The organism is Oceanimonas doudoroffii (genome assembly GCF_002242685.1).
Lineage (GTDB): Bacteria > Pseudomonadota > Gammaproteobacteria > Enterobacterales > Aeromonadaceae > Oceanimonas > Oceanimonas doudoroffii.
The window spans coordinates 400260-630945 of record NZ_NBIM01000001.1; the positions used below are offsets into that span (position 1 = coordinate 400260).

207 protein-coding genes, 1 tRNA gene, 1 pseudogene and 1 CRISPR repeat array (2 of these 210 only partly in view) are annotated in these 230686 nt (G+C 59.6%); of the genes and pseudogenes, 144 read left to right on the forward strand and 65 right to left on the reverse strand.

Annotated elements, in window-relative coordinates; genetic code table 11:
• The 3 genes from B6S08_RS01835 to B6S08_RS01845 form a co-directional block, all read left to right on the forward strand.
• Positions 1–74, forward strand: the end of a protein-coding gene (locus B6S08_RS01835) for an aldehyde dehydrogenase family protein (RefSeq protein WP_094199077.1). Its footprint begins 1444 nt before the window's first position; 74 of the gene's 1518 nt are visible here — the last part of the coding sequence; its start codon lies beyond the left edge, outside the window; it ends in the stop codon at positions 72–74.
• A gap of 81 nt (positions 75–155) precedes the next feature.
• Positions 156–1307: an L-threonine dehydrogenase gene (yiaY, locus tag B6S08_RS01840; protein WP_094199078.1), complete on the forward strand. Its 1152-nt coding sequence runs from the start codon at positions 156–158 to the stop codon at positions 1305–1307.
• Between the two features lie 132 nt (positions 1308–1439).
• Positions 1440–1727 carry an encapsulin-associated ferritin-like protein gene (locus tag B6S08_RS01845; RefSeq protein WP_094199079.1) on the forward strand — a complete coding sequence of 96 codons (288 nt, stop codon included), beginning with the start codon at positions 1440–1442 and terminating at the stop codon, positions 1725–1727.
• 10 nt (positions 1728–1737) lie between these two features.
• On the opposite strand, the gene B6S08_RS01850 is transcribed toward B6S08_RS01845, so the two are convergent.
• Positions 1738–3498 carry a GGDEF domain-containing protein gene (locus tag B6S08_RS01850; RefSeq protein WP_094199080.1) on the reverse strand — a complete coding sequence of 587 codons (1761 nt, stop codon included), beginning with the start codon at positions 3496–3498 and terminating at the stop codon, positions 1738–1740.
• A 102-nt stretch (positions 3499–3600) separates the two neighbouring features.
• Positions 3601–4458, reverse strand: a complete 858-nt coding sequence (locus tag B6S08_RS01855; RefSeq protein ID WP_094199081.1) for a hypothetical protein — start codon at positions 4456–4458, stop codon at positions 3601–3603.
• Positions 4459–4717: 259 nt separating this feature from the next.
• Between B6S08_RS01855 and rarD the strand changes: the two genes are divergently transcribed.
• Positions 4718–5650: an EamA family transporter RarD gene (rarD, locus tag B6S08_RS01860; RefSeq protein ID WP_094199082.1), complete on the forward strand. Its 933-nt coding sequence runs from the start codon at positions 4718–4720 to the stop codon at positions 5648–5650.
• Between the two features lie 21 nt (positions 5651–5671).
• On the opposite strand, the gene B6S08_RS01865 is transcribed toward rarD, so the two are convergent.
• On the reverse strand, positions 5672–6556 hold the full coding sequence (locus B6S08_RS01865; RefSeq protein WP_094199083.1) for a DMT family transporter: 885 nt from the start codon (positions 6554–6556) through the stop codon (positions 5672–5674).
• Positions 6557–6663: 107 nt separating this feature from the next.
• On the opposite strand from B6S08_RS01865, the gene B6S08_RS01870 reads away from it, so the two are divergent.
• Positions 6664–7275, forward strand: coding sequence for a LysE family translocator (locus B6S08_RS01870; protein WP_094199084.1), 612 nt, complete (start codon positions 6664–6666; stop codon positions 7273–7275).
• 61 nt (positions 7276–7336) lie between these two features.
• Here the strand turns inward: B6S08_RS01870 and B6S08_RS01875 are convergent, their stop codons facing one another.
• The gene (locus B6S08_RS01875) at positions 7337–8722 is read right to left on the reverse strand and encodes an L-cystine transporter (RefSeq protein WP_094199085.1); all 1386 of its coding nucleotides are present in this window, start codon (positions 8720–8722) and stop codon (positions 7337–7339) included.
• Positions 8723–8894: 172 nt separating this feature from the next.
• On the reverse strand, positions 8895–10151 hold the full coding sequence (locus B6S08_RS01880) for a lytic murein transglycosylase (RefSeq protein WP_094199086.1): 1257 nt from the start codon (positions 10149–10151) through the stop codon (positions 8895–8897).
• 228 nt (positions 10152–10379) lie between these two features.
• On the opposite strand from B6S08_RS01880, the gene B6S08_RS01885 reads away from it, so the two are divergent.
• The 19 genes from B6S08_RS01885 (at position 10380) to B6S08_RS01975 (ending at position 29413) form a co-directional block, all read left to right on the forward strand.
• Positions 10380–10850: a GNAT family N-acetyltransferase gene (locus tag B6S08_RS01885; RefSeq protein ID WP_094199087.1), complete on the forward strand. Its 471-nt coding sequence runs from the start codon at positions 10380–10382 to the stop codon at positions 10848–10850.
• 97 nt (positions 10851–10947) lie between these two features.
• Positions 10948–11811, forward strand: a complete 864-nt coding sequence (gene purU / locus B6S08_RS01890; protein ID WP_094199088.1) for a formyltetrahydrofolate deformylase — start codon at positions 10948–10950, stop codon at positions 11809–11811.
• A gap of 38 nt (positions 11812–11849) precedes the next feature.
• Entirely contained in the window at positions 11850–13796 is a 1947-nt protein-coding gene (locus B6S08_RS01895; RefSeq protein WP_094199089.1) for a bifunctional metallophosphatase/5'-nucleotidase, read from the forward strand.
• Positions 13797–14053: 257 nt separating this feature from the next.
• Positions 14054–14215, forward strand: a complete 162-nt coding sequence (locus B6S08_RS01900) for a DUF2256 domain-containing protein (protein WP_094200511.1) — start codon at positions 14054–14056, stop codon at positions 14213–14215.
• A 136-nt stretch (positions 14216–14351) separates the two neighbouring features.
• Positions 14352–14882, forward strand: a complete 531-nt coding sequence (locus B6S08_RS01905; protein ID WP_094199090.1) for a putative pterin-binding protein — start codon at positions 14352–14354, stop codon at positions 14880–14882.
• Positions 14879–16783: a putative bifunctional diguanylate cyclase/phosphodiesterase gene (locus B6S08_RS01910; protein WP_245849792.1), complete on the forward strand. Its 1905-nt coding sequence runs from the start codon at positions 14879–14881 to the stop codon at positions 16781–16783. The genes B6S08_RS01905 and B6S08_RS01910 overlap by 4 nt, the downstream gene beginning before the upstream one ends.
• A 245-nt stretch (positions 16784–17028) precedes the next feature.
• Positions 17029–17901 (forward strand): methylisocitrate lyase, encoded by an 873-nt coding sequence (gene prpB, locus B6S08_RS01915; protein ID WP_094199091.1) that lies wholly within the window; start codon positions 17029–17031, stop codon positions 17899–17901.
• Entirely contained in the window at positions 17898–19010 is a 1113-nt protein-coding gene (prpC, locus tag B6S08_RS01920) for a bifunctional 2-methylcitrate synthase/citrate synthase (protein WP_094199092.1), read from the forward strand. Before prpB ends, prpC begins: the two co-directional genes overlap by 4 nt.
• Positions 19011–19063: 53 nt before the next feature.
• Entirely contained in the window at positions 19064–20515 is a 1452-nt protein-coding gene (locus B6S08_RS01925; RefSeq protein WP_094199093.1) for a bifunctional 2-methylcitrate dehydratase/aconitate hydratase, read from the forward strand.
• Between the two features lie 238 nt (positions 20516–20753).
• Positions 20754–22109 (forward strand): cytosine permease, encoded by a 1356-nt coding sequence (locus B6S08_RS01930; protein WP_094199094.1) that lies wholly within the window; start codon positions 20754–20756, stop codon positions 22107–22109.
• 295 nt (positions 22110–22404) lie between these two features.
• Entirely contained in the window at positions 22405–23271 is an 867-nt protein-coding gene (locus B6S08_RS01935) for an urease accessory protein UreD (protein WP_094199095.1), read from the forward strand.
• A 23-nt stretch (positions 23272–23294) separates the two neighbouring features.
• Positions 23295–23597 carry an urease subunit gamma gene (locus B6S08_RS01940; protein WP_094199096.1) on the forward strand — a complete coding sequence of 101 codons (303 nt, stop codon included), beginning with the start codon at positions 23295–23297 and terminating at the stop codon, positions 23595–23597.
• Between the two features lie 9 nt (positions 23598–23606).
• Positions 23607–23924: an urease subunit beta gene (locus tag B6S08_RS01945; RefSeq protein WP_094199097.1), complete on the forward strand. Its 318-nt coding sequence runs from the start codon at positions 23607–23609 to the stop codon at positions 23922–23924.
• Complete coding sequence (gene ureC, locus B6S08_RS01950) at positions 23924–25630, forward strand: urease subunit alpha (RefSeq protein WP_094199098.1); 1707 nt, start codon at positions 23924–23926, stop codon at positions 25628–25630. The genes B6S08_RS01945 and ureC overlap by 1 nt, the downstream gene beginning before the upstream one ends.
• A gap of 13 nt (positions 25631–25643) precedes the next feature.
• Positions 25644–26093 (forward strand): urease accessory protein UreE, encoded by a 450-nt coding sequence (gene ureE / locus B6S08_RS01955; protein ID WP_094199099.1) that lies wholly within the window; start codon positions 25644–25646, stop codon positions 26091–26093.
• Positions 26083–26745 carry an urease accessory protein UreF gene (locus B6S08_RS01960; protein ID WP_094199100.1) on the forward strand — a complete coding sequence of 221 codons (663 nt, stop codon included), beginning with the start codon at positions 26083–26085 and terminating at the stop codon, positions 26743–26745. Before ureE ends, B6S08_RS01960 begins: the two co-directional genes overlap by 11 nt.
• A 4-nt stretch (positions 26746–26749) precedes the next feature.
• Positions 26750–27397 (forward strand): urease accessory protein UreG, encoded by a 648-nt coding sequence (gene ureG, locus B6S08_RS01965; protein ID WP_094199101.1) that lies wholly within the window; start codon positions 26750–26752, stop codon positions 27395–27397.
• The gene (locus B6S08_RS01970) at positions 27394–27942 is read left to right on the forward strand and encodes a HupE/UreJ family protein (protein ID WP_094199102.1); all 549 of its coding nucleotides are present in this window, start codon (positions 27394–27396) and stop codon (positions 27940–27942) included. The genes ureG and B6S08_RS01970 overlap by 4 nt, the downstream gene beginning before the upstream one ends.
• Before the next feature lie 178 nt (positions 27943–28120).
• Positions 28121–29413, forward strand: a complete 1293-nt coding sequence (locus tag B6S08_RS01975) for an NCS2 family permease (protein ID WP_094199103.1) — start codon at positions 28121–28123, stop codon at positions 29411–29413.
• 88 nt (positions 29414–29501) lie between these two features.
• Here the strand turns inward: B6S08_RS01975 and asnS are convergent, their stop codons facing one another.
• Positions 29502–30902 carry an asparagine--tRNA ligase gene (asnS, locus tag B6S08_RS01980; protein WP_094199104.1) on the reverse strand — a complete coding sequence of 467 codons (1401 nt, stop codon included), beginning with the start codon at positions 30900–30902 and terminating at the stop codon, positions 29502–29504.
• A 115-nt stretch (positions 30903–31017) separates the two neighbouring features.
• On the opposite strand from asnS, the gene B6S08_RS01985 reads away from it, so the two are divergent.
• From B6S08_RS01985 to maiA, 18 genes are all read left to right on the forward strand, one after another.
• Complete coding sequence (locus B6S08_RS01985) at positions 31018–31362, forward strand: hypothetical protein (protein WP_094199105.1); 345 nt, start codon at positions 31018–31020, stop codon at positions 31360–31362.
• 507 nt (positions 31363–31869) lie between these two features.
• Positions 31870–32742, forward strand: coding sequence for a L,D-transpeptidase family protein (locus B6S08_RS01990; RefSeq protein WP_245849793.1), 873 nt, complete (start codon positions 31870–31872; stop codon positions 32740–32742).
• Between the two features lie 85 nt (positions 32743–32827).
• Positions 32828–33010, forward strand: coding sequence for a Flp family type IVb pilin (locus B6S08_RS01995; protein WP_206063718.1), 183 nt, complete (start codon positions 32828–32830; stop codon positions 33008–33010).
• A 378-nt stretch (positions 33011–33388) separates the two neighbouring features.
• Positions 33389–33586, forward strand: coding sequence for a pilus assembly protein (locus B6S08_RS02000; RefSeq protein ID WP_094199108.1), 198 nt, complete (start codon positions 33389–33391; stop codon positions 33584–33586).
• A gap of 57 nt (positions 33587–33643) precedes the next feature.
• Positions 33644–34162 carry an A24 family peptidase gene (locus tag B6S08_RS02005; RefSeq protein WP_094199109.1) on the forward strand — a complete coding sequence of 173 codons (519 nt, stop codon included), beginning with the start codon at positions 33644–33646 and terminating at the stop codon, positions 34160–34162.
• 54 nt (positions 34163–34216) lie between these two features.
• Positions 34217–35452, forward strand: a complete 1236-nt coding sequence (locus tag B6S08_RS02010) for an AAA family ATPase (RefSeq protein ID WP_094199110.1) — start codon at positions 34217–34219, stop codon at positions 35450–35452.
• Positions 35453–35497: 45 nt separating this feature from the next.
• Positions 35498–36292 carry a Flp pilus assembly protein CpaB gene (gene cpaB, locus B6S08_RS02015; protein ID WP_094199111.1) on the forward strand — a complete coding sequence of 265 codons (795 nt, stop codon included), beginning with the start codon at positions 35498–35500 and terminating at the stop codon, positions 36290–36292.
• A gap of 44 nt (positions 36293–36336) precedes the next feature.
• Positions 36337–37746, forward strand: a complete 1410-nt coding sequence (locus B6S08_RS02020; protein ID WP_094199112.1) for a type II and III secretion system protein family protein — start codon at positions 36337–36339, stop codon at positions 37744–37746.
• Positions 37747–37777: 31 nt separating this feature from the next.
• Positions 37778–38047 carry an addiction module component gene (locus B6S08_RS02025; RefSeq protein ID WP_094199113.1) on the forward strand — a complete coding sequence of 90 codons (270 nt, stop codon included), beginning with the start codon at positions 37778–37780 and terminating at the stop codon, positions 38045–38047.
• Between the two features lie 10 nt (positions 38048–38057).
• Complete coding sequence (locus B6S08_RS02030) at positions 38058–39380, forward strand: pilus assembly protein TadG-related protein (RefSeq protein WP_094199114.1); 1323 nt, start codon at positions 38058–38060, stop codon at positions 39378–39380.
• Positions 39380–39853 carry a TadE/TadG family type IV pilus assembly protein gene (locus B6S08_RS02035; RefSeq protein WP_094199115.1) on the forward strand — a complete coding sequence of 158 codons (474 nt, stop codon included), beginning with the start codon at positions 39380–39382 and terminating at the stop codon, positions 39851–39853. The genes B6S08_RS02030 and B6S08_RS02035 overlap by 1 nt, the downstream gene beginning before the upstream one ends.
• Positions 39850–40377: a TadE/TadG family type IV pilus assembly protein gene (locus tag B6S08_RS02040; protein WP_094199116.1), complete on the forward strand. Its 528-nt coding sequence runs from the start codon at positions 39850–39852 to the stop codon at positions 40375–40377. The genes B6S08_RS02035 and B6S08_RS02040 overlap by 4 nt, the downstream gene beginning before the upstream one ends.
• Positions 40374–41582 (forward strand): CpaE/TadZ family protein, encoded by a 1209-nt coding sequence (locus B6S08_RS02045; RefSeq protein WP_094199117.1) that lies wholly within the window; start codon positions 40374–40376, stop codon positions 41580–41582. The genes B6S08_RS02040 and B6S08_RS02045 overlap by 4 nt, the downstream gene beginning before the upstream one ends.
• A gap of 20 nt (positions 41583–41602) precedes the next feature.
• A complete protein-coding gene (locus B6S08_RS02050) occupies positions 41603–42910 on the forward strand; it encodes a TadA family conjugal transfer-associated ATPase (RefSeq protein ID WP_094199118.1) in 1308 nt (435 codons plus the stop codon).
• 12 nt (positions 42911–42922) lie between these two features.
• Positions 42923–43891, forward strand: a complete 969-nt coding sequence (locus B6S08_RS02055) for a type II secretion system F family protein (protein WP_094199119.1) — start codon at positions 42923–42925, stop codon at positions 43889–43891.
• Positions 43892–43893: 2 nt separating this feature from the next.
• Entirely contained in the window at positions 43894–44838 is a 945-nt protein-coding gene (locus B6S08_RS02060) for a type II secretion system F family protein (RefSeq protein ID WP_094199120.1), read from the forward strand.
• A gap of 117 nt (positions 44839–44955) precedes the next feature.
• On the forward strand, positions 44956–45903 hold the full coding sequence (locus B6S08_RS02065; protein WP_094199121.1) for a tetratricopeptide repeat protein: 948 nt from the start codon (positions 44956–44958) through the stop codon (positions 45901–45903).
• Between the two features lie 7 nt (positions 45904–45910).
• On the forward strand, positions 45911–46552 hold the full coding sequence (gene maiA, locus B6S08_RS02070; RefSeq protein WP_094199122.1) for a maleylacetoacetate isomerase: 642 nt from the start codon (positions 45911–45913) through the stop codon (positions 46550–46552).
• Between the two features lie 107 nt (positions 46553–46659).
• Here the strand turns inward: maiA and bioA are convergent, their stop codons facing one another.
• Positions 46660–47928 (reverse strand): adenosylmethionine--8-amino-7-oxononanoate transaminase, encoded by a 1269-nt coding sequence (gene bioA, locus B6S08_RS02075; RefSeq protein ID WP_094199123.1) that lies wholly within the window; start codon positions 47926–47928, stop codon positions 46660–46662.
• Between the two features lie 110 nt (positions 47929–48038).
• Between bioA and bioB the strand changes: the two genes are divergently transcribed.
• The 20 genes and pseudogenes from bioB (at position 48039) to B6S08_RS02170 (ending at position 73007) form a co-directional block, all read left to right on the forward strand.
• Positions 48039–49070, forward strand: a complete 1032-nt coding sequence (gene bioB, locus B6S08_RS02080) for a biotin synthase BioB (protein ID WP_094199124.1) — start codon at positions 48039–48041, stop codon at positions 49068–49070.
• A gap of 119 nt (positions 49071–49189) precedes the next feature.
• Positions 49190–50326: an 8-amino-7-oxononanoate synthase gene (bioF, locus tag B6S08_RS02085; RefSeq protein ID WP_094199125.1), complete on the forward strand. Its 1137-nt coding sequence runs from the start codon at positions 49190–49192 to the stop codon at positions 50324–50326.
• Positions 50327–50412: 86 nt separating this feature from the next.
• Positions 50413–51168, forward strand: a complete 756-nt coding sequence (gene bioC / locus B6S08_RS02090) for a malonyl-ACP O-methyltransferase BioC (RefSeq protein ID WP_094199126.1) — start codon at positions 50413–50415, stop codon at positions 51166–51168.
• Positions 51161–51844 carry a dethiobiotin synthase gene (gene bioD, locus B6S08_RS02095; RefSeq protein WP_094199127.1) on the forward strand — a complete coding sequence of 228 codons (684 nt, stop codon included), beginning with the start codon at positions 51161–51163 and terminating at the stop codon, positions 51842–51844. Before bioC ends, bioD begins: the two co-directional genes overlap by 8 nt.
• Positions 51845–51917: 73 nt before the next feature.
• Entirely contained in the window at positions 51918–52793 is an 876-nt protein-coding gene (gene htpX, locus B6S08_RS02100) for a protease HtpX (RefSeq protein ID WP_094199128.1), read from the forward strand.
• A gap of 218 nt (positions 52794–53011) precedes the next feature.
• Positions 53012–53737 (forward strand): IclR family transcriptional regulator, encoded by a 726-nt coding sequence (locus B6S08_RS02105; RefSeq protein WP_211284138.1) that lies wholly within the window; start codon positions 53012–53014, stop codon positions 53735–53737.
• A gap of 83 nt (positions 53738–53820) precedes the next feature.
• Entirely contained in the window at positions 53821–54225 is a 405-nt protein-coding gene (locus tag B6S08_RS02110; RefSeq protein WP_094199130.1) for a GlcG/HbpS family heme-binding protein, read from the forward strand.
• On the forward strand, positions 54222–55469 hold the full coding sequence (locus tag B6S08_RS02115) for an MFS transporter (protein ID WP_094199131.1): 1248 nt from the start codon (positions 54222–54224) through the stop codon (positions 55467–55469). The genes B6S08_RS02110 and B6S08_RS02115 overlap by 4 nt, the downstream gene beginning before the upstream one ends.
• Positions 55470–55591: 122 nt before the next feature.
• Positions 55592–55789 (forward strand): annotated as a pseudogene (locus B6S08_RS18730) (BrxR family helix-turn-helix transcriptional regulator); the annotation flags it as partial.
• A gap of 138 nt (positions 55790–55927) precedes the next feature.
• Positions 55928–56428: a BrxR family transcriptional regulator gene (locus B6S08_RS18555; protein WP_245849795.1), complete on the forward strand. Its 501-nt coding sequence runs from the start codon at positions 55928–55930 to the stop codon at positions 56426–56428.
• A 96-nt stretch (positions 56429–56524) separates the two neighbouring features.
• Positions 56525–59245: a CRISPR-associated helicase/endonuclease Cas3 gene (locus tag B6S08_RS02125; protein WP_094199133.1), complete on the forward strand. Its 2721-nt coding sequence runs from the start codon at positions 56525–56527 to the stop codon at positions 59243–59245.
• A 300-nt stretch (positions 59246–59545) separates the two neighbouring features.
• Positions 59546–61138 (forward strand): type I-E CRISPR-associated protein Cse1/CasA, encoded by a 1593-nt coding sequence (gene casA, locus B6S08_RS02130; RefSeq protein ID WP_094199134.1) that lies wholly within the window; start codon positions 59546–59548, stop codon positions 61136–61138.
• A complete protein-coding gene (gene casB, locus B6S08_RS02135) occupies positions 61138–61749 on the forward strand; it encodes a type I-E CRISPR-associated protein Cse2/CasB (RefSeq protein WP_094199135.1) in 612 nt (203 codons plus the stop codon). The genes casA and casB overlap by 1 nt, the downstream gene beginning before the upstream one ends.
• Before the next feature lie 14 nt (positions 61750–61763).
• On the forward strand, positions 61764–62798 hold the full coding sequence (gene cas7e / locus B6S08_RS02140) for a type I-E CRISPR-associated protein Cas7/Cse4/CasC (protein ID WP_094199136.1): 1035 nt from the start codon (positions 61764–61766) through the stop codon (positions 62796–62798).
• 9 nt (positions 62799–62807) lie between these two features.
• A complete protein-coding gene (gene cas5e, locus B6S08_RS02145) occupies positions 62808–63542 on the forward strand; it encodes a type I-E CRISPR-associated protein Cas5/CasD (protein ID WP_211284139.1) in 735 nt (244 codons plus the stop codon).
• Between the two features lies 1 nt (position 63543).
• Complete coding sequence (cas6e, locus tag B6S08_RS02150) at positions 63544–64365, forward strand: type I-E CRISPR-associated protein Cas6/Cse3/CasE (RefSeq protein WP_094199138.1); 822 nt, start codon at positions 63544–63546, stop codon at positions 64363–64365.
• A 27-nt stretch (positions 64366–64392) separates the two neighbouring features.
• A complete protein-coding gene (gene cas1e, locus B6S08_RS02155; RefSeq protein ID WP_094199139.1) occupies positions 64393–65310 on the forward strand; it encodes a type I-E CRISPR-associated endonuclease Cas1e in 918 nt (305 codons plus the stop codon).
• A gap of 2 nt (positions 65311–65312) precedes the next feature.
• Positions 65313–65606: a type I-E CRISPR-associated endoribonuclease Cas2e gene (cas2e, locus tag B6S08_RS02160; protein WP_094199140.1), complete on the forward strand. Its 294-nt coding sequence runs from the start codon at positions 65313–65315 to the stop codon at positions 65604–65606.
• A gap of 84 nt (positions 65607–65690) precedes the next feature.
• Positions 65691–72008: a CRISPR direct-repeat array (repeat unit 29 nt; unit sequence CCGTTCCCCGCAGGCGCGGGGATAAACCG).
• A gap of 263 nt (positions 72009–72271) precedes the next feature.
• The gene (locus tag B6S08_RS02165; protein ID WP_094199141.1) at positions 72272–72592 is read left to right on the forward strand and encodes a DUF4144 family protein; all 321 of its coding nucleotides are present in this window, start codon (positions 72272–72274) and stop codon (positions 72590–72592) included.
• Positions 72593–72611: 19 nt separating this feature from the next.
• Positions 72612–73007: a septal ring lytic transglycosylase RlpA family protein gene (locus tag B6S08_RS02170; RefSeq protein WP_094199142.1), complete on the forward strand. Its 396-nt coding sequence runs from the start codon at positions 72612–72614 to the stop codon at positions 73005–73007.
• On the opposite strand, the gene B6S08_RS02175 is transcribed toward B6S08_RS02170, so the two are convergent.
• From B6S08_RS02175 to cobT, 3 genes are read right to left on the reverse strand one after another with little or no spacing between them, the layout of a single operon-like run.
• Positions 72964–73533: a histidine phosphatase family protein gene (locus tag B6S08_RS02175; protein ID WP_094199143.1), complete on the reverse strand. Its 570-nt coding sequence runs from the start codon at positions 73531–73533 to the stop codon at positions 72964–72966. The genes B6S08_RS02170 and B6S08_RS02175 overlap by 44 nt on opposite strands.
• Entirely contained in the window at positions 73530–74294 is a 765-nt protein-coding gene (gene cobS, locus B6S08_RS02180) for an adenosylcobinamide-GDP ribazoletransferase (RefSeq protein WP_094199144.1), read from the reverse strand. Before cobS ends, B6S08_RS02175 begins: the two co-directional genes overlap by 4 nt.
• Complete coding sequence (gene cobT, locus B6S08_RS02185; RefSeq protein ID WP_094199145.1) at positions 74291–75343, reverse strand: nicotinate-nucleotide--dimethylbenzimidazole phosphoribosyltransferase; 1053 nt, start codon at positions 75341–75343, stop codon at positions 74291–74293. The genes cobS and cobT overlap by 4 nt, the downstream gene beginning before the upstream one ends.
• Positions 75344–75423: 80 nt before the next feature.
• On the opposite strand from cobT, the gene B6S08_RS02190 reads away from it, so the two are divergent.
• Positions 75424–76449 (forward strand): metal-dependent hydrolase, encoded by a 1026-nt coding sequence (locus tag B6S08_RS02190; protein ID WP_094199146.1) that lies wholly within the window; start codon positions 75424–75426, stop codon positions 76447–76449.
• Between the two features lie 55 nt (positions 76450–76504).
• On the opposite strand, the gene B6S08_RS02195 is transcribed toward B6S08_RS02190, so the two are convergent.
• Positions 76505–79600 (reverse strand): transglycosylase domain-containing protein, encoded by a 3096-nt coding sequence (locus B6S08_RS02195; protein WP_094199147.1) that lies wholly within the window; start codon positions 79598–79600, stop codon positions 76505–76507.
• Between the two features lie 228 nt (positions 79601–79828).
• On the opposite strand from B6S08_RS02195, the gene B6S08_RS02200 reads away from it, so the two are divergent.
• On the forward strand, positions 79829–80401 hold the full coding sequence (locus B6S08_RS02200) for a peptide-methionine (S)-S-oxide reductase (RefSeq protein ID WP_094199148.1): 573 nt from the start codon (positions 79829–79831) through the stop codon (positions 80399–80401).
• On the opposite strand, the gene mobB is transcribed toward B6S08_RS02200, so the two are convergent.
• The gene (gene mobB, locus B6S08_RS02205; protein ID WP_094199149.1) at positions 80352–80894 is read right to left on the reverse strand and encodes a molybdopterin-guanine dinucleotide biosynthesis protein B; all 543 of its coding nucleotides are present in this window, start codon (positions 80892–80894) and stop codon (positions 80352–80354) included. The genes B6S08_RS02200 and mobB overlap by 50 nt on opposite strands.
• Before the next feature lie 127 nt (positions 80895–81021).
• On the opposite strand from mobB, the gene tamA reads away from it, so the two are divergent.
• The 3 genes from tamA to B6S08_RS02220 all read left to right on the forward strand — a co-directional run bounded on the left by tamA (position 81022) and on the right by B6S08_RS02220 (position 88412).
• Positions 81022–82737 (forward strand): autotransporter assembly complex protein TamA, encoded by a 1716-nt coding sequence (gene tamA / locus B6S08_RS02210; RefSeq protein ID WP_094199150.1) that lies wholly within the window; start codon positions 81022–81024, stop codon positions 82735–82737.
• The gene (gene tamB, locus B6S08_RS02215) at positions 82734–86426 is read left to right on the forward strand and encodes an autotransporter assembly complex protein TamB (RefSeq protein WP_245849796.1); all 3693 of its coding nucleotides are present in this window, start codon (positions 82734–82736) and stop codon (positions 86424–86426) included. The genes tamA and tamB overlap by 4 nt, the downstream gene beginning before the upstream one ends.
• 171 nt (positions 86427–86597) lie before the next feature.
• Positions 86598–88412, forward strand: coding sequence for a PglL family O-oligosaccharyltransferase (locus B6S08_RS02220; RefSeq protein ID WP_094199152.1), 1815 nt, complete (start codon positions 86598–86600; stop codon positions 88410–88412).
• A 108-nt stretch (positions 88413–88520) separates the two neighbouring features.
• Here the strand turns inward: B6S08_RS02220 and B6S08_RS02225 are convergent, their stop codons facing one another.
• Complete coding sequence (locus B6S08_RS02225; protein ID WP_094199153.1) at positions 88521–88913, reverse strand: hypothetical protein; 393 nt, start codon at positions 88911–88913, stop codon at positions 88521–88523.
• A 233-nt stretch (positions 88914–89146) separates the two neighbouring features.
• A tRNA-Pro gene (locus tag B6S08_RS02230) sits at positions 89147–89223 on the reverse strand.
• 239 nt (positions 89224–89462) lie between these two features.
• Between B6S08_RS02230 and hinT the strand changes: the two genes are divergently transcribed.
• From hinT to cobO, 8 genes are all read left to right on the forward strand, one after another.
• Positions 89463–89813 (forward strand): purine nucleoside phosphoramidase, encoded by a 351-nt coding sequence (hinT, locus tag B6S08_RS02235; protein ID WP_094199154.1) that lies wholly within the window; start codon positions 89463–89465, stop codon positions 89811–89813.
• Positions 89814–89822: 9 nt separating this feature from the next.
• Positions 89823–90425 (forward strand): penicillin-binding protein activator LpoB, encoded by a 603-nt coding sequence (locus B6S08_RS02240; protein ID WP_094199155.1) that lies wholly within the window; start codon positions 89823–89825, stop codon positions 90423–90425.
• The gene (locus B6S08_RS02245) at positions 90415–91224 is read left to right on the forward strand and encodes a choline/ethanolamine kinase family protein (RefSeq protein WP_094199156.1); all 810 of its coding nucleotides are present in this window, start codon (positions 90415–90417) and stop codon (positions 91222–91224) included. Before B6S08_RS02240 ends, B6S08_RS02245 begins: the two co-directional genes overlap by 11 nt.
• A gap of 67 nt (positions 91225–91291) precedes the next feature.
• Entirely contained in the window at positions 91292–92302 is a 1011-nt protein-coding gene (gene nagZ / locus B6S08_RS02250) for a beta-N-acetylhexosaminidase (RefSeq protein WP_094199157.1), read from the forward strand.
• A 151-nt stretch (positions 92303–92453) separates the two neighbouring features.
• Positions 92454–93746: an NAD(P)/FAD-dependent oxidoreductase gene (locus B6S08_RS02255; protein WP_094199158.1), complete on the forward strand. Its 1293-nt coding sequence runs from the start codon at positions 92454–92456 to the stop codon at positions 93744–93746.
• Positions 93747–94057: 311 nt separating this feature from the next.
• The gene (gene alr / locus B6S08_RS02260) at positions 94058–95290 is read left to right on the forward strand and encodes an alanine racemase (protein WP_094199159.1); all 1233 of its coding nucleotides are present in this window, start codon (positions 94058–94060) and stop codon (positions 95288–95290) included.
• 107 nt (positions 95291–95397) lie between these two features.
• Positions 95398–96951 (forward strand): cobyric acid synthase, encoded by a 1554-nt coding sequence (locus B6S08_RS02265; protein WP_169716355.1) that lies wholly within the window; start codon positions 95398–95400, stop codon positions 96949–96951.
• Positions 96938–97558: a cob(I)yrinic acid a,c-diamide adenosyltransferase gene (gene cobO, locus B6S08_RS02270; protein WP_094199160.1), complete on the forward strand. Its 621-nt coding sequence runs from the start codon at positions 96938–96940 to the stop codon at positions 97556–97558. The genes B6S08_RS02265 and cobO overlap by 14 nt, the downstream gene beginning before the upstream one ends.
• A gap of 29 nt (positions 97559–97587) precedes the next feature.
• Here the strand turns inward: cobO and B6S08_RS02275 are convergent, their stop codons facing one another.
• On the reverse strand, positions 97588–98484 hold the full coding sequence (locus tag B6S08_RS02275; protein WP_094199161.1) for a LysR family transcriptional regulator: 897 nt from the start codon (positions 98482–98484) through the stop codon (positions 97588–97590).
• Positions 98485–98589: 105 nt separating this feature from the next.
• Here B6S08_RS02275 and B6S08_RS02280 point away from each other — a divergent pair, with 105 nt between their 5' ends.
• From B6S08_RS02280 to B6S08_RS02290, 3 genes are all read left to right on the forward strand, one after another.
• Positions 98590–99816, forward strand: a complete 1227-nt coding sequence (locus tag B6S08_RS02280) for an MFS transporter (protein WP_094199162.1) — start codon at positions 98590–98592, stop codon at positions 99814–99816.
• 402 nt (positions 99817–100218) lie between these two features.
• The gene (locus B6S08_RS02285; protein ID WP_094199163.1) at positions 100219–101535 is read left to right on the forward strand and encodes a short-chain fatty acid transporter; all 1317 of its coding nucleotides are present in this window, start codon (positions 100219–100221) and stop codon (positions 101533–101535) included.
• A 115-nt stretch (positions 101536–101650) separates the two neighbouring features.
• Positions 101651–102148 (forward strand): TIGR00645 family protein, encoded by a 498-nt coding sequence (locus tag B6S08_RS02290; RefSeq protein WP_094199164.1) that lies wholly within the window; start codon positions 101651–101653, stop codon positions 102146–102148.
• 49 nt (positions 102149–102197) lie between these two features.
• Here the strand turns inward: B6S08_RS02290 and B6S08_RS02295 are convergent, their stop codons facing one another.
• Positions 102198–103067 (reverse strand): LysR family transcriptional regulator, encoded by an 870-nt coding sequence (locus B6S08_RS02295; RefSeq protein WP_094199165.1) that lies wholly within the window; start codon positions 103065–103067, stop codon positions 102198–102200.
• A gap of 95 nt (positions 103068–103162) precedes the next feature.
• Here B6S08_RS02295 and B6S08_RS02300 point away from each other — a divergent pair, with 95 nt between their 5' ends.
• Positions 103163–103663 (forward strand): lactoylglutathione lyase family protein, encoded by a 501-nt coding sequence (locus tag B6S08_RS02300; protein WP_094199166.1) that lies wholly within the window; start codon positions 103163–103165, stop codon positions 103661–103663.
• A 37-nt stretch (positions 103664–103700) separates the two neighbouring features.
• Here B6S08_RS02300 and B6S08_RS02305 read toward each other — a convergent pair whose 3' ends face one another.
• The gene (locus B6S08_RS02305) at positions 103701–104303 is read right to left on the reverse strand and encodes a PepSY domain-containing protein (protein WP_094199167.1); all 603 of its coding nucleotides are present in this window, start codon (positions 104301–104303) and stop codon (positions 103701–103703) included.
• Positions 104304–104398: 95 nt separating this feature from the next.
• On the opposite strand from B6S08_RS02305, the gene B6S08_RS18360 reads away from it, so the two are divergent.
• The 3 genes from B6S08_RS18360 (at position 104399) to B6S08_RS02315 (ending at position 105481) form a co-directional block, all read left to right on the forward strand.
• Positions 104399–104557 carry a hypothetical protein gene (locus B6S08_RS18360; RefSeq protein ID WP_169716356.1) on the forward strand — a complete coding sequence of 53 codons (159 nt, stop codon included), beginning with the start codon at positions 104399–104401 and terminating at the stop codon, positions 104555–104557.
• A 95-nt stretch (positions 104558–104652) separates the two neighbouring features.
• Positions 104653–105099, forward strand: a complete 447-nt coding sequence (locus B6S08_RS02310; protein WP_094199168.1) for a DUF417 family protein — start codon at positions 104653–104655, stop codon at positions 105097–105099.
• A gap of 67 nt (positions 105100–105166) precedes the next feature.
• A complete protein-coding gene (locus tag B6S08_RS02315) occupies positions 105167–105481 on the forward strand; it encodes an NIPSNAP family protein (RefSeq protein WP_094200514.1) in 315 nt (104 codons plus the stop codon).
• Positions 105482–105570: 89 nt separating this feature from the next.
• On the opposite strand, the gene B6S08_RS02320 is transcribed toward B6S08_RS02315, so the two are convergent.
• The gene (locus tag B6S08_RS02320; protein WP_206063720.1) at positions 105571–106230 is read right to left on the reverse strand and encodes a GntR family transcriptional regulator; all 660 of its coding nucleotides are present in this window, start codon (positions 106228–106230) and stop codon (positions 105571–105573) included.
• Between the two features lie 164 nt (positions 106231–106394).
• On the opposite strand from B6S08_RS02320, the gene B6S08_RS02325 reads away from it, so the two are divergent.
• The 3 genes from B6S08_RS02325 (at position 106395) to B6S08_RS02335 (ending at position 110675) form a co-directional block, all read left to right on the forward strand.
• Positions 106395–107750, forward strand: a complete 1356-nt coding sequence (locus tag B6S08_RS02325; protein ID WP_094199170.1) for an FAD-dependent oxidoreductase — start codon at positions 106395–106397, stop codon at positions 107748–107750.
• Between the two features lie 14 nt (positions 107751–107764).
• Complete coding sequence (locus tag B6S08_RS02330) at positions 107765–108889, forward strand: mandelate racemase/muconate lactonizing enzyme family protein (RefSeq protein WP_094199171.1); 1125 nt, start codon at positions 107765–107767, stop codon at positions 108887–108889.
• A gap of 178 nt (positions 108890–109067) precedes the next feature.
• Positions 109068–110675 carry a BCCT family transporter gene (locus tag B6S08_RS02335; RefSeq protein WP_169716357.1) on the forward strand — a complete coding sequence of 536 codons (1608 nt, stop codon included), beginning with the start codon at positions 109068–109070 and terminating at the stop codon, positions 110673–110675.
• A gap of 75 nt (positions 110676–110750) precedes the next feature.
• Here the strand turns inward: B6S08_RS02335 and B6S08_RS02340 are convergent, their stop codons facing one another.
• Complete coding sequence (locus B6S08_RS02340) at positions 110751–111872, reverse strand: hypothetical protein (protein WP_094199173.1); 1122 nt, start codon at positions 111870–111872, stop codon at positions 110751–110753.
• Positions 111873–112005: 133 nt separating this feature from the next.
• Entirely contained in the window at positions 112006–112857 is an 852-nt protein-coding gene (locus B6S08_RS02345; protein WP_094199174.1) for a GNAT family N-acetyltransferase, read from the reverse strand.
• Between the two features lie 323 nt (positions 112858–113180).
• On the opposite strand from B6S08_RS02345, the gene B6S08_RS02350 reads away from it, so the two are divergent.
• Entirely contained in the window at positions 113181–113735 is a 555-nt protein-coding gene (locus B6S08_RS02350) for an START domain-containing protein (RefSeq protein WP_211284140.1), read from the forward strand.
• A 142-nt stretch (positions 113736–113877) separates the two neighbouring features.
• On the opposite strand, the gene B6S08_RS02355 is transcribed toward B6S08_RS02350, so the two are convergent.
• From B6S08_RS02355 to B6S08_RS02375, 6 genes are all read right to left on the reverse strand, one after another.
• The gene (locus B6S08_RS02355; RefSeq protein WP_094199176.1) at positions 113878–114654 is read right to left on the reverse strand and encodes a nuclease-related domain-containing protein; all 777 of its coding nucleotides are present in this window, start codon (positions 114652–114654) and stop codon (positions 113878–113880) included.
• Positions 114655–114805: 151 nt separating this feature from the next.
• Positions 114806–115597, reverse strand: a complete 792-nt coding sequence (locus tag B6S08_RS18160) for a hypothetical protein (protein ID WP_141202169.1) — start codon at positions 115595–115597, stop codon at positions 114806–114808.
• Between the two features lie 548 nt (positions 115598–116145).
• On the reverse strand, positions 116146–117390 hold the full coding sequence (locus tag B6S08_RS02360) for a DUF3422 family protein (protein ID WP_094199177.1): 1245 nt from the start codon (positions 117388–117390) through the stop codon (positions 116146–116148).
• 359 nt (positions 117391–117749) lie between these two features.
• Positions 117750–119195, reverse strand: a complete 1446-nt coding sequence (locus B6S08_RS02365) for an FAD-dependent oxidoreductase (RefSeq protein WP_094199178.1) — start codon at positions 119193–119195, stop codon at positions 117750–117752.
• Between the two features lie 78 nt (positions 119196–119273).
• Positions 119274–122711, reverse strand: coding sequence for a transcription-repair coupling factor (mfd, locus tag B6S08_RS02370; RefSeq protein WP_094199179.1), 3438 nt, complete (start codon positions 122709–122711; stop codon positions 119274–119276).
• The gene (locus B6S08_RS02375) at positions 122708–123280 is read right to left on the reverse strand and encodes a PilZ domain-containing protein (RefSeq protein WP_094199180.1); all 573 of its coding nucleotides are present in this window, start codon (positions 123278–123280) and stop codon (positions 122708–122710) included. The genes mfd and B6S08_RS02375 overlap by 4 nt, the downstream gene beginning before the upstream one ends.
• Positions 123281–123372: 92 nt before the next feature.
• Here B6S08_RS02375 and B6S08_RS02380 point away from each other — a divergent pair, with 92 nt between their 5' ends.
• The 3 genes from B6S08_RS02380 to lolE are packed head-to-tail and all read left to right on the forward strand — an operon-like array spanning position 123373 to position 126498.
• The gene (locus B6S08_RS02380; protein ID WP_094199181.1) at positions 123373–124584 is read left to right on the forward strand and encodes a lipoprotein-releasing ABC transporter permease subunit; all 1212 of its coding nucleotides are present in this window, start codon (positions 123373–123375) and stop codon (positions 124582–124584) included.
• Entirely contained in the window at positions 124577–125257 is a 681-nt protein-coding gene (gene lolD, locus B6S08_RS02385; RefSeq protein ID WP_094199182.1) for a lipoprotein-releasing ABC transporter ATP-binding protein LolD, read from the forward strand. The genes B6S08_RS02380 and lolD overlap by 8 nt, the downstream gene beginning before the upstream one ends.
• The gene (gene lolE, locus B6S08_RS02390) at positions 125257–126498 is read left to right on the forward strand and encodes a lipoprotein-releasing ABC transporter permease subunit LolE (protein ID WP_094199183.1); all 1242 of its coding nucleotides are present in this window, start codon (positions 125257–125259) and stop codon (positions 126496–126498) included. The genes lolD and lolE overlap by 1 nt, the downstream gene beginning before the upstream one ends.
• Before the next feature lie 281 nt (positions 126499–126779).
• On the opposite strand, the gene B6S08_RS02395 is transcribed toward lolE, so the two are convergent.
• Positions 126780–127289 (reverse strand): DUF2062 domain-containing protein, encoded by a 510-nt coding sequence (locus B6S08_RS02395; RefSeq protein ID WP_240919745.1) that lies wholly within the window; start codon positions 127287–127289, stop codon positions 126780–126782.
• Positions 127289–127801: a DUF2062 domain-containing protein gene (locus B6S08_RS02400; protein ID WP_094199184.1), complete on the reverse strand. Its 513-nt coding sequence runs from the start codon at positions 127799–127801 to the stop codon at positions 127289–127291. Before B6S08_RS02400 ends, B6S08_RS02395 begins: the two co-directional genes overlap by 1 nt.
• A gap of 27 nt (positions 127802–127828) precedes the next feature.
• On the opposite strand from B6S08_RS02400, the gene B6S08_RS02405 reads away from it, so the two are divergent.
• From B6S08_RS02405 to fbp, 6 genes are all read left to right on the forward strand, one after another.
• Positions 127829–130033 (forward strand): DNA internalization-related competence protein ComEC/Rec2, encoded by a 2205-nt coding sequence (locus B6S08_RS02405; RefSeq protein WP_094199185.1) that lies wholly within the window; start codon positions 127829–127831, stop codon positions 130031–130033.
• Positions 130034–130060: 27 nt separating this feature from the next.
• Positions 130061–131812 (forward strand): lipid A ABC transporter ATP-binding protein/permease MsbA, encoded by a 1752-nt coding sequence (gene msbA, locus B6S08_RS02410; protein ID WP_094199186.1) that lies wholly within the window; start codon positions 130061–130063, stop codon positions 131810–131812.
• Positions 131812–132774, forward strand: coding sequence for a tetraacyldisaccharide 4'-kinase (gene lpxK, locus B6S08_RS02415; protein WP_094199187.1), 963 nt, complete (start codon positions 131812–131814; stop codon positions 132772–132774). The genes msbA and lpxK overlap by 1 nt, the downstream gene beginning before the upstream one ends.
• Entirely contained in the window at positions 132764–132952 is a 189-nt protein-coding gene (locus B6S08_RS02420) for a Trm112 family protein (protein ID WP_094199188.1), read from the forward strand. The genes lpxK and B6S08_RS02420 overlap by 11 nt, the downstream gene beginning before the upstream one ends.
• Complete coding sequence (gene kdsB / locus B6S08_RS02425) at positions 132949–133698, forward strand: 3-deoxy-manno-octulosonate cytidylyltransferase (RefSeq protein ID WP_094199189.1); 750 nt, start codon at positions 132949–132951, stop codon at positions 133696–133698. Before B6S08_RS02420 ends, kdsB begins: the two co-directional genes overlap by 4 nt.
• 115 nt (positions 133699–133813) lie before the next feature.
• The gene (gene fbp / locus B6S08_RS02430; protein WP_094199190.1) at positions 133814–134830 is read left to right on the forward strand and encodes a class 1 fructose-bisphosphatase; all 1017 of its coding nucleotides are present in this window, start codon (positions 133814–133816) and stop codon (positions 134828–134830) included.
• 121 nt (positions 134831–134951) lie between these two features.
• Here the strand turns inward: fbp and B6S08_RS02435 are convergent, their stop codons facing one another.
• Complete coding sequence (locus tag B6S08_RS02435; RefSeq protein ID WP_094199191.1) at positions 134952–136241, reverse strand: citrate synthase; 1290 nt, start codon at positions 136239–136241, stop codon at positions 134952–134954.
• A 411-nt stretch (positions 136242–136652) separates the two neighbouring features.
• Between B6S08_RS02435 and sdhC the strand changes: the two genes are divergently transcribed.
• The 11 genes from sdhC to B6S08_RS02490 all read left to right on the forward strand — a co-directional run bounded on the left by sdhC (position 136653) and on the right by B6S08_RS02490 (position 150560).
• Positions 136653–137042, forward strand: coding sequence for a succinate dehydrogenase cytochrome b556 subunit (sdhC, locus tag B6S08_RS02440; RefSeq protein ID WP_094199192.1), 390 nt, complete (start codon positions 136653–136655; stop codon positions 137040–137042).
• Positions 137036–137380 (forward strand): succinate dehydrogenase, hydrophobic membrane anchor protein, encoded by a 345-nt coding sequence (sdhD, locus tag B6S08_RS02445; RefSeq protein WP_094199193.1) that lies wholly within the window; start codon positions 137036–137038, stop codon positions 137378–137380. The genes sdhC and sdhD overlap by 7 nt, the downstream gene beginning before the upstream one ends.
• A gap of 1 nt (position 137381) precedes the next feature.
• Complete coding sequence (gene sdhA / locus B6S08_RS02450) at positions 137382–139148, forward strand: succinate dehydrogenase flavoprotein subunit (protein WP_094200516.1); 1767 nt, start codon at positions 137382–137384, stop codon at positions 139146–139148.
• A gap of 16 nt (positions 139149–139164) precedes the next feature.
• Positions 139165–139881, forward strand: a complete 717-nt coding sequence (locus B6S08_RS02455) for a succinate dehydrogenase iron-sulfur subunit (protein WP_094200517.1) — start codon at positions 139165–139167, stop codon at positions 139879–139881.
• Between the two features lie 95 nt (positions 139882–139976).
• Positions 139977–142790, forward strand: a complete 2814-nt coding sequence (gene sucA / locus B6S08_RS02460) for a 2-oxoglutarate dehydrogenase E1 component (protein ID WP_094199194.1) — start codon at positions 139977–139979, stop codon at positions 142788–142790.
• An 18-nt stretch (positions 142791–142808) separates the two neighbouring features.
• A complete protein-coding gene (gene odhB, locus B6S08_RS02465; RefSeq protein WP_094199195.1) occupies positions 142809–144026 on the forward strand; it encodes a 2-oxoglutarate dehydrogenase complex dihydrolipoyllysine-residue succinyltransferase in 1218 nt (405 codons plus the stop codon).
• A 79-nt stretch (positions 144027–144105) separates the two neighbouring features.
• Positions 144106–145272 (forward strand): ADP-forming succinate--CoA ligase subunit beta, encoded by a 1167-nt coding sequence (sucC, locus tag B6S08_RS02470; protein WP_094199196.1) that lies wholly within the window; start codon positions 144106–144108, stop codon positions 145270–145272.
• Positions 145273–145276: 4 nt separating this feature from the next.
• Complete coding sequence (sucD, locus tag B6S08_RS02475; RefSeq protein ID WP_094199197.1) at positions 145277–146149, forward strand: succinate--CoA ligase subunit alpha; 873 nt, start codon at positions 145277–145279, stop codon at positions 146147–146149.
• A gap of 237 nt (positions 146150–146386) precedes the next feature.
• Complete coding sequence (locus B6S08_RS02480) at positions 146387–147865, forward strand: putative bifunctional diguanylate cyclase/phosphodiesterase (protein ID WP_245849797.1); 1479 nt, start codon at positions 146387–146389, stop codon at positions 147863–147865.
• Positions 147866–148443: 578 nt separating this feature from the next.
• Complete coding sequence (locus B6S08_RS02485; protein WP_169716358.1) at positions 148444–149838, forward strand: sensor histidine kinase; 1395 nt, start codon at positions 148444–148446, stop codon at positions 149836–149838.
• A 41-nt stretch (positions 149839–149879) separates the two neighbouring features.
• Positions 149880–150560, forward strand: a complete 681-nt coding sequence (locus tag B6S08_RS02490; RefSeq protein ID WP_094199199.1) for a response regulator transcription factor — start codon at positions 149880–149882, stop codon at positions 150558–150560.
• Positions 150561–150569: 9 nt separating this feature from the next.
• Here the strand turns inward: B6S08_RS02490 and B6S08_RS02495 are convergent, their stop codons facing one another.
• Entirely contained in the window at positions 150570–152720 is a 2151-nt protein-coding gene (locus tag B6S08_RS02495; protein WP_094199200.1) for an FAD-dependent oxidoreductase, read from the reverse strand.
• Between the two features lie 101 nt (positions 152721–152821).
• Here B6S08_RS02495 and B6S08_RS02500 point away from each other — a divergent pair, with 101 nt between their 5' ends.
• The 8 genes from B6S08_RS02500 to B6S08_RS02535 all read left to right on the forward strand — a co-directional run bounded on the left by B6S08_RS02500 (position 152822) and on the right by B6S08_RS02535 (position 162243).
• Entirely contained in the window at positions 152822–153946 is a 1125-nt protein-coding gene (locus tag B6S08_RS02500) for an efflux RND transporter periplasmic adaptor subunit (protein ID WP_094199201.1), read from the forward strand.
• Positions 153946–157050, forward strand: a complete 3105-nt coding sequence (locus tag B6S08_RS02505; RefSeq protein ID WP_094199202.1) for an efflux RND transporter permease subunit — start codon at positions 153946–153948, stop codon at positions 157048–157050. The genes B6S08_RS02500 and B6S08_RS02505 overlap by 1 nt, the downstream gene beginning before the upstream one ends.
• Positions 157050–157928, forward strand: coding sequence for a patatin-like phospholipase family protein (locus tag B6S08_RS02510; protein WP_206063724.1), 879 nt, complete (start codon positions 157050–157052; stop codon positions 157926–157928). Before B6S08_RS02505 ends, B6S08_RS02510 begins: the two co-directional genes overlap by 1 nt.
• Positions 157929–158031: 103 nt before the next feature.
• The gene (locus B6S08_RS02515; protein ID WP_094199203.1) at positions 158032–159450 is read left to right on the forward strand and encodes a sodium:solute symporter family transporter; all 1419 of its coding nucleotides are present in this window, start codon (positions 158032–158034) and stop codon (positions 159448–159450) included.
• Positions 159451–159533: 83 nt separating this feature from the next.
• Complete coding sequence (locus B6S08_RS02520; protein ID WP_094199204.1) at positions 159534–159857, forward strand: cupin domain-containing protein; 324 nt, start codon at positions 159534–159536, stop codon at positions 159855–159857.
• Between the two features lie 11 nt (positions 159858–159868).
• Positions 159869–160366: a GNAT family N-acetyltransferase gene (locus tag B6S08_RS02525; protein WP_094199205.1), complete on the forward strand. Its 498-nt coding sequence runs from the start codon at positions 159869–159871 to the stop codon at positions 160364–160366.
• A gap of 117 nt (positions 160367–160483) precedes the next feature.
• Positions 160484–161551, forward strand: a complete 1068-nt coding sequence (locus B6S08_RS02530) for an NAD(P)H-dependent flavin oxidoreductase (protein WP_094199206.1) — start codon at positions 160484–160486, stop codon at positions 161549–161551.
• A gap of 29 nt (positions 161552–161580) precedes the next feature.
• Positions 161581–162243: an AraC family transcriptional regulator gene (locus B6S08_RS02535; RefSeq protein ID WP_094200520.1), complete on the forward strand. Its 663-nt coding sequence runs from the start codon at positions 161581–161583 to the stop codon at positions 162241–162243.
• Here the strand turns inward: B6S08_RS02535 and B6S08_RS02540 are convergent.
• The 6 genes from B6S08_RS02540 to B6S08_RS02565 all read right to left on the reverse strand — a co-directional run bounded on the left by B6S08_RS02540 (position 162225) and on the right by B6S08_RS02565 (position 166903).
• Positions 162225–162815, reverse strand: a complete 591-nt coding sequence (locus tag B6S08_RS02540) for a LysE family translocator (RefSeq protein WP_094199207.1) — start codon at positions 162813–162815, stop codon at positions 162225–162227. The two genes, B6S08_RS02535 and B6S08_RS02540, sit on opposite strands and share 19 nt — an antisense overlap.
• Positions 162816–162926: 111 nt before the next feature.
• Positions 162927–163385 carry a DUF3299 domain-containing protein gene (locus B6S08_RS02545; RefSeq protein ID WP_165662612.1) on the reverse strand — a complete coding sequence of 153 codons (459 nt, stop codon included), beginning with the start codon at positions 163383–163385 and terminating at the stop codon, positions 162927–162929.
• A gap of 17 nt (positions 163386–163402) precedes the next feature.
• Entirely contained in the window at positions 163403–164650 is a 1248-nt protein-coding gene (locus B6S08_RS02550) for an ABC transporter permease (protein WP_094199209.1), read from the reverse strand.
• Entirely contained in the window at positions 164644–165330 is a 687-nt protein-coding gene (locus tag B6S08_RS02555) for an ABC transporter ATP-binding protein (RefSeq protein ID WP_094199210.1), read from the reverse strand. Before B6S08_RS02555 ends, B6S08_RS02550 begins: the two co-directional genes overlap by 7 nt.
• Position 165331: 1 nt before the next feature.
• Positions 165332–165970, reverse strand: coding sequence for a DUF2796 domain-containing protein (locus B6S08_RS02560; RefSeq protein ID WP_094199211.1), 639 nt, complete (start codon positions 165968–165970; stop codon positions 165332–165334).
• 30 nt (positions 165971–166000) lie between these two features.
• Positions 166001–166903, reverse strand: coding sequence for a LysR family transcriptional regulator (locus B6S08_RS02565; protein WP_425435353.1), 903 nt, complete (start codon positions 166901–166903; stop codon positions 166001–166003).
• 96 nt (positions 166904–166999) lie between these two features.
• Between B6S08_RS02565 and B6S08_RS02570 the strand changes: the two genes are divergently transcribed.
• Complete coding sequence (locus B6S08_RS02570; RefSeq protein ID WP_094199213.1) at positions 167000–168196, forward strand: MFS transporter; 1197 nt, start codon at positions 167000–167002, stop codon at positions 168194–168196.
• A 105-nt stretch (positions 168197–168301) separates the two neighbouring features.
• Here B6S08_RS02570 and B6S08_RS02575 read toward each other — a convergent pair whose 3' ends face one another.
• Both B6S08_RS02575 and B6S08_RS02580 read right to left on the reverse strand, forming a co-directional pair.
• Positions 168302–168844 carry a VOC family protein gene (locus B6S08_RS02575; protein ID WP_245849798.1) on the reverse strand — a complete coding sequence of 181 codons (543 nt, stop codon included), beginning with the start codon at positions 168842–168844 and terminating at the stop codon, positions 168302–168304.
• Between the two features lie 5 nt (positions 168845–168849).
• A complete protein-coding gene (locus B6S08_RS02580; RefSeq protein ID WP_094199215.1) occupies positions 168850–169608 on the reverse strand; it encodes a DNA repair ATPase in 759 nt (252 codons plus the stop codon).
• Positions 169609–169810: 202 nt separating this feature from the next.
• Between B6S08_RS02580 and cysB the strand changes: the two genes are divergently transcribed.
• Positions 169811–170785, forward strand: coding sequence for an HTH-type transcriptional regulator CysB (gene cysB, locus B6S08_RS02585; RefSeq protein ID WP_094199216.1), 975 nt, complete (start codon positions 169811–169813; stop codon positions 170783–170785).
• A 204-nt stretch (positions 170786–170989) separates the two neighbouring features.
• On the opposite strand, the gene gloA is transcribed toward cysB, so the two are convergent.
• From gloA to elyC, 12 genes are all read right to left on the reverse strand, one after another.
• Entirely contained in the window at positions 170990–171397 is a 408-nt protein-coding gene (gene gloA / locus B6S08_RS02590; protein WP_094199217.1) for a lactoylglutathione lyase, read from the reverse strand.
• A gap of 54 nt (positions 171398–171451) precedes the next feature.
• Positions 171452–172096 carry an endonuclease III gene (gene nth, locus B6S08_RS02595; RefSeq protein WP_094199218.1) on the reverse strand — a complete coding sequence of 215 codons (645 nt, stop codon included), beginning with the start codon at positions 172094–172096 and terminating at the stop codon, positions 171452–171454.
• Entirely contained in the window at positions 172093–172788 is a 696-nt protein-coding gene (locus B6S08_RS02600) for an electron transport complex subunit E (protein ID WP_094199219.1), read from the reverse strand. Before B6S08_RS02600 ends, nth begins: the two co-directional genes overlap by 4 nt.
• On the reverse strand, positions 172785–173417 hold the full coding sequence (gene rsxG, locus B6S08_RS02605) for an electron transport complex subunit RsxG (RefSeq protein WP_094199220.1): 633 nt from the start codon (positions 173415–173417) through the stop codon (positions 172785–172787). The genes B6S08_RS02600 and rsxG overlap by 4 nt, the downstream gene beginning before the upstream one ends.
• Positions 173417–174466: an electron transport complex subunit RsxD gene (gene rsxD / locus B6S08_RS02610; RefSeq protein ID WP_094199221.1), complete on the reverse strand. Its 1050-nt coding sequence runs from the start codon at positions 174464–174466 to the stop codon at positions 173417–173419. The genes rsxG and rsxD overlap by 1 nt, the downstream gene beginning before the upstream one ends.
• Positions 174466–177021, reverse strand: coding sequence for an electron transport complex subunit RsxC (gene rsxC, locus B6S08_RS02615; RefSeq protein WP_094199222.1), 2556 nt, complete (start codon positions 177019–177021; stop codon positions 174466–174468). Before rsxC ends, rsxD begins: the two co-directional genes overlap by 1 nt.
• Positions 177022–177576, reverse strand: a complete 555-nt coding sequence (gene rsxB, locus B6S08_RS02620; protein WP_094199223.1) for an electron transport complex subunit RsxB — start codon at positions 177574–177576, stop codon at positions 177022–177024. It lies immediately after the preceding gene.
• A gap of 1 nt (position 177577) precedes the next feature.
• Positions 177578–178159 (reverse strand): electron transport complex subunit RsxA, encoded by a 582-nt coding sequence (gene rsxA, locus B6S08_RS02625; RefSeq protein WP_094200521.1) that lies wholly within the window; start codon positions 178157–178159, stop codon positions 177578–177580.
• 78 nt (positions 178160–178237) lie between these two features.
• Complete coding sequence (locus tag B6S08_RS02630) at positions 178238–178963, reverse strand: sulfite exporter TauE/SafE family protein (RefSeq protein ID WP_094199224.1); 726 nt, start codon at positions 178961–178963, stop codon at positions 178238–178240.
• A gap of 240 nt (positions 178964–179203) precedes the next feature.
• Positions 179204–180166, reverse strand: coding sequence for a 6-phosphofructokinase (gene pfkA, locus B6S08_RS02635; RefSeq protein ID WP_094199225.1), 963 nt, complete (start codon positions 180164–180166; stop codon positions 179204–179206).
• A 127-nt stretch (positions 180167–180293) separates the two neighbouring features.
• The gene (gene tpiA / locus B6S08_RS02640; RefSeq protein ID WP_094199226.1) at positions 180294–181046 is read right to left on the reverse strand and encodes a triose-phosphate isomerase; all 753 of its coding nucleotides are present in this window, start codon (positions 181044–181046) and stop codon (positions 180294–180296) included.
• A 101-nt stretch (positions 181047–181147) separates the two neighbouring features.
• Positions 181148–181912 (reverse strand): envelope biogenesis factor ElyC, encoded by a 765-nt coding sequence (gene elyC, locus B6S08_RS02645; protein ID WP_094199227.1) that lies wholly within the window; start codon positions 181910–181912, stop codon positions 181148–181150.
• Positions 181913–181984: 72 nt separating this feature from the next.
• Here elyC and B6S08_RS02650 point away from each other — a divergent pair, with 72 nt between their 5' ends.
• From B6S08_RS02650 to B6S08_RS02705, 12 genes are all read left to right on the forward strand, one after another.
• Complete coding sequence (locus B6S08_RS02650; RefSeq protein ID WP_094199228.1) at positions 181985–182755, forward strand: methyltransferase domain-containing protein; 771 nt, start codon at positions 181985–181987, stop codon at positions 182753–182755.
• Positions 182756–182981: 226 nt separating this feature from the next.
• Positions 182982–184307 carry a chromosome partition protein MukF gene (gene mukF / locus B6S08_RS02655; protein ID WP_094199229.1) on the forward strand — a complete coding sequence of 442 codons (1326 nt, stop codon included), beginning with the start codon at positions 182982–182984 and terminating at the stop codon, positions 184305–184307.
• On the forward strand, positions 184288–184986 hold the full coding sequence (gene mukE, locus B6S08_RS02660; RefSeq protein WP_094199230.1) for a chromosome partition protein MukE: 699 nt from the start codon (positions 184288–184290) through the stop codon (positions 184984–184986). The genes mukF and mukE overlap by 20 nt, the downstream gene beginning before the upstream one ends.
• Positions 184983–189398: a chromosome partition protein MukB gene (gene mukB, locus B6S08_RS02665; RefSeq protein ID WP_094199231.1), complete on the forward strand. Its 4416-nt coding sequence runs from the start codon at positions 184983–184985 to the stop codon at positions 189396–189398. The genes mukE and mukB overlap by 4 nt, the downstream gene beginning before the upstream one ends.
• A gap of 1412 nt (positions 189399–190810) precedes the next feature.
• Complete coding sequence (locus B6S08_RS02675) at positions 190811–191221, forward strand: hypothetical protein (RefSeq protein ID WP_211284141.1); 411 nt, start codon at positions 190811–190813, stop codon at positions 191219–191221.
• Positions 191222–191371: 150 nt separating this feature from the next.
• Positions 191372–192562, forward strand: coding sequence for an SIR2 family NAD-dependent protein deacylase (locus B6S08_RS02680; protein ID WP_094199233.1), 1191 nt, complete (start codon positions 191372–191374; stop codon positions 192560–192562).
• Positions 192559–194382 carry an ATP-binding protein gene (locus B6S08_RS02685; RefSeq protein ID WP_094199234.1) on the forward strand — a complete coding sequence of 608 codons (1824 nt, stop codon included), beginning with the start codon at positions 192559–192561 and terminating at the stop codon, positions 194380–194382. The genes B6S08_RS02680 and B6S08_RS02685 overlap by 4 nt, the downstream gene beginning before the upstream one ends.
• A gap of 94 nt (positions 194383–194476) precedes the next feature.
• Positions 194477–195193: a hypothetical protein gene (locus tag B6S08_RS02690; protein ID WP_094199235.1), complete on the forward strand. Its 717-nt coding sequence runs from the start codon at positions 194477–194479 to the stop codon at positions 195191–195193.
• Positions 195194–195286: 93 nt separating this feature from the next.
• Entirely contained in the window at positions 195287–195757 is a 471-nt protein-coding gene (locus B6S08_RS18165) for a hypothetical protein (protein WP_141202170.1), read from the forward strand.
• A gap of 37 nt (positions 195758–195794) precedes the next feature.
• Positions 195795–196190, forward strand: a complete 396-nt coding sequence (locus tag B6S08_RS02695) for a hypothetical protein (protein ID WP_094199236.1) — start codon at positions 195795–195797, stop codon at positions 196188–196190.
• Between the two features lie 3 nt (positions 196191–196193).
• Positions 196194–197036: an SEC-C metal-binding domain-containing protein gene (locus B6S08_RS02700; protein ID WP_094199237.1), complete on the forward strand. Its 843-nt coding sequence runs from the start codon at positions 196194–196196 to the stop codon at positions 197034–197036.
• 69 nt (positions 197037–197105) lie between these two features.
• Complete coding sequence (locus B6S08_RS02705; RefSeq protein ID WP_094199238.1) at positions 197106–197438, forward strand: hypothetical protein; 333 nt, start codon at positions 197106–197108, stop codon at positions 197436–197438.
• Between the two features lie 47 nt (positions 197439–197485).
• Here the strand turns inward: B6S08_RS02705 and B6S08_RS02710 are convergent, their stop codons facing one another.
• Positions 197486–198097, reverse strand: coding sequence for a TetR/AcrR family transcriptional regulator (locus B6S08_RS02710; protein ID WP_094199239.1), 612 nt, complete (start codon positions 198095–198097; stop codon positions 197486–197488).
• 156 nt (positions 198098–198253) lie between these two features.
• Here B6S08_RS02710 and B6S08_RS02715 point away from each other — a divergent pair, with 156 nt between their 5' ends.
• The 5 genes from B6S08_RS02715 to B6S08_RS02735 all read left to right on the forward strand — a co-directional run bounded on the left by B6S08_RS02715 (position 198254) and on the right by B6S08_RS02735 (position 201388).
• On the forward strand, positions 198254–199303 hold the full coding sequence (locus tag B6S08_RS02715; RefSeq protein WP_211284142.1) for an MBL fold metallo-hydrolase: 1050 nt from the start codon (positions 198254–198256) through the stop codon (positions 199301–199303).
• 271 nt (positions 199304–199574) lie between these two features.
• Positions 199575–199928, forward strand: coding sequence for a DoxX family protein (locus B6S08_RS02720; RefSeq protein WP_094199241.1), 354 nt, complete (start codon positions 199575–199577; stop codon positions 199926–199928).
• Between the two features lie 27 nt (positions 199929–199955).
• Positions 199956–200375, forward strand: a complete 420-nt coding sequence (locus B6S08_RS02725; RefSeq protein ID WP_094199242.1) for a hypothetical protein — start codon at positions 199956–199958, stop codon at positions 200373–200375.
• Positions 200376–200534: 159 nt separating this feature from the next.
• A complete protein-coding gene (locus B6S08_RS02730) occupies positions 200535–200873 on the forward strand; it encodes a zinc ribbon domain-containing protein YjdM (protein WP_094199243.1) in 339 nt (112 codons plus the stop codon).
• 38 nt (positions 200874–200911) lie between these two features.
• Positions 200912–201388, forward strand: a complete 477-nt coding sequence (locus tag B6S08_RS02735) for a 2-thiouracil desulfurase family protein (protein ID WP_094199244.1) — start codon at positions 200912–200914, stop codon at positions 201386–201388.
• 29 nt (positions 201389–201417) lie between these two features.
• Here the strand turns inward: B6S08_RS02735 and B6S08_RS02740 are convergent, their stop codons facing one another.
• Positions 201418–202314, reverse strand: a complete 897-nt coding sequence (locus B6S08_RS02740) for a LysR substrate-binding domain-containing protein (protein WP_094199245.1) — start codon at positions 202312–202314, stop codon at positions 201418–201420.
• A gap of 148 nt (positions 202315–202462) precedes the next feature.
• Here B6S08_RS02740 and B6S08_RS02745 point away from each other — a divergent pair, with 148 nt between their 5' ends.
• From B6S08_RS02745 to B6S08_RS02755, 3 genes are all read left to right on the forward strand, one after another.
• Positions 202463–204103, forward strand: coding sequence for a BCCT family transporter (locus tag B6S08_RS02745; RefSeq protein WP_094199246.1), 1641 nt, complete (start codon positions 202463–202465; stop codon positions 204101–204103).
• Positions 204104–204398: 295 nt separating this feature from the next.
• Positions 204399–206333, forward strand: a complete 1935-nt coding sequence (locus B6S08_RS02750; RefSeq protein WP_094199247.1) for a methyl-accepting chemotaxis protein — start codon at positions 204399–204401, stop codon at positions 206331–206333.
• Positions 206334–206437: 104 nt separating this feature from the next.
• Positions 206438–207130, forward strand: coding sequence for a hypothetical protein (locus B6S08_RS02755; RefSeq protein WP_141202171.1), 693 nt, complete (start codon positions 206438–206440; stop codon positions 207128–207130).
• 42 nt (positions 207131–207172) lie between these two features.
• On the opposite strand, the gene B6S08_RS02760 is transcribed toward B6S08_RS02755, so the two are convergent.
• Positions 207173–207838, reverse strand: a complete 666-nt coding sequence (locus tag B6S08_RS02760; RefSeq protein ID WP_094199249.1) for a Dph6-related ATP pyrophosphatase — start codon at positions 207836–207838, stop codon at positions 207173–207175.
• A gap of 79 nt (positions 207839–207917) precedes the next feature.
• On the opposite strand from B6S08_RS02760, the gene B6S08_RS02765 reads away from it, so the two are divergent.
• The 4 genes from B6S08_RS02765 to B6S08_RS02780 all read left to right on the forward strand — a co-directional run bounded on the left by B6S08_RS02765 (position 207918) and on the right by B6S08_RS02780 (position 209413).
• Positions 207918–208292 carry a SpoIIAA family protein gene (locus B6S08_RS02765; RefSeq protein WP_094199250.1) on the forward strand — a complete coding sequence of 125 codons (375 nt, stop codon included), beginning with the start codon at positions 207918–207920 and terminating at the stop codon, positions 208290–208292.
• A 140-nt stretch (positions 208293–208432) separates the two neighbouring features.
• Entirely contained in the window at positions 208433–208729 is a 297-nt protein-coding gene (locus B6S08_RS02770) for a sll1863 family stress response protein (protein ID WP_094199251.1), read from the forward strand.
• Between the two features lie 155 nt (positions 208730–208884).
• Positions 208885–209244 (forward strand): hypothetical protein, encoded by a 360-nt coding sequence (locus B6S08_RS02775; RefSeq protein WP_094200522.1) that lies wholly within the window; start codon positions 208885–208887, stop codon positions 209242–209244.
• Positions 209237–209413 (forward strand): DUF1289 domain-containing protein, encoded by a 177-nt coding sequence (locus B6S08_RS02780; RefSeq protein WP_094199252.1) that lies wholly within the window; start codon positions 209237–209239, stop codon positions 209411–209413. The genes B6S08_RS02775 and B6S08_RS02780 overlap by 8 nt, the downstream gene beginning before the upstream one ends.
• 49 nt (positions 209414–209462) lie before the next feature.
• On the opposite strand, the gene B6S08_RS02785 is transcribed toward B6S08_RS02780, so the two are convergent.
• The gene (locus B6S08_RS02785; RefSeq protein WP_094199253.1) at positions 209463–210026 is read right to left on the reverse strand and encodes an OmpA family protein; all 564 of its coding nucleotides are present in this window, start codon (positions 210024–210026) and stop codon (positions 209463–209465) included.
• A 345-nt stretch (positions 210027–210371) separates the two neighbouring features.
• Between B6S08_RS02785 and B6S08_RS02790 the strand changes: the two genes are divergently transcribed.
• Entirely contained in the window at positions 210372–211538 is a 1167-nt protein-coding gene (locus tag B6S08_RS02790; protein ID WP_094199254.1) for a mechanosensitive ion channel family protein, read from the forward strand.
• The gene (locus tag B6S08_RS02795) at positions 211535–212044 is read left to right on the forward strand and encodes a lipocalin family protein (protein ID WP_094199255.1); all 510 of its coding nucleotides are present in this window, start codon (positions 211535–211537) and stop codon (positions 212042–212044) included. The genes B6S08_RS02790 and B6S08_RS02795 overlap by 4 nt, the downstream gene beginning before the upstream one ends.
• 9 nt (positions 212045–212053) lie before the next feature.
• Here B6S08_RS02795 and B6S08_RS02800 read toward each other — a convergent pair whose 3' ends face one another.
• The 7 genes from B6S08_RS02800 to B6S08_RS02830 form a co-directional block, all read right to left on the reverse strand.
• Positions 212054–212614, reverse strand: a complete 561-nt coding sequence (locus B6S08_RS02800; RefSeq protein ID WP_094199256.1) for a histidine phosphatase family protein — start codon at positions 212612–212614, stop codon at positions 212054–212056.
• A gap of 156 nt (positions 212615–212770) precedes the next feature.
• Complete coding sequence (locus B6S08_RS02805; protein WP_094199257.1) at positions 212771–213721, reverse strand: diguanylate cyclase domain-containing protein; 951 nt, start codon at positions 213719–213721, stop codon at positions 212771–212773.
• Complete coding sequence (locus tag B6S08_RS02810) at positions 213721–217728, reverse strand: CHASE domain-containing protein (protein WP_094199258.1); 4008 nt, start codon at positions 217726–217728, stop codon at positions 213721–213723. The genes B6S08_RS02805 and B6S08_RS02810 overlap by 1 nt, the downstream gene beginning before the upstream one ends.
• 24 nt (positions 217729–217752) lie before the next feature.
• Positions 217753–219468, reverse strand: a complete 1716-nt coding sequence (locus B6S08_RS02815; RefSeq protein ID WP_094199259.1) for a putative bifunctional diguanylate cyclase/phosphodiesterase — start codon at positions 219466–219468, stop codon at positions 217753–217755.
• Positions 219469–219685: 217 nt separating this feature from the next.
• Positions 219686–220288, reverse strand: a complete 603-nt coding sequence (locus B6S08_RS02820; protein WP_094199260.1) for a PqiC family protein — start codon at positions 220286–220288, stop codon at positions 219686–219688.
• Complete coding sequence (pqiB, locus tag B6S08_RS02825; protein WP_094199261.1) at positions 220285–221922, reverse strand: intermembrane transport protein PqiB; 1638 nt, start codon at positions 221920–221922, stop codon at positions 220285–220287. Before pqiB ends, B6S08_RS02820 begins: the two co-directional genes overlap by 4 nt.
• The gene (locus B6S08_RS02830; protein ID WP_245849799.1) at positions 221915–223252 is read right to left on the reverse strand and encodes a paraquat-inducible protein A; all 1338 of its coding nucleotides are present in this window, start codon (positions 223250–223252) and stop codon (positions 221915–221917) included. Before B6S08_RS02830 ends, pqiB begins: the two co-directional genes overlap by 8 nt.
• Before the next feature lie 195 nt (positions 223253–223447).
• Here B6S08_RS02830 and B6S08_RS02835 point away from each other — a divergent pair, with 195 nt between their 5' ends.
• On the forward strand, positions 223448–225070 hold the full coding sequence (locus tag B6S08_RS02835; RefSeq protein WP_245849800.1) for a methyl-accepting chemotaxis protein: 1623 nt from the start codon (positions 223448–223450) through the stop codon (positions 225068–225070).
• Positions 225071–225148: 78 nt separating this feature from the next.
• On the opposite strand, the gene B6S08_RS02840 is transcribed toward B6S08_RS02835, so the two are convergent.
• From B6S08_RS02840 to B6S08_RS02850, 3 genes are all read right to left on the reverse strand, one after another.
• Positions 225149–226339 carry an amino acid aminotransferase gene (locus B6S08_RS02840; RefSeq protein WP_094199263.1) on the reverse strand — a complete coding sequence of 397 codons (1191 nt, stop codon included), beginning with the start codon at positions 226337–226339 and terminating at the stop codon, positions 225149–225151.
• 62 nt (positions 226340–226401) lie between these two features.
• On the reverse strand, positions 226402–227598 hold the full coding sequence (locus tag B6S08_RS02845; protein WP_094199264.1) for a Bcr/CflA family multidrug efflux MFS transporter: 1197 nt from the start codon (positions 227596–227598) through the stop codon (positions 226402–226404).
• A gap of 63 nt (positions 227599–227661) precedes the next feature.
• Positions 227662–228555, reverse strand: a complete 894-nt coding sequence (locus tag B6S08_RS02850; RefSeq protein WP_094199265.1) for a DNA replication terminus site-binding protein — start codon at positions 228553–228555, stop codon at positions 227662–227664.
• 360 nt (positions 228556–228915) lie between these two features.
• On the opposite strand from B6S08_RS02850, the gene B6S08_RS02855 reads away from it, so the two are divergent.
• The gene (locus tag B6S08_RS02855; RefSeq protein WP_094199266.1) at positions 228916–229200 is read left to right on the forward strand and encodes a YebG family protein; all 285 of its coding nucleotides are present in this window, start codon (positions 228916–228918) and stop codon (positions 229198–229200) included.
• Between the two features lie 64 nt (positions 229201–229264).
• Here B6S08_RS02855 and B6S08_RS02860 read toward each other — a convergent pair whose 3' ends face one another.
• Positions 229265–230686: the 3' portion of an ABC transporter ATP-binding protein gene (locus tag B6S08_RS02860; protein ID WP_094199267.1), read on the reverse strand. The gene runs 366 nt beyond the window's last position; only the last 1422 of its 1788 coding nucleotides appear in the window; its start codon lies off the right edge, out of view; the stop codon is at positions 229265–229267.

A 230686-nucleotide genomic window follows, 5' to 3' on the forward strand; every position in this document is an offset into this window, starting at 1 on the left:
TGATGCTGGATCACTATCAGCTCACCAAGTGCATGCTGGTCAGCTACAGCAGCAATCCCCTCGGCTTTTTCTGATGCACGGCGACGCCGCAAGGGCGGCGTCCCTTATCGATAAACAACAAAAACGGGGCCTCGGCCCCAATAAAGGAGAGCAGCATGAGTACAGCAACTTTTTTTATGCCGTCGGTCAACCTGATCGGCGACGGTGCCCTGGAGCAGGCGGTGGAGCAGGTAAGCGGGTACGGCTTTCGTCATGCGCTGATCGTGACCGACAAGCCCCTGGTGGAGCTGGGATACGCCGGCCAGCTGCAACAGGCGCTGGCGAAGAAGGACATTCAGGCCAGCGTGTTTGACGGCGTGCAGGCCAACCCCACCACCGGCAATGTGGAAGCAGGCCTGGCATTGCTTGAGCAGAAACAATGTGATTTCGTTATTTCCCTCGGTGGCGGCTCGCCCCACGACTGCGCCAAGGCCATTGCCCTGGTGGCCAGCAACGGCGGCGACATTCGTGACTTTGAGGGGGTCGACCAGTCCGCCAAACCCCAGCTGCCCCTGGTGGCCATCAACACCACCGCCGGCACCGCCTCCGAGATCACCCGTTTCTGCATCATTACCGACGAAAAAACCCATATCAAAATGGCCATCGTCGACAAGCATGTCACGCCCATGCTGTCGGTCAACGATCCCTACTTGATGAAAAACATGCCGGCGTCGCTGACCGCCGCCACTGGCATGGATGCGCTCACCCATGCGGTGGAAGCCTATGTGTCTACCGCCGCCAACCCCATTACCGACGCCTGCGCCCTTCAGGCCATCACCCTGATAAGCCGCAACCTGGCCAATGCCGTGGCCAACGGCGCCGACATGGCCGCCCGCAACAAGATGGCCTACGCCCAGCTGCTGGCGGGCATGGCCTTTAACAATGCGTCGCTCGGCTATGTGCACGCCATGGCCCACCAGCTGGGCGGGTTCTACGATCTGCCCCATGGGGTGTGCAACGCCGTGCTGCTTCCCCATGTGCAGCGTTTTAACAGCCGAGTGGCGGCGGTCCGTCTTGCCGAGGTGGCCGAGGCCCTGGGCGAGCAGGTGCAGGAGCTCGGCCCGGCGCAGGGAGCCGAGCGGTGCATTGCCGCCATTGAGCGGCTGGCACGGCAGGTGGGCATTCCCGCCGGCCTGAGCGAGCTGGGGGTAAAGCAGGATGACTTCGCCGAGCTGGCCGGTAATGCCATGAAGGACGCCTGTGGCCTGACCAACCCGGTGCAGCCCAGCCATGATGAGGTGGTGGGCATATTCAAGGCCGCCTTCTGAGTGCCTCGAGTTGGCGACGCGCCCCGTGCTTACGGGGCGTTTTTGTGTCAGGAGGCGTGCGCGGGTTTGCAAAGCGGACGGGCTTGGCCAGACTGAATATCAGTGCGCTTTGGTCAACACAAGGAGCCCATTATGGCGAACGAAGGCTATCACGAGCCCATTGATGAACTCAGTGACGACACTCGGGACATGCACAGGGCCATTACCTCGCTGATGGAGGAGCTGGAAGCGGTAGACTGGTATAACCAGCGGGTGGATGCCTGCAAGGATCCCGAGCTCAAGGCCATTCTGGCCCATAACCGGGACGAGGAAAAAGAGCATGCCGCCATGGTGCTGGAGTGGATTCGCCGTCGGGATCCCACCTTTGACAAGGAGCTGAAAGATTACCTGTTCAGCAGCGGCGACATCTGCGATCACTGATGCCGGCCGGCTAGGACGCGATTGGCCGCTGGGGGGCCCGCTCCGGGCTGAAGCAGCAACAGCTTTGTGCATGGCACTTGGCTGCGTGCTTGGCGGCACTGGCCAGCAGGGCCACGTCACCGTGGGAATGGCAGCGGGCCGGATCCGGGTGCACCACGCCGATGGCAATGCCCAGCAAGGGATAACGTTGTGTGTCGCCGTTGCGCCCGGGGGCCACCATGCCCCGGCGCAGCCGGTCTTCGGCATGATAAAAGTCGGGAATTTCCCGATCGAAGCGGGCAATGAGCTGATCGCACAGATGGCGCCAGTCGCAGCCGGCATCAAACACCGCCACAAAGTCATCTCCGCCCACATGGCCCAGAAACTGGCCGGCCCCGCCGATGGTTTCCCGCAACAGCCGGGCCACCCACTGGATCACCTTGTCTCCCTGGGCGTAACCGTAAACGTCGTTATAGGGCTTGAAGTGGTTGAGATCGAAGTAGGCCACGTAAAAGTCCTGTTGCTGCTGCAATGCCTCGTCTATTTCCCGGTAGATGGGCACATTGCCCGGCAACTGGGTCAGGGGGTTGGCATAGCGGGCCAGCAGCAGCTGTTGCTCGGTAATGGTACGCAACAAATCGCGTACCGAGCCCAGACCGTGATAATGGCCGTTGTGGGTAATGATGAAGTGCTGGCGGCCGCTCATGCTGTCGTCGTCGGTAATCAGCTGGCTGGCGCGATCCAGCGGCGTTTGTCGATCCACGATCAGCGGTTGCATGTCCATGGCGCGGGTCAACGGTTTGTTGGCGTAAAGGGCTCGGCCAAAGGGAGTGGAAAACAGCTCCATCACCCGGGAGCGGTGCAGCATGCCCACCGGCACACCCTGGGCCAGCACCGGAATGGAGTGCAGCCGACTGTCGGCCCGCAGCCGGTCAAACACCTTGGCCAGGGAGTCGTTCACGTCCATGGCCTGTCCCTGCCGGGCCAGGGTGGCCACGGTGTCGCGCTGCAGCGCCGGTACACCCATGGGGCGGCCGCAGGCGGTGGGAGCCCGGGTCAGCGGCATCGGTTGTGGCCGCCCGAGCCAGTAGCCCTGGCAATAGCGAATGCCCATGGCGTGTAGTTGCTCAAGTTCGGCGCGGGTCTCGATGCCCTCGGCGATCACGCGGGAGCCCAGCCGGCGCGCCAGATCGGCAATGCTCTGTACAAAGGCCTGGCGTACCGTGTCCTGATCGATGTGATGAATGAAATGACGGTCTATTTTGACGAAATCCGGCTCGATCTCCGACCACAGCTTCAGGCCTGAGTAGCCGGCGCCCAGATCATCGATGGCGATGCGAAAGCCCAGCTGGCGGTAGCGATTCAGCGCTTCTTTCAGGCCGGCGGTGTCCTGCACCAGATCCTGCTCCGACAGCTCAATCACTATCTGCTCGGGGGCCAGTCCCAGCTCCTGAACCAGGCGGCGGGTGCAGCCCTTGGGGTGGCGCTTATCGAGCAGCACGCTGGGATTGACGTTGACGAAAATGCAGCCGTCCATGCCGAGCTCATGATAGCGACGCAGGGCCGCCTGACGGCAGGCCAGATCCAGCTCCGACAGCATACCCAGCCGGCGAGCCTCGCCAAACAGCGCCGAGGGAAACTCCAGCGGATGGCCGGCGGGCCCGCGGATCAGCGCCTCGTGCCCCAGGATCTGGCCGGCCTGAATATCCACAATGGGCTGAAACTGCGGGTTCAGCCGGTCCTGGTCGAGCAGGGTGGGCAGGGCGTCGTCGTTGCTGGGGAAAGGTATCATTCGGAGCTCAGTGTCGATTTCAAATGACACATACTCTATGGCGGCAGCATGACCCAAATATGACAGCGCCCTTGATATATACCGTAGTGGCCCTGTGCCGCGTCAGTTGCCCTCGAGCAAGGCCGTCAGGGGCTGCCGGCTACGGAACAGCTGGGGGGCCAGTCCTTCCCGGGACACATAAACATGGCCGTCGGCACCCAGGGCAATCGCCTCGAACTGGCCGGTCTCACTCAGCCGGTAACCGCGGCCGGCGTGCTCTACCACCTGGTTGTTGCGCACCGGGTAATGCCACACAAAGGCCCGGCGGTCGAACAGGTTGCGGCTGTAGCCCACCAGCAGCAGGGTCTGGCTGGCGGCGTCGAAGTCGGCACCGGTGACCAGCATGTGCGGATTGAGCCGTTGCCATTCCGTCAGTGGCGACGGGACGGCATTCGGTCGCAACCGGTACAGGCTGCTTTGCTGATCCAGCCAGCGCTTGGTAAACAGCCACAGCTCGCCGTTTACCCAGGCCAGGGCTTCGGCGTCAAAGTTGTGCTGATGACGGGGAGGCTGAAAGTTGCGCTGTTCCCGGTAGCTGACCGGCAGCACCTCGGGCGGGGTCACGCCGTCATCCACCAGGCGCAGGGAGAAGATGCGCAGATCCTGTCGCCGGCCACCGTTGTTGCCGGTGTCGGCCAGGTAGAGGATGTTGCCGTGGCGGGCAATGTCTTCCCAGTCCCGGTTGGGGGCGGGCACCGGCAGGCGGCGCACCAGCCCGCCGCGCTGGTTGAGCACAAACAGTTCGGCGGCCTTGCCGCTGTCGTTATGGCTGACAAAACCGCCGGGCCAGGCGACCAGCCCGGAGCTTTCTGACAGCGCGGCAGGAAAACTGCCCACGGGATCCAGCGCCAGGCGCGGGCTGCCGGCGCCGGCACAGGCGGTGAGCAATAACAGCATCAGGGCACTCGCGGTGCGCAACATAAGGGTATCTCCAGAACAACGGGGTGGGCAGCTTATACCGGCCGCAGGGACAACAGCAGGGTCAAGCGAGTTATCGGCCAGGGCCTGCCGGTGATGATGTGTTGGTAAACCCGGTGTTAATCAATATGACACGCTGTTAGCGTTATTATAAGCCAGCAAAATGGCTGCTTTTAATTTTCAAATCAGCTCAATATTTCATCTTAAAACTGTTAAGCTGCGCGCAACTTATTGACCAGACTTTCAAAAAGGAGCAAGGCGAGTGGCCAGAGGGGTTGCGTTATCGGTGTTTTCGTCGGTGTTGTTTGCGCTGTTGTATTACTATGCCAGCCTGATGACGCCGATGAACGGCGAAGTGGTGTTTGGCTGGCGGATGCTGCTGACCATGCCCTGTCTTGGCCTGTTTCTGCTCTACAGCGGCGACTGGCGGCTGGTGACCTTCCTGTTTGCGCAACTGAAAACCCGCCCCGTGCTCTGGCTGGGCTTGCCGCTGTCGTCCGCCCTGGTGGCGGTGCAACTGTGGATCTTCATGTGGGCTCCCATCAACGGCCGGGGCCTGGCGGTCTCTCTCGGTTACTTCATGATGCCTCTGGTGCTGGTACTGGTGGGCCGCTTTCTCTATCAGGAACGTCCCACTCGGCTGCAATGGCTGGCGGTGGCCTGCGCCGTGCTGGGCGTGGCCAACGAACTGTGGCATGCCGGCGGCGTTTCCTGGGAGACCCTGGTGGTGGCCCTGGGGTATCCGCTCTATTTCGTGTGGCGGCGCTGGCTCGGTAATGACACGCTGGGCGGGCTGTGGTGCGACATGCTGCTGATGCTGCCGGTGGCGGCCTGGTTTGTATGCGCCACCGGAGCGCCGCTGGCGGTGTTTGGCGAGCGGCCGCTGCTGTACCTGCTGGTGCTGGGGCTGGGCATGATCAGCGCCCTGGCCCTGGCCTGCTACATTCTGGCCAGCCGGCGGCTGCCATTCAGCCTGTTTGGCCTGCTGGGTTATGTGGAGCCGGTGCTGCTGGTGGTGGTGTCGCTGGCGCTGGGCGAAACCATTTCCGGTGAGGAATGGCCCACTTATATCGCCATCTGGACGGCGGTGGCCCTGCTGGTGCTGGAAGGCGTGCGCAAAATGCTGGCGTTCCGCCGCTATCCGTTTCGCCAGGGCGCCAGCCACCAGGCTCCGGCGCAGACCACCAGATCCTAGCTTTTCAGCCCGGCGGCGGCCTCAGGCCCACATGACGCACATGGCCGCCAGCACGATCAGCACCAGGCCGCCGTGATCCCGGCGGCCCAGGCGTTCCCGAAAGTACCAGGCCGAAATCATCAGGGTAAACAGCACCTCCACTTGCCCGAGGGTCTTGACCAGGGCCACGGTTTCCAGGCTCATGGCGGTGAACCAGCCGATGGAGCCCAGGCAGCTGGTGAGGCTGACCAGGGCGGTCAGCCCGGGCCGGCGCCACAATGAGACCAGTGCCGGCGGGTTGCGCAGCCCCAGCCATACCAGCAGTAGCAGGGTCTGCAGGCCAATCACCAGCAGCAGCACCCAGGCCGCGCCAAAGGGAAAGGGCAGGGCCAGCGTCAGGCTGGCTTCCCGCACCCACAGCGAGGTGAGGGCAAAGGCCAGGCCGCTGCCCAGTCCGGTAAACAGGGTACTGACCGGCACACCGGCCCCTGCCGCCCGCCGCAGTCCGCTCAGCAGCCACACGGCAATCGCGCCCAGCAGTACTCCCAGCCAGCCCAGGGGCGTGAGCGGGGCGCTGAAAAAGAACACTCCCAGGGCCGCCGCCAACACCGCCTCGCTTTTGGCCAGGCCCACCCCCACGGCGTAGTTGCGCAACTGAAACAGCCGCACCATGAGTGCCGTGGCCAGGATCTGGCTTACCGCCGCCGCCACTATCAGCACCGCGAAATAACCGCCAAAGGCGGGCACGGGCTGGTGGGGCTGCCACCGGTACAGCAACCACAGATACAGTGCCGCCAGCGGCCACGCCAGCACAAAACGCGCCAGGGTCACGGCGGCGGCGCCGGCATCCTGACTCAGCCGTTTCTGAAAGGCGTTGCGCCAGGCCTGCATAAAGGCGGCGAACAGGGTAAAGGGAATCCACAGCATGGCAAGTCCTTGTGCAGGGCAAAAATCGCCACTCATGTTAACAGAGACGCTGACGGCGGCGCGGCATTTTGTTACAACTGCATCATTCTTCTGCAAGAGTATTCATCATGACCCTGGACACCTGGTTGATTTACCTGGCAGCCTGTATCGGGCTGTCCCTTACCCCCGGCCCCAACAGCCTGCTGGCGCTGACCCACGGTGCCCTTTACGGCCCGGGCCGCACCCTGGCCACCATTGCCGGCGGCGCCCTGGGCTTTATAGGCGTGGTAGGGGTGTCGATGTTCGGCATTGCCTCGCTGCTGACCCTGGCATCCGAGTTGCTGCTGGTGATGAAAATTGTCGGTGGCCTCTACCTGGTGTGGCTGGGCATACAGGTATGGCGGTCGCCGGCCCCGGGCGGGGGCGTGGGGGCCATCAGCGGCCGGGCCAGCCCCTGGGTCATGGCCCGGCAGGGGCTGCTGTCGGCCTTTGCCAACCCCAAGGCGATGTTGTTTTTTGCCGCCTTTCTGCCCCAGTTTATCGATCCCGCCGCCAGCCTGTGGGGCCAGTTTGTGGTGATGGCGGTAACCTTTGCGCTGGTGGAATGCCTGACCGAGTGCCTGATTGCCGGTTTTGCCGGGCGGGTTTCGGGCTGGCTGACCCGATGTGGGCGAGGCTTTAACCGTACCTGTGGCGGCCTGTTTATGCTGATTGGCGGCTGGCTGCCTTTGAGTCGTTGAGCTACGGGCAGTAAAGTAAAAAAGCGCCCGCGGGCGCTTTTTTTATGGATGGCGGCCAGGCTTAGGCCACGGCCGGGCGCTGGCCGGCGTCGTCATCGGCGGCAAACACCGCTTCGTCGGTCTGCCCCAGCAGCTTGCTGCTGATGGTGCCGGCGGTCATGGCACCGTTCACGTTCAGTGCGGTGCGGGCCATGTCGATCAGCGGTTCAATGGAAATCAGCAGGGCCGCCAGTGCCACCGGCATGCCCATGATCGGCAGCACGATCAGCGCGGCAAAGGTGGCGCCGCCACCCACGCCGGCCACGCCAAAGGACGCCAGGGTGATCACGCCCACCAGGGTGGCCAGCCACAGCGGGTCCAGCACGTCGATGCCCATGGTGGGGGCGATCATCACCGCCAGCATGGCCGGGTAAATGCCGGCGCAGCCGTTCTGACCAATGGTGGCACCAAAGGAGGCGGAAAAGTTGGCAATGCTCTCGGGTACACCCAGCTTTTGGGTTTGCGCCTGCACGTTGAGCGGAATGGTGGCGGCGCTGGAGCGGCTGGTAAAGGCAAAGGCCAGCACCGGCCATACCTTGGTGAAAAAGCGTTTGGCGTTCACGCCCACCAGGCCGAGCAGCAGCCCGTGCACCACAAACATAATGGCAATGGCCAGGTAGGAGGCGACCAGGAAGCCGGCCAGGCTGAGCACGTCCTGCAGGTTGGAGCCGGCGATGACCTTGGTCATCAGTGCCATCACGCCGTAGGGGGTGAGCTTCATCACCAGCCGCACCAGGCGCATGATCAGTGCCTGCAGGGCTTCAATGCCGCCCACCACGCGCTGGCCCAGCTCCGGCTCGTCCTTCAGCAGGGTCAGTACCGCCAGCCCCAGGAACACCGCGAACACCACCACACCGATGATGGAGGTGGGGCTGGCGCCGGTCATGTCGGCAAAGGGATTACGCGGAATAAAGGACACCAGCAGCTGCGGCATGGACAGGTTGGCCACGCTGGCCACCGTGGCTTCCAGCTGCTCGGCCCGGGCCAGCTCACGGGCGCCCTGTACCAGATCGGCGGCACTGAGGCCGAACGAGTAAGTGACGAACACGCCCACCAGCGCCGAAATGGCGGTGGTGAACAACAGTATGCCCAGGGTCAGCACGCTGATCTTGCCGAGGGAAGTGGCGTTATGCAGTCGCGATACGGCACCGAGAATGGACACAAGCACCAGGGGGATCACTATCATCTGCAGCAGGCGCACATAGCCGCCGCCTACCACGTTGACCCACTCCAGGGTGCGTTGAATGGTATCGGCGTCATACAGCACCTGCATGGCAAAGCCGGCACCCACGCCAAACACCAGGCCGGTCAGTACGCGGCGAGATAAAGACTGCCCGCGGCCGGACAGCTTGCCCAGCACCAGCATCAGCAGCACAAAGATTGCCAGATTGATCAGCACAATCAGCATGTTTACTCCGTGTTCAGAAAATAATAAGGAAACGGGCGATGCTAGCAGCATCATCGCCCGGGCGTTACATCGTTTGGTTATGGCTTATGAATAATAACCGGAAAACAAGGGTTCGGCGGAATTATTGACCGGTTGTAAAGCAGGCTGTGGCGTAAGATCCTGCTAACCGGTGTTATCGCAACCGTTCCAGCAGGCTGGCACTGGCGTAGCCGTCGGCCACCAGGCCTTGTTCCTGCTGCCAGGCGCGAATGGCGGTCATGGTGTTGGGCCCAATCACGCCGTCCGCGCCCTGAGTGTCAAAGCCCTGCCGCGTGAGTAGCTGTTGCAGCTCCCGTTTCTCGGTGCGGCTGAGGGCCCGCTCGTGGCGCGGCCAGGACTGACTGAAATCACTGCCACCGGCGATTTTATCGGCAAGATGTCCTACCCCCATGGCATAGGCGGTGGCATTGTTGTAGCGCTTGATGACATAAAAGTTGTTGAACACCGCAAAGGCCGGCCCCTGGGCCCCCGCCGGTACCAGAATGGCGGCGTCCCCCGCCTCGGGCAGGGGCTGGCCGTTGGCCTGGGTGACCCCCAGCCGGCGCCATTCCGCCACCGGCCGGCGATGTTTCTGATCCGCCTGGGCATAGTCAAAGCCCTGGGGCAGGCGCACTTCCACGCCCCAGGGGGCGTCCTGCTGCCAGCCAAAGCGGGACAGGTAATAGGCGCTGGAAGCCAGGGCGTCGGTCGGATCTTCGCCCCAGATGTCCCGCTTGCCGTCACCGTTGAAGTCCTGTGCATACTCCAGGTAGCTGGTGGGCATGAACTGGGTGTGGCCCATGGCGCCGGCCCAGGAGCCACGCATGCCGGCCACGCTTATGTCCCCGGACTGCAAAATGCGCAGGGCGGCGAGCAGCTGGTTCTCGGCAAACTGACGCCGGCGCCCCTCAAAGGCCAGGGTGGCCAGACCCTCAATGGTGGAAGTGTTGCCCCGGTAGCTGCCGTAGTTGGTTTCCATGCCCCAGATCGCCAGCAGCACGTTGGCGTCCACACCGTAACGCTGTTCAATACGGTCGAGCACCGGGCCCAGTTCACGCAGCCGGGCCTGGCCGGTGCTGATGCGGGTGGAAGACACGGCGCTGTCCAGATAGTCCCACAGCTGGCGGGTGAATTCGGCCTGGCCACCGTCGAGTTTAATTACCTGGTGATTCAGGTCGATATCCTTAAAGGCGGCGTCAAACACCGCGGGTTGGATGCCCTCGGCCAGGGCGCGCCGGCGAAAGTCGTTACGCCAGGCGGCAAAATCCTGGCTGGCGGCGGCCTGCTGTGCGGCTTGCGGTGCGCCGATAGTGCCGGCCCGGGGCGGTGCCGGCGCGGTATCGGCCTGACTGGCGCAGCCCGCCAGCAGCAGGCCGGCCATCAGGGGTGAAAATATGCGTGCTCTTGTCATGACTACGTCCCTTTTTAATGATGGGCGTCAGCTTATCTGATTGTCACGTAAAGAAAAGGGGCGGGCGGGAAGGAAAATGACGCAAGTCCGTGCCGGCGCACGGATTGCGACTGTGGCCTTTGTTATGATGCCGCTCCACAAGCCGGTGCCGGAATGGACAAGCTCCGGGCGAAACGCAAGAATGAACACAGGGACGCTGTCGCGAATACAGTAATTTCCGGAGTGACCATGTACCTGAGCAGAGACTTTCAGGAAACCGACTACAGCAGTCTTGAACTTATCTATCACGATGCGGTGATGGGCCAGGGCCGTCGTGGCTACAGTGACGAGCAGGTGCAGGTATGGGCGGCCTTTCCCTATCTGTACAAGGACGACTTCGGTCGTCTGGTGCGCAGTGGCTATACCCGGGTCATGACGCTGCACCACATTCCGGTGGCCTTTGCCACCCTCAACCCCGATCACTACCTGGCACTGGTGTATGTGCTGGCCGAGCATTCCGGGCGCGGCCTGGCGGGCCGCTTGTGTGATGAAATGGAGCAGGAGGCCCAGCGCCGGGGCGTTGGCTGCCTGACCACGGACGCCAGCGTGTTGTCCCGGCCGTTGTTTGAGCAAAAGGGGTTTCGGCTGGTGTCCCGGCAGGAGGTGCACCGTGCCGGCCAGACCTTTGTGCGCTTTATCATGGAAAAAACCCTGGACTGAGCACCCTGCCGGCGCTGGCACTGGCGACCGGTTTGCCGCAAAATAGCCCCGCCGTTTTGTGCCGAGCAACAGACCAACCGGGAGATCATCCGTAGCCATGCCAAAAGACACCTATTACCTGACCGCTCACTGCCCGGGCAGCCTGGGCACGGTGGACGTGGTGACCCGCTATCTGCACGAGCAGGGGTGCTACGTGGTGGAAATGCAGACCTTTGACGATGTGCTGAGCGAACACTTTTTTATTCGTGCCGAATTTCGTCCGCCCGCCGAGCAGCCCTTTGATGAAGCCGCCTTTCGCACCGGCTTTGCGCCCCGGGCCGCCGGGTTCGCCATGGAATGGCGGCTGGCCGCCAGCCACGACAGACCCAATGTGGTGATCATGGTGTCCCGGCTCGATCATTGCCTGAACGATCTGCTTTACCGCTACCGCACCGGCCAGCTTCCCATTGAGATACCGGCCATTATCTCCAACCACCCGGATCTGCAACGGCTGGCCGACTGGCATCACATTCCCTATTATCACCTGCCGGTGAGCGACGACAACCGCGCCGAACAGGAAGCCGAGGTCATGGGCATTCTCAATGAGTGCGAGGCCGATCTGGTGGTGCTGGCCCGCTACATGCAAGTGCTGAGCCCCGAACTGTGCGCCCGCCTTAAGGGGCGTGCCATTAATATTCATCACTCGCTGCTGCCCGGGTTTCGGGGCGATAACCCTTATCACCAGGCCTACCACAAGGGGGTCAAGCTGGTAGGGGCCACGGCCCATTATATCAACAACGATCTGGATGAAGGCCCCATCATCACCCAGGGGGTAGAGGTGGTGGATCACAGCCACTATCCCGAGCAGCTCATCGCCAAGGGCAAGGACATTGAATGCATGACCCTGGCCCGGGCGGTGCAATATCACATTGAACACAGGGTGTTTCTGCACAACGACAAGACGGTGGTCTTTGCCAGTTGAGCGCGCTTTTTTCTTTACGCAATGGAGTCTGTTTCAGCATGAAAAAATTCCTGGTGGCCCCAGTACTGGCGGCAATACTGACCGGCTGCGCCGGCGGTCAGCCCGAGGCGCCCTTTACCCTGACCCTGGCCCACGTCAACGACACCCATTCCCATTTCGATGCCAGTGACGCCCGCCTGAGCCTGGATGGAGAAGCCGTTTACACGCGGCTGGGTGGCCATCCCCGGTTGCTGACCCAGGTCAACGCCTGGCGCAATCAGGCCGAGCAGGCGGATCAGCCGCTGCTGTTTTTGCACGGCGGTGATGCCTGGCAGGGCAGTGGGTATTTTCGTCTGAATCAGGGTGCCATGAACGCCGACATTCTCACCCGCATGCAGCTCGACGCCATGGTGCTGGGCAACCACGAGTTTGATCTCGATACGCCATCGCTGGCCGACTTTATTGCCGGTGCCGGTTTTCCGCTGCTGGCCGCCAACCTGGACGCCAGCCGGGATCCCGCCCTGAAAGACGCCGCCAATCTTCACCCCTATGTGCTGTATGCCTTTGACGGCAACGACAAGGAGCGGCTAGAGAGCATGGAAGACGCCGGCCGGGACCCGGTGGTGGCGGTGATCGGCCTGGTGCCGGAAAACATGCCCGAGCTGGCCGCCGGCACCGGCGAGGTACGTTTTCAGCAGGAGGTGGCAAGCGCCCAGCGCACCGTTGATCTGCTGCGCGAGCAGGGCGTACGCCACATCGTGGCGCTTACCCATCTGGGGCTGGAGCGGGATCAGCGCCTGGCCCGGGAGGTTAATGGCATTGACGTGATCGTGGGCGGTCATTCCCACAGCCTGTTGGGAGACTTCTCTGAGCTCGGACTGGGCCAGAATCCGGCCTATGCCCAGCTGTTCACCAATCCTAACGGCCTGGCGAAAACCTGTGTGGTGCAGGCGGGCCAGCACGCCCAGGCCCTGGGCCGGGTCAGCGTGACCTTTACCCGGGACGGCCGGGTTAGCCGCTGTGAGGGCGGCAACACCCTGCTGAGCGACGGTGAGTTCTACAGCGACGTGCGTCGTACCGATGCCAGCCGGTTGAGCCCGGCGCAACAGCAACGGCTGGCCGAAGTGGTGGCGGCCAGCCCCCGCATCGCCGTAGTGGAAGAAGACGCCGAGCTGCGTCGTCATATCGACGACACCTACAAGCCGGCACTGACCGCCGCCTATGGCGCGGTGATTGGCCATGTGCCCGTGACCCTGGAGCACCGTCGCCTGCCGGGCAGGGATGGCAGCCAGTCTGACGTCGCGCCCCTGGTGGCCGCCAGCCAGTTGCACTGGGTTAACCGCCCCGAGGTGCAGGCCATTACCGGCCGCCGGGCCGAGGTGGCCCTGCTGAACGCCGGCGCCGTGCGCACCGGCCTGGAGCCGGGTGAGCTCAAGGAAGGCCAGGTGAGCCTGGACCTGTTGCCCTTTGGCAATCCGCTCAGCCTGGTGTCCCTTACCGGACGTCAGCTGGCCGGCCTGTTGCTGGAAACCATCAATGCCTCCTTGCCCGACGGCGCCCATGCCGGTCGTTTCCCTTACGTGGCCGGACTGCGTTATGAGTTTGACGAAACCCGAAAGGGCGCGGGCTTTCTGAGCCGCATCGAAGTGCAGCAGAATGGCCGCTGGGTGAGGGTGCAGCCCAATGCCAGCTATCAGGTGGTGATGAACGCCTACAGCGCTTCCGGCAACGACGGCTGGAACACCCTGTTGCAGGCTCAACAGGTGCTCACCGACAGGCTGGATCTGGCCTGGGTCAACGGCCGCCTCACCGCCTTTCCGGTGGCGCGCCTAAGCCGTGGTAGCAACGGTGCCATCGAGACTCACTACATCAACCAGCCCCTCGACTGCGGGGCCGCCGGTGTGCGCTGCAACACCGATGCCCAGGCCTTTATCGACTATGTGCGCGAACAGCGTCCCCTGCTGCGCCCCCTGGCCGACAGCGGCGTCAGCCTGAAACGGCTGTAAGCCGAGCCTTGCGGTGCTCCCCGAGTGAGGGGAGCACCGCCTTTATTTCTTCCCCTCGCTTGGCGGTCCGTTTAAACTCCGAAGACTATCGTCTGTCCTGCGGTTGGCGTTCTGCCGAAACCGTGTCAATAGTGTATGTATTGTCTATCGAGTACCTCAAACGTAACAACACTTAACGGTCAGGCCATGGCATGCAATGCGATCGGGCTGACTCGTTTTTGTGTGCACTGAGGCACGACGTCGGGCGGGGCACCACCATGAAAAAGTCACGACTGCCGCATAAAATTTGTGTGGTGTGCGGTCGCCCGTTCGGCTGGCGAAAAAAATGGGCACGGGAATGGAATAACGTTAAATATTGTTCGCGGCGCTGTCGTTCTCACAGAAGGGGCCCTGCTGCGTCTGAAGTTGACGCCAAATAAAGCAAATGGGTCAGGATAACGTCGGTTTGCCTCGACGCCGTAAGTGGACTGGTTTACCCTTTCGTCCCCGATTTCATGCTCGAAACGCAGAAGCAGCTATACTCTTTTGGGTCTGTGACTGCCAGAGGGAACTAAGATGCGTGTAACAACTCGTTTTGCCAACGCCTGTTTCGCCATACTGTCGGCCCTGCTTATGCTGTTGCCGGCATTGCCGGTCAAGGCCGCCGACCCGCTGCCACCACCGGATGGCCGGGTGGTGCTGACGGTAACCGGCAACCTGGCGCACACCAACGATGCCGGTCAGGCCCGGCTTGACATGGACTTGCTGGCCAGCCTTCCCCAGCATGAATTCTCCACCCTGACCCCCTGGACAGACGGCAAACACGAATTTCGTGGCGTGCTGCTCAATGAGCTGCTGCAGCGGCTTGGTGCCGATGGCAAACGGGTTCGGCTGGTGGCACTGAACGACTATCATCACGATATTGACATGGCGCTGGTGCGCAATACCCCCTTTCTGCTGGCTACCCACCTGGACGGTAAACGCATGAAGGTGCGAGACAAGGGACCGCTGTGGCTGATGCTGCCGCTGTCCGAATCCAAGGAATATGATACCAAGCGCTATCACGAGATGCTGGTATGGCAACTGAAAAGCCTGGATATTCAGTGACCTTCAAATCGGTCAAAATGGTGGTGCTGACGGCCGCGGCCCTGCTGTTCGGCCTCAGCTCGCTATATAGTTATAACCGGGATCTGGACGTGGTGCGCTATGTATCGGCCACCATCAAAACCGTGGGCTGGGCCACGTCCGAACTGGAATCCGAAGTACTGAAATTTGATCACGCCTTGACCGCCCTGCTGGCGGGCACTCGGAATGAAGAGCACGTGCAGTTGCGCTTTGAACTGTTGTGGAGCCGCATAGATGTCCTGCTCAAGGGGGTGGAGAACCGGCCGGTGCGTGAACAGTCCGGGGTTACCCCTATGCTGCATGATCTGCTCGCCCAGATGGAGCGCTGGGAAGACAGGGTTTACGAGTTGGACGTGGACAACCCGGCGGGAACACTGGCATTGCAGCAGGAGCTGGCACCCTACCGGGAGCGGGTGCGTGAAATCAATGTGGACAGCTTTTCCGGCTCTCAGGTATGGCAGCAACTCGATATCATCGGGGACGTACGCCAGCGCTCCACCCTTTATTTGGCCGGTCTGCTGCTCAGCGGCGGCCTGATGCTGTGGTTGTTGATGCGGGAAAACCGGCGCAATCGTTACCTGGCCTTTCATGACATGCTCACTGGCCTGCCAAACCGCATGCACTTTTACCAGCTGATGACCCAGGCCCTGAACCGGGTGGAACGTCAGCAACGCAAGCTGGCAGTGCACATGGTGGATCTCAACGAGTTCAAGGCCATCAACGACAGCCTCGGTCATGATGTGGGCGACCGCGTGCTCAAGGTGGTGTCATCGCGGCTGCGCCTCGCCCTGGCAGGCAAGGGCAAGGTGGCGCGCCTGGGCGGTGATGAGTTTGTGGTGATTCAGCCCTACGATGAAACCGCCCAGGCCGAGCAGCTGGTCACCTACTTGTTAACCGAACTGGCAGGGGACATACGGCTGCCCGACGGTTGCCTGTCTCCCAAGGCGAGTATCGGCACCAGCCTGTTTCCGGAGCACGGCACCACCATGGTTGAGTTGCTCAGTCATGCCGATACCGCCATGTATTACGCCAAGCACAATCCCAAGCTGTCGAGCCAGATCTTTGAGCCCGGCATGGATGAACGCCGCTTGCGCAGCCAGAAGCTGGCGGTGGCTCTGCAGCTGGCCATTGAGAACGACGAACTCAATCTGGTGTATCAGCCTATTTTTCACCTGAAAAGCGGTGCCATTGAGTCTCTTGAAGCCCTGTTGCGTTGGCATTCCATCGAACATGGCCACATCAGCCCCCTTGAAGTGATCGCGGTGGCCGAGCACCACGGGCTGGCCCATCAGCTTAACCAGTGGGTGCTGTTTACCGCCTGCCGCCAGCTGCGCCAGTGGCAGCGGCTGGGTTATGACTGGCTCAAGGTCAACGTGAACATCAGCCCCAATATCTTTATGAGCGGTGAGCTTGGCAGCACGGTGGAAGCCGCGCTGTTGCGCACCGGTTTGTCGGCCTCGTCGTTGGTGCTGGAGATCACCGAAGACACCAGCCTGTGGGATACCGCCAGCTCAACCGACAACCTGTGCAAGCTGCGGGATCTCGGGGTGGAAATCGCCCTGGACGACTTTGGCACCGGCTATTCCTCGTTCAGTCACCTGCGCCAGTTGCCGGTTAATAAGCTCAAAATCGACAAGTCCTTTGTTTCCGATCTGACTACAGATCCTCGTGCCGGCGACCTGGTGTCTACCATCGTCCGTCTGGCCGACAGCCTGGACATGTCCGTAACCGCCGAAGGCATCGAGCTGCAGGAGCAGCGGGATAGGCTGCAGCAGTTGGGTTGCCAGCTGGGTCAGGGGTATCTGCTGGCCCGGCCCATGGCTGCGGATCAGGTGCCCGACTGGCTGGTGCAGGATCAACAACGCTATACCCCCGCCGGCTGAATCCTGCATTAAGTCGTCCTCGTCCCTGATGCGGGGATGCGTCAGCCCTTGGGCCTGGTGTACTCAAGGGCTGCCCAGCCGCCACAGCCTCCCATTTTTGCTTGCTCCGAGGCCCCCCCTGCCGCTTTAATTTGTCTATAGATCAAGCATTTCTGTTCAAAAAGCCTGCTATTGTTGGATAGGGCCACGGGTTCGACAATCCGTGTACCTATGCTCCTGTTTCCTGGCTTTGCGGAGGAACTGTCATGAGACCAAATCTGTTTGATGCCATCGCCGCCGGCGGCCCGCTGGCACTGGTGGGTGCGGTGAATGCCTACAGCGCCATGCAGGCGGAGCAGGTTGGCCACAGGGCCTTGTATCTGTCCGGAGCCGGGGTGGCCAATGCGTCCTTTGGTTTGCCGGATCTGGGTATCACCACCCTCAACGATGTGCTCGAAGACGCTCGCCGCATTACCGCCGTCAGCCGGCTGCCGCTGTTGGTGGATGTCGACACCGGCTTTGGCGGCGCCTTTGGCATTGCCCGCACCGTGAAGGAAATGGAGCGGGCCGGGGTGGCGGCCATTCACATTGAAGATCAGGTGGTGCAAAAGCGCTGTGGCCACAGGCCCAACAAGGCCATTGTTTCCCAAGAGGAAATGGTGGACCGCATACGCGCCGCGGTCGATGCCCGCGGTGACCCCCGTTTTGCCATCATGGCCCGCACCGACGCCCTGGCGGTAGAAGGCATGAGCAGCGCCATTGAACGAGCCCAGGCCTGCGTTGAAGCGGGGGCCGACATGATTTTTCCGGAAGCCATGGAAACCCTGGCCCAGTACCGTGCCTTTTGTGAGGCGGTGGGAGTGCCCGTGCTTGCCAATATCACCGAATTTGGCAAGACGCCACTGTTTAGCCAGGCCGAGCTGGCCGGCGCCGGTGTGGCCATGGTGCTCTATCCGCTGTCGGCGTTTCGTGCCATGAGCCGGGCGGCAGAAAGCGTGTATCGCCATATTCTTGCCGACGGCCACCAGCGCAACCTCATTCATACCATGCAGACCCGTGAACAGCTGTACCAGACCCTGGGTTACCACCATTACGAGCAAACACTCGATTCCCTGTTCAGCAAAGGAGAAGACGCATGAGCAACGCCGAAGGATTGCGCGGCCAGACCGCCGGCCAGACCGCCCTGTGCACCGTGGGCAAAACCGGCTCCGGCCTGACCTACCGGGGCTATGACATAGAAGATCTCGCGGCCCATGCCGAGTTCGAAGAGGTGGCCTTTCTGCTGCTCAAAGGGTATTTGCCCAACCGGGGCGAGCTCGGCGCCTTCAAGGCCCGGTTGCGTGCCAATCGAGGCTTGCCGGCGGCACTGCGCATCGTGCTTGAGCAGATTCCGGCCTCGGCCCACCCCATGGATGTGCTGCGCACCGGCTGCTCCATGCTGGGCAACCTGGAAACCGAGCACAGGTTCAGTGAGCAGCAGGACGCCGCCGAGCGGCTGCTGGCGCTGCTGCCGTCCATGATCTGTTACTGGTATCGCTATGCCCACGACGGCGAGCGCATCGACACCGCCCTGGACGACGACAGCCTAGGCGGCCATTTTCTGCACATGCTGCGGGGCAGCGTGCCGCCGGCGCTCGACGTCAAGGTGATGCACTGTTCGCTGGTGCTCTATGCCGAGCACGAGTTCAATGCATCCACCTTTTCCGCCCGGGTCTGCGCCTCGACCCTGACCGATCTGCATTCGGCGGTGACCGCCGCCATCGGCACCCTGCGCGGTCCCCTGCATGGCGGCGCCAACGAGGCGGCCATGGCGATGATGGAGCAGTGGAGCAGCCCCGACGAGGCGGAAGCGGCCCTGCTCGATATGATGGCCCGCAAGGAAAAGGTGATGGGCTTTGGCCACGCCGTCTACACCACCAAGGATCCCCGCAACGCCATTATCAAGCCCTGGGCCAAACAACTGGGCGAGGCGGTCGGCGACCGGGTGCTGTATCCGGTGTCGGAACGGGTGGAGGAGGTGATGTGGCGGGAGAAAAAGCTGTTTGCCAACGCCGACTTTTACCATGCCAGCGCCTACCACTTTATGGGTATTCCCACCAAGCTGTTCACCCCCATCTTTGTGCTGAGCCGGGTTACCGGCTGGACCGCCCATATCATGGAGCAGCGGGCTCATAATCGAATTATTCGCCCCAATGCCGACTATGTGGGCCCGCCCCATCAGGACTGGCTGCCGATAGACAAACGCTAACCCGTTCAGGGGATGGGAAACGCTCTATCCCCTTTTTAGCAAGGAGCCGAATCATGAGCAGCAATGTGGATATCAACCGGCGGCCCGCACCCGATGGGCTGCTGGTGCAGATTGCCGATTACGTGGCCGGTACCGACGCCGGCAGCCCAGAGGCACGGCGCACCGCCCGCCACTGCCTGATGGACACCCTGGGGTGCGGGTTGCAGGCGCTGCGCTTTCCCGAGTGCACCAAGCACCTGGGTCCTGTGGTGCCGGGCACCACTGTGCGCCATGGTGCCCGGGTGCCCGGCACCTCCCATGAACTGGATCCGGTCACCGCCGCCTTCAACATTGGCTGCATCATTCGCTGGCTTGATTTTAACGACACCTGGCTGGCCGCCGAATGGGGTCATCCGTCCGACAACCTGGGGGCGATTCTCGCCACCGCCGATTACCTCAGCCGAGTGGCGGTGGCCGAGGGGCGGGCGCCGCTCACCATGGCCGACGTGCTCACCGCCATGATCAAGGCCCACGAAATCCAGGGTGTGCTGGCGCTGAATAACAGTTTTAACCGAGTGGGGCTGGATCACGTGCTGCTGGTGCGGGTGGCGTCCACCGCCGTGGTGACCAAGATGCTGGGGGGAAGCCGTGCGCAGATAGTAGACGCCCTGTCTCAGGCCTGGGCCGATGGTGGCGCCCTGCGCACCTACCGTCATGCCCCCAATGCCGGCTCGCGCAAGTCCTGGGCCGCCGGCGACGCTGCCGCCCGGGCGGTGCGACTGGCCATGATCACCCTGAAAGGGGAGATGGGGCTGCCGTCGGTGCTGAGTGCGCCCCAGTGGGGCTTTCAGGACGTGCTGTTTGAGGGCAGGCCGATTACCCTGAGCCAGCCACTTGGCAGCTATGTGATGGAAAACGTGCTGTTCAAGCTGAGCTACCCCGCCGAGTTTCATGCCCAGACCGCGGTGGAATGCGCGGTGCAACTGCATGCGCAGGTTGCGGGTCGGCTCGATGACATCGCTCGCATTGAGCTCACCACCCATGAATCGGCCATTCGCATCATCTCCAAAACCGGGCCACTGGCCAACCCGGCCGATCGGGATCACTGCCTGCAATATATGGTGGCGGTGCCGCTGCTGTACGGCACCCTGACCGCCGAACATTACGAAGACGCCTTTCACCAGGGCGATGCCCGCATCGACGCCCTGCGCAACGCTATGCAGGTGGTGGAAGACCCGCGCTACAGCGCCGACTACCTGGAGGCGGACAAGCGCTCCATTGCCAATGCCATACAAGTGTTCTTCACCGACGGCAGCCACACCGAGCGCGTGGAAGTGGAGTACCCCATTGGCCACCGGCGCCGGCGCCACGATGGCATTCCGGTGCTGGAGCGCAAGTTTCTGCAAAGCCTGCTGACCCGATTTCCCCAGGGACAAAGCCGGCGCATTGTTGAACTGTGCCAGGATCAGAGCCGCCTTGAGGCCACGGCGGTGAACGACTTTATGGAACTCCTGATCATCAACTGACTGCAGCGGTCGCTTCAGGTCATGCCAAAGCCGGCCGTCGAGCCGGCTTTTTGGTGGGTAATGGAAGGTTTGAGCAGAATAAAGTGTGACAAGTGTCACGTTAGTCTTCGTGTCCACAAAATTTATATGCATTGTTAACGATCAATCTGTTAATTTGTTCCCATTGATTCGGTTAAATCATTTACATTTCATCGGGTCGTGCAACAACCTTTATGAAGTAGTTAACAGGGAGAGGCCAATGGCTGTACACGAAATGAACAACCCCGAGTTGATGCCGTCCACCGACAAGGACAGAGACATCAACATCTGGGACTTCACCATGCTCTGGGCGGGCATGACCATCAATATGGGCGCCTTTACCATGGGTGCCCAGCTTTATCCGGGACTATCGCCCTGGACCATTATCGGTGCCATTCTGGCGGCCTACGCCATTGTCACCAGCATTCTGATCCTGGCCGGTGATATCGGCATTCGTTATGGCATTCCATTTACCGTCTACATTCGTGGTTGCTTTGGTTACAAGGGTGCCAAGATTCCGGCCGCCTTTCGCGCCATTCCGGCCTGTTTCTGGTTTGGTTTTCAGACCTGGGTGGCGGCGGTGGCCATCGGCAAGGTGCTGGAGATGTGGATCGGTTACAGCAACACCACCATCCTTATTTTGATCTTTGGGGTGCTGCAGGTGGTGAACGCCATTTATGGCATGAAGGCCATGGCCAAGTTCGACTGGGTGGCCATTCCGGCCCTGACCATTCTGATTGGCCTGGTGACCTTCTGGCTGCTGGAAACCAACAATGCCAGCATTGGCGATGTGCTGGCCGCGCCCTCCCTGGACAACGGCTCCTTCGTGTTTGCGGTCATGGCCATTGCCGGTATCTGGATCACCATGGGCCTGAACAGCCCGGACCTGACCCGCAAACTGGAGCGCTCCCGGGATCACAGCAGCAAAAACTTCTTTGTGCGTAACCGCAAGCCCTTTATCGCCCAGCTGGGCGGCCTGATCGTGATTGGCTCCGGCATTCTGATGGTGGGCATGATAGGTGGCATTCTCACCGGAACATGGGACCCGATTGAAATCGTACTGAATTCCATGAGTTCACCCATCGTGCTGATCCTGAGCATGCTGACCATCGCCTTTGCCCAGTGGTCCACCAATACCGTGGCCAACCTGATGCCGTCGGCGCTGATCCTGATGAATGTGTTCCCGCGCCTTAGCTTTGCCCAGGGGGTGTCCATCTCCGGTGTGATTGGTCTGCTGATGATGCCCTGGCTGTTCGCCGACAACCTGCTGTGGTTCAGCGTGGTCACCTCCGGCCTGCTGGGTCCGGTGGCGGGCATCATGCTGGCCGACTTTTATCTGCTGCGCCGTGGCCGCATTCGCGTGGAAGACTTCTATGACCCCAAAGGTCCCTTTGTCTACCAGAACAACTACAACTTGCGGGCCTTTCTGGTATACGGCGTGTCCTTCCTGTGCAGCCTGATCTTTATGGACATGGCCTTCTTTGTGGGCCTGGTGATCAGCGTGGCAGGTTACACCCTGCTGATGAAACCCATCGCCAAACCGGCCGAGCTGCCCGAGGCCGCCGTCGAATCCTGATAATTTCATGTTGTTAATCGTGTGCTTTTGGCCCCGCTTGCGGGGCCTTTTTTTATGGGTGCGGGGCAACCGGGGAGGCGTGGTGGCCCGCTATGGTCGCCGCCAGGGCTGCACCACTTTGAGGCGGCCCTCCGTGCAGCCTGCTCCGTTGTGGTGATTAAGATTCAATAGAAACCAAATGGTGCCGAATGAAAAACCGGCAGCTTTAATGTAAGTGACTGTTTGTAAAGTTCTTATAAAAAATGGCTCGCTTTGTGCTTTAACTCATTTCATCAATACGCCGTGAAATCATTCTATGCACCAGTGTCATGCACCATCGCCATCACACCCTACCGGTTACGGTCCCGCCCGTAGTTGGCCGGCGCAGCTCGACCTGCAGCTGGTGGCCGGCCACTCACGCACTCAGCTCAAAAACATGGTCTTTAGTGGCCCCCTTCGAATTCAGCGGCCCTTTTATCCGGAAGGGCAGACCTGCCACCTGTATTTGCTGCACCCGCCCGGCGGCCTGGTGTCGGGAGATTGCCTGAACATCGACATCGAGGCCGGGCCGGGCAGCCGAAGCCTGCTGACCACCCCGTCGGCGGGCAAGGTATACCGTCGGGACAGCGCCGGAGTGGGCCAGGGGCAGCGGGTGCGGGTGCGGCTGGAAGAGGACGCCGAGCTGGAGTGGTTGCCCCAGGAAACCATCGTCTTTCGGGGCGCCAACGCCGGGCTCGATCTGCATATTGAGCTGGGCGAAGGCGCCCGCTTTATTGGCTGGGAGCTGGTGTGCCTGGGCCGGCCCGCCGGCGAGCAGTGGTTTGATGCCGGCAGCCTGACCCAGCGGCTGCAGCTGTGGCGCAGCGGTCGGTTGCTGTTTAACGAGCGGCTGCAGCTCGAGGCGGGAGATCAGGTGCACCAAGGCCGGGCGGGGCTGCACGGCGGTTGCGTATTCGGCACCCTGCTGGCGGCGGGCCCGTGGCTGAATGACGATGTGATTGCCGTGCTGCGGGCATCGTTGCCGCCCGGTTTCAGCGTGACCGAACGCCTGGGAGTGCTGCTGGTGCGTTACCTCGGTCACGACATGATCGCCTGCCGGGACGGCATGTGGCGGGCCTGGGAGCGGCTGCGTCCGGCGGTGCTGGCCCGTGAGGCCTGTTTTCCCCGTATCTGGTTTACCTGAATTCAGTCACAGGAGTATTCACCATGGAGCTCAGCCCAAGAGAGAAAGACAAACTGCTGCTGTTTACCGCCGCACTGCTGGCCGAGCGCCGGCTGGCCCGGGGACTGCGGCTGAACTACCCGGAAACCGTGGCCTATTTGTCGGCGGCGGTGATGGAAGGTGCTCGCGATGGCCGTACCGTGGCCTCGTTGATGGGCGAGGGCCGCACCTGGCTGAGCCGGGCGCAGGTGATGGACGGTGTGCCCGAGCTGGTGCGCGAGGTGCAGGTGGAGGCCACCTTTCCCGATGGCACCAAGCTGGTGACCCTGCATGATCCCATTCAGTAAGGAGGCACCATGATACCGGGAGAACTGCAACTGGCCGCCGGCGACATTGAATTGAACGCCGGCCGGGAGCGCCGCGAGATCACCGTGGCCAATGCCGGCGACCGGCCCATTCAGGTGGGCTCTCATTATCATTTTGCCGAGGCCAACCCGGCGCTGGAATTTGAGCGTGAGCGGACCCTGGGCTTTCGCCTCGACATCGCCGCCGGCACCGCGGTGCGCTTTGAGCCGGGCCAGCTGCGCACCGTGACCCTGGTGGCCATGGGCGGCCGGCGACGAGTATACGGATTTCGCGCTGCGGTGATGGGGCCGCTTGAAGGAGAGCAATAATGAGCAGGATCAGCCGCGAGGCCTATGCCGACATGTTTGGCCCCACCACCGGTGATCGGGTACGGCTTGCCGATACCGAGTTATGGATTGAGGTGGAACGCGACTTCACCCTGTATGGGGAAGAGGTCAAATTCGGTGGCGGCAAGGTTATTCGAGATGGCATGGGCCAGAGCCAGGCCGGGCGTGCCGACAGTGTGGACACCGTGATCACCAATGCCCTGATTGTGGATCACTGGGGCATCGTCAAGGCCGACGTGGCGTTGAAGGACGGTCGCATTCATGCCATCGGCAAGGCCGGCAATCCGGACATTCAGGACAACGTGACCATCAATGTGGGACCGGGCACCGAGGTGATTGCCGGTGAGGGCCATATTCTTACCGCCGGCGGTGTGGACTCCCATATTCACTATATCTGTCCTCAGCAGGTGGACGAGGCCCTTTGCTCGGGGGTAACCACCATGATAGGCGGCGGCACCGGGCCGGCCACCGGCTCCAAGGCCACCACCTGTACCCCAGGAGAGTGGCACATAGCCCGCATGCTGCAGGCCACCGACGGCCTGCCCATGAACTTCGGTTTTCTCGGCAAGGGCAATGCCAGCCAACCCGAGGCCCTGCGTGAGCAGCTGGAGGCGGGAGCCATGGGGCTGAAACTGCATGAGGACTGGGGCAGTACCCCGGCGGCCATCGACTGCTGTTTGTCGGTGGCGGAAGAATACGATGTGCAGATAGCCATTCACACCGACACCCTTAACGAGTCGGGCTTTGTCGAAGACACCCTGGGTGCCTTCAAAGGGCGAACCATTCATACCTACCATACCGAGGGTGCCGGTGGTGGTCATGCCCCCGATATTCTTACCGCCTGCAGCCTGCCCAATGTGTTGCCGTCGTCCACCAATCCGACCCGGCCCTATACCATCAATACCGTGGACGAGCACCTTGATATGCTGATGGTGTGCCACCACCTGGATCCGGCCATTCCCGAAGACGTGGCCTTTGCCGACTCGCGCATTCGCAAGGAAACCATCGCCGCCGAAGATATTTTGCAGGATCTCGGGGTGATCTCGATGATTTCATCCGACAGCCAGGCCATGGGCCGGGTGGGCGAGGTGATCTGCCGCACCTGGCAGACCGCTCACAAAATGAAGGTGCAACGGGGCCCGCTACTCGAGGATGAGCGGCACGGCGCCGACAACTACCGGGTGAAACGTTATATCGCCAAGTACACCATCAACCCGGCCATCGCCCATGGAGTCAGCCATGAGGTGGGCTCGGTGGAAGCGGGCAAGCTGGCGGATCTGGTGCTGTGGAACCCGGCGTTTTTTGGCATCAAGCCTAGCTTAATCATCAAGGGAGGCAGCATTGCCTGGGCGCCCATGGGCGATGTGAACGGCTCCATTCCCACCCCTCAGCCGGTGCACTACCGACCCATGTTCGGTGCCCAGGGGGCGGCGGCCGCCGCCAGCAGCCTGACCTTTGTCAGCCAGGCGGCGTTGTCTCGGGAGCTGCCCGGCAAACTGGGCCTGAAGCGCCGGCTGGTGGCCTGCGAGCATACTCGCAATATCACCAAGGCCAGCATGATCCACAACAGTGCTACGCCACGGCTGGAGGTGGATGCCCAGACCTATGAGGTGGTGTGCGACGGAGAGTTGCTCAGCTGTGAGCCCGCTACCGTGCTGCCTCTGGCCCAGCTCTATTCCCTGTTTTGAAGAAGGATGAAGCATGCTGAACATGATCCTGAACGAGGGGCCGAGTCCTCGGCCCGCCGACGATACCCTGACCCTGCCCTTTGAGCTGCGCCAGAAGGGACGGCTGCGCGCCGTCAGCGACGGTGGCGTTGAGCTGGGCCTGTTTCTGGAGCGAGGCCGCGTGTTGCTTGCCGGTGACAAACTGGTGAGCGAATGCGGCCGGGTGGTTGAGGTGCGCGCCGGTGCGGAGCCGGTGATCACCGCCCATGCCGCCGACTGGCCCAGCTTTGCCCGGGCCTGTTATCACCTAGGTAATCGCCATGTGACCCTGGAGATTGGCGAGCGCTGGCTGCGCTTTGCGCCGGATCATGTGCTGGAGCACCTGGCCGAACACCTGGGGTTGTGTCTGGAGCGAGAGCAGGCGCCCTTTAATCCTGAGTCCGGCGCTTATCACGGTTTGGGCGGCCACCACCATGACCACTGACGGTGAGTTGCTGGGGCTGTTGCACCTGGCCAGCCCTTCGCTGCCCATTGGTGGTTTCGCCTGGTCCGCCGGTCTGGAGTCGGCCATTGAGCTTGGCTGGGTAAACGACGAAGACGGGCTCAAGGCCTGGCTAGCGGCCACCCTGCAAGGCTTGGCCCACCTCGATTTGCCGGTGCTGCTGCGCCTGCATGACGCCCTGGAAAGCGGGCAGGGCGAGGCGCTGGAGTACTGGAATGACTTTATTCGCGCCAGCCGGGAGACCCGGGAGCTGCTGTTTGAAGACGAGCAGCAGGCCCTGGCCCTGGTGCGGTTGCTAAAGGGGCAGGGGGTGAATGTGGCCGGCCTGCCCGAGCCGCCCGCGCTGATGTGCGCCTGGGCCGTGGCGGCCCGGGCATGGGGCCTGAGCGCCCATTCCGCCGCCCTTGGCTTTGCCTGGAGTTGGCTGGAAAACCAGCTGGCGGTGGCCGCCAAGACCCTGCCCCTGGGGCAGACCGCGGTACAGCGGTTACTGCTGGCGCTGAAACCGGCGCTAAGTGAGACCCTGGCCCTGGCCGCCACCCTGGACGATGACCGGCTTGGCCTGGGCCTGCCCGGTCAGGTGCAGGCCAGTGCCCTGCATGAAACCCAATATTCCCGATTATTCCGGAGCTGAAAAGATGACAACACAATGTTTGCGAGTTGGTGTGGGGGGGCCGGTGGGCTCGGGCAAGACGGCGCTGCTGCGCCAGTTGTGCGCGTCCCTGCGGGCGCATTACAACCTGGCGGTGGTGACCAACGATATTTACACCAAGGAGGACGCCGAATTCCTGCTGCGCCATCAGGCGCTGGAAGAAGACCGCATTCTTGGCGTGGAAACCGGCGGCTGCCCGCACACCGCCATTCGTGAAGACGCCTCCATGAACCTGGCGGCCATCGATACCCTGCAACAGCGCCATGCCGGCCTGGAGCTGGTACTGGTCGAGAGCGGTGGTGATAACCTTTCCGCCACCTTCAGCCCGGAGTTGTCGGATCTGACCCTCTATGTGATCGACGTGTGCGCCGGCGACAAGATTCCCCGCAAGGGGGGGCCCGGCATCACCAAGTCGGATCTGCTGATCATCAACAAGACCGATCTGGCACCCATGGTCAACGCCTCGCTGGAGGTGATGGACAGGGATGCCAAACGCATGCGGGGCGAGCGTCCCTTTGTGTTTACCAACCTGATGCGCGGCGATGGCCTGCTCGAGATTATTCGTTTTATCGAAAAGGAAGGCATGCTGCGATCGCTGCCCGACGATTTTGCCCTTCACGGAGAAACCCCATGAAAAACGCCCTGATCATACTGGCCGCCCTGGCCCCCGTTACCGCCTTTGCCCACCCCGGCCACGAAAGCTCGGGGTTCGCTGCCGGTTTCTTTCACCCCTGGCTTGGCTGGGATCATTTACTGGCCATGGTGGCGGTGGGCATGCTGGCGATGGCCGGCAAGCGTGCACTGGCCTGGCGTTTGCCGCTGGCTTTTGTGGCGGCCATGGTCGCCGGCGCCGGCCTGGGAGTGGCCGGCATCGGCCTGCCCGGGGTTGAGCCCATGATCCTGGCATCCCTGGTGGTGCTGGGGGCGGGTCTGGCCCTGCGTGTGCCGTTGCAGTCGCTGGCCCCTGTTATTTGTGCCCTGTTTGGGCTGTTCCACGGCAATGCCCATGGCCTGGAAGCACCGGTTGAAGGCGCGGTGGCGACCTTTATGGCCGGCTTCGTGCTGGCCACGGCCATGCTGCACGGTTGCGGCATGCTGGTGGCCCGCCACCAGCACGAAGCCGGACTGCGAGTGTTTGGCCTGGTCGTGGCCGGTGCCGGTTTACTGGCCGCGATCTGACGTGTTCCTCCCCCTTGACTGAGGGGGAGGGATCAAAGCCCCCGCGCATTAACCGACAACGGAAATGCGCCCGTCCACATGCTGCCTTCCTGGTCAGCCCTGCCGTGACCACGTTGCCAAAAGTTCCGATTGAGCCGATAATTTCGGTTTACACCATCATTTCAGAGTTACTCCCCCCATGCTTGAACAATATTTTCGGCTCAAAGAGCTCAATACCAATGTCCGCCAGGAAGTGGTGGCGGGCATCACCACCTTCCTTACCATGGCCTACATCATTTTCGTGAATCCAGCGATTCTGTCGGAAGCGGGCATGGATTACGGTGCCGTGTTTGTGGCCACCTGCCTGGCGGCGGCGGTGGGCTGTTTTATTATGGGGCTGGCCGCCAACTACCCCATTGCCCTGGCGCCGGGCATGGGCCTGAACGCCTTTTTTACCTATACGGTGGTGCTGACCGAGGGGTACAGTTGGCAAAGCGCCTTGGGAGCCGTGTTTTTCTCCGGCTGCCTGTTTGTGCTGCTGAGTCTGTTCAAGGTGCGGGAGTGGATCATCAATGCCATTCCCCAGCCGCTCAAGCTCGGTATTGCCGCCGGCATCGGCCTGTTCCTGGCACTGGTGGGGCTGAAAAGTGCGGGCATTATTGTAGACAACCCGGCCACCCTGGTAGGCCTGGGTGACATTACCGGCCTGCAGGCGGGACTGGCGGTGCTGGGCTTTTTTCTGATCATCGGCATGGCGGCCCGGGGCATGCGCGGCGCCGTGATGATCGGCATTCTGGTGATCACCGGCTTGGGGTTGGCCTTTGGTGACATTGAATACAAGGGCATCGTATCGGCGCCGCCTTCCATCATACCCACCTTTATGCAGCTGGACATTGCCGGCGCCTTTAACGTAGGCATGTTGTCGGTGATCTTCGCCTTTTTGTTTGTGGACTTGTTTGATACCTCCGGCACCCTGATTGCCGTGGCCCAGCGCGCCAAGCTGCTGGATGAACAGGGTCGCCTGCCGCGCCTGAGCCGCGCCCTGTTGGCCGACAGTACGGCCTCCATTGCCGGCTCGGTACTGGGTACGTCGACCACCACTTCCTACGTGGAAAGCACTGCGGGTGTGGCCGTGGGTGGCCGCAGCGGCCTCACCGCCGTGGTGACCGGCCTGCTGTTTATTGCCGCCATTCTGTTCTCGCCACTGGCGGGTATGGTACCGGCCTATGCCACCGCCGGCGCCCTGGTCTATGTGGCTGTGCTGATGCTGGCCCAGTTGGCCCACCTGCACTGGGACGATCTGACCGAAGCCGTGCCTGCCGTGGTGGTGCTGGTGATGATGCCCTTTACCTTCTCCATTGCCCACGGCATTGCCTTTGGCTTTATCAGCTTTGTCGGGGTTAAAGTGCTGTCTGGCCGGGCCGGTGAAGTAAGCCCCGTGGTCTGGGCCCTGGCGGCGCTGTTTGCGCTCAAATTCGCCTTTGGCGTGTGAGCGCGCGGTGCGGCATTGACGTCAGTCGCCATTAAATAAAAAAAAGCCCCGAAAACGGGGCTTTTTGGCGTTTATTCGTAGTGAATAATCAGAAGTCGGCGTTGCGCGGGGTGCGCGGGAAGGGAATCACGTCCCGAACGTTGCCCATGCCGGTGACGTAGGCCACCAGGCGCTCAAAGCCCAGACCAAAGCCGGCGTGAGGCACGGTGCCGTAGCGGCGCAGATCCCGGTACCAGCCGTAGTCTTCCTTGTTCAGGCCCATTTCTTCCAGACGGGCGTCGAGCACTTCCAGCACTTCTTCCCGCTGGGATCCGCCGATGATCTCACCAATGCCGGGGGCCAGTACATCCATGGCCGCGACGGTTTTGCCGTCGGGGTTCAGCTTCATGTAGAAGGCCTTGATGTCCTTCGGGTAGTTTTTCACCACCACCGGCGCCTTGAAGTGCTCTTCGGCCAGGTAGCGCTCGTGTTCGGACGACAGATCCACACCCCATTCCACCGGGAATTCGAACGTTCTGCCGGACTGCTTCAGGATCTCTACCGCGTCGGTGTAGTCCACCTGGGCGAAGTCTTTTTCCACAAAGTTTTGCAGACGGGTGATGGCGTCTTTGTCGACCCGCTGGGCAAAGAAGGCCATGTCGTCCATGCGCTCTTCCAGCACTGCCTTGAACACATATTTCAGCATGTCTTCGGCGAGACGGGCGGCGTCGTCCAGATCGGCAAAGGCCAGCTCGGGCTCGACCATCCAGAACTCGGCCAGATGGCGGCTGGTGTTGGAGTTTTCGGCACGGAAGGTGGGGCCAAAGGTGTAGATCTTGCTCAGGGCACAGGCGTAAGTTTCTCCGTTAAGCTGCCCGGACACGGTCAGGAATGCTTCCTTGCCAAAGAAGTCTTCGCCAAAATCGATGTCGCCCTTGTCGGTGCGCGGCAGGTTCTGCAGATCCAGGGTGGAAACCCGGAACATTTCACCGGCGCCTTCGCAGTCGGAGGCGGTAACGATGGGAGTGGCCACCCACATGTAGCCATTCTCATGGAAGAAACGATGCAGCGCCTGAGACAGGCAGTTGCGAACCCGGGCCACGGCGCCAATCAGGTTGGTGCGCGGGCGCAGGTGGGCGTATTCGCGCAGATACTCGATGGTATGGCGCTTGGCAGCCATGGGGTAGGTGTCAGGATCGTCCACCCAACCCACCACCTTTACCTCGGTGGCCTGCAGTTCAAAGTCCTGGCCCTGGCCCTGAGACTCGGTCACGGTACCGGTGACTTCCACCGAGCAGCCGGTGGTCAGGCGCACCACTTCAGACTGATAATTCGCCACGTTATTGGGCACCACGGCCTGCACCGGATTGAAGCAGCTACCATCGTGAATGGCCAAAAACGAAATTCCCGCCTTGGAGTCACGGCGAGTGCGAATCCACCCCTTAACGGTAAGGGGGGTGCCAACGGCATATTTGCCTGCCAGCACATCAGTTACGGATGCGTGGGTCATGTAAATCGCTCTCCAGCTTTGAACTAAACCGGCCCTTGGCCGATACACTATATATAAGGGAGCTAATGTTACTCGTGTGGTGTCAGGACTCAAGCAAAAGATGGGGGGAAAAGCCATGGCCAAACACCCCAAAGACTGGTTAGGAGGCCTGCTGGCGGCGTTGACCGCCGGTGGCTGGACCTTCTATTTCCTGTTGTTGATCCTGTTTCACTACGGCCGGCCCGAGCAGCATTTCGGCTATCTGCGTTACCTGGAAATTGAAGTGCGAACCGTCTGGCTGACCCTGCCCACCCTGTGGTTTCACCTCGGTATCTGGGGGGCGCTGGGGCTGGCTCTGACCACTTTTACCCTGGTGCACCTGAAAGGACGGCGTCACAGCCAGTATCTCAAGGTTTATCTGCTGATGCTGGTGGTGGCCGCGGCGCTGACCCTGCTGTTGTTTTACCTCTATCCTACCTAGACTGAAATGTTGACCATGGTGAATGGTTCGACCCAGGGAGGGAGTGTTATGGCAAGGATATTGCCCAGATTGATGTTGAGCACGACGTTATGGTTCGCGCTGTTGCTGAGTGGTCCGGTGTCGGCCGGGTTGCTGTGGCACAGTAATCAGCAATTGAATGAGGCAGGGCGGCATTTGTATCGGCTGTTATTGCCCGAAAAGAATACCCTGATCGGTATGAGCGTACCAGAGCGAGACCAGTGGCTGACGCAGGAGTGGCTCGGGGTGCTGAAGGCGCGGGAACATTTTGCTCAATACTCCCTTCCGCAGCACTGGCGCAGTGAGGGTTTTAAGCTGGCTCGTGAACAAGGCAACTTAGCGGTATATATGGAAAGTCAGGCGCCTGACTACAATGGTTATCGCGAACTCCACCGACATTATGAACGCCTGGCACGAAAGCAGAATTACACAGTGTTACCTGCGGGGCCGAATGTACGGCCGGGTGAGCGGGACGGGGTCATACCTGCTTTGCGCCGAAGGTTGGCGGAACTGGGCCGGCAAGTGCCGGCGCCGGTCAGCCGGGCCGATGTGCTGGATCCACCGTTAAGTGAAACTCTTTCCGCCCTGCAGCGGGCGGGAGGTCTTGAGGTGACAGGCGGGCTCAACGAGGATATCCGCGCCCTGTTGAATCGTTCACCTGCCGCGCTCAGGGCCGAGATTAAGACCAACCTGCGTCGCTGGCTGCACTTGCCGCCGGCCACGACCGATTATGTACTGATCAATATTCCTTCTTACCGTCTGACCTTGGTGCGGGCGGGTCAACCCAGGCTGTCCATGAAGGTGATCGTAGGCCGGCCCGACTGGCCCACTCCCGAACTGGCCACCCATATCGATGCGCTCAAGGTCAATCCGGACTGGACTCCCACCGACAATATATTGCGGGAAGATTTGCTACCGGCCCAGCGTAAGGACGGTGGTTACCTTGACCGCAACGGTTTCCGCGTCTGGTTGCCAGATCGTAGTGAGCCGGTGCCGCCCTCCAGCATCGACTGGCAAAACCCACCTTCCGGTTTGCGTCTGGTACAGCAACCGGGACCGACTAATGCCCTCGGGCAACTCAAGTTTGAAATGCGTAACCGCCACAGCGTGTATTTGCATGACACCCCCGACAAATCCCTGTTTGGGCGGGACCGGCGGGCGTTAAGCCACGGCTGCGTACGCCTGGCCGAGCCCGCCGCCCTGGCACAAGGTTTGGGCTGGCAAATGCCCGAACACGAACGCACCCAGCTGTTACCACCGGCTGAGCGGCTGCCGGTATATATGGTGTATTTTACCGCCTGGAGCGAGGGTGGCAGCCTGGTGTTTGCGGGGGATATTTATGGAAAGAACGAACACATATAAGACTGAGCGGCCTTTGACGGGCCTATACTTGTATTGTTGACAGCACCATATTTAAAACCTGATTGCTTACATGGAGGTAGACATCATGTTTAATCAATTAAAGCGTCTTTGGCATGACGAATCAGGCCTGACCACGGTGGAGTATGCGGTGGCCGGCGCCCTGCTGGCTACCGGCGTGGCGGCCGCCTTTGTTGCGCTGGGTGGTGCGGTGGAAGCCCGGACCAACACTATGTGTGCCGAGGTCAAGAACGACGGCAGCAGTTGCTAACGCTGCATTTACCTGGCAATGACCTGCCCGCTCGCCACCGGCGAAGCGGGCATTTTTTTCCTGCCACCGGGCAGCAGAGCCCGGAACAACCGAAAAAAGCGAACCAAAGGGGTCCGGTTCAGGGCAGATTGTTCGGAAACTTTCACGTGAACTACCCCTTGGTATTAGCTATAAATAATAACAAGCGACATGCTTAAGGACCGGAAAATGCCGGGACATATAATCGAACAGCAAGGAGGCCGCGCGACTATATGAATAACACAGGCACAGGCGGTGCCGAAGCTAAATGATAAATAATTAAAAGCTGTAAATGTTAACCAGGAAGGTTTTCTGTGATACAGGGAACTGAAAACACAAACAAGGAAAGAGGGTTTTCTTATGTTTATTGCAAAAGAACTGCTGCGTCTGGTGAATGATGAAGATGGTCTGACCATGGTGGAATACGCGGTTGCCGGTGCGTTAATTGCTGCGGGTGCAGCCACTGCATTCACTAACCTTGGTGAGGCGGTTGAAGAAGAAATCAACGGCCTCTGTACCACTATAGGTGCGGCGAGTGGTGGTAGCTGCACCAGCTAATGATACGCTTTATTTCAAGGGTGGGCCTTGCCCACCCTCTTACCTTATGGTGATGCTATGGAACAGCTACCATTGCTGGCTTTATTGGTTTGTGCCGCCTGGATGGATCTCAGAACGCACAAAATCCCCAATTTTATTACCCTTCCATTTATTCCGCTGGGTATCCTTTTTCATACCATGTTTGGCGAAGGGGCCATATATTCCCTGTCCGGGCTGGCGTTTTCATTTTTACTGTTGTTCCCGTTTTTTATACTGAGAGTCTTCGCCGGTGGTGATGTCAAACTAGGTATGGCCATTGCTACCTTTACCGGCTGGCAGCTATTCATTGAGTCCCTGCTTTATGGCCTGATGATTGGCCTGCCTCTAGTGTTAATACTGGCCTGGCGTAGAGTCGGTTGGCAAGGATTTAAAACCAGTTTCAGTCGCTATATGTTGATCTTCGGCACCCGTCGTTACATGACCCCGGCAGAAAACGAGATGGCTGGATTAAAGGTGCCCTATGGTCCGGCGCTTGCCCTGGGGGCGGCCCTGGCGGTGATGCTGAACAAATACCAGATATTTACCTTGGTATCCTAGCTATCAGCTGATCAAAGTAAAACTTACAGCTTAAAAAAGAAGGAGGTAACAAGGATGTACCTGCCTAAACCCAAAAAACTGGCCGAAACCGGCCTGACAAAGGAACTGTTGTTCCGATTGATACTGCGCCATTTGCAGGAGGAGGCCTCGCTGTCGCTGCCGGCTCTGGTCGATCGCCTGTGCCTGCGGGGCAGCATCGTCGAGCCCCTGCTGCAGGAGCTGAAAACCCTACAACTGGTGGAGGTGCGCACCTCCGGCCGTATGGATGAGGCTATTCGTTTTGCCCTGACCCAAAAAGGCCAGTATGAGGCTCAGGTGCTGAACGAACGTGACGGCTACATAGGTCCAGCCCCTATTCCACTGGTGGACTACAATCGTTTGGTTCAGGCTCAGTCGCTGGGCGAGCATAGCATACGCCGGGAGCAGCTGGAGTTGGCCCTGGCCGATATGGTCATCAGCCCGGAGTTGGTCAATGTTTTGGGACCGGCACTTAACTCACGTCGACCTCTGCTTATTTACGGTCATGCCGGCACCGGTAAAAGTTTTTTATGTCACCGCTTTAACAAGGTTTTTGATGAGCATATTTATGTGCCTCATGCCATCGCGGTGCAGAATACCATCATTCCGTTGTTCGACCCTATTTATCACTGGCGGGTGGTAGGTAATGATGACGACCTTGATGCCCGCTATATTCCCTGCCATCGCCCACTCGTGATGGTGGGGGGCGAGCTCAAGCTCGATATGCTGGAAGTGCATTTCGACAGGCAGTCCCGTCAATACAGTGCGCCACTGCAAATGAAGGCCAATAACGGTGTCCTCCTTATCGATGACCTGGGGCGCCAGGGCTTTTCTGCCGATGAGTTGTTTAACCGTTGGATTGTGCCGATGGAGGAAAGGCGGGACTTTCTGTCTTTGCCTAATGGTCTTCATTTTGACATTCCCTTTGAACAGATACTGGTGTTTTCCACCAATCTGGATCCGGAAAGTATTGCCGATGAAGCCTTTCTGCGCCGCTTGGGGTACAAGCTGCAGTTGCAGGCCATGCCGGAAGAACTTTACCGAAAAGTCTGGAACATGAACCTGGAGAAATATCAGCTTTCTGCTACCGAAGCATTATTCCGCTTTATGGTGGACAAACTGCACAAAGGCAGTAACAAACCAATGATTGCCTGTTATCCAAGGGACATTCTGGGGATTGCTCGGGACATTATGCACTTTAACGGTCAGGCCGATGAACTACTGACCGAGGATATTTTAACCAAGGCCTGGCATATGTATTGTGTGCACTGACTATACTTCCAGCGCGGATTCATTCAGCTAACCAAGGATTCGGTTATGAAAACACGTACTCTGCTATTGTTTGTTCTGTCCGTTGGCTTTGGGGTGGCGGCGGCCATCATGGCCAACAATTGGCTCAATCAGCAAAGCCGGGCGGCGCAGGCCAGGGCTGAAGGTGACACTACTCAGGTGGTTGTGGCGGCGGTAGACCTGGTGCCCGGTGCTCCCATTGAGCCCATTCATGTACAACTCAAAGACATCGACAGCCGTCTGGTTCCGCCTGGTGCGCTCACCAACCTGGAAGAAGTTAAAAACATGGTGGCCAAGAACAATCTCTACCGGGGCGATGTGCTGCGCCGGGAGCGGTTGGCGCCGGTGGGTGAGGGCAGCACCCTTTCCGTGTTGCTTGAGCCCGGTATGAGGGCGGTCACCGTGCGGGTGAACGATGTTATCGGCGTAGCCGGTTTCCTGCTGCCCGGCAACCGGGTCGATATTCTGTTTACCGAAGGCAGCATGACCCGTACCGTGTTGAAAAACCTCAAAGTGCTGGCGGTAGATCAGACCCAGCATACCGATGAAAATCGCCCCAAACTGGTTCGCGCCGTCACCCTTGAAGTTGATCCCGAGCAGGCCGAACGACTGGTAAACGCCAGTTCCAATGGGCGAATTCAGCTGGCCCTGCGCAACCCCAATGATGCACAGGATCTGCAACTCGATACCGTGGCTGCCGTGGCCAGTGAACCACAGTCCGTGTCCGGGTCCGAACCGGCTCCCAGAGTGATACGGCCCCGTTCATCCACTGTTGATCTTATAAAAGGCACCAGCCAGCAGCAGGTGCCGGTAAAAAGCTGACCATTAAACATATATTCTGACTTTTAGTGCACATGGAGGTGGCCATGAGAGCCTTTTTGGGAAGCGTATTAGGGTTAACACTGCTGGTGGCTACCGGCCCGGTAATGGCCGGTGGCAGCATGAACGAGGCGGGTAACGAAATGCAGTTGCCCATTCATAAATCCCGCTCACTTATGCTCGACCGGCCCGCCAGCCGGGTGTCGGTGGGCAACCCGGCCATTGCCGATGTGTTGGTGCTGCAGGACAGGGAGCTTTACCTGGTGGGCAAGTCGCTCGGCCACACCAACCTGATGGTGTGGGACATGAACGACAACCTGATGCAGGTATACGACATTGAAGTAAGCCACGATCTGCAGGGGCTGAAAGAGCGCCTGTACCGTTTTCTGCCCAACGAGCCCATTCAGGTGCACACCTCCCAGGGGCAGTTGGTGGTCAGCGGTGAGGTGTCCAACCTCGACCGGCTCAACGCCGCCTACGAGCTGACCCGGGGCTATGTGGTGGCTGCCGAGGGAGGCGTGGCCCGCTCCGAGGTGATGAACATGATGAGCGTGGGCGGTGGCCAGCAGGTGATGCTGGAAGTCACCGTGGCCGAGGTGGCCCGGGATACCTCCCGCAGTTGGGAATCGGCTTTTGAATTGTTGGAAAGCTCCGGTAACTGGGGCTTCTCGCTGTTGCGCGACAGCGTTGCTGATCTGGCCAGCTTTGGCACTAACACCGCCATCGGCAGTTTCTCCAGTGCCGATACCGTGTTTAATGTGGCGCTGGATCTGGCCAAGACTCGGGGTCTGGCCCGGGTGCTGGCCGAACCGCGCATTACCGCTATCAGTGGTCAGTCGGCCGAGTTTCTCTCCGGTGGTGAATACCCTGTGCCGGTGCCCACCGAAGACGGGGTGGCCGTGGAGTTCAAGGAGTTTGGGGTGGGACTCAAGTTCACGCCGGTGGTGCTGGGTAGCGGCAAGATTAATCTTAACCTGAACGTGAGTGTAAGCGAGCCGGTGGTGGCCAATTCCGCCAACGTACCGCTGTTTGGGGATATCACCGCCCTCAGCAAGCGCAGTGCCGGCACTACCGTTGAACTGGGGGATGGTCAGACCATCAGTATCGCCGGCCTGCTCAGTGAAAATAACCGGGAGCAGGTCAGTCAAATGCCTTTTGTGGGGGATATTCCGGTGCTGGGCAACCTCTTTACCAGCCGCAGCTTTGCCAAGGGGGAGTCCGAGCTGGTGATCATGGTCACCCCCCGCCTGGTGCGCCCCTTCAACAAAGAGCAGGTGACCCTGCCTACCGACGGGTTTATTGAGCCCAACGATCTCGAATTTTACCTGCTGGGTCGCATGTCGCACCGTTCCCGGGTAAATGACGGGGCTCCGACCACGGAGCAAACCGGCAATACCGGTGTTAACCCTGCCATGGGCGAGGGTGGCATGGAGCAGACCTATGGCCAGTCGCTGTAAAACCACGAGCAGAGGAACAAGGAGAACCACCATGAAACAGTTATTGCTTACCCTGCTGGCCGCCGGGGTGCTTACAGGCTGTGCCAGTGAACGTCACTACGGGTTTGATATGGGCCAGGATATTAAGGAGCTCGATACCCTTCAGGTGCTGGATCCCGGCGCCGCTGCCCGTAACGACGGCAAATTGACCGCCCTTGCTCTAAATGGAGAGTATGGCGTGTCGTTGCATGATCAATATGTGAAAGGCGCCGAGGCCCCGGCCGAAGGCAAAACCCAGGTAACCCTGAACTTTGGTGATTAAGGAGTCATCCATGAAAGCGCTGCCGACTCACAGAAAACAGAAAGGCGCCGTACTGGTTCTGGTGACGGTGGCGCTGTTCGTATTGCTCGGCTTTACCGCCCTGGCTCTGGATGGGGGCTATTTATTACTTAATAAAACCCGGGTGCAGGATGCGGTGGACTCGGCCGCATTAAGTGGTGCCAAGACCTTGTCTAAAACGGCTGCCAATGGCAACACCCATGATGATGCTCGAGCAGCGGTCTATAACACATTGCAAACCATTTTTAATGGCGACGGTTTTAACCAGGTTGATATCGATACCAACAATATTGCTGCGGTCACGACCATCGAGTTCTCTCATAAAGCAGTGCCCTTTGTTGTCACTAATGACAGTGTCGCCAGGTATATTCGCGTCCGGCTCAACACGGTTCCGGTTGAGCAGTTTTTATCGCAACTAATGGTTGATAATTGGCGAGTGGCATCTGCCGCCGTGGCAGGCCCTGAACAAGGTGGAAATTCTGTAGAACAACAGGTGATTCCACTGCTGCTTTGCTCCAAGGATACGTCGGATGACCATCACGGTTTTACCCCATCCGATGATCTGACCCGTGGTGATGTGATTGTTGTGAAAACCAACCACCATAAGAAGGCGCCGGTCGGACCGGGTAATTTTCTTGCCCTGTCTTTGGATCGCGATGGTGACGGTAGTCCGGATACTGGCGCCAATGACTTTGCCATGGCACTGTCCGGCGATCTCAATGTTAATTCTGTCATTGAGGCTGGAGATGTGCTGACAACAGAGCCAGGCAACATGGTTGGCAAGACCAGTGAGGGCTTGAATACCCGTTTTGGAAAAGACAAGCATGGTAATGATGTATCGGGGCCTTCTGCGGATCCAGGAGAGTCAGAAACCGGGGCTTATTATTCTGACTGCGCCATTCCTGATTTTTCCGGCCCGGTAACATTTAGTGATCTGGACTTTGGTGGTGATGTGGCTAACGGAGGAAACCTGGTTCTTCAGCAAGGGTCGGACAAATGGAGTGGGTTGCAGAGCTTTCCCGATTATTACAACGGTATTCACTCGAAAGCACCATCAACTACCCATTGTATTGACGAGCGGAGAATCGTGAAACTGCCGGTAGCAAACTGTGATGGGAATAGTACCGGAAGAAGCAATATTTCAGTGATGGATACCGTATGTATGTTCCTTAATCAGGAAGTGACAGGGCAAGGCAATAACCAATATATCGTGGCTGAAATGCTGGAAAGCTGCGACCTGGGTGGCGGCAGCGGTGGCAGCAATACGTCCGAAAGGCTGGTGCTCTACAAGGATTCAGCCAGTGGAGACTCATGATGAACAAACTACAACTGAACAAAAGTCAGAGTGGGCTGGCGGCCGTTGAGGCCACGCTGGTATTGCCTTTATTGTTATTGCTGATGCTGGCCATTGGCGAATTCGGGCGACTGCTTTATCAATACAATACCTTGACCAGGGCTGTTCGGGCAGGGGCACAAATTGAGGTGGATGCCAATAATATTTTTGATTCCTCGGCCAAAGCCAGCAGGGAGCAACGTATAACCAACCTGATTCTTTATGGAAATGTGACAGGAGGGAGTAACACCCTGCTGCCGGGCATGACGTCCGATGATATTGACTTCAACTATATGCAGAGCCCGGCAGGCAGTGGAGACTGGTATTACCAGGTTGATGTCAGCTATAACTGGCAACCCATGTTTGGTGCCAGCCTTGACACCTTTTTTGGCGATGTACTTTCCCTTTCCTTTCCTTTGAGCAGCAGTATAACCGTCAGGGAGCTGAGCCAATGAAAACAAGGTTGCAACATTATTCAGACGGCTTCCGGCAACAAGGTACAACCACGGTCGAATTTGCCATTGTTGGTAGCCTGATATTTCTGGTGTTATTCGCCGTGCTGGAAGTTGGGCGGCTGATGTACACCTGGAACCTTCTTAATGAAGCCTCACGCAGGGCGGCCAGGCTGGCAACGGTGTGCAGAGTCCAGGAAGTGCAGAATAACACCGTGGCTAGTGCGGTGGCCAATCAGCTTGGTGGCGCCTTGCCGGGATTTACGGCCGGTAACCTTGTGTTCACCTACATGGACAGAGACGGTGTGGTGTTGGCCGACCCGGCAGGGGCGGATGCCGATAAAACAACGGGCGGATTTATACGAGCAAGCATTGCCAACTATCGTTACGAGATGGTGTTGCCCCTGAACGTGGATTTGTCCCGGTTTGCTCCGGATTTCAGCTCGGTGCTGAGAGCTGAAAGCCTGGGTATAACACCGGATGGTAATGCAATTTGTGATGCAACCGGGGGAGTGAGTTTGTTATGACAGACGCCAAAATAGTGGAGCTGGAACGAGAGGGCATGCAGACATTGCCGGCACTTTCCTGCCCGTTGCAGATGAACGTAATGGATCCGGACGAGCGGTTGTGGCCCTTACTCAAGGTAAAACTGCACAACAGCAGCCAGTTGCAGCTTAAAAAAATGAACGAGCAGGACTTTCTGCCCAAGGGGGAGCGCCAGGTACTGCTGTTGGTGGATCATCCCGTACTGGCGCCGGTTTACGATGAGCTGGAGCGCAAGGCCGGTGAAAGTCGCAGCCTTATTTTTATGGGTGATCCGGCCAACACCGCCTTGGTGCGCCGGGCCATGCGCATGGGCGCCGCCGACTTTTTGCCGCAGGAAAGCGATCCCATTGAGCTGTGGTCGGCCCTAGTGCGTATTTCCGCGAAGGTGTCCGCCAGCATCAGCCTGGCGCCGGTTACCGTGGTGGTAAACGGCAAGGGTGGCTCAGGCGCCAGTTTTGTATGCGCCAACCTGGGCCATGCCTTGCAGACCGAAGAGGAAAAAGTACTGCTGCTCGACGCCAGCCGCCATTACGGCTCCCTGGCCGACTACCTCAACATTCGCGAAAAACAGGGCGGTTTGAATGAGGCCTTGCAGCGGGCCGGTGAAATGGATGCCATGGCGCTGGCGGGCATGGTCAGCAAGGCCCGGGTGGGCATGGACGTCATGCCCGCCTCGGTGTTGCCACTGCATGATGAAAATATCGTTAGCGCCCGTCAGTGCGCGCAATTGCTACATCTTGCGCGGGGACAATATCAGCGGATGGTGGTTGATATGTCACGCGGGCCCGAGGCCTGGAACCTGCCGCTGTTGGAAAGCGCCGAGCAGGTGGTGGTGGTCATGCAGCAAAGCCTGAGCGCCCTGCGCGAAACTATTTTCTTACTGCGGCAACTGCGCCATGAGCTGGGTATTGGCAAGGATCGCATTCTGCTGCTGGTGAATCGCTACGACAAGAAAAAGGATGTGTCGTTGCAGGAAATAGAAAAGGCGACCGAAATTAAGCGAATCGCCACTCTGGTGAATGATTTCACCATGGCAGAAACCTGCACCGACCTTGGACGGCTGGTCGCAGAGGAAAAACGCAATCACAAGCTGGTAGATGGCTTTAATCACCTATCCAATGCGCTACAACCCGGAGCTGAGCAAAGCGACAAGCCGGGCTTGCTTAAACGACTGTTCGGTAACTAATCGAACAAAGGGGGTCACGGATGAACCTTGAAGACTATATCCTCAGCCAGGAAGAAGAAGGACACAAACAGCGTTTGCACGGCAAGCTGATGGACATGCTTGATTTACCCATGCTGCAAACCATTTCCAGGGAGCAAGCGGCGGAGCAGATTGAGCGATTGTGCCATCAGCTAATGCAGGACTCGCCGGTGCCGCTTTCGATGAACTCGCGCCAGAAAGTTGTGAGCCAAATTCTCGACGAGGTACTGGGGCTGGGCCCTTTGGAGCCGCTACTGGCCGATGTCGGCATTGCCGATATTATGGTAAACGGGGCCAAAAGCATTTACGTGGAGCGCCAGGGACGCATAGAGCGGGTGCCGCTGACCTTTCGGAACGACGAACACCTGATGGGAGTGATTGAACGTATTGTGTCCGGTGTGGGCCGGCGTATCGACGAGCTCTCGCCCATGGTTGACGCCCGGCTTAAAGACGGCTCTCGGGTCAACGCCATCATTCCACCGTTGGCGCTGAACGGACCCACCTTGTCCATTCGTCGCTTTACCGTGGAAAAACTGGCCATTGATACCCTGATTGACTTTGGCACCATTACCCCGGCCATTGCCCAGGTGATGGAGGCAGTGGTCAAGGGCAAGCTTAATATACTGATCTCGGGGGGGACCGGCACCGGTAAGACCACCTTTCTTAATATTCTGTCGAGTTTTATTCCCTCCAATCAGCGGATTATCACGGTGGAAGACTCGGCAGAGCTGCAGTTGCAGCAGCCACATGTGGTGCAACTGGAAAGTCGGCCCGCCAACATTGAGGGACGGGGAGAAATCAACCTGCGCGAACTGGTGAAAAACACCTTGCGCATGCGGCCAGATCGGATTGTGGTGGGGGAGGTGCGTGGCGCCGAGGCGTTTGACATGCTTACCGCCATGAATACCGGCCACGAAGGCTCGTTGACCACAGTGCATGCCAATACCCCCCGCGATGCCCTGAGCCGCCTTGAAAATATGGTATCGATGACCGGCTTCGACATGCCGGTGAAAAACATTCGTACCCAGGTGGCCTCGGCACTGGATCTGATTATTCAGCTTGAGCGTCAGGAAGACGGCAAGCGCCGCATGATCAGTATGCAGGAGGTGCACGGCATGGAAGGGGAAACCATCACCATGTCGGAAATCTTCACCTTTGAACGTACCGGTATCGATGCCGAGGGTAATGTGCAGGGACGTCACAAGGCGACCGGGGTGATGCCCAACTTTTACGATCGGTTGGCTCGCCGGGGCATGGTGCTGCCGCGCAGCTTGTTTGGCGATGATGACTTGCACAAGGGTATTTTTTGACGGGAGGCGCTTATGAATACGCTGATTTTTCTGGCGCTGGTGGCGCTGGCTGTGGTGTGCCTGAGTATGGCGCTGTTTGTGCCGATCAGCCAGCCCCGGCTTAAATACTCCACCATGCTCAAACGCCGGGTTCAGGCACTGGCGGATGAAAACCGCGAGCAGGCCCAGGCATCCATTTTTCGTACCAAAAAGCTGGATTCCTTGTCACCGGCCATGCGCCGTATAGAAACTCTGCCGGTGATGGAACGGGTGGCATTTTCCCTGGAGCTGGCTGGCTCCAGACTTTATGCCTACCAGTTGGTGTTGATGGTGGGCGTGATTACCCTGGTGCTGGTGGCAGGCTGCTGGCTGTGGTTGCACAATATCTGGCTGAGCCTCATTCTGCTGGCAGTACCTTCATTCATTGCCTGGTTCAAGCTAAAGCGTAACTACCTGAACCGGCTGGCGTTGTACGAGCAGCAAATGCCGGAAGCGCTCGACATCATGAAACGGGGGTTGCAGGCGGGCTATTCCTTTGCCGATACCATCAAGCTGATCAGTGAGCAGATGCCCAATCCCATTGGTCGCGAATTTGCCCTGGTATTTGCCGATATCAACTATCGCAAGGACGTACGCAAGGCCATGACCGGCCTGCTGGAGCGAGTGCCGAGCATCTCCAATATGGCGTTGACCAGCGCCGTGCAGGTGCAGCGGGAAACCGGCGGTAACCTGGTGGAAAACATCGACAAGCTGGCGAAGATCATCCGTGATCGCTTCAAGTTCAATCGTCAGCTGCGCACACTGTCGGCGGAAGGACGCATGTCGGGCTGGGTACTGGTACTAACACCTTTTGTGCTGTTTGGGGTGATGTCCATTACCACGCCTAGTTACGCTCATGAATTGGTTACTACTCCTGAAGGCCATAAGTTGCTGTTGGCTGGGGCCGTGGCCATGATGCTGGGTACCTGGTGGATTAGCAAAATCATCAAGATAGAGGTGTGAATATGGACACGCTCAATCAAATGCTGGGCCAGGTACTGGCCGATCCGCAAATGCGCCAGTGGGTGTTGATTGGTGTGGTGGGCCTGAGTGCCATCACATTGTTCTGGGGAGTTACCCTGGTAGCCAGTGGGGTTACCAGCCCCTACCGTCGCCAGCTGAAGGAAATCCAGCGGGAAACGGGCGAAGACGAGCAATCGCTGGAGCAACGGCTGGTGCTTGCCAAAAAACACGGTAGTGGGTTTAACGGCCATCGTATTCGTACCTTGCTGGTGCACGCGGGCTTCCAGAAAGGCTCGGCCTACAGCGTGTTTACCGGTATCCGCGTGATGCTGGTGGTGGTATCGCTATTGCTGGTCTTTGTGGCGCTTAACCTGCTGACCCAGAGGTCGCTGAATGTGATCCTGATGCTGCTGATAGGGGTGGGTTATGTGGCTTACATTCTGCCGGTGTTTGTGCTGGAGCGGCTGGCCAACAAGCGCATGACCCGCATGAAACTGGGCATGCCCGATGCGCTGGACTTGCTGGTGGTATGTACCGAGGCAGGACTTGGCTTTAAAGCGGCATTACAGCGGGTGGCCCAAGAAGTGAGCATGAGTCACGAGGAACTGGCCGAAGAGCTTAACCTGATATCCGCCAAGCTCAGGGCCGGGTTCAGTATGCAGCAGGCCTTTGACGAGTTTATTTTGCGTACCGGGTTGGAAGACTTTCGCAGTTTGAATGTGGCCATTAACCAGTGCATTCAGCTGGGTACCAGCATCGCCGAGACCCTGCGGGTGTATGCCGATGAGTACCGTATCAAACGCAAGCAGGAGGCGGAAGAAATGGCGGCCAAGGTGGGTACCAAGATGATTTTTCCGCTGGTGTTGTGCATATGGCCGTCATTTTTTATCGTGGCCATTGGTCCGGCGCTTATCAAGGTGTTCCGCGTATTCGGTAATAATATGTGATACCGCGCCCTCACTAAAGGAAGAAGCGGGGGTTAACACTGGCCCGAATGAAACACACCGGCTAGCATAAGAAAAACAACAAAACTTTGGCCATGGGACCGGCTTGAGGATAACAACATGAAACATACTGCACTGGCGCTGGTAATTATTCTGCTGTCCGGCTGCTCTGCCATGTCGGACTCTGACGGTAACGGTTTGCCCGCCATCAAAACACCGGGGGCAGGGGCTATTAAACCGACTAACGGCAAGGAAGCTCGTATGCTGATTGCCCAGTCTCAAACGTCGGGTGATCTGGACGCCATGATCTATGCCTACATTCAGGCGCTGGCGTTTAATGAGTTCGACAAGGTTGACCTCTATATCAACATTGCCCGCCTTGAACACCAACGTAACAATAATGCCCGGGCAGAGCTGGCTTATCGCAACGCCCTTCGCGAGGATGCGAAACGCCTTGATGCCAAGGAAGGGTTGGCTTTACTGCTGATCGACATGAAGCGTCATCGGGAGGCTGAAACCCTGTTGCTGGAAGTGGTCAAGGCCGACCAGGCTCGGCTGGGGCAAGCTTCTACCGATGTCGATGAATGTGTCACCAATGCCGAGTCGCCCTGGCGCAGCTATAACGGCCTGGGACTGCTGGCCGATATACTTGAGCAGGGGCAGCAGGCCCGCAAACATTACCGCTGTGCCCTGCAAATTCAGCCTGGAATGGCCATGCTGCACACCAACCTGGGTTTTTCCCATTACCTGAATAGCGATTACCCTCAGGCGGAGCAGGCCTATACCCGAGCGGTAAATCAGGAGCCGGAGTATGAGCGAGCCTGGAGCAACCTGGGCCTGCTCTATTACCGATGGGGGCGACAGTCTGAGGCGCTGATGGCCTTGCGCAAGGTCATGACCCAGGCCGAGGCGCTTAACGATCTGGGCTATATCGCCATGATGGAAGGTGAATACGATATTGCCTCCAGCCTGTTTCAGCGTGCCATTGACGCCTCGCCTCGTTATTATCCCAAGGCGGTAGATAACCTGAGCCAGGCGAAATCCATGCAGGCAGTCAGCAAACGTTAGGATAGACATGCAGCTATACAGTTTTTACAACAGCTCCACCTCTTACCGGGTGCGTATCGCCCTGGCGCTGAAGGGCCTGAGCGTGGATTACCAGGGAGTGAACCTGAGGGCAGGAGAGCAGCGGCAGAATGACTACCGGGCCCTTAACCCGGCCGCCGGCGTTCCGTTGCTGGTGGATGACGAGGGCAATGGCCTGGGCCAGTCCCTGGCTATTATCGACTATCTGGAGGCCTTGCACCCCGAGCCGCCGTTACTACCCGCCGAGCCGCTGCTGCGGGCTCGTGCACTGGAGTTGGCCAACCTGATTGCCTGCGACATTCACCCGGTCAATAACTTGCGGGTGCGTAACTATCTGGCCAACGAGTTGAGCCTGAGTGAGGACCAGCAGGAGCGCTGGTACCGGCACTGGATCGCCGAGGGCCTGGCGGCCGCCGAAGCATTGCTGGTGCGCCACGGCTTTGGCGATTATTGTTTTGGCGATGCGCCCACGGTGGCGGATTGTTGCTTGGTGCCTCAGGTGGCCAATGGTATTCGCATGAACTGCGATTTGACGCCCTATTCAAGGGTGATGGCGGTGTATCAGCACTGCCAGCGGCAGCCCGCTTTTCAGCAGGCGGCACCTGACCAGCAGCCGGATTTTGCCTCCTAGGCCCGGTCGTTGCTTATTCGGCCTCGGCGCCCATCAGAACGTATATTCAAGGCCACAAAAAGGGGGCGTCATGTAAATATAATGACGCCCCCCCTTTTTACTTTTACTTACGCCGCTTCGCACACCGTCAGCATGGCCGCGGTGAGTTGGCTGAGCTCCTCAGGCGCCATGACATAGGGCGGCATGATGTAAAACAGTTTGCCAAAGGGGCGAATCCACACGCCCAGCTCCACCAGCCGCTTTTGCACTTCGGCCACGTTCAACGGTTCATGCAATTCAATTACGCCAATGCTGCCCAGTACCCGCACATCGGCCACCGAATCTAGCCTCAGCGCCGGGGCCAGTTCTCGTCGCATTTGTGCTTCCAGGGCGGCAATACGCTGCTGCCAGGGAGAGTCCAGCAACAGCTTGAGGCTGGCCAGCGCCACGGCACAGGCCAGCGGGTTGGCCATAAAGGTGGGGCCGTGCATCAGCACGCCGGCGGGGCCGTTGCAGATGGTCTCGGCCACGGCCTGAGTGGTAATGGTGGCGGCCATGGTCATGTAACCGCCGGTGAGTGCCTTGCCGATGCAGATGATGTCCGGCGAAATGCCGGCCCAGTCGCAGGCGAACAGCTTGCCGGTGCGGCCAAAGCCGGTGGCGATTTCGTCGGCGATCAGCAGCACGTCATAGCGGTTGCACAGCTCGCGAGCACCCTTCAGGTAGTCCGGGTGGTAAAAACGCATGCCACCGGCCCCCTGAACCACCGGCTCCAGGATCAGCGCCGCCAGTTCGTGATGGTGCTGTTCAAACATACTTTCCAGCGCCTGTAAGTCGCTTGAGTCAAACTCGCCGTCAAAACGGCTTTGCGGCGTGGGCACGAAAATGTGTTCGGGCAGAAAGCCCTTGTACAGGCTGTGCATGCCACTGTTGGGGTCACACACGCTCATGGCGCCAAAGGTGTCGCCATGGTAGCCCCGACTGAGTGAGGCGAAGCGGGTTTTTGGCGTGCCCCGGCCGTGCCAGTACTGAATCGCCATTTTCAGCGCCACTTCCACCGATACCGAGCCCGAGTCGGCCAGAAAGAAGCGATCCAGGCCGGTGGGCAGCACCCCGGCCAGGGCCTTGCACAATTCAATGGCCGGATCATGGGTCAGGCCGCCAAACATCACATGAGACATTTTGCCTAGTTGGGCGGTGGCGGCGGTGTTCAGCTCGGGCACGTTGTAGCCGTGCAGACAGGCCCACCAGGACGACATGCCGTCCACCAGCCGGCGACCGTCCTTCAGCTGCAGATGCACGCCGCTGGCACTTTCCACTTCATAGCAGGGCAGGGGACGCGTCAGGGAGGTGTAGGGATGCCACAGATGGTGCAGGTCAAAGTCTTGGTTGGTCATAAAATGGTCAAATGTAAACTGCGCTATGGGTTTGTGATTGACAGGCTAACACCGGCCCTTACACTAGCCAAGCGAAACACTTTTATAAACACCAAGCAAAAGGCCTCAGCATGAGCCGTACACTCTGGACCCGCGAGCAAGTACTCGAACTGTTTGACCGCCCCTTTTTCGACCTGCTGTTTGAAGCACAGCAGGTGCACAGGGCCAACTTCGATCCCAACGAAGTGCAGGTAAGCACCCTGCTTTCCATCAAGACCGGCGCCTGCCCGGAAGACTGCAAATACTGCCCGCAGAGCGCCCGTTACAACACCGGCCTGGAAACCGAGCGACTGATGGAAATGGAAAAGGTGCTGGAGCGGGCCCGTGAGGCCAAGGTAAACGGCTCCAGCCGCTTCTGCATGGGCGCGGCCTGGCGCAACCCCAAAGAGCGCGACATGCCCTACCTGGTGAAAATGGTGCAGGAAGTGAAGGCCATGGGGCTGGAAACCTGCATGACGCTGGGCATGCTGAACGCCGATCAGGCCGGCCGGCTGGCCGACGCCGGGCTCGATTATTACAACCACAACCTCGATACCAGCCCCGAGTTCTACGGCGACATCATTACCACCCGCACCTACGCCGACCGGCTGAACACCCTGGAGAACGTGCGCGAAGCGGGCATGAAGGTGTGCTCCGGCGGCATTGTGGGCCTGGGTGAAAGTCCGGAAGACCGCGCCGGCTTGCTGCTGGCCCTGGCCAACCTGCCCCGCCAGCCCGAAAGCGTTCCCATCAACATGCTGGTCAAGGTCAAGGGAACGCCCCTGGAAAACCAGGAAGATCTCGACGACTTCGACTTTATTCGTACCATTGCCGTGGCCCGCATTCTGATGCCCCAGAGCCATGTGCGACTCTCAGCCGGCCGGGAAAAGATGAACGATCAAATGCAGGCCCTGTGTTTTATGGCCGGCGCCAACTCCATCTTTTACGGCTGCAAGCTGCTCACGACCCCCAACCCCGATGAAAACAGCGATATGCAGTTGTTCAAGCGGCTGGGCATTCGTCCCAGCGGCGTTAGCCAAAAGCCCGACGAAATGGCGGAAATCGAGCTGCACGAGCAAATTGCCGAGCAAAATGCGCCCAAGCCACTGTATTACGAAGCGTAAAACCCAGCGGCAAGCTGTCAGCCAGACTGAGTAGGTTGTGAATGAGCGTAGCGAATTCCAGCCTACCCGATACGGATTGCTGACAGCTTACGGCTTATCGCTTACAGCTGAGATTTTCAATGCCTTTTAATTTGTCACTTGCCGAGCGCGAAGGCGCCGGGCTGAAACGCACCCTGCCGGTGATTGAGCGGGTGGATGGTCGCCGGCTTTACGTTGACGGTGAGCAGTACCTCAACTTTGCCGGTAATGACTACCTGGGCCTGAGCCGGGCCCCCGAGTTGCTGGCCGCCGCCGAGCAGGCGGCACGGCACTATGGCGTGGGCGCCGTGGCCTCGCCCCTGGTGGTGGGCCATCAGGCCATTCACCGGGAGCTGGAAGCCGAGCTGTGCGACTGGCTGGGGCTGGAAGCGGTGATGCTGTTCAGCTCCGGTTTCTCCGCTAATCAGGCGGTTATCAAGGCATTGCTCGGCAAGGAACACTCCCTGTGGCAGGACAGGCTTAATCACGCCTCGTTGCAGGAAGCCGGGCTGCTCAGCCCGGCGCGCATGGTGCGCTTTGGCCATAACGACATGAACGCGCTGGAAGCTAAACTCAAGCCCGCCGCGGGGCTGATTGTGTCGGAAGGGGTGTTCAGCATGGACGGCGACACCGCGCCCTGGCCCGAACTGGTACGCCTGGCCAGGGTCAGCAACAACTGGCTGATGATAGACGACGCCCACGGCTTGGGTGTGCTGGGCCGCGAGGGCAGGGGCACGCTGAATGAACAGGGCCTTGCCCCGAACAGCGTGAACATTTTTATGGGCACCTTTGGCAAGGCGCTGGGAGTCAGCGGCGCCTTTGTCGGCGGTAGCCGGGCACTGGTGGAATATCTGCACAACTTCGGCCGCAGCTACATCTACAGCACCCATTTGCCGCCTCCCCAGGCTGCCGCCGTGCTGGCCGGTGTGCGCCTGGTGCGCCAGGCCGACGACAGGCGGGCACACCTGCGCGATCTGGTGGCCCGGTTTCGTGCCGGGGTGGCCGGGTTACCGCTGCAGCTGTTGCCCTCGGCCACCGCCATTCAGCCCTTGGTGGTGGGGGAAGAAACCGCCACCCTCAAGCTGGCCGACGCCCTTAAACAACAGGGCCTGTGGACCGGCGCCATTCGCCCGCCCACCGTGCCCAAAGGATCGGCCCGGCTACGCATTACCCTGAGTGCCGCCCACACTCGGGCAGACGTACAACGGCTGATCGATGCTCTGCACAGTGCCTTGTAGTCCCGGCTTTAGCCGGGCAAACCGGCGATGCCGTTGTCCCAATAAACCGGGGCCTGAACAACGCCGCCTATTTACTGGAGAACCCCATGCAACGGGTCGATAAACACAGAGTGGCCCGCGCCTTCAGCCGCGCGGCCACCAGCTACGACCGCCATAATGCCCTGCAGCGTCGCAGCGGTGAGGCGCTGCTGGCGCATCTGCCGGCACGGGCTCACACCGGGCTCGATCTGGGCTGTGGCAGCGGCTGGTTTGCCCCGATGCTGAAACAGCGGGCACAGCGGCTACTGGCGCTGGATCTGTCACCGGCCATGCTGCAGCAGGCCGCCACCCGGGCCGACATTATTCCCCTCTGTGCCGACATGGACGCGCCGCCCGTGGCCGAGGCCAGCCTCGATTTTATTTTCGCCAACCTGTGCATGCAGTGGAGCAACGATACCGCCGCCTGGCTCAGGGGCTGGAGCAAGCGACTCAAACCCGGCGGTGTCATGGTGTTTTCCACGCTGCTGCACGGCAGCCTTGACGAGCTGGCTCAAAGCTGGCGAACCCTGGACGATCACGCCCATATCAACCGCTTTATATCTGAGCCGGACTTGCGTGAGCTTATGGCCGCCACCGGCCGGCCATGGCGGCTGCACACCGCCACCGAACAACTGTATTACCCCGAGCTGAAAGGCCTGTTGCTGGATCTCAAGGGTATTGGCGCCAATCAGGTTAACGGCAGCCGTCGACCCGGCCTGCTGGGCAAGGCGGCCTGGCAACGGCTGAATCTCATCTATCCTAAAAACCAACAGGGCCACTGCGTGGCCACCTACCGGCTGGCATATGGAGTAATTTATGGCTAAGACCTTTTTTGTTACCGGCACCGATACCGAAGTGGGTAAAACCTTTGTCACCCGCGCGCTGATGCGCGCCGCCAAGGAAGCGGGCAAGCAGGTGCTGGGTTACAAGCCGGTGGCTTCGGGCTGCGAGCTGATAGACGGCAGCCTCAAGAACGAAGACGCCCTGACCCTGCAGGCCGAGTCCAGCATCAAGTTGCCCTATGCCATGCACAACCCCTTTGCCTTTGCCCCGGCCATTGCTCCGCACATTGCCGCCGAGCAGGCGGGCGAGGTCATCGCGCTGCCCCGCATTGCCGAGGGCCTGACCCGGCTCAGGGAAACCACCGCCGACTGGATTTTTGCCGAAGGCGCCGGCGGTTGGCGGCTGCCCCTGGGCCAGGGACACTTTCTCTCCGACTGGGTCAAAAAGGAGCACCTGCCGGTGATCCTGGTGGTGGGGGCACGCCTGGGCTGCATTAACCATGCGCTGCTCAGCCTGGAAGCCATCCGTCACGACGGCCTGGTGGTGGCCGGCTGGGTACTGAATCGGGTAGATGCCCACATGAGCCACTATGAAGAAAACGCCGCTACCCTCAAGCAACTGATTTCCGCGCCCTTTTTGGGGGAAATGCCCAGGCTCACCGAAGACGAGGCCGAAACCGCCGAAGGCTTTATTGATCTGGCGCCCTTGCTTAAATAATTCATCCCGATCATCTTGAAATTCCTGTAACCGGACATATTATGTCTGGAGTTCCCTGATGTAAGGAAAGGTTATGAAACGCATACTGTTGTTTATTGCCACCAACCTGGCCGTGGTGCTGGTGCTTGGCGTGGTGCTGAACATCCTGTTTTCGGTGCTGGGCATCAACCGTAGCAGCGTGGGCGGCCTGCTGATTTTCTGTGCCGTATTTGGTTTTGGCGGCGCCACCATCTCCCTGTTTATCTCCAAGTGGATGGCCAAGCGCAGCTATGGCGTGCAGGTGATTGAACAACCCCGCAATGAGATGGAACACTGGCTGTTGACCACGGTGCAGCGTCAGGCCCAGCAGGCCGGCATTGGCATGCCGGAGGTGGGCATTTACGACTCGCCCGACATGAACGCCTTTGCCACCGGTGCCAGCCGCAACAATTCGCTGGTGGCGGTGTCTACCGGCCTGATGTACAGCATGAGCCGTGACGAGGCCGAAGCCGTACTGGCCCACGAGGTCAGCCACGTGGCCAACGGTGACATGGTCACCCTGACCCTGATTCAGGGGGTGGTAAACACCTTTGTGATGTTCTTTGCCCGCATTGTGGCCAACGTGATTAGCGGCTTCTTCAGCAACAACGAGGAAGAAGAAGGCGGCGGCATGGGCGGCATTGCCTACTTTGTGACCGTGATGGTGCTGGAGCTGCTGTTCGGCATTCTGGCCTCCATCATCGTGATGTGGTTCAGCCGCCAGCGTGAATACCGCGCCGACGAAGGCGGTGCCCGCCTGGCCGGCCGTGACAAAATGGTGGCCGCCCTCGAGCGCCTGCGCCACGGCCATGAATCCCAGTTGGAAGGCTCCCTGGCGGCCTTTGGCATCAATGGCAAGAACCACAACGAGCTGTTTATGAGCCACCCGCCCCTGGAAAAACGGATTCAGGCCCTGCGTGAGCTGCGCTGATTTATTGCAATAACCCTGTAGTTTGGTCTCTTTTTCACCCCGGCTTGCCGGGGTTTTTTTATGCAAAATTTGAAATTGCCGAACTTTATTTCCCCCTGGAAGGCCTCACTTTCGTAGCTGGCCCGCTGCTGCGCACAATGCGGCACAAGCCCGGTTTGGTATCTTGTCGCATCGGGATCGGTGCCGGGGGTGAAGAGGCGATGAAGGGGGAAATGTGCATGGCAATGATTGATGAAAACCGACGCATTCAGGCAGTTGAGCGCGCCATGGCCGTGCTGGAAGCCATTTCGGCGGCAGGAGGCGAAGCCCGTTTGGTCGACCTGGCCGAGCGGCTCGGCCTGAACAAGAGCACCCTGCATGGCCTGCTCAATACCCTGGCCGCGATGGGTTATGTATCCCGGCACGGCACCCGCTACGCCCTGGGGCTGAGGCTGCGCGACATTGCCCAGCCCCTGGCCGATGCCGATGCGGCGTTGCGCTCGGCCTTTGCGCCCGCCCTGCAGGAGCTGGCCAGGGGAAGCAACGAGACCTGCTACCTGGCGGTTCCCTGCGGAACACGTGAATACCTCTACATTGACGCCGTGGAAGGGAATGGCAGCCTGCGGCTGGCCAGCCCGCGTGGCCGCCGGGAAGGCCTGACCACCTCGGCCATTGGCAAGGTCTTTCTGGCCCATGATCCGCAACTGGCGCGCAGCCTGCGACGTGCGGGCATGCTGCCGGCGGCACTGGAGCAGGAGTTGCAGCACATCGGTGAAACCGGCTATGCGCTGGATCTGGAGGAAGCCGAGCCGGGCCTGAATTGCCTGGCACTTCCCCTGCGGCAGCAGGGGCGGGTGGTGGCCGCCCTGGGGCTGGCTGGCCCAGCCCAGCGCTTGCGCCCGGCCACCATGCGTAAGCTGGTTATGGCCTTTATGCGTGATTTGTTTGGCATGCTCAAACTTTAGCTGTCGATCCGTCTTTGCATCTTCTCGCCGGGCGTTGTCCTGAAGATCATGGCAGCCTCTGTGTACCGATAGGAGTGTTTACCATGTCTTCCACTTTGAATGAATCTACCGTACAGGCCGTCATTGAGCGTGCCCGGGCTCTTGCGCACAAACAGCATTTTGCCATCAACATAGCCGTGGTTGACCAGGCCGGTTTGCTGCGCGGTTTTCTCGGCATGGACGATGCGGTGCCCGGAGCCATTGATGTTGCGATTAAAAAGGCCCGCACGGCGGCGCTGTTTCGTACCGACAGCCTGGAGCTGGGGGCCGCGGCGCAGCCGGGCGGCGCCATTTATACGCTTGAAGCAACCAATGGAGGTCTGATCAGCTTTGGCGGTGGTGTCGTGCTGCACGATACACAGGGCCGGGCGGTGGGCGCCGTGGGCGTCGCCGGCGCAACGGTCGATGCCGATCAGAGCATTGCCGTGCATGCGGCGGGGCGTGCATGACCCAGGCCTATCGAACGCATCCAGGTGTCTGGGCACTGGCACTGATGGCCTTTGCCATTGGTGTGGCCGAGTTCATCGTGGTGGGTGTGCTGCCGGCCATTGCGGCCGATCTCGATGTGTCACTGGCGCGTGCCGGCGGGCTGGTGGGGCTGTATGCGCTGGCGCTGGCGATAGGTACCCCCCTTGTGGTGCTGGCGTTGGCACGGCTGCCCCGCAAACCGCTGCTGCTGGCGCTGGTAACGGTATTCTTGCTGGGTAACCTGCTGGCGGCCATGTCCACCAGCTATCCCATGTTATTGGCCGGCCGAGTCATCACCGCCGTGGCACACGGCAGCTTTTTTGCCATCGGTGCCACCGTGGCGGCGCGTCTGGCGCCTGCGGGACAGGCCAGTCGCGCCATTGCCGTGATGTTTGCCGGGCTGACCCTGGCGATGGTGATCGGCGTGCCCCTGGGCAGCCTGCTGGGCAATGCCCTGGGCTGGCGACTGCCATTTTTTGCCGTGGCCGTATTGGCGATGGTGGCCTTGATTGGCACGGCACGCTGGGTGCCGGCGTTACCCACTCAGGCGGCCGGTTCGGTGGCTGGCCAGCTTACGGCGCTGACCAGCCCGCCCATACTGGCAATGATGGGGGTGACCGTACTGGGCTTTGGTGCCAGCTTTGCCGCCTTTATTTTTGTTACGCCGATACTGACCGACGTCACCGGTTTCTCTTCCCGGACGGCCAGTTTGTTGCTGGTGGTATTTGGGCTCGCCACCCTGGTGGGTAACCTGGCGGGAGGGCGCTGGGCGGCCAGGCTGGGCTGGGCGGTAGCCCTGCGTTACATGCTGGCGGCGCTGGTGTTGGTGCTGGTGGCGCTGACCCTGTCGATGTCCTGGAAGCTGGTGATGGTTCCGCTGTTGTTCCTTTGGGGCGTACTGGCTTTTGGCATGTCGCCGGGCTTTCAGGCCGGCATGCTGGAAACGGCGGCGCGATGGACCCCCGGTGCGATGGACTTCACCTCGGCATTGAATATTTCGGCGTTCAACCTGGGCATTACCCTGGGTGAGGTGCTGGGCAGTGGCCTGGTTGCCCGGTCACAGATGGCCATGACGCCCCTGGCCGGCGTGGCCTTGGTGTTGCTGGCACAACTGCCCCTGCTCTGGCTGGCACGCAAAAAACTCACCGCCCGCGATGCAGCCGGTTCGGCAATAATCGGGATGAAACTGGGAATCGCTCTCAGGATTAAGTTTAGTCCTTGGTAATAATAAGAGCGTCGCCTCAGGGCCGGCGCTCTTTTTCGTGTATCTTCCATTATTTAATGTTATCTCTTGTCATTCACTCTGCCAGCGCTTTTAATGAGTAAAAAATAAAAAGCACGGACGCCATGATAAAACTCGAATTACACCGCAGGTATTGGTTAATTGAGCTAATAAACTATTGGGAAGGCCGGCTGACTACCGGTCATTTACGGCAATTTTTTGGCATCAGCCGGCAGCAAGCCAGCAAAGACATTAATCAATATCAGCAGGAGCATGCCGGCAACCTGATCTATTGCAGCACCCGAAAGGGCTATCTGCCCACCGAACATTTCAACCCTGCCCACATTTCTGGCGACGTGGCCGAATATCTCAACTGGATGACCGGTCAGAGCGCCCACGCCATGCCTGTTGACCCAGGTTATCGGCTGGACCATGCTATTCTGCGGCCACCGGCCAGAAGCGTGTCTGCTCAGATAATCAGGCCAATAGTACATGCTCTGCGCCACCATGAGCGGCTGGAAGTGGACTATGGCGCGGTGAGCAGCACTGACCGCGACGGCCGCATCATTGTGCCGGTGCGCTTTGTAAACACCGGCAGCCGCTGGCACCTGCGCGCCTGGTGCGAAAAAGCACAAAACTACCGCGATTTTGTGCTCAGCCGCTTTCACGGCACGCCAATACAGGAAGGCAAATTGCTGGCGCCGCTGCCGCCCGACACTCGCTGGAACACGCATATCACCCTCAGCATCACCCCCGACCCCCGCTTAAGCCCCGAACAACAGCAGGCCCTGATACGGGACTACGCCATGGAAAACGGGCAGCTTCGGCTGCATATCCGTGTTGCCCTGGCCGGCTATTTGCTCAAAGAAATGCAGATAAACACCAAAATGCTCGATGGTAACCCTGCAGCCCAGCAGCTGATCCTGGCCAACCAGGATGAGGTAAAGGAGTGGTTGTTCTAGCGGATCTGTAAAGTGACGCGACATGTGTATTTGAACAGGGTTGGCTGGAAGAGTGGAATGCACCAAAGTAAGCACTGTCAACAAAAGGAACACAGAATGAATGCCAGTTATTTTCTGTATTGGGGTAAGGCCAGTAAGGATGAAAAAGAGTCCAGAGCAGACTATCACTTGTTGCCTTATCACTGCCTAGACGTGGCAGCGGTGGGCTGGTGGTTGCTGGATGAACACAATCCCTTGAGCAGAAGTCTGGCTGCATTCCTCAATATTTACCCTGCGCAGCTGAGGTTACTGTTTACCTTTTTTCTCATGCTGCACGATCTTGGCAAGTTTGCATCGGCATTTCAGAATCTGGCAGAATTTCCAGATTCTCCGCTGATTAACTATCGACCAAGGTTTAGCTATGACAGCCGTCAGGCCCGCCACGACAGACTGGGTTACTTTTTTTGGTTACAGGCCAGAAGAAGCAGGTATTTGTCAGGGGCTGAGCTTGGGCTTAAACAGACGGATCTTGCTCAAGTCAGTCCGGCTTTAGATAGTCTGGATGCCATGTTCGATGTGGTGTTTGGCCATCATGGCTATCCCATTAATCGGAGCACCCAACCGGGGGCGATGAAAGACTACTGTCATAAGTCAGATATCAGTGCTGCCTGTGATTTTATTCGAGATTGTGCGGCACTTTTACAAGTTGAGTGGCCGGAGCAGAAAATGGCCGACAAAGAGTGGCTGGCACGCTTTCGGCAGGTGAGCTGGCACTTATCCGGCTTGGCTATTTTAAGTGACTGGATTGGCTCCGACACAACTTATTTCGAGTATAGAACCGGTGGCTACACGCTCGATGAATATTGGCCGCTGGCGAAGAACAAGGCCCGGAAAGCACTCTCGGCAACAGAGCTGAACCAGCCCGTTAGTGTACAGCCGTTTACCTCCATCCAGTCACACTTTGGCTTTGAACCAACCCCCTTACAGGCATGGGCGGAGTCAGTGCCTTTGGCTACTGGCCCCCAGTTGTTCATTCTTGAAGACGTGACTGGCGCTGGAAAAACAGAGGCGGCACTGGCGCTGACCCACCGGTTGTTACAGCAAGGTGAAGCCGATGGTTTTTATTTTGGCTTGCCCACTATGGCGACTTCCAATGCTATGTTCTCCCGCGTGGCGGATCACTATCTGCAGATGTTATCGGTTCAAGGCAGCCGCCCCAGCATAGTGCTGGCCCACGGTGCCAGAGAAATGAACGAACAATTTCAGGAGGCCTTGCTCCCTGCTGATAAAGCCGGAACTCCTTATGCACAAGGCGACGATACCGCCAGTCTGTATTGCAATCAGTGGTTGGCAGATTCCCGTAAGAAAGCGCTGCTGTCAGCGGTGGGTGTAGGCACCATCGATCAGGCATTAATGGCGGTGTTGCCACGCAAGCACCAGCCGCTACGACTGCTTGGCCTGCACCGGAAAGTGCTGATTTTTGATGAGGTGCATGCGGCCGATGCCTTCATGTTTGAATTGCTGGATGACTTGTTACAGGTCCATTTGCGCCAGGGTGGCAGCGTTATTTTGCTGACTGCGACGTTGGCACAGCAACAACGGGAACGATTGTGCTGGATCTGGCAACAGGCTGGAGGGATTGCTCCTTTGCAGTTGCCGGAAAAAGATGATTTTCCCCTGGCGACACACATTAGCTTTGAGCAAGGTCTTAAAGAAACACCGGTTGCCAGCAGGAAGTCGGTTAGCCGGGAGCTGAATGTTGCGTTTGTGCATAGCGAACAAGCCTGTGTCGAAAAAATCCTGAATGCTCACAAAAATGACCAGTGTGTGGTGTGGATCCGCAACTCGGTGGACGATGCCATCCGTGCCTATCAAATGCTCGCTGAGCAACTTGGGTCTGATAAAACGCTGACACTGTTTCACAGCCGCTTTGCCTTGAAAGATCGTAAGGCAATAGAAAACAAGGTGCTGGCTATCTTCGGCAAGCAGGGGGGCAAGGATGACCGGCAGGGTCAAATTCTGATTGCTACACAGGTTTTCCAGGAAAGCCTCGATGCAGATGCCGACCTGATGATCTCTGATCTCTGCCCCATTGACGATCTTATTCAGCGTGCTGGCCGGCTTCATCGTCACATTCGGGACAAATGGGGTAACCGTTCAGATAGGACGCAGGATGAGCGCTCGTCTCCATTTTTGCTGGTTCATGCTCCCGAGTGGCAGGAGCAACCGAATGCTGACTGGCTGCTCAATCATTTGCCTAATACCGAGCATGTTTATCGCTCTCCCGGCAGGCTGTGGCTGGGCATGCAGATATTGCTCAAGCAGGGAGCAATCCGCATGCCGGGTGAGGCAAGGAAATTAATAGAAGCGGTTTATGACAAAACTGCGTTTGATCGCATGCCACCAGCGCTGCAGCAGAAGGAAGATCTGTATTTTGGTGAAGTCCGTGGTCAGGCCGCTCGGGCCAAGAGTCAGTTAATTGAGTGGGGCAAGGGCTACAACCAGAGCAGTGCCCAGGCCTGGCACGACGACAACATTGAGATCAGCACGCGTTTTTCGGACAGAGAAACCGTTCAGGTGCTGGTATTCAGGCTCGATTCTCATGGCCGGCTTCAGTTGTGGGCAGAAAGTGAGCCTTATGCCTTGCAGAACAGTGTGGTGAAGCTTGCCAAGCATCGCTTCGCCGACAAACTGGCGGCCTTGCCCGGCGAGTTTTCCGCAGACTTTGAGAAGCTTACACAGCGCTATCCCCAGGCAAAATTTCTGCAGCCCTGGTTGCCTGATAGCGATCAAGGCTTTGGATACTGTGCTCAGCTGGGAGTGGTAGAGAAGGAGTAAATCCCCGCCGAAGCGGGGAACGTTATTGCTAAACAAAGCTAGCCCCATTTCAAACGGGTTTATCTCCGACATCTCGGAGAACAACGAGAGACTACGTGAAGTGATACGTGATATCTAGAGAGTTATTGTGGACGCAAAGGTGTCTAGATGTCTGGATGTCTGAGATTTTATATTTAGCACCATTACAAACCTTTCTTACTTGTTCTATGCTGTGTTTGTGCTCTACTGAATCCCTTGCAAAAGGGGAAGTATCTCGGAAAGCTAAAGGTTTTTTGTACTTTTATTTTGGGGAGTTAAAGGATGAATCTGCTTACCTCTCATTGGCTTAGCTACCGGTTCAGGGATGGCAGTGAGCAGCAGTTACCGCTGACCGCCATTGCCAATCCGGATGTGGTGGACTTTGCACTGCCAAGGGCCGACTTCCATGGTGCCGCTTACCAGTTTGCCATTGGCTTGTTGCAGACGGTGATGGCCCCACAGGACAAATATGACTGGCACGAACGCTATCTGACTCCGCCCGATGAGTCTGCGCTGGCAGCGGCGTTCACCAAGGTGGAGCATGCTTTTGAGCTGGACGGAGACGGTCCGCACTTTATGCAGGATCTGGATCCGCTGGATGCCGCCAGTCCTGTTCCGGTTTCCGGCCTGTTGATAGAAGCACCGGGGGGTAACACGCTAAAGCTGAATACCGATCATTTTATTAAACGTGGCATTGCGGAAACATTGTCACCGGAAATGGCGGCACTGGCGCTGTTTACCCTACAAATCAATGCGCCAGCGGGTGGCCAGGGACACAGAACCGGCCTGCGAGGAGGCGGTCCGCTGACCACCCTGGTGCTGCCCCATGAAGAAGACGCCAGCTTGTGGCAAAAGCTATGGCTGAATGTACAGAGCCGGGAGTCCTGGACGTATAAAGACCCCGATTATCACAGTGCAGAGCTGTTCCCTTGGCTGGGGAAAACCCGCATCAGCAAAAACAAGGGCAGTGACATCTATGCACACGATGTGCATCCGCTTGCTATGTTCTGGGCCATGCCGCGGCGGATCCGGCTGCTGTTCGAACAGCAGGAAGGCATTTGCCAATTGAGTCTTAAAGCGTGCTCCACTGTTTGCCGGCAATACCGTACCAGCAATTACGGTAATAACTATGTGGGCACCTGGCTACATCCGCTGACCCATTACCGCTCCAACCCCAAAAAGCCGGATGAAGATTATTTATCCACCAAAGGGCAACCCGGCGGAATTCAGTATAAGCAGTGGCACAGCCTCAGCTTTGTGGATGCTGCGGAAGGCAGTCATCCAGCCCAAGTGATACAGGACTTTCTTCTTCACAAGTCTGAATATTTTTATTTTGACTGGGGGGAAGCCCCCAGATTGTGGGCCTTTGGATTCGATATGGACAATATGAAGGCCAGAGGCTGGTACAACAGTGAATTTCCGCTGATCCGGTTAAATCCTGATCTCAGGGACGAGTTGCTTAACGAAATCAAATCCATGCAAAGTCTGGCGCAAGAGGTGCTGTGGCACTGTCGGACCCAGATCAAGGCAGCCTGGTTTGATAAACCGGCCGATGCCAAGGGCGATACCAGCCATATCGACTTACAGTTTTGGCAGCGCACACAGAATGATTTTTTCCAGATGGTGGCAGCGCTGCTGAATGCACCGGATGGCCGGTTAACACCGGAAGCTGCCGCGCGCTGGCTGTGGGCATTGTCCCGTCATGCCAAAACACTGTTTGACGATTTGGCACTGTCCAATCTGTATCCCGACCGGGAAATGTATAAAAAAATCCGCGCTCGCCGTCAGCTTACAGGTTGGTTGGCAGGCAGCAAACGTATTCGGCAATTCAGTCAGGATTACCGACTCGATACCTTAACCGAGGAGCTGGCGTGATGACAGACACAGAGCAAGCCGTAACACCCAAAGCACTCTTTGCCGGCGAGAGCGCATTAATGCGCTGGTGGCAAGCCATGATGTTGACCGAGCAGGAACTGGCAGCATTGAACATTCGGCCCGCGCCCACGGTTTATCGTGCCGAGCTGAAACGGGCAGGGACACCGGACGCAGCCTTGATGACCCAGGGGTTCAGAGCCTTGTGGCTGGCGCTGCCGGTTTCCGCCCGGGAGCACAAACCCTGGAGCATGCTGGCATGGGCTGCTTTGGCGGGCGTGCTGAGTCATGTAAAGCAGCAGGATGACAGCAGAAGTTTTGCGGCGTCACTGGGCAAAATTAATCCCGATATCGACAAACCCAAAGTCAGTGAATTGCGCTTTCAGCAATTGCAGGGGGCGAGAACCCCGGAGGATTTTTACCGTCGCCTGCACCGGTTGATTAAGCAGGTAAACGGTAAAACCCATGTACCTTCTCTGGCCAGAGGCATACTCGACTGGTTTGATGAACATCATGGCCAGCAGGCACTGCGGCCCGATAAGAAAATCGCCGTACGCTGGGCAATGGACTACTACCAGGCCGCCGAATCGGCGCTGGTAAAAAACAAGGATTAAACAAGGAGATTATGATGAGCAAATTTATCCAACTGCACCTGCTGACGTCTTACGCCCCCTCAAACCTGAACCGTGACGATCTGGGTCGACCGAAAACCGCCCGAATGGGTGGAACGGAGCGTTTAAGGGTTAGCTCGCAGAGCCTCAAGCGTCATTGGCGCACTTCCGATGTCTTTGAGCAGGCGCTGGGTAAGCACATTGGTACTCGTACCAAACGGCTGGGCGTGGAAGTATTTAATCAGCTGTGTGAGCTGGGCATATCTGAAAAACAGGCCAAAACCTGGGCGGTTGCCATTGCAGGAGTGTTTGGTAAAGGAAAGAAAGACGGCCTGGAAATTGAGCAGCTTGCCCACATCAGTCCGGAAGAGCTGGCAGCGGTAGATACATTGGTGAAAACTCTGGCCGCAGAAAACCGGGCTCCGGAGCAAGCTGAGCTTGACCTTCTCCGTCGCAATGCCTCTGCGGCTGATATTGCCATGTTCGGCCGCATGTTGGCGTCATCCCCAGAGTTTAATTGTGAAGCCGCTTGCCAGGTGGCTCATGCTATCAGCGTGCATGGCGTTGCAGTAGAAGAAGATTATTTTACCGCCGTGGATGACCTTAACCGGGGTGACTCGGATCTTGGAGCTGCTCATATTGGCGAGGCAGCTTTTTCTGCCGCGTTGTTTTATAGCTACATCTGCATCGACAAAGAGCTGCTTGTCAGCAACTTGGATGGGGATGTTGAACTCGCTAACAAGGCAATTACAGCATTGGTAGAAGCTGCGGTGAAGGTGTCTCCAAAAGGCAAGCAGAACAGTTTTGCTTCCCGTGCTTATGCCTCTTATGTGCTGGCCGAAAAAGGTGATCAGCAGCCTCGTTCTCTGTCGGTCGCCTTTCTGAAGCCCATTATCGGGGAAAACCAGGCGGAAGACGCGGTTCAGGCACTGCAGCGTCAGGTTGAAAATTTTGACAAGGTGTATGGAGCCTGTGCCGATGACCGCTACTCCGTTAATGCCCTGGAAGGTGAAGGCAGCTTTGAGCAGTTAAAAGCATTTGCCGCAGATTAAGGAGGCATTATGCAATATCTGGTTTTTCGGCTTTATGGTCCCATGGCCAGCTGGGGAGAAGCCGCAGTGGGTGGAGACAGGCCTTCGGGCCTGACTCCCAGTCGCTCTGCGGTGCTGGGGTTGCTTGGTGCCGCGCTGGGTATTAAACGAGACGACGTGAGCCGGCTTGATGCTCTTCGGGCTGAGGTGGGGATCGCCGTTAAGGCTTATTCCTGCGGCAGCCTGATGCGGGACTATCATACCGCTCAGGTACCTTCACAGGACAGAAAGCGCACATTTTACAGCCGGAAAGATGAGCTGAGCGTTGAGAAAGAGAAGCTGAATACGGTCTTGTCCAGCCGTGATTACCGCAGTGACGGATATTGGGTAGTGGCAGTTTGGTTATGGCAGGAAAGTGAGTTCACGCTTGATATGCTGGAAGCTGCATTAAAAAAACCGGCATTTACGCCGTATCTTGGGCGAAAAGCCTGCCCGCTGGCCGTTCCGGTCACTCCGCGATTAGTGGCGTTTGAGTTAAAAGAAGCGCTCGATACGTCATTCCCGCCGATTTTATTCAGCCATGAGCAGGACCGGCGCTGGCTTGGCCTGGGTAACACCGTCACTTATCTGTGGCAGGGAACAGCCGATGACTTGGGTGAATATGAAGGTGTGCAGAGCTGTCAAGTATGGGATGAGCCGATAAGCAGAGAGCCTTGGCAGTTTTCGGCACGGCAGGTGCATCAGCTGACTCTGGTGGAGGAATAACATGTATTTATCCCGCGTAACTTTGGCAGATGCACCATCGGCCAGAGCCGAGTTGATTAAATCCATGCACAAAGGGGTGTATGGCTATCACCAGTTGCTGTGGCGGCTTTTCACTCAGCAAAGTGAGCGAAGCTTTTTATTTCGTCACGAGCAGAGTGATGGTCGTCTGGTACCTCAGGGAGAGCCTGTTTTTTATGTGCTTTCCCGCGAGCAGCCTGATAATGCCGAGCAGCTGTTTCAGGTGGAAAGCAGGCCATTTTTACCTCAGCTAAAGTCAGGAGATCAACTTGGCTTTCAGGTCAGGGTAAACCCAACGGTGTGCCGTAATGGAAAGCGGCATGATGTTTTGATGGATGCCCAGCAGAAATGGCTGTATCAGGAAGCACAGTCGCTGGCGTTGCCCACTGAGGGTACCAAAAAAAATCTGAAGCACCGGTTGCTGGATATGGCGACAGATGAAGATATTCAGCGCTGGAATACAGTGATTGAAAACGGTCGCTATTGTGACGAGCTGGAAGCAAGATTGGGCAGAAGCTCAGCGCTTGAACTGGCATTAAAAACCATATCCGAGCGGGCTTTACTGACCTGGTGGAAACAGCGTAGTCAACAAATTGGTATCCAGTGCTCTGATGATGCCGTGCAAGCCGATGGATATTTGCAGCACCATATCAAGGGAAAAGGTACTGGTGCCATGTTCAGCTCAATTAACCTCAGCGGTTCTCTTATCGTTGATAAACCGGAAACCTTTATTGAGAGTCTTGCGAGGGGAGTCGGAAGGTCCAAGGCCTTTGGCTGTGGCCTGATGTTAATTCGAAGGATTTGATTCGCGGCACTTTCAGGGAGTTGATGCATGGCCTTTATTCCTCTCAAACCGATACCGCTTAAAAACAGGGCTTCCATGATCTTTCTGCAGTATGGACAGATTGATGTGATTGACGGTGCCTTTGTGCTGATTGATAAAAGTGGTGTGCGCACTCACATTCCCGTGGGCTCGGTGGCCTGCATTATGCTGGAGCCCGGCACCCGGGTTTCTCATGCCGCTGCCAAGCTGGCGGCCACGGTCGGGACCTTACTTGTATGGGTTGGCGAAGCGGGTGTACGTCTTTATGCTTCCGGGCAGCCGGGTGGAGCCCGTTCCGATAAGCTGTTATATCAGGCCAGGCTGGCCCTGGAGGAAGATCTTCGTCTTAAAGTGGTGCGTAAAATGTTTGAATTGCGCTTTGGCGAAGAAGCACCCAGCCGCCGTTCCGTGGATCAACTCAGGGGCATTGAGGGCAGCAGAGTTCGGGCTATTTATGCCATGCTGGCAAAACAGTACGGCGTTAAGTGGAACGGTCGCCGTTATGACCCGAAAGACTGGTCTAAAGGTGATAAGGTCAATCAGTGCATCAGTGCTGCCACCTCCTGCCTGTATGGCATCACTGAGGCCGCCATTTTGGCGGCCGGATATGCACCGGCGATTGGCTTTATTCATACGGGAAAGCCATTGTCTTTTGTGTATGATATTGCCGATATCATCAAATTTGACGATGTGGTTCCCAAAGCCTTTGAGATAGCGAGCAAGTCTCCTGCCAGGCCCGATAGAGAAGTACGAATTGCTTGCCGGGATATTTTTCGAAGCAGCAATACGCTGGGAAAGCTAATCCCGCTTATTGAAGAAGTGCTGGCCGCTGGTGAAATAGTGCCACCGCCGCCTCCAAAAGATGCTCAGCCCATTGCGATTCCTGAGCCAAAACCGTTGGGTGAAGAAGGACACAGGAGTGGCTGATAATGAGTATGCTGGTGGTGGTAACTGAAAGTGTGCCCTTCCGTCTCAGGGGCCGGCTTGCCGTCTGGCTGCTTGAAGTAAGGGCGGGAGTGTATGTGGGTGATGTATCCAGGCGAGTCAGAGAAATGATTTGGGAGCAGGTCACCGAACTGGCTGAACAGGGCAATGTGGTAATGGCTTGGGCGACTAACTCTGAGTCAGGATTTGAATTCCAGACCTATGGCCAGAATCGGCGCATGCCGGTGGACCTGGATGGGCTGCGTTTAGTGTCTTTTTATCCTGTTGAAAATCAGTAAGTTATGGATCTTTAAAAACATGGAATAGTTGGTGGCTTTTTCATGCCTGGAAAAAGTCATCTAAATCAGTAATATACGTTTAGTCCGTTCCCCGCAGGCGCGGGGATAAACCGCCGGTCAGCCCTCCAGTCTGCTGGGGCACGGCCCGTTCCCCGCAGGCGCGGGGATAAACCGGCCAAAGCCATCTCCGACATTGCCGGATCCAGCCGTTCCCCGCAGGCGCGGGGATAAACCGGTGAACCGCTGGTATATTGGGTGTCCTGATAACCGTTCCCCGCAGGCGCGGGGATAAACCGGAAGGGGTGAGCGACCTTATGTTGCCAGTTAGCCGTTCCCCGCAGGCGCGGGGATAAACCGGCTGAAGTCAAAGAAGCCCCGCCTGCCAATAGCCGTTCCCCGCAGGCGCGGGGATAAACCGGGGCTGAGCCTGACAGGTATTTAATCAAAGCTCCGTTCCCCGCAGGCGCGGGGATAAACCGTTATTGGCTACCGCTTCCCTCATCCTGGCGTCCCGTTCCCCGCAGGCGCGGGGATAAACCGTGGAAGGCCTCGGGCCAGAAGTTAGACCAAGACCGTTCCCCGCAGGCGCGGGGATAAACCGGCGGTGCGCATCCAGAAAGACGGGCGCCAGGTCCGTTCCCCGCAGGCGCGGGGATAAACCGTTTGCTGATTCTGTCAGGTGGGATTCCATTACCCGTTCCCCGCAGGCGCGGGGATAAACCGAAACCCTCCCGTGTAGGACGAACCAATACCCACCGTTCCCCGCAGGCGCGGGGATAAACCGACGAGATTGCGAATTACAACCAGCCCTCAGCACCGTTCCCCGCAGGCGCGGGGATAAACCGGCCGTGCGCTTTGGCGACGGCTACGAGCAACGCCGTTCCCCGCAGGCGCGGGGATAAACCGGTCTTCAACTCAAAAAATACGCGCAGAGTTAACCGTTCCCCGCAGGCGCGGGGATAAACCGGCCCGGGGCCAGATATCCAGGGTGACGGTGTGCCGTTCCCCGCAGGCGCGGGGATAAACCGGTGGTGGGTTTACCGGTGATGCTGGCCCAGGTCCGTTCCCCGCAGGCGCGGGGATAAACCGCAATCTCACTCATTTCAAAACACGCGATAAGTCCGTTCCCCGCAGGCGCGGGGATAAACCGGCGGTTACCTGATGGTGCTGGGGGGTAATCAGCCGTTCCCCGCAGGCGCGGGGATAAACCGCATCTTGCTTGGCGTACTGCCGGTGGTGACGTCCGTTCCCCGCAGGCGCGGGGATAAACCGCAACTGAATGTGATGTGTGTCACATTTTTTTCCCGTTCCCCGCAGGCGCGGGGATAAACCGTCCGAAATTTGACGAGGATTCATTTCCCAAAACCGTTCCCCGCAGGCGCGGGGATAAACCGGGGTGGCGGTACATTAGGGAGCGAAACCGGATCCGTTCCCCGCAGGCGCGGGGATAAACCGAGAGGGTGTGCGACGGTGTACACTCGGATTTTCCGTTCCCCGCAGGCGCGGGGATAAACCGGATTACGATTATGTCACTTTCAATTCTGCGTACCGTTCCCCGCAGGCGCGGGGATAAACCGTAAACGGCGTCATTCCATAATCCCCTCAAGCCCCGTTCCCCGCAGGCGCGGGGATAAACCGAAAACAACGAAGCCATGCTGGAAATCAACGGCCCGTTCCCCGCAGGCGCGGGGATAAACCGCGCAGCGACCTGATCGCCGGCCTGTTTGTGGACCGTTCCCCGCAGGCGCGGGGATAAACCGGCAATGCCCAGCGCGCGGGCCTTGTCATTGGGCCGTTCCCCGCAGGCGCGGGGATAAACCGTACACCAGCGGTGGCCTCGGGGCGCTGGCCCACCGTTCCCCGCAGGCGCGGGGATAAACCGACGTCAACATCACCGGCAAGACCACCAGCATTCCGTTCCCCGCAGGCGCGGGGATAAACCGGCCAGGCCCACGACGGCATTGACTTTGTACCCCCGTTCCCCGCAGGCGCGGGGATAAACCGTATGGATTAGATGGATCAGGCCAGAATTAAACCCGTTCCCCGCAGGCGCGGGGATAAACCGACCTTCGAAAAAATCCTTATTTAATTGAGCGTCCGTTCCCCGCAGGCGCGGGGATAAACCGCGCGAACAGGAAGAGCGGGAGCGTCGCATTGCCCGTTCCCCGCAGGCGCGGGGATAAACCGCCTCCACCCTGCCTGCAACCCCATTTCCAGCCCCGTTCCCCGCAGGCGCGGGGATAAACCGGCGCGGCGGTAATGCTCGGCGGCCTGTTCTAGCCGTTCCCCGCAGGCGCGGGGATAAACCGCGATAAATCCCCATCCCCTCGGGCTCCCATTCCCCGTTCCCCGCAGGCGCGGGGATAAACCGGCGTATGAATCACGCATGACTGACCATGCCTTCCGTTCCCCGCAGGCGCGGGGATAAACCGTCGGCATAACCCTGGCCGGCGTCGTCGCCGCCACCGTTCCCCGCAGGCGCGGGGATAAACCGTTACTGCCGGTGTCGCCACCGCTGGTGCTCTGCCGTTCCCCGCAGGCGCGGGGATAAACCGTTAACCGAACAGGCTAAAAACACGCTAAATAGCCGTTCCCCGCAGGCGCGGGGATAAACCGACGTCCCGGAAAAGGTGGTGGGACTGGCGAAGCCGTTCCCCGCAGGCGCGGGGATAAACCGCGCGATATAAAGAGAGGGTGTGCGACGGTGTACCGTTCCCCGCAGGCGCGGGGATAAACCGCGTTCGATGCAATGGCGCGGGACCGTTCGGGGCCGTTCCCCGCAGGCGCGGGGATAAACCGTTGCTGCACAGATTCCTCAGTGGCGTGGCGCCCCCGTTCCCCGCAGGCGCGGGGATAAACCGCGTCGGCGACATGGAAGCCAAGGGGATATTGACCGTTCCCCGCAGGCGCGGGGATAAACCGATTAAGGAATTCCCTGGCACCATAGATCCGGTCCGTTCCCCGCAGGCGCGGGGATAAACCGGTGATCGGCTGCAGGCAATCAATGGGGAGCTGCCGTTCCCCGCAGGCGCGGGGATAAACCGAATTCCATGCTTGTTATAGTAAGGAGGCGACACCGTTCCCCGCAGGCGCGGGGATAAACCGCGCGCCCGTGAACGGGCCGCCGCCGAGGGCACCCGTTCCCCGCAGGCGCGGGGATAAACCGCTTTTTGTCAATATTGATAAAGTCGGTTTGTACCGTTCCCCGCAGGCGCGGGGATAAACCGAAAACCGACTCTCTCAGCCACACTCGCATATTCCGTTCCCCGCAGGCGCGGGGATAAACCGGGGTCGTCGCGGAACAGAGCACGATATTGAAACCGTTCCCCGCAGGCGCGGGGATAAACCGAAACAGGCGGTCAATTATGAGCGCAACCCAAACCGTTCCCCGCAGGCGCGGGGATAAACCGGCGAACAGCGGATCCGCGGAGCAGGTGCGGGACCGTTCCCCGCAGGCGCGGGGATAAACCGGCCGATTTCTGGCGGCACTGGCAGGAGTGCTTCCGTTCCCCGCAGGCGCGGGGATAAACCGTCGATATCTTCCCATGCAAGGGCGGTCACCTCCCGTTCCCCGCAGGCGCGGGGATAAACCGTTTACCCTGGTGGAAGTGCCGGCCGAGCAGGTCCGTTCCCCGCAGGCGCGGGGATAAACCGCACGAAAACCCCCAAGAAGTTTTGGACCGACACCGTTCCCCGCAGGCGCGGGGATAAACCGTCCTGGTAATACCCCTTGGCGGTGGCGGCAAACCGTTCCCCGCAGGCGCGGGGATAAACCGCCATGCTTTACACGCTCTTGCTCGGAGCGTAGCCGTTCCCCGCAGGCGCGGGGATAAACCGGGGTGGAGCAGCCAAGTTTTACGAGACCAGAGGCCGTTCCCCGCAGGCGCGGGGATAAACCGCTGCAGTTCCTGCCCGAGTATCAGGGCTATGTCCGTTCCCCGCAGGCGCGGGGATAAACCGTCGGGCCAGATCACCATGACTTCGCGGTCGCCCCGTTCCCCGCAGGCGCGGGGATAAACCGGCTGTAGTTGCGACCAAAGCTAGCCTGAAAGACCGTTCCCCGCAGGCGCGGGGATAAACCGGTGGCATTCGTGGTGGAGTCTATGGTGCTTTACCGTTCCCCGCAGGCGCGGGGATAAACCGTAAGCGGGACACCTCAGCCACTTTGGCTGCTTCCGTTCCCCGCAGGCGCGGGGATAAACCGGCTTGCTAAGGAATTAGCCAAACGGGGGAAAGCCGTTCCCCGCAGGCGCGGGGATAAACCGGTTAATAGCTCCATTTCCTGAACCTGTGGAAACCGTTCCCCGCAGGCGCGGGGATAAACCGCCTTTTCAAGTGCCCGATCTTTTGCCTAACTCCCGTTCCCCGCAGGCGCGGGGATAAACCGATTGCCGTGGATATGGTGGGTCGAGTGTTCAACCGTTCCCCGCAGGCGCGGGGATAAACCGTTCGGCGGTCTGGCTCTGTCGCCTGACTTGCACCGTTCCCCGCAGGCGCGGGGATAAACCGTCGGTGCAGTCGTCCCGTTCGGCCATGATCTCCCGTTCCCCGCAGGCGCGGGGATAAACCGGTTATTGAAGAAGTGCAGCCCCGCGACTTTAACCGTTCCCCGCAGGCGCGGGGATAAACCGTAGACCGGGTGCGGGTAACCATTGGAGTGCCTCCGTTCCCCGCAGGCGCGGGGATAAACCGGGTGTCGAGAATGCTGCCGCCGGCCTGTGCCGCCGTTCCCCGCAGGCGCGGGGATAAACCGCTAAAAACACGCTAAATAGATTCAACGTTCATCCGTTCCCCGCAGGCGCGGGGATAAACCGGCACTTCACTCGATACGACAATACCGTTAACACCGTTCCCCGCAGGCGCGGGGATAAACCGCCACTATCAGACCGGCCAGTATCAGACCGGCGCCGTTCCCCGCAGGCGCGGGGATAAACCGCGAGACACGGTTACTTGTCATTCAGTCGGTAACCGTTCCCCGCAGGCGCGGGGATAAACCGTTCCCGCCGTATCTGGCCGTGGTCGTAAGTCCCCGTTCCCCGCAGGCGCGGGGATAAAGATTCTGATGCGGAGGCCATTAGCGAGTCACAGCCCCGTTCCCCGCAGGCGCGGGGATAAACCGCGGCATACGGTCGTGGTACTGAGCGCATACCTCCGTTCCCCGCAGGCGCGGGGATAAACCGTTTTTGAGCAACACTAGCTGCCGATTCATTAACCGTTCCCCGCAGGCGCGGGGATAAACCGGTTGAATTTGAGGTGATCGCATAATGGCTAACCCGTTCCCCGCAGGCGCGGGGATAAACCGCCGGCGATCTGGTTTCCACCAGCCAGCTGGGCCCGTTCCCCGCAGGCGCGGGGATAAACCGATTGTTGGGCCGACATGCTGCGGGTCAACGAGCCGTTCCCCGCAGGCGCGGGGATAAACCGGCCGAATTCGCCCAGGGTGTACTGATCCGGGCCCGTTCCCCGCAGGCGCGGGGATAAACCGCATAACCAGGGCGGATCGGATCGCGGTCGTACCCGTTCCCCGCAGGCGCGGGGATAAACCGTTTTCATTGGTCGATCCTCGTTTAATTAACATCCGTTCCCCGCAGGCGGGGGGATAAACCGTTCAGGGGATTGTGATGGACCGAATAGATGGGCCGTTCCCCGCAGGCGCGGGGATAAACCTCATTATGGCAAATGTCGGACATATCACAAAACCCGTTCCCCGCAGGCGCGGGGATAAACCGCGAGCAACAGCTATAACCACATGACCCTGCGGCCGTTCCCCGCAGGCGCGGGGATAAACCGGAGCTGGGTCGTTCGCTCGGGTCAACCAGGGCCCGTTCCCCGCAGGCGCGGGGATAAACCGCTCACCCTTATCGAAGTCGATATCTTCCCATGCCCGTTCCCCGCAGGCGCGGGGATAAACCGTTGACCTATCCCAATAGTGCCGTGGTGGGGCTCCGTTCCCCGCAGGCGCGGGGATAAACCGTGCTGGAAAAACCTGATGTTGTAATGGTTGGTCCGTTCCCCGCAGGCGCGGGGATAAACCGAATCATTGGCCACGTTATCGGCAATGATGCCGCCGTTCCCCGCAGGCGCGGGGATAAACCGGGGATCAGCCCACCCGTCAGGTTGCTGGCATGACCGTTCCTCGCAGGCGCGGGGATAAACCGTGCCTGTTTGACGCATAGCACCCCTGGCCATGCCGTTCCCCGCAGGCGCGGGGATAAACCGAGGCCATGGTTGACGTGCTGAACTACGTGGCACCGTTCCCCGCAGGCGCGGGGATAAACCGAACGCTTCATCAATGGAATACACCTCCACCGCCCGTTCCCCGCAGGCGCGGGGATAAACCGCTGGGGTAATCCATGACCATTATCGACGACATCCGTTCCCCGCAGACGCGGGGATAAACCGCCGTCTATGTTCTTGGCGATGTATTTGGCGATCCGTTCCCCGCAGGTATGGGCTACCGCTAGTCGAGATTCCGGGTGGACCCACAGCTGCATGTGTGGGGGAAGGTAAAGCAAAATAATTTAGCTTAATCGGCATATATCATGGGTATAAGATATAAAAATATTTGTACCACATGCGAAGTTTGGTGTTGATTCAGAATTTACTTTCTTTATTTCCCTCATGTCTCAGTTGTTATACTCCTGCTCTTCCTCGAGGCTCAGCCCATGAACTGCTACTTTCCCGCCATTGCTCACTGCTCCGATACCCATGATTTTATTCACATTGCGGACGAAGGGGAGCTCGATGAACATCACTGGCATGCCGGTGACCGGCTGATTGACGGCACCGGCCGAGTGCACGTTTTGTCGCAGGGCGAAGGTGAAGGGCTGTACTGGCGGCCGCTGCCAGGGCTAGTATGCCTGCCGGAACTCAACGCCAGCCTGCGCCACTTTGCCGCCGGGCTGGGTATTTGCTGCATTCCCAAACTGACGGTGCGCTCCGCCGAAGAGGCTGTGGCGCTGATCGCCTGGTTGGAAATGCAATAATCAACGTGGCGGAGTGGTCATGAGTGCATTATTGCGCTATTGCTGTTTTTTTGTCTTGTTTGGGCTATCGGCCTGTGGCTCGCGGCCCGATGTGAGTGTGCCGGCACCGGAGCGGGAGACGGTGTTTCTGAACGAGGGGCAGGCGTCTTATTACGGCGCGCGGCATCACGGCCGGAAAACCGCCAGTGGCGAGCGTTTTAACAAGAACGCCCTGACCGCCGCCCACAAAACCCTGCCGTTCGGCTCCAAGGTGCGGGTCACCAACCTGCGCAACCAGCGCTCCGTGGTGGTGCGCATCAATGATCGCGGGCCTTATGCCAAGCGCCGGGTGATCGATCTGTCCGAGCAGGCGGCCCGGGAGATTGGCATGATCAGATCCGGCGTGGCGCCGGTTCGGCTGGAGCTGCTGAAATAACCACCCGCTGCCGGTAGCGCACCGCCGGTGGCCAGTCTTCGGCCTGAGTGGGCATGCCCCGGCCAGAGGCCAGCAGGCGCGCCGCGTTAATCCAGCCGGCGTGCCCCACCGCCAGCACCGGCTCCTCGGGCAGGGCGTTAAGCCACCTGTTTATCCGGGCAAAGAACGCCCGCAGGCTTTCGCCGCCGCCCGGGGCATAGCCGGTAAAGTCGGCGCACCAGGCGTCCATTTCTTCCCGGTCTATGCTTGCCCAGGGGCGACCGTCCCAGTGGCCAAAATCCATCTCCTGCAATTCGGCCACCACGCGCCATTGCCAGCCCCGTTCCGCCAGCAGCCGGCCCACTTCGGCCGAGCGCTGCAGCGGGCTGGTGTGAATGACCTTTGGCAGCCGATGGCAACGGGCAAAGCCCTGAATCTGGTTGGCCAGCCGGCGCAGTTTGCGTGCATCCACCGGGGCATCGGTACGGCCCAGGCAAATGCCCTGCACCTTTATCGGTTTGGGATGGCGCCAGATGTAAAGGCTCATAACCGGGCCGCCAGCCCGGCATAAATGGCAATTTCTGCCAGCTGCTGGGTGGCGCCCAGGCCGTCACCGGTATACCCCCCCAGCCGGCGCTTCAGCAGCCGGTACATATGCCAGCTGGCCAGCCCCGCCAGCACCACGGCAAGCAGCCAGTGTCCGGGGCTGAACAGCGGCCACAGCAGCGCCACCGCTGGCAGCAACCACAGGCCGGCCAGCCACCACTGGCGGTGAGTAAGGCGCTGGGCCATGGGCTTGGCCTTGGCGTGTTCAATATCGCCGCCATAGGGCAGCAGGGCGATCAGGCTGATGCAGGCCAGCCGCGAGCCACCGTGGGCCAGCACCAGCGCCGCCATGGCCGCCGCTGTGTCCAGGCTGGCCAGCAGGGAAATTTTCAGCAGCAGCGCCAGCGCCAGTCCCAGGGTGCCAAAGGTGCCCAGGCGTGAGTCTTTCATGATGGTCAGCGCCCGTTCTCTGCTCATGCCGCCGCCCAGGCCGTCACAGGTGTCGGCCAGGCCGTCTTCATGAAAGGCGCCAGTAATGTAAACGCCCAGCATTGTGGCCAGCACTGCCGCCGTCAGCGGACCAAAGGCGAGTTCACCCAGGCCAAAGGCAAGGGCGCACAGGCCACCCACCAGCAGCCCCACCGCGGGAAAGTGGCGGCTGCTCTGATGCAGCCAGTCCGGATCAAAGTGGCGCAGCGCTGGCAACGGCAAGCGGGTCAGAAACTGGGTGGCCACCAGCAGCAGGGTCAGCTCGTGCTTCATGCGCTGGCTCCGCTGACGCCGGCGTCGGCGAAGCTGGCCATCTCGCTGATGAAGGCGCAGGCCGACTGCAACAGCGGATAGGCCAGGGCCGCACCGCTGCCTTCACCCAGGCGCAGGTTCAGATCGAGCAGGGGGGCGGCGTCGAGCAGCCGCAGCAGGTGGCGGTGGCCGGGCTCGGCCGAGGCATGGCCAAACACCCCATACTCCCGAGTGCCCGGCGCCAGCCGCTCCGCCACCAGCAGGGCCACGCCGGCAATAAAGCCGTCCATCAGCAGAATGCGCCGTTCGCTGGCTCCCTGTATCAGGGCGCCGGCCATCATGGCAATTTCCAGCCCGCCCAGTGCCGCCAGGACGTCGAGCGGCGTTTGTGCATCGGCGTGGCGAGCCAGCACCGCCTGCAGCACGTGCGTCTTATGACTCAGGCCGTTGTCATCCAGCCCGGTGCCGCGGCCGGTGCACTCGGCCACCGGCAGTTCACCCAGCCGGGCCAGCAGCAGGCTGGCGGCGGAGGTGTTGCCAATGCCCATTTCCCCCAGCAGCAGCAGGTTGCCGGGCAATTCACGTACCAGCGCCATGCCCGCCTGCAGCGCTTGCTGGCATTCGGCCGGGGTCATGGCCGGCTCATGCAGGGCGTTGCGGGTACCCTTGCGCACCTTGCGGTCAATCAGGCTGGGGTGCGGGGTAAAATCGGCGTTCACGCCGGCGTCCACTACCCGCAGCGACAGGTTATGCTGGCGGGCAAACACATTGATGGCGGCGCCGCCTTGCAGAAAGTTGTGCACCATCTGGGGCGTGACTTCGGCGGGAAAGGCCGACACTCCTTCCGCCACCAGGCCGTGATCGGCGGCAAATACCAGCACCTGAGGCTGGCTGATGCACGGCGCAGCGCTTTGCAGCATCAGCCCCAGCTGCACGGCAAGGGTTTCCAGTGTGCCCAGTGCGCCGGGGGGTTTGGTTTTATTGTCCACCCGGTGTTGCAACTGCCGTTCAAGTTTGGGGTTGGCCAGGGGCGCAATGGCGGGCACTATTAAGCGGTTAATGGGTTGCATGGCGGTGAGGGCTGAAAAATCAAGGACTCACATGCTATCAGACTGTATGGTTATTGCTGAATTTTTTACCGTGAGGTGGCATGGACTCAGTTTCTCAACTGGCATTGGGGGCCGCCGTAGGGGTGGCGGTGATGGGGCGGCGGGTCGGCATTGTCAGGGCGGCGCTGGCCGGTGCCGTGTTTGGCACCCTGCCGGATCTGGATGTGATCATCGACTATGGCGATCCGATCAGCAACATGACCAAACACAGGGGGGCCAGTCATGGCCTGCTTTATCTCACGCTGTTTGCTCCTCTGTTTGGCTGGCTGCTGGGGCGGCAGGCGCACTGGCGCCGCTGGACACTGGCCATCTGGTTGATTTTCATGACCCATGTGGGCATCGATTTCATGACCATCTACGGCACCCAGCTGGGCCAGCCCCTCACCGAATACCCCTTTGGGGTGGGCAGTGTGTTTATTATCGATCCGCTCTATACCCTGCCGTTGCTGATGGGACTTTGGCTGGCGCTGTGGCGACGGGGTGAGCGCGGCATCAGGGCCAACCGGCTGGGGTTGTGGGTGAGTACCCTGTATCTGGGCTGGAGTCTGGTAGCCCAGTGGCAGGTGGGACTGCGCGCGGAGCAGTTGCTGGTGCAGCAGGGCATTCACGCCGAGCGGTTGCTGGTGACCCCGGCGCCCCTCAATACCCTGTTATGGCGGGTGCTGGCGATCACGCCGAACGGCTATGTGGAAGGGCATGTGTCGCTGCTGGATCGGGAGCCCACACCCTTCACGCGGCACGACGGCGGCCGTGCGCTGTACCGGCAATGGCAGGATCACCCTCATGTAGCGCGCATGGCCTGGTTTACCAAGGGGTTTTTCAGGATGCGCGAGCAAGGTAGTGAACTGGTGATAACCGACCTGCGCATGGGCCAGGAGCCGGGCTATGTGTTCAACTTTGTGGTGGCGAAACGAGATGGGCAAGGCGAGTGGCAGCCCCTGGCGGTGCCGCGTCAGTTCAGTGAAGGCCATAACCCGGCGCAGTTTGGCTGGTTGTGGCGTCGCACTCTGGGCCAGCCGGTGATGCCACCGAACACGCCTTCGGGGGCGGCCGGCGGCAAGTCCTAAACATTTACGCCTTATACGCTTTACGTTTTACATCTAACCTCTGGCGTGTCAGCTATCACCCATCCTCCCGCACCGGCTCGGGCCGGGCGGCAAACTGCTGCTGGCAACGGCTGTGGCCGCCGGGTTGCAGGTAGGGGCGCAGCAGCGGCTCCATGCCTTTCAGCACCTGCACCGGCAGCGCCGAGGTAAAGCTGAAATGGTCAGACTGCTCGCCGGGCACATAGGCGGTGAGGGTGCCAAAGTGTCGCTCACCCAGAAAGAACACAAAGGTGGCGGTGCGGTTGCGGGCCTGCGATTTGATCACATGACCGTAACGGGTCACGGTTTCAATACGGTTGTCGCCGGTGCCGGTTTTGCCCCCCAGCACCAGGGGGGTGCCGTCGGGCAGGGCAAAGCTGCCCTGCAGCCGGCGGGCGGTGCCGCCATCCACCACCTGTGACAGGGCTTCCCGCAGGGCCGCCGCCACCTCCTTCTCCATCACTCGCTGGGCCCGGCTGGCATTGCGCCCCAGGCGCACCTCATAGGGAGTCTGGCTGGCAAAGTGCAGTTGATCGATACGTACCACCGGCAGGCGGACTCCCTCGTTGAGAATAATGCCCACCAGCTCGGCCAGGGCGGCGGGCTGATCGCCCGAGCTGCCGATGGCGGTGGCCAGCGACGGCACCAGGTGGCCAAAGGGAAAGCCCAGTTGCTGCCAGCGCTGGTGCAGATCCGAGAACGCCTCCACTTCCAGCATGATGCGCAGCCGGTTGTCCCGAGCGCTGCGGTGGCGGGTTTTGAACAACCAGCCATACACTTCCTGGCGTTCGGCGGTGCTGGCATCGGCCACCTCGCCAAAACTGGCCTCGGGATGTTGGCGCAGGTAACCCAGCAGCCACAGTTCCAGCGGATGTACCCGCGCAATATAACCCTGATCTGGCAGGCTCCAGGCCCCCGGACCGTGCTGGTCATAAAGCGAGGCGATACGCTTGTTGCTCAGGCCACCGTCCAGAAACAGCCGGGTACGCAAAAACCGCGCAAACTCGTCGAGGCTGGCCTCGGGCAGCAGATAGCGGTGCGCCGCCGCCAGCCGGCTGCGCATCGGGCGCAGGCCGTCAAAGAAGGTGTTCAGCCGCGCTTCGTTGCTCATGCCCTGATACTTGCGCCAGAACCGCAGTAAAAATACGCGGCCTTCCCGGTCGGCAAAGCGGCTCAGATATTCCCGGCGGCGCGGGTCGTTGTCGTCGGCCAGCAGTTGAGCCCGGTTTTCGTTCTGGTAAATGCTGTAGCGCACCAGATCCTGCATCAGGCGAATAAAGGGCAGATTGATCGACTCCCGCAATGCCTCGGTGAGGGTGGGGCGACGGCCGTTGTCTTCCTTGCGAAAGTTGGCAAAGGTGTGCAGGCCGCTGCCGGTATAAAAGCGCTCATGGGGGCTGGCGGAATAGCGCCGATCCAGCGCCGCCCGCAACATGGTGGCCAGGCTGCGGTCCGGGCTCAGCATCAGGTGGTCAATGGCCCAGCGGCTCAGGGGATCGTTGCGCTCCGGGGTGAGCTGGCGCAACGCCTCGAGGGACATGCCGCTGTAGCGGTTGTGCAGTTCGGCCACCACCTCCAGGTAGGTGGCCAGTACCCGCAGCTTGGCGGTGGAGCCAAGCTCCAGCTTGCTGCTTTCGTTAATGTCAAAGGGCTGGCCGGTGTTGTCGGTCTGCACCCGCACGTCAAAACTGTTGGTGTTGCGTTCAAACAGGGTAAAGCTGTAGCGCACCTCGGCGGTTTTCTCCGGTGACAGCAAGCGTTCGCCAAACAGCCCGATTTCCTGCGCAAAGGCCGGATCCGCCAGCCGCTCCAGATAGGTGGTCACCTGCCGCTGCAGCTCGGCATTCAGGGTGGTGCTGGCCTGCAGGTCGAGCCGGTCCAGCTCATACAGGCTGACTCCCAGCAGGCCGGCCAGCCGGCCTCGGGACACGTGCAGCAGCTTGCTGCTCTCCACTCGCTGCAGCACAGGATCGGTGCCGAAATGGCGGAACTGCAGCCGTTGCGCCAGGGCTGCGTCGCGCAGGGCCGGGCTCAACAGGCCGGCCCCGGCCTGCAGCCGCAGGTGGCTGTCGGTCAGGGTCTCCAGCTGCTCACGGCCAGCGAACAGATACCAGGACGGCCGGCGCTGGGCAATCATCAGCGCCATAACCTGTCGCAGCGCCAGCCCCTGTTCGGCCAGGGGCTGGCCGCTGTTCAGGGCGGGGTCAAGCAGGAGGTTGACCCGCTCGGGATCGGCGCCAAACCAGATCCACAGGCCGTCGTTCAGGCCATGCACCTCGCCGTGGCCGGGGGCGGCGGCCAGGGGCACCGAGTTCAGGTAGGAAAGCGCCACCTGCTGGCGGGCGGTCAGGGTGTGCGGGCCCTGCTGATAGGCGCGCACGCTGGCGGAGATCATCTGCCGCAGCTTTTCGCCGGCCGACGGGGTCATGCCGCCGGGGGAGTGGCGGAATTTCTCAATCTGGGTGGCCAGGGTGCTACCTCCCGCGGAGTCGTCCTGCAGCTCCAGGGCGCGGCCCACCTGAGACAGCGCGGCCTTGGCGAAGCGCGGCCAGTCCACCGCCGGGTTGGCCAGGGGCTGTTCGGTGCTGAGCAGATCCCGGTTTTCGATAAACAGCAAGGTGGCAACCACCAGCGGCGGAATGTCGGCAAAGTTGCCGTAGTGACGACGGGGGTAGCGGTAGTCATAAATGGGCTCGGCGCGGCAGTCGCTCAGCAGCAGTCCGGCCTGGGTCTTTTCGGCGTAGGGCACAAAAAAGCCGTGCCGGCTGTAGTTGACAAGGGCATGGGAGAACTGCACCTGCTGTTCAATCACGAAGTGATTCTGCTGCAGCCGGGTCAGTAATTCCGGCAGCCGAGTGTAGCCCAGGCGCTGATCAAAGGGACCATGGAAGGGAAAGTGCATGGCGGCGCTGGGGCCGGGCTCAAGCCGGTAGGTAAGGGTGGCGGCATAGCGGGACAGCTCCCGCGACTGCAGTCGCGAGGTGCGCATTTCGTAAATCAGGGCGGCCAGAGCCACCGCCATGACCAGCCCCAGTAGCAGCCACAACAGCCAGCGCCAGCGACTGCCCCGGCGACGAGGCCGGGGCAACAGCAGATCGGCCGGCAGGCCGTGGTCAATGTGTTCGGAGTCCATCGCGCCCATAAAAACACCCTCTTGGCCTCTTTCTTGTGGTGAGGCTCCTGTTGTTAACAGTTTAGCTTTTCACCGGTGCCTCATGGGGCCGGCATAAAAATAAACTCTTTGGCTGTACCAAAAACGGACAGTGGCACCCATCCTGGGCGCAAGGGGGTTTTCATCCGGTTTCAATCGGTTAGCATATTGGCTAATAAGAGAAACAACAATCCGGCGGAGGCACGGCGCATGTATCGGGTTTGGCTGTGGGCGACGCTGTGGTGGTTGCCGGCATGTTTGGCGCAAGGCGCTCAGCAGGCGGTGTTTGCCGGTGGCAGTTTCTGGGTGATGGAGGCCCTGTTCAGCGACCGCCCCGGCATTGAGCGGGTCGAAACCGGCTGGATGCAGTCCGGGCCGGGCACGGCGCGGCGGCAGGTGGTGCGGGTGCACTACAACGATGCCATGCTCACCTATGGTGATCTGCTCACCCTCTACTGGCAGGCGGTGGATATACACGACGGTGAAGGGCAATATTGCGACCGGGGCAGGGAATTTACCCCGGCGCTCTACGTGCGTAATGCCCTGCAGCTGAAATGGGCCCGGCAAAGCCGTGCCCGGCTGGCCCTGACCGGCGAACGCACACCGGCGGTGCGCATTCTGCCCTCGGCGGAATTTGAGCCGGCGGCCTCACGGCATCAGGATTACCAGGCCCGGCATCCGCTGCTCTATTTTGCCTACCGGCGCATGTGCGGTTATCCCGACGGCGGCGCGTTCAGCCTGCAACCGTTGTTAACCGGCCGGTCTCCCGCCAGTGGGCAATAGCATCGGCAATGTCCTCGGGGCGGTTCAGATCCAGCAGCGGCACCGGCGCCGCCAGGCTGGCGTCATCGGTGGCGACCGCCAGCATGTGTGTATCATGCAGGCACAACAGCGGCCGGCCATGGGCGGGGCGGTGCACCTCCAGCTTGGGCAGGGGCTGATCGCGAAAGCCTTCCACCAGCACCAGATCGAGGGCCTGCGTGTTCAGCAGCGCCAGCGAGGCCCGCAAATCGGGCTCGTGAGGCGAGTCATGCTCCAGGGTCACAATGCTGCGCCGAGGGCCGGCGAGCACGGTCTGCGTCGCGCCGGCGTGACGCAGCTCATAACTGTCCTTGCCGGGGGTGTCCTGCTCCACGTCATGGTGGGTATGCTTGATCACACCCAGGCGCAAGCCGCGCCGGCGCAGCAGGGGAATAAGGGCGCGCAGCAGGGTGGTTTTGCCGCTGCCGCTGAAGCCGGCCACGCCCAGCAGGGCGCAGCAAGAGGAATCGACCATGGTGATCTCCTTTTGCGGAAAAACCGCAGTGTGCCACGGCGAGCGCCCGCTGCCGATGGCGCCGCGCAAAAAACGGTGCGGCCGGCACGGCGGACGCAAGGCAACCTTTTCAACAGCGAGTAGCATCATGAGCAAGAGAATCTGTAGTGTCGTGGCGTTGATGCTGTTCAGCCTGAGTGTGCAGGCGGAAGACATCAGCCTGCAGCTGAGCGGGCTCGACGGTGAGCTCGAAGACAACACGCAAATCTATCTGGATCAGCTGCCTGCCATCGAGGTGGAACAACTGCCCCGGTTTCGCAAACAAATCATTTCGGCGGTGACCGACAGCCTGCAGGCGCTGGGCTATTACAACCCGCAAATCGAGGTGACCCAGGACGAGGACGATTCCACCGAGGTCAGGGTACAGGTTACGCCGGGCGAGCCGGTGCGCATTCGTACCCTGGATCTGACGCTGTCGGGTGACGCCACCGCCGACCCTGCCTTTACCGAGCTGCAAACCAACTTTGGCATTCGTGAAGGCGAGGTGCTGCACCACGATGACTACGAAAAGGCCAAGGCCAGCCTGCTCAGCCTGGCGCTGCGGCGGGGCTATTTCGACGCCGGTTACGACAAGAGTCAGGTGCGGGTGCACCCCTGGGAAAAGGCCGCCGACGTCGAGCTGAACTTCAGCTCGGGTCCGCGCTATCGTTTTGGCGAGCTCAGGGTTGACTCGGATCGGCCGGTGGACCGGCTGCTGAACCCGCTGGTGGACATCAAGCCCGGCGATCCCTACCAGGCCGGCAAACTGGCGGAGCTGAGCCGTTCGCTGTCCTCCACCCGCTATTTCAAGCAGGTGGAGGTGCTGCCCCAGGTGGCGGAAGCCGACGACCAGCAACGGGTACCGCTGTCGGTGGTGCTGCGGGCCCGGGCCGACAACGAAGTGGAGCTGGGTGTGGGGGTGTCCACCGACGAAGGTCCGCGGGTCTCGGTCAACTGGGACAAGCCCTGGATCAACAGCCTGGGCCACAGTCTGACCACCAGCCTAAAGGTATCGGCCCCGTCCCAGGACGTGACCCTGGTTTACAAAATACCTCGCGGCCATCCACTGGAAGAGTATTACACCATACAGGGCGGTTATCAGCGGCTGGATCAGGACGACACCGAGAGTGATCGTCTGGTGGCCGGTGTGCACCGCTGGAAGGTGCAGGACAACGGCTGGACGCGGGATGTATTCCTGCGCAGCGAATACGAGTCCTATACCCAGGGCGAGCAGGAAGACGACAGCTTCCTGCTGATCCCGGGGCTCAGTTACAGCCGCACCCGCGTGCGCGGCGGCCTGGACCCGCACTGGGGTGATGCACAGAACGTCAGCCTGGAGTTGTCGGAGCCCTGGTGGGGCTCCACCACCCGCTTTGTGCGGCTGTGGGGGCGCAGCAAGTGGCTGCGCACCCTGGCCGAGGATCACCGGTTGCTGGCCCGGGCCGAGCAGGGCGCGGTATGGGTGGATGACGTGGAAGATCTGCCGCCCTCGCTGCGTTTCTTTACCGGTGGTGACACCACGGTGCGCGGCTACAGCTATCAGTCCATTACACCGCTGGATGAAAACGGCGACCGTCTGGGCGCCAAGTTTGCCACTGCCCTCAGCCTGGAATACGACTACCGCTTTGCCCCCAAATGGCGGGTGGCCACCTTTGTGGACGGCGGTACCGCCACCAATGATTACCAGGACGACTGGAAACTGGGCACCGGCCTGGGTCTGCGCTGGCTGACGCCGGTGGGTCCGGTGCGCCTTGATCTGGCCTTTGCGGTGAGCGAAGAAGACACCCCCTGGCGCCTGCACTTTACCCTTGGACCCGAGTTATGATGCGAATGAAACGGCTGCTGTTGGCCATCCTGATCGGCCTGTGCCTGTTGCTCATGGTGCTGGCCACCCTGCTGCTGACCCACACCGGCAACCAGTGGCTGTGGGGCCTGGCCAAGCGGCAGGTGCCGGGGCTGGAAGGCAACCTGGTGTCGGGGCAGTTGCTGAGTGGCTGGACCTTTTCGGAGCTGGTCTACGAGCAGGACTCGCTCGCCTTTCGCGCCAACTCGGTCAGCCTGGACTGGCAGCTGGGCAAGCTGGTGGATGGTCGCTTCTGGTTGCGCCGGCTGGACGCCGCCGACATTGATGTGGAGATTCGCACCCTGCCCGAGGAGCAGGCACCAAAGGAAGAAAGCGAACCGCTCACCAGCCTGAGTCCGCCGTTACTGATTGATCTGGACGACATTCGTGCCGATCGGGTCAGCATCACCCTGCCCGGTCAGCGCATTGCCTGGCAACGCCTGCAGGTGGCCGCCCACTGGAATGACGACGGCATGGTGATCACCGGTCCGCAAATGAGTGGCCTGGTGATTGAACTGGAGCCGACCGAGGCCCCGGTTGTGGCGCCTGAGCCCGCGACTGAACCGCAGGCCATTACCCTTCCCGACATCGTGCTGCCGTTCCCCCTCAAGCTGGAGCAACTGGAGCTGACCGACAGCAAGCTGGTGCAAAGCGGCCAGTCTCAGGATCTGCATCGCCTGGCGGTGGCGCTGGCAGGCGAGGGCAGCCGAGTGCGCATTGACCGGCTGGAGCTGGCCCATGAACTGGCCGACGCCCATCTGAGCGGTGAGGTAACTCTGACCGGTGACTATCCGCTCAGTGCCGAGCTGGGTGCCACCCTGCATGAAGGCCTGATGGAGGGGCAGCTCAAGGGCCAGCAGCTGGCCCTTGAGCTGAATAACAGCCTGGCCAGCCTGGCCGCCGAGCTGCGGCTCAAGGGCCCGGTCACGGCCCGGGCGGACATCAAGACGCAACCGCTCCTTCCCGAGTTACCCCTTGAGGTGGCGCTCAGCTGGAAAAAGCTGGGCTGGCCGCTGCGGGAGCCCCAGTGGACCCTGACCCAGGGTAAACTCAACCTCACCGGCGCGCTGCGTGACTATCGTCTGACCCTCAATACCGAGGCCGGCGGACCCGAGTTGCCGCCGGTGGGCATTGAGCTGGCGGCCAGCGGCAATCTGGAACAGGCCCGCATCGAGCCCCTGACCCTGGTGTTGCCTCAGGGCGAAACTCAACTCACCGGTGATATCGGCTGGGCCGACGGCGTGCGCTGGCAGGGCGAGTTGACCCTGAACGAAGTGGATCCCGGTGCCTTTGCCGAAGGCTTTGAGGGCCGCCTCAATGGCCGTATCGACAGCCGCTTTACCCTGAACGGTAACCAGTGGCGGCTGGAGGCCGGCCCCGAGGTCAAGGGTGTGCTGCGCAACCATCCGTTGTCGCTGACCGGCCAAATACGACTTGACCAGGATCTGGCCGGGCAGGTGGAGGATCTGGTGCTGACCAACGGCAACAATCGCTTGGCGGTGTCGGGGCGCATTGATGATCGCTGGGATCTCAATGGCCGGCTGACGGCACCGGATCTGGCGGTCTACGCCCCCGGCCTGTATGGGGACATTGCCGGCAACTTTGATGTGAGCGGGCCGCGGGCGGCCCCGGCGGTGCGGGCCAGCCTGGCCGGCGAGCGCGCCGGCTTCAACGACACTCAGGCCCGTGGCCTGAAGCTGAACACCAGGCTGACCCTGGGCGAGGCCCCCGCCGGCGAGCTGAGCCTGACCGTGGTCCGGCTGAATGCCGGCGGGCTGCGCTTTGACGATCTGGCGCTCAACGCCGACGGCGACAAGGATGCCCACCGCCTGACCCTGACCGCCGATGGCGATCCCCTGGCGCTGGATCTGGCGCTGACCGGCGCCATGGGCAAGGACGGCTGGCGCGGCCGGCTGCAGCGGGGTGAGCTGAATACGCCGCTGGAAGCCTGGCAATTGCAGGAGCCGGTAGCCCTGGCCTGGCGTCAGCCCGAGGGCGTGTTTACCGCCGCCGCCCATTGCTGGCGTTCCAACGGCGCCGCCGTGTGCCTGGATGAGATCAGCGCCAGTGGCGAACGTGGCCGGGCCGGGCTCGATATTCGCGACTTCAACCTGGCCCGGCTCAAGCCGTTTCTGCCGGAAGACTTTGCCTGGGAGGCGGTGCTGGACGGCCGCCTGGATGCCAGCTGGAAACAGGGCGAGGCCCCCAGGGTCAATGCCCGCATCGGCACCACGCCGGGCACCTTTGTCAGCGGCGACACTCGGCTGGGCTATGACCGGCTGCGGTTGCAGAGCGAGGTGGTCAATAATCGCCTGGTGGCGGAGCTGGAATTCGACTCTCAGCCCCTGGGCCGGCTGCGGCTGGATACCCGGGTGAGCGATCTGGCCGGCCGGCGGGCCCTGGGCGGCGAGCTGTCCATCGTTGGTCTGCGCCTCGACTGGCTGGCACCGCTGCTGCCCGAGGTCGCCCGGCTGCAGGGCACCCTGGCCGGACAGGCCCGCCTGGACGGCACCCTGGCCAAGCCGCTGATGTATGGCGACATTACCCTGAGCGGTGGTGAGGTGGACACCAGCGCCGACATGGTGAAGGTGCGGGATCTCACCACCCGGCTGGCGGTGCAGGGTAACCGCGCCACCATAGATGGCAGCCTGCGGGTGGGTGACGGCCCGCTCAATATCAGCGGCGAGCTGGACTGGAGCCAGCTGCCGGTAAGCGGCGAAGTCAGGCTCAAGGGCAGCGAGCTGGAAGCCAGTTACCCCGGCCTCGGTCGGGTCAGGGTCAACCCGGGTCTGCAGATTTCCCTGGGCGAGCAGGCGCGGGTGCGGGGGGAGATTCTGATCCCCTGGGCACGCATTGAGGTGCAGGAGCTGCCCGAAAGCGCGGTGAAGAAGTCCTCCGACGTGGTCATTATTCAGCCGTCCGGCATGGTGCCGGAAACCCGCACCGCCCTGCCCATGGACATTCGCGTACGGGTGCGGCTGGCGGAAGACGTGCGGCTCAAGGCGTTTGGCCTGAACACTCGGCTGGAAGGACAGTTGCGCATTGTGCAGCCACCGGGACGCAGCATGCGTGCCAATGGTGAAATCCGCCTGGTGGACGGCCGCTTCAAGGCCTATGGCCAGAACCTGCTGATCCGCGAGGGCAGCATACTGTTCAGCGGCCCGCTGGATCAGCCCAACCTGAATGTGGAAGCCATTCGCAATCCTTCTGCCATGGCCGACAGCAGCATTACCGTCGGGGTGCGGGTCTCGGGCAGCGCCGCCCAGCCCGAGCTTGAGGTGTTCTCCGAGCCGGGCATGCCTCAGGCCGAGCAGCTGTCCTGGCTGTTGCGTGGCCGGGGCCTGGAAGGCGGCGACGGCACCGATGGCAACGCCCTGGTGCAGTCCATGCTGCTGGGCGCCGGTGTGGGCAAGGTGGGCGGCCTGGTGTCCGGTGTGGGCGAAGCCCTGGGTTTTCAGGACGTGGTGCTCGACACCAGTGGCTCGGGGGAAAGCACCGCGGTTAACATCAGTGCCTATGTGCTGCCCGGGCTGCAGATTGGTTACGGCGTGGGCGTGTTTTCTTCCATCGGCGAGCTGCGCCTGCGTTACGAGCTGTTGCCCCGGCTCTACCTGCAGGCCACCAGTGGCCTGAGCCAGGCCATCGATCTGTTCTACAAGTTCGAGTTCTAAGCTCAAGGGGCGGAGTCCATGCTTTAACAGGACTTCGCTCCCTTTTTGGCCGTGTTGTCCGTCGCGGCGAATTTTGCCCGCAGGCCGCACTCGTCCTCATGCTTTTTTACCCGGCCTTGGGTAAAGTAGGGGTTCTGTTACCGCCAAACGGCCCGCGAGTATTTACCCATCATGATGTCCGTGCAACTGCTGAAACAGGAGCGTCTGGCCCGCACCATGCTGGTGTGTGTGGCGGTCTACGCCCTGTTTGGCATGCATCTTTACCTTCCGCACCTGTTTGGCACCGGCCTGCAGCTGCCGTTCAATATCATCGGCTGGCTGTTTGTCGGGCTGATGACCACCCTGGGACTGTGGCACTGGCATCGCCGGCGGCTGCTGACCAGCCGTTTCTGGCTGGGGCTGGTGGCCGCCAGCGTGCTGCTGTGGCTGCCGTTTTTCTACTGGCACAACAACTCGGTGGCCGGTCAGGCCCTGCCGCGCATGCTGGGGCTGGCCGGTGGCCTGCTGTTCTACCTGGCCCTGCAGCAATGCCGGTTCAGCGATAGGGGCCGGCGCTATCTGCTTTACTGCCTGCTGCTGGCGGTGAGCGTGGAGATGCTGCTGGGGCTGGCCCAGTTCTTTGTGCTGGAGCCGGGCAATGTGTTTGGCTACAACACTCAGGTGCGTTCCCCTTACGGCATTTTTCAGCACCGCAACGTGATGGCGAGCTTTGTGGCCACCGGCATGGTGCTGGCGGTGTATTTGTGGCTGAACGAGGCCAAGTCGCCCTGGCGACCCTTTTTGCTACGCTCATGCTGGTTTGCCGCCGTGCTTGGCGCCGGTGCCATGCTGGTGGTGCTGTTGCAGTCCCGTGCCGGGCAGTTGGGCCTGCTGCTGGGGTTGCTGATGCTGCTGCCGCTGCTGTGGCAAACCCTGGCCAAAAACCGATCCAAGCGCTTGCTGGCCAGCCTGGTACTGATCCCCCTGGGGGTGGTCACCGGGGTGTTCGGGCTGGATGTATTTGACATGAGCAAGCGCAGCCTCGACATCTATACCCAGGCCGATGGCCGCTTCGACATCTATGCCCATGGCCTGCGCATGTGGCTGGAAAAGCCCTGGACCGGTTACGGCTATGGCAGTTTTGAGTCGGCCTTTTACCGCACCTACGCCCTGTGGCGGGAGCAGACCCCCGGTGCCCAGCCGCTGTTCACGGAAATGGGCCACCCCCATAACGAGTTTCTTTATTGGGCCATCGAAGGCGGTCTGGCGCCGCTGATGGGGCTGGTGCTGATGGTGTGGCTGGTGCTTAGGCTGTTGCATCAGGTGCCGCTGACCCGGGCCATGGCCTGGGCCGGCATACTGATGCCGGTGTTTGTGCACAGCCAGACCGAATTTCCGGTCTATCATTCGCTGCCGCACTGGTTCATGGTACTGACGCTGCTGTTTGTGATTGACGCCGAGCACGGCCGTCGCGTGCTGTTGCCGGCGCCACCGTCCTGGAGCCGCTGGCCGGTGCGGGCCTGGGGCCTGGGGATGGTGCTGTTTATGGCCACCGGCCTGGTGGCCAGCCAGCAGATCACCGCCTTTGCCCGCCAGAGCGAGCGCAGCGGTGATCTGCAACGCGTGCTGAATCCGCTGATCTGGCACGATCGCGCCGCCTTTTACCGTCATCACAGCCAGCTGGAAGCGGCCCTGCTGAGGGGCGACAACGCCGCACTGCTGGATTATGTGAGCTGGGCGCGGCGGTTTTTACAGCACACCCCAAGGGCGGGCATTTATTACAACGCCTATCTGGCACTGGTGCGGGCCAATGAGGAAGCTCGGGCAGAGGCGTTGCTGGCGGAAGCCCGGCGGCTTTATCCGAACGTGGTGCTGCTGCGCAAGGCCAGCATAGGCCGGGCGCTCAACCACCTGGCGCAGCTGGATGACAGCATGAGCGCCGGCCGGCTCAACAACTTTGTTCCCCTGTATGACAATTTGCGCCCCGCCATTGGTGGGGCTTATTGAGACCTGGTGTTGCCGTGGGCGTGGTGGCGGCGGAAGTGGTTACCTTCGCCTTGGCAAAGGGCCAAGGCGAGGCCGGTGGTAATGGCCCCGCCCGTACCTGCTCGAGGGTCAGCCCCGGGCGGGAGCCAGCTCAAGGCCGGTGAGGGCGGCGCCGTCCTGCAGTGAGGAGACGGTAATGTCCTGCTGGGTCCAGTCTACCTGCTTGCCGGTGGCGGCATACAGGGCCTGATTGATGTTGTCGGGGGTTAGCTCAGGGTGGTGTTCGGCACGGCCGCCGGGCAGATAGATGGTGCCGTTGGAGAAGTCCACCGCAAAGGCGATCACCCCGGGCACCAGGAAAAACAACAGACCCACGCCGTTGGCAATGGCCACCACGGGGTCGATGCGGCCGCTGCGCTGGCCCTTGCGCTCGGGGTAAAACACGGTGCCGCAGGCGGCAAGCTGAGTGGTCATCACGCCGGCCAGCGCCAGCGCCAGGGTCTTTTGTCTGATCCTCGCCATGATATGCCTCGTTTAAAGAAAACAACGCCCTGAGTGTATAGGATATTGGTGTGGCTTGAATCCATTCCTGCAAGGCAACGGACAAAGGCTGGCGAATGAATTCGGACTTGAGCGGCTAACGCCGAAAAGCAAAAAAGCATGGACGGGCTTTGGGCATGGCTCCCAAAGAAAGTAACAAGGCGTTAAATGCAAAAAGCCCACCGCAATATGCGGTGGGCTTTTTGAGGATGATTTGGTCGGCGTGAGAGGATTTGAACCTCCGACCCCTGACACCCCATGACAGTGCGCTACCAGGCTGCGCTACACGCCGAGAACGTCATTCGTGATGACGGGGCGCATAATAGAAAAGCCGGCCGGTGCTGTCAACACCGCAAATACCCAGTCGGGTTCAATCGCCGCTATTTTGTTCAGTCGAGGTTGTGGCGGCCATCGCGGTCGATGCCGATGAGGTTTTGCGATCAAGGGCTTACCCATTCACTTGGCGGCCCGGCAAGCTATAATAGCCGCGCCTGCCCATGCCGGCAGAGGATTCTTACAAGGAGACAGGTTATGGCAGAAGAGACCATTTTCAGCAAAATCATTCGCAAGGAAATTCCCGCCGACATCCTGTACCAGGACGAACTGGTCACCGCCTTTCGTGACATTTCCCCCAAGGCGCCCACCCATATTCTGATCATTCCCAATGTGGTCATTCCCACCGTCAACGAGGTGGAGGCCGAACACGAACAGGCACTGGGCCGGCTGTTTACCGTGGCCCGCAAGCTGGCCGCCGAGGCGGGCATTGCCGAAGACGGCTACCGCCTGATGGTGAACTGCAACCGCCATGGCGGTCAGGAGGTGTATCACATTCACATGCACCTGCTGGGCGGCCGTCCGCTGGGCCCCATGCTGGCGCAATAAGGAGCCGTGATGACACCGTTTCGCATTGCCACCCTGGCCTCGGCGGCGCTGGCGCTGAGCGCCTGTACCCTGCCCAATCCCTATTCGTCCCAACCGGCCCCGGTGACGCCGGTCACCCCGGAGCCGCAACCGCCCATGCTGCCGGCCCCCGCGCCTCAGCCTCCGGTGATTGAGCTGCCCGAGGCGCCGCCCGCGCCGCTGCCGGAAGCCAACAATGCCAGTATGGAACGCCTGGCCGACAGCCTGGCCGCCCGGCTCGCTGCCAGCGCCGTTATCAATGAGGTCAGCGGCCCGGTGTTGCTGGACGACATTCGCAACCAGGCCGGCAGTCCGGTGGACACGCGCGGCCTGACCGAGCGGCTGCAGGCCCGGCTCAGCGGTTCGCTCAATTTTGTCAGCGGGCCCGAGGTGAACAGCCTGCGCCAGCAGCTGGCGTTTCAGAGTGGCCGGGCCGACATGGCCTCGCTGGTGCGCCTGGGCAAGCAGAGCGGGGCCGATTATCTGTTGTCCGGCAGCCTGCACCGGGCCGGCGGCGGCTTCAGCCTGCGCGCCCAGCTGATGGAGCTGGCCAGCGGCGAAGTGCTGTGGTCCGACAGCGTCAGTGGACGCTGACGTCCTCCACCATTTGCCACCCTGGTTGCACGGCAGCCTGACGCCCCTGAGCGGCGGGCTGACCAACCGCAGCTACCGGCTGACGACGGGGCAGGGGCGTTACTGGCTGCGATGGGGGTGTCCGCACCCGCAGGAGCTGGGTATTGACCGTCGCCATGAACGCATTGCCCATCAAGCGGCGGCCGAGGCCGGCCTGGCCCCGGCCATGCGCTATTGTGACCCGAAGCGGGGCATCCTGGTGCTGGACTGGCTCGACGAGCCGGACTGGCGGCAACGGCCGGGAACGCTGGCCAGCCTGATGCCCAGGGTGGCGCGGCTGCACCAACTGGTTCCGGCGGGCCTGCCGGTGCTCAATTTGTTCGAACAGGCACGGCATTACCGCAGGCAACTGAGCGCAGCGCCATCCTGGCTGGCTCCCCTGCTGGCCCATTTTGATAACCCTGCGCTTTCCCCGGGCTTTGTGCCCGCCCTGTGCCATTGTGACCTGACCGCCGGCAACCTCATCGGCGCACGGCCCTGGCTGGTGGACTGGGAGTACGCCTGCCTGGCGGATCCGGCCTTTGAGCTGGCGGTGATCGCCGACGACAGGGGCCTGAATGAAGAAGGCTGCACCGAGCTGCTGGCCCGGTATCGGGCCGCCGGCGGTGATATGACGATGGCCCGGTTGCGCGCCCGTGTGCCCTGGGTGCAGCTGCTTACCCTGCTGTGGGCGCTGGTGCAGCATCAGCACAGCGGCGGGGCGGAATATCAGGTGTGGCTGGAACGGGCCCGGGCGCGGTTGCTTCTCTCCCTGGGGTAACCGTTCAGGTCTTCTTCACATGACTTTCACAATATCAACACGGCCGCATGGCGGCCCCGGAGCAAACATGGGTCCCTTTATTCTCGATGTACACGGCTGTGAGCTCGATGCGGAAGAGCGCGAGCTGCTGGCGCACCCGACGGTGGGCGGGGTGATATTTTTCGGCAGAAATTATCATGATCGCGACCAGCTCACCGCCCTGGTGCGCAGCATTCGAGCGGTTAAACCCGGCCTGCTGCTTACCGTGGATCACGAAGGCGGCCGGGTGCAGCGCTTTCGCAACGGGTTTTTCCCGCTGCCGGCGCCGGGCAAACTGGCCGCGCTGAATCACCCCGAACGGCACGGCCTGTTGGCGGACGCCGGCTGGCTGATGGCCGCCGAATTGCTGGCCCACGACATTGATCTCAGCTTTGCCCCCGTGCTCGATCTGGAGCGGGGCAGCGAAGTCATTGGCGATCGCAGCTTTGGTACCGATCCGCAGCCCGTCATCGATCACGCCGGCGCCTTTATTACCGGCATGAAGGACGCCGGCATGGCGGCGGTGGCCAAGCATTTTCCCGGGCACGGCAGCGTGCGCGCCGACTCCCACAAGGAGAGCCCGGTGGACGAGCGCCCGCTTTCCGAGATTGAGCGGGCCGATTTGGTGCCGTTCAAGGCGTTGATCGCACAGGGCGCCATTCAGGGCGTGATGCCCGCCCATGTGATTTACAACAAGGTGGACGAACGACCGGCGGGCTTTTCCGAATTCTGGCTGAAGGAGGTGCTGCGCCGCCGCTTGGGCTTTGACGGCCTTATCTTCAGTGACGATCTCACCATGGAGGGGGCCGCCGTGGCCGGCGGCTATGCCGAGCGCGCGCGCCAGGCCCTGGCGGCGGGCTGTGATCTGTTGCTGGCCTGTAACCACCGGGCCGGGGCGGTAAGCATTATCGACAGCCTGCCTCACGATCTGCAGCGCGACCTGTCACCATTGCGTAAAAAGGACAATGCCGGCCCGGCACACCTGTATGGCAGCCGCCGCTGGCGCGAAGCTGCCGACCGGTTACTGCGCCTGGGTGTCGAGCACGGCTGGAATGATTAAGCCGACAGTTATTTTTATGTAAAAATAAAGTTGTGGAATTACTTGCAACTTTTACAATGGATGCCGCCTCCACCGAGGCGGCAACACAAGAATCTGCCGCTATGGACCGGCCATAGCCGCAGGTTTTTTCATTCTTAACGAGGTTAGAACAATGACACGCATCATCGTGGTCGGCGGTGGCGCCGGCGGTCTTGAGCTGGCAACCAAACTGGGTCGACAGCTGGGGCGCAAGGGCAAGGCCGAAGTGATTTTGGTGGATCGCAACCGAACCCACCTGTGGAAACCACTGCTGCACGAAGTGGCCACCGGCGCCATGGACACCGGCATCGACGGCCTGAGCTATCGCTCTCAGGCGCACAACCACGGCTTCAGCTTTCACCTGGGCACCCTGATTGACATCGACCGTGACAACAAGCAGATCAAACTGGCGCCGCTGGCCGATGACAACGGCAAGCAGGTGGTGGGCGAGCGCAGCCTGAGTTACGACATTCTGGTGATGGCCATTGGCTCGGTATCGAACGATTTCGGTACGCGAGGCGTACGCGACCACTGCATTTTCCTCGACAGCCCCCAGCAGGCCGAACGCTTTCACGACGAGATGATGAACCGCTTTCTGCAATACGCCGAGAGCGATACCGTGGACGAAAAGGTGGACATCGCCATTGTGGGGGGCGGCGCCACCGGCGTGGAGCTCTCCGCCGAGCTGTATAACGCCGTGGAGCACCTGGGCGCCTACGGCTTCAGGAAACTGACCCGCGACTGCCTGCGTCTGACCCTGGTGGAAGCCGGTCCGCGCATTCTGCCGGCCCTGCCCGAGCGTATTTCCGCCATGGCGCACAAGGAGCTGCGCGAGCTGGGGGTGGATGTGCGGGTGGGCACCATGGTGGTGGAAGCCACCGCCGAAGGCCTGAAAACCAAGGATGACGAGCTGATCCCCGCCAACCTCATGGTGTGGGCCGCCGGCATCAAGGCGCCCGACTTTATGAAAGACATTGCCGGGCTCGAGACCAACCGCATCAACCAGCTGGCGGTCAGGGACACCCTGCAGACCACCCGCGACGACAGCATTTTCGTGATCGGCGATTGCGCCTATTGCCTGCAGGGCGACGGCAAGGCGGTGCCGCCCCGGGCCCAATCGGCCCACCAAATGGCCAGCCTGGCCTATGACAACATTATTGCCAGCCTCAATGGCAAGGCGCTCAAGCCCTATGTGTACAAGGATCACGGCTCCCTGGTAAACCTGAGCCGCTACAGTACCGTAGGCTCCCTGATGGGCAACCTGATGCGTGGCTCCATGATGGTGGAAGGCCGCATCGCCCGTACCGTGTATGTGTCGTTGTATCGCATGCACCAGGTGGCGCTGCACGGCTATACCCGCACCGGCCTGATGATGCTGGTGGGTCGCATTAACCGCTTTTTGCGCCCGCGACTGAAACTGCACTGAGCCATGCCGGGGTTCGCCGTGTGCATTTTGACCTGTCGTCACGCCCACCGCGGCATACGCCGAGGGCAGGTTGAAATGAGCCGGCGAGCCCCACCGGCCCGCGGTCAGGCTCGCGCTGCAGGGCACCCTGAGGACACGGAAATCGGTAAGGGTGTGCGTAAATATTCCGGATTTTGTTATTTTTATGGTGGCTGACACTGTCTTAAGATCGAACAGCCAAATTAAATTTTAACAAAAATGTAATTTTTGCTGTAAAGCTTCACTCGACTCCTTGTATAGTGGCGATTCATCACATAACAAGGAGTGACTTGATGAAAACAACCCCCACCGTGCTGGCTCTCACCCTGGCCGCCTGTCTCAGCCATACCGCCAGTGCCGCTCCCGAGTTGCCGGTGTCCGGTCTGAATACCAGCCATGCCATTCAGCAGACCACCAATGCCTGGATTGAGGTGGATCAGGCCGCGTTTGAGCACAATATTCGTACCCTGCAAACCCTGCTCAACGGTGAATCGCAAATTTGCGCCATCATGAAGGCCGATGCCTACGGCCACGGCATTGCCAACCTGATGCCCTCCGTCATTGCCGCCGGCATTCCCTGCGTGGGCATCACCAGCAATGAAGAGGCCCGAGTGGTGCGGGAAAGCGGCTATGAAGGGCGCATTCTGCGAGTGCGCAGCGGCACGCCGGCGGAGGTGCGCGACGGTCTGCAATATGACATGGAAGAGCTCTTTGGCGATGTGTCGTCGGCCCGGGAAGCGGCCGAGCTGGCCAGTGCCGCGGGCAAGACCCTGCGCTATCACCTGGGGTTGAACGCCGGTGGCATGAGTCGTAATGGCCTGGAGCTGGCCACCGAGGCCGGCAAGCAGGAGGCGCTGGATCTGCTGGCGGTACCCGATCTCGAGCTGGTGGGCATCATGACCCATTTTCAGTATGAAGAGGCCGACTTCGTGCGCGCCGGCCTGGCCAAATTCAACGAGCAGGCGGCCTGGCTGATTGAACACGGCGAGCTGGATCGCAGCAAGCTCACCCTGCATGCCGCCAACTCCTTTACCACCCTGGAAGTGCCGGAAGCCCGGCTCGACATGGTGCGCCCGGGTGGCATCATCTACGGCGACACCCTGCCCAGCTACACCGAATACAAAAAGGTGATGTCGTTCAAGACCCGGGTGGCTTCGGTGAATGATTATCCGGCGGGCAGCAAGGTCGGCTATGACGGCACCCTTACCCTGGAGCGCGACTCCCTGCTGGCCAACCTGCCCATGGGCTATTCCGATGGCTATCGCCGCGTGTTTACCAACAACGCCTATGTGGTGGTGAACGGCCATCGTGCCCCTGTGGTGGGCAAGGTGTCGATGAACACCACCATGATCGACGTGACCGACATTCCCGGTGTCAAACCCGGCGATGAAGTGGTGCTGTTCGGCAAGCAGGGCGAGGCGGAAGTGACTCAGTCCGAGCTGGAAGACGCCAATGGCGCCCTGCTGGCGGATCTCTATACCGTCTGGGGCAACTCCAACCCCAAGATCCTCAAGCCCGTGCAGTAATCGGTCATATCATGCCGGCCGTGAGGCCGGCATCGCGCTTCACACCTTAAGTGCCACTCCCATTCGTGCTAAGGTGCTCGCCAGTTTCAAACCAGCCCGTTCCAGCCATGCCCAGATCCCAACCCCCGGCTCTCACCCTGATGGTGCAGGGCACCGCCTCCGATGCCGGCAAAACCACCCTGGTGGCCGGACTGTGCCGCGTATTTGCCCGACGCGGCCTGCGTGTGGCGCCGTTCAAGCCCCAGAACATGGCGTTGAACAGCGCCGTTACTCAGGACGGCGGGGAAATTGGCCGGGCCCAGGCATTGCAGGCGGTGGCCTGCGGCGTGCCGGCCCATAGCGATTTCAACCCGGTACTGCTCAAGCCCCAGAGCGATACCAGTGCCCAGGTGGTCGTGCAGGGCAGGGCACTGTCGGTGGTGGAAGCGAAAGACTTTTTCGGCCCCGGCGCCCGTCACTACAAACAAAAGGTCATGACGGCGGTGCTCGACTCCTTTGAGCGGCTGCGGGCCGGCTACCAGCGGGTACTGGTGGAAGGCGCGGGCAGCCCGGCGGAGATTAACCTGCGCGACAACGACATTGCCAACATGGGCTTTGCCGAGGCTGCCGACTGCCCGGTGATCCTGGTGGCCGACATCGACAAGGGGGGCGTGTTTGCCCAGCTTTACGGCACCCTGATGCTGCTGAGCGAGGCGGAGCGGGCGCGAGTCAAGGGGCTGGTGATCAACCGGTTTCGCGGCGATATTCGCCTGCTGGAAAGTGGCCTGACCATGATCGAGGAGCTCACCAACAAGCCGGTGCTGGGCGTGGTGCCTTATCTCGACAACCTGGTGCTGGACGCCGAAGACGCCATTGTCCGGCACGCCTCGGCCGGCGGCGATGAGCGGCCGCTCAAGGTGCTGGCGCTGGTGACCCCGCGCATCAGCAATCACACCGATCTTGACGCCCTGCGCCTGCACCCGCGGGTTGAGCTTACCCTGGTGCACGCCGGTTCAAAACCGGCACAGTGCCCACCGGCGGATCTGGTGATTTTGCCCGGCAGCAAGGCGGTGCGCGACGATCTGGCCACGCTGCTGGCCAATGGCTGGAAGTCGTGGCTGGATCGTCACCTGCGCTTCGGCGGCAAACTCATCGGCATCTGTGGCGGCTACCAGATGCTGGGAGAACGGATTGACGATCCGCTCGGGCTGGAAAGTGCCGCCGGCAGCAGCGCCGGCCTGGGCTACTTGCCCATGACCACGCGGCTCGAGGCCGGCAAGCAGCTGCGCAACGTGACCGGCACCCTGCACCTTGAAGGCGAGTCCTGCGCCGTGCACGGCTACGAAATTCACTGTGGCCGAAGCGAGGCACAGGCTGCGCACCGGGCGCCGTTCACCCTGATCGCCGAGGGTGACTCGCCCCGGCCGGATGGCATGATCTGTGCCGATAACCAGATTCTCGGCACCTACCTGCACGGCCTGTTTGACGGCGTGGAGGCCTGCAATCAGCTGCTGGCCTGGGCCGGCTTGAATCACAGTCGGCAGGCGGTGGCGCTGGAAACCGAGCGCGAAGCCAGCCTCAACCGGCTGGCCGATACCCTTGAGCAGCACCTCAACCTGAACTTACTTGAACAACTGATGCAACCGACGACGCAACAAGGAAACGATCATGAGCAACCATGACCAGGAACGCGAGCAGATAAAGGCCGAACGCCATCAGCAGCGCCAGCAGAAGGTAAAGGAAGCGGTAGACGCCAAGGTGGCTGCCGCCACCGAGGAGCGCGGTGTACTCATGGTGATCACCGGCAACGGCAAGGGCAAGAGCACCGCCGGCTTTGGCACGGTCACCCGGGCCGTGGGGCATGGCAAAAAGGCCGCCGTGGTGCAGTTTATCAAGGGCGGCTGGGACTGCGGCGAGCGCAACCTGCTGCAACAGGTGGGCGTGCCCTTTGTGGTGATGAACACGGGATTTACCTGGGAAACCCAGAACCGGGAAAAAGACATGGCCGCCTGCGAGCAGACTTGGCTGCCGGCGGAAAAAATGCTGGCCGACCCCAGCATCGATCTGGTGTTGCTCGACGAGCTCACCTACATGGTGGCCTATCACTATCTGGATCTGGAGCGGGTGCTGACCGCCCTGAAAAACCGCCCGGCCCACCAGCATGTGGTGATCACCGGTCGCGGCTGCCACCGCGCCATTATTGAACTGGCCGACACCGTAAGTGAAGTGCAGTCGGTTAAGCACGCCTTTGAAGCCGGCGTAAAGGCCCAGGCAGGATTCGATTACTGAGCTTTACCCTCGCACCTTAACGTGCCGGATTATTGCTCCTTGGCAATAAGTCGCGCCATGGCGCTGAAATTAAGGGCGATGGGCGATGCACCGGCACGCATGGTAGCGACTCCCAGCGCCACGGTCGGCGTCAGTGTGTCGATGCGGCGAAACACCACGCCCTGCACCTGAAGCTGGCGTGTGGAGGCCGGTACCAGCGAGAAACCAAGTTCGGCGGAGACCAGGGAGAGAATTGAGGCAATTTGCGGGGCTGGTTGGCCGATAATGGGCTCAAAGCCTGCCTTCCGGCAGGCTTGCAATGCTGCGTTATACAATCCGGCGCCAAGTTCGCGAGGAGTGAGAATAAGTGGCTGGGAACTCAGGCTGGCCAGCTCAATATTGTCCTTGTTCGTATCCTGGGCATAGGCCAGCGGCAAGGCGGCGACAATTTCTTCCTCGTTTAATCTATGGAGGCTGAATTGCCGCGGGGTGGAGATGGCGGGCCGAATAATGGCCACGTCCAGCCGATTGCTTTCCAGTCCGGACAACAAGGCAATGGAATTGGCCTCTTCCAGGGTTATTTCCACATCGGGAAAGCGTTTTCTGAAGCGCCGGATCAACTCGGGAAATACGGGGTTGAGGGCAGCGGTGCCGGTAAAGCCTAGGCTGAGCTGACCGGTTTCTCCCCGTGCCACTCGTTGCGCTACATGCATGGCGTTGTTTGCCTGGGCCGGCAGGGTGTGCACCTTTTCCCGGAATGCATGGCCAGCGTCGGTCAGTTCGGCGCCGTGTGGGACCCGGTGAAACAACGGAACCCCGACTTCTCTTTCCAGATCCTTGATTTGCTGGCTGAGTGGCGGCTGCCCTATACCAAGACGGGCCGCTGCTCGTGTGAAGTTGCGTTCTTCCGCCACCGCCAGGAAATAACGAATATGTCTGAGTTCCATGATATGTAAAACATATTAACAATGACTGCTCCATATATTAGATAGATATCAATGCGATTTCTATAATAGCGTTGACTCATTTCCCCCGCCCTTGAGGTAAGTACCATGTCGACTTCTGCCGCCGACGTGACGGCCGATCACGTCTCACGTTATGTCTGGATAAAAAAGGGAACGGCCGAATACAAGCAGGCAGGACTGGCACTGTTTCTGGCCGGCTTTGCCAGTTTTTCCCTGATTTATTGCGTGCAGCCCCTGCTGCCGGACTTTGCGCTCGGCTTTAATATCAGTCCGGCCCAAAGTTCGCTGGCGCTGTCCTTGACCACGGTGTGTCTGGCCCTGGCCATTTTGCTGGCCAGTGCTTTTTCTCAGGCGGTGGGCAGGCGGGGACTGATGTTTGTTTCCATGCTGCTTGCCGCCGTGCTCAACGTGGCGGCAGCCGCCGCTCCGGACTGGCATTTCTTGCTTGTAGCCAGGGCACTGGAGGGCTTTGTGTTGGGTGGGGTGCCGGCGGTGGCCATGGCCTACCTGGCTGAGGAAATCGAGCCGCCACAGTTGGCCAAGGCCATGGGGCTGTATATTGCGGGCACGGCTTTTGGTGCCATGATGGGACGTGTGGGCATGGGGTTGTTGACCGGGCTTATGTCCTGGAATATGGCCCTGGCCATCTGGGGTGGGCTGTGCATGCTGGCTGCGGTGGGCTTTATTGTTCTGCTTCCCCCCTCCAGGAACTTTGTGCGCCAACCCGGCATCAATGTGGGTTTTCATGTTAACGCCTGGCGGCGGCATGTTCAGAATCTGGCCATGCTCAGGGTCTATGCCATTGGTTTTGTCATCACCAGCATTTTTGTCACCATTTTCAACTATGCGACTTTCCGCCTGACTGCGGCACCATACCAGCTGAATCAGACGGAGATAAGCCTGATATTCCTTTTGTTTGGCTGTGGTGTCGTGGTCTCTTCGGTTTATGGCTCCCTCGCCAAGCGGTTTGGCGGGGGCTCCTTGCTGATCGCCAGCTTCATTATTAGCCTGCTCGGGATTGGTTTGACCTTGTTCGGTGCCCTGATCGCCGTATTGGCGGGCATGGCCCTGGTCACCATAGGTTTTTTTACCGGTCACTCGGCGGCCAGCAGCGCGGTCGGCCCCCTGGCAAAACACGCCAAGGGCCATGCATCATCGCTTTACCTTCTGTTTTATTACCTGGGCGCGAGCGTAACGGGCACCCTGGGAGGCTGGTTTTGGCAACAGGGGGGGTGGCAAGCTGTGACTTTGCTTACCGTGATGCTGCTGCTGCCGGGCTTGGCACTGGCCTGGTGTTCTCGAAAATCCCCGTGAAGGGGCTCTCCGCCCTGACTCCAACAAGATTCATATGAATTGTTTTTTCGTGAACAGCTTGAGCCTTGCACGGCGCTGCCTTGTGCCTTGCATTAGGGCTCAATGGTGTCCTTGCCACGAGAAGAAAAGCGAAAAAACAAGACATGGGTCACGCTTAGATGACCAATTGGGGCGCGCCTGCTTGATTTAGCGATCAAAACAGACATTATTGTTCGTGTTTTTGGTTTGTGGTTCGCTATGCGAACTTTTGTCTTGTGACATCTGGCACAGGGATGTGTGCGATGGCCCCATGATGCTGCCCGCAAGCAGCGGTTTGGCTTGGCCGCTTCCTTGTTCCGCCGTTTGTCGCCTGCCAGGGCGGCGCTGTTCAATATTGGAAGACGAACATACTCAGAGGTTTTAATGGAAGCGGTAACCAACTTTTCCGTGCGCATGGTGCAGCGCTATTTACCCAGCGCTTTCGTGCTGGCTGTAATGATCACCGCCCTGGTGTTTGTGCTGGGCATGGGTGTAACCAGCCAATCCCCCATGGCCATGGCCGGCTACTGGGGAGATGGCTTTGCCAACCTGTTCAAATTTGGCATGCAGATGGTGCTGGTATTGATCACCGGCTATGTGCTCGCCCTGACACAGGTAGTGCAGACCATGCTGACCGGCCTGACCAAGCATGCCAGCACACCACGTCAGGCACTGGTGCTTACCATAGTGGTGAGCTTCGTGTGCTACTACCTGAACTGGGGGTTCGGCATGGTAGCTGGCGCCATTCTTGCCCGGGAAATGGGGCGTCGGGTTGCGATACATTTTCCGCTGATTGTGGCCGCGGCCTATGGCGGTGAGCTGGTCAGGGGACCGTCCAGCTCCATTCCGCTGGTTATTGCGACGCCCGGCCACTTTATGGAAGACACGATTGGCATCGTGTCTGTGGGGGAAACACTCTACTCTAGCTGGAACCTGCTGCTGACCCTGGGGTTGCTGTTGCTGTTGGTCATGTTCTTTATGCTGCAAAAACAGCCTGAACACATAGTGCGCCTTAAGCAGGATGGTAATGACGATCTGGTTACTCCGCCGCTCGACACAAGTAGCATGTCCCCTTCGGATCGCATCGAAAACAGTCGACTGGTGACCCTGTTTCTCGGAGCTTTGGCCGGTTTCTATCTGGTGGGACAGGCCGTTGAAAAGGGTCTGAGCATTAACCTGAATACCATTATCCTCGTCTTTCTGGCCCTGGGCTTGTTGTTACACAAAAGCCCGGCGGCCTACCTGCAGGCAGTGGAGAAAGGGGTGTCTGCCGGTCGAGGCATTATTGTGCAGTTTCCGCTGTATGCGGGCATTGCCGGCATGATGACCCAGTCTGGTCTGGTAACCGAGTTTTCTGAAGCCATTATCAGCATTGCCACCCCGGAGACCTTCCCCCTGCTGACTTTCCTCTCCGCGGGTATGGTGAATTTCTTTATTCCTTCCGGGGGTGGCCAGTGGGCGATTCAAGGGCCGATCATGATGGAAGCCGCCGCGGCCCTGGGGGCAGATCCGGCCCAGACTATCATGGCCTTTACCTGGGGTGATGGCTGGACCAATCAAATTCAGCCGTTCTGGGCACTGCCGTTGCTGGGTGTGGCTGGCCTGTCTGCCCGCGATATTATGGGCTACCTGCTGGTATGGTTGCTGATCTCGGGCACTGCCATTGCCGGCACCTTTATGGTACTTTCGGCCATCGGCTGAGCCATTCAGACGATCAATACTCAGAAAAACAGCTCCTTAAGGAGCTGTTTTTGATGGTGCGCCGACCGCGCTGGCCAACAACGAAAACAACAAGGCAAATACAGGTAAAACAACAATGGAAAGACTGATAGAAAAGCTGATGTATGCGTCCCGCTGGATCATGGCGCCCATTTACCTGGGGTTGAGCCTGGTATTGCTGGCACTGGGCATCAAGTTTTTTCAGGAAATTTTTCACATTCTGCCCAATGTGCTGCAGATGAAGGAAGTGGATCTGGTGCTGGTCACCCTGTCGCTGATCGACATTACCCTGGTGGGAGGCCTGATCATCATGGTGATGTTTTCGGGCTACGAGAATTTTGTTTCCCAGCTGGATGTGGATGAGGACGACGACAAACTGGGCTGGCTGGGCAAGCTGGATGCCGGCTCGCTCAAGAACAAGGTGGCGGCGTCCATTGTGGCCATTTCGTCCATTCACCTGCTGAAGGTGTTTATGAACACCGAGAATATCGCCAACGAGAAGATCCTGTGGTATTTGCTGATTCACATTACCTTTGTGCTTTCGGCCTTTGCCATGGGGTATCTCGACAAGTTGACCCGAGGCAAGGATAAGTAAGCCCACAGCCGGTGGTGCCTGCGGCCGTGGCTCTCAAGGGATAAACCGGCTACAGCTGCTTGCCGGCCAGGGCCAGCACCGTGCCCACCCGGTTGGGCATGGGCCGGTGGCGGTGAGTGGCGGCATAGATGGTTTCGCTCACCGGATGGGGCAGGGCATGGGCTTGGATCAACGCCGGTTGTGCAAAGGCCGACACCGCGTGCGCCGGCAGCACGGTAAAGCCCAGCCCCAGGCTGACCGGCGCCAGAATAAGCCCAATCTGGTTGGAGAAGCCGGTTTTGGCGAACTGGCCCACATGTTCAAATTCGGGATAGTTGGCCCCGAGTAACAGGCCGGCATGGTGGGCGCCGTCCGGATGATCGATAAAGCCAAGCGCCAGCAGGCTGGACCAGTCCGGCGTGGTCATGCCGGCCGGGGTCACCAGCAGCAGTGCTTCTTCGGCCATGGCCCGGCACTGCACCGCCTCATGGTTTGAAGGGCGGGTCATCAGCCCCAGATCCACGCTGTGACCGGCCACCGCCTGCTCCACACTGGCATTGGGGGCAAAACGATAGTCGATCACCAGTCTGGGGTGCCGGCGTTGCAATGCCAGCAGCTGGGGGTAAAGTTTCAGGCCCACGCTGCCCGGCGACATGACGCGCACCAGCCCCTCAAAGGCCGGATCCTGCCCCACATGCTGCTCCAGCCCCGATACCGACTGCAAAATTTCCCCGGCCCGCTCATACAGCCGCTCGCCGGCGTGGGTCAGGGTAAACCCCTTGCCCTGGCGTACCAGCAGCGCCACCCCCAGATGCTCTTCCAGTTTGCGTACATGCTGGCTGACCCCCGACTGGGTCATGTGCAACCGCTCGGCGGTGCGGGTGAAATGCCCCACCTCCACCAGGGTGCAAAAACTGCGCAGCCACACCAGATTAATCATCACAAAATATACTCATAATGATAAAAAGCGATAATTTTTAATGATTAAATCACCGGCGTAAGCTTATCTCAACCACAACGAACGAGGTGAGCGCAATGAGCAAGGTATATCCAAGAAACTTTTCCCACATCGGCATTTCGGTGCCGGATCTCGATAAGGCGGTGGAGTTTTACACTCAGGTGATGGGCTGGTACCTGATCATGAAGCCCACCGAGATAACGGAAGACGACAGCGCCATCGGCGAAATGTGCACCGACGTGTTCGGCCCGGGCTGGGGCAGCTTTCGCATCGCCCACCTGTCTACCGGTGACCGCGTGGGCGTGGAGCTGTTCCAGTTCCGCGATCAGCAAAACCCCGAGAACAACTTTGAATACTGGAAAACCGGCGTGTTCCATTTCTGTGTGCAGGACCCGGACGTGGAAGGCCTGGCCGAGCGCATCGTGGCCGCCGGTGGCAAGGCGCGCATGGAAAAACCGCGCTATTACTATCCGGGCAAAAAGCCCTACCGCATGATTTATATGGAAGACCCGTTCGGCAACATTGTGGAAATCTACAGCCACAGCTATGAACTGATCTACAGCGAAGGGGCTTATTGAAGCCACGCCAGGGGCCATCCGGCCCCTGTTTTTTGTGTTAGGGCGATCGCCGCCAGCACAGCCGCAGCCCCAGCAATGCCATCAGCAGCAACAACAGCAGCCCCAGCATGCCCAGCCCTTGGTTCAGTTCCTTCGATGGCAACCATTGCAGGTAATGGACTCGGTATAACCCATTGATAAGCCGAGTGTCCCTGCCTTCCTGCCGCAGGGTGAGGGTGTTCCAGTTCAGGCTGATGTTCACCCCGGTGCTGGTACGGGCATCGGTACCATTCAGCTCAACTATCTGGCCGTAGCGGGCCGGATTGGCCGCCATGGCATCCTGCAGCAGCAACCGGATGCCGGCCTCATCGGGCAACGCAAAAGGGGCATGGCTAGTTGGCCGCAGGTGCTGCCACCGGCCTTCGCGCTGCACCAGCATGTGCCGGCCCAGCACCGTTCTTACCAGCTTCACCTGTTGCCAGTCCGCCTCGGGCAAGAGGGTCGTGCCTTGCTGCAGCGGGTAGGTTCTCACCGCGAGCTGTTCATAGGCGCCCTGGTATCCGGGTTTGATAAAAAACACCATGCCGGTCAGTGCCCAGCCAAACAGCGGCAGCAACAACAGCCAGCCCAGCAGGCGATGAAGTTTTCTTGTGCTTGTCATTCAGATCCTCTGGCCGATGGCGATCAGCGCCACGGCGCCTATGTTATGTCGACGGCGGCACAGGTTACCCCATTACCGCCGACCGGGGTTGCCTGATGTTCATTGCTCGTGGCTTTATTGCGCGGCAGGGCGCGCATCGACTGGGCCGGCTTTGCCTGCCGATCCATGCAGCCACATTTTTCTGTAATAAACCTCGCATCGTGCGCGACAAACTCCCGCGCCATGTTTCAACAAAGCAAAATGGCGCATTTTAAAATCACCCTGAATGCCTTGTGAGAAATTCTTACGCACACGTCTTTCGCAAGCTGTTTTGGTCTGAACCGACCATTCAACGTATTGGAGTATTAGCATGCACGCTCAAACTGCTGGTTTAAAACAAGGTAACATCGGGTACTGTCTGGGGGTTGTTGGTGTGGCGCTGGTGCTCGCCTGGATAGGCATATACAAATTCACCCCCACCGAGGCCAAACTCATTGAGCCGCTGGTGGTCAACCACCCAGCCATGGGCTGGCTTTATGAGCTGTTTTCCGTTCAGGCGGTGTCGAACCTGATTGGTGCCGCGGAGATCGTGGTCGCCATTGGCCTGATTGCGGGGTTTAAAAACACCAAATTGGCGTATTATTCGGGCATTGCGGCCGCGGCAATCTTTGTGACCACGCTGAGTTTCCTGCTCACCACGCCGAATACCTGGAAGCTGTCTGACGGTATTTTGATCACGAACTTTTTCCTGGTGAAAGACATTCTGTTTCTGGCAATATCCATTACCGTGATTGAACGTAACCGGCCCGGAAAATGAGCACCGGTATGACAGCCTGGCTCATTCCACCAGCCGACAAGCCCGGCAACACCCAGTGGAGAGCAAGTTGAAAATTGTTGAACTGCGTGAGTACCGCATCAAGAAGGGCAAGACCGAACAGTGGCTGAACTGGATGCGTGACGAACTGCTGCCTTACCAGCGTTCAAAAGGCATGGTCATTCTTGACACCTATGTGCACCGGGGCTCAGATGAGCGGGATTACTTTGTGTGGCTTAGGGAGTTTGACGACGAGGCGTCGCGGCAGCGTATTCACAAGGAAACCTACAACGAATGGTGGGTGAGTGAGATTCGACCCAGGGTGTTTGAGCTGATCGATGAAGACGCTATCAAGGTGAGGCTGCTGAACAGGCTTGATATGTAATCGGGCATCATTAATCAAAACAGGCCGGGGTGGTTCACCCCGGCCTGTTTTTTTGTGTGAGTTTCGTGCCTGGCTTGGGCAAGGCCCCACTATTTCCTGGCCGTCAGGCTGCGGTAGGCCATGTCGGTCAGATAGTCGTTCAGCCGGTGGGAGGCGGCCACGGCCTCCTTGGCATCGGTATGGCTAACGGCCCTGAGTATGGCCGCATGCAGTGCCGAGGCTTGTGCCAGATCCGAGTGGTCATTTTTATAGGCAAACCAGAACCGGCGTGAAAGGCCCTGCAACGGGGCCATGGCAAGCTGCAGGTATTCGTTGTTTGCCGCCTTGACCAGCAGGCTGTGAATTTGCTTGAGCAGGCTGGAAAAGGTGAGATCGTCCTGGTGTTGTGCACAGGCTTCCAGGTTCGACGCCAGTTCAAGCATTTGTTGCTTTTCCTGCACCGTTGCACGGGATGCCGCATAGCTGACACACAGTGCCTCAATATCCCGGCGTACTTCCAGGATCTTGAGCTGGCTTTCCACCGAAATGGCCGGAATCTGAATGCCGCGACGAGGGTGAATTTCCGCCATTCGTTCATAAGACAGCCGCTGCAGCGCTTCCCGCACCGGTGTTCTGCCAAGCCCCAGGCTTTCGGCGAGCTGCTTTTCACTGACCATGCTGCCCGGCTCTAGCTCGCGAAAAATAATCATGCGTTCCAACAGGTTGTAGGCGGCCTCTGTCTTGTTGACCGACACCGGTGTCATTGCCATCTCGTTCTCCCAGGAAAATGTGGGTAAGCGCGCTCCCCGCGAGCAAGGGATGCCACATCATATCACAATGCGTTAACTGTTGCGCTACAGAAAGATCCTGTATATATTGTGATCATATCATTGATATATCAGTTGGTGACCACAAGTCTATCAGAGGGATCGTCATGAAAGATTGGAAAATTGTTCAGCGGTTTGAAGCGGTGCCGGATCTGCCGGTCCTGGCGGAAGTGGATGTGCTGGTGATCGGTGGGGGGGCCGCCGGCGTGGCGGCGGCGGAAACCGCAAGCCGCATGGGCAAGCGCACCTGGCTTATTGAGAAATACGGCTTTTGTGGCGGCGCCGCCGTGGCCGGGCTGTCGGGCACCATTTGCGGCATGTTTATGGCCAGTGACAACCCCGATGCACAGCCGGAACAGGTGGTATTTGGCTTTACCGAGCGTTTTCGCCAGGCGCTGGCCGACAAAGGGGGAGTGACCGGGCCCCAGCGCTACGGCAAGACCTATACCGTGACCCATGATCCCCTGATGTGGCGTGAGGTGGCCGATGACTTTCTGGAACAGGCCGGTGTAACCACCCTGTTTCACACCGCGGTGACCGGAGTGATCATGAATGGGGATGCCTTTAAGGGCGTGGTGATCGAGTCAAACGCCGGCCAGAGCGTGATCCTCGCCAGGATGATAGTGGATGCATCGGGCGACGCCGCCCTGATCGCCCGGGCGGGCATGGACTATTACTTTGGTGACAACGGCCGCATTCAGAACCCGACCATGTTCTTTCGCATTGCCGGTGTCGATATGGAGAAATACCTCGCCTATTACGGTGAAGACACCATCTGTCCGCCCAAGGTTACCGAGAACATCGTGGCGGCCAACCAGACCGACGACTATGACCTGCCGCGCCATAAAATCTGGATGTTTCCGACCACCCGGCCCGGAGAGTTGATGGTCAATGCCACGCGGCTGGCCGGACAGGATGGCCGCATGCTGAATGTGATTGATCCCAAGGACTTTACCGAAGCCGAAGTATTCGGCCGCCGCCAGGTTCGCAGCTATGCCAAATTCCTCAACCACTATGTGCCCGGCTGTGAAAACGCCTATGTGGTGGATACCGGCGTTGAGGTTGGCATTCGCCAGACCCGCTCCATTGTGGGGGTGGAAACACTGAGCAACGACGATGTGGTGAATTGCCGCAAGCGGGAAGACAGCATCTGCCGCACGCCCTGGCCCATTGAACTGCATTCCGGTGACAAGCCAAAACTGCACTGGTTGCTCAATGATTACTATGACGTTCCCTTCAACACCCTGGTTCCGGTGGTGGGAGAGAACATCATTGTGGCCGGCCGCTGCCTGAGTGCCGAGCACGAGGCACTTGCCTCCGCGCGTGTGACGGCCCAATGTTTTGAGTATGGGCATGCGGCGGGCATTGCCGTGGTAAAGGCCATCGACGAGGGCATCCGCATTCGGGAACTCCCCGTTGATGAAATCCGCAATGTCATGATTGCCAACGGCAGCAAACTGTAAAACGAGGAATGGTTATGAAAGAGTCCATTATCAAGCGCGTCGAGATATATGCCGTTGCGGATCGCAATGCCGCCCATTTGCCCTGGGCCGATAACCAGGAGCCGCTGATCTACACCAACAACCTGGTGCGGCTGATCACCGAAGATGGCACCGAAGGGGTGGGGGCCACCATCAGCTACACGGAAAATGACTTTGACCGCTGTATTCTCGAGGCCATGCGCACCATAGTGCCCGGGCTTATCGGGAAAAATGCCCTGATGACCGAAGCGCTTCATGGCTGGCTGATGAACCGCTGCTCCTGGGGCGGACTGGTCGCCAAGTCACCGATTGATATTGCCGCCTGGGATATCAAGGGCAAAAAAGCCGGCATGCCCCTGTATATGATGCTGGGCGGCGCCCGTAACAAAATGCTCTCTTATGCGTCCACCCCCATGTTTGATACGGTGGAAGAATACTTCCCGTTTATCGACGGCTGCATTGAACACGGCTTTAAGGCCATCAAACTGCATTGCTACTGCGTATATGAAAAAGATCTGAAACTGGTCAAGGCGGTACAGGCCCGATACAAGGATGCCGGCATTGCCCTGATGCTGGACACGGCGACCTTCTATAACCAGCAGGAGGCCATAAAAATGGCCCGCCTGCTGGATGAATACGGCTGGGCATGGTTTGAGGCACCGGTTTCCGATTATGACTACGCCACCTATCAGCGTCTGGTTAAAGACACCAACCTGGAAATTTCCAGCCATGGCAACTGCCTGCTGACCCTGCAGGAAGTGGCCTATGCCCTGGCCAATAATATGTGGTCCGACGTGCGCCAGGACGCCACCGTGTGCGGTGGCATCACGCCGCTCAACAAGTGTTTTGCCCTGGCCGAGGCCCACGGCAAAAACCTGGAGATACAAAGCTGGGGCTATACCGTGACCCAGGCGGCCAATCTGCATGTGGCACTGGCCCATAACAACTGTCGGTTCTTTGAGCAGGCCTACCCCTATGAAAACTTCGAGCTGGGCTCCAAAGACGTGATTCGTACCGACAAGGAGGGATTCGTTCATGCACCAACGAAACCAGGGCTGGGCATTGAGATGGACTGGGACATTGTTCGGGAAAACGCGATAGGACATTATGCTTTCGAGTAATAAGCGTCGTATCTTGGGTAAATAATGGAACGCTCCCGCAACAATGTGGAAGTGGTTTTTATTAACCCGTCTTGAGCCCGGCATGTAACCGGCAAGTATCAATCTGTTCAAATGATATTGCCATTCGGGGTTGTTGGGCGGGTTAATGATAAATGGGACAAAGATAATGAAAGCTACAATGGGAAAAAGTAACTTCGACCGGGTTACTATTGCTATCTCGCTGGTTATTGTTTCTGCAATATCCATGTTCTTTCTGACCAATCCGGAGCAGGCCATCAAGGTTGCCGGAGACATATTTACACTGATTGCCTATAACTTTGGCACACCGATTCTCTGGTTTGCCTTTGGGCTGGTTATTCTGGCGGCCTTTTTTGTTTTCAGCAAATATGGCCATATTCGAATGGGTAACGAAAAACCCGAGTTTTCAACCTTCTCCTATATCGCCATGATGGCACTGGCGGGAGTGGGCTCGGGCACCATCTACTGGGCCTTTCTGGAATGGTCTTATTATATCAAGACGCCCCCGTTTGCCATTGAGGCCGGTTCGGTAACGGCGTCCGAATGGGCGGTTACCTACAGCCTGCATCACTGGGGCGTGATTGCCTGGGCGATCTATGCCATTACCGCCATTCCGGTGATGTATTCCTTCTATATTCGCAAGAACGGCTCGCTCAAAATCAGCGACATTGTCATGTCGATGATAAAAAACAAAACCACCGCCAGGGTCATGGGCCGGCTGATTGAGGTGATGTATCCCATCGCACTGATCTTTGGCCTGCTGATCGTGCTGTCACTCGGGGTGCCGATCATTTCGGCCGCGGTGTCACTGCTGTTTGGTGTTGAGAATACCCTGTTCCTGAAGCTGCTGATGCTCGCCATTGTGGCCGTGCTTCTGGTGACCAGCTCGTTCTTTGGCATTGAAAAAGGCATGCAGAAGATAAGCGAAAATGGCACCTATTTTGTTGTTGCCCTGGTTCTGTATGTGCTGCTGCTGGGGCCAACCCAGTTCATTGTTGAAAACACCAGCTCGTCCATTGCCCTGTGGGCGCAGAATTTCATCATGATGAGCCTGTATACCGATGCCATCAACGAAGCCAAGTTCCCCCAGTCCTGGACGGCCTATTTCTGGGCATACTGGATGATCTTCATTCCGCTGATGTGTGTGTTTGTTACCAAGGTATCCAGGGGGCGCACCATTCGTGAGGTGATTGTGTGCATGATTGGGGGAGGCACCGCCGGCATTGCAACCCTGTTCTCTGTGGTTGGCTCCTTTATGATGAAAACGGAGCTCGACGGCAAGGTCAATATCAGCCAAATGGTGTCCGACGGGCAGGCCAGCGAAGCGATTGTCAGTGCGCTGGAGACCTTGCCGCTGTCTTCGGTGATCCTGGTGGTGTTTATTATTGCCACCTTCCTGCTGCTGGTCACCACCCTGGACGGCTCGGTATTTACCGTGTCTTGCAATACTCAGGACAGGCTGGACGAGAATAACAACCCGTCGACCTACCTGAAGATGTTCTGGTGCCTGGTGATTGTGGCGCTGCCGGCCATTTTCATTATCGTGGATGCCCCGGTGCAGTCGATGCAGTCGGCGATCCTGATCTTTGCATTGCCCATTCTGCTGCTGACGTCTTATATGCTGTATAAAACCATCGGCTATATGCGCAAGGATTACGCGCACCTCAGTGCGGCGGAGATACAGGCGATGCACAGCATTGCGGCAAGCACCGATCAGGTTAACAGGGTGAGTGTGCCGCTGGTAAAGCCGGTGCCGGAACAGGCGTGACCGCCGCCACCATGCAGTAAACAGATTGAAACTAGCGTTAATAATGCCCAACCCCGCTGATGGCGGGGTTGGGCATTATTCATACGAATAGCCGCGAGCGGCGCGCCGGCGCCTGCCAAGGCGCAGCAGCCAGCGCCAGGGCGGGCAGAACAGCAGGGCCGGCACCATCATCAGCCCCAGCAGCCAGGACGGCAGGCGAAACAGCGACTGAGCCAGCAGGCGCAGCAGCTCGCCCTTGTAGGCCATCTTGGCGCTGCGGCTGGCAATTTTGGTGAACCTGACCGCGCCAACCCGGTTCAGCAGCCTGAGCCCGCCCTTGCCAAAGGTGGCGGCCAGCTTGATGGTCTGTTTGCCGGTGGTGGCGGCCAGGCTCACGGCCAGATCGCCACCCAGCCGGTAAAGGGGCCGGCTGTGGTGGCCAAAGGTGCGGGCAAAGCGGGCCATGGTGGCCAGTTCGTCGGCATTGCGGGTGCTGGCCAGCAGCCGAAAGCCACCACGAGTGCGCGCCAGGGTGGTGACATGGGAAAACACGTCTCCCAGCCTGCTTACACTTTTGGACTGCCTGGCCGTTCTGGCCGCCCGCACCAGGGTTTTGCCCAGCCAGGGAGGCAGGCTGCCCAGCCGGCGGGCGGTTTTAAGCGCGACGATACCGCTTTTGGCCACGGTGGCTCCCGCGGTGGCAGGGGCGGCGGCACCGGCGGTGGCCAGGGTGCCGGCACCACTTGCCAGCTGGGCCGTGGTGGCCACCAGCCCCAGGGTAGATAGTGCCACCAGTACTTCGTCCACTTCTTCGCCCCTGGCGAGGTGAATGCCCTGATGGGTGAGATCCCGAATATCTCCGATCACCAGAAAGTCGGTGGCCACCGCCGCCGCCATGCCGATGGTCTCGTCGCTGGTGCCCAGCACCAGCCCCTCGCTCAGTTTTTCAAACCGATAACGCCAGCTCTCCCGCTGGCGGGCAATCTCGTTATGCAGCGCTCGAGCCTGGGGGTTTGAGCTCACATAGTCGTATTCCATAAAAAAGCCGAGATAATCCGCCGCCTCGGCGTAACGGGCCTCGGCCATCAACTGCTGAGTGTGGGGCAGGGGATCGACGCGGGTGAGTGCCAGCGCCGACAGCGTGGTCTGCTGCACCAGTGCCCCGGCGCACACACAGGCCAGCAGCAACAATGCCAGTTTGGTAAAAAGCTTGAGCATGATCTTACCCGGGGTAATGAAGCATCCATCACCATTTTACGATGTTGTTGCAGCTGTTCCCATTAACCAGAGCAGCTTCACGCCCGGCAACGATGCCGCCCTGTAGCCTTGTTGGATAGTCGCGCTGCTTCGATCATCCGATTTCAAAAGAGGTCACACCAAAAAGCCGATGCAAAGGTATATCGGGAATGGCGCCGGTATACATTCTGGCGGTTTCGAACGACACATTCATTCCATGCTTCTCGGCCAATGCAACCGCCGCCTGATTGGTTTCTGGCACATCGAGGTAAATGTGTTCTGACGAAGCAGTATGGGCTTTTAAAGCGAGGAAAAGTGATTCTGCCAGTTCGGGGCTGTTCGCCATCAGGGGGCCTATTTTGTAGCCATCTCGGCATTTTCTTATCACACCGTAGCCAGAGAGTGTGCCATTCTGCATGATGCCAAGGGCATGACAATCCGGCTGGCTTATCCAGGTGCGCGTGAACTGCGCCCTGTTGGCAGGGAAAAAAGGCTGGTCATAGGCCTCAATCATGTCGAAAGGCAGGGTAGACAGTTCAACAACCCCCGAGTGCCGGGGCTGATCACCACCCCCAACGCCTTGGTAGCGGATGTTGCGATAGGCCAGTTTGAAACCGGATTTCCTGTAGTTTTCCTGCTGATCAACCACACCGTCCAGGCCGATGTTCAGGTCCTGAAGGTAGTTAATGCCTGCCTTCCAAATCTCAATGCCATGACCTTTTCCCCGGTATTCGGGTTTGACGATATAAAAGCCAAGAAAGCCAAATGAGTCGTCATATTTAATCACCGATAGGGTGGCAATGGGCTCATCGTCCAGCAGGCCGATGAGAAAACCATGAGGGTCGGCCGAAAAATAGCACTGGGCATCGTGAAGGCCGGGGTTCCAGCCTTCCTCTGCGGCCCATTCGATCGCAAGGTTGATCTCTTCCCGGTTCATGACCCTGATTCTGTAGCGATGATGACTCATGGTTCCCTCTACGAAAAATGAAAGCGCCTTGGAAGCTTAGAAGCGTGCTTAGCAGCAAGCCCGAATTGTATGCTGAATGCCTCAGCCCATGATACTCATTCCGGGCTGCCCAAATTGGTTTGAAGCCGCCGCTACCGCATCATCTTATTCAAAGCGGTTACTCGGCCCGTTTTCACCCTAAGCTAAGCAGAGACAGGGCCGCTAACCGGCCCAGAGGTGATAAGTGATAAGGGGCAAGCATGCTGGCACGCTGGCTACTGACGCTTTCTTTGGTCGCGGTTTTTTCTGGCGCCGCAGACGACTCTCAGCTTCGGCGCTGGGAAATGGCCAAAAATCAGGACGGCATTACCATTCACACCCGCCATCATCGGGATGGTCTGGTGGAGATCCGCGCTCAGATGTTTGTCGTTACCCGCTACGCGGCCTTTATGGCATTGCTGGAAGACAGCCCCAATATTCCCAACTGGATAGACAACGTCTCCTCAAGCCGGGTACTTGAACAGATTTCGCCCACTGAGAACATTGTTTATACCCGCTTTCGGGCCCCCTGGCCGGTACAGGACCGGGATATGGTCACCTATTCCCGGTTTGACCAACCGCCGGGTGCCCTGGTGTTGACCATTGAGGGCGCCTCCCATGCCTATCCACGGCAACCAGGTTACATTCGAATAAAAGCCGTGAAAGCCACCTGGACACTGGCAAAACTGACCAATGGGCTGACCCATATCGAATATATTGCGTTTGCCGATCCCGGCGGCAATTTACCTGACTGGATGATCAACAAGCTCTCGGTGACCAGTGCATTCAACACCTTTCGAGGATTAAGAGTGCAACTGCCCAAGTATCAGAGCAGGACACATCCCGAAGTGAGCGACTGAGCAAAAACGGTATATGGCAAAACAATCCGATTCGGAGGCTTCATCACCGTTATTACATTGTTCAGTGATAATTCACCGCCAATCTTTTAATACACTTTTCACCAGCAAGTGTCGGAGAGAAGAAAGGGGAGAAATGAGTATGCTATCGGGTTGGTTTTACCACCGCCCGGCATTTGGGAAACTGCGAACAACCCCAGAACGGTTCACCGGCATTGGCGCCCCGCTTGCTTTCCCGCAGCAGCATGCCGGCACCACAGCGCGGGCAGGCTGGTTCGGCGGCCTTGCCGGCCACAATGTTCCTTACATGTTTTTTGTGTTTGAGCGCGGTCGCCAGGCCGGGTTTGAGCTTGATTTCTTCCAACAGGGCAATTGCCTCGATGACGTCCTGCCTGCTCAACACCCGTTGGGTGAACGAGCGAATAAATTCGAGGCCACCCCGGCAATAGGTGACGTTGGGCGGCATCTCGGTCTTGAAGGTGCCGTCGCCGACAAACACGATCAGCGAATGAATATGCTCCGGGGACATATTCAGCACCGACTCCAGGGTTTTGGTGTGTTTGTAGTTCTGATGCAGCGGATTCTGAAATTTGGAGGTATGGCGGTAAATTTTCTGAGTCCATTGCTTTTGCTGGGTCGAACCGAAAATCCAGCCTTTCATGTTCTTGGTTTCCAGCACGAAAATGCCAAACTCGGACACCAGCACATGATCGATCTGGGTGGTACCATCCTCGGTGGGCAGGGTGATATTTTTTAGCAGGGTATATTCATTGCCGGGCAGACGGGACAGCATGCGGTTGACCAGAAATTCCCCGAAAAAACCCTTGAACCAGGGGCTCTTAAAGAAAAGAACCAACAGCAGAACGGGGAGTGCATACCAGACGTATGTCATGTAGCTTGCGAAGATACTGAATAAGTCCATTTTAATTCCTTTTGTTTTTTATGGTCTATTAAATGGTGAAGGAATAGGTATGATATTTACGCTTTCCGCCACTGATCTCATAAGCACCGGCTACGATACTTTTCAGATTAAATCTGCACTTCAGGCCAAGGGTGATGCTGATTATTTTAATTTACCGTTTGTTATGCTTTACCGCGTGCTTAGTTAATGATGAAAAACCATCAGCCAACTGTTTAAAATCTCCAAGATCTGAAATTGGCACATATAATCTATCTTTATTCAATATTTGAGCAAAGTTTTTCTTGGTTCTTACTGTATGAATGTCTTTTTCAGAGGAGAAATGGTATAAAATAAGAAATCCATCAACCATAAAATAATAAAGAATTCCATCGTCAAGTTTCTCACCTCTTTCAAAATTTAAGTCAATCATTGTCTTTCTTATTGCATCTTCGTCTATCTGCCCTGTTTTATCAACGATCCGGATTAGCGATATCTTAAAAAAGTGATCAAGCCGAAGGGATGTTTGTATCTTTATCTTATTTTCTCGTAGGCAGTGGCAAAGCAAGTGATTTATTTCATCACCTAGGTTGATATGCTTATATTTAGATAACCCTGATATAGAAGCGCGCCAAAGTATGGAAATTAGATACAAATAAAATTCTTTAAACCTAAAGTTTTCAAATATCACACAATCTCCACTGCGCTTTACTTTTCGTCGATCCTTCAGAAGTCTTGTTCCATATCTCTCAAAAATTTCGCTCAAATATTGCTCGCACTCTCTGCAAAGGAGGTATTCCTTTGGATCAGAGTTGGTTAATTTAGCTTCGCTTGTTCCACCACAAGTAACCGAAAACAGCTGCCCACGCTTATCTTTCAAACTCTTAAAGTATGAGCGAGGAATAATGTGCGATTTCTGTAGAGTCTCACTAGCGTTACACATTCGACAATTTTTATCGGTAACCACATTACTCTCCAAGGTGATTCAATTTTATAATAATGCGCATACTTATTTCTACATACTTGCAGTAGCTGAACAAGTCAACATAACCTTTTTATATCAATCAGTTATAGATTTTATCAGCAGGAGTTGACGAAGAATAACCCACATGCGCACATATGTTCTGTGGATATCAGCTTTTGCCAGCCACCCACGCTACCGCCGGTGGGTGCAAGGCCACCAAGCTTACCAACACAGTTTTCAAACGCGTCTATTCTGGCCGCTGGAAGTCGGTAGGGCAATTGCAAAAAGGTTTAAGTGAGATGCAAACTGCTTTGGTGGTGGTTTTATGAGCGGTTTGGGTTGTATGTGAAGTGTGGTCGCTGCCTACAGGCGATCTCGCTGTCAGCTGAGGAGGGCAGAGTAAGCTGCTCCAGCGTACCCTCTGCGCCATGGATAGCGCAGCGGAGCCTCCAGGGAGGGATTCACGGCGTGTCGCTGGAGTGGTTACGGTGCCCGACGATTTTGCACGGATTGTCAGACACCTTGCTGTGCTTCAGGTTACGGCGTGGTAATCAGTCTTCTCCCACGCCGCGCAGCAGGCGGCGTATATAGATCCAGAGCAGCAGGGCGATAAAGGGCACCGAGATACTTAACCCCGCTTCCATCAGGTGGCGGTATTCTTCGTTTTCCACCAGGTTGCGCAGGGTGCGGTCTAGCAGGTCAAAGGCGTAGTAGGTCACCACGATAATGGAGAAGCTTTCCAGTTTGGCCTGCAGCCGCAGTTGTTCACCGGCGCGTTTGCTCAGGCTGCTGAGCATGTCGCGGTTTTGCTGCTCCACCGACAGATCCACCTGGGAGCGCACCAATTGAGTGGTGCGGGCTAGGCGGCGGGAGAGCTGCTCAATGCGTTGGCCGGCGGCGCGGCAGGTGCGGGTGGCCGGGTCGAGCCGCCTGTCCATAAACTGCTCCACGGTCTGGCGGCCTTCTATGCGGGTTTCCCGCAGCTCGGCAATGCGCTTGTTGACCAGGGTAAAGTAGGCCTCTGCCGCCGAGAAACGGTTGGAGGTCTGGGCCGAGAGGGCTTCCAGCCGCTCGGCCAGATCCATGAGCTGATGCAGCAGTTTTGAAGGTTCTTCCGTTGCCACTCGGGTGGAGAGCTCCACCAGCTCGTTTTCCAGCTGGTTGATCACCGGCACCACCTTGTTGGCCAGGGGCAGGGCCAGCAGGGCAATATGGCGGTAGGTTTCTATTTCGTAAATGCGTTGCAGCAGGCGGCCGGCCTGGCGCAGTTGCAGGCCCCGGTCTTCCACCAGCACCCGCACCAGGCCGCTGTCTTCCCGCGGGTAGAAGTCGGTCCAGATCTGGCCCACCTTCGACATCACCAGCGAGCTGTTGACCTGGTGCTCGCCAAAATGCTGTTCCAGCCAGGCCTGCTCGTTTGCCTCGCTTTGGTGATCGCGAAACAGAATTTCGGCGCCACACAAAAAGCTGCCCGGGGCGGAATCCAGCCAGGCTGGCGGCAGTTGCGGCAGCTCCAGCCGGTTAAGGGCGGTCAGGGTAAGGGTATAGAACTCGTGGTGGGCCTCAAAACGCAGGGTCAGCTGGTCGTTCTCGCCCTGCCAGAAGCGCGATTTGCCGGTGGTTTCCCGCAGTTCCAGCAGGTCGCTCAGCCGGGCCACGCTGGCTTTTATTTCGCTCAGTGGAACGTCATCGTAGGTAACCGCAATATGGCGCATGCCCAGCGGGCCCTGCAGTTCCTGAAAGGGCCGGGCGTGCACCTCGGCAATAATTTGCTCCCGCAACGGGTGACTGTGCATTGATACTCCTTTTCGTGCTGTCAGTCAGGGGCGGGTAATTTAGCAGATTTTGTGACGGGGCTCTTGTTTTTTGGGCGGAAGGAGGCGGCGGTGGAATGTTGGAATTCGCTGCGCTCATTCCAACCTGCGTCCTGCCTGGGCTCCCGCCTTGGCGGGAGTGATGATTGAAGGGGTGGGTAAGCAGGGGTAGGTTGCCGATGAGCGGAGCGAATCGCAACACGCAGGAGGCGGTGGAATGTTGGAAATCGCTGCGCTCATTCCAACCTACGTTCTGCCCTGGGCTCCCGCCTTCGCGGGAGTGACGGAGAAAAGGCGGGAGCGACGGTGGGTTGCCAGTCCCCAGTCCCCAGTCCCCGGGGTTACCAGCCGTTTTCGGCCAGCTCTCTGGGGTAGCCGCGGGCCTCGGCAAGCCTGATGGCGAGGCTTTCCACCTCGGCGGCGCTTTGTCGTTGGCTCAGCGCCAGATCCGGGCTGAGCGGGCCCTGGCTTGCGAGCCAGCCCAGCTCGGTGAGCTTGGCCACAATGCGGTCGGCGGCGGTAAGGGCGGAGCTGGCCTTTACAATTTCCACCCGGGCGTAGTGGTGTCCCTCAAAAGAGACATCGGCGGCGCGCAGTTTGGGATCACTGCCCGGTATCTGCTGGGCGCCAAACAACGGCTTGCCGGCCGGGGTGGCGCGGGCAAAATCCGGCAGCAGCCGGGCCAGGTGATCGATGGCGCGCCGAGTGCGGGCCTCGGTGTCGTTCAGGCTCCAGCCGTTATCCAGCTGGTGGCGATAGGCGTCGGGCAAGCGCGGCTGGGCACTGTGCTCGGGGCTGGCCACCAGGCCGTTCTTGAACAGGGTGATGCTGTCGGTCATGCCGTGCAGCTGAAACAGGCCACCGGGGTAGGGGGTGAGCTGGGCCATGCCCTGGGGGGTGCCGCGCTCGCCGTGAAAAATCACCTCGGGCCAGTCGGCGGCGCCGGGCCAGCGGGCCAGGTAGGCGGCCTTGTATTCCACCAGCCGCTCGCGCCGGTAGCCGGCCATGTCGTCCACCAGGCCGGTGCGAAAGCCGCAGGCGTTCACCAGAAAGTCCACTTCATCCACCCGCTCGCCGCCGGGGCCCACGCTCTGCACGTGCCAGCTGCATTCGTGCTGCTCAAGGCGAATGGCCCGCGTGTTCAGGCGCAGGTCGCACAGGGGCGACTCGCTTAAGGCCTGGGTAGCGGTGGCGGCCATGCGAAACAGGCTCCAGCCGTATTCCTGCACCAGGATCAGCGGAAACTTGAGCTGGCTGGCATCCAGCTGCCGTGCCAGCGGAATCATCCAGTCGTCGTGAGTCTGTGCCCGGTCCGGCAGCGGCCGGCTGGCCAGGGCTTCGAACTCTTCCCGGTGATAACAGCGGTAGTAATCGTCCGGCTCGCCCAGCACGCGGTTGGCGGGATCTTCGTTCACCAGCAATTGATATTCCCGTGTCACCTGGCGCAGCCGGGGCAGCAGGGCCTCGGGATCGCCCGCATCGGTCACCGGCACCGCAATCACGGTCGGGCGGCGGTTAATGCTGTGGGGGTAGGCCCGCACCGAGGCAATGGACTGGCGCAGCAGGGTCAGGCACTGCTCGTCGCTGATTTCCCGGTAGAGGTTGCCTCCGGCATGCAGGTGGCAGATGGGGGGGCCGTTTACCAGGCCGGTGCCGCTTTCCAGCAGCAGGGTGTGAATGCCCATGTCGGTCAGTCGCAGTGCTACTGTGGCGCCGGCAATGCCGCCTCCCAGAATGCCAACCCTCAGCGGGCGCTGGGCAAAAGCGGCGCAAGATGTTGTATTCATTACGTCTCGGTCAGGATGATGGTTTAGCGCCGGCGTGGCCGGCGCTGTTATGTTGAGTCCCGTCCGTGGGAGTGCGCATCAGGCCTGATGCGCGGCAAATTCATTGAGCATGTCGCCCACCAGGGCCAGCCGGGCCTTGGCATCATGGCTTGGAATGGCAAAGCGCAGTTTGCTCGGCCCCTCCATTTTGTAGATGCGAGGCTGGCTTTGCAACAGGCCCACCAGATAGCCGGGGTCGACCCTGGCGTCCTGGCCAAAGCTGATGGTGCCCCCTTGAGGGCCGGCGTCAATTTTCTCAATGCCAAGGCCGCTGGCCTTTGCCTTGAGGGCGGAGAGGGCAATCAGATTCTTGCCCGGCTCGGGCAGCAGGCCAAAGCGGTCTATCAGCTCCACCTGCAGCTCGCGCAGCGCGGCGTCGTGTTCGGCGGCGGCAATGCGCTTATACATGGAAAGACGCATGTTAACGTCGGGAATGTAGTCGTCCGGCAGCAGGGCGGGCAGGCGCAGTTCAATTTCGGTCTGGCTGCCCAGCAGCTGATCCAGCGCCGGCTCCTTGCCCGACTGCAGCGCCTTCACCGCCTGCTCCAGCATCTCCATGTAAAGACTGAAGCCAATGGCGGTGATCTGGCCGCTTTGCTCGTCGCCCAGCAGCTCGCCGGCGCCACGAATTTCCAGGTCATGGGTGGCCAGGGCAAAGCCGGCGCCCAGATCTTCCAGGGCGGCAATGGCCTCGAGCCGTTTTTTGGCGTCCGTGGTCATGCGCTTGGGGTGAGGGGTAAGCAAATAGGCATAGGCCTGGTGGTGGGAACGTCCCACCCGGCCGCGCAGCTGGTGCAGCTGAGCCAGGCCCAGCTTGTCGGCCCGGTCCATGATAATGGTGTTGGCACTGGGCACGTCGATGCCGGTTTCAATAATGGTGGAGCACAGCAGCACGTTAAAGCGCTGGTGGTAGAAGTCCGACATCACCTTTTCCAGCTCGCGCTCGCGCATCTGGCCGTGGGCGATGCCAATGCGGGCCTCGGGCACCAGGGTGCGCAGGGCGTCCAGGCTGTTTTCGATGGTCTGCACCTCGTTGTGCAGGTAATAGACCTGACCACCCCGCTTGAGCTCCCGCAAAATGGCCTCGCGGATCACGGTGGCGTCCGACTCGCGCACAAAGGTCTTTACCGCCAGCCGTTTGGCCGGCGGGGTGGCGATAATGGACAAGTCACGCATGCCGCCCATGGCCATGTTCAGGGTGCGGGGAATAGGGGTGGCGGTGAGCGTTAAAATGTCCACGTCGGCGCGCAGGGCCTTGATCTTGTCTTTCTGGCGCACGCCAAAGCGGTGCTCTTCGTCCACGATCAGCAGGCCGAGGTCTTTAAAGCGCACGTCCTGGCTCAGCAGCTTGTGGGTGCCGATGACAATGTCGATGCTGCCGTCCGCCATTCCTGCCAGGGCCTTGTCCTGCTCCTTGCCGGTCTTGAAGCGGCTGATCAGCTCCACCTTGACCGGCCAGTTGGCAAAGCGGTCGCGAAAGTTGTCGTAATGCTGTTGCGCCAGCAGGGTGGTGGGCACCAGCACTGCCACCTGCTTGCCGCCGTGCACCGCCACAAAGGCGGCGCGCATGGCCACTTCGGTCTTGCCAAAGCCCACGTCGCCGCACACCAGCCGGTCCATGGCCTTGGGTTGGGTCATGTCGGTGAGCACGGCGTTGATGGCCTTGAGCTGATCGTCGGTTTCCTCAAAGGGAAAGGCGTCGCAAAACTGGCGGTAGGCGCTTTTGTCGTGAGCAATGGCCTGGCCCGGCTTGGCGGCCCGCCGGGCGTACACGTCGAGCAGCTCGGCGGCCACGTCGCGCACCTTTTCGGCGGCCTTGCGCTTGGCCTTGGCCCAGGCGTCGTTACCCAGACGGTTCAGGGTGGGGTCGTCGGCGCCACTGTAGCGGCCCACCAGGTGCAGGGCGGTGACCGGCACATAGAGCTTGTCGCCGCCGGCATATTCCAGGGTCAGGTATTCCGACTTCATGCCGCCGGCGTTCAAGGTCTGCAGGCCCATATAGCGACCCACGCCGTGATCCAGGTGCACCACCGGTTGACCGATGGACAGCTCCGCCAGGTTGCGGATCAGGGTGTCCGGGCTCAGGCTGGCGGATTTTTCCCGCCGCCGGCGCTGAATGACCCGGCCGCCGAGCAGATCGCCCTCGCAGATCAGCGCAAATTCCTCATTCAGCACAAAGCCCTGGGCCAGCGGCCCCACCACCAGGCCAATTTTGTCTTTACCGCGGGCAAAGTCGTTCAGACTGTCGACCGGCGTGAACTTCAGCGGTGAGCCCGCCAGCAGTTCGGTCAGGGCCTCGCGGCGACCGGCGCTTTCCACCGAGAACAGAACGCGCCCGGCAAACTGCTGACAAAAGCCAAGCAGTCGCGCCAAGGGCTCGGTTTTCTGGTGCTCCACTTCAAGCTCGGGCAGTACCCGCACCGGCGCATTGACCCGATCGCCTTTTTCCAGCACCGGCTCCTGGCTCAGTTGCAGCCGGGGCCAGCGATTGAGCTGGTGCATCAGGGCATCGGGCTTTAAATAGAGCTCGTCGGGGGCCAGCAGCGGCCGCAGCAGATCGTGGCGGCGGTCTTCATAGCGCTCGTTTACATCCCGCCAGAAATCCTGGGCGGCCGGCTCCATGTCGCCCACCGCCAGCACCTGCATGGTCTCGGGCAGGGCGTCGAACAGGGTCTGGGTCTGTTCAAAAAACAGCGGGAAATAATATTCAATGCCCGGCGGCAGCTGGCCCTGGCTCACGCGGTGATAAAGCGACTCCGGCTCGTTGCGCAGGGCAAAGCGCTCTCTATACTGGCCGCGAAAGCGCTCAATGGCGGCGCTGTCGGTGGGGAACTCCCGGGCCGGCAGCAGCCGCACTTCCTTCACCTTGTCGCGGGAGCGCTGGGTGTCGGGATCAAAGGGGCGCAGGGTGTCGATTTCATCATCAAAAAAGTCGATGCGCACCGGCTCCTCGGCGCCCATGGGGAACAGGTCGAGCAGCGCCCCCCGGGCGGCGAATTCGCCGTGCTCCAGCACCTGCTCCACGGCGCGGTAGCCGGCCTGCTCCAGGCGCTGGCGCAAATGATGCAAATCGAGCCGGTCGCCCACCTTCAGCAGCAGGCTGTTCTGCTCCAGCCAGTCTCGCGGCGGGGTGCGCAGCATCAGGGTGGTGACCGGCACAATCAGCAGGCCCCGGCTCAGTGCCGGCAGGCCGTAGAGGGTTTCCAGCCGCTGGGAGATAATGTCCTGGTGCGGCGAGAACTGATCAAAGGGCAGGGTTTCCCAGTCGGGCAGCAGCTGCACCGGCAGGCTGGCATCGTTTAGCAGGTGGCGTACTTCCTGCTCCAGGCGCAGGGCGGTGGGGGTGTCGGGCACCACCAGCAACACGCGCTGGGATTGCCGTTTAACCTGGCCGGCAATGGCCAGGGCCAGGCTGCTGCCGATCAGGCCGCCCAGGCTGGCCCTGGGCTTGGGAGTGGGGCTGGAAATGTCAATCATGAGGCGGGCTTGTCGTTCTGTTGGGCGCGCTGCTCGGCGCGGGCTTTAAGTTGTTTGGCCTGTTGTTGCAGGCTGGCGCGGATCAGGGCGTCTCTGTCCTGCTCGCGGATCACGGTAAAGTCGCAGCGATAGTGGCCGCGCTGTTCCTCCGCATGCACCTCGCCGTAGGCATACACCGCCACCGAGTGTTCGGGCAGAAACAGTTTTATCCGCACCGTCTGGCCGTCGGTCATGGGGTGTCGCGATTCAAACCGAAAGCCGCCGCCGCCGAGGGTGAGGGTGCGGTAGCGGCAGTCCGGGTCATCCTGGCCTGCCAGCACATGGCTCAGCACCAGGTCGATTTTGCGGGACTGCTGGTTGATGATCTCCACCAGCTCACTGGCGTGTTCGTCGAGGTTGCGTAGCAGCCGTGCCTGGTTGGTGTCGATGCGGGTGACTTCGCTGATCAGCCGAAACGGTGCCGGAATGTCGGCCTCGAGATCGACCACCTCGGGCACGGTGTCGCCCTGCTGTAGAGGGATCAGGTTCACCTGGGCACTGTATTCCACGCTGAAATAAGGGTTCGCCATGCTTCGCTGCTCTTGTTGCGCCTGTCACAAGCCTTTATTATTCCGCAACTTGCGGGTGACGTAAAACCCTTTGAAAAACGGATGATTATGCCATGTTTCAACCCCTGACGCTGATGCTGGGCCTGCGCTATGCCGGGGCCCGGGGGCGGCGCAGCTTTGCCTCCTTTGTTTCCGGCTTTTCCACCATCGGTATTTTGCTGGGGGTGGCGGCGCTGATGCTGGTGTCGTCGGTGATGAACGGCTTTGAGCAGCAGCTGAAAAGCAACCTGCTGGGGGTCATTCCCCACGCCCTGGTCACCAATGACGCCCGCCGCCTGAACGATCCCGGGTCGCAGGCGGCGCGCTTTGCCGCCGTGCCCGAAGTGGTGGCGACCAGCCCCTTTATCAGCGCCGAAGCCATGGTGCAGGGGCCGGGGGCGCTGACCGGCGCCGAGCTCTACGGGGTGGATCCCGCCAACGAGGCGGATCGCCTGTTGGGCGCGCTGGACAAGCAGACGCTCGGCTATTTTCGTGATTTGCCCTACAGCCTGGTGCTGGGGGCGGGGCTGGCCCGGGAGCTGAAAGTAGGCCCCGGCGACAAGGTGCGGGTCACGGTGACCGAGGGTAGTCGCTTTACCCCCCTTGGGCGCGTGCCCAGTCAGCGGTTGTTTACCGTGGTGGGCACCTTTGTCACCGGTCACGACGTGGATCGCCAGGTGGCCCTGGCCCGCATCGAAGACGCCGGCCGGCTGCTGCGTTACCAGCCCGAGCAGGCCTCGGGGCTCAGACTGTGGCTGAACGATCCCTTTGAGCTGGCCGCGTTGCCAGCGCTTGATGGCACGCTTAAATATGAAACCTGGCAGCACAGCCGGGGCGAGCTGTTTCAGGCGGTGGCCATGGAAAAACGGCTGATGAGCCTGATGCTGGCGCTGATCATTCTGGTGGCGGCCTTTAACATTCTTTCCGCCATGGTGATGGTGGTGACCGACAAGGAAGCCGAAATCGCCATGCTGCAAACCCTGGGCCTGAGCCGCCAACGTGTGATGGCGGTGTTCATGATTCAGGGGGGCTTTAGCGGCGTGCTGGGCAGCCTGCTGGGCTTTGGCCTGGGGCTGCTGCTGACCCTGAATCTGGATGCGGTGCTCAATGTGCTTGGCATCAACTTCTATTCGTCCGCCGGTGGCAGCCAGCTGCCGGTGCTGCTGCTGCCTGCCCAGCTCGTCACCATTTTGTTTTCCACCCTTGCCCTGTGTGTGCTGGCCAGCCTGTATCCGGCCTGGCGGGCGTCCCGGGTGCAACCTGCCGAGGCCCTGCGCTATGAGTAATCCGTTGTTGACGGTAGAGAACCTGACCAAAACCCATCGTGACGGCGAGCGCTCGGTCAGCATATTGCACGGGGTGAGCCTGGCGCTGAACGCCGGGGAAAGCCTGGCGGTGGTGGGCAGCTCGGGCTCGGGCAAGAGCACCCTGCTGCACCTGCTGGGCAGCCTTGATTCGCCCACCACCGGCCGAGTGCTGGTGGAAGGGGAAGACCTGCATCAGTTGCCGGCGCGGGCCCAGGCCCGTTTTCGCAATCAGAAGCTGGGTTTCGTGTACCAGTTTCATCATCTGCTGGGGGAGTTCAGCGCCCTGGAAAACGCCGCCATGCCGCTGTTGATTGCCGGTTGTCCGGTGGCCGAGGCCAAGGCTCGGGCCGAACAGCTGCTGGGCAGAGTGGGGCTGGCGCACCGGCTTGAGCACAGACCCGGTCAGCTCTCCGGCGGCGAGCGCCAGCGGGTGGCCATTGCCCGGGCCCTGGTGAACAACCCTCGGCTGGTGCTGGCCGACGAGCCCACCGGCAACCTGGATGCCCATAGCGCGGCGGATGTGTTTGAACTGCTGGCGGAGCTGCAGAGCGAGCTGGGCACCGGCCTGGTGGTGGTCACCCATGATCTGGCCCTGGCCGGGCGGCTGAATCGGCAGACCCGGCTGGTGGATGGCCACCTGGAGGAGCAGTGATGTTTCGGCCGTTACCGGTTTACTTGGGCTGGCGTTTTAGCCGGGCGCGGCGGCGCAACCGCTTTATTTCCTTTATTTCGGTGGCGTCCATTCTTGGCATCGCCATTGGCGTGAGCGCGCTGATCCTGGGGCTGTCGGCCATGAACGGCTTTCAGCGTGAGCTGGAAAGCCGCATTCTGTCGGTGTTGCCCCATGGCCAGCTGTATGCCGCCGATGGCCCACTGGCCGGCTGGCAAGGCATGCAGTCCAGCCTTGAAGCCGCCCCCGGTGTGAAGGCAGTGGCACCCTTTGTGCCGCTGGAAGGCCTGTTGAGCCGGGGCTCTACCCTGAAGGCGGTGCAGCTGCAGGGCGTGGATCCCGAGCGGGAGATGCGCATTTCGGCGCTGGGGCCTTATCTGGACGGCGGCAACCTGGACGCACTCAAACCCGGCGAGCGGGGCATTATTCTGGGGCAGGCCATAGCCGACAAGCTCAGCCTGCAGGTGGGGGATACGGTGTCACTGCTGTTGCCGTCGCCCGGCGAGCAGGGCTTTGGTTCGCCCCGCCGTCATGCCTTTACCCTGGTGGGAGTGTTGCGCCTGGGCGGCCAGCTCGACACCGTGCTGGGTTACACCCACATTCGGGACGCCCAGGAGCTGCGCGAGCTGGACGACAGGGTCAGTGGCTTTCATTTAAAGGTCGATGACGTGCTGCGTGCCGACCGCATCAGCTTTGATGCGGCCATGCCGTTGCCGGCGGGCTTTTACGTGAACAGCTGGATGAACAGTCAGGGCAATATCTACCGGGACATTCAGCTGGTGCGCACCCTGATGATAGTGGTACTGCTGCTGGTGATGGCGGTGGCCAGCTTTAATATCGTCTCTACCCTGGTGATGGCGGTGAACGAAAAGAAGGGTGACATCGCCATTCTCAAGACCATGGGGGCCGGCCCCTGGCAGATCCGTGGCGCCTTTGTGGTGCAGGGCATGCTGAACGGCGTGGTGGGCGTGTTGGCGGGCGGACTGCTCGGCGCGCTGCTGGCCAACCGGCTGTCGGAGCTGGTGGCGGGCTTTGAGCGCCTCACCGGCCACCGCGTGCTCAACCCCGAGGTGTATTTTATCGACTTTATTCCCACCGAGTTCCACTGGGCGGATCTCTGGCTGGTGACCGGCTCGGCCCTGGTGCTGATCTTTATCGCCACCCTTTACCCCGCCTGGCGCGCAGGACGACTGCTGCCCCGCCAACTGCTGGGTGAAGCGTAACACATAGGACGTAGGTTGGGATTCGCTGCGCTCATCGCCAACCTACGGCACTCCAGAGCTCCGTTCACGGCTCTCGCCGTTATCTCGCTCCCACGCTCCGGCCTGGGAGTGTATACCTGAGCAGAAAGGTTCAGATCAGATAGGCATTCCCACACAGCATGGGAACGAGAGACTCCTGGGCAACATGAAGCCCGGGCAGCTCGTCTGCATTAGCGCCAAAGACATCTGCGTCATCCAAAGCAGCACCTATGCACTGACCTTTTACTCCAACACCTCACACCTCACGGCTCGCGCCGCTGATGACGCCTTAGCCACGCCAGTTGTACCTTCCAGCGCCAGCCCAGCCGGGTGATCACCCAGCCCAGGGCGGCGGATGCCAGGGCCAGCAGCAGGCAGCCGGTGAACAGCGGCAGGGCCACGGCCAGGGCTTCCTGCTCCAGCGACAGGGCGTCGGAAAGCTCCACATCGGGCTGGCCCAGCAACTGCAGGCCAAGCCGGTAGGCAAAATAAAACATGGGGGCAATGGTGAGCGGGTTGTTGACCCACACCATGGCAATGGCCAGTGGCAGGTAGCCACGCATCAGCAGGGCCAGGGCAATGGCCACCAGGGTATGCATGGGCAGCGGCAGCCAGGCGGCAAAGAGGCCGGCGGCCACCGCCACGGCGGCGGAATGGCGGTTACAGAACCAGTAGTCGGGGTCGAGCAGGCGCTCGCCAAACAGTCGCAGCATTCGATGCTGGCGCAGGGTCTCCTGACTGGGCATCTTGCCCCGAACCCACTGGCGCAGCATCAGCGCCCCTGACGCCGTCGTTTCCACTGGCGCGATACCGACCAGCGCCACAGCGCGTGGATCAGCATATAGCCAATGGCCGAACTCACCAGTCCCAGCACCAGGCTGCCCACCAGAAAAGGGGGACCGGCGGTGGTCATGGCATCGGCCAGCCAGCTCAGGCTGACTTCAAAATGTTCGTAGTGGGGCGGCCGGTTGAGCAGGAAGGAGCCCAGCCGGTAGGCGAAATAAAACATGGGGGGCATGGTCAGCGGGTTGGTAAACCACACCAGCACCGCCGACAGCGGCAGGTTCACTCTGAACAGCATGGCGCCGCCGGCGGCCACCACCATCTGAAAGGGAATGGGCAGCCAGGCACAAAACAGGCCCACCGCAAAGGCGCCGGCGGCCGAATGGCGGTTCAGGTGCCAGAGGTTGGTGTCGTGCAGCCGGTTGCCAAACAGGCTCAGGTATTTGTGGTTTCTGATGGCCCCGTGTTCGGGCATCAGGCGTTTCAGAATCTTTCTTGGCATCTGCTCCAGGTCCGCAATACTTACCGGATGGACAAGCGGCTGTTCTTCTTTTGCGCCGGTGTCTCCAGCACCCTGTTGTGGCCCTGGTTACCGGCCCGGGATGCGTGGTTACCGCTGGCGATAATCGGTGTTATCTGCTGGCACTCCCGACCCGCACTGGCCGGCTGGTTGCTGGGATTTGTCTGGGTATTGTGTGTCAGTCACTGGCAGTTGGCCTGGCTTCAGTTACCTGGGGTGGGCGAACGCAGTCAGATCATCATGGGCAGTGTAGTCGAGGTTCAGCCCCGGCACGACGGCACCAGCCGGCTGATTGTCGGCCTGACCCACCTAGATGGTCAAGCACTTTTGCCCGCGCCGCGGGTATTGCTGAGCTGGTACGGCAGTGCGCCGGCACCGTCCCGGGGCGACGGTTTGAGTGCCGTCACCCATCTGTATGTGCCCCATGCCCTGTCCAATCCGGGCAGTTTCAATAGTGCCCGCTGGCTGTTGGGGCAGGGCATTACCGCGCGGGGTTATCTTACCGGCACCCTCACTCACCAGCCGGCCGTCATCGGTGCCCGGGAGCGCCTGCTGGCCCGTTTTGACAAGGCCACTCAGGGGCTGTCGGCCCGGCCCTGGCTGCGAGCCCTGAGCTTTGGCGAGCGTGGTGAGCTACGCCCGAGCGACTGGAACATGCTGCGGGACCTTGGAGTCAGCCATTTGTTTGCCATTTCCGGGCTGCACATTGGTCTGGTGGCGGGGTTGGGCTGGTTGGCCGGGCGCTGGTGCGGCCATACCACCGCCGGCCTGCTGGTCGCACTGATGCTGGCCACGGGCTATGCCTGGCTGGCCGGGTTTGGCGTGGCCACCCAGCGGGCCCTGCTGATGCTGGTGATCTGGCTGGGATTGATGGCCTGGGGGCGATTGTGGAGTGGCCGGCGCATTTTGTTGCTGACCATGACCCTGTTGTTGCTGGTGAACCCCTGGCTGGCCCTGAATCAGGGCTTCTGGTTGTCGGCGGGGGCGGTGGCGGCCCTGTTGTTGTTGGCGGCGGGCCTGCGCCGCCAAGGGTTATTCCGGCTGCAAATCGGGCTGGGACTGGTGTTGCTGCCCCTGGTGATGGGACTGTTTGGCGGCCTGAGCTGGCTGTCGGTGCCGGTGAACGTGGTGCTGATCCCGCTGTTTTCACTGCTGTTGATTCCGCTGTTATTGCTGGGCTGTGGCCTGCTGTTATTGAGTCCTGTGGGGGCGGCGCCGGTATTCGGCGTGCTGAACGGGCTCTTTGGGCCGCTGATGGGCGGGTTGCACTGGCTAGCCGCCCAGGCGTCGCCCTGGGTGGTGCTGCCGGCCTTTGCTCAGGCCGTGGTGTGGCTGGCGTTGTTGCTGCCCCTGCTGGCGTTGCTGCCTCAAGCCCGTTCCCTCGGGCTGGCCCTGGGCTGGCTGGCGCTGTTGTGGCTCTGGCCCGGGCCGGCCTGGCAGGTGCGGGTTCTGGATGTGGGGCAGGGGTTGTCGGTGCTGGTGACCCAGGGCCAGCGGGCGTTGTTGTATGACACCGGCAACCGTTTTCGCTCGGGGTTCAACATGGCGGACGGGGTGATTTTGCCGTTGTTTCACCGGCTGGGCATCGATGCGCTGGACTACCTGGTGATCAGCCATGACGACAGTGATCACAGCGCCAACCGCGATTACCTGGCCACGCAAGTGCCGGTGCGCTACCGCTGGGGAGCCTGGCCCCGGGGCATGCCCTGCCGGGCCGGCCAACAGCGGCAGTGGGGCCGGCTTACCCTGCGCATGTTGTGGCCGGTCACACCGGGCGGGCACCGCAATAACGACTCCTGCGTGCTGCATATTTCCGACGGCGTGCTGTCGGTGCTGCTCACCGGCGATATTGAACAGGCCGCCGAGCACGGCTTGCTGGCCCGCCGTGTGCCGCTCAAGGCTCAACTGTTGCTGAGTCCCCATCACGGCAGCCGCAGCTCGTCGCACCAGGGGTTTATTACGGCGGTGGCGCCGGACTGGGTGGTGCATACCGCCGGTTTCGCCAATCGCTGGGGCTTTCCGGCCCCGGAGGTGGTGGCCCGCTATCGGCAGGCGGGCGTGACCCAAGTGGTGACCGGCGAGCAGGGGCTGATCCACCTGGTTGCAAATGGGCCCAGCTGGCGGCGAGTGGGCCATGACCGGCCCGGTCCCTGGTATCATCGGCTGGCCGCCTGGCGTGAAACTGGCGGGATCCAACCCAAGCCGTTAGAATAGCGCCTCGTTTTTTACGGCAGAGACCTTATGTCCCAAGACGCACACTCCTCATCCTGGCCGGTGCTCAAGCGCCTGCTGGCCTATGTAAAGGAGCGCAAGCTCGGCCTGGTGGCGGCCATTATCGGCATGGCCGGCTATGCCGCCGTCGATACCACCTTCGTCTATTCCATCAAGCCGCTGATCGACGATGGCCTGACCGGTGACAATCCGGCGGTGCTCAAGTGGATGCCGTTTTTCGTGATTGGCATCGTATTCCTGCGCGGCCTCTGTACCTTTCTCTCGGGTTACTGCATGGCCTGGGTGGGCAACCATGTGGTGATGTCCCTGCAGCAGCAGGTGTTCGACAAGCTGATGGCCATGCCGGTGGCGTTTTTTGACAGGCACAACACCGGCAACCTGCTGTCCAAGGTGACCTACGACGCTTCCCAGGTGTCGTCGGCGGCCAGCTCCACCCTGGTTACCCTGGTGCGTGAAGGCGCCACCGTTATCGGCCTGCTGGGCCTGATGTTCTATCACTCCTGGCAGCTGTCGCTGATTTTCTTTGTGGTCGGCCCCGTGGTGGGCGTCATGATAGCGGTGATCAGCCGTCGTTTTCGCCGCATCAGCAAGGGCATGCAGGCGGCCATGGGCAACATCACCAGCAGCACCGAGCAGATGCTCAAGGGCCACAAGGAAGTGCTGATGTTCAACGGCCAGCAAGTGGAAAGCGGCCGCTTCTTCAAGGTGAGCAACAAGGTACGCCAGCAGAACATGAAAATGGTGGCCGCCGATGCCGTGGGCACCCCCCTGGTGCAGGTGATCGCCTCCACCGCCCTGGCCATTCTGCTGTATGTGGCCAGCTTTGACGGCATGCAGGAGCAGTTGACCCCGGGTACCTTTACCGTGATCGTCACCTCCATGATGATGCTGATGCGTCCGCTCAAGAGCCTGACCCAGATCAACGGCCCCTATCAGCGCGGCATTGCCGCCTGCCAGAGCCTGTTTGAGCTGCTCGACAGCGACGCCGAGCCCGATAACGGCACTCGGCCACTGCAGCGGGCCCAGGGCCAAATAGAGTTCGACAAGGTCACCTTCCGTTACCCCACCAAGGAAGCGGCGGCACTCAAGGACGTCAGCTTCACCCTGGAGCCGGGCAAGACCATTGCCCTGGTGGGCCGCTCCGGCTCGGGCAAGAGCACCATTGCCAGCCTGCTCACCCGTTTCTACGACATTCATGACGGCGAAATTCGCCTCGACGGCGTCAATATTCAGGATTACAAGCTGAGTGATCTGCGTCGCCAGTTCGCCCTGGTGTCCCAGCATGTGCACCTGTTCAACGACACCATTGCCAATAACATTGCCTATGCCGCCCAGGGGCAGTACAGCCGCGAGCAAATCGAGGCGGCGGCGAAGGTGGCCTATGCGGACGAATTCATTCAGAAGCTGGAGCACGGCTACGACACCGTGATCGGCGAGAACGGCGCCAGCCTGTCCGGTGGTCAGCGGCAACGCATCGCCATCGCCCGGGCCCTGCTGCGCAACGCGCCCCTGCTGATCCTCGACGAGGCCACCTCGGCCCTGGACACCGAGTCCGAGCGCCACATACAGGCGGCCCTGGACGAGCTGCGCAAGGACAGAACCGCCCTGGTGATCGCCCACCGCCTGTCGACCATCGAGAACGCCGATGAAATCCTGGTGATCGACGAAGGCCGCATCGTGGAGCGGGGCAACCACGCCGAGCTGATGGCGCGCAATGGTGCCTACGCCCAGCTGCGCAGCATTCAGTTCGGCGATCAGTAATGCAGGCCTGGTACCGCGGTGCCCCCTGGCTCTGGCTGCTGTGGCCGCTCAGCCTGCTGTTCGGGCTGGTGAGCGGTTTGCGCCGGTGCTTGTTTCGCCATGGGCTCAAGGCGGCCTATCGCGCCCCCGTGCCGGTGATGGTGGTGGGCAACCTGACCGTGGGCGGCAACGGCAAGACCCCTATGGTGATCTGGCTGGTGGAATGGCTGCGGAAGCAGGGTTATAACCCCGGTGTGATCAGCCGGGGCTATGGCGGCAACAGTGACCACTATCCGCTGGTGCTGAGCAACACGACCAGGGCAGAGCAGGCCGGGGACGAGCCGGTGCTTATCTTCAAACGGACCGGCTGCCCCGTGGTGGTGGGGCCGAAACGGGCCGAGGCGGCGGCAACCCTTGCCGGCCTGGGGGCCGACATCATCATCAGCGACGACGGCCTGCAGCACTATGCGCTGGCCCGCGATATCGAGCTGGTGGTGGTGGACGGCAAGCGTCGCTTTGGCAATGGCCGGCTGCTGCCCATGGGGCCGCTGCGAGAAGGAAAATGGCGGCTCGCCAGCGTGGATGCGGTGATCAATAACGGCGGTCCCGGTGACGCCGGCGAATACGCCATGACCCTGGCTCCCGGCGAATTGCAGCCGGTGAGCGCAACCGGCGAGCCGCCGGCGCCGGGGGCGCGGGTGCACGCCATGGCCGGTATCGGTCATCCCCCCCGTTTTTTTACCACCCTGAATGAGCAGGGTTTTATACTGGACAAACAGCTGGCGCTGGCCGACCACAAGGCGGTCAGCCCGGCGCAGCTGGCGGGGCTGGCAGATGCCCCCCTGCTGATGACCGAGAAGGACGCGGTCAAATGGCCCGGTGGCCACGACAACGGCTGGTATTTGCCGGTAAATGCGCGCCTGCCAACCGAATTTGAACACATGCTGTCAAGCAGACTGAAGGAGCTGAATCATGGCGATTGACGCCAAACTGGTGGAAATCATTGCCTGCCCGGTGTGCAAGGGCAAGCTGCAACTGGATCGGGAGCACAACGAGCTGGTGTGTCGTTTTGACCGTCTGGCCTACCCGATCACCGAAAACATACCGGTGCTGCTGGAAAACCGCGCCCGCAAGCTGGATCTGGACGAGCTGCCGGGATGAGTTTTATCGTCGTTATTCCCGCCCGTATGCAGTCTACCCGGCTGCCGGGCAAGCCCCTGGCCGACATTCACGGCAAGCCGATGATTCGCTGGGTGGCCGAGCAGGCGCTGAAAAGCGGTGCGCACAGAGTGGTGGTGGCCACCGATGATCGGCGCATTCAGGATGCCCTGGCCGAGTGCAAGGTGGAGGTGTGCCTGACCGGCACTCACCACGAGTCGGGCACCGAACGGCTGGCGGAAGTGGTGGAGCAGCTGCAACTTGCGGCCGATGACATCGTGGTTAACGTGCAGGGTGACGAGCCCTTGCTGCCGCCGGCGCTGGTGGATCAGGTGGCCGGCCTGCTGGCCGCCAGCGATGCGCCCATGGCCACCCTGGCCACGCCGCTGCAGAATGCGGAAGAGCTTACCGATCCCAATGTGGTCAAGGTGGTGCACAGCCTGCACGGTCAGGCGCTGTACTTCAGTCGGGCGGCCATTCCCTTTGATCGGGACGGTATGGGTGAAGACAAGCCCAGCCTGGATCACTGCCTGCGCCATATCGGCATCTATGCTTATCGGGCGGGCTTTATTCGCCGCTACGTCGCGCTGCCGGCGGGGCCGCTGGAGCAGCTGGAAAAGCTGGAGCAGCTCAGGGTGCTCTGGCATGGCGAGCGCATCGCCCTGGGCGTGGCCGGTGAAGTGCCCCCGGCGGGTGTTGATACCCCGGCGGATCTGGAGGCGGTACGCCGGCGGCTGGCTCGAGGCTGATTTCGTCAGCTTGCTTTGCACACTAAATTAACTGCAAAAAAAAAGTTAAACGGGTACATTGCCCCGTAAACGGGACGGCGATGCCGTCCTCACAAGGAAACGTTCGAGGAAAAGTATGATTACCCTGGGTGAATACATCGTCAAGACACAGTCCGAACACCCCAGCGCCACCGGTGAGCTGACATCGCTGCTGTCATCCATTCGTCGCGCCGCCAAAATCGTTAACCGCGAAATCAACCGGGCCGGCCTGGTCACCGACATTATCGGTGGCAGCAACGGCAGCGAAAACGTGCAGGGGGAAGTGCAGCAGAAGCTGGATGTGTTCGCCAATGACAAGTTCAAGGCGGCCCTGGAAGCCCGGGGAGAGGTGTGCGGCATTGCCTCGGAAGAGGAAGATTACTTCGTCTGCTTCGACAGCGCCAAGCGCAGCGACGCCAAATACGTGGTGCTGATGGACCCGCTCGACGGCTCCTCCAATATCGACGTGAACGTGTCCGTGGGCACCATTTTCTCCATCTACCGTCGCGTCAGCGAGCCGGGCACTCCCGTGGTTATGGAAGACTTTCTGCAGCCGGGGGTAAACCAGGTGGCCGCCGGCTACGTAGTGTACGGCTCTTCCACCATGCTGGTGTACACCACCGGTAACGGCGTGCACGGTTTCACCTATGATCCGTCCCTGGGCTCCTTCTGTCTGTCCCACGAGAACATTCGTATTCCCGAGGAAGGCAAAATCTACTCCATCAACGAGGGCAACTACATCAAGTTCCCTGAAGGGGTGAAGAAGTACCTCAAGTACTGCCAGGAGCAGGACGAAACCACCAAGCGCCCCTACACCTCGCGCTATATCGGCTCCCTGGTGTCCGACTTTCACCGCAATATGCTCAAGGGCGGCATTTACATCTACCCGTCCGGCACCAGTGCCCCCAACGGCAAGCTGCGCCTGCTGTACGAGTGCAACCCCCTGGCGTTCCTGGCCGAGCAGGCCGGCGGCAAGGCCTCTGACGGTTTTCAGCGCATCATGGAGATAAAGCCCACCGAGCTGCATCAGCGCACCCCGTACTTTGTGGGCTCCACCGCCATGGTGGAAAAGGCCGAAAGCTTTATGACCAAGTTTTCTTCCCCGGCCAAGTAATCACGGCTGAATGAAAAAAGGCGCTTCGGCGCCTTTTTTGTTTTCTTGCATTCATCACCTGGCGGTGAGCAGGCATAAAAAAGGCCGGCATATGCCGGCCTTTTCACAGGGTGCGCAAGGGTTACTTGTCGGCCACCTGGGTCTTGAACTCGCGCTCGGCGGCGCCGGTGTACAGCTGGCGCGGACGGCCGATCTTCTGCTTGGGATCGGACATCATCTCGTTCCAGTGTGACATCCAGCCCACGGTGCGAGCCAGGGCGAAAATCACGGTGAACATGCTGGTGGGAATGCCGATGGCCTTCAGAATGATACCGGAGTAGAAGTCCACGTTCGGGTACAGCTTGCGCTCCACGAAGTATTCGTCGGACAGCGCGATGCGCTCCAGCTCCATGGCCACGTCCAGCAGCGGATCTTCAATCTTGAGATCGTCCAGCACTTCGTGACAGGTTTCACGCATGACCTTGGCACGGGGATCGAAGTTCTTGTATACCCGGTGACCAAAGCCCATCAGACGGAAGGGGTCGTCCTTGTCCTTGGCGCGCTCGATAAACTCGGGGATGCGATCCACGGAGCCGATCTCTTCCAGCATGCGCAGGCAGGCCTCATTGGCGCCGCCGTGAGCCGGTCCCCACAGGGACGCGATGCCCGCCGCAATACAGGCGAACGGGTTGGCACCACTGGAGCCGGACAGACGCACGGTGGAGGTGGAGGCGTTCTGCTCATGATCCGCATGCAGGGTAAAGATGCGGTCCATGGCTTTTTCCACCACGGGGTTGACCTTGTAGTCTTCACAGGGCACGGCAAACATCATTTGCAGGAAGTTGCCGGCGTAGCTCAGCTCGTTGCGCGGATACACGAACGGCTGACCCACGGAGTATTTGTACGCCATGGCGGAAATGGTCGGCAGCTTGGCGATCAGGCGCTGGGCGGCCAGTTCGCGATGCTTAGGATCATTGATATCCATGGGGTCGTGGTAGAAGGCCGACAGGCCGGCGATCACACCACAGACGATGGCCATGGGGTGGGCGTCGCGGCGGTAGCCCTTGAAGAAGGAGGACAGCTGCTCGTGCACCATGGTGTGGCGCATGATGTCGCGGCTGAACTGCTCATACTGTTTGGCGGTAGGGGCTTCGCCGTATAACAGCAGATAGCATACTTCCAGGTAGCTGGCGTCCTGGGCAAGTTGCTCGATGGGGTAACCCCGATGCAGCAACACACCCTTATCACCGTCGATGTAGGTGATCTCGGACTGGCAGGAAGCGGTTGCCAGGAAGCCGGGGTCATAAGTGAAATAACCGTGTGAGCCGAGGGTACTGATATCGATCACATCATAGCCAGCGGTGCCGGAGGCGATAGGAAGCTCGATGGGTTCCTTGCCGGGCAGATGCAGAGTGGCCTTTTGGTCAGCCATAGCACGTCTCCTTTGCTTTTATAATTAGGCCCATGGATTAGGCGCTTATGCAGGGAACAGTCGTCATTTTAACTGTTCCGGCCTCCATGGTGCCGACATATTGAAAACTAAAGCGGTGAGCAATGTCAATTTTACCGCTGGCGGGCAACACTTGGTTAACCCCGTTGTGCGATCGACTTTACAGAATTGGCAATTGATTCAGGTGCTTCGTTGTATTTGTTGATTCCCTCCTTATACTGGCTTCCCGAGGGTATAAGGACGCAGTTGTGGCCAGGCCGCAGTCGTACTGCTTTCGCTGTTTCAGCCTGCCGCGGGCGGAGCAGCAAAAGCAGCTTGTTCTCGGTAGTGACCTCAGTCCGTATATCCGGGTAATGTCTGTCAAAACAATAACTAACGTGCTCAATCGAGCTAGTGGGCAAGACTGTGACTAAAAAACAGAGACCTGTAAACCTCGACCTACGGACTATTCGCCAGCCCGTTGCCGCCATCTCTTCCATTCTCCACCGGGTATCCGGCGTAATCACCCTGTTTGCGCTGGCCATTCTGCTGTGGCTGCTCAGCGAGTCGCTCTCGTCCGAGCAGGGCTTTAACGCCGTGGTGGAAATCATGGATGGCTTCTTTGTCGGCTTCATCCTCTGGGGTGTGCTGACCGCATTGGCCTACCACATTGTAGGCGGCATTCGCCACCTCATTATGGATCTGGGCTATTGCGAGGAGCTTGAATCGGGAGCGCTGAGTGCCAAGGTGGCATTTGGTGTGACCATCGTTCTGTCACTGCTGGCGGGGGTACTGGTATGGTAACCAATTCTGCATCCTTTGGTCGTAGCGGCGTGCATGATTTCCTGCTGCTGCGTGCGACTGCTGTCATCCTGACCCTGTACACCCTGTATCTGGTCGGCTTTATCGCCTTTAACGACATCACATACGCCAGCTGGACCGGCTTTTTTGAAGGCACCTTCACTCGGGTGTTTACCCTGCTGGCCCTGTTCAGCGTGCTGATGCACGGCTGGATTGGCGCCTGGCAGGTGCTGTCGGACTACGTCAAGCCGGCACTGTGGCGGGGCCTCGCCCAGTTCGCCGTGGTGGTATTGCTGCTGTCCTATCTGCTGACCGGTATCGTTGTTTTGTGGGGTGTTTAAGGTGACTATTGCTATTCGAGAATTCGACGCCGTGGTAATCGGCGCCGGCGGTGCCGGCATGCGCGCCGCCCTTCAGATTGCTGAATCGGGCAAGAGCTGTGCGCTGTTGTCCAAGGTATTTCCGACCCGTTCTCATACCGTGTCCGCTCAAGGGGGCATCACGGTTGCGCTGGGCAATGCCCACGACGACAACTGGGAATGGCACATGTACGACACCGTCAAGGGCTCCGACTACATCGGTGACCAGGACGCCATTGAATTTATGTGCCAGACCGGCCCCGAAGCCATTCTGGAGCTGGAAAAAATGGGTCTGCCGTTCTCCCGTTTCGACAACGGCAAGGTCTATCAGCGCCCCTTCGGCGGCCAGTCCAAGGCCTTTGGTGGCGAGCAGGCGGCCCGCACCGCGGCGGCTTCTGACCGTACCGGTCACGCCCTGCTGCACACCCTGTACCAGCAAAACGTCAAGCACAAGACCACGGTATTTTCCGAGTGGTACGCACTGGATCTGGTGAAGAACCAGGACGGCGACGTGGTGGGTTGTACCGCCATCGACATCGAAACCGGTGAAGTGGTCTACTTCAAGGCCAAGGCCACCATTCTGGCTACCGGCGGTGCCGGTCGTATCTTCCAGTCCACCACCAACGCCCACATCAACACCGGTGACGGTGTCGGTATGGCGCTGCGTGCCGGCGTGCCGGTACAGGACATGGAAATGTGGCAGTTCCACCCCACCGGTATCGCCGGCGCCGGCGTACTGGTAACCGAGGGTTGCCGGGGTGAGGGCGGTTACCTGCTGAACAAGGACGGTGAGCGCTTTATGGAGCGTTATGCCCCCAACGCCAAGGACCTGGCCGGTCGTGACGTGGTGGCCCGCTCCATGATGATCGAAATCCGCGAAGGCCGCGGCTGTGATGGCCCTTGGGGTCCGCACATCAAGCTGAAGCTGGATCACCTGGGTCAGGACGTACTGGAAAGCCGTCTGCCGGGCATCTGCGAGCTGTCTCGCACCTTTGCCCACGTCGATCCGGTGAAAGAGCCGATTCCGGTTATTCCTACCTGTCACTACATGATGGGCGGCATTCCCACCAACGTTCACGGCCAGGCCCTGAAGCAGGATGCCAACGGCAACGACGTGCCGGTGAAAGGCCTGTTCGCCGTGGGTGAAATCGCCTGTGTATCCGTACACGGTGCCAACCGCCTGGGCGGCAACTCGCTGCTCGACCTGGTGGTATTCGGTCGTGCCGTGGGTCGCCACCTGAACGAAGCCCTGAACCAGCTGGGTGACAGCCGTGCGGCTTCCGAGTCCGATCTGGAAGAGTCCCTGTCCCGCTACAACCGCTGGGAAAGCACTCGCAACGGCGAAGACCCGGTACAAATCAAGAAAGACCTGCAGCGCTGCATGCAGAACAACTTCTCCGTATTCCGGGAAGGCGATGCCATGGCGTCCGGTCTGGCTGAACTGAAGGAAATTCGCGAGCGGCTGAAGTCTGCCCGTCTGGATGACACCAGCCGTGACTTCAACACCCAGCGCATCGAGTGTCTGGAGCTCGATAACCTGATGGAAACCGCCTACGCCACCGCCGTGGCCGCGAACTTCCGGACCGAAAGCCGTGGTGCCCATACCCGTTTCGACTTCCCTGACCGGGATGACGCAAACTGGCTGTGCCACTCGTTGTACAACCCCGAGTCCGAGTCCATGAGCCGTCGTGAAGTGAACATGGCGCCGGTGACTCGTGAAGCGTTTCCGCCGAAAGTGCGGACCTACTAAGGGGAGGGGAGTGAAGATGCAAGTAACTGTTTCCGTATATCGTTACAATCCCGAGACCGACGCCAAGCCCTACATGAAAGACTATCGGATGGATATTCCCGAAGGCTCTGACATGATGGTGCTCGATGCCCTGCTGCAGCTCAAGGAGCAGGAGCCAAGCCTGGCGTTCCGTCGCTCCTGCCGTGAAGGCGTGTGCGGCTCGGACGGCCTCAACATGAACGGCAAGAATGGCCTGGCCTGTATCACCCCGTTGTCCGACCTGCTCGGCAAGGACAACAAGGTGGTGATTCGCCCGCTGCCCGGCCTGCCTGTGGTGCGTGATCTGGTGGTCGACATGACCCAGTTCTACACCCAGTGGGAGAAGGTCAAACCCTTCCTCATTGCCGAAGACAAACAACCGCCGGCGAGGGAGCGCCTGCAGTCACCGGAAGAACGGTCCAAGCTGGATGGGCTGTATGAGTGCATTCTGTGCGCCTGCTGCTCCACCTCTTGCCCGTCCTTCTGGTGGAACCCGGACAAGTTCATCGGCCCGGCCGGCCTGCTGGCCGCCTATCGCTGGCTTATCGACAGCCGCGATACCGCCACCGATGAGCGCTTGTCCAATCTGGATGACGCCTTCAGCGTGTTCCGCTGCCACGGCATCATGAACTGCGTAAACGTGTGTCCCAAGGGCCTGAACCCCACCAAGGCCATTGGTAACATCAAGTCCATGCTGCTGAAACGGGCAGTGTAACCGTCCCGACTAACAGCCCGCCGCCCGCAAGGGCGGCATTTGACTCGACGACCAGAACGACAGTAGCCCTGTCGCGAAGTTAAAAAGGGATAATGATGCACAATGGCGTAATGCAAGCCTGGCTGGACTCTTCTCACCTGGCCGGTGCCAATGCGACCTATGTAGAAGACCTGTACGAGGCCTACCTGGCCGATCCCGACTCCGTATCCGACGAATGGCGCACCGTGTTTGACGGCCTGCCAGCCGCCGAGGCTCCGGTGCAGGATCAGCCCCATTCACAGGTAAGGGACTATTTCCGTCGCCTCGCCAAGGATACCTCCCGCTATGCCACCCCGGTGAGCGATCCGCATACCGATGCCAAACAGGTCAAGGTGCTGCAGCTTATCAACGCCTATCGTTTTCGCGGCCATCAGAACGCCCGGCTCGATCCGCTTGATCTGTGGAACCGTGAAACCGTAGCCGAACTGGATCCGGCTTTTCACAACCTGACCGGTGCCGATCTCGACGCCACCTTCAACGTGGGCTCCTATGCCATCGGCACCGAGACCATGAAGCTGAAAGATCTGGTTACGGCGCTGAAAAAAACCTACTGCGGCTCCGTGGGTGCGGAATACATGCACATCACCAGCACCGAGGAAAAGCGCTGGATTCAGAGCCGGCTTGAGCCTGTGGTGGGTGAACCTCAGTACAGCACCGAAGACAAGCAACGCTTCCTCGACAGCCTGACTGCCGCCGAAGGCCTGGAAAAATACCTGGGTGCCAAGTTCCCGGGCGCCAAGCGTTTCTCCCTGGAAGGCGGCGACGCCCTGATCCCCATGACCAAGGAACTGATTCGCCGTTTCGGTGAAAAGGGCGGTCGTGAAGTGGTGATCGGCATGGCCCACCGGGGCCGTCTGAACATGCTGGTCAACGTGCTGGGTAAACGCCCGCAAGACCTGTTTGATGCCTTTGCCGGCAAGCATGACACCAACAGCTCCGGTGACGTGAAATACCACATGGGGTTCAGCTCCGACTTTGATACCCCGGGCGGTCCGGTTCACCTGGCGCTGGCGTTTAACCCGTCACACCTGGAAATCGTCAACCCTGTGGTCATGGGCTCGGTGCGCGCGCGGATGGATCGGCTTGAGAACCCGGACGGCCGTCAGGTACTGCCGATCACCATTCACGGCGACTCGGCCTTTATCGGCCAGGGCGTGGTGGCTGAAACCTTTAATATGTCGCTGACCCGGGGCTACGGGGTGGGCGGCACCGTGCGTATCGTGATCAACAACCAGGTTGGCTTTACTACCTCCAACCCGCGCGATACCCGTTCTACCGAATACTGTACCGACATCGCCAAGATGGTGCAGGCGCCGATTTTCCACGTGAACGCGGATGATCCGGAAGCCGTGGTACAGGTGACTCAGCTGGCACTGGACTTCCGTAACGAGTTCGGTCGCGACGTGGTGATCGATCTGGTGTGTTACCGTCGTCATGGTCACAACGAGGCCGACGAGCCGAGCGCTACCCAGCCGCTGATGTACCAGAAGATCAAGAAGCACCCCACGCCGCGCAAGATTTACGCGGACAAGCTGATTGACAAGGGCACGGTGTCGGCAGAAGAAGTCACCTCCATGATCAACGAATACCGCGACGCCCTGGATCACGGTGAGTGTGTGGTCAAGGAATGGCGGCCGATGCAGAAGCATTCCGTCGACTGGTCACCCTATCTGGGTCACGAGTGGGACATGGCCTGGGACTCTACCTATGGTATGGACAGGCTCAAGGATCTGGCAGACCGGCTGACCCGTTATCCGGAAACCCACACTCTGCAGCGCCAGGTGTCCAAGATTTATGAAGACCGCAAGCGCATGGCTCGGGGCGAGAAGCTGGCGGACTGGGGTTTTGCCGAGACACTGGCTTACGCCACCCTGTGTGACAACGGTTACGAAGTACGTCTCACCGGTCAGGATTCCGGCCGGGGTACCTTCTTCCACCGCCATGCAGTATTGCACAACCAGAACGATGCCAGCATCTATACCCCGCTGTGCTACCTGTCGGAAGATCAGGGTCAGTTCCAGGTATACGACTCGGTACTGAGCGAAGAAGCGGTCATGGCCTTTGAATATGGTTACGCCACCGCCGAGCCCGTGGGTCTCACCGTCTGGGAAGCCCAGTTCGGTGACTTCGCCAACGGTGCCCAGGTGGTGATCGACCAGTTCCTTGCCGCCGGCGAGCAGAAATGGGGCCGCATGTGCGGTTTGACCCTGCTGCTGCCTCATGGCTACGAAGGCCAGGGCCCCGAGCACTCCAGTGCCCGCCTTGAGCGCTATCTGCAGCTGTGCGCCGAGCACAACATGCAGGTGTGTGTGCCCACCACGCCGGCCCAGGTGTTCCACATGCTGCGTCGCCAGGTGCTGCGCCCCATGCGTCGCCCGCTGGTGGTGATGACGCCGAAGTCGCTGCTGCGCCATCCGCTGGCCGTTTCCGAGCTGGAAACCCTGGCCAACGGTACCTTCCAGAACGCCATCGGAGAAATTGATGATCTGGATCCCAAAGGCGTCAAGCGTGTGATTCTTTGTGCCGGCAAGGTGTATTACGATTTGCTCGAAGCGCGTCGCAAGAACGAACAGACCGATGTGGCCATCATTCGGATCGAGCAGCTGTACCCGTTCCCTCAGGAAGAGGTTGCCGCAATTCTGGCCGACTACCAGCACGTGCAGGACTTCGTCTGGTGTCAGGAAGAGCCGCAAAACCAGGGCGCCTGGTACTGCAGCCAGCATCATTTCCGGGCTGCCATTCCGGAAGGCGCCAAACTGAGCTACGCCGGCCGTGAAGCCTCTGCTTCTCCGGCAGTGGGTCACCCCTCGGTTCACTTACAACAACAAAAGGCGTTGGTGGAAGACGCACTGACGTTGACCAAAGCTTAATGCACTAAGGACATATTGATGAGCATCGAAATCAAGGTTCCCGACCTCCCCGAATCCGTTGCCGACGCCACTATCGCCACCTGGCACAAGCAGCCTGGCGACAGCGTAGAGCGCGACGAAGTGATCGTCGATATCGAAACCGACAAGGTGGTACTGGAAGTACCGGCCCCCGAGGCCGGTATTCTGGAAGCCATTATGGAAGACGCCGGCGCCACCGTGCTGGGCCAGCAGGTGATTGGCAAGCTCAAGCAGGGCGCCAAGGCCGGCGAAGAGACCAAGGAAAAGCCCGCCGCCACCAATGGTGAAGCCAAGACCGAGGCCAAGGCTGACGCCGCCGACAGCGACGATCTGAGCCCGGCGGTACGCCGCCTGGTGGCCGAGCACAACATTGATGTGAGCAAGCTGTCCGGCTCCGGCAAGGGCGGCCGCATCACCAAGGAAGACGTGGAAGCCTTTATCAAGGGCGCCGGTCAGGCCAAGACCGCCGACAAGCCGGCGGCAGCCAAGGCCGAAGCGCCGCTGGTGCCTGCCGGCGCGCGCGAAGAGAAGCGTGTTCCCATGACCCGTCTGCGCAAGCGCGTGGCCGAGCGTCTGCTGGAAGCCAAGAACACCACCGCCATGCTGACCACCTTCAATGAGGTCAACATGAAGCCGATCATGGAACTGCGCAAGCAGTATCAGGACATCTTTGAGAAGCGCCACGGCATTCGCCTGGGCTTTATGTCCTTCTATGTGAAGGCGGTAGTGGAGTCACTCAAGCGTTACCCGGAAGTGAACGCCTCCATCGATGGTAGCGATATCGTTTACCACAACTACTTTGATGTCAGCATCGCCGTGTCCACGCCTCGTGGCCTGGTTACCCCGGTACTGCGCGATTGTGATCGCCTGAGCCTGGCCGACATCGAGAAGAGCATCAAGGATCTGGCCATCAAGGGCCGTGATGGCAAGCTGACCGTGGATGACATGACCGGCGGTAACTTCACCATCACCAATGGTGGTGTGTTCGGCTCCTTGATGTCTACCCCCATCATCAACCCGCCGCAAAGCGCCATTCTGGGTATGCACAAAATCCAGGATCGTCCCATGGCGGTAGACGGCAAGGTGGAAATCCTGCCGATGATGTACCTGGCTCTGTCTTACGATCACCGTTTGATCGACGGCCGCGAGTCGGTTGGCTTCCTGGTGTCCATCAAGGAGCTGTTGGAAGACCCGACCCGTCTGCTGCTGGACGTGTAAGCCAACAATAACTAAAAAAGGGCGGGCTGGTTCCCGCCCTTATTATGCCCTGAACCCAACACAACAACGGAAACACAACATGAATTTGCATGAATATCAGGCAAAACAGCTGTTCGCCGAATACGGTCTGCCCGTATCCGAAGGCTACGCATGTGACAACCCGCAGGAAGCGGTAGAGGCGGCCAGCAAGATCGGCGGCAACATGTGGGTGGTTAAATGTCAGGTCCATGCCGGTGGTCGCGGCAAGGCAGGCGGCGTCAAGCTGGCCAAGAGCAAGGAAGAGATCCGCGAGTTCGCGGAGCATTGGCTGGGCAAGAATCTGGTAACCTACCAGACCGACGCCAAGGGACAACCGGTCGCCAAGATCCTGGTGGAATCCTGTACTGACATCGACAAAGAACTCTACCTGGGCGCGGTTGTTGACCGTGGTACCCGTCGTGTGGTGTTCATGGCATCAACCGAAGGTGGCGTGGAAATTGAGAAGGTGGCCGAAGAGACCCCCGAACTCATCCACAAGGCTGCCATCGATCCTCTGGTGGGCCCGCAGCCCTACCAGGGTCGTGAACTGGCATTCAAACTGGGCCTGAAAGGCGACCAGATCAAGCAGTTCACCAAAATTTTCCTCGGTCTGGGACAGATGTTCCTGGACTACGATTTCGCCCTGCTCGAAATCAACCCCCTGGTGATCACCGAGGCCGGCAACCTGCATTGCCTGGACGGCAAGATCAACATCGACTCCAACGCCCTCTACCGTCAGCCCAAGCTGCGTGAGATGCACGATCCGTCCCAGGACGACGCCCGTGAAGCCCACGCCGCCAAGTGGGAGCTGAACTACGTGGCGCTGGACGGCAACATCGGCTGCATGGTCAACGGCGCCGGTCTGGCCATGGGTACCATGGACATCGTCAACCTGCACGGCGGTTCTCCCGCCAACTTCCTGGACGTGGGCGGTGGCGCCACCAAGGAGCGGGTAACCGAAGCGTTCAAGATTATTCTCTCCGACAGCAATGTCAAAGCGGTGCTGGTGAACATTTTCGGCGGCATTGTACGCTGTGACATGATCGCCGAAGGCATTATCGGTGCGGTGAAGGAAGTGGGCGTGAAAGTGCCCGTGGTGGTGCGTCTGGAAGGCAACAATGCCGAAGCCGGCACCGCCAAGCTGGACGAGTCCGGCCTCAACATCATCGCCGCCACCAGCCTGACCGATGCCGCGGTTCAGGTCGTCAACGCCGCACAGGGGAAATAACAGCATGAGCATTCTGATCAACAAAGACACCAAGGTCATCTGCCAGGGCTTCACCGGCGGTCAGGGTACCTTCCACTCCGAGCAAGCCGTTGAGTACGGTACGCAAATGGTCGGCGGCGTGTCCCCGGGCAAGGGCGGCACCACCCATCTGGGTCTGCCGGTGTTCAACACCGTGCGCGAAGCCGTGGAAGCCACCGGCGCCACCGCTACCGTGATCTACGTACCGGCTGCCTTCTGCAAGGACGCCATTCTGGAAGCCATTGACGCCGGCATTGAGCTGATCGTGACCATCACCGAGGGCATTCCTACCCTTGACATGCTGGACGTGAAAGTGAAGCTGGACGAAGCCGGCGTGCGCATGATCGGCCCCAACTGCCCCGGCGTGATCACCCCCGACGAGTGCAAGATCGGCATCATGCCCGGCCATATTCACAAGAAGGGCAAGGTGGGCATCGTGTCCCGCTCCGGCACCCTGACTTATGAAGCGGTCAAGCAGACCACCGACGAAGGCTTTGGCCAGTCCAGCTGTGTGGGCATCGGCGGCGACCCCATTCCCGGCTCCAACTTCATCGATATTCTGAAGCTGTTCCAGGAAGATCCGGAAACCGAAGCCATCGTGATGATCGGTGAAATCGGCGGCACCGCCGAAGAAGAAGCCGCCGCCTTCATCAAGGCCAACGTCACCAAGCCGGTGGTGTCCTACATTGCCGGTGTGACCGCCCCCCCGGGCAAGCGCATGGGCCATGCCGGCGCCATTATCTCCGGCGGCAAGGGCACCGCTGACGAAAAGTTTGCCGCCCTGCAGGACGCCGGTGTGAAAACCGTACGCTCCCTGGCCGACATCGGCTCCGCCCTGCGCGAAGTCACCGGCTGGTAAAATGCCCTCAGCGACAGCGTGAAGCCAAACAAGGAGCCGTAAGGCTCCTTTTTTTTGCCTGCCTGCGAGCGTTGCCTCATTCCTTTATTCTGTTACTTCCCTGAGTCCGTTGCACCTGTCACGCAACGGCCGCCGCTCATGGTGGAAACCGCCGGGGCAGTGAGCTTTGGTGAGCTTTCCGGCTGTGTATTTTGTTAGCATCGTCGGCTACCAACCCCAAGGGGGAAAGTGGCCCCGGTGCGGTTCATTATTGTCAGCATGGCGGTGTTTGCCATTGCCCTGATCGTGTCCATGCTCGATGTGCGCACCAACAAGCTGGCCAGCTCCCTTGATGAGGCCAATAACGAGCTGATCAAGCTGGCGCTGCATGACAACCTGACCATGTTGCCAAACCGTATTCTGCTCAATGATCGCATTGACCAGGCCATATATCGCGCCGAGCGCAAGAAGGGCGGGTTCGCGATTCTTTTTCTCGATCTGGATGGCTTCAAGGCCGTCAATGACATGCACGGCCATCATGTGGGTGATCTGCTGCTAAGGGAGATTGCCCACCGCCTGAGTGCGATCAAGCGTGAGGAAGACACCATCGCCAGGCTGGGCGGGGACGAGTTTGTCTTGCTGATGGAGCCGGATTCACCGGAAAACTCGGCGGTGCTGGCGCAGCGCCTGATCGACACCATTGAGCAACCCTGTGAAATCGCCAACCTGCTGTTGCATGTGTCGGTCAGTATCGGTATCGCCATTTATCCGCAGGACGGACACAGCGGACACGAGCTGATGGTTAACGCCGACGCCGCCATGTATCACGTCAAAAAACAGGGTCGCAATGGCTATCGTTTCTTTGAACGCAGAATGAATGCCGAGGTGCACCTGCAGATGCAGCTCAAACAGGATTTGCGCCGAGCCATTCAGCGTCACGAGTTTGTGCTGCATTATCAACCCAAGGTAAAGGCGCCGGATGGCCCTGTTTCGGGCATGGAGGCCCTGTTGCGCTGGCATCACCCCCAGCACGGTTTGTTGTCTCCGGATCGCTTTCTGCCCTTGGCGGAAAGCTCGGGCATGATCATCGAAATCGGCAACTGGGTACTTGATCAGGCCTGCCGGCAGATGAAAGTCTGGAGTGAGCTTGGCCACGAAGAGCTGACCGTGGCGGTGAACTTGTCGACGGTGCAACTGGGCAGCAGCAGCCTGGTGAATGAGGTACGCCTGGCACTGGAGCGCCATGCACTGCCGCCGTCCCGGCTGGTTCTGGAAATTACCGAGTCCACGGCCATGGGCGATGCGGAGGAGAGCTTCAGTGTGTTGAACCGGTTGTCTGCGCTGGGCGTGTCCATTTCCATCGATGACTTCGGCTCCGGCTATTCCAGCCTGCTCTACCTCAAGCGGCTGCCGGCCAATGAGCTGAAAATAGACAGGGGATTTGTGCGGGAGCTGAAACGGGGCAGTGATGACGAAGCCATAGTTCGGGCCGTGATTGCCCTGGGAAAAACGCTCAATATGAAGGTGGTGGCCGAAGGAGTGGAAACCCGAGAGCAACAGGCATTGCTGGCCGAGCTCGGCTGCCATTCCCTGCAGGGCTATTTACTGGGCAGGCCTTCGGCCCCCGAGACGCTGGTGCTGGGTAATTCGGGATCAGGGGAGAGTGTCGGGGCGTTAGCGGCACCTTCTCATACCGTAACGGTTGTTAATCGGGAGGAGCAACCGGTTGCTGGATAACGCTTTTCTTTGCCTTTGGCGCTGGTTAGAATTCCTGCCCATTTTCATTCGGCAAGAAAGGATCCTTCATGGCAACGACGCCCTCGGCAGGTCGGCCGGGAAGACAATATTTGCCAGCGATATGGCGGCGAATATTGTTCGTTGTCATGCTGAGCTGCCCCTCTTTTTTTATTCACGCCGAGGCGTCCTTTCACCAGGGTGACTGTGTCAACCTGTGTTACCAGATTGAACAACTCCATGTCGATTATTTGCCGACGGCCCCGCTTACTTTATCCCAAATAAGGGCGCTGCCGGCGTCTCCGCTAACATTGCCATGGTCGGCCGGCTTTACTTCGCAGCCGGCCTTTTTTCTTTTGACCTTGCACACCGAACGGGATCATCTTCAACAGATTATTGAGGTGTCACCGACCTTTCTCGAAAAGGTAACGCTGCGCCCATTGCTTGCAAGGCCAGGGGCAAAGCACGAACAATATATTGAACAAACTCAGGGCCTCGATGTTGCCGCCGGCGGGCATCATCAGGTATTCAGGCACGCCGCCTTTGATGTACGCCTTGCTGGCGCAGGAGAGCACCATTTTTTGCTGACCCTGGACAGCCGTTCCGTCAAGGCCCTGCAGTTGTCGTTCTACACGCAGGAAGCCTATTACCAGAAAGACATTACTTCGGCCATTGGCTTTATGCTGCTGTATGGCTCCCTGGGCATGATGGTGCTGATTACGCTGCTGACCGGCCTGGTGCTGCGGGAAAGTGTGTATCTGGTGTATTCGCTTTATGTTCTGGCAAGCAGCTGCATTCATTTTATTGCGCAGGGCTGGGCGAAATACCTGGGATTCTGGTTTGAGTCGGTGCCTCAGCTGGATGTCATGGCATTGATGATGATGCTTACCCTGGTGTCTGGCATTGAGCTGATCCGTATTACCAATCTTCATATTCATTACCCGCGGTTATGGCGATGGCTGCGCGCCGGCGGCCTGATGATGGTCGCCGGGCTGCTGTGCCTGCTGTGGGCCGGTCATTACTCCCTGGTGTCGGCCAGTCTGCAGGTTGTCTTTCTGCTGCTAATCCTCTTTATGACCTTGATGACGGCCGTGCTTTCTTTTAAGGGGGAAAGGGCGGCGCAAATATATCTGCTGGCCTTTGTGGCGCACAATGTTTCCTCGGTGATTCGAATTCTGGCCAGTTTTGGTGTGGTGTCACTGGGAGCCTTTTCGCTGTTTGCAATCAATGTCACCATCGTGATCCATGCTTTGCTTATTTATCTGGCGGTACTGGCCCGCGTAAAGCACTTGAAGGCGGACTCCGCCCGCCTTGAAAAAATGGATATCAAACTGAAATTTGAGATGCGGTTGCGAGAACTGCAGGCCCGTTTTTTCAAGTTGCTGACGCATGATTTCAGGATGCCGGTCAGCGTTATCGGCCACGCGCTGGAACAAGACGATGCGGGCAAGCCCGAAAGCATGCGCGTGATTCGGCATCAGTTTTTTCGGCTGGAACAGCTGATCGATCAATATGTCGATATGCATTTCAAACTCGATGTCGCCAGGGATGACGGTGCACCAACGGATATTGCCGATGTCCTTGGGGCCGTGGTTGCCCATTATCAGTTTGCCAGCGACCGTCATGAAATAAGCCTGACGCCGGTTTCCGCGCTGCCCTGTCGCCTCAATGCCGGCATAATGGAAATGATCGTCGGCAACCTGATCAGTAACGTCATCAGGCATGCCCCTGAGGGCACCCATTGCGAGGTCAGTGGCTGGCAGGAAAAGGACCAGTTGTTGATTCAGGTATGTGACGACGGGCCGGGCATTCAACGACTCAACAAGGGGGTGGGCCTGACCCTGACATGGGAAGCGGTGGAATCTCTTGACGGGCAGATTGAATTTTTTATTCCCCTGACAGCGGCAATACCTTTGTGCTGCGGTTTTGTGAGGCTATCGTCACAAACAACCTGTCTCAATCGGAACAGCCAATGATAGGATCCGTTACCTGAATCAGGTCCATTTCGGCGGATACCATGAATATACTGGTTGTTGAAGACGACGCAGACTGGAGCCAGATCCTGAGTGATACGCTGGAAGCGGCCGGCTACGCCGTATCAGTCTGTCATTCCTTGCAGGCCTTGTGGCACAACCTCAATCATGTCACGCCCCATGCCATTGTGCTGGATGCCCGGCTACCCGACGGCTGCGGCATTGAGGCGCTTACGGCGATCAGAAGGCGTTTGCCGTTTACCGGCATCATCATGCTAACCGGCATGGTGCAGCGCCAGTTTCGCGTAAAGGGCTTACTGGACGGGGCGGATTGCTACCTGACCAAACCCGTGATGGCCGATGAAGTGCTGGCCAATTTGTGTGCCGTGCTGCGGCGGTCATCCGTTACTCCGAAGACGGAAAACATGCCGGCGCTGTCCATCGGCCGCCAGTGCCTGTTCGTGCCCGACGGTGGCGAAATCGCCCTCACACCCCAGGAGTTCAGCGTGCTCAGGGAGCTAATACGGCAACCCTTGAATCCGGTCAGCAAGGGGCACCTGATAGCTTCGCTTGGCTACAGCGATTACGAATACGACGGCCACCGGCTGGAAACCCTGATGTATCGCCTCAGGCGCAAGCTGAAGCGCATTGGCAGCGAGCTCAGCATCAAGGCCATTTATGGCAAGGGCTATCATATCAATCTGCCGGTGACCTTGGTGGCCTGAGCACCGACGTCAGCCCAGCCGCCAGCTGTGGTAGCGGGCCAGCCAGGCCAGCAGCTGCTCGGGGGCATGGGCCCGTTTCCACTCGCCGGCGGCATACTTGTTGGCTTCTGCCAGGGTGGGGTAGACGTGAATGGTACCCAGTATTTTGTTGAGGCCAAGGTTGTGCTTCATGGCGAGCACGTATTCCGCCAGCAGCTCACCGGCGTGTTCGGCCACTATGGTCACGCCCAGAATGCGGTCCCGGCCGGGCTCGGTGAGCACCTTGATAAAGCCCCGCTCGGCGCCGTCGGTAATGGCCCTGTCGAGCTCCTCCAGGTCAAAGCGGGTGACGTCAAAGGCCAGGCCTCGTTGCTTGGCCTCTTGCTCATTCAGGCCCACCCGGGCCACCTCCGGATCGACAAAGGTACACCAGGGAATAACCCGGTAATCCACGGCAAAGCGTTTGAACTGGCCAAACAGGGCGTTCACGCTGGCATACCAGGCCATGTGGGCGGCGGTGTGGGTAAACTGATAGGGGCCGGCCACATCGCCGGCGGCGTAAATATTGGGATACAGGGTTTCCAGGTATTCATTGGTGTCTATGGTGCGCTCGGCGGGAATGCCCAGTTCCTGCAGGCCGTACCCCGCCAGCCGGGCGCGGCGGCCCAGGGCCAGCAGCAGTGTGTCGGCATCAATCTCGATGGCACTGTCGTCCTGCCGAGCATGCAGCCGCATTCCGGTACCATTGGTTTCAACATGGTCCACATCACATCCGGTCAGCACCTGCACGCCGTCGGCGACAAGGGCACGTTTTACCCAGTCGCTCACTTCCGAGTCTTCCTTTGGTATCAGCCGCGCATTGCGCTGCACCAGGACAACCCTTGAGCCCAGTCGGGCAAAGGCCTGGGCCAGTTCGCAGCCGATGGGGCCGCCGCCCAGCACCAGCAGCCGCGCCGGTGGCGTTTCCCGCTCACGCATGGCCTGCCACAGGGTATCGCTGGTGAGGTAGTTCACCTCTTTCAGGCCCGGCAGGTTTGGCACCAGCGGCTCGGCGCCGGCGGCGATAATGATGCTGCGGCTGCTGAGCCGCTGCGTCTGGCCTTCGGCGGTGATGATTTCCACCGTCCAGGGGTCGACCAGCCTGCCGTAGCCTTTGACCACCTCCACGCCAAGAGCGGTATATCGCTCCACGCTGTCGTGAGGCGCCACCTTGTCGATAATGCGCCCAACGCGGGCCATGACTCGTGTAAAGCTGAAACTGGGCTCGCCGGCGTTCAGGCCGTAACGGTCGGCATGGCGCAGCTGGTGGGCCACTCGTGCGCTTTTTATCAACGCCTTGCTGGGCACGCAGCCGGTGTTGAGGCAATCACCGCCCATGTCGCCGGCTTCAATCAGGGTGACCCTGGCCTTGACCGCGGCGGCGATATAGGCGCTGACCAGGCCGGCGGCACCGGCACCGATGACGATCAGGTTGCGATCGAAGCGCCGGGGTGGGGTATGGCCTTTCAGGGCCCGGTGGCGCCGTACCCGTTGTAGCACCAGACGGGCCAGCCAGGGGAACAGCCCCAGCAGGGCAAAGGATCCCAGCAGCATGGGCGAGAGAATGTCGCCGGGCTGCTCAATGGCGGCCAGCTGGGTCCCGGCATTCACATACACCAGGGTGCCGGGCAACATGCCGAGCTGGCTGACCCAGTAAAAGGTGCGAATGGCCAGGGGGGTGAGCCCCATTACCAGGTTGATCACAAAAAATGGAAACACCGGCACCAGCCTGAGGGTAAAAAGGTAAAAGGCACCGTCTTTTTCAATGCCTCTGTTGATGGCCTGTAGCCGGTTGCCAAAGCGTCCCTGCACCTGTTCACGCAACAGAAAGCGTGCCACCAGAAAAGCCAGGGTGGCGCCGAGGCTGGAGGCGAACGATACCAGCACCAGCCCCTCAACAATACCGAACAGGGCACCGGCAGCCAGGGTCATGACGGCGGCGCCGGGCAGTGATAACGCCGCCATCAGCACATAGAGCAGGAAAAAGCCGCCGGCCATCAGCCAGGGTGATTCGGCACGCACGCCGGCAATGGCGGCCTGGTGTTGCTTGAGCGCATCCAGGGTGAGCCAGCGATCCAGATCCAGGATGAAAAAGGCGAGTATCAGCAGCACAACCAGTGCCAGCAACAGTATTTTTTTCATGGTTGGATTTCCTTAAGCCCGTTTACCGTTCAGTCGAAGCGGAGGGCCGAATTCTTACGGCTAGACTTGATACTAGTCGTTTGTTTTACCGGGGAGAGATCATGCGCACACGCCTAGCCTGGAGTCTGGCCGGCCTGCTGGCGCTGTTGCCCATCGCCGGCCTGCTGGTGCTGATCAAACTCGCCCAGTTCGGTGCCATGGCCGAGGTCGCCGAAAACATGGTGATACCGCCGGAGCGGGTCACCGCCATGGCGGTGCGCGAGCATCAATGGCAGCCGCAGGTAACGGCGGTGGGCACGGTGTCGACGCTGCAGGGGGCGGTGCTGCGCACCGAGGCCGAGGGCGTGGTGGCCGAGGTGGCCTTTGCCCCGGGGGCCAGGGTTGAGGCCGGTGAGGTGTTGCTGCGCCTGAATGACGACATTGAACGGGCGCAGCTGCAGGAGGCCGCCGCCGCCGCCGAGCTGGCGCGACTGTCGTTGCGCCGGGCCCGGGCGCTGCGGCAAAGCGGCAGCCTGGCCCAGGGGGAGCTCGACGAGGCCGAAAGCCGTTACCGCCAGGCCCGCGCCCGCCAACGGCTGATCGAGGCGCAGATTGCCAAAAAAATGCTGCGTGCGCCCTTTGCCGGCCGGCTCGGCATTCGCCGCACCAGCCCCGGCCAGTTTCTCGACAAGGGCACTCCTGTGGTGTCGTTGCAACGCCTGGATTCGGTACTGGTGGACTTTTCCCTGCCGCAGCAGCGTCTGGCGGGGCTGCGCATCGGGCTGCCGGTGGCGATCACCGCCGATGCCTGGCCCGGCATGACCTTTGAAGGCAAGGTCAGCGCCTTTGATCCCGAACTGGATGCCGTCAGTCGCAGCGTGCGGGTGCAGGCCAGCCTGAGCAATCCCGATGAGCGTTTGCGTCCGGGCATGTTCGTGCAGCTGACCATGGCCCAGCCGCCGGTGCAGTCACTCCTGCTGGTGCCGCTTACGGCGGTGATCCACGGTCCCGAGGGCGATGCGGTGCTGGTGATTGAACGCGGCGACGGCGATGGGGCTGTGCTGCGCCACCAGCCGGTGCGGCTGGGACGGCGGCTGGGGGATTTTGTGGCGGTGAGCGAGGGGGTCAGCGCCGGCGAGCAGGTGGTGTCATCCGGTGTGTTCAAGCTGTTCCCCGGCATGGCGGTGGAAGTCGACAACCGGCTGGCGCCGGACTTCTCCCTTGATCCGCAACCGGACAACAGCTGATGCCCGCCTTTACCGACTTGTTCGTGCGACGCCCGGTGCTGGCCCTGGTGGTCAGCCTGATCATCGTGATTGCCGGGGCCCAGGCCTGGTGGTCGCTCAGCGTACGCCAATATCCCGAAAGCGAGAACGCCTCGGTGATCGTGGCCACCCCTTACGTGGGTGCCAGTGCCGAAGTGGTGCGCGGCTTTGTCACCACTGCCATTGAAGGGGCCATCGCGTCTGCCGACGGCATTGATTATGTGGAGTCCAAGAGTCTGCTGGGCCTGTCCCTGGTCACCGCCCGGCTCAAGCTCAACTACCCGCCCACCCAGGCCCTGGCCGACATTACCGCCAAGGTCAACGAGGTACGCAACCAGTTGCCCGCCGAGGCCGAGGTGCCCGCCATCAGCGTGCAGTCGGCAGACTCCGAGTTTGCCGCCGCCTATCTGAGTTTTTCTTCCGAGCGGCTGTCCCAGAGCGAGATTACCGACTATCTGGTGCGCATGGTGCAGCCCAGGCTGGCGGCCCTGCCCGGGGTGCAGCGGGCCGAGATCTTCGGCGCCCGCACCTTTGCCATGCGGGTGTGGCTGCAACCCGAGCGGCTGGCGGCCCTGGGCATCAGCCCCGCCGAGGTGAGCCAGGCCCTGGCCGCCAACAATTTTCTGTCGGCGGTGGGCAGCACCAAGGGCGCCCTGGTGCAGGTCTATCTCACCGCCAATACCGATCTGCACCGTCCCGAGCAATTTCGGCAACTGGTGGTCAGGGCCAGTGGTGACACCCTGGTGCGGCTGGAAGACGTGGCCCGGGTGGAGCTGGGGGCGGAAGACTACGACACCGAGGTCAGCTTCAACGGCCAGACGGCGGTGTTTATGGGGATCTTTCCGCTGCCCAATACCAATGTGATCGAGGTGATTGCCGGGGTGCGCGCCGATCTCGCCAGCCTCAAGGCGGATCTGCCCGCCGGCATGGCGGCGGAAATTGGCTACGATGCCTCGGAATACGTGGACAACGCCATTCGTGAGGTGGTCGGCACCCTGATGGAAACCCTGCTGATTGTGGTGGCGGTGATCTTTGTATTTCTCGGCTCCTGGCGCTCGGTGCTGGTGCCGGTGGTGGCCATTCCGGTGTCCCTTATCGGCGCCGTGTTTCTGATGCAGCTGTTTGGTTTTACCCTCAACCTGCTCACCCTGCTGGCCATCGTGCTGTCGGTAGGACTGGTGGTGGACGACGCCATCGTCATGGTGGAAAACGTGGAGCGGCACTTGCGGGAAGGCCGTACGCCAAAGGAAGCGGCGCTCATCGGCGCTCGGGAGCTGATGGGGCCGGTGATCGCCATGACCATGACCCTGGCGGCGGTGTACATTCCCGTGGGACTGCAGGGCGGGTTGACCGGCTCGCTGTTTCGGGAATTTGCCCTCACCCTGGCGGGGGCGGTGATCATCTCCGGCCTGGTGGCGCTGACCCTGTCGCCCACCATGAGCGCGGCCCTGCTGAAGAGCGCCGAGCGTGAAGAGCGGGGCCTCACCGGACGGGTCAACCACGCCTTTGACCGGCTGCGACTGGCCTATGGTCGCTGGCTGGCGCAGGTATTGGCCCGGCGCACGGCAGTGTATGTGCTCTGGGGCGGCCTGGGGCTGCTGGTGGTGCCCATGTACCTGTTTTCTCCCAGGGAGCTGGCGCCGCTGGAGGATCAGGGCTTTATGTTCGGCATCGTCAACAACGCCGCCAACGCTTCGGCGGATCAGAAGGTACATTTTGGCCGGGCGGCAGAGCGCGTGTTTCTCGAGGCGCCGGAGCGGGCGCTGACCTTTCAGATTTTGTTGTCGCCCTCGGATCCCTTTGCCGCCGCCCTGGGGGTGGGCGGCTTCAGCGGCATGGTGGTCAAACCCTGGGATCAGCGCACACGCAGCATTCGCGAGATGGTGCCGGAGATACAATCGGGCATGAACGCCATTCCCGGTTTGCAGGTGTTTGTGGCCCAGCCTCCGGCCCTGCCCGGCGGCAGCAACTTTCCGGTGGAGTTTGTGATCACCTCCACCGACGAGCCCGCCGACATGCTGGTTTATGCCCGGCAATTGCAGCAGGCGGCCATGGAGAGCGGACTGTTTTACTTTCCGCCGGAGATCGATCTGAAAATCGACCAGCCCCAGACCGAGATCGTGCTCGACTACCAGAAGCTGGCGGCACTGGGGCTCACCCAGCGCCAGGTGGGCCTGGATCTGGGGGCGGCCCTGGGGGGCAACTACGTCAACCGCTTCAATATTGACGGTCGCGCCTACAAGGTCATTCCGCAACTGGTGCGGGCCGAGCGGCTCAACCCGGAGCAGCTGGGTGATATTTACCTGCGCGGACCGGGTGCGCAGCTGGTGCCGTTGTCGGCCATCGCACGGCTTGAAAACAGCACGGTGCCGCGCTCCCTCAACCGCTTTCAGCAGCTTAACGCCATCAAGCTTTCGGGCCTGACCGGGAGGCTGGACGAAGGCCTGGCGGCGCTGGAAAACGCGGCCCGCGAACTGCTGCCGGCGGATTACACCATCAACTACACCGGCGAATCCCGTCAGCTGCGCACCGAAGGGGGCAAGTTTCTGCCGGCGCTGGGGCTGGCCATCGTGATGATTTTTCTGGTGCTGGCGGTGCAGTTCAACTCCTTTCGCGATCCCCTGGTGATCCTGCTGGGCTCGGTGCCCCTGGCGATGTTTGGCGCGCTTATTTTTACGGTGCTGAAAATGCCCAACCCGGATCTGCCGTTCTGGACCGACGGCTGGACCACTACCCTGAACATCTATGCTCAGGTAGGGCTGGTTACCCTGGTGGGACTGGTGGCCAAGAACGGCATTCTGATCGTGGAATTCGCCAACGGCCTGCAGCGCCAGGGCCGGGCCAAGGCCGAGGCCATCGAGCAGGCGGCCATGACCCGACTGCGGCCGGTGCTGATGACCTCGGCCGCCACCGTGGCCGGGCACTTTCCGCTGATCCTGGTGGACGGGCCCGGCGCGGCAGCCCGCAACGCCATCGGCCTGGTGCTGGTGGGGGGCATGGCCATCGGCACCTTCTTCACCCTGTTTGTGGTGCCCTCGCTTTACCTGCTGCTGGCGCGCCGGCACGGCGGCGCCAAGGAGGCATAATGATGGATTTCAAAGGAGCCAGCACGGCCCTGGTGCTGGCCGGTGGCGGCAGTCTGGGCGCGGTACAGGTGGGCATGCTGCAGGCGCTGCTGGAGCACGGTTTTCGCGCCGACATGGTGGTGGGAGCCTCGGTGGGGGCCATTAACGGCGCCTATTTCGCCGCCCGGCCGCACCGGCGCGGGGTTGAAGAGCTGGCCGACATCTGGCTGGCGCTGCGCAGTGAAGACGTGTTTCCCATTCATACCTTCAGCGCGCTCAAGTCATTGCTGCTGGGGCAGAACCACCTGGTGCAGGCCGACGCCCTGGGTCATCTGCTCGAGCGCCGCTTGCCGGTGAGCCGCATCGAGGATACCGAACTGCCCCTGCACATTGTGGCCACCGAGCTGCTTACCGGGCAGGAAACCGTGCTGTCGAACGGACCACTGCTTGAGGCCTTGCTGGCCAGCGCTGCCATTCCGGTGGTGTATCCGCACCGGGAGATCGCGGGCAAGGCACTGGTGGACGGCAGTGTGGCCAGCAACACCCCCATCGCCAGCGCCGTGGCACTGGGGGCGGAGCGGCTGGTGGTGCTGCCCACCGGGTTTGGCTGTGCCTGCCCGGCGGTGCCGGCGACCATGGCCTCGCTGGCCCTGCATACCCTCAACCTGCTCAGCATGTGGCAACTGGTGCGTGACGTGGAGCACTATCAGGACAGGGCCGACATTCATGTGGTGGCGCCGCTGTGCCCGCAGGCGGTGTCGGTGTTCGACTTTTCGGTGACCGCAGGGCTGCTGCGCCGGGCCCGGCTGCACACCCAGCGCTGGTTGCGGGAAGGGGGCATGGCTCACCGGGGCGTGCCCGAGAGCCTGCGGCCCCACCAGCATGGCGACGGCATGTAATAAACCCAGGGGCGAAGGCGACTACTGAAGCAGGAGCCCTCGTCGCGACGCCGACCGCCAAATCGGCGTCCAGTTACATGGCAAGCAAGACAAGGAGTCAGTCATGGTTGAATTTCCCGTTATCGCCTTGGTGGTCATGCTGGCCGGCGTAGGCCTGCTGAGCCTGATGCTGGCCCCCAGGGTGCGCACCGCCGAGGGCTTTTTTGCCGGACAGAACGAACAGGGTGGGGCGCCAGGGTTGCTGACCCTGGTGTTTTCCCAGGTTACCACCTGGATCTTTGCCCGCTCCCTGCTCAACGCCGCCATTCTTGGTTATTTCTACGGCGTGGCCGGGGCCCTGGCCTACAGCGCCTATTACGGCTCCTTTCTTACCGGCTGGTTGATTGTGGACCGGCTGCGTTATCGCTACGGGGCCCACAACATTCAGGGCTTTCTTGCCGCGCGCTTTGGCCGGGTGGGAGTGAGTTGCTACAACCTGCTGATCTCGTTGCGGCTGCTCAGTGAGGTGTTTGCCAACCTGCTGGTGGTGGGCATGGTGTTTGGTCTGGCCGGCAGCCAGGCCCACACCGTCGCCATGGTGGCGGTGGCCGGGCTGACCCTGCTCTATTCCATGAGCGGCGGGCTGCGGGCCTCGCTGCGCACCGATGTGCTGCAAGTGGGGTTGTTGCTGGTGCTGATCGCGTTGCTCACCCTGCAAGCGCTTATGCACCCCTTGTTCAGCTGGCCGGCGGTGCTGGCCAGCAGTCCGGAGTGGACCAGCCCGGGCTGGATCTTACTGGCGGTGGCGCTGCTGCAGGTGCTGAGTTACCCGCTGCACGATCCGGTGATGATGGACAGGGGCTTTCTCGCCGACCGAGGCACCACCCGGCGCAGCTTTATTCATGCCTTCTGGCTGTCGGCCCTGTTGATCCTGGCCTTTGGTCTGCTGGGGGTCTTTGCCGGGCTGCAGGCCACCGATGGAGAGGAATTGCTGCCCGCCCTGCAGCGCCTGTTGGGCACCCATGCCATGCTGCTGCTGGGACTGGCGCTGGTGATATCGGCCGCTTCTACCCTGGACTCTACCCTGGCCAGCGCCGCCAAGCTGATGGTGATGGACATGGGGCTGGGCCGGCCCACCGCCGGCAGTGGCCGGCTGGCCATGGCCGGCTTTGCCCTGGGTGGCCTGGTGCTGGTGTTTACCGGCAGCCAGGACCTGTTTGACGCGGTGGCGGTGAGCGGCACCGCGTCGCTGGCACTGACGCCGCTGATCCTGTTCTGCATTCTGGGCGGGCGCGAGGTGGCGCGCTGGAGCTTTGTGCTGACCTTTGTCCTGGCGGTGGCCGGCGCCGCGCTTTATTTCCTGGAAAAAGGCGGCCATGTCAGCCTGATTGGCCCGTGGTTTGGCGTGGAGCACAGCTACGCCAAGTTGCTGGTGATCACCCTGGTGATACTGGCCGCCGGTCTGCTGAGCTTTTTTCTGGGGCTCAAGCCCCGCGCACCCGCGGCGCACACGGCGGGTAATTCCGAAGATTCCAACACCTGATGATCCGTCGGGGCGGCCGATCTCTTTGGCGCGGGCTGCCCTGTTCGGTTACCCTGCGGGACTCAGATGCAAGGAGTTCCGCCATGGCCAACCTGTTTCATTCACTGCCCACGAGCCTGCCCGAAGAGCGGTTTGACGAGCTGCTGCGCACCCCTGATGTGCGCATCGAGCGCATTTTGTCCCGTGGTCACAGCTCGCCCGCAGAAGGCTGGTACGATCAAGCCGAAGACGAATGGGTGCTGGTGCTCTCCGGCAGCGGCACCCTGGAGTTTGAGGATGGCCGCCGGCAGCGGCTTGAGCCCGGCGATCACCTGCATATTCCCGCCCATCAAAAGCACCGCGTCAGCCATACCGCCCCCGATGAGATCACCCTCTGGCTGGCGGTGTTTTTTCCTGCCAAACACTGAGGAGTCAGTATATGCAGCCACAGCAGCCGGTCATTACCCTGGCGCCCATCGCATCACACCAGGATACTGCCATTGCCCAAATCATTCGCACCGTGGGCGCCGAATTCGGCGCCGTGGGCGAAGGGTTCGGCCCCGGGGACGCGGAAGTGCAGTGCATGAGCCGGCATTACACCGCCGAGCGCAACAGCCGCTACCTGGTGGCGGAGATGAACGGTCGAGTGGTGGGCGGTGCCGGACTGGCGCCGCTGGGAAACGACTCGAAAATCTGCGAGCTGAAAAAACTGTTCTTGCTGCCCGAGGCCCGGGGCCACGGCATTGGCCGGCGGCTCGCCGAAGCCTGTCTGGACTTTGCCCGGGAGCGGGGGTTTTCGTCCTGTTATCTCGACACCCTGAGCAGCATGACCGACGCCATTGGCCTTTATGAACGGTTGGGTTTTCGTCACCTCGATCAGCCGCTGCTGGCCTCTGAACACGGTGGCTGCGACGTCTGGATGTTAAAGGCGCTGTAATTACCCAAGGGCAAGCCGGGGCAGGGATGTTTGGTTTGAGATTCGAATGCCATTGTCTTTCATGGTGGGGCGCTATAGGGTGAACAAGCCCCATATCGAGACGGAAAAGGAAGGCCCATGTCACCACGCCACGCGCTTGTGCACCAGCTTGGAATACCTTACCCCCTAATTCAGGCCCCGATGGCGGGGGTGTCCACGCCCGAGCTTGCCGCCGCCGTGTCCAACGCCGGTGGTCTCGGCTCCCTCGGTATCGGTGCCAGCTCGGTGAGTGAGGCCCGTCGCCAGATTGAACAGACGCAACGGCTTACCGACAGGCCATTCAACGTGAATGTCTTCTGCCATGCGCCGGCCCGCCGCAATGCGTCACTCGAAGCCGACTGGCTGGCGTATTTGACGCCGCTTTTTGCCGAGCAGGGTATAGAGCCGCCGGCCCGGCTGGAAGAAATTTATACCAGTTTCAATCACAACCGGCCCATGCAGGATTTGCTGGTGGAGTTGCGTCCGGCCGTGGTGAGTTTTCACTTCGGCCTGCCCGCTGCGCAACTGCTCGACCGGCTGCACGATGCCGGGGTGATCACCCTGGCCAGTGCCACCAGTCTGGAAGAAGCCCGGCAAATTGATGCCGCCGGCATTCACGGCATTGTGGCCCAGGGCATAGAGGCTGGCGGGCACAGGGGCATTTTTGACCCCGATGCCCCCGACTCGCAATGGACGACCGCCGAGCTGGTGGCCTTGCTGGCTGAGAAATGTCGTGGGCCGGTGATCGCCGCCGGCGGCATCATGGATGGCCAGGACATGCAAAGCATGTTGGCCTTGGGCGCCGCGGCGGTGCAGCTGGGTACCGCCTTTGTGGCCTGCCCGGAATCGGCGGCCAGTGCCGCCTACCGGCGGCAATTGCTCGAGGCCAGCGAGGACCAGACCCGGCTGACCCGCACCCTTTCCGGTCGTCCGGCGCGAGGGCTGGCTAACCGCTTTATCCGCTATGCGGAAGCGGCCGGGGCGCCAGCTCCGCCCGACTACCCGGTGGCCTATGACGCGGCCAAGCGGCTGCATGGCGCCGCCGTGGTCCGGGGCTGCCATGACTTCGCCGCCCACTGGGCGGGTCAGGGGGCGGCGCGGGCGAGGGCCATGCCGGCGGCCGAACTGGTGGCCAGCCTGGTGCAAGAGGCGCGATGGCAGCCTTGAGCACGCCCGTATTCTGGCGGGATGCGCGCATGCCGCAGGTAGAGCTGCGCCGTAGCGATGACGGGCGCGCTGTCGGTTACGCGGCTCACAGTCACCCCCAATGGTCCCTGGGTGCCATTACTGCAGGTGAAAGCAGCTTTTTGTATCGCCAGGCCCGCTACCGTGTCGCTGCCGGCAATCTGGTATTGATGAACCCGGACTGGGTGCATGCCTGTAATCCCGTTGAGGGCAAGCCCTGGGCCTACTACATGATGTATGTGGATACCGCCTGTCTGCAGGCCCCCCGGCTGCCGTTGCTGCAAAAGCAGACGGCGCTGGTGGAATATCTGGAAAGCCTGATGCAGCATCTGGCAGGACATTCGGTGCCGTATCCGGCGCCGGTGCCGAAAAGGCTGCGCCAGTTGGCCGATTACCTTGACGCCCACAGCCTTGAAGAGGTGTCACTCGATGAGCTGTGCAGCCAGTGCGGCTACAGCGCCGGCCATCTGGTGCGTGTATTCAGGCAGCACTTTGGCATTACGCCCCATGCCTACCTGCTCAACCGACGGGTCCAGCATGGCCAGCGGCAACTGAAGGCGGGTGTGCCTATCGCCGAGGTGGCACTCAATATGGGGTTTTCCGATCAGGCGCATTTTCAGCGTACCTTCAAGCGACTGGTGGCCGCCACGCCGGCTCAGTATCGCAGCAAGTAGAGGCCACTGGCGGCCAGCATCAGGGCCATCAGCCGGTTCAGCACGGTCAGCCAGCGGGCGCTGGAGATATGGCGGCGCAGGCCGCTGCCCAGCCACAGCCAGCACATCAGCGAACACCAGCAGATAGGCAGATAGAGCAGGGCGAACAGTCCGGTTTGCGCCAGGCTGCCATCGGTATAAACGGTGATGCCGGAAGCCGATGCCAGCCAGGCCTTGGGATTGAGCCATTGCATCAGGGCTCCTGTCAGCAAGCCCGGGGCCACCCTGGCATCGCTGGCGGGCAGGCTACTTGAAGCGGTAGCCAGCCTAATGCTCATGTAAAGCAGAAAGCCGACACCGGCCCAGTGCAGCCACTGCATCAGGCCTGGCTGTTCCTGCAACACACCATGCAACCCCAGCCCAATGGCCAGAAACAGTACCACGAACCCCAGGGTGGCGCCGGTAACCAGGAGCAGCCCGCGTGCTAACGGCTGATGCAGGCCGCTGCTCAGACACAGCAGATTGACGGGACCGGGGGAGATGGAGGCGGCCAGTGCGAACAGCGACATGGGCCAAATCAGGGAAAGGGTCATGGATACTCCTTGCATACTGGTTGAAAGCCGGGCCAGTGTGCAGGAGTGCTACAGGGAAATATTGAACGAAATTGATATGGCAAAGCACCGGGCGGCAGGCGCCCGGTGTCTTTACAGATCGTAGGGTTCGACGGTGACGCCTTCCAGCGAATAGGCGGCGTCGGCAATGTCATGGCTGGCACTTACCGTGCTCAGGGTGCCGGTTACCCAGACCGCATCCCACAGGTCGTCCACTTTGGCGCCCTTGGGATAGTTGACGTAGACAATCTGGTTGGTGGGCGGTGGCGGCACATGAATGCAGGCGCCGAAATAGGGCACCAGAAAGAACTGGGTGATCTTTTCGCTGTCGCCTTCCAGCGGCACCACAAAACCGGGTAACCGAATCTTTTTGCCATTGAGTGCCGGCACCACCTTGCCCACCGGCTGAAGGGGAATGGCGAGTTCGTCGTCGTGATCCACCTCGGGAAAGGGGGGCGGGTTCAGCTGCTCTTCCAGCGGGATCAGATCATCCCACTCGGTCAGCTGGTAGTCATCGGCCAGGGCGGGGCCGGCCAGCAGTGCCAGCCCCATCAGTGCGTGTGTCAGTTTCACTGCTTGATACTCATACCGTCGTTAAGGGAATAGCGAAAGGCCTGGGCCGCCGGCAGCAGGCCGGTAATTATGCCCGCTCCCCAGATGGCCGCCAGCAGGCGCCACTCATCCATGGTTGGCAGCCCCGGCGTCAGCAGCAGCCCGTAATGGGCCTGCAGCAGGGGCGCGGCCGCCAGCAGAATGCCGTAGAGTATCAACAGTCCCAGGCCAATGCCAAGCAGGGTAAGCAGGGCTGCCTCCAGGGTGAGCAGGGCAAACAGATGTCGTGGCCCGGCACCCAGGGCGCGCAAAATGGCCAGTTCCCGGCGCCGGGCAGAGAGCCCGGCCAGCAGGGTGGTGAGCATGCCCAGCAGGCCGGCCACCACCACAAACAGGGCAATAAAGGCAATGGCCTGCTCCGCCAGGCTCATCATGCTCCACAACTCATGCAGGGCGGCGCCGGGCAGAATGGCCGACAGCGGCTCGGCCCGGTAATTGTTGATGCTGCGCTGCAGGCCAAAGGCCAGCACCCGGTTTTCCAGCCCCACCAGAAAGGCGGTGAGGGCTTCGGGTTCAAGGCTGGCCTGGCGGGCCTCGGTCGGGGTCAGTTGTTGCGTCTGGCGGCCACTTTGCCACCCCAGGTGAATGGCTTCGAGCCCATCCAGGCGAATATGCACGGTTCTGTCTACCGGCGTGCCGGTGGGAGCGAGAATGCCCACCAGGGTAAAGGGCAGATCGTCGTGCAGGCTGAACGAGGTGTTGCCGGCGCCGTGGGCGATGATCAGCTCGTCGCCCAGTTGGTAGCCGAGCTGTCGTGCCACCTCGGCACCGATCACCGCCTCAAAGGTGTCGGTAAAGGGGCGTCCGTTGGCGAGCTCAAGGGATTGCTGCCGGCCATAGGCGTAATGACGAAAATAGTCTTCACTGGTTCCCAGCACCCGGTAACCCTGGTGGGAGTCGCCCAACGACAGCGGTACCGTCCAGGCCACGCCCTTTTGCTGGCGAATGCGCTGGTAGGACTCCCAGCTGATGTTGTTGGTGGGGTTGCCGATGCGAAACACCGAATACAGCAACAGGTTTATCTGCCCGGAGCGGGCGCCCACGATCAGATCGGTGCCCGAAATGGTGCGGGCAAAGCTGTCTTTCAGCTCGGTGCGCACCTTGTTGACGCCCACCAGCAGCAGCACGCTGATGGCAATGGCCAGCACCGTCAGGCCGGCGGTCAGCCGGCGTGACCACAAACTTTTAAAGGCCAGGCTCAGCATGAGGTTGCTCCGTTCAGTGCCTTGAGGGATTCCACTCGGGAAAACAACGGCTCCAGGCCGGTATCGTGGCTGACAAACACCAGGCCGCTGCCCTGATGGTCGCATTCGGCAAACAGCAGCGCCATAAAGGCGGCGCGACTGTCGGCGTCCAGCGCCGAGGTGGGCTCATCGGCAATGACCAGCTCGGGGCGACCGATCAGGGCCCGGGCGGCGGCCACCCGCTGCTGCTGGCCGATGCTGAGCTGATGCACCGGCTGTTGCCACAGCGCGTCGGGCAGTTGCAGGGCCGCGAGCAGGCGTTTGGCTTCCTGCTCGGCGGGGGCGGTCAGCCGCCGGCGCTTGTACCGTGAAAAGGTCAGCGCGGCGGTCACGTTTTCCACTACAGAGAGAAAGGGCAGCAGGTTGAACTGCTGAAAGATATAACCCAGGTGATCGGCCCGAAAACGGTCCCGCTTGTGTGCCGACAGGGCACCCAGATCCTGCTCGAGAATGTGCAGCGATCCGCGGGGGGCGGCGTGAATGCCCGCCAGCAGGCCAAGCAGGGTGCTCTTGCCGCTGCCGCTTGGGCCCTTGATAAAGAGCCGTTCGCCCGGCGCCAGGGTCAGCTCGCCAATATTGAGCAGGGCGGGCTGGCCGGGCCAGGCGAAATACAGATTGCGAATGGCGATCAACGGAGTCATGTTACCAGCTGGCCTGGGCTTGGTCCGGGGTCAGGGTGGCGGCCACCTGACCGGTTGGCAGAATGCCCTGCAGCTCAATGCGGGTAAAGCTGGGGAACTGTTCAAACAGGCTTACCTCGATGCCGGACAGCGCATCGGGCTGGCTGCACTGGTAGTGATAACTCAGGCTGATGTCCTTGTGGCCATGTTCGCCATCATGTTCATCATCATGGTCGTGTTTGTCATCGTGATGATGGTCATGCTCATCATCATGGTGATGCTTGTGTTCGCCATCATGGTCGGCATGGTCGGCATGGTCGGCATGGTCGGCATGGTCGGCATGGTCGTCGTGGTGGTGTTCATCGCCGTTGGCATGGGCGACGTCGGTCAGGGTGCAGCCGGCGGTGGGGGTCAGGCTGAACAGCGCGGCGCCATCCCGGGCCTTGTTTATGGCGTGATCAAAGGCGGCCTTGTCTTCGCTGGTAGTGGGATTATGTTCAAAACCCACAATGTCGGCGGCGGGGGCAAACAGCTCCAGCACCAGGTGATTGCGGTCCTGAGCCAGGTTGAGTTGGCCAAAGCCATGCTCGTGCACACCCAGCTGGGTGTTGGCGGCCAGGGTAAGGGGCAGTACGGCAACGGCCAGGGGTTTAAGATTCATTCGATTCTCCGGTAGGCTAAATTTGTTATGTTATAACGAATCTTCGCCTTGGCTGTAAAGGTGCGCGGGCTGCTCGCGCATAAAGTCGATAAAGGCCTGCTCGGCCCGGGACAGTTGCCGCTCGGCGGGCCAGGCCAGACACAGGTCGAGAAAATAGGGCGTTTCAAAGGAGATGGGCACCAGATCATCGTCGTTTTCCACCGCCATGCGCAAAAACGAGGTCACCGCAAAGCCCTGTCGCACCACCGCCTTGAGCAGGGGGATCAGGTTGCTCTCAAAGCCGATGCGTGGCCGAATATTGCGCTGTCGGGCCATGTCGTCAATGTATTCCCGGTGGTGAAAGCCGTGATGAAACAACGCCAGCTCCTCCTGCAAAAAATCATCGAGGGCAAGGCGTTGGCGCCGGGCAAAGGGGTGATCCTTCGCCACCACCGCCACCATTTCTTCCCGCAGCAGGGGCTGGCTGCACAGGCCGGCGGGCAGATCTGCCGTCAGCGCAATACCGAGCCCGAGCCGACCGGTCAGCAACTTTGCCTGCAGGCTCTGGGTGCCGGCTTCTTCAACCACAATGTTCAGCCCCGCATAGCGATGCTTAAAGGCCATTAGCAGTGGTGGAAAATAAAACGTGCCCAGCATGCTGGGAATGCCAATGGTCACTTCACCGGCGTTGAGATCATGCAGCGCCGTCATATCCTGCTCGGCCAGTGCCAGGGCGCCCAGAATACGCTCGGCATGCTCGTGCAGGCGCTCGCCTTCGGTGGTGAGGTGAAGCCGGCCCTGACGGCGTTCAAACAGGGTCAGTCCCAGCTGGTGCTCCAGCTTCTTGATGGTCATGGTGACCGCCGGCTGAGCCAGGTGCAGCTGCTCGGCGGCCCGCGTGATGTTGCCGGTGTGGGCCACGGCGGCAAACTGACGCAACCAGCGCGGATCAATCATAACGTGACCTTATGAAATTAATAATTTTAATGTATTTAACTTATTTTCTGCTTCGGCGTAAGGTCAATACAGGAATTTTCCCGGAGCCCTGCCATGACCGATCTGAATACCACCCTCTGGTGGCGCGCCACCCTGGCCCTGGGACTGGGCTCGGTGCTGGTGTTCGTCAACCTCTACGTGGCCCAGCCATTGCTGCCCTGGCTGGCGCGGGACTTTTCGCTGTCGGCGCTGGGGGCTGGCTGGGCACTGTCGGCGTCTACCCTGGGACTGGCGGCAGGCCTGTTGTTCTGGGCGCGCATCGCCGACCGCCTGGGTCGCCGTCGCGTGATGCTGGGTACCCTGCTAGTGGCCCTGTTGCTGGGGTTGAGCCTGGCCTGGGCGCCGGGATTTGTCAGCCTGGTGTTGTTGCGTGGATTGCAGGGATTTTTTCTGGCGGGCCTGCCGGCCACGGCGGTGGCCTACATGGGGGAAGAATTTACCCCCAGGGCGCTGGTGACCAGCATTGGCATTTACATTGCCGCCAACTCCCTCGGCGGCATTGCCGGGCGGGTGTTTGGCGGGCTGGTGGCCGAGCTGGCCGGGCACTGGCAGGCCAGCTTTTTGTTGCTGAGCGGCATCAGCCTGCTGTTGTGGGGACTGTTGCCCCGGCTGTTGCCCCCGTCCCGTTGCTTTGTGCCGGCACCAAAGGGGCAGGGTAGTGCCGCCCTGCTGGCGCATGTGCGAAACCCCCTGCTGTGGCCGGTATATCTGGTGGGCGGGCTCAATTTTATGGTGTTCCTCAATCAGTACACCTATGTGGCCTTTCACTTGTCGGCACCGCCCATTGCCCTGGCGCCGGCGGCCCTGGGGTTGCTGTTTCTGACCTACCTGACCGGCACCCTGGCGTCCGGCGTAAGCGGTGTTCTGGTTCGCAGGTTTGGTTTGTGCAATACCCTGCTGGGGGCCATCGGCATCATGGCGCTGGGCAGCCTGGGCCTGCTCAGCGAACGGTTGCCGGTGATCATCGCTTCGCTGCTGATAGACAGCTTTGCCTTTTTCCTGTCTCATGCCTGTGCCAGCAGCTGGGTAGGGCGCAGCGTGACTCAGGACAGGGCGCTGGCATCCTCCCTTTATCTGGTGTTTTACTACGCCGGTGCCAGCCTGGGCGGTCTTTATCTCTATCCCTTTTGGCTGGCGGCGGGCTTGCCCGGCGTCACCCTTGGCCTGATTGCGGTCATGACGGTGACCGGCGCCCTGGCCTGGCGGCTGAGGGGCCATGAACGGCGAGAGATGGCCAGTACGCTTCAGTAGCCTGGAATGAGCCTTGGCGAATGTCAGCCTGCCGCAGGCTCCTTGGTGGCGGAATTCACATCGTTGATTGCCAACCGATTAGTTATGCCAACATACATATATGTCTCACCCTTTATGCGTCTGCCGCTGAAAATATCCACTCGGCACGGGCACTACCAGCCCGTTGGTTATTTCATGGGCAATGGTGTCGGCCAGAGACCGGCGGTGAAACTTAACCTGCAACGGAGGCAGGGAAAGGGTGAGCTCATCGGGCAGGCCCTTTTGCTCAAAGGGCACCTGCGGGTAGGTTTCAAGCAGGGCGGTGAGGCTGGGCACCACGATTTCCCCGTGTTCCAGTCCGGTTGAGTGGCGTTTACCCGCTTTGGGGGCGGCCAGCTCCAGGCAGGGTACGGGGCCAAAGGGGCTGGCCAGCGGCCGGTGCAGGGCATAGGTGATAATGGGCCGACCGCCGATCATGCCTTCCACCAGCACTTGGCCATGGGCCGATAACCCGTCTTTCAGACTGATATATTCGTCATTGCTGGCGGCGCGGTAGCAGAGGTGATCCATGGGGCCCAGGGTTGCGGGCAGGCCATGGTCGGCCAGGCCGTTGGCCAGCTCGGCAAAGAAGGCGTCGGTATTGCCCAGCAGGGCATGGAGGGAAGGCATGGGGCTTACCATTTGCGTTTGGGCTCAAACAGCATGTCGAGCTCGGACTTTTCGTTTTCCTGCTCTTCCTTTTGCTGAACCGCCTGGAGTTGTTTGGTGTCGAGATCCCTCAGCCATTCCTGCAGGGTTTCTTCTACCTGCATCAGCTGTTCGTCCTTGTCGGGCAGATCCCGCAGTATCTTCTGACCCTTTTCCAGCATCTGCCGGGCGAGGGCGGTCTCGCGATTGCCGATGGCCATGCGAATGCGTTTGAGCAGGTTGGAGAGGTTAATCTTGAGTTGCAGCAGTTCCAGCCGGCGGTCTTCCAGCACAAAGGCCTGGGTGCCTACCTTGCCCCTGTTGTGCTCCAGCCTCACCACGTGGCGCAGGCGCTTGACCAGTTTGAGCATGTGCAGGGCCTGCTGATCCGAGTCGGGCTGCTTGAAAGAGCCCTGCACCGGCGGGTAATTCTCCTTTGCCTCGGTCAGCTGCTGGCGCACGCTGTTCAGGCGGGCCTGATACTGGGCGTTGCCCGGGTCGGCCTCGGCCATGGCGCGCAGGCAATGGTGGATGCGCTGGTACAACAACAGAACCAGGGCCCGGCTGAAGGGCAGCTGGCCGGCATTGAGCAACAGCTCCTCGGTTTCACTGATAATCTGGCTGTTTCGCAGCAGCAGGCTGCGCTTTTCCGCCGTCTGCTTCTGGCGGTATTGCTGCAGTATGTTGTACACGATCACAAGAAACAGCAGGGCGCCTATGGTTATCAGTACCAGAGTCAGGATCATCGGCAAACGGCTCGCTTAAAATGAGTCAGCGTGAATGGAAATGTTACCCCACTGGTGAGGCTTTGGCTAACGCCGTCCGTTAATAAACGGAGTTGATTCAGTTCGTTAGCACCGCATTAATATTCCCGAACGACACCAATGCAGAGGATCTTTTGCCAAGGTCTGATAGTATTTACACAAGTCACCAAGAATCTGGACCACCATGAAACTTCAGCAGTTGCGCTACATCGTCGAAGTTGCCAACCATAATCTCAATGTTTCCGCCACCGCCGAGAGCCTTTACACCTCCCAGCCCGGTATCAGCAAGCAGGTGCGCATGCTTGAAGACGAGCTGGGCATTCAGGTATTTGAACGCAGCGGCAAGCACCTGACCCAAATCACCCCGGCCGGTCGTGATATTATTCGTATCGCCGGCGAGATCCTCGGCAAGGTGGAAAGCATCAAGGCCGTGGCCAGCCAGCACACCCACCCGGATCAGGGCTCGCTCAATATTTCCACCACCCATACCCAGGCCCGTTATGCCCTGCCCGAGGTGATCAAGGGCTTTATTGAACGCTACCCCAGGGTGTCGCTGCACATGCATCAGGGCACACCGGTGCAGATCAGCGAGTCGGTGTCCAAGGGCTCCTCCGACTTTGCCATCGCCACCGAGGCCATGCATTTGTATCAGGACTTGATCATGCTGCCCTGTTACCACTGGAACCGCTGCATTCTGGTGCCCAAGGATCATCCCCTGGCCACCATCAGCAAGCCCAGTATCGCCGACATTGCCGGCTTTCCGCTGGTAACCTATGTGTTTGGTTTTACCGGTCGTTCCCAGCTCGATGTGGCCTTTAATCGGGCCGGCTACGAGCCGCGGGTAGTGTTTACCGCCACCGACGCCGATGTGATCAAGACCTATGTGCGCCTGGGGATTGGCATCGGCGTGCTCGCCAGCATGGCGGTAGATCCGAAGGAAGACAGCGATCTGGTGGCCATCGACGCCGGTCACCTGTTCGCCCCCAGCACCACCAAAATCGGTTTTCGCAAGGGCACCTTCCTGCGCAGCTACATGTACGACTTTATGGAACGCTTTGCTCCCCACCTGACCCGGGAGCGGGTCGACAAGGCCATTACCCTGAAATCCCCCGACGACATCGAAAAGCTGTTTGAGGATGTCGAACTGCCCATGCGCTGAACCCCTTCGGGGAGCTGTAAGCGGTCAGAAGTAGGTTGTGATGAGCGTAGCGAATCGCAACACGAAGGCGGCTGTGAAATGTTGGAATTCGCTGCGCTCATTGCCAACCTACAGCCCTCGGAGGCCGGAATGACAACAAAAAGGCCTGCAGGCACGGTATTGTGCCTGCAGGCCCTTCGTTCGGTTTAAAGCTGACAGCTGGGGTTATTCCCCGAGCCCCTGGCCGGCGTCCTTTTTGGCGATCAGTTCGATCTTGTAGCCATCCGGGTCTTCCACAAAGGCAATCACGGTAGTGCCGCCCTTGACCGGGCCCGGCTCGCGGGTAACCTTGCCGCCGGCGGCGCGGATCTGCTCGCACATGCCGACAATGTCTTCCGCCTCAATGGCGATATGACCGTAGGCGTTGCCCAGATCGTAGTGTTCGGTGCCCCAGTTGTAGGTCAGCTCCAGTACCGCTTCGTCTTTCTCGTCGCCGTAGCCGACAAAGGCCAGGGTGTATTCATATTCGGTGTTTTCGCTGGTGCGCAGCAGTTTCATGCCCATGATGTCGGTATAAAAGGCGATGGACTTGTCCAGGTTACCCACTCGCAGCATGGTGTGCAGAATACGCATGATCATTGCTCCCGTTATTGTTCGGTTAATGTAAAAGGGCACGCCGGGGCGCGCTTATTCTCCCGCCGGGTATTGCTTGTCCTTGAATTCGCACAAATCCTCGATCACGCAGGCACCACAGCGGGGCTTGCGTGCGGTGCAGACATAACGGCCGTGCAGAATAAACCAGTGGTGCACGTCGAGTTTGAACTCGGCGGGCACCCATCTCAGCAGTTTTTGCTCCACTTCGTCCACGTTCTTGCCGGGGGCAAAGCGGGTGCGGTTGGCCAGCCGGAAAATATGGGTGTCCACGGCAATGGTGGGCCAGCCAAAGGCGGTGTTGAGCACCACGTTGGCGGTTTTGCGGCCCACGCCGGGCAGGGCTTCCAGGGCTTCGCGATTTTCCGGCACCTCGCCGCCGTGCTTGTCCAGCAGTATGGCACAGGTCTTGATGACGTTTTCGGCCTTGGAATTGAACAGGCCGATGGTCTTGATATGCGCCTTCACCCCGTCCACGCCCAGGGCCAGCATGGCCGCCGGGGTGGGGCCGGCGGCAAACAGCCCAATGGTGGCCTTGTTTACGCTCACATCGGTGGCTTGGGCCGAGAGCAGCACCGCAATCAGCAGTTCAAAGGGGTTGTTAAAGTTGAGCTCGGTGGTCGGGTGCGGGTTTTCCGCCCGCAGCCGCTCCAGAATTTGCCGGCGTTTTTCCATGTTCATAGTGAGGTTACTCGTGCTCGGGTGACTTCGGCCTTGGGGGCGGGAGCGCGGCGGGCCGCCAGCCGGCCGTCGAGCCAGTTTTTGGCGGCGATCAGCAGGCCGAGGCCAATAAAGGCGCCCGGGGGCAGAATGGCCAGCAAAAAGCCGTTGTCCAGGTGCAGCACGTCCATACGCAAGCCTGCGGCCCAGTCGCCCAGCAGCAGCTCGGCGCCGTCAAACAGGGTGCCCATGCCCAGCAGTTCGCGCAGGCCGCCCAGCACCAGCAACACGGCGGTAAAGCCAAGGCCCATCATCAGGCCGTCCAGCGCCGCCAGGGGGGCACTGTTTTTTGAAGCAAAGGCTTCGGCCCGGCCGATGATCACGCAGTTGGTGACGATCAGCGGAATAAAGATACCCAGCGACTGATACAGGCCATAGGTAAAGGCGTTCATCAGCAACTGCACACAGGTCACCAGGCTGGCAATAATCATCACATAGATGGGAATGCGCACCTCGCTCGGCACCCACTGGCGCACCAGTGACACGCTGAGGTTGGAGCCCACCAGTACCAGCAGGGTGGCAATGCCAAGCCCCAGGGCGTTGGTCAGGGTGTTGGTCACCGCCAGCACCGGGCATAACCCGAGGATTTGCACCAGTGCCGGGTTGTTGCCCCACAGGCCTTGGCGAATAATGTCTTTGTGTTGCTCGTTCATATCTGTTCTCCGCAGCGAGGCGCCTCGCTCAGCAGGCCGGGCTGTTCATTCACCAGCAGCAGCACTCTGCGCACCGCGCCTACCACGGCCCGGGGGGTAATGGTGGCGCCGGTAAAGGCGTCGAACTGGCCGCCGTCGTTGCGCACCGCCCAGCGTGGGTCCTCGGCGCCGTTCAGCTGCTTGCCGTCAAAGTCGAGCAGCCAGTCTGACTTTTTCAGCTCGATTTTGTCGCCCAGACCCGGGGTTTCGTTGTGGTTGAGCACGCGCACACCGGAAAGGGTGCCGTCGGCGTTCACGCCCACCACCAGCTTGATTTCACCACTGTAACCGTCGGGGGCAATGGCCTCAATGGCATGGCCCTGCACTTCGCCGTCCTTGACGGCGGTAAACGCCGGCAGAGGAGAGGCGCTGCCCAGGTATTGCGTGCTTTCCACCAGCACGCAATGTTCATACAACGGCTCGTCGTGGGTATGTTCCGGCAGCAGCTCATTCAGCACCGCCAGCAGCTGGGCCTGCTCCTGCTCGATAATGGTGTTGCGGGTCAGGCTGTTGGTCACCGCCACCAGGGCGGTACACACCAGGGCGAAGGCGGCCAGCACCAGGCCGTTTTTGCGCATCGTCTCCAGCATCAGCGGCGGACTCCGTAGGTGGCGGGTTTGGTCAGGCTGTCGATCATCGGCACCGTCAGGTTGGCCAGCAGCACCGCAAAGGCGATGGCGTCGGGATAGCCGCCAAAGGTGCGAATGAGGTACACCAGCAGGCCAATCAAGGCGCCGTAAACCAACCGGCCCTTGAAGGTGGTGGACGCCGACACCGGATCGGTGGCGATAAAGAAGGCCCCCAGCATGGTGGCGCCGGAAAACAGCTGCATCAGCGGGCCGGCGGTGGTGTCGGGCGAGATCATAAAGCCCAGCAGGCTGAGCACCGCCAGGGTTCCCAGCATGGCCACCGGAATGGGCCAGCTGATGAGCCGCAGGCGCAGCAGGGCCAGGCCGCCGGCCAGGTAGGCCAGGTTAACCCATTGCCAGCCGATGCCGGCCAGGCCGCCAAAAATGGGCTGCTGCAGCATCTCGCCGGCGGTATGCCCCTGGGTAAAGCCGGTTTTCAGGGTGTCGAGGGGGGTGGCCATGGTGGTGCCATCTGCCAGCTCCCGCAGTTGATGGGGGCTGAAGCCATCCAGGGTAAAGCCGGTAAAAATGGCCGACAGGCTGTCGGCCAGCCCCGGCGGATATTGCTGCAGCTCCAGCGGCGGTAGCCAGCTGGTCATGGGCAACGGAAACGACACCAGCAACAGCACATAGGCCACCATGGCCGGGTTGAACAGGTTCTGGCCCAGACCACCATAAAGCTGCTTGGCCACGATAATGCCAAAGGCGGTGCCGATCACCACCAGCCACCAGGGGGCCAGCGGCGGAATGGCAATGCCGATAAGCAGGGCGGTAAGCAGGGCCGAGTTGTCGCGTAAAATGCCCAGGGGACGCTGACGCAGCTTGAGCACCAGGCCCTCGGCGGCGTAGGCGGTGAGCACGGCCAGGGCAATCTGCACCAGGCTGCCCCAGCCAAAAAACCACCACTGCACGGCAATGCCCGGCAGCAGGCAGTAGCAAACCCGGCGCATCAGCGCATTGGTGCTGAGGGGGGCGTGATCATGGGGTGAACTGCTGATGTGAAAACCCATTAGGACTCGTCTTCCGGTTCTGATTGGTTGGACGCCGCGGCACGTCGCGCCTTGGCCTTGGCCACGGCGGCACGAATGGCGGCCTTTTTGTCGTCATCGGCGGGCGCGTCCTTGCCCTCGACCTGCTCTGATTCCTTGGCGGCTTTGCGCGCCTTGGCGGCCGCTACTGCGGCTTTCTTGTCGACGACGGGGGCGTCGGCCTCTGCGGGTTCGCCTTGCTCGGCCTGCTGTGCCGCCTTGCGGGCCTTGGCGCGAGCGACGGCGGCGGCCACCGCGGCTTTTTTGTCGTCGACGGGGGCGTCGGTCTCTGCGGGTTCGCCTTGCTCGGCCTGCTGTGCCGCCTTGCGCGCCTTGGCGCGGGCAATGGCGGCCGCTACTGCGGCTTTCTTGTCGTCGACGGGGGCGTCGGCTTCGGCCGGTTCATTTTGCTCGGCCTGCTGTGCCGCCTTGCGGGCCTTGGCGCGGGCGACGGCGGCGGCCACCGCGGCTTTTTTGTCGTCGACGGGGGCGTCGGTCTCTGCGGGTTCGCCTTGCTCGGCCTGCTGTGCCGCCTTGCGCGCCTTGGCACGAGCGACGGCGGCAGCCACCGCGGCCTTTTTGTCGTCGGCGGGGGCGTCGGCCTCTGCGGGTTCGCCTTGCTCGGCCTGCTGTGCCGCCTTGCGGGCCTTGGCGCGGGCAATGGCGGCCGCTACTGCGGCTTTCTTGTCGTCGGCGGGCGCGTCGGCCTCAGCAGGTTCGCCTTGCTCGGCCTGCTGTGCCGCCTTACGGGCCTTGGCGCGGGCTACCGCAGCGGCCACGGCCGATTTTTTATCGTCGTCGGCAGCGCTGGCCGGCGCCTCGCTGCCGGTGTCGGTCTGGGCGGCCTTGCGCGCCTTGGCCCGGGCGATAGCAGCGGCTACCGCAGAGGATTTGTCATCGGTCGCCGGTGACGCGGCAACGGCTGCCTTGCGCTCCCGGTTGCGACGGGCTTCTTCCTTGCGGGCGGCGCGGGCGGCGGCCATGTCGTCGGTGCTTTCAGCCTGCTGGCGGGCCTTGACCCGGGCCAGGGCTGCCGCCACCGGATCTTCGCCACCGGCGGCCGCCTGTTCGGCCATGCGCGCCTTGCGTTCGGCGGCGGCCTTTTGCTGGCGCTCCTGACGCTCCACCTTTTCCCGTTCCAGCCGGGCCTGGCGGGCCTCAAAGCGTTTCTTGGCGTGCTCGGCCAGCTCCGCTTCCCGCTGGGCCTGACGAATGTCGGCCTTGGCTACCCGGTAATACTGCACCAGCGGGATCTGGCTGGGGCATACCCAGGCGCAGGCGCCGCACTCGATACAGTCGAACAGGTTGTGGCTGTTGAGCTTGTCGTGTTCATTGGCCCTGGCATGCCAGTACAACTGCTGGGGCAGCAGGCTGGCCGGGCAGGCATCGGCACACTGGCTGCAGCGAATACAGGGCTGCTCTTCCACCGGCGGCGACAGCTCATGCTGGCTGGGCGCCAGCACACAGTTGCTGCCCTTGATCACCGGGGCGGCGGCGGTATGCAGGGTAAAGCCCATCATGGGGCCGCCCATGATCACCCTGGGCTCGGGGCCGGGGGTAAAACCAAAGCGCTTGAGCAGGTAGCGCACCGGGGTGCCAATGCGTACCCAGGCGTTGCATTTTTCCGCAAAACATTCGCCGGCAATGGTGACCACCCGCTGGATCAGCGGCTCGTCGTCGATCACCGCGCGTTTCACTGCAAAGGCGGTGCCCACGTTCTGCACCACAATGCCAATGTCGGCGGGCAGGCCGTTGTGGGGCACCTGCTGGCCGGTAATGATTTCAATCAGCTGCTTTTCACCGCCAGAGGGGTATTTGGTGGGCACGGGCACCACCAGTACCTGCTCGCTGGTATTGGCTTCACGCAGCGCGTCCAGGGCCTCGGGCTTGTTGTCTTCCACCGCAATCACGGTCAGCCCGGGCTGCACAATCTGGCGCAAAATGGCCACGCCGTGAAGAATGTCACCGGCGTGCTCGCGCATCAGCCGGTCGTCGGCGCTGATATAGGGTTCGCACTCCACGGCATTGATGATCAGGGTTTCAATGGCCTTTTTGCGCGGGCGCAGTTTGACGTGGGCCGGAAAGCCGGCGCCGCCCAGGCCGGTGATGCCGGCCTCGTGAATGCGTTCCAGCAGCACGTCGGCGCCGAGGGCCTCGATATCGCTCATGGGAAAGCGCGGGCGCCATTCGTCCTTGCCGTCGGGGGCGATAATGACGCACTCGCCATCCAGTCCGGACGGATGACACAACGGGCGGTGCTCAATGGCGACAACGGTGCCCGAGGTGGGGGCATGCACCGGAATCATCATGGGGTTGTCGGCGTCGGTCAGGCGCTCGCCCTTGAGCACCCGGGAGCCCACCTTGACCCGCAGCCGGGCGGGCTGGCCGATATGCTGGCGAATTTGCAGCACCAGCTCGTCGGGCAGGCCGGCGTCGACGATGGGGTTGATATTGGCCGGCGCCTTGCGCTCGGGCGGATGAATGCCGCCATGAAAGTCGTGCAGTTTGCCTGCCTGAAGATTCGCTAACAGCGACATTTAATTTACCTGCTTGATGGCAATGGGCTCGAGCTGCCATTTCCAGTTGTCGGGGGTAACCTTCACCGGCACCATTTCAATACAGTCGGTGGGGCAGGGATCCACGCACAGATCACAGCCGGTACACTCACTGACAATCACGGTGTGCAGCGCCTTGGTGGAGCCGACAATGGCGTCCACCGGGCAGGCCTGAATACACTTGGTGCAGCCAATGCACATGTCTTCGTGAATAAAGGCGACCTTTTTCACCGGCTCGGCGGCTTCCTCGCCCATGGCCTGGGGCTCGACCCCCATGAGGTCGGCCATCTTGCGCATGGTGGCGTCGCCGCCGGGCACACATTTGTTGATGTCGTCACCGTTGGCCACGGCCTCGGCATAGGGACGGCAGCCGGGATAGCCGCATTGGCCGCACTGGGTTTGCGGCAGCAGTTCGTCGAGCTGCTCGACGATGGGATCCGACTCCACGCGAAAGCGCACGGCGGCAAAACCGAGCACCAGCCCGAAGATCAGTGCCAGCAGCGCCAGCACAACAATGGCGATAAGAATGTGTGTCATCTCAGAACCTGACCAGTCCGGTAAAGCCCATAAAGGCCAGTGACATCAGGCCGGCGGTGATCATGGCCAGCGCCGGGCCGCGAAAGGGGGCGGGCACATCGGCACCGGCCAGGCGCTCGCGCATGGCGGCAAACAGCACCAATACCAGGGAAAAGCCCAGCGCCGCGCCAAAGCCGTACACCAGGCTCTGCATAAAGTTGTGCTGCTCGTTGATGTTGAGCAGGGCCACCCCCAGCACGGCGCAGTTGGTGGTGATCAGCGGCAGAAAGATGCCCAGCAGGCGATACAGGGTAGGGCTGGTTTTGTGCACCACCATTTCGGTGAACTGCACCACCACGGCGATCACCAGAATGAACGACAGGGTGCGCAGGTAGAGCAGATCCAGCGGCATCAGTATGTACTGGTTCACCAGATAGGAGCAGGCGGCGGCCAGGGTCAGCACAAAGGTGGTGGCCAGGCCCATGCCAATGGCAGTTTCCAGCTTGCCCGACACCCCCATAAAGGGACACAGGCCAAGAAACTTCACCAGAACGAAGTTGTTGACCAGCACGGTGCCGACAAACAGCAGCAGGTATTCAGACATGATCACTCGGCAATCCAGAAAGACGGCCGGTATTATCGGACTTTATGCCTCGTTTAACAATGGCGGTGGCCCGCAGTTTCAGGTCAAGGTATTGATTAACATACCGATCACGGCAAGGGTACAGAGCGACAACGAGCCATAATGCATGACCGGGCGCGACACCAGGTGCAGGCTGCGCACCGCCACCCAGTTGCCCAGCAGGGCGGCGGGGGCCAGGGGCAGGGCCATCTCCAGGTGCGCCTGGGTCAGAAAACCACCCGTGGTCAGGGCCCCCACCGACATCAGGGTCGACACCACAAAAAAGCCCGCTAGGTTGGCACGAATGCGGTGCATGTCGGCGCCGTGCATCACCAGCACCATGGGCGGGCCGCCTATGGTGGTGCTGGTGCCCATCACCCCGGAGAGAAAGCCCCCCAGGGCCATATTGGCCTTGGTCATGGGCAGGGCCACGTCTTTCAGCCGCACCACCACGCCCAGCATGATGGTGATGGCAATCAGCACCGCCAGCCACTTGATGGGCAGCACCATCAGCAGCCATACCCCCACGGCACTGCCGGGTACGCGCGCCAGCAGCGCCGGCGCCAGCAGGTTGAGCTCCAACCCCTTGCGAAAACGCCAACCGTTCACTAGGCACATGACCAGCAGCACCAGCATCAGCGGGCCGGGTACCAGGGCGGGATCCAGATAAAACAGAATGGGGGCGGCCACCACCGCCATGCCAAAGCCAATGGCGGTCTGCACATAGGCGCCGGTGAAGCAGGCCAGGGCGGCCAGAACAAGAGTGAAAGTGTCCACTTGGGTCATGGTTGGCTCGGCAAAAATAAGGGAATGGGGCCATTATGGCCATTGCCTGTGACAATCAGAAGCCGAATCGGCGCTGGTATTATCAATAATGTGGGCTGGCACCAAATAAGCTATCAGCGGTAGGCTGTCAGAGCGGTAGGTTGTGATGAGCGAAGCGAATCCCAACAGTCCGCAATCGCCTTTGTGTTGGAATTCGCTGAAGCTCATTCCAACCTACCCAAGGGCCGAAGAGCTCAGCACTCAGAACAGCGTGTTCGACAGCTGATACATTTCTTCGTTGAACGGACGGCGCAGGTGCTTGATGCAGTCGATAATATCGTGGTGCACGATATGGTTGTTCTGCAGCCCCATGCAGCGCCCGCCCAGGCCTTCCAGCAGCAACTCCACGGCGTGGGCGCCCATGCGGCTGGCCATGATGCGATCCGCCGCCGTGGGCGTGCCGCCGCGCTGAATGTGACCCAGAATGGTGGCGCGGGTGTCCCGGCCGGTGGCGGCCTGAATGTCCTTTGCAAGCTGATTGACGTCACAGACGTTTTCGCAGATGGCCACAATGGCGTGCTTTTTGCCTTTGGCCACCCCTTCGTGGATCTGCTGGATCAGCTCGTGCTGATCAAAGGCCACCTCGGGCACGATCACGTATTCCGCGCCCCCGGCCACGGCGGCAGAGGAGGTGAGATCGCCACAGTGGCGGCCCATGATCTCCACCACCGAAATGCGGTTGTGCGAGCTGCAGGTATCGCGCAGCCGGTCAATGGCTTCCACCGCCACGTTGAGGGCGGTATCAAAGCCAATGGTGTAGTCGGTGCCGGCAATGTCGTTGTCGATGGTGCCGGGAATGCCGATGCAGGGAAAGCCCATCTCGGTCAGCCGCATGGCGCCCATGTAGGAGCCGTCGCCGCCGATCACCACCAGGCCATCGATGCCGTGTTTTTTCAGGTTCTGCACCGCCTCGACCCGAACCGCTTCTTCCTTGAATTCGGGAAAGCGGGCCGAGCCCAGAAAGGTGCCACCCCGAGTGATCACGTCCGACACACTATGGCGGTCGAGGGGAACTATCTGATCCTGATGCAGCCCCGCATACCCGTTCTGAATGCCAAACACCTCCAGCCCGTGATGCAGGCCGGCACGCACCACGGCGCGAATGGCGGCGTTCATGCCGGGGGCATCACCGCCGCTGGTGAGCACACCAATTCGTTTGATCATATAGTTCCTCGCTTTCATTCCGTCATGCAGGCGTTGCGCACAGAATGTTGGAATTCGTGCCTCATTCCAACCTACCAGGACCGGCGTAGGTTGGCGATGAGCGCAGCGAATTCACAACATTCGAACCTTATGCGCCGGCGCGAATAATGGCGGCAAACTCGTCGGCCTTCAGCGCCGCGCCGCCCACCAGGGCACCGTCGATGTCTTCCATGGCGAACAGGCCGGCGGCGCTGTCACCCTTGACCGAACCACCGTACAGAATCTGCACGCCGGCGGCCACATTGGCGTTCTGTTTGGCCAGAAAGGCGCGAATGGCACTGTGCACACCCTGCGCAATCTCGGGAGTGGCGGTTTTGCCGGTGCCAATGGCCCATACCGGCTCATAGGCAATCACGCTGCGGCCCAGGGCCTCGATGCCACACTGATCGATCACTGCCTGCAGCTGGCGTTCAACCACTTCTTGAGTCTCACCCGCTTCAAACTGCTCCAGGGTTTCGCCAATGCACAGCACCGGCACCAGCGCCTGCTCGAGCACGGCGGCGAACTTGGCGGCCACCACCGCATCGGACTCGCCGTGCAGGGTGCGGCGCTCGCTGTGGCCCACCAGCACGTATTTCACGCCGAATTCCTTGTACATGGCCGGGGCGTTCTCGCCGGTAAAGGCGCCGCTGTTGTGCACATCGGCGTCCTGGGCGCCCAGGGCGATGACACTGCCGGCGAGTTCTGCTTCGGCCTGGCCGAGGAACAGCACCGGCGGGCATACCGCCACGGCTATCTTGTCGCTTTCGGCGGCGGGGGCCTTGAGGGCAGAAATCAGCTCGCTCACCATGGCCTTGCTGCCGTTGAGCTTCCAGTTACCCATTACCAGAGTCTGTCGCATAAGTGGTTTCCTTTCAGTCAAATGGGGGCATTATAGGGATTCGGCCCGCGCCAAACCACGAGGCGGGCCAAAGTTTGATGTAATTTTTCAACCAAGTCGGCTCATTGTCCACCCAGGCGCATCCACAACCGGCCCAGGTATTCGTGCCAGGCCAGCTCGCTGCGCTCCAGATAGCGGGCCCGCGGCAAATAGGTATAAAGCGGCAGGGTGCCGGCGCTTTCCCTGGCCTGATGATCTATGGGGGCGGGAACGGGATGCCCCCCTTCGGCGGCAAACAGCGACATGGCTCTGGGGAGGTGGCTGGCCGAACTCACCAGCACCGCCCGGCGGCCGGCGATCAGTGGCGCGATGGCGGCAGCTTCCTCGGCGGTGTCCTTGGGCTCGGGCAGCATCACGATGCGGGTGGCCTCAATACCAAAGGCTTGCGCCACTTCGCCATAAAGCTCGGCGCTGGAGCGGCCTTCGCCACCGGCATAGCCGCTGACAATCAGCCGGGCCTCGGGGTGGGCATGAGCCAGCCTGATCCCTTCGCTGATGCGCGCCAGGGCGGCATTGCCCAGCTGGCTTAACAACGGCAGGCGCGGATCGGCGACCTGGGCCGCCCCCAGCACGATAATGTCATCCACCGGTCCGGTGCCCGCCTCAAAGGGGGCATAGGTGCTTTCCAGCGGAGCCATCAGCGCGTTGGCCACGGGCCGCGTGCCGAGCAGCATTAATGCCAGAAACGACAGTGCAACCAAGAGTATTCCACTGCGTTTATGGCGCATCAGCAGCAGGATTACACCAAACAACGCCAAAAAAAGCAGCAGGGGCAGGGGTAAAAGCAGGCTTCCCAGCCATTTTTTCGCCAAAAAGAGGAAGGGCATGCACTCTCGCATTTGTTAACCGTAGCGGTTGTGCCAGAATAGCCTTCTTCTTTATCACAAGAAACACCGGTTTTGACGCGTAACACCAGCTTCGACGGCAAAAGCCGCACCTTTTCCCGCAATATCTATGGCACCACCAAGGGGCAAATTCGCCTGCGGGTGCTGACGCGGGATCTGGCCGAATGGCTGCCCGTTTCTTCGCGTCCGCTGCGCATTCTGGACGCCGGCGGCGGCTTTGGCCCCGTCTCTCAGCGCCTGGCCGCCGAGGGCCACCATGTGGTGTTGTGTGACCTGTCGGCGGAAATGCTGAATGAGGCGCGCGAGCAGATCGCCGAAAAAGGCCTGAGTGCGCACTTCGATTTTATTCACGGCCCCATTCAGTCGTTAACCGTCGCCGATCTCGGCCAATTTGACCTTGTGTTGTGCCACGCCGTGCTGGAGTGGGTGGAAGATCAGGCCAGCCTGCTGGCCGGCCTGAATGCGCTGCTAAAACCCGGCGGCCACCTGTCGCTGATGTATTACAACCGCGACGGCCTGCTTTACCACAGCCTGGTAAAAGGCAACTTTGATTACGTGCACGCCAACCTGGTCAGAAAACGACGCCAGAAACTGACGCCGGGCTGGCCCTGTCGGCCTGTCAAGGTAGACGGCTGGCTGAGTGAGCTCGGCTTTGTTATAACCGGGCGCAGTGGCGTGCGGGTATTTCACGATTACATGTCGAACGTGCACGGGCCCTTTCCCACCGAGGAAGAAATGATTGAGATGGAGCTGGCCCACTCCCGCACCGAGCCCTTTATGCACCTGGGGCGTTATATGCATATCTTTGCGCACAAGGCGTTGTAGGCCCCGTTTTAACGGGGACATGGGTGCTTCATGTTGCACCGCTGCCCCAATAAATGGGGGCCTACAAACAAGCCGTAGGTTGGCGATGAGCGCAGCGAATCCCAACAATGAGGCAACGCCGGGATCTGCGGAATGGACTCCCGCCTTCGCGGGAGTGACAAATAGCAAAAAACACGCGCCGCCGGGCCTCTGACCGGGCGGCATTCAAAGTGAAGAGAGCAACACCATGACGGAAATGTCCCGCACCCTGCCGGACTGGATCGGCTGGGTCAGAGAGGAAAACCTGGGGCTGCATCTGCCTCCCGACCGGCTGGCCTTTTTGCTGGCGGCGCATATCTTTGGCCGGGGCGGTGAGCAGCCGCAGCTGTCCGAGGCCGAGCTGCACCACGCCTTTGGCTATGTCAGCAAGGGTTTTGAGCAGGCCGACGACACTCAGGTCAGCCGGGCCAACAATGCCATTAACGATCTGGTGCGCCAGCGCCTGCTGAGCCGCTTTCAGGGCGACGGCGGTGAGGGGGAAAGCCTCTATCGCCTGACCCGGCTGGGGCTGGCCATTGTGGAGTTCTTTGCCGCCCAGCGGGAAGTGAGCCAAATCAAGCTGTCGCTGTTGCTGGAGCACATCGGCCAGGAGCTGGACAAGGTCGCCGAGGCCATTGCTGCCAACCCCGACGACAAGGGCTGGGCCCAGAACGTGGAAGGCCGGCTCAAATATTCCGTGGCCGAGCAGCTGGCGCGCATCGACGACACCCAGCGCACCATGGATGAGCAGCAAAACGCGGTCAAGGCCAACATTGCCGCCCTGCTCAACAAAAACTGGCACGAGGCTATTCACGCCTGTGAACAGCTGCTGCGGGAAACCGGTGTGACCCTGCGCGAACTGCAAGACACCCTCGACCAGGCCGGCCACGGCCTGCAACAAAGTCTGCTCAATATTGAAGAGCAGTTGCAGCAAAGCCCGCGCGGCGCCGAGGTGGCGATATTGTGCCAGCAGCTGCAGGCCCGGCTCGATGCCATTATTCACTGGGGCAGCCAGTGTATTGAGCTCTGGTCCCGTTACGACCGCCACGTGCACCGCTTTATACGCACCGCCATCGACATGGACAAAAACCGTGCCTTCAGCCAGCGGCTGCGCGAGTCCATTCGCCACTTTGAACACCACAACTGGCGGCTGCGGGTGAGCCAGACCCTGCCGCTGCTGGAGCTGCGTGATGAAACCATGGCCGCCTACGCCGAGGAAGTGACCGGCGAGCTGCCGGTGGAGCTGGAATATCAGGACATGACCGACGTGGCCGCCGAGCTCTCTGGGCGCATTCGGCAGCACCTTGAAGTGTTTTCCACCGCCGGCAAGCCGCTGGATCTGGCCGGCGTGCTGCGCGATTACCTGAACGATTACCCTTATTACCAGCACTTTGACATTGCGCGCCTGCTGATTGACGAAGCGGTCAAGCTCGGCCATGCCGACGGCGAACTCGCGGGCGCGCCCATGCCCGACTGGCAACCCATTAATGCCCACGGGGCCAAGGTACAAGCACATGTTATCGACCAATACTGAACAGGCCCTGGACTCAAGACTGGTTCAGGCCATTGCCAACCCGCTGTTTCCCGCCCTCGACAACCAGCTGCGCGCGGGCCGGCACATTACCGCCGACGAGCTGGAGCAGCATTCGCTGCTGCAGGAATACTACGCCGAGCTGGACGCCTTTTATCAGCGTTACCAGGCCGAGCTGGTGCGCGCCCCCGAGGGCTTTTATTACCTGCGACCGCGCTCCACCAGTGAGCTGGGCACCTCCATTCTGTCCGAGCTGGAAATGCTGGTGGGCAAGGTGCTGTGCTACCTCTACCTGAGCCCGGATCGGCTGATCAACGAAGGGGTGTTCTCCGTTGAAGACCTGCAGGAAGAGATTCTGACCCTGTCCAACGAGCAGGCGCTGCTGCGCATGGTGAACCAGCGCGCCGGAGGCAGTGATCTCGACAAGCGCAAGCTGGCCGACAAGCTCAAAAGCGCCATTCGCCGGCTCAAGCGTATTGGCATGGTGAGCAGTGTGGGCAGCCAGGACAAATTCCGTATTACCGAAGCGGTGTTCCGTTTTGCCGCCGACGTGCGCAGCGACGAAGACCCCCGCGAGCTGCAGCTGCGCATGATCAGGGAAGGCGAAGCCGTGGCCGGCACCGACACCCATGCCGACACTACCGCCAATGAACACCAGGACGAGCAGGAGAACGAGCAGTGAGTGTGACCCGAGGCAAGTTTCAATCCCTGACCATGGTCAACTGGAACGGCTTTTTCGCCCGCACCTTTGATCTGGACCAGCTGGTAACCACGCTGTCCGGTGGCAATGGCGCCGGCAAGTCGACCACCATGGCGGCCTTTATTGCCGCGCTTATTCCCGATCTCAGCCTGCTGCACTTTCGCAACACCACCGAAGCGGGCAGCCAGTCGGGCAGCCGCGACAAGGGCCTGTATGGCAAGCTGCAACGGGGCCACTGCTATTCGCTGATTGAGGTGACCACCTCACAACAGGAGCGGGTATGGTTTGGCGTGCACCTGGAGCAGGTGGCCAACCGCGACAACAAGGTCAATATGGTGCCCTTTGCCCTGCAGGGAGTGGCCAAGGGCGCGGCGCCCACCGAGCTGCTGCTGCAACGCCTGCAAGACGGCCGCGGTCAGGTGCGCTCGCTCAACGAGCTGAAGGCCGCCGCCGTGAATGCCGGCCTGCGCTTTGCCCGTTTCAATACGGTGAGCGAGTATCACAACTTTTTGTTCGACATGGGCGTGACCCCGCGCAAGCTGAAAGATCAGCGCGACCGGGTGAAGTTCTATCGCCTGATTGAGGCGTCGCTCTATGGCGGTATTTCCAGCACCATCAGCCGCAGCCTGAAAGACTATCTGCTGCCGGAAAACGCCGGTATTCGCAAGGCCTTTACCGACATGGAGGCGGCGATTTTTGAAAACCGCCGCACCCTGGAGTCGATTCGCGAAACCCAGCGCCAGCGGGATCTGTTCCGCCAGCTGATCACCGAAACCACCCACTACGCCGCCGCCGACTATGTGCGCAACAGCGCCGAAAAGCAGCGGCTGTCGGATCTCGCCCTGTCGGCCCGCAAGGCCCTGGCGGAAGAACGCCGCATTCTGGCCGAGGAAAAGGCCCGGCTGATTTATCTGGCCGATGAATACGAGCACCTGCAAGCCAAGGAGCGCATGCTGACCGACGAGCTGGATATCGCGTCTGAGCATCTGGCCAAGGTGCTGAGCGGGGTCAAGCTTAATGAGAAAATTCAGGCCTATCAGCTGGAGCTGGACGAGCTGGAAGAAAAGCTCGCCATTCAGGAAGAAATGCTGGCCGAGCTGCAGGACGAACATCAGCAGGCGCAAGACGCCCGCACCGAGGCCGACGCCGAGGTAGACAGCCTGAAGAGCCAGCTGGCGGATTATCAGCAGGCGCTGGACACGCAACAAACCCGCGCTATTCAGTATCGCCAGGCCCGCCAGGCGCTGGAAGACGTGCGCGCCCGCTGCGAGCTGCCCGGGCTTGAGCCCGAGCAGGCGAAAGAACAAGAGCAGCGCCATCAGCAACGCGAGCAGGAACTGACCCAAACCGTGCTGGAGCAACGCCAGCAGCTGAGTCTGGCCGAAGCCGCCCGGGCCCAGTATGACCAGGCACTGGCGCTGCTGGAAGCCGTGGCCGGCCCGGTGGACCGGGCCGCCGCCTACGGCAAGGCCACCCAGCTGATAGAGCAGGGCCGGGAACACCAGAGCCTGCTCGGCCGGGAAGAGGGCATTCGTCGCAGCCTGAAAGACGCCGAGCAGGCCGAGGCCCGGCTGCACAAGGTGCGCGAGTTGCAAGGAGAGCTTGCCCGCCACAACCGCCGCGTGCACAGCGAAGACGAGCTTGAGCTGCAACTGGCCGAAGTGGAAGAGCAAAAGGCCGAGGCCGAAGAACAGCTGGCCGAATGTGCCGAGGCCCAGCGCCAGCTACAGTCCGCCGAAGGCCAGCTGGCGCCGCGCATTAAAGCATTGAAGGTTCAGGCCCCGGCCTGGCACAAGGCCCAGCAGGCGCTGGAGCGGTTGCGGGAGCTGGCGAACAAGCCGCTCACCGACAGCAGTGAAATCACCACCGCCATGCAGCAGGCCCTGCGCGACGAGCATCAGGCCGAGCAGACCAAGCAGCAGGCGCTGGCCGCCAAACAGCGCCTGGAGCAGCACATTCGTGTGCTGAGCGGCGGCAGCGATGCCTCTCCCGAGCTGGTGTCTTTGTGCGAGCACCTGGGCGGCACTTTGCTGTGCGAGGTGTATGACGACATTGCGGTGGAAGACGCCCCGTACTATGAGGCGCTCTACGGCCCGGCCCGCAATGCCATTGTGGTGGCGGACCCAGAAGCCGCGCTGGAAAAACTGCAGGCGCTGGAAAGCTGCCCACCCGACGTGTATCTCATTCAGGGCAACCCCGACGCCTTTGATGAAGACCTGCTGCAGGCCACCGAGCTGGAGCGGGCCGTGTATGTGCAAAACGGCGAGCGCCAGCTGCGTTATTCCCGTTTTCCTGCCGTGCCGCTGTTTGGCCGCGCCGCCCGGGAAGCCCAGGTGGAAAAGCTGCGCGACGAGCTTGAAGCTGAGAGCGCCCGTTATGCCGAAGCGGCCTTTGCCCAGCAAAAACACAGCCGGCTCTACCACCAGCTGAGCGACTTTGTCAGTGACGGCCTGCAACAGGCCTTTGCCCCCAGCCCGGAAGAATTGCTGGCGGAGCTGGCCGAGCAACAAAGTGAGCTGGAGCAGGAGCGGGCGGTGCTTGCCGAGCAGCGCACTCAGTGGGCCAGCAAGGTGGACAGCCTGCGCGAGCAGCAGGGTTTGTTGCACAAGCTGCTGCCGCTGGCTTCACTGCTTGCCGACGACGGCGTGGCCGAACGGCTGCAAAGCGCCAAGGCCGATGCCGACAAACTCACCGAGGCCCGCAACTTTATGGCCGCCCACGGCCAGCGCCTGGGCCGTCTGGCCGAGCAGGTGCAGGTGCTGCGCCAGGATCCCGCCGGTTTTGACGCCCTGAAAGCCGCCACCGAGCAGGCCGAAAGCGATCTGACCGAGGCCCGGGCCCGCACCTATGCACTAAACCAGCTGGTGGCACGGCTGCCGCACCTGGCCTATGCCGATGCCGAGCAGCTGCTGAGCCAAAGCTCCGCCATGAACGACAGCCTCAAGGCCAAGCTGGCCCAGGCGGAAGAAGCCCGCCGCAAGGCCGGCCTGCGTGCCGAGCAGCTTTCCGGCCGGGTAAGCGACGCCCTGCAGGCGCGCACCGCCCTGGTTACCGGCCGCGATGCGCGCAACCGCACGCTGGGCGAGTTCCGCGAGGAGCTGGCGGCCCTGGGCATTGCGCTTGCCGACGACATGGAGCAAAAGGCCCGGAACGCCAAGCGCGAGGTGGAAAACGAACTGGTGCAGACCCGCAACAAGCGCAGCCAGACCGAGGCCCAGCGCCAGGTGACCAAGCGCGAGATAGACTCCCTCAGCCAGCGCCTGTCCAAAGACGGCCAGGGCTATTTTGCCGCCCGCAAGGCGCTGGTGGCCCACAAGGCCAACTGGTCGAAAGTGGAGCGGCTGGCGCGGGATCACGATGTGGAGCGCCGGCTCAAGCGCCCGGAGCTGGCTTATCTCGATGCCGACGAGCTGCGCTCCATGTCCGACAAGGCCCTGGGCACCCTGCGGGTGGCGGTGGAGCACGACGAAGAGCTGCGCGATGCCCTGCGCCTGTCCGAGGGCAACCGCAACACCCTGCAAAAGGTGCAGTTCTACATTCTGGTGTTCCGTCACCTCAAGGCGCGCATTCGCCACGACATTATTCGCGCCGACGATCCGGTGGAAGCGCTGGAAGAAATGGAAGTGGAGCTGGCGCGCCTGGCCGACGAGCTCACCCTGCGCGAAGGCCAGCTGTCGCTGTCGTCCGTGGAGGTGGCCGCCAAGATCAACACCATTATTCGTCGGGAGCAGACCCGCATTCGCCAGCTCAACCAGGGCCTGCAGAACATTCGCTTTGGTCTGGTGGCCGGGGTGCGCCTGAACGTGAACATTCGCGACACCTATCAGCGCCTGCTGGATGCGTTAAGCGACCCCGAAGGCCGCCATCAGGACTTGTTCAGCAGCAAGGAGCTCAGCTTCTCCGAGGCCATGGGCAAGCTGTATCAGCGCCTGAACCCCGAGCTGGAGCGGGGCGATCGCAGCCCACAGGTGCTGGGCCAGGCCTTGCTCGACTACCGCAACTACCTGGAGCTGGACATTGAAGTGCAGCGCGGTGCCGACGGCTGGCTGCGGGCCGAAAGCGGCGCCCTCTCCACCGGTGAAGCTATTGGTACCGGCCAGGCCATTCTGCTGATGGTGCTGCAAAGCTGGGAAGAAGAAGCCCGCCACCTGCGCGGCCGCGACGTGCTGCCTTGCCGCTTGCTGTTCCTCGACGAGGCCGCGCGCCTCGATGCCCGCTCCATCGCTACCCTGTTCGAGCTATGCGAGCGCCAGGACATGCAGCTGCTGATTGCCGCCCCGGAAAACATCAGCCCGGAAAAAGGCACCACCTACAAGCTGATCCGCAAGGTGCACGGCAACCAGGAGCATGTGCATGTAGTGGGCCTGCGCGGCTTTGCAGGGGAGGCGGCCTAACCGCCTTCCAGCGCGTTTTCTTTCTGTCATCCGCGCGTCTTCTTGTTGTCATCCCCGCGAAGGAACGTCATCCTCGCGGGGACGGGGATCCAGAACAGACGGCTCCAAACCACCCCAAAACGCCCGCAACCGCGGGCGTTTTCATATCTTCGTCATTCATCCCGTCTTTCTGTCATCAACCGCGCCTCACTTTCGTCACCCCGAACCTTCCTTTGTTACCCCGAACCTTCCTTTGTTACCCCGAACCTTCCTTTGTTACCCCGAACCTTCCTTTGTTACCCCGAACCTTCCTTTGTCATCCCCGCGAAGGCGGGGATCCAGAACAGACGGCTCCAAACCGCCCTTTTTCTGCACACAAGTGTGTAACAGGGCGCCTTTTATCCAAAAAGCTACGCAAAAACACCATCCTGCAAAAGTTCCATTTGAATTCTTTCTTTCGGCAGGCACAATAACCGCTTCCATTCCAGCCAACGTCCAGTGGCCCGGTCGCCCGCAAGATCCGGGCGGTAGCGTGGCAGCAGAAAATACTGATGGTTTCTACAGTGTATTGGCCAGCTTGTCAGCACCCTGCGCACTATCAGCCGGGCGATGCGCGTGTACAGCAAACCGGGCGTAAAAAACGCTGTTATCTGAGTGGCTTATGGCAGGGCTTTGTGGATAGTGCGCAAGCGACCGTTGATAACGAGCATGCCTGTTTTTGCTCATCGCCAAAATGCTGTGTATTAGATTAATTTCAATTTTATCAATAAGTTAAGAGTGAAAGGTGAGTGGGCGTGTTGGAAGAAATATGCGCATGCTCATTATTATAATGTTATGTTTCACTTTGATTTAGAAGAAATAAAAGGTTTTCTGGCGCTTATTTCTTTGGTCTCTTTGGCAATTCGTTCGAGTTGCCTCAGCAATTCAATATTATCGACCTAAGTTCTTGAATTTCTCAACCGGTTATATGCTTCAAGGTTCGTGAGTTGCTTCAATTTGAAATCGCGTCTGCGTGTTGAAAATTGGTCTGGTTTAAAGTCGCTTTGGTTCTATTCCTCAATTAGCAAATCGGCAGCGAGGTTTTCGGCAATTTGAGTTTTGTCTTTCGCTGTTTTGAAAGGGATGCCATCACTTGCTGAAAGTCATCAAAGTTGCTTCAATCACATTCCCGAGAATTACACGTTTTGTATGTATCGCTTTTGTCGGATTATTCCACAAAGTCGTGTGACACAAGTTAAACAATTTCTTATGCAATTCAGTTCTTTGCCATGTGAGTGAGTCAGTTGTGGTAAAACATAACAAACTGTTCAAGCAGATTCGGCACGCGTGGCATTTTTGGTTTGCAGTGGTTTTTGTGTTTACGGAGTAGTGCAGAAGCATTTGTATTGCGTGCCTCACTACTTAACAGGGCGTTAGGCTTACAAGGAGTAATGATGAGACGTAGGGATTTTTTAGCAGAGCACATTATGGATAAATCATTTGTCGAGGACGTAATGAAATCCATCGCATGGACTACTTTATGTGGTGCTGTCTTTGCAATATCTATGGTCACGCTGAAAGCGGGTGAGTATTTTCAAGGTTTTGTAATCTTCGGCCTATTTTTAATGCTTTCAACTTTGGCGGTAATGTATGTGGCTCTACACGTAGTAATTCCAATGGATTCTGCCATGTACCCTGACGACCCGTTCTGGGATGAGAAGTCTCAAGAGCTAAAGGGGGTTTCTAAATGGAGCGAGGCAATTAAAATATTTGTCACTAGGCACAAGATTTTCTATTTGTCTTTATCAATGGGCTATTTCCTTTATGCCCATGAGGTTGCCAATTATCTTGCAGCTAAAGCCTAACAAGGCCATTAAACTCGTTCCGGCCGCAAAAAGCGCGGCCTCCACCGGACTGCCTACGAGTTGCTTCGGCATCCGTTTATGGCGGCGTTAAAGCCATTCACATTTGCGCCTGATTGAGTATTCGATAGCGTAATTATTGAAGAGAAACTTATGGAAGAATTTGATAACAGATTGGAAAACTTAAAGCAGTTTTTAAGCTCGCAAAGCAGACAAAACTGGCTTTTTGGTGCAGGGATAAGTTTCGGTTCAAAAATACCTTTAATGTATCCATTGACCAATCGTGTTGAGGAAATTGTCGAAGATCATTCGGGAGCGAAAGAAAAAGAGATTTTGGCATCTTTAAAGGCAGATCTAACCGATGACTGTCATGTTGAACACTACCTGAGCCATTTAGGAGACCTTCTAGCTATTGCAGAGAGGTCTAAGGACAAAGCTGCATATATTGGTGCTAATAGTTATACTTCTGAACAGTTAAAGCTGCTTTATCTAGAAATTATCAAGGCAATTGGAGGGATTGTTAGGTATGGATATGTTTGTGCCAATGCTGAGCGCGGAATAAAAGAGGAGGTTGGCAACGCTGCAAACCCAATTGTTGAAATAGAACCTCATTATGAATTTATAGAAGCATTATTGATTAACCAGTCAAATCTAGAGCGGCGTTCAAAAACGACATTCTTTACTACTAATTACGATACTTTACTCGAAGATGCCTTAGCTCTACACAAAAAAGTAGTATGCGATGGATTTTCAGGTGGTGCTGTAGGTTTTTGGAATGCCGAAAAGGAATTTTCAAATTCCGCTATAGATTCAAACACTTACCATCTATATAAATTGCATGGTTCGATAGATTGGCACAGAGATGATAATTTAGGGCTTGTACGTGCACGATATGGAACTAAATATTTGTCAAACCCTGAAAGTATCATGATTTATCCCCAGGCAACAAAATACGTTGAAACCCAGAAAGATCCGTTTGCCAGTTTATTTCTGGGTTTAAGAAAAACCCTAATGAATGGACAGCAAAATACATTAATAACCTGTGGTTACAGTTTTGGTGATGAGCATATTAATGCTGAAATAGAAAGCGCATTAAGAAGTGAGTCTAACCAAACGACGGTTATTGCTTTTATTCAAGAGGCGCCAAAAGATGGGATTGTGATTAACAAGACTTTAGATGCTTGGCTGAGCTGTCCAAAAATTGGTTCCAGAGTGTATGTCGCCGGTGAATTGGGGATTTACCATAGTTCAACAACTCCTTTATCTGAATCAGATACTAGTAAGTATACATGGTGGCGTTTTGATGGACTAACTCAGTTCATCAGAACAGGAGATGCGTCATGAATAATATTTTCCAAGCACGGAAAGAGCTAAAGGTAGGTAAAATTATAGAGGTATCGGGTAATAATTTACGTATAGAAGTTGACGAGAATGTCAATGAGCTTATTCGTGCCGTTGATGGTCAAGTTTATCCTGTAGGGCAAATGGGCAGTATCATTAAAGTGCATTTTGGTAGAAAGCTTCTATTTGCTTTTGTCCGCTCGCTTAAAATGAGATCCGATTTGATTTCTGATGACAGTAGCCAATTAATCAACGCAGCGGATGACGCTCGTATCCTAGAGGCAGACTTGTTTGGTCAAGGCATCTGGTCTAATAAGAATTCTCGTCTCGAGTTTTCTCGTGGTGTTGAAACTTACCCCTTACCTCTACAAAGTGCCTATATCTGCCTCAATGATGAATTAGAGGCTGTTTATAAAGCTGCAGAATCAAATGCTCAAGATGAAGCCATTACACCTATGGTTCCCATCGGGAATTACATCGGCGGTAACAATGCAGTATGCAGAGCGAATATTGATAAACTGTTTGGACATCATTTTGCGATATTAGGGTCTACTGGTTCAGGGAAATCAGGAACAGTGGCATCAATTTTACATTCTGTTCTAGACCATCGACCTGAAAACGCAACGTTAAAACCAAGAATTGTCATGATTGATCCTCATGGAGAATACGCTAGTGCTTTTGGGGGGAGAGCGAAAGTATACCGAGCGTATAATGATGCGTCTGTAGCGGAAGATGATGCAGATCTTTTGAAGTTGCCTTATTGGCTTATGTCTAGTGATGAATTGAGATCGTTGATCATTGGTAAGACAGAACACGAAGCTACCTCTCAAAATAATATTGTTTATGAAGCAATTACTTATTCTAGGTTGCTAGAGGCGGGCTACGTGCAAGATGTAGGTGTGGAGCCAAGCGGTGGAGTAGAAGCCGTATTTGCTGACGGTATAAATGAAGATCAGGTTTTGAATTTTGATAGAGACAAGCCCGTTCCTTTCAAATTGGCGCAGTTTGTTAAGCACATAGACAAGGTGCAAGGTCGCAAAGAAGGGAAACAGGAAAAGCTAGCTGCATCTTCAGGCCGCGATAAAGTTGATAACATACTTAAAAAACTCAAAGTCCTTCGCTCCAACCCCCAACTTAGTTTTTTATTAAAAGAATATAGTGAAGCTGACTCTCCAAAACTTAAGGATATATTGGCGCAGTTTGTAGGTGAGGCAAATGGAAACGATATTCGTATCATAGATATATCTGGCCTGCCAAATGAAGTTGCTGGACCATTAACCGCTTTAATATCTCGCCTTCTGTTTCAATACAAGCTTTGGCAGACACGGGGTGAAAGAGAGAAAGACCCCGTTTTGTTTATCTGTGAAGAGGCGCACCGCTATGTGCCAAACCACGGTGAGGCACAATACAAAGAAGCTCAAGATGCTATTCGACGCATTGCAAAAGAAGGACGGAAATACGGATTAGGGTTGGGACTTATTTCGCAACGACCGTCTGATGTCGAAAGTACTGTGCTTTCTCAGTGTAATTCTTGGATTGTTCTTCGATTGTCGAATTCGAGTGATCAAGAACATGTATCGAGGTTCTTGCCTGATAGTTTGATCGGTTTAACTAAAATGTTATCAGCCCTTACAAGACGTGAGGCCATTTTTGTAGGGGAGGCCGCAGCACTTCCAAGCAGAATTCGAATTCGAGAGTTATCGCCTGAACAGTTACCTAATTCTAACGATATTAAATTCGCAAGTGGATGGTCGAATGATGCGATTCAAGAAGCTGATTTGATGTCAATCGTAAATCGATGGTGTGGGATTTCGGTCGAGTAATTCGATGCTGTTGGTAAGCACAGCTTTAACAAGGCAATGTTGTCGGACTCGCTTTGCTCACCGCAAATTGCGGCGTTAAATTTCTAGGAAGGTTATGACTCAAACTGAAATTCTTGCATTGTGGGGCGCAGTAACCGGCACAATTGGTACCATTGCAGGTGTACTCGGCCTTTGGTTGAGATTTAGGCAGCATGGTATGGATAGGCCAAAACTAATGTGCGACTCGTCATTCGGTTTTGAATCTCCAAATAGACCCACCCATAAAATTACTATTCGCTCTGTTGGAAGAAGGCCAGTAGCAATAGATCAGATTAAATATTTCAATATTCCGAGAATTTGGTCACATAGACTCACCAAACGCTTTCAACATAAAAAAGGACGCTGGGTTTGGGGGCAAAGTCCTAAAAAGGCGATAAAGCTGGGAGAAGGTGAAAAAGCAGAGGTCAGTGTTTCTTTACCTGATAGTATTTCCATTACAGAGATTTACAAAGTTGTGGTTGTAGACCAAACCGGAAAAGAGTGGCCTGTTAAGTGGGTAGCTATTTCTAAACTCAAAAAGATTGCCATCGAAGAAATCTTGGAAGAGTTTTCAGAGGAAAATGACAAGAGGGTTGTTTCCGCAATAGGTCACCGTTTAGGAATAAGGTATTTTATAGAAACAAAATTCAATACCAAGCCAGGACGTACAGGTGTTCCATGTGGCAGAGGCTTTTGGTTCCTAGATATAAAGAAGTACCAAGAAAAGCTGCAAAACGTAAAATCTATACAAGCCACAGAGTTTTTGTCTGGTGAGTCAGAAGAAATACAGTAGCAATTTAACAAGCGCATGTTGTTCGCCCCTGCGGGGCTGGGACCTCCGTTCCGCTACGGCCCCAAATGCAAGCGTTACACGTAAGGAGAGATCATGGATGAAATATTAAATGCACTCACAAATTCCTCAGTATGGGCAGGAGTTATTTTGACTTTCTTGCTTAAGGCTGTTTTTAAACGCACCCCGCAAGTACTTAAAGGGTTTTCTCGGGGCCTAAAACTAAGGCATATCCGAAAAATCAAAAGACTACGGCACAACCAAGATGCCGTTACATATCACTCCATAAAGGCACATGCATATTTCTTGCTGTTTTTTGGTTGCACAGCATTCTTTCTAATGCTGGTGTCTATGGGACCCTTGGTTCCACTACTTAAGCTTCCGCAGTGGGTGTTTTTTATTGCTTTTAGCCCTGTGCTATTCATTGAAATCATGTGGCTGAATCAAAATTCTCTTGCCCAATCGCTTATTGAGCATCGAGGTAAACTACGTGTAACAAGGCGTTCAATTATGTGCCCTGTTGTACAGGGCACGGACCTACGCAGCGATGCTGCTTCGGCCCATTAACGCGGCGTTAGGCGAATCTAAACATCAGGAGTAACCTTTGAGAATTGAAGTTTTAGAATCAGATTTTTATGGTGGTTCAATCGCCCATCAAGCAGGTGATTTTAAAAAGTGGATGAAGCTAAAGCACCCTGATGTTGAAGTGCTAGTTCCAGAGAATAAAACAAAGTTTGATCTACACGACTTCTCACTAATTATGCCACTGGTTAACCTTGCAGCAGATATGAGTCTGGTCAATTATCTAGGACTGGTAGTTGAATATGCTAATTATTGCTTCAGAGGTAAACTAGAAGGTGAAAATGACGAAGTACAAATAAATGTTTTGTATGAAGATAATAAATCAGGAAAACGAAAAGAGTTCAATTTCAAGGGAAGTGTTGAAGCTTTGGAGAAAAGCGTGGAAAAATTCAACATTAATGAGTTCATGGGAAAATAACTGATGAACTCTATTAACGCACTTAAAGATAAATTTGATTCTGATGAAAGTCGTACTATCAGCATCCTGAGAGCAATCGATAGTAGAAAGTATGATATAGCAAAAGACAAAGCAAAGAGCACCATAGAAGAAATTGAAAACCTTAAGAAGGAATTAAAATCAGAGGGTGATCTCAATGCTGCTTACCTCACGAACTCATTCTACGAATTACTCCTCAGAGTATCTTTGTTTTGGCAGCATATTGAACGCGAAAGCTACTACCAATCGTGGTGGGCATTACAGGATGGGCTAGATCATCTAAGGCAACTTAAGAAGTTTTATTTAGCCAAAAACAAAGCACTGTCATTTTTCGAAAACCAATTGATAGAATTGGAAAAATTATATCCATATAAGTTGTTTTCAAGCCCAGGTTTTATTGTTGAAAGCTTTCAATGCAGTATATGCAAGAACGACATTGATTCTGATTTTTGTAGTCATATGAAAGGTGAATTATATAGTGGCGAGATAGCCTATGCAGTTGCTCAAGAAATAAAAGACATAGATCACTTTGCTTTTGTAACAAACCCAACAAACAAAAGACTGGTTATTGATAATAATGATAATCACATTCAGTTCAATTTATTCAAAGAGGTAGTGGAGCATTTCAATTCAAATAATCTTTCTCCGCTTGGATTTTCAACTTTAAAAAGATATGAATTCATGAGGCCAGACGAAGACTGGGTTAAGTTACCTAGAAACTCTGAGTGTTACTGTGGAAGTGGAAAGAAGTTTAAGAAATGTTGCATTGGTAATTCGCAGAAAAAGCAAATTCATGTAGATTTTATGGGCCATCACATATTCGCCTAACAAGCGCATCCAGGTGACGCCCTATGGCGCACCTGATGCTGGCGTTAAGCACTTTTAGAGAATATTGGAATGAGAAAGACAGATAAGAAGATAGACAATGCCATCAGGGTTGCATTGACCGAGGCGTGTGAGGTGGCGCAAGGTGAATCTGAGGGATTCATGTGGTTAACACACTTCGTGAACTATAACGCTTTCCCCGGCTCGCTCTCCGTGGTTTGTGTTTACGACACAAATGCACACTTAGCCAAGGCAGACCTGGACAGCATGCGTTCTCTAATCAAAAAGAAACTCGCATCAATCAACATAGATCTCAAAGATATACGACGACATGTTAGCTTTGACACCGAAGAAACATGCAAGATTGAAAACAATGGAAAATGGCAAGAGCGCCTACAGGCTTAAACCGTAGCCAAGACGCTTTGGTGACTCTGCATCACTATGCTATGCCGTCAGGCCTGATAGTGGCTTAGAAACAGCGCCGCGGTGCGCTCGGCGAGTTCATGGCGTTCACGAGCATCAAGCAGCGGCGTCACCTGCAGCAGCTGGGGCCAGAAGCAGTTGCCCTTGATCAGGTTTTGAAGCTGCTGGCCGGCAATGTTGCGGTCCAGCTCGCGCAGTCGCCCGTCTGCCGATGCGGCCTTTAACCAGCGGGCAATGCCGGTTTCGTTGGCCGACAGCTTTTCTACCTGCTGGCGTATTGCCTCCGGCTGATGAAAGAAATGCTCAAACGCCACGCGGTTCAGCTCGATATATTCACGGCTGCAAATGGCCTCAATTTCCGACTCGAGCAGCTTGCTGAGCTGGGGCTGTAGCTCGGCTGCGGCGTCATAGTCTTCCCCCGCACACAGGGTGGCCTGCTGCCAAAGCTCGGTCATCAGCGCCATGATCAGCGCCTCCTTGCTGGCGAAGTGGTTATACACGGTGCGCTTGGACACTTGCGCCAGTGCCGCCAGCTCGTCCATGCTGGTGTTGTGCACGCCTTTCTCCTGAAACGCTCGCTGGGCCGCCTGCAGAATGGCCCGGCGCTTGAGTTCGCTTCGTGTTGGCTTTTTCTCGTTCATTTCACACTCGGTTGTTCAGGGTGGTTCATCACCGAAGACATGATTTTACACTAGTGAGTTTACTTTTTCTTACTCACTTAATAAACTACACCGTGTAGTTTACTTTGGTGTTTAAATATGAAGTCACGCTGGTTGATCATGGCAGGGGGAGTCGTTATGGCCGTTAGTCTGTTAAAGGGCTGCTCAACGGAGCAACAGAAGTTCTACAACACGGGCATGAGCAACAGTGCCGAAAACAGCAGTCTGTGGGAGGTGGCCAAAATGTACTGGCGCACCGAGCGGGTGGCGCCCCGGCCAACGGCCACCTTGCCGCTGCGCAATATTCCCGCCGCGGAGCTGGCCGAGCCGTCGCCCGAGGCCAGGGTATACCGGCTGGGGCATTCCAGCGTGCTGATTCAGCTGGACGGGCAAACCATATTGACCGATCCGGTGTTCAGCGAGCGCGCCTCGCCGGTGCAGTGGATGGGCCCCAAACGTTTTCATCCGCTGCCCCTTGAGCTCTCGGCCTTGCCGCCCATTGCGGCCGTGGTGATCAGCCATGACCATTACGACCATCTGGACAAGGCCAGCATTCTTGCCCTGAATGACAAGGTCGCGCGTTTTCTGGTGCCGCTGAGAGTGGGCAACCACCTGCGCCGCTGGGGCGTTGATGATGACAAAATCATAGAGCTGGACTGGTGGCAGTCTCATTCCCTGGGGAGCATTACCTTTACCGCGACCCCGGCGCAGCATTTTTCCGGCCGAGGCCTGAGAGACAAGGATCACACCCTGTGGGCCGGCTGGGCCATTGCGGGGCAAGCAGCCAATCTCTTTTTCAGCGGTGACAGCGGCTATTTCGACGGCTTTCGCGACATTGGCGAGCGCCTTGGTCCGTTCGATCTCACCCTGATCGAAACCGGCGCCTACAACCAACTCTGGAGCAGCATTCACATGCTGCCCGAGCAAAGTGTGCAGGCGCATATCGACTTGCGTGGCGAGGTGATGCTGCCCATTCACAACAGCACCTTTGATCTGGCGTTGCACGACTGGTTTGAGCCGCTGGAGCGGGCCACGGCGGCCGGGTGGGACCGCAATGTGCGCGTGGTCACGCCGATGATCGGCGCCGCGGTCAGGGTGCACAATCCGCAGGTGACCGGGTTTTGGTGGCAGACCGACGTGGCAACCGAGCTGGCCAATGAGGGTGAGGCGCGCGCCGAGGTTCGTTAATATGCCGGCGCCACATAAAAAGGACGGGCTGATGTTAGAAACGGAACGACTGCTGCTTACACCGGTGACGGCGGACGACCTGGACATTTACACCACCTTGTTTACCTGCGCTGAAATGCGCGGCCAGGCTTTATGACACAGACCACCTGATCATCATATCTACCCGCTCTGGCAGATAACCACTGCGGGGGACGGCTTGTCACCTCATCAAAAAACTTGGGAACAAATCGCTTAAGCTAAGGCTTCGAGTGAGACACTGAAGGAATCCATCATGAAAATCAAACCGTTGAGCGCCCTGTTGGCCCTGGTTTTTCTGGCGTCGGGCGGTGCCAAGCTGGCCGGTCTTGAGTTTGAAGTGGCGGCGTTCGCGCGTTGGGGCTATCCGTCCTGGTTTATGTATTTCACCGGCGTGGTTGAGGTGGCCGGCGGCATTGGCCTGCTGATTGGCCGTGTTGCCGCGCTGGCCGCGGCCAGCATGGTGCTGGTGATGATCGGTGCCGTGACCACCCATGTGATCCATGCGGAGTGGGGCACCCTGATGGTGGCCACGGTGATTCTGGTGCTGGCCATCCTGCGGGCCTGGTTGGGCCGCAACGACCTCTTTGCCCTGTTGCAGCGCAGATAACTTCTTTTCAGCCACGAGGTACGCTTCATGCACAAGGCATTGCTGTTACTTTCCTGCGGCCTGTTCGCCGGCTGCACCAATGTTGTCAGCGATCGGGTGCAATATCTGCACCCCAATCAGGCGGAGGGTTATCACTCCACCAGGGTGTTTGAGCTGGCAAGGGAACATCTGGCCGGCAACGGCTATCACTGCGAACTCGACGGTGTGCATTTTGCCTCCTGCGCCAAGATCACGCGGGACTCCAGCCTGCACAGCACGAGGGTCATCATCAGACTGGAGCGGGAACATGACGAGGGCAACAGCGTTCTGTTGCTGGCGTCACGCTGGGATGAAGGCTTAATTCCCAGCGAATTCATTTCCAACCGCTTTGAAAGCGAAGATCTGGCAAGGCTGTGTCAGCACCTTGCCAGCAGGCACATCGCCACCTGCAAGGAAACGCCTTCATAAACGGCCGGGATCTGATTGTTTTTTGTTCAAAAATCGGCATTTATGGGGTGATTGTTCGCGTTCTTGGTGTCTTCGCCTCAAGCCCCGATTAATCCACTCGAAAAGTCGGGGAATTGCCGTTAACATAATCGCCAAATTATTTTGAAGAAGAAGCAAGTCATGTCTTTACCTCCTTGCCCCCAGTGCAACTCCGAATACGTATACCAGGATCAGCAGCAGCTTATTTGCCCCGAGTGTGGTCATGAGTGGAATCCGGCAGAGGTGGCCGCCGAAGACGCGCCCCTCACCGCCAAGGATGCCAACGGCACGTTGCTGCAGGAAGGCGACAAAATCACCGTGGCCAAGGATCTCAAGGTAAAGGGCAGCTCCATGGTGATTAAAATTGGCACCAAGGCCGTGATCCGCCGCATTGTCGACGGCAAGGATCACGAGCTGGACTGCAAGGTAGACGGCGCCGGCGAGATGATGGTGACCGCCGCCTTTGTGAAAAAGGCCTGAGCCCTGCCGGGCTGCCTGAAAAGGTGGCCCGTTTTTCTATGGAAAAGATCCTTGTCAGCGCCTGTTTAATGGGCGCACCGGTGCGCTACAACGGCAAAAGCCTGGGGTTGCAGCCCGATGATCTGGCCTGGCTGCAACGGCATTTCGCCATTAAAACCCTGTGCCCCGAGGTGGCGGGCGGCTTGTCCACACCCAGGGCGCCCGCCGAAATTGCCGGCGGTGAAGGGGCCGATGTGCTCCTGGGCACCGCCCGCATCGTGGACAACACCGGTGCCGATCAAACCAACGCCTTTGTGCGTGGCGCCGAGCAAACCCTGGCGTTTTGTCGCCAGCACGACATTGGCCATGCCATTCTGGCGGAAGCCAGCCCTTCCTGTGGCAGCAACATCATTTATAACGGCCACTTCAGCGGCGAGAAAGTCGCCGGGCAGGGCGTGACCGCCGCCTTGCTGCGCCGCCATGGCATTGTGGTGGTCAGCCAGCACAACATCGACGCGCTCAAGGCCGGGCGCTAACGCCATCAATACTCCGGCTGGTTATTGGGTTACTGCTCCCGCGATGAGCGGCGCCTGGGACTGAGCTTTTCCATATGGGTGCGCAGTTGCAGGGCCAGTTGCTCCACGGCCTCGTTGGTTCGCCGCGGGCTGCGGTGCAGGGCCAGCTCTACCATGGGCAGCGCCGGCAAGCCTTCTTCCACCCCAAGCTGGCGCATGCCCGGCTCCAGCATGGACGGGGTCAGGGCGGTAATGGCCAACCCTGACTTCACCGCGGCCGACAGCCCCGACAGGGTGGTGCTGGTATAGGCGATGCGCCAGTCAATGGCGGCGGCATCCAGGCTGGCCAGGGTGTGTTCGCGAAAAATGCACACACCGCGCTGGGTCACCGCCAGGGGCAGGGGCGAGCGGCGGCGTGTGTTGTGACCGGCACCACCCACCCACACCATGGGCTCCCGGCGCAGCACCTCACCGCCGGGGCTGCGGGGCTGGCGCGTGGTAATGGCCAGATCCAGGGCATCGGTTTTTATTTGCTGGATCAAGTCCACACTCAGGCCGCAATGCACTTCCAGCTCCACGTCGGGAAAGCGGCTTTCAAACTCGCTCAGCGCCTCGGGCAGGTAACCCAGGTAGTCTTCCGGCACCCCCAGGCGCACCACGCCGGCCAGGCGTTGTTGCAGTATGTCCTGCCAGGCCAGGGAGTTCTGGCGCAGCATTTGTCGGGCATGCACCAGCAAGCGTTCGCCCACAACGGTGGGCACGGTGAGTTGATGCTGGCGCTGCAGCAGGGGGCGTTCAAGCACGCTTTCCAGGCGTTTGATGTGGGCGCTGACGGTTGATTGCGCCAAATGCAGATGGCTGGCGGCGGCGGTAAAGCCGCCCTTGTCGGCCACGGTAACAAAGGTGTTCAACAATACCAGGTCGAGGGGGCGATAGGTTGCGGGCATGGCTATTACGTTTCGTGATGGATGTATCAGGACTCTTCGTTTCCTTGATGGATGTGGTTTGGTCAGAATGCCCGTTTTAACACAAGTCAGGGGTTTTCCACTTCTCCCGCCTTCGAACAACTGAACGCATTCAGCCGACAGGTACATCATGAACGACACCTATTATCAACCACAGACGAGCCGCACATCCGATGCAGCTGCCGAGAGCATTCCATCGCCCGACGGGCATTCCAATCTTATCAACACCGATTATACCATTGGCCAGGACAACATTACTTCCGGCTTCTGGGGGTTAAAGGTCGACCTGCACAGCCAGGTGTTTGCCTGGTCGTCACTGGTGATCCTGGCCTTTGTCACCATTACCCTGGCACTGCCCGATGTGATGGGGCCATTTTTCGGCGGCATTCGCAGTTACCTCACCAGCAACCTGAGCTGGGCCTTTATGCTCTCCACCAATGTATTTGTGGTGCTGGCCATTGTTTTGATCTTCTCGCCCCTGGGCAGAGTGCGGCTGGGCGGCACCAAGGCCACGCCCGATTTCAGCTATCCCGGTTGGTTTGCCATGCTGTTTGCCGCCGGCATGGGGGTGGGGCTGATGTTTTACTGCGTGTCCGAGCCGCTGACCTACTTCAACGATCTACGCTCCGGCACCACGGGCCCACTGGGTCAGCAGCTGAGCACAGATGAAGACGCCAAAGCCCTGGGCATGGCCGCCACCATCTTTCACTGGGGCATGCACCCCTGGGCCACCTACGCCATTATCGCCCTGGCACTGGCGCTGTTTTCCTTCAACAAGGGCTTGCCGCTGACCATGCGCTCGGTGTTTTACCCGATATTGGGTGAACGGGTATGGGGCTGGCCGGGCCATGTGGTTGACGTGCTGGCGGTGTTTGCCACCCTGTTCGGTTTGGCCACGTCCCTGGGGCTGGGCGCCTCTCAGGCCTCGGCCGGGTTGAATGCCCTCTTTGGTGTGCCCAACACCAGCACTACCATGGTGTTGCTGGTTCTGGGTATTACCGCAGTGACCCTGGTGTCGGTGATTGCCGGGGTTGAGAAAGGGGTGCGCCGGGTGTCTCAGGTCAACATGATGCTGGCCATTGTGCTGATGCTGTTTGTGCTGGTCATGGGGCCAACACTGCTGATTGTGACCGGTGCCGCCGACAACCTGATGAACTACCTTCAGGAATTGCCGGTGCTGGCCAACCCCTTTGGCCGTGAAGATGACGCCTTTATTCATGGCTGGACCGCCTTTTACTGGGCCTGGTGGATCAGCTGGTCACCCTTTGTGGGCATGTTTATTGCGCGGGTGTCTCGTGGACGCACCGTACGCGAGTTTCTGATTGCGGTGCTGCTGGTGCCGACCCTGGTGTCGGTGATCTGGATGAGCACCTTTGGTGAAACCGCGCTGTGGCAGCTGTCTCAGGGCTACGAAGGCGCCAACAATGCGGCACTGGAGCTGCAGCTGTTTGCCATGCTCAAGGAGCTGCCCCTGGCCTCGATTACGTCACTGGTGGGCATCGTGCTGGTGATGGTGTTCTTTATTACCTCATCGGACTCCGGCTCTCTGGTGATCGACTCCATCACCTCGGGCGGCAAGGTGTCATCGCCGCGCACCCAGCGCATTTTCTGGGTGATGGTGGAGGCAGCCATTGCCATCGCACTGTTGCTGGGCGGTGGCCTCACGGCCCTGCAGGCGGCGGTACTGATCACCGGTGTGCCCTTTATGCTGGTGGTGCTCACCTCCGGTTACTCCGTGGTGCAGGGCCTGCGCAGCGAGCCTCGCGTGTAGCACCGGCCAGGGCGATTGCCGCGCCGTTTGGCGAGCCCATGCACGATTAACATCCTCCGCCCGTGGCGGGGGATTTTTTTATGCTGCAAACCGAGGGAAACACTTCCTGTTTCTGTCGGCAGTCTCAATGGCGGCAATACCTTCTTGGCCATGTTTGTTTAAGTATTGTACTTGCCCGCTTCAGGCGAATCCTTTAGCATGCCGAACCTGACTTAATGGTCAACAATTGTTCTACAGTTTAGGTCTCACCCTGCCGTTAAAAATAGGGTCTAAGGAATTCTCGCCTGGAGCCGGCATGCACAAGTTCAAGTTAACCACCATTCTTATCGCCTTTGTGGCGCTGTCGCTGGCGTTGCTGACACTGGTGTCCACCCTGATCAACGTCAATCGTTTCTCTGGCCTTTATTATGGCCAGACCGAAACCGAATACCTGCCCAACAGCGTGGGCCGGGTGGCGGAGCAGGTGCGCGCCGAGTTGCTGCCGGCCATGCTACTGTCCGACAGCCTGGCGGACAACGGCCTGGTGCATGACTGGATGCGGGAAGGCGAGAATGCCTCGCCCATGCACGGCCGTGTGCTGCATTATTTCAATGAGCAGCGGGCGCAAACCGGCGCGTCCACCCTGTTCTGGGTGTCGGGCGAGAGCAACACCTACTACACCGACGCCGGCGTGTTCAAACACATTTCTCCCTCGGATCCGCTGGACCGCTGGTATTACGACTTTATCAACGGCGATGCGCAGCGGGTGCTGAACCTGGATCCGGATGAGCGCACCGGCAAGCTCACCCTGTTTGTGAACTCAGTGGTGGAAATAGACGGCCGGCGAGTGGGCGCCGCCGGCATGGGCCAGGACGTGTCGGCCATTGTGGAGCTGGTGGCCAACTACAGCCTGGGTGACAACGGCTATCTGTTTCTGGTGGATGGCAATGGCGTGATCAATGCTCACCCCGATTCCAGCCTGGTGGGCAAGGCAGTGAATGGGCTGGACGGCTTTTCGCCAGTGAATACGCTGCTGGCCGGTAACCACAGCGGTTTTGAATTCAATCAGGCCGACTTTGCCGGCGAGCAGGTGTATCTGGCGGCGCAGGAAGTGCGCGACACCGGCCTGCGGCTGGTGGCGGTGCTGCCGGCGGCGGAGATCAGCGGCGCCATCAACGAGGCCATTTCATCTTCTGTGGTGGTCAGTGTGCTGCTGGCGCTGGCCTTTATCGTTATCACCGTTCTCTTCGCCCGTGCTTTGGGTCGGGCCATTCGCCGAGTGGGAGACGATCTACTGGCCATGTCCGGCGACGGCGGCGATCTCACCAAACGCCTCGACGACAGCCACAACAACGAGCTGGGCCACCTGGCCCGGGGCTTTAACGCCATTATCGGCAAGATTCGCGCACTGGTGGCGGAAATTCAGCACACCGAAACCGCCATGAAAACCGGCATTGAGCAACTGGCCCAGCTGGCGGACGACACCTTCAAGGCCACCGAGGTGCAACGCGGCCAGACCGAGCAGGTGGCCACCGCCATTACCGAAATGGGTCAGACCGTCACCGAGGTGTCGGGCATTGCCCAGCGCACTGCCAGCGACACCGAGGCGGCGGTGGGTGAGGCCAACCACACCAACCAGAACATGGCCCTTACCACCGAGACCATGGCCCAGCTCAATCGAGTAATGAGCGACATTGAAAACACCATCAACGACTTTGCCGGCCAGGCCGACGCCATCAACTCGGTGGTGGAAGTGATCAACGCCATTTCCGAGCAGACCAACCTGCTGGCGCTGAATGCCGCCATTGAGGCGGCCCGGGCCGGTGAGCAGGGCCGGGGCTTTGCGGTGGTCGCCGACGAGGTACGCAACCTGGCCAAGCGTACTCAGGCCTCGACTCAGGAGATCAGCGAGCAGATTGCCCGGCTGCAGCAAACCGCCCGGCAGTCTACCGCCGCCATTCGGGAAGGCACCGACAACAGCCGGCGGGTGGCCGAAAGCACCGAACAATCGGCCCAGGCCCTGGCCAGCATTCAGCAGCGGTTTGAGGCCATCAGCTCGGGCAGCCATCAGGTGGCGGCGGCTACCGAGGAGCAGGGTGCGGTGGCGGATCACATCAACCAGTCGGCCCATGTGATCTCCGACAGTGCCGCCGGCATTCACAGCAATGCCGAGCAGCAGCTGGCCGCCATCAGCCAGCTGCAACAGCGTGCCGAGCATTTGCGCAGCCTGGTGGGGCAATTCAGGGTGTAATGGTTAAAACTGTTGTTCCATTTACTATTGGTTCCTGGTGTCGACATGGAGTGTCCGATTCACGATAATTCGCTGTTTTAATTCTGAGGTTTGTTGTTGCAGTTATGACTCAATCAGTATCTGTGATCGTTGGGGGGTTACTTCGCTTTCTGTCGGTATCCTTGGGGTTGTTATTGGTACCGGGCGTCGTTTTTGTCGATATCGCATGGCTGAACAACGGACTGTCAGAGTGGGGCGTCACCGAGGGATTGCAAAGCTTACTGATTTTGCTGTCGGCCCTGATTGGTTTTCAGGGCGCGCTATCACGGCCAGAACAACGCAGTTTCCTTATTCTGGTGGCTGGTTTTTTCCTGTGCATGTTTTTTCGGGAGCAGGATCGGCTGCTGGACCTCGTGTTTGATGGCCTCTGGCAGTTGCTGGTTTTTGCCACGGCCACTATCAGCATCGTAATGTCGCTGCGTGACAGGCGCACCCTGATTTCGGCCATGGCTGCGGCCTGTCAATCAGTGGCATTTAGCCATGTGCTCTTCGGGATAGCCCTGTTGTTGTGCTTCAGCCGCGTTTTCGGCACCGGGGCATTGTGGGAAGAGGTGCTGGTCGGCGTCGATGCCGATGTGCTGCACCAGACCAAAACCGTAGTGCAGGAAGGGCTTGAACTTTGCGGTTACTATTTTATTTTTTACGGTAGCCTGATGTTCTGGCTGCAGCATCGTCGGCCCTCAATGGCCACTAAGGCATCGAAAACCCGTGTTGATATGAGGGGGTACTCGGCACAACACGAGCTCAATGCCGGATAATGGCAGTGCTTACCGGCAGTTGCATCAGGCTGCCGGCAGGCGTTAGCCTGCTAGGAAATCGGCAAACACGAAGCCGTCCCGTTCCACCACCTCGCCGGGCGTAATGGCCACCGGCTCCCTGAACAGGGGGCCGTCAAACACGAAGGTATGGAACTCACCGTTCTCGCCGCAAAGATCGGTGCCTTCAGGCAGCCCGGCCAGCACCTCTGCGGTCAGCTCCCGGCCGGCAAACGCCACCGGCACCTTTTTGGGATCCAGGCAGGTAATCACCGCCCGCAGGCCGTGTTTCAACATCTCGTAAGGCACCTCCCGCGTGGGCGTGTGCCAGATGGGGAATACCGCTTCAATGCCGCTGCCTGCCAGCTGGTTTTCACGGTACTGCCTGACGTCTTCCAGCAACAGATCGCCAAAGCCGAACGCCGCTATACCTTGAGCCTTGGCGTGGGTAATAAATGCGCCCATGCGTTGCTGATAGTCTTCGTTGGTGCAGGGCCATGGCAGGGTAATGATCTCCAGCGGCAGGCCAATGGCGTCTGCCTGCCGGCGCAGCAATTCTGCCCGTACTCCGTGCATTGCAACCCGCTCAAAGGCCTCATTGATCGTGGTAAAAAGGCCCACCACGTCGTAGTCGGGGTGCTGCATCAGCTGGTGCAGGGCCCAGGCGCTGTCTTTGCCGCTACTCCAGGACATTAACAATCTTCGTTTCATGGCGTCGCTATGCTTTATAAAAGGGGCGCCATGGTAGCACGGGCGCAGCATTCGGCGAGTAGCAGGGCAGGAGGCAGTCATGTTCAAGGTAACGGTAACCGGTGAAAACCAACTGGAGCTGGAGCTCAGCGGCCGGCTCGACAGTGAGGCAATGAAGGCGGCGCTGGATGAGCTGGTCGAGGCAAGCCGATACATGGTGCACGGGCGCATGTTGTATCGCATCGGCGATTTTGAATGGCCTACCCTGGGCGCCATGGGGGTGGAGCTGTCACGGTTACCGGCCCTGTTTGGCATGATACGCCGGTTCGATCGCATTGCCGTGGTGGCGGCAAAGGGCTGGATCCGCTCGGCCAGCAAGCTGGAAGGGGCGCTGATCCCGGGGCTGGAAATTCGCGCCTTTGTGCCCGCCGAAGAAGACCATGCCCGGCAGTGGCTGGCGCAACGAAGTGATTAACGACAACCCCCGGCAGATTGCGGCTTCGGCCGGTTGTGCGCATGCCACCTGCTGGCTAGGCTATGAACTGCCGGCGGAATGATGGTCGCCGGGGCGCTGCCAGGGCGCCTGCTTTCAATCACGACAGGAGGAATCACCCCATGAATGAGAGAGAGCTGTATCAACAAAAGGCCGAAGCCAAGTTGAGCGAATGGAAAGCCGAGCTCGACAAGCTCAAGGCGCAGGCCAGGCAGGCCGATGCCGACACCCGCATTGAACTGAATCGCCAGATAGAAGCCATGGATGCCCAGATTGAACAGGGCGAGAGCAGGCTCAGGGAGCTGTCTGAAGCCAGCGAGCAGGGCTGGCAAGAGCTGAAGCAAGGGTTTGAAACTGCTTGGGGCAACCTCAGCGACGCCTTTGACAGGGCCGTCGACCGGTTCAGACACCACCGCTAACGACGCCCTTCTCGCTCACCTAAACCGCACATGCACATGGCGGTGTAGATCACGAAGCCCGGCAGGCCGGGCTTTGTTTTTTGTGGCGTGGCCATGGCATCATAAGGCCCGCATTGATGAATCCGCTGTATTCACAGCATTGTTGGCGAGAAAACATGAAATCACTGAAATACGGCGCCTGCCTGGCCCTGACCCTGTTGCTCACGGCCTGCGATCACGGTTTTGAGGGGGTATACCAGACTCGTGCCAGCTCTTCCAACGCCATGATGGCTCAGCTGATGAGCGATTTTACCGGCCTGGTGGGCAGCGGGAAAATCGTGATTGGTCGCGATTATGTGGAACAAAACGGCGAGCGCACCCGTTTTGACGACATCCTGGTGCGGGAATCGGCGGGCGAGCGTTATCTGGTGTTTGTGCAGGGAGAGCAGGAAGAAGTATGGAAGATTGTGGACGACAATACCCTGATGAAGGGCACCGAGCTGGTGAACGTGATCATGGAGCGGGTGGATGACTAAGGCCGTCCCCAGCCCCTGCATTGGCCTGTGCCGGCTGAACGAGCAACGGTTGTGCATCGGCTGTTATCGCACCGTTGAGGAGATCACCGGCTGGCGCGATCGCAGTGAACACGACAAGGCCGCCATAGTGCGTTGCATCGAAGAGCGTCGGCAACAGCACAACACCTAAAAAAGCAGCCCCTTTTGGGGCTGCTTTTTATTATGGTGTTAGGGCTGGATCAGAAGTTAAGACCCATACCAAAGGTGTAGGCCCAGGCGCCATCGTCGAAGTTGTCTTCGGCGCTGTCGCCACTGTCAAACAGGAACTGATATTCGGCCCGGGCTTGAATAAAGGTGGTGGGCAGCAGGTAATATTTAAGACCCGCTTCCAGGCCGGCGATGCCGGTGTCTTTTACGCCGTCACCGTAAATGCCACCGAGCGAGGCGCCCACAAAGGGCCGGGCCGCATTGTGGCCAAAGTGATAGTCGGCAAAGAGGCGGGTACTGCCGTTCCAGAAGTCATCGCCAATGTCTTCGCCTTCCACGTCGGCGTAGCTGATGCTCTGGCGAATACCGGCCAGGGTACGGTCAGACAAATACCAGCCGTAGTCGCCGGAAATACCAAAGCTGCTGTTATCGAAATCCTTGCTGCTGCTACCGGTACCGGAGAGCGAGAACTCCCGGTCACCTTCGCTTGGACCAATCGCACTGTGACCACCCATGTGAGCGTGAGCCATGGCATAGGCGGGCAGTAAGGTGGCGCCAAGAAGAATGGCCAGCGGCGCTTTTTTTAGCATTTTCATGATAACACCTCGGATTAATCATTGGTTTCAATCAAGCACTTGCAACTCTTCGAATATACTACGCACCGCACCCTTGCCTGGGCCCGGTGAACGAAGCGTGCCACTGTTTTGCTGTCAATCCATTTTTGTTTTCAATCCTTGCCGTTGCCACGGCCAGCAGGTCCGTAGCACTGGAAGTATAGAAGCCCGTATAAAAAAACGTCGGTTTTTCGACAACCTACCGGTCAATAACTGTCCAATGTGATTCGCTTGGGTCGTAAGCAAACGGGGCTGTATTCCGACGCTGACTGCTATAGTTTCAGCATTCGGGCGGCCGCCCGATCAGGCTCAAAGGAAGGTGCCCTGATGAACGACGCCGACATCGCCTTGTTATGGCAACAGTTTCAGAAAAGCCTGCTGGAAACCGGTAATGCCCTTGGCATCAGCGGGTTTAACTGGCAGGAATGGCTGGTTTATGGTCTGGGTCAGTTGCTGGTCACCCTGATGATAGTGCTACTGTTTGGCCTGGTGTACTGGATGGGGTGCGCCCTGATGCGCCTGGTGCTGACCCGTCTGGGATACGGTCATGCGCCCTTCCGCACCGGCCGGGTGGTGTTGCGCTATTTGCTGGGGCTGGCCACCCTGGTGGCGATACTGGCCCAGTACGGCGCCGAGGAAGGAGTGATAAAGGGCATGGCCCGGGCCGGGTTGATGGCGCTGGCCTTTTACCTGGTGTGGCAGTTGCTGTCGCGCGGGCTTATTCACCGGCTTTCCCGCCATCATCTCGATTCTTCCCTGGTACAGCTGTGCAAAAACACCCTATCGGTGTCGCTGATGGCACTGGGTGCCATTACCGTGATGGCCCAGTTCGGTTTTGACGTGCTTTCCATTATTGCCGGTCTGGGCATAGTGGGCATTGCCGTGGGTTTTGCCGCCCAGTCAACCCTGTCGAACTTTATTGCCGGTATCACCCTGCTGATCGAGCGGCCGTTTCGCATTGGCGACTGGGTCAGCATTCATGGCGAAGAGGGCAGGGTGGTGCGCATTGCCTTTCGGACCACCTGGCTGCGTACCCGTGACAACATTTTTACCATGATTCCCAACGACAGCGTGGCCACCTCTGACATTATCAATTACAGCGCCGAGGGCCCTACCCGTATTCGCATTCCGGTGCACATTGCCTATAAAGACTCGGTTGAGCAGGCTCGCTCGGTGATCATGCCCATCTTGAGTAACCATTCCATGTCGATCAACAATGACAACCTCAAACCCAGGGTGCAACTGCGGGAAATGGCCGACTCTTCGGTGGTCCTCAGTGCCCAGGTATGGGTCAGCGCCCAGGATGTGGAAGTAAAGGGACGCATTTCCTGCGAGCTGCTCGAAGCCATCAAACAGGGGCTGGATGAGGCCGGCATTGAGATTCCCTTTCCGCACCTGCAACTGCACCTGGATGAAGTCCGAGGGCTGGAGCCGGTGCTTGGACGGCCCGTCCACGGTGATGATGCATCCCGTTCCCAAGGAGCCAATGAATGAAACCCCTGTTATTTGCCTGTGTGCTGCTGCTGGCCGGGTGTGCCGGTAAGCCGGAAGGCATTAGTCCGGTGGCGGGCTTTGAACTGAACCGCTATCTGGGCACCTGGCATGAAATTGCCCGGCTTGACCATTCCTTTGAGCGGGGGCTCAGCCGGGTGACTGCCGATTACAGCCTGCGTGACGACGGCGGTGTGCGGGTAATCAACCGGGGTTATGACGCAGCAGCTGGGGAGTGGCGGCAGGCCGAGGGCAAGGCTTATTTTGTGCAAAGCCCCAATCTGGGCCATCTCAAGGTCTCGTTCTTTGGACCGTTTTACGGCGCCTATGTGGTGTTTGAACTGGATGACAATTACCAATATGCCCTGATATCGGGCCCTAGCCGCAATTACCTCTGGCTGCTGGCGCGAACCCCCACCCTGAAGCCCGCCGTGCAACAGCGGCTTATTACCAAGGCCAGCGAGGCGGGATTTGATACCGACCGGCTGATTTTCGTAAAACAGCAGTAAGGCTTTTTACTAGGGTCGAATGCTGGCCATTATCCTGACTCGCTCTTCCAGTGGCAATGCCAGAATAAGTGCTTCTCCCGAAGCCGGAAAACGGTTGGTGAGGGCGGTGATATTGACCTGATGACTGACCAGTACCACCGGCAGGCCGGGCTCAATATTAGCCACAAACCGGCGCAATGACCGGGTTTGTTCGGAGCGTCGGCTTCGTCGGGAAAAAAACGAATTCAGCTCGGGGGCGGGAATGACCTCACCCACATTCAGTAGGCGGGCGGTGTCGAGGCTGCGGCAAAACTGACTGCTGTAGACCCGCGCCCGAGTAATGCCGTGCTGACGCAGTCGTTCGCCCCAGGCTTCTGCCTGGGCCCGGCCGCGGGCATCCAGGTTGCGTTGAGTGTTGCAACGACCCAGCACATAACCGGGTGGATCCCCTATGCCGGGAGCATTGGCATGGCGCATTAGCAGCATGGCGCGGCCTTGCTGCAGGGCCTGCCAGGCGTCGTCATCGGTGACGGCCCGGACCGTGCCGGGTAACAGCAGCATGAACAGCAAGTGCAGTATCAACAGGGGCATGGCGTGTCCTTTTCTGTCTGTGGGCAACCGAATAATGGGATTACCATTTTATGCCAACATACATGTGTCTGTTTAAATAACGTCCGTCCCTTGAGTGTATGGGGTAAATGCCGGTTTGGCGGGAATTTTATCGTGTTGATCAAGGCGTTGCAGTCACTAAGGGAGTGAAGGCAGCTCTATTCCCCGTACCTGATTGCGCCCGGACTGTTTGGCGTCATACAGCTGCTTGTCGGCGGCGTTCAGCAGGGTTTCGGGAGAGTCGCCGGCCTGGGGAATCATGGTGACGGCACCGATACTGATGGTGACCACTGCCGAGGCCGGAGAGTGGGCATGCTCAAGTCCCTGGTCTTGAACGGCGTGGAGCATGGCCCAGGCTCGACCCTGTGCGCCCTCAAATGCAGTATTGGGCAGCAGACAAATAAATTCTTCACCGCCGTAACGGGCCAGCAGGTCGTCCGGACGGCGTATGGTCTCATTAAGTATACCGGCGACCCGAGTCAGGCACCGGTCACCCGCCGGGTGGCCGTAATGATCGTTATAAAGTTTGAAGTGATCCAAATCGATCAGCAACAGCGAAAGTTCGAGCTGCTCTCGCTGGCAACGGCGCCAGGCGGTCAGGAACTGCTCATCAAAGCGGCGGCGGTTGGCGACGCCGGTCAGGCCGTCCACCAGCGCGATGGAGCGCAGCAGATCATTTTGCAGCTTGAGCGCCAGATGGGTTTTGACCCGGGCCATCACCGTGGCCGGATTAATCGGCTTGGTAATAAAGTCGACGGCCCCCGACTCCAGCCCCAGTACTTCATCTTCCGGGGTATTTTTCGCGGTCACAAAAATGACCGGAATGTCCCTGGTTTCCGGCAGGGCCCGAAGCTGACGGCAGACCTGGTGCCCGTTCAGGCCGGGCATGACCACGTCCAGCAGCACCAGATCCGGGTTCTGCTCCCGGCAAATGGTGACTACCTGTTTGGAATCCGTGGTCATCAGTACTTCGAATTCGTTGCGAAACACCTCGTGCAGAATACGAATGTTCAGGGGCTGGTCATCGGCAACCAGAATGCGCAGCGGCGCCTGCCGTTTGGGCTGACCGGCCAGCAGAGTGTCAAACATTATACTTCCTCCAGGATATCGCTAACGATACGGCGTGCTGCGACAAAATTGAGTTGTTGTACCTTGGCGATCAGCTCCTTCATGACCGGATCGTCCTGGGGGCGAGACTGGGCGAGGGTATCGACCATGTCGACGGCTCGCATATTGCCGGCATCCAGCAATACCAGCAGGGACTCAAATTGCTGGTGCAGGCTGCCCGACTCCGCCTGAGGGGCCCTTGGAGTATCGGTTTCGTCTGCTTGCTCGCCGTTGGTTACGGCGTCCATCAGGGCCGTATGATTCTGCAAAAGCTGTTGATCCAGGTTTGCCAGCGTGGCTTCATCGAGCAGGGCAAGGCCCTGAGCACTGTTCTTGCGCACGGCACGGTCGAGGGCGGAGAACCTGGCCGAGAGGTGGGACAGCCCCATGGTGCCGGTCATGCCTTTCAGAATGTGCAGGCTGGAAGCCACCGCCTGCATGTCCTGACTATCCAGCCCGGCCTTCAGAGCGGAGATCTCCATGCCGGCATTTTCTGCAAAGCCCGACAGCATGCTGAAATAGAGGCGACGATTGTTGCCGAAGCGGCGCAGAATGTTCTCCAGGCTTTCTATCTCGCTGTTCTCACCGCAGGGTGATGCCGGCCGCGCCGCCTGCTCCTGATTGAGAGTCAGTATCACCCTGACCAGTTCATTCAGGTCGATGGGTTTGCCCACATGGGCATTCATGCCGGCTTCCAGGCAGGCCTGTTGATCGGATACGGTGACATTGGCGGTCATGGCCAGTATGGGCAGGTGATGGCAGTCGGCATGCCGGCGAATGCGCCGCGTCGCTTCCAGGCCGTCAATTCCGGGCATCTGCATGTCCATCAGCACCACGTCAAAGGCGCCGGTGTCGTTAAATACCTTGTCGATGCCTTCCTGCCCGTCTTCGGCCTGAGTAACGATGGCGCCTTCACCGACCAGCAGTTCGCACGCCACCTGACGGTTAAAGGCGTTGTCTTCCACCAGCAGTAAGCGAACTCCTTCCAGCCGTCGGTCTTCATCGGCCAGGGGCAGGGTTTTTTCCGGCTCAAAGCGCTGGCCGGCAAGGGCCCGCCCGATGGACTCGTTCAGCTGCAGCGTGGTTACCGGTTTGGTCAGCAGGTCAACAAAGGGCGGATTGGGCTGATTCTGGGTTTCTGCCAGCTCTTCATGGCCATAGGCGGTCAGCATGATGATGGTGACCGGACCGTGACGCTCCTGAATGCGTTTGGCCACCTCCAGGCCACTGAGATCGGGCAGGCGCCAGTCCATCAGGATCAGGTCAAAACGGTGTTGTCGTACTTCGGTCAGGGCTTCCTCTCCATTGGCGGCGCAGTCTACCCGGTAACCCAGTGCACTCAGGGTGTTTTCAAGAATACCGGCGGATACCTCGTTGTCATCCACCACCAGAATGCGCGTATGGGTGTCGGCCGGCATGGGCGTGGCACCTTTGGCCAGCCCCAAATCAAGGTCAAACCAGAAACGGCTGCCCATGCCTGGAGTGCTCTGCACATGCAGCTTGCTGCCCATCAGGCTGACCAGACGGCGGCAAATCACCAGGCCAAGACCGGAGCCACCATAGCGCCGGGCGGTAGAGGCTTCCGCCTGGGTAAAGCCGTCAAAGATGTGTTCAATTTTTTCGGCGTCAATGCCAATGCCGGAGTCAGTTACCGAAAAGCCGAGGCGAACCAGATTTTTCCTGAGCTGGCGCACCTGCACCTTGACCACCACCTCGCCCCGCTCGGTAAATTTGATGGCGTTACCCGCCAGATTGATCAGGATCTGCTGCAGTCTCAGCCGGTCGGCGATAATTTCCCGAGGCAGGGACGAGTCCAGATCGAACATCAGCTCAAGGGGTTTGCCGGCCAGGTTGCCCGCCAGAACGGTGGCCAGGTCCCGTAACATGGCATCCAGCTCGAACTGCACCGGATCCAGTTGCAGCTTGCCCGCTTCTATCTTGGAATAGTCGAGAATGTCGTTGAGCAGCCCCAGCAGCGAACGACCGGCGGTTTGTGCCTTGGTGATGTAGTCGGACTGCTGCTGGTTGAGCCGTGTTTTCTGCACCAGCATCAGCATGCCCAGTATGGCGTTCATGGGGGTGCGGATTTCATGACTCATGTTGGCCAGAAACTGGGACTTGGCCTGGCTGGCCTCGTCCGCCTGCTGTTTGGAGCGGCGCAGGCTGGTTTCCAGCTCGCGTTGGGCGGTGATATCGAAGTTGATGCCGATGAGCTGCTCGGCGGTTCCTTCGGCATTGCGCATGACCTGGGCCCGGGCCTGGATAAAGCGGATCTGGCCGTCCGGCAACACCAGACGAAACATGGGTTCAAACACATCCTTACCGCCGATGGCGGCCTGCAGGCAGGCGGTGGTGTCCTTTACATCGTCCGGATGCAGCCGGGACAGCCAGTGCTCATAGTTCAGCCCGTGTTCCCGCAACGACATCGACTGCTGATACAGTTCGAACATTCTGTCGTTCCAGGTGAGGGTGTCATCCGCGAGGTTCCAGCGCCAGACTCCCAGTTGCGCTACTTCGGTGGCCATCAGCAGTTCGGTGGTCCGCTGTGCAACCTGAGTCACCTGGGCTTCCAGGTGTCGGTTCAGCTCCAGTATCTTGGCCTCTGCTTCCTTTTGCGGGGTGATGTTGCGTATGGTTTTTGACGAGCCCACCACGGCGCCGGAGCTGTCTCGCAGCGGAGATACCGTGAGTGAAACATTGATCAAATCGCCATTCTTGCAGCAGCGCAGGGTTTCAAAGTGAGGCACGGCCTTGCCGGTTCGTACCCGGGCGAACACCGCCGTTTCTTCGGGCCGGCATTCTTCCGGCACCAGCAACTCGGTGGTGGTCTTGCCCAACACCTCGTCGGCGCGAAAACCGAAAATACGCTCCGCACCCTGGTTCCAGGAGGTAATGCGGCCGTCCATCGACTGGCTGATAATGCCGTCCGTTGAGCACTCCACTATGGCGGCCATGCGGGCCTGCTCGGTTTGCACCTGCCGGCGACTGTTGTTACTGAGGTTAAACATGCCGGTAAGGGTAGCCACCAGTACACTGATAAAGCTGCCCAGAAAAAACAGGTTCAGCGGTGAAAACAGGTGCAGCTGTTGCACAAAGGCGGGCTGGATACTGAATCTGGACTGCCATTGGCGACCAAACATGTCAAATTTCACCAGGTGGGTTTGCAGCAGCGAATTTGTGCTACTTCCGGTGTCGTAGAAGGCCTCTTCCCGGCCCGGCTCGGTCACATCCCACAAGGCCAGGTGAACGGCATCGGTATCCAGTTGCAGGTCTGCCAGCACCTCCTGCATCAACAAGGGAGCATAACTCCATCCAAAGGCCTTGGCTCGGCGCTCCGCCAGGGTATTTGGGGTATCGCCGCCCTCATAGATGGGCATCAGGATTAGAAACGATTGCAATGGGTTGCCGGTAGCCTGCACCAGGGTGATGGGGCCGGTAATGCGCACCTGGCCGGTGGCGATGGCGTCGTCGGCGGCGGTCCGACGGTTCAGCTCGGAACCGATGTCCAGTCCCACGGCTTCATCGTTGCGGTCTACCGGCTCGACATACTGAATAACGTAATGCTCGTACTGGTGAGGGGTAAGCTCCTTGATGCGAAACCCCGGCCAACCATCGGCGCGGGCCGACTCGGTAAACGTCGCGGCGTTTTCCCGGGGAACCCGGCGAATAAAGCCAAACCCCCGGGCGCCGGGAAACTCCTCGACGATATGGCGGGAGCGACTGTAGCGGCGGAACAGCTCCCGGCTGATGCCATGCTGACCGGCGGTCAGTACCGCTCCCCGTGCTCCGGCCAGGCCGAATTGATACAGGGAAAGCCGTTCTCGAACGGCCTGGTTGGCCTGGGCGGCGGCATCGCCCACGGCATCGTCGATGATACGCTGGTTGTTGATGTGCAACTGCCAGGTGGCCAGGGCACTCAGGCACAGCCCGATGATCAAGGTAAGCAGCGTCCAGTGGCTTATCAGTGAACGGCTCAGGCTAAGTGGCATTCAAGGAATCCTTATTGTTGTTATTCATTGCCATGCCTTAATGGTGGTAAAGCCGGCGATGCCCGAGGCGAGTTGCTTGTCCACTTCGTCATGGGGAGCGGGCCGGCAGTAATAAAACCCCTGCATTACGGTACAGCCCAGTTTTATCAGGCCCTGTTCCTGCTCGCGGGTTTCAACCCCTTCGGCAACCAGTTCCAATCCCAGCGCCTTGCTCAGCTTGATAATGGCTTCAATGATCACGGTATCGCTATGATCGACCATCATGCCGCGCACGAAGCTCTGGTCTATCTTGAGCACATCCACCGGAAACATCTTGAGGTAGGCGAGATTGGAATAGCCGGTACCAAAGTCGTCAATGGCGATACGCAGGCCAAGTCGCTTCAGGGCGAGCAGGGCATCCTGGGAACCGTGTTCGCGGGTGGCCAACACTCCCTCGGTGATTTCCAGCTCAACCAGGCCGGGATTGACCCCGGTCTCTTGCAGGACTTCCCTGACATCGGCAATAAAACGGTCATGCTTCAGCTGCACCGCGGAAATATTGACACTGACACAAAGCCGGTGTCCTGCCTGGTGCCAGGCGTGTGCATCCAGGCAGGCGCGATGCAGCACCAGGCGGCCGATGGGAATGATCTGGCCGGTTTTCTCCGCGAGGGGAATAAAGTCGGCAGGGGAAATCAGGTTGCCCTTGTTGTCCCGCCAGCGGATCAGGGCTTCCACACCGATTATTTTCTTTTGACTGGCTTCCACCTTGGGCTGATAGAAAACTTCAAAACCGCCGTGTTTCAGCGCTTCCTGGATCAACCGTTCTTGATGCTGGCGCGCACGCATGCAGGACTCTATTTCCGACGAAAAAAAGCTGTAGCGGTTTCGTCCACCCGCCTTGGCCTGGTACAGGGCGGTCTCGGCATGTTGAAAGATGGACTCGGCATCATTGTTGTCGTCGGGATAGAGGCTGATGCCAATGGTCACGCTGAGCGTATAGGTGCCCGAGTCCATGACAAAGGGCTCGGACAACGCGTTGAGCAGGCGTTGGGCGAAATTACCGACGGCGCCGGCACTGCCGACTTCCGGCAGTAGAATAATAAACTCGTCGCTTCCCGAGCGGCTGACGGTATCCTCAACCCGGGAGCACTCGCTAAGCCGGCCGGCCACCCGTTGCAGCAATTTGTCGCCAACGGCAAGGCCTTCGGCGTCGTTGATCTTGCGAAAGTTATCGAGATCCAGTGTCATCAGCGCCACCCGTCCGTTGTGGCGGCGGGCCTTGTGAATGGCCTGGGAAATACGATCCTGCAGCAGCAGGCGGTTGGGCAGCCCGGTCAGGGCGTCCTGATTGGCCAGGGCCCTGGCCATTTGTTGCAGCCGGACATGATTGCGGATCCGCGCACGGGCAACGGGAACATTGATGGGCTTGGTAAGAAAGTCGACCCCACCCAACTCCAGGGCATGCACCTCATGCTCGGTATTGTGGTGGGCGGTAACAAAAATCATCGCGGTGTTGGCGAGTGAGGCATCGGATTTCAGCGCTTCACACAGCTGAAATCCGTCCATACCGCTCATTTCAATGTCGAGCAGCACCACATCAGGCCTGACCTGCCGGGCAAGCTCAAGGGCCTGCACCCCGTCGGAGGCAAAATGGAGCATACCCAATCCCTTGGCCGCGTCACCCAGTAACTGAATGTCGCTTACCCGATGATCGACGATCAGAATCACCGATTCGTGACAGAGCAAAGATTCATACATCCCATCGTCCTTGATGAAGGTTTGAGCCAATTGAAAATGACAAAAAGTGGCGAAAGACCAATCACGTTATGAATTGAGATTTGACCTCAAACGGCTCCCCGTCAAGGTCGTTTTGTTGAAAGGTTGGAATCGTGCGGGGCAAAAAGCGAAATATGGGTCAGGGGGAGAAGGAAATAGCACACGCCTTCGATAGAGGGCCGAAGGCGTATGGGTGGAGTCAACGCTGGCGTACGAGCTCGGTGGCGATCCCATCGGCCAGTTGTTCCCAGCCGCTGGCCAGGGAACGTACCAGCGCCGGATAGCCATCTGCGCTCAGCGGCGTTTCAATACGAAAGTCTTGTTGCTCCAGCAGTACGCCGGCATGGTTAAGCAGTTGCCATTGCCCTTGAATCAGGGCAATGCCGTCGTAGCGTCCCTGAAAACGATCCAGCCGCAGGCGAAGTTCACGGCCCTCGCCGGCAGTGCTGGTGGCCTGGACTTGGCCTCGAGTCACTACCTGGGCCTGTGGCAGGGCTGAGCTAAGCCGGCGTTGCAGCAGGTGTTGCAGCTGGTTGGGCAGGGCTTCGGCCCACAGGTGACCACGAGCCTGATGCACTTCGAGCTCGTTCAGCTGCATCACAATACCCTCGCCGTCGAGAAAGGCGGCGGTGTGAATAGGGGCCAGGTTTACAATCAGCCGGCCATCGTGCTGGCGCGCCGCCGGGCTCGCCGGCAACAGGTAGCTGCTGGCGCCGCTGCCGGCGGGGCCGCCACATCCGGCCAGAGTCAGTGCCAGCAGCAAGGGCGCAAGTCGCAGAGGGTTTGAAGAAATGGTGGTCATTGGGCCGCCTTAGGTTGTGGATCTCGAGAGGGTTTGCGATCGAAAATCAGAGCGTTGGGCTGATCGTTAAGGGTTCGAACCACGGGCTGCAGCTCCCGCATCAGCTGTTCCAGCCGCGACAGGGTGCCGGTCAGCTCGCCATAGCCTTCGGATCCCGGGGCAAAACCCTGCAGGGTATCGCTGAGCTGGCGCAGGGTCTGGTTGACGTTGCCGGGCAGGGCCGAGGTGTCTGGGCTGTCCAAAAGGTTGTCTACCGAGGCGGCAATCTGGTTCACTTTTTCCATGGTCTGGTGGGTGCTGGCCAGGGTCTGGTTGAGGTTGTCGACCACGGGTTCAATCTCCAGGTTGTTGAGCTTGTCGAGCAGGTTGGAGACCTTCTGTTCAATCTGGGCAAATCCGCCCGTGGTGGTGGGGAACACGCGACGCTTCACAAAGGTCAGGGAGGTATAGGGCTCGGCTTCTTTCTGAAAATTGAGATCCACGAAAAGGGCGCCGGTCAGCAGGTTGCCGGCCTTGAGCGAGGCGCGCAGGCCATGGCCGAACATGCGATCCAGGCGGGCGTACCAGGCCTTGGTGTCGATAATTTCGGTGGTGTTGTCAAAGCGCTGGGGCTCTATGCGGATCAGCACCGGAATGGCGAAACGACTGAGAGAGTCCGGTTGGGGGGCGGTAAAGTGAAAGGGCACGCTGACCACGGAGCCGATGCGCACGCCCCGATATTCCACCGGGGCGCCGGGTGTCAGGCCGCGCACGGTGTCGTCCACCAGCAACACGTACTCCAGGTACTGGTCATAGCTGCCTTCATTGGCGCTTTCCGCATCGGCAAACAGCATATAGGTGGCTCCGGCCTTGGCCTTGTGACCCATGGCGGTATTCTCGGGCACCCCAAAGGTGACGCCGCCACCCACCAGGGATTCCAGCGAGCCGACATTCACGCGAAAACCCTGAGAGTCCAGGCGCATGTCGATGCCCGAGCTGGTCCAGAAGCGGGTGGTGCTGGTCACCAGCACGTCGTAAGGTGACTGAATGTAAAGCCGGTGACGCATTTCGCGTTTTTCCGGATCAAATTCGCTGTGCTCTACCCGGCCCACGGTGTAGCCCTGGTAGCTGACCGGATCGCCGGTGGACACGGCGTTGCCCACCTGGCTTATCAGGTTGATGCGCAGTCCGGCGGCATCGGGCGGAGCCACCGGCGGCTGCTCCAGCACCTGAAAGCGCCGCTTCGACTGTTCACTGCTGCCTGGCAGCAGTTGTATATAGGCCCCGGAAAGCACGGTGTTGAGTCCGCTGATACCTTCCCGGCCGATGCGCGGCTTGACCACCCAGAAGCGGGTTTCGGCGTTGAGCATGTCTTCCGCCTGGGGGCTCATGCGTGCGGTGATCAGCGCATGTTGCAGATCATCCGACAGTCGCACCTTTTCAACCCGGCCCACTTCCACGTTGCGGGTCTTGATCAGGGTTTTGCCCGCCTCAATGCCCTCGGCGTTGTCCATTACCAGGGTAATGGAAGGCCCGAGCTTGCTCAGGTTGTCATAGATCATCCAGGAGCCGATCAGTACGGCCACCAGGGGCACTATCCAGATCGGCGACAGGGAGCGCTGGGTTCGGCGTTCGGCGCGGGGAGATTCAGACATATTCGGATTCCTTGGCGTTATCGTTGTTATCCTGTCCGGTATCGGTGCCGGCCCAGATACTGCGCTGATCAAACAGCATGGCCGCCAGCATGGTGAGCACCACCACGGCGGCAAAGGCCAGGGCCGCCGGCCCGGGCTCAATGGACATCAGGTTGCCGTTGCGAATAAGGGCTACCAGTATGGCCACCACAAATACGTCCACCATGGACCAGCGGCCCACAAACTCGGTCATGCGGTACAGTCGAATACGGCGCAGGCGATCCAGCTGGTGTTGCTCCCTGCTGACCACACGACACAACCACAATAGCGCCAGTATCTTGCTCACCGGCACCACCACGCTGGCGGTAAAGATAATAAAGGCGATGGGCCAGTCACCGTGCTGCACGAACAGCAGCACGCCACCCAGAATGGTTGAAGGAGAGCTGCTGCCCAGTGAGGTGGTGATCATGATGGGGTAGAGGTTGGCCGGCAGGTACATGATCACCGCCGCCGCCAGCAGGGCCAGGGTGGCCTGATTGTTGACACCGTGCCAGGGGTGCAGGCGTTCATCGCAACGCCCGCAACGGGCCTTGCCGCCATCGTCGGGCAGGCGGTTGATCATGCCACAGGTAGGGCAGCCACACAGGCCTTGCGAACTGGCGGTGTGGCCGGGTTTAGCCTCGGGGGGCGCCATGCTCTGGCTATCGAGAAAAAACCACAGCCAGTCCCGATCCACCGACTGGGTGGTCAGTAGCAGCAACAGGGCAAAGGCGCAAAAGGTCCAGAACGACAAGCCAAGTTCAATGTCGGCCATGCCGATCACCTTGATCAAGCTCACCAGGGTGCCTATCACGAAGACGTCGGCCATCATCCAGGGGGTAACGTGGCGCAGGGTGCGGGCAATCTGGTGGCTGCTGGGCAGGGGGCGGCGCAACAGCGCCCCCGCACACAGCCAGCCCAGGCTGCACAGGTAGACCGCGGGCAGAATGATTACCGTCAGCAGCACGCACAGGGCCATTAGCGGCTGGTGCAGCCCCATCAGGGTGGCGGCGCTGTCGGTCAGTTCAATGCGGTTGCCGATGCCACTCAGTTCAAAGCCGATAAAGGGAAAGGCCACCGACAACCCCAGGGCCACCAGGGTTGCCAGCACCAGCGCCAGGGTACGCTCCGCCGGATTGGCATGACGGCGCACCAGGGTGTGGCCGCAACGGGGGCAGTCGGCCTTTTGCCCGACGGCCAGTGGCGGCAGTGCCACCAGCAGATCGCACTCGTGGCACACGCGCAGGCGCCGGCGAGAAACGGGCGCCTGCCGGTGGTGATGCGAGGCTGGCGTAGGACGGGGTGCGCTCAAACAAATGCCCATAAAAGATGAAAGATCAGTCGCTTGATACTACGACAGGTGTGAGGCCCGGATAAAGGCAGATCGTGCTCGCCACAGCAAAATATGAATGATTGTATACATTGATATTAAAAGTTGTTTCAGATTTGCGGCGGGCAGTCGATAACAGGGTTTCTAGGGATCCTGAATAAAGTCGTAGGAGAAAAGGTGTTTCGAAATATCAATATTGGCCTCAGAGCGGCGCTGGCATTTGGCGCTATTGGCGTGCTGATGCTGATTCTGGGGGTGCTCAGCCTGGTGCAGCTTGACAAACTGAACGACCAAATTACCGTGCTGGCCACTCAACGAGTGCCCAGCCTGACTGCGGTGGAAAACATCGACAAGGAATTCTTGCGTATTCGCCTGCACAGCCTGGCCCTGGCCAACTCTGCCGAGCCGGAAAAGCGGGCCGAGTCCCGCGCCAACCTGGAGACCGCCCGGCGGGAGCTGGAGCGCTTTCGCCAGCAATATGATGACTTGGCCCGACTGTCCGCCGCCCGGGAACTGCTGGAGCGCTTTGAGGCGGTAGAAGCCCGTTACTGGCAGGCCCACGGCCGCATCATGCGCCAGGCCGAGGTGGGCGATGTGGCCGGGGCCAACCTGGCATCACGCCAGGAGCTGGCTCCGCTCGCTGAGCAGCTGGCGGAGCTGCTGCATCGCATGAATGGCATTCAGCATCAGCGCATTGATGACACCAACAGCGAAACCGATGCGCTGTTTGCCTTGTCCCGCAATGTCATTATCGCCCTGCTGCTGCTGGCCCTGGCGGGCATGGCGGCGCTGGCCTGGCTGCTTACCCGCAGCATAGTCCTTCCCCTGAACGATGCGGTACGGGTGGCCGAGACCATCGCCAAGGGCGATCTGACCCGCTCCGTGCACGTAAACGGCAAGGATGAGCTGGCACGGCTGCTGACAGCGCTGCGCAATATGCAGCAGAGCCTGCAGCAGACGGTGAAGCTGATCGCCGACTCTTCCCACCAGCTGGCCTCCACCTCGGAAGAGCTGAGCTCGGTGACCGCCGACTCCACCCAGGGACTGCACCGCCAGAATGAGGAGCTGGAGCAGGCGGCTACCGCGGTTACTGAAATGACCACGGCGGTGGAAGAAGTAGCGCGCAACGCCACCACCACCTCTCATGAGTCGGAGCAGGCCGATGAACGTGCCCGCTTTGGTCGGGAACGGGTGTCCACTACCGTCAGCTCCATCGAAGGCCTGGCCGGAGAAATTGGTGACACCATGCAGGAAATCGAATCCCTGGCCGCCCGGGTGAACGACATTACCTCTGTGCTTGACGTGATCCGTGCCATTGCCGATCAGACCAACCTGCTGGCACTGAACGCCGCCATCGAGGCGGCCCGGGCCGGCGAGTCGGGCAGGGGCTTTGCAGTGGTCGCCGACGAGGTGAGGGCGCTGGCCCACCGCACTCAGGAGTCCACCAAGGAAATCGAGCAGATGATTCAGGCGGTGCAGCGCGGCTCCCAGGCGGCGGTGTCGGCCATGCAGAGCAGTAACAGCCGCACCGGCGACACCCTGCACATTGCCCGGGAAGCGGGCGAGGCCCTGGTGCAGATCGCCAGCGCCATCGCCGGCATTAACGAGCGCAACCTGGCCATAGCCAGCGCCGCCGAAGAGCAGGCCCATGTGGCCCGCGAAGTAGACAGCAACCTGCTGAACATTCGCGATCTGTCGGCTCAGAGCGCCGCCGGTGCCAGCCAGACCAGCACCTCCAGCCAGGAGCTGGCTCGTCTGGCCGGCGAGCTGCACACCGTGGTCAATCGCTTCGCGATATAGCCTTGGTACCACCCATAAATTGGTGCCAGCCATAAAAAAGCCCCGCATTGGCGGGGCTTTTGCATTCAGCACAAAGGATTACAGCACGGCGGCAATGCCGTCACACAGAGCGTCGATGTTGGCCTTGGTAATGCCGGCCACGCTGATGCGGCCTGAGCCCACGATGTAGATGCCGAATTCGTCCTTCAGGCGCTCCACCTGCTCCTTGGTCAGGCCGGAGAAGGAGAACATGCCGTTCTGGCGGGCGATAAAGCTGAAGTCGCGGTCAACGCCGCGGGCCGCCAGCTTTTCCACGAACAGGGTGCGCATTTCCTGAATGCGGTCACGCATTTCAGCAAGCTCGGCCTGCCAGTCGGCGTAAAGCTCGGGATCGTTGGCAATAATGGCCACCACGTTGGCGCCGTGAGACGGCGGGTTGGAGTAGTTGGCGCGAATGATGCCCTTGACCTGGCTGAAGCTGGTATTGGCGGTATCGGCATCCTTGGCGACCAGGGTAAAGGCACCCACGCGCTCATTGTAGAGGCCGAAGTTCTTGGAGAAGGAGCTGGCGATCAACAGCTCGGGGTTGTGCTTGGCAAACAGGCGCAGGCCATAGGCGTCTTCTTCGGTGCCCTGGGCAAAACCCTGGTAGGCGAAGTCGAACATCGGCAGCCAGCCCTTTTCGGCGGACAGCTCGGCAAGCGTTTGCCACTGCTCTGCGGTGGGATCGATGCCGGTGGGGTTGTGGCAGCAACCGTGGAACAGCACCACGTCACCGGCCTTGGCGTCTTGCAGGCTGGCCAGCATGGCGTCAAAGTCCAGATCCTTGGTTTCGGCGTTGTAGTAGCCGTATTCCTTCACTTCCAGGCCGGCGGCGGTAAACACGGCGCGGTGGTTGGCCCAGGTGGGGTTGGAAATCCAGATGGTGTTGGTGTCGAGCTGGCGGGCGATAAATTCGCCGGCGATGCGCAGGGCACCGGTGCCGCCCGGGGCCTGAGCGGTGCGGGCACGCTGCTCGGCGATGATGGCCGCGTCGGCGCCAAACAGCAGCTTCTGCACTACCTGACCATAGGCCTCAATGCCTTCTATGCTGAGATAGTTTTTGGTGGTTTGCTCCTGCACCAGGCGGGCTTCGGCCTTTTTCACGCAGCGCAGTACCGGGGTCTGACCGGCTTCGTCTTTGTAGATACCAACGCCCAGGTTGATTTTGTCGGTACGGGTATCTTTACGGAACGCATCGGTCAGGCCCAGAATGGGGTCGGCCGGTGCAGCAGTGACCTTCTCGAACATAGTCTTGTCAATTCCTTCTTGTAAAAGCGAGTGTGGTCGCCAAGCGACGGCTTTTAGTTATATCACTTGCGCCCTGCCGCTGCCAGCGCGGGCCGCACCAGCAGCCAGTAACTGGCCAGGGCTAACCAGGCGCACAGGCTCATCACCAGGGTCATGGGCAGCGCCGACACCGCATGGCTGGCATTAACCGCAAAGGTGGCCACGGCGCCCAGACCAAAGCGGGTGGTGCCGGCCAGCGCCGAGGCGGTGCCGGCAGCCTCGGGAAAATGGCTGAGCAGGCCGGCCATGGAATTGGCCCCTACCAGGCTGATTTGGGCGATCAGCACCATCACCGCCGGCACCAGTGCCCACAGTCCGCCAAACCCGGTGAAACCACAAAACAGCAGTACCACGGCGGCCAGTGCCGCCGTGGTCAGCCCCGCCTTGAGCAGGCGATCACTGCCAAGCCGGGGCACCAGCCGGCTGTTGCCAAAAGTCAGCACCATCATCAGCACGATATTCATGGCAAACAACAGGCCGTAGTGTTCGGCGGGCACGTCGTAAAGTTCGATATACACCAGTGGCGAGCCCGAAATGAAGGCAAACATGGCAGCGGTGGTCATGGCGCCGCAGCCGATATAGCCCAACGCCGCCCGGTGGCGCAGTACCCGGCCGTAATTCTGTAGCACCGGCCACAACCGGAATGGCTGGCGATGTTCGGGTTTGAGGGTTTCGGGAATGCGCAGGGCCAGTGCCACCGACACCAGGGCACCAATGATGGCCAGCAACACAAAAATGCTGTGCCAGTGCCCCACCAGCAGCAGATAACCACCGACGATGGGGGCGACCAGGGGCGCCAGGGTCATCACCAGGATCACCATGGACATGATGCGGGCGAACATGTCCCGTTCAAACATGTCCCGCAACAGGGCGTTGAGCACTACGGAGCCGGCGGCGCCGCCGATGGCCTGCAGCAGGCGAAAGGCCATCAGGGTTTCAATGCTGTTGGCAAAGGCACAGCCAATACTTGCCAGGGTAAAGAGGCCAAGCCCGCCCAGCATGACCGGCTTGCGTCCGACCGAGTCGGCCAGGGGTCCATAGAGCAGTTGACCGAGGGCAAAGCCCGCCAGAAACACGCTGATGGTCAACTGGGCCTGGGATACGGGTACGTCCAGATCCCGCGCGATGGCAGGCAGGCTGGGCAGATACATGTCGATGGCCAGGGGGGTGAGGCCGGCCAGGCTTGCCAGCAGAAGCAACAGGGAAAACGGCAATGCCATAACGCCATCCAAAAGTTACAAAAGAAACATCAGGCCATGATAGCACCGCCGCCAAGGCCAGTCTCAGGGTTGGTAGGGATAAATGTGCAGCCTGGGAATAAGTGGCTCCCCACCGATGCGCGCGGCGCGCCGCTTTCGGGTTTTCGCCGGCGGGTAGTCGGTGAGGTGGGAAATGGCGGGAACTTCATCCTGACACAATATCAGTGGGAGGTGCGCCTTGAACTGCTGCTGGCGGGGGGACAATGGCTGGCTCCAGCGCACATTGACCATGGGGTGGGTTTTCACCGGCCGGCGCAGGCGCAGCTCTACCCCGGCCGGCAGCCGTTTGACGTCGTAGATTTCCCGGTCGATGCAGGTTTGCCAGGTAGTGGCATCCACCAGCGGGGGAGGGCTTTGCCGGCTTTGCATCAGCTGCGCCACCAGTTTGGTCTTGTCGACTTTCTGAATGATCTGTTTGTTGGCCCAGGTAAATCCGAGCCTGGACGCGGTATAAGGCAGCAGGGTGAGCTGGCGGTAGACCTGCAGGGTGATAAGACCGGGAAAGGTGTCGTGCACCAGCGTAAATTTTTTGTCTTTGTCGTCCAGTTGCTGCACCAGGGCACGAAAGGCTTGCTTGAGCCGGTTGATGTCGTCGATCAGCGGAGCGATGGCAGCACGGCTGTCGGCCGGTAACAGCACAAAACCGGGCAGGCGATAACTGGCCTTGGCGGAGCAATCGGGCTTGATATGCCAACGGCTGAAACCGATGAGGCTGGCTTTCAACGCCTCTTCACCGGTTAACCGGTGTTCAATGGTAATGTGTTCGAGAGGATCGTGCTCCTTGCCCTGAGCGACCTCGGGCAATTGGTAACAGGTTGCCTGAGTATCGGCATGGGTGCGAAGTTGCTGAGCCAGTTCGCTTATAGCGGTTTCCAGCAGGGAGAGGGTATGACGAAGTTTGGCGGCCAGGGTAAACATAATAATCTATTATGCCAACATACAATAATGACTTAATCATAATCTCGATTGGGGAATGTGCAACACCCAAGAAGGGGTCTTCAGGGAAATGAATCGAAATTTAACATAAGTTGATGGTCTGCGTAGATTGAATACAAAAAAAGCCAGGTACAAAATCCGTGTACCTGGCTCAGGGGAATGGCTCATTAACTGAGCCGTGCGCTAGTAGAGACCGCCCGAGGCCGGGCGCCCTCTGTGTAAATTTTAGACTTTAATCGACCTCTCGCCAGCCCATGTGGCTAAAAACACCTACTTACGAGCGGCTTGCAATTGAAGGAAGAGCTGATTACTGTGTTTATATACAGATAAAAGGAGTCCGCCATGGCCGTAGAAGTGCAATATCGCGTAGTACGTAACGGAATCGAGAAAATGACCTTTACCAACAAAAAAGAGGCCGATGCCTACGATCGCCTGCTGGAGCTGGCTGAGCATATTGAAACCGTGCTGGAGCAGGGGCCGGTGAACCTTGAAGAAACGGATAGAGAAGCGTTGGCATTGTTTCTGGCCCAGCACCAAGCCGAGCTGACCGGCCCGAAAAAAAAGCCCGCCAGAAAGGCGGACAAGGCTGAAAAAGCCGGCGATGACGCGATCAAGGCCGTCGCCTGATATCTAACAGGCCGTTCACGGCACCTTGTTTTATCACTCGGCACCCGCCCGTAAATCAATAATTTCAGCTGTATAAGGTTCGGTACAGACCCGGCTGCTCCAGCAGCTCGTGGTGAGTGCCGGACTGGCTGATCTTACCATCCTCAAACACGATGACCCTGTCGGCCTGGCGTACCGAGCTCAACCGGTGCGCCACTATCAGGGTGGTGCGATCCTTGAGGAAGCCCGACAGCGCCTGGTGCAGGCGCTGCTCGGTATCGGTATCCAGTGCCGAGGTAGCCTCGTCGAGAATGACGATGGCCGGATCCTTCAGGATCATTCTTGCCACCGCCAGGCGCTGTTGCTGGCCTCCCGAGAGCCGAACGCCCCGTCGGCCAATTTCGGTATCCAGGCCGTTATCCATGGCCGCAATTACGTCATCCAGCTGTGCCACCCTGAGAGCCTGCCAGATGGCTGCGTCGTCGTGATCATCTCCCAGGTTCAGGTTGGCGCGCACGGTATCGTTGAACAATACCGGTTGTTGCAGCACCGTGGCCACGTGTTCCCGTATGGTGGCAAAGCCGATATCGGTGCTGCTGGCACCGCCAAAGCGAATGTCGCCGCTGTTGGCGGGGTAGAGGCCCAGCAGCAACTGAATAAAGGTGGACTTGCCGCCACCGCTGGCCCCCACCAGGGCGACTTTTTCGCCGGCGCCGATGCTGAGACTGATGTCGTCCAGCACGCGGCGTTCGCCATCGTAGGAGAAGCTCAGGTTGCGCACCTCCACCGGCAGGGTAGTGCTACCGAGGAAGGGGTTGATGCCACCGGCCGGAGCGGGAGCCTCTCCCAGGGCCAGCATGGCATTGATGCGCCGGCGGGCGGCATCGGCGGCATAGAAGGAATACTGCATGTTGAGCAGCTCCTGTACCGGCCCCATCATGAACCAGAGGTAGCTGAACACCGCGAAAATCTGACCCACGGTCAGGTCTGTGTACAGCACCATGATCATGCCCACGGCGCGAAACAGCTCCACTCCCGATAAAAACAACAGAAAGCTGGCCTTGCCGGCGGCCTCGCTCTTCCAATGATACTCAATGGCGGTATCGCGCACGCCCCTGGCCTTGTCGATGACCCGCAACAGGTAGTGACGTTCACGATTGGCGGCACGAATTTCCTGAATGCCGTCCAGGGTTTCCACCAGCGCCTGCTGAAACAGCTCAAAGGCCTTGTTTTCATCGCGCTTGAGGTGCTTTACCTTGGAACCCAGCCGGCTGGAAAAGAACACCACCACCGGATTGAGCAACAGAATAAACAGGCCCAGCTGCCAGTTCAGCAGCAACAGCACCACGGCGGTGCCCAGCACGCTCAACAGGCTTATCAGCAGCCGGCTCAGGGTTTCCCCGAGAAACTTGTCGAGGGTTTCAACGTCGGTGATGTAGTGGGAGCTGACGCTGCCGGCACCCACCGACTCAAAGGCGCGCATGGGGGTGCGCATCAACTGACGGGT

Coding starts and splice junctions, on each gene's coding strand:
- yiaY (WP_094199078.1), top strand. CDS start 156: ATGAGTACAGCAACTTTTTTTATGCCGTCGGTCAACCTGATCGGCGAC.
- B6S08_RS01845 (WP_094199079.1), top strand. CDS start 1,440: ATGGCGAACGAAGGCTATCACGAGCCCATTGATGAACTCAGTGACGAC.
- B6S08_RS01850 (WP_094199080.1), bottom strand. CDS start 3,498: ATGATACCTTTCCCCAGCAACGACGACGCCCTGCCCACCCTGCTCGAC.
- B6S08_RS01855 (WP_094199081.1), bottom strand. CDS start 4,458: ATGTTGCGCACCGCGAGTGCCCTGATGCTGTTATTGCTCACCGCCTGT.
- B6S08_RS01865 (WP_094199083.1), bottom strand. CDS start 6,556: ATGCTGTGGATTCCCTTTACCCTGTTCGCCGCCTTTATGCAGGCCTGG.
- B6S08_RS01870 (WP_094199084.1), top strand. CDS start 6,664: ATGACCCTGGACACCTGGTTGATTTACCTGGCAGCCTGTATCGGGCTG.
- B6S08_RS01875 (WP_094199085.1), bottom strand. CDS start 8,722: ATGCTGATTGTGCTGATCAATCTGGCAATCTTTGTGCTGCTGATGCTG.
- B6S08_RS01880 (WP_094199086.1), bottom strand. CDS start 10,151: ATGACAAGAGCACGCATATTTTCACCCCTGATGGCCGGCCTGCTGCTG.
- B6S08_RS01885 (WP_094199087.1), top strand. CDS start 10,380: ATGTACCTGAGCAGAGACTTTCAGGAAACCGACTACAGCAGTCTTGAA.
- purU (WP_094199088.1), top strand. CDS start 10,948: ATGCCAAAAGACACCTATTACCTGACCGCTCACTGCCCGGGCAGCCTG.
- B6S08_RS01895 (WP_094199089.1), top strand. CDS start 11,850: ATGAAAAAATTCCTGGTGGCCCCAGTACTGGCGGCAATACTGACCGGC.
- B6S08_RS01900 (WP_094200511.1), top strand. CDS start 14,054: ATGAAAAAGTCACGACTGCCGCATAAAATTTGTGTGGTGTGCGGTCGC.
- B6S08_RS01905 (WP_094199090.1), top strand. CDS start 14,352: ATGCGTGTAACAACTCGTTTTGCCAACGCCTGTTTCGCCATACTGTCG.
- prpB (WP_094199091.1), top strand. CDS start 17,029: ATGAGACCAAATCTGTTTGATGCCATCGCCGCCGGCGGCCCGCTGGCA.
- prpC (WP_094199092.1), top strand. CDS start 17,898: ATGAGCAACGCCGAAGGATTGCGCGGCCAGACCGCCGGCCAGACCGCC.
- B6S08_RS01925 (WP_094199093.1), top strand. CDS start 19,064: ATGAGCAGCAATGTGGATATCAACCGGCGGCCCGCACCCGATGGGCTG.
- B6S08_RS01930 (WP_094199094.1), top strand. CDS start 20,754: ATGGCTGTACACGAAATGAACAACCCCGAGTTGATGCCGTCCACCGAC.
- B6S08_RS01935 (WP_094199095.1), top strand. CDS start 22,405: ATGCACCAGTGTCATGCACCATCGCCATCACACCCTACCGGTTACGGT.
- B6S08_RS01940 (WP_094199096.1), top strand. CDS start 23,295: ATGGAGCTCAGCCCAAGAGAGAAAGACAAACTGCTGCTGTTTACCGCC.
- B6S08_RS01945 (WP_094199097.1), top strand. CDS start 23,607: ATGATACCGGGAGAACTGCAACTGGCCGCCGGCGACATTGAATTGAAC.
- ureC (WP_094199098.1), top strand. CDS start 23,924: ATGAGCAGGATCAGCCGCGAGGCCTATGCCGACATGTTTGGCCCCACC.
- ureE (WP_094199099.1), top strand. CDS start 25,644: ATGCTGAACATGATCCTGAACGAGGGGCCGAGTCCTCGGCCCGCCGAC.
- B6S08_RS01960 (WP_094199100.1), top strand. CDS start 26,083: ATGACCACTGACGGTGAGTTGCTGGGGCTGTTGCACCTGGCCAGCCCT.
- ureG (WP_094199101.1), top strand. CDS start 26,750: ATGACAACACAATGTTTGCGAGTTGGTGTGGGGGGGCCGGTGGGCTCG.
- B6S08_RS01970 (WP_094199102.1), top strand. CDS start 27,394: ATGAAAAACGCCCTGATCATACTGGCCGCCCTGGCCCCCGTTACCGCC.
- B6S08_RS01975 (WP_094199103.1), top strand. CDS start 28,121: ATGCTTGAACAATATTTTCGGCTCAAAGAGCTCAATACCAATGTCCGC.
- asnS (WP_094199104.1), bottom strand. CDS start 30,902: ATGACCCACGCATCCGTAACTGATGTGCTGGCAGGCAAATATGCCGTT.
- B6S08_RS01985 (WP_094199105.1), top strand. CDS start 31,018: ATGGCCAAACACCCCAAAGACTGGTTAGGAGGCCTGCTGGCGGCGTTG.
- B6S08_RS01995 (WP_206063718.1), top strand. CDS start 32,828: ATGTTTAATCAATTAAAGCGTCTTTGGCATGACGAATCAGGCCTGACC.
- B6S08_RS02000 (WP_094199108.1), top strand. CDS start 33,389: ATGTTTATTGCAAAAGAACTGCTGCGTCTGGTGAATGATGAAGATGGT.
- B6S08_RS02005 (WP_094199109.1), top strand. CDS start 33,644: ATGGAACAGCTACCATTGCTGGCTTTATTGGTTTGTGCCGCCTGGATG.
- B6S08_RS02010 (WP_094199110.1), top strand. CDS start 34,217: ATGTACCTGCCTAAACCCAAAAAACTGGCCGAAACCGGCCTGACAAAG.
- cpaB (WP_094199111.1), top strand. CDS start 35,498: ATGAAAACACGTACTCTGCTATTGTTTGTTCTGTCCGTTGGCTTTGGG.
- B6S08_RS02020 (WP_094199112.1), top strand. CDS start 36,337: ATGAGAGCCTTTTTGGGAAGCGTATTAGGGTTAACACTGCTGGTGGCT.
- B6S08_RS02025 (WP_094199113.1), top strand. CDS start 37,778: ATGAAACAGTTATTGCTTACCCTGCTGGCCGCCGGGGTGCTTACAGGC.
- B6S08_RS02030 (WP_094199114.1), top strand. CDS start 38,058: ATGAAAGCGCTGCCGACTCACAGAAAACAGAAAGGCGCCGTACTGGTT.
- B6S08_RS02035 (WP_094199115.1), top strand. CDS start 39,380: ATGAACAAACTACAACTGAACAAAAGTCAGAGTGGGCTGGCGGCCGTT.
- B6S08_RS02040 (WP_094199116.1), top strand. CDS start 39,850: ATGAAAACAAGGTTGCAACATTATTCAGACGGCTTCCGGCAACAAGGT.
- B6S08_RS02045 (WP_094199117.1), top strand. CDS start 40,374: ATGACAGACGCCAAAATAGTGGAGCTGGAACGAGAGGGCATGCAGACA.
- B6S08_RS02050 (WP_094199118.1), top strand. CDS start 41,603: ATGAACCTTGAAGACTATATCCTCAGCCAGGAAGAAGAAGGACACAAA.
- B6S08_RS02055 (WP_094199119.1), top strand. CDS start 42,923: ATGAATACGCTGATTTTTCTGGCGCTGGTGGCGCTGGCTGTGGTGTGC.
- B6S08_RS02060 (WP_094199120.1), top strand. CDS start 43,894: ATGGACACGCTCAATCAAATGCTGGGCCAGGTACTGGCCGATCCGCAA.
- B6S08_RS02065 (WP_094199121.1), top strand. CDS start 44,956: ATGAAACATACTGCACTGGCGCTGGTAATTATTCTGCTGTCCGGCTGC.
- maiA (WP_094199122.1), top strand. CDS start 45,911: ATGCAGCTATACAGTTTTTACAACAGCTCCACCTCTTACCGGGTGCGT.
- bioA (WP_094199123.1), bottom strand. CDS start 47,928: ATGACCAACCAAGACTTTGACCTGCACCATCTGTGGCATCCCTACACC.
- bioB (WP_094199124.1), top strand. CDS start 48,039: ATGAGCCGTACACTCTGGACCCGCGAGCAAGTACTCGAACTGTTTGAC.
- bioF (WP_094199125.1), top strand. CDS start 49,190: ATGCCTTTTAATTTGTCACTTGCCGAGCGCGAAGGCGCCGGGCTGAAA.
- bioC (WP_094199126.1), top strand. CDS start 50,413: ATGCAACGGGTCGATAAACACAGAGTGGCCCGCGCCTTCAGCCGCGCG.
- bioD (WP_094199127.1), top strand. CDS start 51,161: ATGGCTAAGACCTTTTTTGTTACCGGCACCGATACCGAAGTGGGTAAA.
- htpX (WP_094199128.1), top strand. CDS start 51,918: ATGAAACGCATACTGTTGTTTATTGCCACCAACCTGGCCGTGGTGCTG.
- B6S08_RS02105 (WP_211284138.1), top strand. CDS start 53,012: ATGGCAATGATTGATGAAAACCGACGCATTCAGGCAGTTGAGCGCGCC.
- B6S08_RS02110 (WP_094199130.1), top strand. CDS start 53,821: ATGTCTTCCACTTTGAATGAATCTACCGTACAGGCCGTCATTGAGCGT.
- B6S08_RS02115 (WP_094199131.1), top strand. CDS start 54,222: ATGACCCAGGCCTATCGAACGCATCCAGGTGTCTGGGCACTGGCACTG.
- B6S08_RS02125 (WP_094199133.1), top strand. CDS start 56,525: ATGAATGCCAGTTATTTTCTGTATTGGGGTAAGGCCAGTAAGGATGAA.
- casA (WP_094199134.1), top strand. CDS start 59,546: ATGAATCTGCTTACCTCTCATTGGCTTAGCTACCGGTTCAGGGATGGC.
- casB (WP_094199135.1), top strand. CDS start 61,138: ATGACAGACACAGAGCAAGCCGTAACACCCAAAGCACTCTTTGCCGGC.
- cas7e (WP_094199136.1), top strand. CDS start 61,764: ATGAGCAAATTTATCCAACTGCACCTGCTGACGTCTTACGCCCCCTCA.
- cas5e (WP_211284139.1), top strand. CDS start 62,808: ATGCAATATCTGGTTTTTCGGCTTTATGGTCCCATGGCCAGCTGGGGA.
- cas6e (WP_094199138.1), top strand. CDS start 63,544: ATGTATTTATCCCGCGTAACTTTGGCAGATGCACCATCGGCCAGAGCC.
- cas1e (WP_094199139.1), top strand. CDS start 64,393: ATGGCCTTTATTCCTCTCAAACCGATACCGCTTAAAAACAGGGCTTCC.
- cas2e (WP_094199140.1), top strand. CDS start 65,313: ATGAGTATGCTGGTGGTGGTAACTGAAAGTGTGCCCTTCCGTCTCAGG.
- B6S08_RS02165 (WP_094199141.1), top strand. CDS start 72,272: ATGAACTGCTACTTTCCCGCCATTGCTCACTGCTCCGATACCCATGAT.
- B6S08_RS02170 (WP_094199142.1), top strand. CDS start 72,612: ATGAGTGCATTATTGCGCTATTGCTGTTTTTTTGTCTTGTTTGGGCTA.
- B6S08_RS02175 (WP_094199143.1), bottom strand. CDS start 73,533: ATGAGCCTTTACATCTGGCGCCATCCCAAACCGATAAAGGTGCAGGGC.
- cobS (WP_094199144.1), bottom strand. CDS start 74,294: ATGAAGCACGAGCTGACCCTGCTGCTGGTGGCCACCCAGTTTCTGACC.
- cobT (WP_094199145.1), bottom strand. CDS start 75,343: ATGCAACCCATTAACCGCTTAATAGTGCCCGCCATTGCGCCCCTGGCC.
- B6S08_RS02190 (WP_094199146.1), top strand. CDS start 75,424: ATGGACTCAGTTTCTCAACTGGCATTGGGGGCCGCCGTAGGGGTGGCG.
- B6S08_RS02195 (WP_094199147.1), bottom strand. CDS start 79,600: ATGGACTCCGAACACATTGACCACGGCCTGCCGGCCGATCTGCTGTTG.
- B6S08_RS02200 (WP_094199148.1), top strand. CDS start 79,829: ATGTATCGGGTTTGGCTGTGGGCGACGCTGTGGTGGTTGCCGGCATGT.
- mobB (WP_094199149.1), bottom strand. CDS start 80,894: ATGGTCGATTCCTCTTGCTGCGCCCTGCTGGGCGTGGCCGGCTTCAGC.
- tamA (WP_094199150.1), top strand. CDS start 81,022: ATGAGCAAGAGAATCTGTAGTGTCGTGGCGTTGATGCTGTTCAGCCTG.
- tamB (WP_245849796.1), top strand. CDS start 82,734: ATGATGCGAATGAAACGGCTGCTGTTGGCCATCCTGATCGGCCTGTGC.
- B6S08_RS02220 (WP_094199152.1), top strand. CDS start 86,598: ATGATGTCCGTGCAACTGCTGAAACAGGAGCGTCTGGCCCGCACCATG.
- B6S08_RS02225 (WP_094199153.1), bottom strand. CDS start 88,913: ATGGCGAGGATCAGACAAAAGACCCTGGCGCTGGCGCTGGCCGGCGTG.
- hinT (WP_094199154.1), top strand. CDS start 89,463: ATGGCAGAAGAGACCATTTTCAGCAAAATCATTCGCAAGGAAATTCCC.
- B6S08_RS02240 (WP_094199155.1), top strand. CDS start 89,823: ATGACACCGTTTCGCATTGCCACCCTGGCCTCGGCGGCGCTGGCGCTG.
- nagZ (WP_094199157.1), top strand. CDS start 91,292: ATGGGTCCCTTTATTCTCGATGTACACGGCTGTGAGCTCGATGCGGAA.
- B6S08_RS02255 (WP_094199158.1), top strand. CDS start 92,454: ATGACACGCATCATCGTGGTCGGCGGTGGCGCCGGCGGTCTTGAGCTG.
- alr (WP_094199159.1), top strand. CDS start 94,058: ATGAAAACAACCCCCACCGTGCTGGCTCTCACCCTGGCCGCCTGTCTC.
- B6S08_RS02265 (WP_169716355.1), top strand. CDS start 95,398: ATGCCCAGATCCCAACCCCCGGCTCTCACCCTGATGGTGCAGGGCACC.
- cobO (WP_094199160.1), top strand. CDS start 96,938: ATGAGCAACCATGACCAGGAACGCGAGCAGATAAAGGCCGAACGCCAT.
- B6S08_RS02275 (WP_094199161.1), bottom strand. CDS start 98,484: ATGGAACTCAGACATATTCGTTATTTCCTGGCGGTGGCGGAAGAACGC.
- B6S08_RS02280 (WP_094199162.1), top strand. CDS start 98,590: ATGTCGACTTCTGCCGCCGACGTGACGGCCGATCACGTCTCACGTTAT.
- B6S08_RS02285 (WP_094199163.1), top strand. CDS start 100,219: ATGGAAGCGGTAACCAACTTTTCCGTGCGCATGGTGCAGCGCTATTTA.
- B6S08_RS02290 (WP_094199164.1), top strand. CDS start 101,651: ATGGAAAGACTGATAGAAAAGCTGATGTATGCGTCCCGCTGGATCATG.
- B6S08_RS02295 (WP_094199165.1), bottom strand. CDS start 103,067: ATGATTAATCTGGTGTGGCTGCGCAGTTTTTGCACCCTGGTGGAGGTG.
- B6S08_RS02300 (WP_094199166.1), top strand. CDS start 103,163: ATGAGCAAGGTATATCCAAGAAACTTTTCCCACATCGGCATTTCGGTG.
- B6S08_RS02305 (WP_094199167.1), bottom strand. CDS start 104,303: ATGACAAGCACAAGAAAACTTCATCGCCTGCTGGGCTGGCTGTTGTTG.
- B6S08_RS18360 (WP_169716356.1), top strand. CDS start 104,399: ATGTTCATTGCTCGTGGCTTTATTGCGCGGCAGGGCGCGCATCGACTG.
- B6S08_RS02310 (WP_094199168.1), top strand. CDS start 104,653: ATGCACGCTCAAACTGCTGGTTTAAAACAAGGTAACATCGGGTACTGT.
- B6S08_RS02320 (WP_206063720.1), bottom strand. CDS start 106,230: ATGGCAATGACACCGGTGTCGGTCAACAAGACAGAGGCCGCCTACAAC.
- B6S08_RS02325 (WP_094199170.1), top strand. CDS start 106,395: ATGAAAGATTGGAAAATTGTTCAGCGGTTTGAAGCGGTGCCGGATCTG.
- B6S08_RS02330 (WP_094199171.1), top strand. CDS start 107,765: ATGAAAGAGTCCATTATCAAGCGCGTCGAGATATATGCCGTTGCGGAT.
- B6S08_RS02335 (WP_169716357.1), top strand. CDS start 109,068: ATGGGAAAAAGTAACTTCGACCGGGTTACTATTGCTATCTCGCTGGTT.
- B6S08_RS02340 (WP_094199173.1), bottom strand. CDS start 111,872: ATGCTCAAGCTTTTTACCAAACTGGCATTGTTGCTGCTGGCCTGTGTG.
- B6S08_RS02345 (WP_094199174.1), bottom strand. CDS start 112,857: ATGAGTCATCATCGCTACAGAATCAGGGTCATGAACCGGGAAGAGATC.
- B6S08_RS02350 (WP_211284140.1), top strand. CDS start 113,181: ATGGCCAAAAATCAGGACGGCATTACCATTCACACCCGCCATCATCGG.
- B6S08_RS02355 (WP_094199176.1), bottom strand. CDS start 114,654: ATGGACTTATTCAGTATCTTCGCAAGCTACATGACATACGTCTGGTAT.
- B6S08_RS02360 (WP_094199177.1), bottom strand. CDS start 117,390: ATGCACAGTCACCCGTTGCGGGAGCAAATTATTGCCGAGGTGCACGCC.
- B6S08_RS02365 (WP_094199178.1), bottom strand. CDS start 119,195: ATGAATACAACATCTTGCGCCGCTTTTGCCCAGCGCCCGCTGAGGGTT.
- mfd (WP_094199179.1), bottom strand. CDS start 122,711: ATGATTGACATTTCCAGCCCCACTCCCAAGCCCAGGGCCAGCCTGGGC.
- B6S08_RS02375 (WP_094199180.1), bottom strand. CDS start 123,280: ATGGCGAACCCTTATTTCAGCGTGGAATACAGTGCCCAGGTGAACCTG.
- B6S08_RS02380 (WP_094199181.1), top strand. CDS start 123,373: ATGTTTCAACCCCTGACGCTGATGCTGGGCCTGCGCTATGCCGGGGCC.
- lolD (WP_094199182.1), top strand. CDS start 124,577: ATGAGTAATCCGTTGTTGACGGTAGAGAACCTGACCAAAACCCATCGT.
- lolE (WP_094199183.1), top strand. CDS start 125,257: ATGTTTCGGCCGTTACCGGTTTACTTGGGCTGGCGTTTTAGCCGGGCG.
- B6S08_RS02395 (WP_240919745.1), bottom strand. CDS start 127,289: ATGCTGCGCCAGTGGGTTCGGGGCAAGATGCCCAGTCAGGAGACCCTG.
- B6S08_RS02400 (WP_094199184.1), bottom strand. CDS start 127,801: ATGCCAAGAAAGATTCTGAAACGCCTGATGCCCGAACACGGGGCCATC.
- B6S08_RS02405 (WP_094199185.1), top strand. CDS start 127,829: ATGGACAAGCGGCTGTTCTTCTTTTGCGCCGGTGTCTCCAGCACCCTG.
- msbA (WP_094199186.1), top strand. CDS start 130,061: ATGTCCCAAGACGCACACTCCTCATCCTGGCCGGTGCTCAAGCGCCTG.
- lpxK (WP_094199187.1), top strand. CDS start 131,812: ATGCAGGCCTGGTACCGCGGTGCCCCCTGGCTCTGGCTGCTGTGGCCG.
- B6S08_RS02420 (WP_094199188.1), top strand. CDS start 132,764: ATGGCGATTGACGCCAAACTGGTGGAAATCATTGCCTGCCCGGTGTGC.
- kdsB (WP_094199189.1), top strand. CDS start 132,949: ATGAGTTTTATCGTCGTTATTCCCGCCCGTATGCAGTCTACCCGGCTG.
- fbp (WP_094199190.1), top strand. CDS start 133,814: ATGATTACCCTGGGTGAATACATCGTCAAGACACAGTCCGAACACCCC.
- B6S08_RS02435 (WP_094199191.1), bottom strand. CDS start 136,241: ATGGCTGACCAAAAGGCCACTCTGCATCTGCCCGGCAAGGAACCCATC.
- sdhD (WP_094199193.1), top strand. CDS start 137,036: ATGGTAACCAATTCTGCATCCTTTGGTCGTAGCGGCGTGCATGATTTC.
- B6S08_RS02455 (WP_094200517.1), top strand. CDS start 139,165: ATGCAAGTAACTGTTTCCGTATATCGTTACAATCCCGAGACCGACGCC.
- sucA (WP_094199194.1), top strand. CDS start 139,977: ATGCACAATGGCGTAATGCAAGCCTGGCTGGACTCTTCTCACCTGGCC.
- odhB (WP_094199195.1), top strand. CDS start 142,809: ATGAGCATCGAAATCAAGGTTCCCGACCTCCCCGAATCCGTTGCCGAC.
- sucC (WP_094199196.1), top strand. CDS start 144,106: ATGAATTTGCATGAATATCAGGCAAAACAGCTGTTCGCCGAATACGGT.
- sucD (WP_094199197.1), top strand. CDS start 145,277: ATGAGCATTCTGATCAACAAAGACACCAAGGTCATCTGCCAGGGCTTC.
- B6S08_RS02490 (WP_094199199.1), top strand. CDS start 149,880: ATGAATATACTGGTTGTTGAAGACGACGCAGACTGGAGCCAGATCCTG.
- B6S08_RS02495 (WP_094199200.1), bottom strand. CDS start 152,720: ATGAAAAAAATACTGTTGCTGGCACTGGTTGTGCTGCTGATACTCGCC.
- B6S08_RS02500 (WP_094199201.1), top strand. CDS start 152,822: ATGCGCACACGCCTAGCCTGGAGTCTGGCCGGCCTGCTGGCGCTGTTG.
- B6S08_RS02505 (WP_094199202.1), top strand. CDS start 153,946: ATGCCCGCCTTTACCGACTTGTTCGTGCGACGCCCGGTGCTGGCCCTG.
- B6S08_RS02510 (WP_206063724.1), top strand. CDS start 157,050: ATGATGGATTTCAAAGGAGCCAGCACGGCCCTGGTGCTGGCCGGTGGC.
- B6S08_RS02515 (WP_094199203.1), top strand. CDS start 158,032: ATGGTTGAATTTCCCGTTATCGCCTTGGTGGTCATGCTGGCCGGCGTA.
- B6S08_RS02520 (WP_094199204.1), top strand. CDS start 159,534: ATGGCCAACCTGTTTCATTCACTGCCCACGAGCCTGCCCGAAGAGCGG.
- B6S08_RS02525 (WP_094199205.1), top strand. CDS start 159,869: ATGCAGCCACAGCAGCCGGTCATTACCCTGGCGCCCATCGCATCACAC.
- B6S08_RS02530 (WP_094199206.1), top strand. CDS start 160,484: ATGTCACCACGCCACGCGCTTGTGCACCAGCTTGGAATACCTTACCCC.
- B6S08_RS02535 (WP_094200520.1), top strand. CDS start 161,581: ATGCCGCAGGTAGAGCTGCGCCGTAGCGATGACGGGCGCGCTGTCGGT.
- B6S08_RS02540 (WP_094199207.1), bottom strand. CDS start 162,815: ATGACCCTTTCCCTGATTTGGCCCATGTCGCTGTTCGCACTGGCCGCC.
- B6S08_RS02545 (WP_165662612.1), bottom strand. CDS start 163,385: ATGGGGCTGGCACTGCTGGCCGGCCCCGCCCTGGCCGATGACTACCAG.
- B6S08_RS02550 (WP_094199209.1), bottom strand. CDS start 164,650: ATGCTGAGCCTGGCCTTTAAAAGTTTGTGGTCACGCCGGCTGACCGCC.
- B6S08_RS02555 (WP_094199210.1), bottom strand. CDS start 165,330: ATGACTCCGTTGATCGCCATTCGCAATCTGTATTTCGCCTGGCCCGGC.
- B6S08_RS02560 (WP_094199211.1), bottom strand. CDS start 165,970: ATGAATCTTAAACCCCTGGCCGTTGCCGTACTGCCCCTTACCCTGGCC.
- B6S08_RS02570 (WP_094199213.1), top strand. CDS start 167,000: ATGACCGATCTGAATACCACCCTCTGGTGGCGCGCCACCCTGGCCCTG.
- B6S08_RS02575 (WP_245849798.1), bottom strand. CDS start 168,844: ATGCCTTCCCTCCATGCCCTGCTGGGCAATACCGACGCCTTCTTTGCC.
- B6S08_RS02580 (WP_094199215.1), bottom strand. CDS start 169,608: ATGATCCTGACTCTGGTACTGATAACCATAGGCGCCCTGCTGTTTCTT.
- cysB (WP_094199216.1), top strand. CDS start 169,811: ATGAAACTTCAGCAGTTGCGCTACATCGTCGAAGTTGCCAACCATAAT.
- gloA (WP_094199217.1), bottom strand. CDS start 171,397: ATGCGTATTCTGCACACCATGCTGCGAGTGGGTAACCTGGACAAGTCC.
- nth (WP_094199218.1), bottom strand. CDS start 172,096: ATGAACATGGAAAAACGCCGGCAAATTCTGGAGCGGCTGCGGGCGGAA.
- B6S08_RS02600 (WP_094199219.1), bottom strand. CDS start 172,788: ATGAACGAGCAACACAAAGACATTATTCGCCAAGGCCTGTGGGGCAAC.
- rsxG (WP_094199220.1), bottom strand. CDS start 173,417: ATGCTGGAGACGATGCGCAAAAACGGCCTGGTGCTGGCCGCCTTCGCC.
- rsxD (WP_094199221.1), bottom strand. CDS start 174,466: ATGGGTTTTCACATCAGCAGTTCACCCCATGATCACGCCCCCCTCAGC.
- rsxC (WP_094199222.1), bottom strand. CDS start 177,021: ATGTCGCTGTTAGCGAATCTTCAGGCAGGCAAACTGCACGACTTTCAT.
- rsxB (WP_094199223.1), bottom strand. CDS start 177,576: ATGACACACATTCTTATCGCCATTGTTGTGCTGGCGCTGCTGGCACTG.
- rsxA (WP_094200521.1), bottom strand. CDS start 178,159: ATGTCTGAATACCTGCTGCTGTTTGTCGGCACCGTGCTGGTCAACAAC.
- B6S08_RS02630 (WP_094199224.1), bottom strand. CDS start 178,963: ATGACCCAAGTGGACACTTTCACTCTTGTTCTGGCCGCCCTGGCCTGC.
- pfkA (WP_094199225.1), bottom strand. CDS start 180,166: ATGATCAAACGAATTGGTGTGCTCACCAGCGGCGGTGATGCCCCCGGC.
- tpiA (WP_094199226.1), bottom strand. CDS start 181,046: ATGCGACAGACTCTGGTAATGGGTAACTGGAAGCTCAACGGCAGCAAG.
- elyC (WP_094199227.1), bottom strand. CDS start 181,912: ATGCCCTTCCTCTTTTTGGCGAAAAAATGGCTGGGAAGCCTGCTTTTA.
- mukF (WP_094199229.1), top strand. CDS start 182,982: ATGACGGAAATGTCCCGCACCCTGCCGGACTGGATCGGCTGGGTCAGA.
- mukE (WP_094199230.1), top strand. CDS start 184,288: ATGTTATCGACCAATACTGAACAGGCCCTGGACTCAAGACTGGTTCAG.
- B6S08_RS02675 (WP_211284141.1), top strand. CDS start 190,811: ATGAGACGTAGGGATTTTTTAGCAGAGCACATTATGGATAAATCATTT.
- B6S08_RS02680 (WP_094199233.1), top strand. CDS start 191,372: ATGGAAGAATTTGATAACAGATTGGAAAACTTAAAGCAGTTTTTAAGC.
- B6S08_RS02685 (WP_094199234.1), top strand. CDS start 192,559: ATGAATAATATTTTCCAAGCACGGAAAGAGCTAAAGGTAGGTAAAATT.
- B6S08_RS02690 (WP_094199235.1), top strand. CDS start 194,477: ATGACTCAAACTGAAATTCTTGCATTGTGGGGCGCAGTAACCGGCACA.
- B6S08_RS18165 (WP_141202170.1), top strand. CDS start 195,287: ATGGATGAAATATTAAATGCACTCACAAATTCCTCAGTATGGGCAGGA.
- B6S08_RS02700 (WP_094199237.1), top strand. CDS start 196,194: ATGAACTCTATTAACGCACTTAAAGATAAATTTGATTCTGATGAAAGT.
- B6S08_RS02705 (WP_094199238.1), top strand. CDS start 197,106: ATGAGAAAGACAGATAAGAAGATAGACAATGCCATCAGGGTTGCATTG.
- B6S08_RS02710 (WP_094199239.1), bottom strand. CDS start 198,097: ATGAACGAGAAAAAGCCAACACGAAGCGAACTCAAGCGCCGGGCCATT.
- B6S08_RS02715 (WP_211284142.1), top strand. CDS start 198,254: ATGGCCGTTAGTCTGTTAAAGGGCTGCTCAACGGAGCAACAGAAGTTC.
- B6S08_RS02720 (WP_094199241.1), top strand. CDS start 199,575: ATGAAAATCAAACCGTTGAGCGCCCTGTTGGCCCTGGTTTTTCTGGCG.
- B6S08_RS02725 (WP_094199242.1), top strand. CDS start 199,956: ATGCACAAGGCATTGCTGTTACTTTCCTGCGGCCTGTTCGCCGGCTGC.
- B6S08_RS02730 (WP_094199243.1), top strand. CDS start 200,535: ATGTCTTTACCTCCTTGCCCCCAGTGCAACTCCGAATACGTATACCAG.
- B6S08_RS02735 (WP_094199244.1), top strand. CDS start 200,912: ATGGAAAAGATCCTTGTCAGCGCCTGTTTAATGGGCGCACCGGTGCGC.
- B6S08_RS02740 (WP_094199245.1), bottom strand. CDS start 202,314: ATGCCCGCAACCTATCGCCCCCTCGACCTGGTATTGTTGAACACCTTT.
- B6S08_RS02745 (WP_094199246.1), top strand. CDS start 202,463: ATGAACGACACCTATTATCAACCACAGACGAGCCGCACATCCGATGCA.
- B6S08_RS02750 (WP_094199247.1), top strand. CDS start 204,399: ATGCACAAGTTCAAGTTAACCACCATTCTTATCGCCTTTGTGGCGCTG.
- B6S08_RS02755 (WP_141202171.1), top strand. CDS start 206,438: ATGACTCAATCAGTATCTGTGATCGTTGGGGGGTTACTTCGCTTTCTG.
- B6S08_RS02760 (WP_094199249.1), bottom strand. CDS start 207,838: ATGAAACGAAGATTGTTAATGTCCTGGAGTAGCGGCAAAGACAGCGCC.
- B6S08_RS02765 (WP_094199250.1), top strand. CDS start 207,918: ATGTTCAAGGTAACGGTAACCGGTGAAAACCAACTGGAGCTGGAGCTC.
- B6S08_RS02770 (WP_094199251.1), top strand. CDS start 208,433: ATGAATGAGAGAGAGCTGTATCAACAAAAGGCCGAAGCCAAGTTGAGC.
- B6S08_RS02775 (WP_094200522.1), top strand. CDS start 208,885: ATGAAATCACTGAAATACGGCGCCTGCCTGGCCCTGACCCTGTTGCTC.
- B6S08_RS02780 (WP_094199252.1), top strand. CDS start 209,237: ATGACTAAGGCCGTCCCCAGCCCCTGCATTGGCCTGTGCCGGCTGAAC.
- B6S08_RS02785 (WP_094199253.1), bottom strand. CDS start 210,026: ATGAAAATGCTAAAAAAAGCGCCGCTGGCCATTCTTCTTGGCGCCACC.
- B6S08_RS02790 (WP_094199254.1), top strand. CDS start 210,372: ATGAACGACGCCGACATCGCCTTGTTATGGCAACAGTTTCAGAAAAGC.
- B6S08_RS02795 (WP_094199255.1), top strand. CDS start 211,535: ATGAAACCCCTGTTATTTGCCTGTGTGCTGCTGCTGGCCGGGTGTGCC.
- B6S08_RS02800 (WP_094199256.1), bottom strand. CDS start 212,614: ATGCCCCTGTTGATACTGCACTTGCTGTTCATGCTGCTGTTACCCGGC.
- B6S08_RS02805 (WP_094199257.1), bottom strand. CDS start 213,721: ATGTTTGACACTCTGCTGGCCGGTCAGCCCAAACGGCAGGCGCCGCTG.
- B6S08_RS02810 (WP_094199258.1), bottom strand. CDS start 217,728: ATGCCACTTAGCCTGAGCCGTTCACTGATAAGCCACTGGACGCTGCTT.
- B6S08_RS02815 (WP_094199259.1), bottom strand. CDS start 219,468: ATGTATGAATCTTTGCTCTGTCACGAATCGGTGATTCTGATCGTCGAT.
- B6S08_RS02820 (WP_094199260.1), bottom strand. CDS start 220,288: ATGACCACCATTTCTTCAAACCCTCTGCGACTTGCGCCCTTGCTGCTG.
- pqiB (WP_094199261.1), bottom strand. CDS start 221,922: ATGTCTGAATCTCCCCGCGCCGAACGCCGAACCCAGCGCTCCCTGTCG.
- B6S08_RS02840 (WP_094199263.1), bottom strand. CDS start 226,339: ATGTTCGAGAAGGTCACTGCTGCACCGGCCGACCCCATTCTGGGCCTG.
- B6S08_RS02845 (WP_094199264.1), bottom strand. CDS start 227,598: ATGGCATTGCCGTTTTCCCTGTTGCTTCTGCTGGCAAGCCTGGCCGGC.
- B6S08_RS02850 (WP_094199265.1), bottom strand. CDS start 228,555: ATGTTTACCCTGGCCGCCAAACTTCGTCATACCCTCTCCCTGCTGGAA.
- B6S08_RS02855 (WP_094199266.1), top strand. CDS start 228,916: ATGGCCGTAGAAGTGCAATATCGCGTAGTACGTAACGGAATCGAGAAA.